Origin of the sequence: Ruegeria conchae (assembly GCF_000192475.1) — a bacterium.
GTDB classification, from domain to species: Bacteria; Pseudomonadota; Alphaproteobacteria; order Rhodobacterales; family Rhodobacteraceae; genus Ruegeria; species Ruegeria conchae.
The window spans coordinates 1-222,238 of sequence record NZ_AEYW01000004.1 but is presented as its reverse complement, the minus strand read 5'-3'; the positions used below and the strand labels follow the sequence as shown (position 1 = coordinate 222,238).

At 55.9% G+C, this 222,238-nt stretch carries 229 protein-coding genes; 112 read left to right on the top strand and 117 right to left on the bottom strand.

Features of this window, described 5'->3' with window-relative positions; translation table 11 throughout:
- Positions 1 to 284: 284 nt before the first annotated feature.
- Complete coding sequence (locus G7G_RS0104155; protein ID WP_010438688.1) at positions 285 to 1,478, bottom strand: Zn-dependent hydrolase; 1,194 nt, start codon at positions 1,476 to 1,478, stop codon at positions 285 to 287.
- Between the two features lie 145 nt (positions 1,479 to 1,623).
- On the opposite strand from G7G_RS0104155, the gene G7G_RS0104150 reads away from it, so the two are divergent.
- Genes G7G_RS0104150 through G7G_RS0104135 form a run of 4 tightly spaced genes read left to right on the top strand, consistent with a single transcriptional unit; the run spans position 1,624 to position 5,115 of the window.
- On the top strand, positions 1,624 to 2,274 hold the full coding sequence (locus tag G7G_RS0104150) for a histidine phosphatase family protein (protein WP_010438686.1): 651 nt from the start codon (positions 1,624 to 1,626) through the stop codon (positions 2,272 to 2,274).
- A 10-nt stretch (positions 2,275 to 2,284) separates the two neighbouring features.
- Complete coding sequence (locus G7G_RS0104145; RefSeq protein ID WP_010438682.1) at positions 2,285 to 2,899, top strand: glutathione S-transferase family protein; 615 nt, start codon at positions 2,285 to 2,287, stop codon at positions 2,897 to 2,899.
- Positions 2,900 to 2,913: 14 nt separating this feature from the next.
- Positions 2,914 to 3,969, top strand: coding sequence for a saccharopine dehydrogenase (locus tag G7G_RS0104140; RefSeq protein WP_010438679.1), 1,056 nt, complete (start codon positions 2,914 to 2,916; stop codon positions 3,967 to 3,969).
- 3 nt (positions 3,970 to 3,972) lie between these two features.
- A complete protein-coding gene (locus G7G_RS0104135) occupies positions 3,973 to 5,115 on the top strand; it encodes a saccharopine dehydrogenase family protein (protein WP_010438676.1) in 1,143 nt (380 codons plus the stop codon).
- A 63-nt stretch (positions 5,116 to 5,178) separates the two neighbouring features.
- Here G7G_RS0104135 and G7G_RS0104130 read toward each other — a convergent pair whose 3' ends face one another.
- The 4 genes from G7G_RS0104130 to G7G_RS0104115 form a co-directional block, all read right to left on the bottom strand.
- Entirely contained in the window at positions 5,179 to 5,379 is a 201-nt protein-coding gene (locus G7G_RS0104130; RefSeq protein WP_010438673.1) for a DUF1127 domain-containing protein, read from the bottom strand.
- Between the two features lie 57 nt (positions 5,380 to 5,436).
- Positions 5,437 to 5,673 (bottom strand): DUF1127 domain-containing protein, encoded by a 237-nt coding sequence (locus tag G7G_RS22735; RefSeq protein WP_010438671.1) that lies wholly within the window; start codon positions 5,671 to 5,673, stop codon positions 5,437 to 5,439.
- A 165-nt stretch (positions 5,674 to 5,838) separates the two neighbouring features.
- Positions 5,839 to 6,156 carry a DUF3775 domain-containing protein gene (locus G7G_RS0104120; protein ID WP_010438669.1) on the bottom strand — a complete coding sequence of 106 codons (318 nt, stop codon included), beginning with the start codon at positions 6,154 to 6,156 and terminating at the stop codon, positions 5,839 to 5,841.
- Positions 6,157 to 6,241: 85 nt separating this feature from the next.
- Complete coding sequence (locus G7G_RS0104115) at positions 6,242 to 7,012, bottom strand: DUF1365 domain-containing protein (RefSeq protein WP_010438667.1); 771 nt, start codon at positions 7,010 to 7,012, stop codon at positions 6,242 to 6,244.
- Positions 7,013 to 7,161: 149 nt separating this feature from the next.
- On the opposite strand from G7G_RS0104115, the gene G7G_RS0104110 reads away from it, so the two are divergent.
- The 3 genes from G7G_RS0104110 to G7G_RS0104100 all read left to right on the top strand — a co-directional run bounded on the left by G7G_RS0104110 (position 7,162) and on the right by G7G_RS0104100 (position 8,933).
- The gene (locus G7G_RS0104110) at positions 7,162 to 7,818 is read left to right on the top strand and encodes a sigma-70 family RNA polymerase sigma factor (protein ID WP_010438665.1); all 657 of its coding nucleotides are present in this window, start codon (positions 7,162 to 7,164) and stop codon (positions 7,816 to 7,818) included.
- Positions 7,819 to 7,828: 10 nt separating this feature from the next.
- Positions 7,829 to 8,479: a ChrR family anti-sigma-E factor gene (locus tag G7G_RS0104105; RefSeq protein WP_010438663.1), complete on the top strand. Its 651-nt coding sequence runs from the start codon at positions 7,829 to 7,831 to the stop codon at positions 8,477 to 8,479.
- A gap of 82 nt (positions 8,480 to 8,561) precedes the next feature.
- Positions 8,562 to 8,933, top strand: a complete 372-nt coding sequence (locus tag G7G_RS0104100) for a hypothetical protein (protein WP_238528762.1) — start codon at positions 8,562 to 8,564, stop codon at positions 8,931 to 8,933.
- A gap of 3 nt (positions 8,934 to 8,936) precedes the next feature.
- On the opposite strand, the gene G7G_RS0104095 is transcribed toward G7G_RS0104100, so the two are convergent.
- The 6 genes from G7G_RS0104095 to G7G_RS0104070 all read right to left on the bottom strand — a co-directional run bounded on the left by G7G_RS0104095 (position 8,937) and on the right by G7G_RS0104070 (position 16,246).
- The gene (locus tag G7G_RS0104095; protein ID WP_010438660.1) at positions 8,937 to 10,166 is read right to left on the bottom strand and encodes a DNA recombination protein RmuC; all 1,230 of its coding nucleotides are present in this window, start codon (positions 10,164 to 10,166) and stop codon (positions 8,937 to 8,939) included.
- A gap of 52 nt (positions 10,167 to 10,218) precedes the next feature.
- Positions 10,219 to 12,069 carry a DNA mismatch repair endonuclease MutL gene (gene mutL, locus G7G_RS0104090; RefSeq protein WP_010438658.1) on the bottom strand — a complete coding sequence of 617 codons (1,851 nt, stop codon included), beginning with the start codon at positions 12,067 to 12,069 and terminating at the stop codon, positions 10,219 to 10,221.
- Positions 12,070 to 12,351: 282 nt separating this feature from the next.
- Positions 12,352 to 13,281, bottom strand: a complete 930-nt coding sequence (locus G7G_RS0104085; RefSeq protein ID WP_010438656.1) for a metal ABC transporter permease — start codon at positions 13,279 to 13,281, stop codon at positions 12,352 to 12,354.
- Complete coding sequence (locus tag G7G_RS0104080) at positions 13,278 to 14,483, bottom strand: metal ABC transporter permease (RefSeq protein WP_010438655.1); 1,206 nt, start codon at positions 14,481 to 14,483, stop codon at positions 13,278 to 13,280. Before G7G_RS0104080 ends, G7G_RS0104085 begins: the two co-directional genes overlap by 4 nt.
- Before the next feature lie 2 nt (positions 14,484 to 14,485).
- Complete coding sequence (locus tag G7G_RS0104075; RefSeq protein ID WP_010438654.1) at positions 14,486 to 15,289, bottom strand: metal ABC transporter ATP-binding protein; 804 nt, start codon at positions 15,287 to 15,289, stop codon at positions 14,486 to 14,488.
- Between the two features lie 3 nt (positions 15,290 to 15,292).
- The gene (locus G7G_RS0104070; protein WP_010438653.1) at positions 15,293 to 16,246 is read right to left on the bottom strand and encodes a metal ABC transporter solute-binding protein, Zn/Mn family; all 954 of its coding nucleotides are present in this window, start codon (positions 16,244 to 16,246) and stop codon (positions 15,293 to 15,295) included.
- Positions 16,247 to 16,444: 198 nt separating this feature from the next.
- Between G7G_RS0104070 and deoC the strand changes: the two genes are divergently transcribed.
- The 3 genes from deoC to G7G_RS0104055 are packed head-to-tail and all read left to right on the top strand — an operon-like array spanning position 16,445 to position 20,626.
- Entirely contained in the window at positions 16,445 to 17,443 is a 999-nt protein-coding gene (gene deoC / locus G7G_RS0104065) for a deoxyribose-phosphate aldolase (protein ID WP_010438652.1), read from the top strand.
- A 12-nt stretch (positions 17,444 to 17,455) separates the two neighbouring features.
- Positions 17,456 to 19,789, top strand: coding sequence for an aldehyde dehydrogenase family protein (locus G7G_RS0104060; RefSeq protein WP_010438651.1), 2,334 nt, complete (start codon positions 17,456 to 17,458; stop codon positions 19,787 to 19,789).
- A gap of 24 nt (positions 19,790 to 19,813) precedes the next feature.
- Complete coding sequence (locus G7G_RS0104055) at positions 19,814 to 20,626, top strand: SDR family oxidoreductase (protein WP_010438650.1); 813 nt, start codon at positions 19,814 to 19,816, stop codon at positions 20,624 to 20,626.
- 65 nt (positions 20,627 to 20,691) lie between these two features.
- Here the strand turns inward: G7G_RS0104055 and G7G_RS24350 are convergent, their stop codons facing one another.
- The 8 genes from G7G_RS24350 to G7G_RS0104015 form a co-directional block, all read right to left on the bottom strand.
- On the bottom strand, positions 20,692 to 20,856 hold the full coding sequence (locus G7G_RS24350; RefSeq protein ID WP_010438648.1) for a hypothetical protein: 165 nt from the start codon (positions 20,854 to 20,856) through the stop codon (positions 20,692 to 20,694).
- A 250-nt stretch (positions 20,857 to 21,106) separates the two neighbouring features.
- Positions 21,107 to 22,411: a M16 family metallopeptidase gene (locus tag G7G_RS0104045; protein ID WP_010438647.1), complete on the bottom strand. Its 1,305-nt coding sequence runs from the start codon at positions 22,409 to 22,411 to the stop codon at positions 21,107 to 21,109.
- Positions 22,408 to 23,748 carry a M16 family metallopeptidase gene (locus G7G_RS0104040; RefSeq protein ID WP_010438646.1) on the bottom strand — a complete coding sequence of 447 codons (1,341 nt, stop codon included), beginning with the start codon at positions 23,746 to 23,748 and terminating at the stop codon, positions 22,408 to 22,410. The genes G7G_RS0104045 and G7G_RS0104040 overlap by 4 nt, the downstream gene beginning before the upstream one ends.
- An 85-nt stretch (positions 23,749 to 23,833) precedes the next feature.
- Positions 23,834 to 24,349 carry a DUF3035 domain-containing protein gene (locus tag G7G_RS0104035; protein ID WP_010438645.1) on the bottom strand — a complete coding sequence of 172 codons (516 nt, stop codon included), beginning with the start codon at positions 24,347 to 24,349 and terminating at the stop codon, positions 23,834 to 23,836.
- A 50-nt stretch (positions 24,350 to 24,399) separates the two neighbouring features.
- Positions 24,400 to 24,870, bottom strand: coding sequence for a signal peptidase II (gene lspA, locus G7G_RS0104030; protein ID WP_010438644.1), 471 nt, complete (start codon positions 24,868 to 24,870; stop codon positions 24,400 to 24,402).
- Positions 24,870 to 26,459 (bottom strand): bifunctional phosphoribosylaminoimidazolecarboxamide formyltransferase/IMP cyclohydrolase, encoded by a 1,590-nt coding sequence (gene purH, locus G7G_RS0104025; RefSeq protein ID WP_010438642.1) that lies wholly within the window; start codon positions 26,457 to 26,459, stop codon positions 24,870 to 24,872. Before purH ends, lspA begins: the two co-directional genes overlap by 1 nt.
- Before the next feature lie 22 nt (positions 26,460 to 26,481).
- The gene (locus G7G_RS0104020) at positions 26,482 to 28,221 is read right to left on the bottom strand and encodes a heparinase II/III family protein (RefSeq protein ID WP_010438640.1); all 1,740 of its coding nucleotides are present in this window, start codon (positions 28,219 to 28,221) and stop codon (positions 26,482 to 26,484) included.
- An 88-nt stretch (positions 28,222 to 28,309) separates the two neighbouring features.
- A complete protein-coding gene (locus G7G_RS0104015) occupies positions 28,310 to 29,569 on the bottom strand; it encodes an RsmB/NOP family class I SAM-dependent RNA methyltransferase (protein ID WP_010438638.1) in 1,260 nt (419 codons plus the stop codon).
- Between the two features lie 91 nt (positions 29,570 to 29,660).
- Between G7G_RS0104015 and G7G_RS0104010 the strand changes: the two genes are divergently transcribed.
- Positions 29,661 to 29,843: a DUF1674 domain-containing protein gene (locus tag G7G_RS0104010; RefSeq protein ID WP_010438637.1), complete on the top strand. Its 183-nt coding sequence runs from the start codon at positions 29,661 to 29,663 to the stop codon at positions 29,841 to 29,843.
- On the opposite strand, the gene G7G_RS0104005 is transcribed toward G7G_RS0104010, so the two are convergent.
- Positions 29,844 to 30,701: a LysR family transcriptional regulator gene (locus tag G7G_RS0104005; RefSeq protein ID WP_010438636.1), complete on the bottom strand. Its 858-nt coding sequence runs from the start codon at positions 30,699 to 30,701 to the stop codon at positions 29,844 to 29,846.
- Positions 30,702 to 30,800: 99 nt separating this feature from the next.
- Here G7G_RS0104005 and tmpA point away from each other — a divergent pair, with 99 nt between their 5' ends.
- From tmpA to G7G_RS0103990, 3 genes are read left to right on the top strand one after another with little or no spacing between them, the layout of a single operon-like run.
- The gene (tmpA, locus tag G7G_RS0104000; protein ID WP_010438635.1) at positions 30,801 to 31,937 is read left to right on the top strand and encodes a 2-trimethylaminoethylphosphonate dioxygenase; all 1,137 of its coding nucleotides are present in this window, start codon (positions 30,801 to 30,803) and stop codon (positions 31,935 to 31,937) included.
- On the top strand, positions 31,934 to 32,524 hold the full coding sequence (gene tmpB / locus G7G_RS0103995; RefSeq protein WP_010438634.1) for a (R)-1-hydroxy-2-trimethylaminoethylphosphonate oxygenase: 591 nt from the start codon (positions 31,934 to 31,936) through the stop codon (positions 32,522 to 32,524). The genes tmpA and tmpB overlap by 4 nt, the downstream gene beginning before the upstream one ends.
- Positions 32,521 to 33,189 carry an ureidoglycolate lyase gene (locus G7G_RS0103990; RefSeq protein WP_010438633.1) on the top strand — a complete coding sequence of 223 codons (669 nt, stop codon included), beginning with the start codon at positions 32,521 to 32,523 and terminating at the stop codon, positions 33,187 to 33,189. The genes tmpB and G7G_RS0103990 overlap by 4 nt, the downstream gene beginning before the upstream one ends.
- On the opposite strand, the gene G7G_RS22730 is transcribed toward G7G_RS0103990, so the two are convergent.
- Positions 33,176 to 33,859, bottom strand: a complete 684-nt coding sequence (locus G7G_RS22730) for a DUF2306 domain-containing protein (RefSeq protein WP_083828993.1) — start codon at positions 33,857 to 33,859, stop codon at positions 33,176 to 33,178. The two genes, G7G_RS0103990 and G7G_RS22730, sit on opposite strands and share 14 nt — an antisense overlap.
- A 39-nt stretch (positions 33,860 to 33,898) precedes the next feature.
- Complete coding sequence (dapB, locus tag G7G_RS0103980; protein ID WP_010438630.1) at positions 33,899 to 34,708, bottom strand: 4-hydroxy-tetrahydrodipicolinate reductase; 810 nt, start codon at positions 34,706 to 34,708, stop codon at positions 33,899 to 33,901.
- Positions 34,709 to 34,799: 91 nt separating this feature from the next.
- On the opposite strand from dapB, the gene rbfA reads away from it, so the two are divergent.
- The 6 genes from rbfA (at position 34,800) to rpsO (ending at position 38,952) form a co-directional block, all read left to right on the top strand.
- Positions 34,800 to 35,195 (top strand): 30S ribosome-binding factor RbfA, encoded by a 396-nt coding sequence (gene rbfA / locus G7G_RS0103975; RefSeq protein WP_010438628.1) that lies wholly within the window; start codon positions 34,800 to 34,802, stop codon positions 35,193 to 35,195.
- Positions 35,192 to 35,935: a phosphodiester glycosidase family protein gene (locus tag G7G_RS0103970; RefSeq protein ID WP_010438627.1), complete on the top strand. Its 744-nt coding sequence runs from the start codon at positions 35,192 to 35,194 to the stop codon at positions 35,933 to 35,935. Before rbfA ends, G7G_RS0103970 begins: the two co-directional genes overlap by 4 nt.
- Positions 35,936 to 35,989: 54 nt before the next feature.
- Entirely contained in the window at positions 35,990 to 36,895 is a 906-nt protein-coding gene (truB, locus tag G7G_RS0103965) for a tRNA pseudouridine(55) synthase TruB (RefSeq protein WP_010438625.1), read from the top strand.
- Positions 36,896 to 36,916: 21 nt separating this feature from the next.
- Positions 36,917 to 37,420 (top strand): DUF1643 domain-containing protein, encoded by a 504-nt coding sequence (locus tag G7G_RS0103960; RefSeq protein ID WP_010438624.1) that lies wholly within the window; start codon positions 36,917 to 36,919, stop codon positions 37,418 to 37,420.
- Positions 37,421 to 37,516: 96 nt separating this feature from the next.
- Positions 37,517 to 38,539: a calcium-binding protein gene (locus tag G7G_RS0103955; RefSeq protein WP_010438622.1), complete on the top strand. Its 1,023-nt coding sequence runs from the start codon at positions 37,517 to 37,519 to the stop codon at positions 38,537 to 38,539.
- 143 nt (positions 38,540 to 38,682) lie between these two features.
- Complete coding sequence (rpsO, locus tag G7G_RS0103950) at positions 38,683 to 38,952, top strand: 30S ribosomal protein S15 (protein ID WP_008757925.1); 270 nt, start codon at positions 38,683 to 38,685, stop codon at positions 38,950 to 38,952.
- Positions 38,953 to 40,013: 1,061 nt separating this feature from the next.
- Here the strand turns inward: rpsO and G7G_RS22725 are convergent.
- Positions 40,014 to 41,582 (bottom strand): arylsulfatase, encoded by a 1,569-nt coding sequence (locus tag G7G_RS22725; protein WP_010438617.1) that lies wholly within the window; start codon positions 41,580 to 41,582, stop codon positions 40,014 to 40,016.
- A 149-nt stretch (positions 41,583 to 41,731) separates the two neighbouring features.
- On the opposite strand from G7G_RS22725, the gene G7G_RS0103930 reads away from it, so the two are divergent.
- The 5 genes from G7G_RS0103930 (at position 41,732) to pnp (ending at position 46,197) form a co-directional block, all read left to right on the top strand.
- Positions 41,732 to 42,646: a LysR family transcriptional regulator gene (locus tag G7G_RS0103930; protein WP_010438615.1), complete on the top strand. Its 915-nt coding sequence runs from the start codon at positions 41,732 to 41,734 to the stop codon at positions 42,644 to 42,646.
- Positions 42,647 to 42,701: 55 nt separating this feature from the next.
- Positions 42,702 to 43,055: an ArsR/SmtB family transcription factor gene (locus G7G_RS0103925; protein ID WP_010438614.1), complete on the top strand. Its 354-nt coding sequence runs from the start codon at positions 42,702 to 42,704 to the stop codon at positions 43,053 to 43,055.
- Complete coding sequence (locus tag G7G_RS0103920; RefSeq protein WP_010438613.1) at positions 43,036 to 43,458, top strand: SRPBCC family protein; 423 nt, start codon at positions 43,036 to 43,038, stop codon at positions 43,456 to 43,458. The genes G7G_RS0103925 and G7G_RS0103920 overlap by 20 nt, the downstream gene beginning before the upstream one ends.
- Positions 43,455 to 43,823, top strand: a complete 369-nt coding sequence (locus G7G_RS0103915) for a DUF1761 family protein (RefSeq protein ID WP_010438612.1) — start codon at positions 43,455 to 43,457, stop codon at positions 43,821 to 43,823. The genes G7G_RS0103920 and G7G_RS0103915 overlap by 4 nt, the downstream gene beginning before the upstream one ends.
- 223 nt (positions 43,824 to 44,046) lie before the next feature.
- Positions 44,047 to 46,197: a polyribonucleotide nucleotidyltransferase gene (gene pnp / locus G7G_RS0103910; RefSeq protein WP_029621705.1), complete on the top strand. Its 2,151-nt coding sequence runs from the start codon at positions 44,047 to 44,049 to the stop codon at positions 46,195 to 46,197.
- A 123-nt stretch (positions 46,198 to 46,320) separates the two neighbouring features.
- Here pnp and G7G_RS0103905 read toward each other — a convergent pair whose 3' ends face one another.
- The gene (locus tag G7G_RS0103905) at positions 46,321 to 47,766 is read right to left on the bottom strand and encodes a pyridoxal phosphate-dependent decarboxylase family protein (protein WP_010438610.1); all 1,446 of its coding nucleotides are present in this window, start codon (positions 47,764 to 47,766) and stop codon (positions 46,321 to 46,323) included.
- A 275-nt stretch (positions 47,767 to 48,041) separates the two neighbouring features.
- Here G7G_RS0103905 and G7G_RS23640 point away from each other — a divergent pair, with 275 nt between their 5' ends.
- Complete coding sequence (locus G7G_RS23640; RefSeq protein WP_010438609.1) at positions 48,042 to 49,037, top strand: Hint domain-containing protein; 996 nt, start codon at positions 48,042 to 48,044, stop codon at positions 49,035 to 49,037.
- 39 nt (positions 49,038 to 49,076) lie between these two features.
- Here G7G_RS23640 and G7G_RS0103895 read toward each other — a convergent pair whose 3' ends face one another.
- Positions 49,077 to 49,727 carry a peroxiredoxin gene (locus tag G7G_RS0103895; RefSeq protein ID WP_010438607.1) on the bottom strand — a complete coding sequence of 217 codons (651 nt, stop codon included), beginning with the start codon at positions 49,725 to 49,727 and terminating at the stop codon, positions 49,077 to 49,079.
- A gap of 217 nt (positions 49,728 to 49,944) precedes the next feature.
- Here G7G_RS0103895 and G7G_RS0103890 point away from each other — a divergent pair, with 217 nt between their 5' ends.
- From G7G_RS0103890 to G7G_RS0103880, 3 genes are all read left to right on the top strand, one after another.
- Positions 49,945 to 51,384 (top strand): aldehyde dehydrogenase family protein, encoded by a 1,440-nt coding sequence (locus G7G_RS0103890; protein ID WP_010438605.1) that lies wholly within the window; start codon positions 49,945 to 49,947, stop codon positions 51,382 to 51,384.
- A 131-nt stretch (positions 51,385 to 51,515) separates the two neighbouring features.
- A complete protein-coding gene (gene sigZ / locus G7G_RS0103885) occupies positions 51,516 to 52,058 on the top strand; it encodes an RNA polymerase sigma factor SigZ (protein ID WP_010438603.1) in 543 nt (180 codons plus the stop codon).
- 64 nt (positions 52,059 to 52,122) lie between these two features.
- Positions 52,123 to 52,833 (top strand): glutathione S-transferase family protein, encoded by a 711-nt coding sequence (locus G7G_RS0103880; protein WP_010438599.1) that lies wholly within the window; start codon positions 52,123 to 52,125, stop codon positions 52,831 to 52,833.
- Between the two features lie 45 nt (positions 52,834 to 52,878).
- Here G7G_RS0103880 and G7G_RS0103875 read toward each other — a convergent pair whose 3' ends face one another.
- Positions 52,879 to 53,313: a glyoxalase superfamily protein gene (locus G7G_RS0103875; RefSeq protein WP_010438596.1), complete on the bottom strand. Its 435-nt coding sequence runs from the start codon at positions 53,311 to 53,313 to the stop codon at positions 52,879 to 52,881.
- Positions 53,314 to 53,489: 176 nt separating this feature from the next.
- Positions 53,490 to 54,341: a methylated-DNA--[protein]-cysteine S-methyltransferase gene (locus tag G7G_RS0103870; RefSeq protein ID WP_010438594.1), complete on the bottom strand. Its 852-nt coding sequence runs from the start codon at positions 54,339 to 54,341 to the stop codon at positions 53,490 to 53,492.
- Between the two features lie 120 nt (positions 54,342 to 54,461).
- Between G7G_RS0103870 and G7G_RS0103865 the strand changes: the two genes are divergently transcribed.
- The 4 genes from G7G_RS0103865 (at position 54,462) to G7G_RS0103850 (ending at position 57,281) form a co-directional block, all read left to right on the top strand.
- The gene (locus G7G_RS0103865) at positions 54,462 to 54,911 is read left to right on the top strand and encodes a MarR family transcriptional regulator (RefSeq protein WP_037320704.1); all 450 of its coding nucleotides are present in this window, start codon (positions 54,462 to 54,464) and stop codon (positions 54,909 to 54,911) included.
- A 1-nt stretch (position 54,912) separates the two neighbouring features.
- A complete protein-coding gene (locus tag G7G_RS0103860; RefSeq protein ID WP_010438592.1) occupies positions 54,913 to 55,554 on the top strand; it encodes a cysteine hydrolase family protein in 642 nt (213 codons plus the stop codon).
- Positions 55,555 to 55,650: 96 nt separating this feature from the next.
- On the top strand, positions 55,651 to 56,295 hold the full coding sequence (nth, locus tag G7G_RS0103855; protein WP_010438589.1) for an endonuclease III: 645 nt from the start codon (positions 55,651 to 55,653) through the stop codon (positions 56,293 to 56,295).
- Complete coding sequence (locus G7G_RS0103850) at positions 56,292 to 57,281, top strand: adenosine kinase (protein ID WP_010438587.1); 990 nt, start codon at positions 56,292 to 56,294, stop codon at positions 57,279 to 57,281. Before nth ends, G7G_RS0103850 begins: the two co-directional genes overlap by 4 nt.
- 13 nt (positions 57,282 to 57,294) lie before the next feature.
- On the opposite strand, the gene G7G_RS0103845 is transcribed toward G7G_RS0103850, so the two are convergent.
- Positions 57,295 to 57,684 (bottom strand): MerR family transcriptional regulator, encoded by a 390-nt coding sequence (locus tag G7G_RS0103845; RefSeq protein WP_010438583.1) that lies wholly within the window; start codon positions 57,682 to 57,684, stop codon positions 57,295 to 57,297.
- An 89-nt stretch (positions 57,685 to 57,773) separates the two neighbouring features.
- Between G7G_RS0103845 and G7G_RS0103840 the strand changes: the two genes are divergently transcribed.
- Positions 57,774 to 58,097, top strand: a complete 324-nt coding sequence (locus tag G7G_RS0103840) for a hypothetical protein (RefSeq protein WP_010438581.1) — start codon at positions 57,774 to 57,776, stop codon at positions 58,095 to 58,097.
- Between the two features lie 4 nt (positions 58,098 to 58,101).
- Positions 58,102 to 58,320 (top strand): GDCCVxC domain-containing (seleno)protein, encoded by a 219-nt coding sequence (locus G7G_RS24635; RefSeq protein ID WP_083828990.1) that lies wholly within the window; start codon positions 58,102 to 58,104, stop codon positions 58,318 to 58,320.
- Between the two features lie 112 nt (positions 58,321 to 58,432).
- Here the strand turns inward: G7G_RS24635 and G7G_RS0103835 are convergent, their stop codons facing one another.
- A complete protein-coding gene (locus tag G7G_RS0103835; RefSeq protein ID WP_010438580.1) occupies positions 58,433 to 58,924 on the bottom strand; it encodes an RNA pyrophosphohydrolase in 492 nt (163 codons plus the stop codon).
- Positions 58,925 to 59,061: 137 nt separating this feature from the next.
- On the opposite strand from G7G_RS0103835, the gene G7G_RS0103830 reads away from it, so the two are divergent.
- The 3 genes from G7G_RS0103830 (at position 59,062) to G7G_RS0103820 (ending at position 61,858) form a co-directional block, all read left to right on the top strand.
- Complete coding sequence (locus G7G_RS0103830; RefSeq protein ID WP_010438579.1) at positions 59,062 to 61,089, top strand: NADPH-dependent 2,4-dienoyl-CoA reductase; 2,028 nt, start codon at positions 59,062 to 59,064, stop codon at positions 61,087 to 61,089.
- 128 nt (positions 61,090 to 61,217) lie between these two features.
- Positions 61,218 to 61,469 (top strand): hypothetical protein, encoded by a 252-nt coding sequence (locus G7G_RS0103825; protein ID WP_029621703.1) that lies wholly within the window; start codon positions 61,218 to 61,220, stop codon positions 61,467 to 61,469.
- Positions 61,466 to 61,858 carry a hypothetical protein gene (locus G7G_RS0103820; protein WP_010438577.1) on the top strand — a complete coding sequence of 131 codons (393 nt, stop codon included), beginning with the start codon at positions 61,466 to 61,468 and terminating at the stop codon, positions 61,856 to 61,858. Before G7G_RS0103825 ends, G7G_RS0103820 begins: the two co-directional genes overlap by 4 nt.
- On the opposite strand, the gene G7G_RS0103815 is transcribed toward G7G_RS0103820, so the two are convergent.
- Entirely contained in the window at positions 61,841 to 62,179 is a 339-nt protein-coding gene (locus tag G7G_RS0103815) for an antibiotic biosynthesis monooxygenase family protein (protein WP_010438576.1), read from the bottom strand. The two genes, G7G_RS0103820 and G7G_RS0103815, sit on opposite strands and share 18 nt — an antisense overlap.
- Entirely contained in the window at positions 62,176 to 62,499 is a 324-nt protein-coding gene (locus G7G_RS0103810; protein ID WP_010438573.1) for an NIPSNAP family protein, read from the bottom strand. Before G7G_RS0103810 ends, G7G_RS0103815 begins: the two co-directional genes overlap by 4 nt.
- Positions 62,500 to 62,571: 72 nt before the next feature.
- Here G7G_RS0103810 and G7G_RS0103805 point away from each other — a divergent pair, with 72 nt between their 5' ends.
- On the top strand, positions 62,572 to 63,252 hold the full coding sequence (locus G7G_RS0103805; RefSeq protein ID WP_010438572.1) for an ArsR/SmtB family transcription factor: 681 nt from the start codon (positions 62,572 to 62,574) through the stop codon (positions 63,250 to 63,252).
- A 3-nt stretch (positions 63,253 to 63,255) separates the two neighbouring features.
- Here the strand turns inward: G7G_RS0103805 and G7G_RS0103800 are convergent, their stop codons facing one another.
- Positions 63,256 to 63,696: a DUF4399 domain-containing protein gene (locus G7G_RS0103800; RefSeq protein ID WP_120981280.1), complete on the bottom strand. Its 441-nt coding sequence runs from the start codon at positions 63,694 to 63,696 to the stop codon at positions 63,256 to 63,258.
- 228 nt (positions 63,697 to 63,924) lie between these two features.
- On the opposite strand from G7G_RS0103800, the gene G7G_RS0103795 reads away from it, so the two are divergent.
- On the top strand, positions 63,925 to 64,830 hold the full coding sequence (locus G7G_RS0103795; protein ID WP_010438570.1) for a LysR family transcriptional regulator: 906 nt from the start codon (positions 63,925 to 63,927) through the stop codon (positions 64,828 to 64,830).
- An 81-nt stretch (positions 64,831 to 64,911) separates the two neighbouring features.
- On the opposite strand, the gene G7G_RS0103790 is transcribed toward G7G_RS0103795, so the two are convergent.
- The 5 genes from G7G_RS0103790 to G7G_RS0103770 form a co-directional block, all read right to left on the bottom strand.
- Positions 64,912 to 65,727 carry a DUF2189 domain-containing protein gene (locus G7G_RS0103790; protein ID WP_010438569.1) on the bottom strand — a complete coding sequence of 272 codons (816 nt, stop codon included), beginning with the start codon at positions 65,725 to 65,727 and terminating at the stop codon, positions 64,912 to 64,914.
- Between the two features lie 148 nt (positions 65,728 to 65,875).
- Entirely contained in the window at positions 65,876 to 66,778 is a 903-nt protein-coding gene (locus G7G_RS0103785) for an OmpA family protein (protein ID WP_010438568.1), read from the bottom strand.
- A complete protein-coding gene (locus G7G_RS0103780) occupies positions 66,775 to 67,332 on the bottom strand; it encodes a peroxidase-related enzyme (protein ID WP_037320730.1) in 558 nt (185 codons plus the stop codon). The genes G7G_RS0103785 and G7G_RS0103780 overlap by 4 nt, the downstream gene beginning before the upstream one ends.
- 25 nt (positions 67,333 to 67,357) lie before the next feature.
- Complete coding sequence (locus tag G7G_RS0103775; RefSeq protein WP_010438565.1) at positions 67,358 to 68,068, bottom strand: GNAT family N-acetyltransferase; 711 nt, start codon at positions 68,066 to 68,068, stop codon at positions 67,358 to 67,360.
- Positions 68,065 to 68,787, bottom strand: coding sequence for a competence/damage-inducible protein A (locus G7G_RS0103770; protein WP_010438564.1), 723 nt, complete (start codon positions 68,785 to 68,787; stop codon positions 68,065 to 68,067). Before G7G_RS0103770 ends, G7G_RS0103775 begins: the two co-directional genes overlap by 4 nt.
- Before the next feature lie 51 nt (positions 68,788 to 68,838).
- Between G7G_RS0103770 and sfsA the strand changes: the two genes are divergently transcribed.
- The 3 genes from sfsA (at position 68,839) to map (ending at position 71,118) form a co-directional block, all read left to right on the top strand.
- Entirely contained in the window at positions 68,839 to 69,552 is a 714-nt protein-coding gene (sfsA, locus tag G7G_RS0103765) for a DNA/RNA nuclease SfsA (protein ID WP_010438558.1), read from the top strand.
- Positions 69,553 to 69,601: 49 nt separating this feature from the next.
- Positions 69,602 to 70,171 carry a hypothetical protein gene (locus tag G7G_RS24195; protein WP_139056592.1) on the top strand — a complete coding sequence of 190 codons (570 nt, stop codon included), beginning with the start codon at positions 69,602 to 69,604 and terminating at the stop codon, positions 70,169 to 70,171.
- Positions 70,172 to 70,305: 134 nt separating this feature from the next.
- Positions 70,306 to 71,118, top strand: a complete 813-nt coding sequence (gene map, locus G7G_RS0103760; RefSeq protein ID WP_010438556.1) for a type I methionyl aminopeptidase — start codon at positions 70,306 to 70,308, stop codon at positions 71,116 to 71,118.
- Here map and G7G_RS0103755 read toward each other — a convergent pair.
- The 4 genes from G7G_RS0103755 to G7G_RS0103740 are packed head-to-tail and all read right to left on the bottom strand — an operon-like array spanning position 71,106 to position 73,713.
- On the bottom strand, positions 71,106 to 71,285 hold the full coding sequence (locus G7G_RS0103755) for a hypothetical protein (protein WP_010438555.1): 180 nt from the start codon (positions 71,283 to 71,285) through the stop codon (positions 71,106 to 71,108). The genes map and G7G_RS0103755 overlap by 13 nt on opposite strands.
- 25 nt (positions 71,286 to 71,310) lie before the next feature.
- On the bottom strand, positions 71,311 to 71,946 hold the full coding sequence (locus G7G_RS0103750) for an HAD family hydrolase (RefSeq protein WP_010438552.1): 636 nt from the start codon (positions 71,944 to 71,946) through the stop codon (positions 71,311 to 71,313).
- A 1-nt stretch (position 71,947) separates the two neighbouring features.
- Complete coding sequence (gene rsmD, locus G7G_RS0103745) at positions 71,948 to 72,505, bottom strand: 16S rRNA (guanine(966)-N(2))-methyltransferase RsmD (RefSeq protein WP_010438549.1); 558 nt, start codon at positions 72,503 to 72,505, stop codon at positions 71,948 to 71,950.
- On the bottom strand, positions 72,502 to 73,713 hold the full coding sequence (locus G7G_RS0103740; RefSeq protein ID WP_010438547.1) for an NAD(P)/FAD-dependent oxidoreductase: 1,212 nt from the start codon (positions 73,711 to 73,713) through the stop codon (positions 72,502 to 72,504). Before G7G_RS0103740 ends, rsmD begins: the two co-directional genes overlap by 4 nt.
- A 99-nt stretch (positions 73,714 to 73,812) precedes the next feature.
- On the opposite strand from G7G_RS0103740, the gene G7G_RS0103735 reads away from it, so the two are divergent.
- From G7G_RS0103735 to G7G_RS0103720, 4 genes are all read left to right on the top strand, one after another.
- The gene (locus tag G7G_RS0103735) at positions 73,813 to 74,298 is read left to right on the top strand and encodes a peroxiredoxin (RefSeq protein ID WP_010438545.1); all 486 of its coding nucleotides are present in this window, start codon (positions 73,813 to 73,815) and stop codon (positions 74,296 to 74,298) included.
- Between the two features lie 102 nt (positions 74,299 to 74,400).
- Complete coding sequence (locus G7G_RS0103730) at positions 74,401 to 74,646, top strand: glycine zipper 2TM domain-containing protein (protein WP_010438542.1); 246 nt, start codon at positions 74,401 to 74,403, stop codon at positions 74,644 to 74,646.
- An 11-nt stretch (positions 74,647 to 74,657) separates the two neighbouring features.
- Complete coding sequence (locus G7G_RS0103725) at positions 74,658 to 75,005, top strand: EF-hand domain-containing protein (protein ID WP_120981282.1); 348 nt, start codon at positions 74,658 to 74,660, stop codon at positions 75,003 to 75,005.
- A gap of 25 nt (positions 75,006 to 75,030) precedes the next feature.
- Positions 75,031 to 75,339 carry a hypothetical protein gene (locus G7G_RS0103720; RefSeq protein WP_010438538.1) on the top strand — a complete coding sequence of 103 codons (309 nt, stop codon included), beginning with the start codon at positions 75,031 to 75,033 and terminating at the stop codon, positions 75,337 to 75,339.
- Here G7G_RS0103720 and G7G_RS0103715 read toward each other — a convergent pair.
- Genes G7G_RS0103715 through G7G_RS0103700 form a run of 4 tightly spaced genes read right to left on the bottom strand, consistent with a single transcriptional unit; the run spans position 75,322 to position 78,079 of the window.
- Positions 75,322 to 75,627: a 4a-hydroxytetrahydrobiopterin dehydratase gene (locus G7G_RS0103715; protein WP_010438537.1), complete on the bottom strand. Its 306-nt coding sequence runs from the start codon at positions 75,625 to 75,627 to the stop codon at positions 75,322 to 75,324. The two genes, G7G_RS0103720 and G7G_RS0103715, sit on opposite strands and share 18 nt — an antisense overlap.
- A complete protein-coding gene (locus G7G_RS0103710; RefSeq protein ID WP_010438534.1) occupies positions 75,624 to 76,811 on the bottom strand; it encodes a GNAT family N-acetyltransferase in 1,188 nt (395 codons plus the stop codon). Before G7G_RS0103710 ends, G7G_RS0103715 begins: the two co-directional genes overlap by 4 nt.
- 45 nt (positions 76,812 to 76,856) lie before the next feature.
- Entirely contained in the window at positions 76,857 to 77,627 is a 771-nt protein-coding gene (locus tag G7G_RS0103705; RefSeq protein ID WP_010438530.1) for a glycerophosphodiester phosphodiesterase family protein, read from the bottom strand.
- Positions 77,624 to 78,079: a RidA family protein gene (locus tag G7G_RS0103700; protein ID WP_010438528.1), complete on the bottom strand. Its 456-nt coding sequence runs from the start codon at positions 78,077 to 78,079 to the stop codon at positions 77,624 to 77,626. The genes G7G_RS0103705 and G7G_RS0103700 overlap by 4 nt, the downstream gene beginning before the upstream one ends.
- Positions 78,080 to 78,375: 296 nt before the next feature.
- Here G7G_RS0103700 and G7G_RS0103695 point away from each other — a divergent pair, with 296 nt between their 5' ends.
- On the top strand, positions 78,376 to 79,191 hold the full coding sequence (locus G7G_RS0103695) for an MlaA family lipoprotein (protein ID WP_010438526.1): 816 nt from the start codon (positions 78,376 to 78,378) through the stop codon (positions 79,189 to 79,191).
- On the top strand, positions 79,181 to 79,789 hold the full coding sequence (locus tag G7G_RS0103690; RefSeq protein WP_010438523.1) for an MlaC/ttg2D family ABC transporter substrate-binding protein: 609 nt from the start codon (positions 79,181 to 79,183) through the stop codon (positions 79,787 to 79,789). Before G7G_RS0103695 ends, G7G_RS0103690 begins: the two co-directional genes overlap by 11 nt.
- A 77-nt stretch (positions 79,790 to 79,866) precedes the next feature.
- Here G7G_RS0103690 and G7G_RS0103685 read toward each other — a convergent pair whose 3' ends face one another.
- From G7G_RS0103685 to G7G_RS0103670, 4 genes are read right to left on the bottom strand one after another with little or no spacing between them, the layout of a single operon-like run.
- Complete coding sequence (locus G7G_RS0103685) at positions 79,867 to 80,964, bottom strand: ABC transporter ATP-binding protein (RefSeq protein WP_010438520.1); 1,098 nt, start codon at positions 80,962 to 80,964, stop codon at positions 79,867 to 79,869.
- Positions 80,965 to 80,969: 5 nt separating this feature from the next.
- Positions 80,970 to 81,869 (bottom strand): carbohydrate ABC transporter permease, encoded by a 900-nt coding sequence (locus G7G_RS0103680; RefSeq protein ID WP_010438517.1) that lies wholly within the window; start codon positions 81,867 to 81,869, stop codon positions 80,970 to 80,972.
- Entirely contained in the window at positions 81,862 to 82,734 is an 873-nt protein-coding gene (locus G7G_RS0103675; RefSeq protein ID WP_010438514.1) for a carbohydrate ABC transporter permease, read from the bottom strand. Before G7G_RS0103675 ends, G7G_RS0103680 begins: the two co-directional genes overlap by 8 nt.
- Positions 82,735 to 82,791: 57 nt before the next feature.
- Positions 82,792 to 84,036 (bottom strand): ABC transporter substrate-binding protein, encoded by a 1,245-nt coding sequence (locus G7G_RS0103670; RefSeq protein ID WP_010438511.1) that lies wholly within the window; start codon positions 84,034 to 84,036, stop codon positions 82,792 to 82,794.
- A 216-nt stretch (positions 84,037 to 84,252) separates the two neighbouring features.
- On the opposite strand from G7G_RS0103670, the gene G7G_RS0103665 reads away from it, so the two are divergent.
- The gene (locus G7G_RS0103665; RefSeq protein WP_010438510.1) at positions 84,253 to 84,990 is read left to right on the top strand and encodes a response regulator transcription factor; all 738 of its coding nucleotides are present in this window, start codon (positions 84,253 to 84,255) and stop codon (positions 84,988 to 84,990) included.
- Positions 84,987 to 86,429, top strand: a complete 1,443-nt coding sequence (locus G7G_RS0103660; protein ID WP_010438509.1) for a sensor histidine kinase — start codon at positions 84,987 to 84,989, stop codon at positions 86,427 to 86,429. The genes G7G_RS0103665 and G7G_RS0103660 overlap by 4 nt, the downstream gene beginning before the upstream one ends.
- 1 nt (position 86,430) lies before the next feature.
- Here the strand turns inward: G7G_RS0103660 and fliP are convergent, their stop codons facing one another.
- From fliP to fliF, 4 genes are read right to left on the bottom strand one after another with little or no spacing between them, the layout of a single operon-like run.
- The gene (gene fliP, locus G7G_RS0103655; RefSeq protein WP_010438508.1) at positions 86,431 to 87,159 is read right to left on the bottom strand and encodes a flagellar type III secretion system pore protein FliP; all 729 of its coding nucleotides are present in this window, start codon (positions 87,157 to 87,159) and stop codon (positions 86,431 to 86,433) included.
- Complete coding sequence (locus tag G7G_RS0103650) at positions 87,156 to 87,443, bottom strand: FliM/FliN family flagellar motor switch protein (protein ID WP_010438505.1); 288 nt, start codon at positions 87,441 to 87,443, stop codon at positions 87,156 to 87,158. The genes fliP and G7G_RS0103650 overlap by 4 nt, the downstream gene beginning before the upstream one ends.
- Complete coding sequence (locus G7G_RS0103645) at positions 87,436 to 88,032, bottom strand: FliH/SctL family protein (protein WP_010438502.1); 597 nt, start codon at positions 88,030 to 88,032, stop codon at positions 87,436 to 87,438. The genes G7G_RS0103650 and G7G_RS0103645 overlap by 8 nt, the downstream gene beginning before the upstream one ends.
- Positions 88,032 to 89,621 carry a flagellar basal-body MS-ring/collar protein FliF gene (gene fliF / locus G7G_RS0103640; RefSeq protein ID WP_010438499.1) on the bottom strand — a complete coding sequence of 530 codons (1,590 nt, stop codon included), beginning with the start codon at positions 89,619 to 89,621 and terminating at the stop codon, positions 88,032 to 88,034. Before fliF ends, G7G_RS0103645 begins: the two co-directional genes overlap by 1 nt.
- 119 nt (positions 89,622 to 89,740) lie before the next feature.
- Here fliF and G7G_RS0103635 point away from each other — a divergent pair, with 119 nt between their 5' ends.
- The 5 genes from G7G_RS0103635 to G7G_RS0103615 are packed head-to-tail and all read left to right on the top strand — an operon-like array spanning position 89,741 to position 94,320.
- Positions 89,741 to 90,238, top strand: coding sequence for a flagellar basal body-associated FliL family protein (locus tag G7G_RS0103635; protein ID WP_029621700.1), 498 nt, complete (start codon positions 89,741 to 89,743; stop codon positions 90,236 to 90,238).
- A gap of 9 nt (positions 90,239 to 90,247) precedes the next feature.
- Complete coding sequence (locus G7G_RS0103630) at positions 90,248 to 90,670, top strand: hypothetical protein (protein ID WP_010438491.1); 423 nt, start codon at positions 90,248 to 90,250, stop codon at positions 90,668 to 90,670.
- Positions 90,667 to 91,260 carry a MotE family protein gene (locus G7G_RS0103625; protein WP_010438488.1) on the top strand — a complete coding sequence of 198 codons (594 nt, stop codon included), beginning with the start codon at positions 90,667 to 90,669 and terminating at the stop codon, positions 91,258 to 91,260. Before G7G_RS0103630 ends, G7G_RS0103625 begins: the two co-directional genes overlap by 4 nt.
- A 46-nt stretch (positions 91,261 to 91,306) precedes the next feature.
- Positions 91,307 to 92,176 (top strand): flagellar motor stator protein MotA, encoded by an 870-nt coding sequence (gene motA, locus G7G_RS0103620; RefSeq protein WP_010438486.1) that lies wholly within the window; start codon positions 91,307 to 91,309, stop codon positions 92,174 to 92,176.
- Positions 92,177 to 92,184: 8 nt separating this feature from the next.
- Positions 92,185 to 94,320 (top strand): hypothetical protein, encoded by a 2,136-nt coding sequence (locus G7G_RS0103615; protein WP_238528761.1) that lies wholly within the window; start codon positions 92,185 to 92,187, stop codon positions 94,318 to 94,320.
- Between the two features lie 118 nt (positions 94,321 to 94,438).
- On the opposite strand, the gene G7G_RS0103610 is transcribed toward G7G_RS0103615, so the two are convergent.
- From G7G_RS0103610 to betB, 3 genes are all read right to left on the bottom strand, one after another.
- On the bottom strand, positions 94,439 to 95,791 hold the full coding sequence (locus G7G_RS0103610; protein WP_010438480.1) for an MmgE/PrpD family protein: 1,353 nt from the start codon (positions 95,789 to 95,791) through the stop codon (positions 94,439 to 94,441).
- The gene (locus G7G_RS0103605; protein ID WP_010438477.1) at positions 95,788 to 98,229 is read right to left on the bottom strand and encodes a GcvT family protein; all 2,442 of its coding nucleotides are present in this window, start codon (positions 98,227 to 98,229) and stop codon (positions 95,788 to 95,790) included. Before G7G_RS0103605 ends, G7G_RS0103610 begins: the two co-directional genes overlap by 4 nt.
- A gap of 120 nt (positions 98,230 to 98,349) precedes the next feature.
- A complete protein-coding gene (gene betB, locus G7G_RS0103600; RefSeq protein ID WP_010438474.1) occupies positions 98,350 to 99,804 on the bottom strand; it encodes a betaine-aldehyde dehydrogenase in 1,455 nt (484 codons plus the stop codon).
- 190 nt (positions 99,805 to 99,994) lie between these two features.
- On the opposite strand from betB, the gene G7G_RS0103595 reads away from it, so the two are divergent.
- Positions 99,995 to 100,324 carry a hypothetical protein gene (locus G7G_RS0103595; RefSeq protein WP_010438472.1) on the top strand — a complete coding sequence of 110 codons (330 nt, stop codon included), beginning with the start codon at positions 99,995 to 99,997 and terminating at the stop codon, positions 100,322 to 100,324.
- A 6-nt stretch (positions 100,325 to 100,330) separates the two neighbouring features.
- Here G7G_RS0103595 and G7G_RS0103590 read toward each other — a convergent pair whose 3' ends face one another.
- A complete protein-coding gene (locus tag G7G_RS0103590; RefSeq protein WP_120981283.1) occupies positions 100,331 to 100,831 on the bottom strand; it encodes a potassium channel family protein in 501 nt (166 codons plus the stop codon).
- 64 nt (positions 100,832 to 100,895) lie between these two features.
- Complete coding sequence (trhO, locus tag G7G_RS0103585; RefSeq protein WP_010438469.1) at positions 100,896 to 101,801, bottom strand: oxygen-dependent tRNA uridine(34) hydroxylase TrhO; 906 nt, start codon at positions 101,799 to 101,801, stop codon at positions 100,896 to 100,898.
- Positions 101,802 to 101,897: 96 nt separating this feature from the next.
- On the opposite strand from trhO, the gene pncA reads away from it, so the two are divergent.
- Complete coding sequence (gene pncA / locus G7G_RS0103580) at positions 101,898 to 102,491, top strand: bifunctional nicotinamidase/pyrazinamidase (protein WP_010438467.1); 594 nt, start codon at positions 101,898 to 101,900, stop codon at positions 102,489 to 102,491.
- A gap of 3 nt (positions 102,492 to 102,494) precedes the next feature.
- Here pncA and G7G_RS0103575 read toward each other — a convergent pair whose 3' ends face one another.
- Positions 102,495 to 103,025: a hypothetical protein gene (locus tag G7G_RS0103575; protein ID WP_010438464.1), complete on the bottom strand. Its 531-nt coding sequence runs from the start codon at positions 103,023 to 103,025 to the stop codon at positions 102,495 to 102,497.
- A 164-nt stretch (positions 103,026 to 103,189) separates the two neighbouring features.
- Here G7G_RS0103575 and pncB point away from each other — a divergent pair, with 164 nt between their 5' ends.
- Positions 103,190 to 104,482, top strand: a complete 1,293-nt coding sequence (pncB, locus tag G7G_RS0103570) for a nicotinate phosphoribosyltransferase (RefSeq protein WP_010438461.1) — start codon at positions 103,190 to 103,192, stop codon at positions 104,480 to 104,482.
- Here pncB and G7G_RS0103565 read toward each other — a convergent pair.
- Genes G7G_RS0103565 through G7G_RS0103540 form a run of 6 tightly spaced genes read right to left on the bottom strand, consistent with a single transcriptional unit; the run spans position 104,479 to position 111,892 of the window.
- On the bottom strand, positions 104,479 to 105,930 hold the full coding sequence (locus G7G_RS0103565; protein WP_010438458.1) for an aldehyde dehydrogenase family protein: 1,452 nt from the start codon (positions 105,928 to 105,930) through the stop codon (positions 104,479 to 104,481). The two genes, pncB and G7G_RS0103565, sit on opposite strands and share 4 nt — an antisense overlap.
- A gap of 40 nt (positions 105,931 to 105,970) precedes the next feature.
- Complete coding sequence (locus G7G_RS0103560) at positions 105,971 to 107,569, bottom strand: ABC transporter ATP-binding protein (RefSeq protein ID WP_010438455.1); 1,599 nt, start codon at positions 107,567 to 107,569, stop codon at positions 105,971 to 105,973.
- Positions 107,566 to 108,381, bottom strand: coding sequence for an ABC transporter permease (locus tag G7G_RS0103555; RefSeq protein ID WP_010438454.1), 816 nt, complete (start codon positions 108,379 to 108,381; stop codon positions 107,566 to 107,568). Before G7G_RS0103555 ends, G7G_RS0103560 begins: the two co-directional genes overlap by 4 nt.
- The gene (locus G7G_RS0103550; protein ID WP_010438452.1) at positions 108,378 to 109,325 is read right to left on the bottom strand and encodes an ABC transporter permease; all 948 of its coding nucleotides are present in this window, start codon (positions 109,323 to 109,325) and stop codon (positions 108,378 to 108,380) included. Before G7G_RS0103550 ends, G7G_RS0103555 begins: the two co-directional genes overlap by 4 nt.
- Positions 109,326 to 109,365: 40 nt before the next feature.
- Entirely contained in the window at positions 109,366 to 110,385 is a 1,020-nt protein-coding gene (locus tag G7G_RS0103545) for a hypothetical protein (RefSeq protein ID WP_010438448.1), read from the bottom strand.
- A gap of 19 nt (positions 110,386 to 110,404) precedes the next feature.
- Positions 110,405 to 111,892: an ABC transporter substrate-binding protein gene (locus G7G_RS0103540; RefSeq protein ID WP_010438445.1), complete on the bottom strand. Its 1,488-nt coding sequence runs from the start codon at positions 111,890 to 111,892 to the stop codon at positions 110,405 to 110,407.
- Positions 111,893 to 112,062: 170 nt separating this feature from the next.
- Here G7G_RS0103540 and panB point away from each other — a divergent pair, with 170 nt between their 5' ends.
- From panB to glpK, 3 genes are all read left to right on the top strand, one after another.
- Positions 112,063 to 112,902, top strand: coding sequence for a 3-methyl-2-oxobutanoate hydroxymethyltransferase (panB, locus tag G7G_RS0103535; RefSeq protein WP_010438442.1), 840 nt, complete (start codon positions 112,063 to 112,065; stop codon positions 112,900 to 112,902).
- Positions 112,899 to 113,750, top strand: coding sequence for a pantoate--beta-alanine ligase (gene panC, locus G7G_RS0103530; RefSeq protein WP_010438438.1), 852 nt, complete (start codon positions 112,899 to 112,901; stop codon positions 113,748 to 113,750). Before panB ends, panC begins: the two co-directional genes overlap by 4 nt.
- 70 nt (positions 113,751 to 113,820) lie before the next feature.
- The gene (glpK, locus tag G7G_RS0103525; RefSeq protein WP_010438435.1) at positions 113,821 to 115,299 is read left to right on the top strand and encodes a glycerol kinase GlpK; all 1,479 of its coding nucleotides are present in this window, start codon (positions 113,821 to 113,823) and stop codon (positions 115,297 to 115,299) included.
- Here glpK and smpB read toward each other — a convergent pair.
- The 10 genes from smpB to G7G_RS0103475 all read right to left on the bottom strand — a co-directional run bounded on the left by smpB (position 115,296) and on the right by G7G_RS0103475 (position 123,449).
- Positions 115,296 to 115,778, bottom strand: a complete 483-nt coding sequence (gene smpB, locus G7G_RS0103520) for an SsrA-binding protein SmpB (RefSeq protein ID WP_010438434.1) — start codon at positions 115,776 to 115,778, stop codon at positions 115,296 to 115,298. The genes glpK and smpB overlap by 4 nt on opposite strands.
- Before the next feature lie 44 nt (positions 115,779 to 115,822).
- On the bottom strand, positions 115,823 to 116,365 hold the full coding sequence (idi, locus tag G7G_RS0103515) for an isopentenyl-diphosphate Delta-isomerase (protein WP_010438432.1): 543 nt from the start codon (positions 116,363 to 116,365) through the stop codon (positions 115,823 to 115,825).
- Positions 116,366 to 116,512: 147 nt separating this feature from the next.
- A complete protein-coding gene (locus tag G7G_RS0103510; RefSeq protein ID WP_010438429.1) occupies positions 116,513 to 116,926 on the bottom strand; it encodes a c-type cytochrome in 414 nt (137 codons plus the stop codon).
- Positions 116,927 to 117,039: 113 nt separating this feature from the next.
- The gene (locus G7G_RS0103505; protein ID WP_010438427.1) at positions 117,040 to 118,053 is read right to left on the bottom strand and encodes a P1 family peptidase; all 1,014 of its coding nucleotides are present in this window, start codon (positions 118,051 to 118,053) and stop codon (positions 117,040 to 117,042) included.
- An 82-nt stretch (positions 118,054 to 118,135) separates the two neighbouring features.
- Entirely contained in the window at positions 118,136 to 118,882 is a 747-nt protein-coding gene (locus tag G7G_RS0103500; RefSeq protein ID WP_010438425.1) for an SDR family oxidoreductase, read from the bottom strand.
- Between the two features lie 60 nt (positions 118,883 to 118,942).
- A complete protein-coding gene (gene arfB / locus G7G_RS0103495; protein ID WP_010438422.1) occupies positions 118,943 to 119,362 on the bottom strand; it encodes an alternative ribosome rescue aminoacyl-tRNA hydrolase ArfB in 420 nt (139 codons plus the stop codon).
- Positions 119,363 to 119,625: 263 nt separating this feature from the next.
- Positions 119,626 to 120,273: a queuosine precursor transporter gene (locus tag G7G_RS0103490; RefSeq protein WP_010438419.1), complete on the bottom strand. Its 648-nt coding sequence runs from the start codon at positions 120,271 to 120,273 to the stop codon at positions 119,626 to 119,628.
- Between the two features lie 91 nt (positions 120,274 to 120,364).
- Complete coding sequence (locus G7G_RS0103485) at positions 120,365 to 121,249, bottom strand: esterase-like activity of phytase family protein (RefSeq protein ID WP_010438418.1); 885 nt, start codon at positions 121,247 to 121,249, stop codon at positions 120,365 to 120,367.
- Positions 121,222 to 122,085, bottom strand: a complete 864-nt coding sequence (mepA, locus tag G7G_RS0103480) for a penicillin-insensitive murein endopeptidase (RefSeq protein WP_010438417.1) — start codon at positions 122,083 to 122,085, stop codon at positions 121,222 to 121,224. Before mepA ends, G7G_RS0103485 begins: the two co-directional genes overlap by 28 nt.
- Positions 122,082 to 123,449: an MFS transporter gene (locus G7G_RS0103475; protein WP_029621698.1), complete on the bottom strand. Its 1,368-nt coding sequence runs from the start codon at positions 123,447 to 123,449 to the stop codon at positions 122,082 to 122,084. The genes mepA and G7G_RS0103475 overlap by 4 nt, the downstream gene beginning before the upstream one ends.
- Positions 123,450 to 123,578: 129 nt before the next feature.
- On the opposite strand from G7G_RS0103475, the gene G7G_RS0103470 reads away from it, so the two are divergent.
- From G7G_RS0103470 to yaaA, 3 genes are all read left to right on the top strand, one after another.
- Complete coding sequence (locus tag G7G_RS0103470) at positions 123,579 to 123,866, top strand: YggT family protein (RefSeq protein ID WP_010438415.1); 288 nt, start codon at positions 123,579 to 123,581, stop codon at positions 123,864 to 123,866.
- A 78-nt stretch (positions 123,867 to 123,944) separates the two neighbouring features.
- On the top strand, positions 123,945 to 125,984 hold the full coding sequence (recQ, locus tag G7G_RS0103465) for a DNA helicase RecQ (protein ID WP_010438413.1): 2,040 nt from the start codon (positions 123,945 to 123,947) through the stop codon (positions 125,982 to 125,984).
- 33 nt (positions 125,985 to 126,017) lie between these two features.
- The gene (gene yaaA, locus G7G_RS0103460) at positions 126,018 to 126,788 is read left to right on the top strand and encodes a peroxide stress protein YaaA (RefSeq protein WP_010438411.1); all 771 of its coding nucleotides are present in this window, start codon (positions 126,018 to 126,020) and stop codon (positions 126,786 to 126,788) included.
- On the opposite strand, the gene G7G_RS0103455 is transcribed toward yaaA, so the two are convergent.
- The 6 genes from G7G_RS0103455 to G7G_RS0103430 form a co-directional block, all read right to left on the bottom strand.
- On the bottom strand, positions 126,779 to 127,240 hold the full coding sequence (locus tag G7G_RS0103455; protein WP_010438409.1) for a VOC family protein: 462 nt from the start codon (positions 127,238 to 127,240) through the stop codon (positions 126,779 to 126,781). The two genes, yaaA and G7G_RS0103455, sit on opposite strands and share 10 nt — an antisense overlap.
- 9 nt (positions 127,241 to 127,249) lie before the next feature.
- The gene (locus G7G_RS22715) at positions 127,250 to 129,463 is read right to left on the bottom strand and encodes a response regulator (RefSeq protein WP_010438407.1); all 2,214 of its coding nucleotides are present in this window, start codon (positions 129,461 to 129,463) and stop codon (positions 127,250 to 127,252) included.
- 67 nt (positions 129,464 to 129,530) lie between these two features.
- The gene (locus G7G_RS0103445; RefSeq protein WP_010438406.1) at positions 129,531 to 131,573 is read right to left on the bottom strand and encodes a membrane protein; all 2,043 of its coding nucleotides are present in this window, start codon (positions 131,571 to 131,573) and stop codon (positions 129,531 to 129,533) included.
- Complete coding sequence (locus tag G7G_RS0103440; protein ID WP_010438404.1) at positions 131,570 to 134,332, bottom strand: DUF4159 domain-containing protein; 2,763 nt, start codon at positions 134,330 to 134,332, stop codon at positions 131,570 to 131,572. Before G7G_RS0103440 ends, G7G_RS0103445 begins: the two co-directional genes overlap by 4 nt.
- Positions 134,329 to 135,204, bottom strand: coding sequence for a DUF58 domain-containing protein (locus tag G7G_RS0103435; protein WP_010438403.1), 876 nt, complete (start codon positions 135,202 to 135,204; stop codon positions 134,329 to 134,331). The genes G7G_RS0103440 and G7G_RS0103435 overlap by 4 nt, the downstream gene beginning before the upstream one ends.
- Complete coding sequence (locus G7G_RS0103430) at positions 135,201 to 136,208, bottom strand: AAA family ATPase (RefSeq protein ID WP_010438401.1); 1,008 nt, start codon at positions 136,206 to 136,208, stop codon at positions 135,201 to 135,203. Before G7G_RS0103430 ends, G7G_RS0103435 begins: the two co-directional genes overlap by 4 nt.
- Before the next feature lie 64 nt (positions 136,209 to 136,272).
- On the opposite strand from G7G_RS0103430, the gene G7G_RS0103425 reads away from it, so the two are divergent.
- Positions 136,273 to 136,851, top strand: a complete 579-nt coding sequence (locus tag G7G_RS0103425; RefSeq protein ID WP_037320725.1) for a DUF1285 domain-containing protein — start codon at positions 136,273 to 136,275, stop codon at positions 136,849 to 136,851.
- Here G7G_RS0103425 and G7G_RS0103420 read toward each other — a convergent pair.
- Positions 136,809 to 137,783: a DMT family transporter gene (locus G7G_RS0103420; protein WP_238528760.1), complete on the bottom strand. Its 975-nt coding sequence runs from the start codon at positions 137,781 to 137,783 to the stop codon at positions 136,809 to 136,811. The genes G7G_RS0103425 and G7G_RS0103420 overlap by 43 nt on opposite strands.
- Positions 137,784 to 137,961: 178 nt before the next feature.
- On the opposite strand from G7G_RS0103420, the gene G7G_RS0103415 reads away from it, so the two are divergent.
- Both G7G_RS0103415 and G7G_RS0103410 read left to right on the top strand, forming a co-directional pair.
- Positions 137,962 to 138,717, top strand: a complete 756-nt coding sequence (locus G7G_RS0103415) for a hydroxypyruvate isomerase family protein (RefSeq protein ID WP_010438392.1) — start codon at positions 137,962 to 137,964, stop codon at positions 138,715 to 138,717.
- 71 nt (positions 138,718 to 138,788) lie between these two features.
- Positions 138,789 to 139,019 carry a DUF2798 domain-containing protein gene (locus tag G7G_RS0103410; RefSeq protein WP_010438389.1) on the top strand — a complete coding sequence of 77 codons (231 nt, stop codon included), beginning with the start codon at positions 138,789 to 138,791 and terminating at the stop codon, positions 139,017 to 139,019.
- A 44-nt stretch (positions 139,020 to 139,063) separates the two neighbouring features.
- Here the strand turns inward: G7G_RS0103410 and polA are convergent, their stop codons facing one another.
- The 3 genes from polA to G7G_RS0103395 form a co-directional block, all read right to left on the bottom strand.
- Entirely contained in the window at positions 139,064 to 141,865 is a 2,802-nt protein-coding gene (gene polA, locus G7G_RS0103405) for a DNA polymerase I (protein ID WP_010438387.1), read from the bottom strand.
- 104 nt (positions 141,866 to 141,969) lie between these two features.
- Positions 141,970 to 142,632, bottom strand: a complete 663-nt coding sequence (locus G7G_RS0103400; RefSeq protein ID WP_029621696.1) for a YrbL family protein — start codon at positions 142,630 to 142,632, stop codon at positions 141,970 to 141,972.
- Positions 142,633 to 142,675: 43 nt separating this feature from the next.
- Positions 142,676 to 142,861 (bottom strand): zinc-finger domain-containing protein, encoded by a 186-nt coding sequence (locus tag G7G_RS0103395; RefSeq protein ID WP_010438384.1) that lies wholly within the window; start codon positions 142,859 to 142,861, stop codon positions 142,676 to 142,678.
- 87 nt (positions 142,862 to 142,948) lie between these two features.
- Between G7G_RS0103395 and G7G_RS0103390 the strand changes: the two genes are divergently transcribed.
- Positions 142,949 to 143,941 carry an ABC transporter ATP-binding protein gene (locus G7G_RS0103390; protein WP_037320699.1) on the top strand — a complete coding sequence of 331 codons (993 nt, stop codon included), beginning with the start codon at positions 142,949 to 142,951 and terminating at the stop codon, positions 143,939 to 143,941.
- On the opposite strand, the gene G7G_RS0103385 is transcribed toward G7G_RS0103390, so the two are convergent.
- Positions 143,938 to 144,405 (bottom strand): DUF1203 domain-containing protein, encoded by a 468-nt coding sequence (locus tag G7G_RS0103385; RefSeq protein ID WP_029621695.1) that lies wholly within the window; start codon positions 144,403 to 144,405, stop codon positions 143,938 to 143,940. The genes G7G_RS0103390 and G7G_RS0103385 overlap by 4 nt on opposite strands.
- Positions 144,406 to 144,602: 197 nt before the next feature.
- On the opposite strand from G7G_RS0103385, the gene G7G_RS0103380 reads away from it, so the two are divergent.
- Positions 144,603 to 145,541 (top strand): DMT family transporter, encoded by a 939-nt coding sequence (locus G7G_RS0103380; RefSeq protein ID WP_010438376.1) that lies wholly within the window; start codon positions 144,603 to 144,605, stop codon positions 145,539 to 145,541.
- Between the two features lie 55 nt (positions 145,542 to 145,596).
- On the opposite strand, the gene G7G_RS0103375 is transcribed toward G7G_RS0103380, so the two are convergent.
- Positions 145,597 to 146,709 (bottom strand): S-(hydroxymethyl)glutathione dehydrogenase/class III alcohol dehydrogenase, encoded by a 1,113-nt coding sequence (locus G7G_RS0103375; RefSeq protein WP_010438374.1) that lies wholly within the window; start codon positions 146,707 to 146,709, stop codon positions 145,597 to 145,599.
- A 129-nt stretch (positions 146,710 to 146,838) separates the two neighbouring features.
- Here G7G_RS0103375 and G7G_RS0103370 point away from each other — a divergent pair, with 129 nt between their 5' ends.
- Complete coding sequence (locus G7G_RS0103370) at positions 146,839 to 147,126, top strand: I78 family peptidase inhibitor (RefSeq protein ID WP_010438373.1); 288 nt, start codon at positions 146,839 to 146,841, stop codon at positions 147,124 to 147,126.
- Positions 147,127 to 147,128: 2 nt separating this feature from the next.
- On the opposite strand, the gene G7G_RS0103365 is transcribed toward G7G_RS0103370, so the two are convergent.
- The gene (locus G7G_RS0103365; protein ID WP_010438371.1) at positions 147,129 to 147,854 is read right to left on the bottom strand and encodes an SDR family NAD(P)-dependent oxidoreductase; all 726 of its coding nucleotides are present in this window, start codon (positions 147,852 to 147,854) and stop codon (positions 147,129 to 147,131) included.
- A gap of 182 nt (positions 147,855 to 148,036) precedes the next feature.
- Here G7G_RS0103365 and G7G_RS0103360 point away from each other — a divergent pair, with 182 nt between their 5' ends.
- Genes G7G_RS0103360 through G7G_RS0103340 form a run of 5 tightly spaced genes read left to right on the top strand, consistent with a single transcriptional unit; the run spans position 148,037 to position 152,234 of the window.
- Positions 148,037 to 149,365 carry an NAD(P)/FAD-dependent oxidoreductase gene (locus tag G7G_RS0103360; protein WP_010438369.1) on the top strand — a complete coding sequence of 443 codons (1,329 nt, stop codon included), beginning with the start codon at positions 148,037 to 148,039 and terminating at the stop codon, positions 149,363 to 149,365.
- Complete coding sequence (locus G7G_RS0103355; RefSeq protein WP_010438367.1) at positions 149,322 to 149,858, top strand: hypothetical protein; 537 nt, start codon at positions 149,322 to 149,324, stop codon at positions 149,856 to 149,858. The genes G7G_RS0103360 and G7G_RS0103355 overlap by 44 nt, the downstream gene beginning before the upstream one ends.
- Positions 149,858 to 151,081, top strand: coding sequence for an MFS transporter (locus tag G7G_RS0103350; protein WP_010438365.1), 1,224 nt, complete (start codon positions 149,858 to 149,860; stop codon positions 151,079 to 151,081). Before G7G_RS0103355 ends, G7G_RS0103350 begins: the two co-directional genes overlap by 1 nt.
- Entirely contained in the window at positions 151,078 to 151,695 is a 618-nt protein-coding gene (locus tag G7G_RS0103345) for a DUF3833 domain-containing protein (protein WP_010438361.1), read from the top strand. Before G7G_RS0103350 ends, G7G_RS0103345 begins: the two co-directional genes overlap by 4 nt.
- Complete coding sequence (locus tag G7G_RS0103340; RefSeq protein ID WP_010438359.1) at positions 151,692 to 152,234, top strand: DUF3833 domain-containing protein; 543 nt, start codon at positions 151,692 to 151,694, stop codon at positions 152,232 to 152,234. The genes G7G_RS0103345 and G7G_RS0103340 overlap by 4 nt, the downstream gene beginning before the upstream one ends.
- A 36-nt stretch (positions 152,235 to 152,270) precedes the next feature.
- Here the strand turns inward: G7G_RS0103340 and G7G_RS0103335 are convergent, their stop codons facing one another.
- The 3 genes from G7G_RS0103335 to G7G_RS0103325 form a co-directional block, all read right to left on the bottom strand.
- Positions 152,271 to 153,059: an ATP-binding cassette domain-containing protein gene (locus G7G_RS0103335; protein WP_010438358.1), complete on the bottom strand. Its 789-nt coding sequence runs from the start codon at positions 153,057 to 153,059 to the stop codon at positions 152,271 to 152,273.
- A gap of 1 nt (position 153,060) precedes the next feature.
- On the bottom strand, positions 153,061 to 154,185 hold the full coding sequence (locus G7G_RS0103330; RefSeq protein ID WP_010438354.1) for an ABC transporter permease: 1,125 nt from the start codon (positions 154,183 to 154,185) through the stop codon (positions 153,061 to 153,063).
- A gap of 86 nt (positions 154,186 to 154,271) precedes the next feature.
- Positions 154,272 to 155,222, bottom strand: coding sequence for a sugar ABC transporter substrate-binding protein (locus G7G_RS0103325; protein ID WP_029621694.1), 951 nt, complete (start codon positions 155,220 to 155,222; stop codon positions 154,272 to 154,274).
- A 188-nt stretch (positions 155,223 to 155,410) separates the two neighbouring features.
- On the opposite strand from G7G_RS0103325, the gene G7G_RS0103320 reads away from it, so the two are divergent.
- On the top strand, positions 155,411 to 156,409 hold the full coding sequence (locus G7G_RS0103320) for a LacI family DNA-binding transcriptional regulator (protein ID WP_010438347.1): 999 nt from the start codon (positions 155,411 to 155,413) through the stop codon (positions 156,407 to 156,409).
- Positions 156,410 to 156,411: 2 nt separating this feature from the next.
- Here the strand turns inward: G7G_RS0103320 and G7G_RS0103315 are convergent, their stop codons facing one another.
- The 3 genes from G7G_RS0103315 to G7G_RS0103305 are packed head-to-tail and all read right to left on the bottom strand — an operon-like array spanning position 156,412 to position 159,575.
- Positions 156,412 to 157,545: a Gfo/Idh/MocA family protein gene (locus tag G7G_RS0103315; protein WP_010438344.1), complete on the bottom strand. Its 1,134-nt coding sequence runs from the start codon at positions 157,543 to 157,545 to the stop codon at positions 156,412 to 156,414.
- Positions 157,546 to 157,558: 13 nt separating this feature from the next.
- On the bottom strand, positions 157,559 to 158,452 hold the full coding sequence (locus G7G_RS0103310; RefSeq protein WP_010438341.1) for a TIM barrel protein: 894 nt from the start codon (positions 158,450 to 158,452) through the stop codon (positions 157,559 to 157,561).
- 19 nt (positions 158,453 to 158,471) lie between these two features.
- Positions 158,472 to 159,575 (bottom strand): Gfo/Idh/MocA family protein, encoded by a 1,104-nt coding sequence (locus G7G_RS0103305; RefSeq protein ID WP_029621693.1) that lies wholly within the window; start codon positions 159,573 to 159,575, stop codon positions 158,472 to 158,474.
- A gap of 129 nt (positions 159,576 to 159,704) precedes the next feature.
- On the opposite strand from G7G_RS0103305, the gene iolD reads away from it, so the two are divergent.
- The 7 genes from iolD to G7G_RS0103270 all read left to right on the top strand — a co-directional run bounded on the left by iolD (position 159,705) and on the right by G7G_RS0103270 (position 169,016).
- A complete protein-coding gene (gene iolD / locus G7G_RS0103300) occupies positions 159,705 to 161,573 on the top strand; it encodes a 3D-(3,5/4)-trihydroxycyclohexane-1,2-dione acylhydrolase (decyclizing) (RefSeq protein WP_010438335.1) in 1,869 nt (622 codons plus the stop codon).
- Positions 161,573 to 162,412: a phytanoyl-CoA dioxygenase family protein gene (locus tag G7G_RS0103295; protein WP_010438332.1), complete on the top strand. Its 840-nt coding sequence runs from the start codon at positions 161,573 to 161,575 to the stop codon at positions 162,410 to 162,412. Before iolD ends, G7G_RS0103295 begins: the two co-directional genes overlap by 1 nt.
- On the top strand, positions 162,409 to 163,386 hold the full coding sequence (gene iolC, locus G7G_RS0103290; protein ID WP_010438330.1) for a 5-dehydro-2-deoxygluconokinase: 978 nt from the start codon (positions 162,409 to 162,411) through the stop codon (positions 163,384 to 163,386). The genes G7G_RS0103295 and iolC overlap by 4 nt, the downstream gene beginning before the upstream one ends.
- 12 nt (positions 163,387 to 163,398) lie before the next feature.
- A complete protein-coding gene (locus tag G7G_RS0103285; protein WP_010438328.1) occupies positions 163,399 to 164,256 on the top strand; it encodes a 5-deoxy-glucuronate isomerase in 858 nt (285 codons plus the stop codon).
- The gene (locus G7G_RS0103280) at positions 164,253 to 165,083 is read left to right on the top strand and encodes a class II fructose-bisphosphate aldolase (RefSeq protein WP_010438324.1); all 831 of its coding nucleotides are present in this window, start codon (positions 164,253 to 164,255) and stop codon (positions 165,081 to 165,083) included. Before G7G_RS0103285 ends, G7G_RS0103280 begins: the two co-directional genes overlap by 4 nt.
- A gap of 1 nt (position 165,084) precedes the next feature.
- Positions 165,085 to 166,074: an inositol 2-dehydrogenase gene (gene iolG, locus G7G_RS0103275; protein ID WP_010438321.1), complete on the top strand. Its 990-nt coding sequence runs from the start codon at positions 165,085 to 165,087 to the stop codon at positions 166,072 to 166,074.
- A 1,256-nt stretch (positions 166,075 to 167,330) separates the two neighbouring features.
- Positions 167,331 to 169,016, top strand: coding sequence for a tryptophan halogenase family protein (locus G7G_RS0103270; RefSeq protein ID WP_010438318.1), 1,686 nt, complete (start codon positions 167,331 to 167,333; stop codon positions 169,014 to 169,016).
- Between the two features lie 168 nt (positions 169,017 to 169,184).
- Here G7G_RS0103270 and G7G_RS0103265 read toward each other — a convergent pair whose 3' ends face one another.
- The 6 genes from G7G_RS0103265 to G7G_RS0103240 are packed head-to-tail and all read right to left on the bottom strand — an operon-like array spanning position 169,185 to position 174,385.
- Positions 169,185 to 170,123: a TIGR01459 family HAD-type hydrolase gene (locus tag G7G_RS0103265; RefSeq protein ID WP_037320694.1), complete on the bottom strand. Its 939-nt coding sequence runs from the start codon at positions 170,121 to 170,123 to the stop codon at positions 169,185 to 169,187.
- Positions 170,087 to 170,902, bottom strand: a complete 816-nt coding sequence (gene phnE, locus G7G_RS0103260) for a phosphonate ABC transporter, permease protein PhnE (RefSeq protein ID WP_010438311.1) — start codon at positions 170,900 to 170,902, stop codon at positions 170,087 to 170,089. Before phnE (G7G_RS0103260) ends, G7G_RS0103265 begins: the two co-directional genes overlap by 37 nt.
- On the bottom strand, positions 170,902 to 171,717 hold the full coding sequence (phnE, locus tag G7G_RS0103255) for a phosphonate ABC transporter, permease protein PhnE (RefSeq protein WP_010438308.1): 816 nt from the start codon (positions 171,715 to 171,717) through the stop codon (positions 170,902 to 170,904). The genes phnE (G7G_RS0103260) and phnE (G7G_RS0103255) overlap by 1 nt, the downstream gene beginning before the upstream one ends.
- On the bottom strand, positions 171,714 to 172,508 hold the full coding sequence (gene phnC, locus G7G_RS0103250; protein WP_010438306.1) for a phosphonate ABC transporter ATP-binding protein: 795 nt from the start codon (positions 172,506 to 172,508) through the stop codon (positions 171,714 to 171,716). The genes phnE (G7G_RS0103255) and phnC overlap by 4 nt, the downstream gene beginning before the upstream one ends.
- 58 nt (positions 172,509 to 172,566) lie before the next feature.
- Complete coding sequence (gene phnD, locus G7G_RS0103245) at positions 172,567 to 173,541, bottom strand: phosphate/phosphite/phosphonate ABC transporter substrate-binding protein (RefSeq protein ID WP_010438303.1); 975 nt, start codon at positions 173,539 to 173,541, stop codon at positions 172,567 to 172,569.
- A gap of 40 nt (positions 173,542 to 173,581) precedes the next feature.
- Positions 173,582 to 174,385 (bottom strand): DeoR/GlpR family DNA-binding transcription regulator, encoded by an 804-nt coding sequence (locus G7G_RS0103240; RefSeq protein WP_037320722.1) that lies wholly within the window; start codon positions 174,383 to 174,385, stop codon positions 173,582 to 173,584.
- 311 nt (positions 174,386 to 174,696) lie between these two features.
- Here G7G_RS0103240 and G7G_RS0103235 point away from each other — a divergent pair, with 311 nt between their 5' ends.
- The 4 genes from G7G_RS0103235 to G7G_RS0103220 are packed head-to-tail and all read left to right on the top strand — an operon-like array spanning position 174,697 to position 179,576.
- Positions 174,697 to 175,722, top strand: coding sequence for an ABC transporter substrate-binding protein (locus G7G_RS0103235; protein WP_010438296.1), 1,026 nt, complete (start codon positions 174,697 to 174,699; stop codon positions 175,720 to 175,722).
- Positions 175,723 to 177,936: an ABC transporter permease gene (locus tag G7G_RS0103230; protein WP_010438293.1), complete on the top strand. Its 2,214-nt coding sequence runs from the start codon at positions 175,723 to 175,725 to the stop codon at positions 177,934 to 177,936.
- 11 nt (positions 177,937 to 177,947) lie between these two features.
- The gene (locus G7G_RS0103225) at positions 177,948 to 179,009 is read left to right on the top strand and encodes an ABC transporter ATP-binding protein (RefSeq protein WP_010438291.1); all 1,062 of its coding nucleotides are present in this window, start codon (positions 177,948 to 177,950) and stop codon (positions 179,007 to 179,009) included.
- The gene (locus G7G_RS0103220) at positions 179,010 to 179,576 is read left to right on the top strand and encodes a histidine phosphatase family protein (protein ID WP_010438289.1); all 567 of its coding nucleotides are present in this window, start codon (positions 179,010 to 179,012) and stop codon (positions 179,574 to 179,576) included.
- Between the two features lie 4 nt (positions 179,577 to 179,580).
- On the opposite strand, the gene G7G_RS0103215 is transcribed toward G7G_RS0103220, so the two are convergent.
- The 4 genes from G7G_RS0103215 to G7G_RS0103200 all read right to left on the bottom strand — a co-directional run bounded on the left by G7G_RS0103215 (position 179,581) and on the right by G7G_RS0103200 (position 184,806).
- Positions 179,581 to 180,372, bottom strand: a complete 792-nt coding sequence (locus G7G_RS0103215; protein WP_010438286.1) for an inositol monophosphatase family protein — start codon at positions 180,370 to 180,372, stop codon at positions 179,581 to 179,583.
- Positions 180,373 to 180,477: 105 nt separating this feature from the next.
- Positions 180,478 to 181,524 (bottom strand): cytochrome P450, encoded by a 1,047-nt coding sequence (locus tag G7G_RS0103210; protein WP_158005267.1) that lies wholly within the window; start codon positions 181,522 to 181,524, stop codon positions 180,478 to 180,480.
- Positions 181,525 to 181,868: 344 nt separating this feature from the next.
- Positions 181,869 to 182,582: a response regulator gene (locus tag G7G_RS0103205; protein WP_010438283.1), complete on the bottom strand. Its 714-nt coding sequence runs from the start codon at positions 182,580 to 182,582 to the stop codon at positions 181,869 to 181,871.
- Entirely contained in the window at positions 182,575 to 184,806 is a 2,232-nt protein-coding gene (locus G7G_RS0103200) for an ATP-binding protein (protein ID WP_238528759.1), read from the bottom strand. The genes G7G_RS0103205 and G7G_RS0103200 overlap by 8 nt, the downstream gene beginning before the upstream one ends.
- A 259-nt stretch (positions 184,807 to 185,065) precedes the next feature.
- Here G7G_RS0103200 and G7G_RS0103190 point away from each other — a divergent pair, with 259 nt between their 5' ends.
- From G7G_RS0103190 to G7G_RS0103175, 4 genes are all read left to right on the top strand, one after another.
- The gene (locus tag G7G_RS0103190; RefSeq protein ID WP_010438279.1) at positions 185,066 to 185,905 is read left to right on the top strand and encodes an alpha/beta fold hydrolase; all 840 of its coding nucleotides are present in this window, start codon (positions 185,066 to 185,068) and stop codon (positions 185,903 to 185,905) included.
- A gap of 77 nt (positions 185,906 to 185,982) precedes the next feature.
- Positions 185,983 to 186,813, top strand: a complete 831-nt coding sequence (locus G7G_RS0103185) for a class I SAM-dependent methyltransferase (protein ID WP_010438278.1) — start codon at positions 185,983 to 185,985, stop codon at positions 186,811 to 186,813.
- A 152-nt stretch (positions 186,814 to 186,965) separates the two neighbouring features.
- Positions 186,966 to 187,325, top strand: coding sequence for a group I truncated hemoglobin (locus tag G7G_RS0103180; protein ID WP_010438274.1), 360 nt, complete (start codon positions 186,966 to 186,968; stop codon positions 187,323 to 187,325).
- Between the two features lie 3 nt (positions 187,326 to 187,328).
- Positions 187,329 to 188,351 (top strand): adenylate/guanylate cyclase domain-containing protein, encoded by a 1,023-nt coding sequence (locus G7G_RS0103175; RefSeq protein ID WP_010438270.1) that lies wholly within the window; start codon positions 187,329 to 187,331, stop codon positions 188,349 to 188,351.
- A 580-nt stretch (positions 188,352 to 188,931) separates the two neighbouring features.
- Here the strand turns inward: G7G_RS0103175 and G7G_RS0103165 are convergent.
- Together G7G_RS0103165 and G7G_RS0103160 are read right to left on the bottom strand one after the other, a co-directional pair.
- Entirely contained in the window at positions 188,932 to 189,306 is a 375-nt protein-coding gene (locus G7G_RS0103165; protein WP_238528758.1) for a CAP domain-containing protein, read from the bottom strand.
- Between the two features lie 71 nt (positions 189,307 to 189,377).
- Positions 189,378 to 189,809: a hypothetical protein gene (locus tag G7G_RS0103160; protein WP_010438266.1), complete on the bottom strand. Its 432-nt coding sequence runs from the start codon at positions 189,807 to 189,809 to the stop codon at positions 189,378 to 189,380.
- Between the two features lie 829 nt (positions 189,810 to 190,638).
- Between G7G_RS0103160 and G7G_RS0103155 the strand changes: the two genes are divergently transcribed.
- The 3 genes from G7G_RS0103155 to G7G_RS0103145 are packed head-to-tail and all read left to right on the top strand — an operon-like array spanning position 190,639 to position 193,824.
- Complete coding sequence (locus G7G_RS0103155) at positions 190,639 to 191,946, top strand: hypothetical protein (protein ID WP_010438263.1); 1,308 nt, start codon at positions 190,639 to 190,641, stop codon at positions 191,944 to 191,946.
- Positions 191,903 to 193,087: a cytochrome-c peroxidase gene (locus G7G_RS0103150; RefSeq protein ID WP_010438260.1), complete on the top strand. Its 1,185-nt coding sequence runs from the start codon at positions 191,903 to 191,905 to the stop codon at positions 193,085 to 193,087. The genes G7G_RS0103155 and G7G_RS0103150 overlap by 44 nt, the downstream gene beginning before the upstream one ends.
- Positions 193,084 to 193,824 (top strand): MbnP family protein, encoded by a 741-nt coding sequence (locus G7G_RS0103145; RefSeq protein WP_010438257.1) that lies wholly within the window; start codon positions 193,084 to 193,086, stop codon positions 193,822 to 193,824. Before G7G_RS0103150 ends, G7G_RS0103145 begins: the two co-directional genes overlap by 4 nt.
- Before the next feature lie 313 nt (positions 193,825 to 194,137).
- On the opposite strand, the gene G7G_RS24630 is transcribed toward G7G_RS0103145, so the two are convergent.
- Positions 194,138 to 194,299: a hypothetical protein gene (locus G7G_RS24630; RefSeq protein WP_010438253.1), complete on the bottom strand. Its 162-nt coding sequence runs from the start codon at positions 194,297 to 194,299 to the stop codon at positions 194,138 to 194,140.
- A gap of 200 nt (positions 194,300 to 194,499) precedes the next feature.
- Here G7G_RS24630 and G7G_RS0103135 point away from each other — a divergent pair, with 200 nt between their 5' ends.
- Positions 194,500 to 194,913 (top strand): hypothetical protein, encoded by a 414-nt coding sequence (locus G7G_RS0103135; protein WP_010438250.1) that lies wholly within the window; start codon positions 194,500 to 194,502, stop codon positions 194,911 to 194,913.
- 780 nt (positions 194,914 to 195,693) lie between these two features.
- Here G7G_RS0103135 and G7G_RS24345 read toward each other — a convergent pair.
- Positions 195,694 to 195,864: a hypothetical protein gene (locus G7G_RS24345; RefSeq protein ID WP_010438245.1), complete on the bottom strand. Its 171-nt coding sequence runs from the start codon at positions 195,862 to 195,864 to the stop codon at positions 195,694 to 195,696.
- A 244-nt stretch (positions 195,865 to 196,108) separates the two neighbouring features.
- Between G7G_RS24345 and G7G_RS0103120 the strand changes: the two genes are divergently transcribed.
- From G7G_RS0103120 to G7G_RS0103105, 3 genes are all read left to right on the top strand, one after another.
- Complete coding sequence (locus G7G_RS0103120; protein WP_010438242.1) at positions 196,109 to 196,480, top strand: hypothetical protein; 372 nt, start codon at positions 196,109 to 196,111, stop codon at positions 196,478 to 196,480.
- 386 nt (positions 196,481 to 196,866) lie between these two features.
- The gene (locus tag G7G_RS0103110) at positions 196,867 to 197,304 is read left to right on the top strand and encodes a hypothetical protein (protein ID WP_010438237.1); all 438 of its coding nucleotides are present in this window, start codon (positions 196,867 to 196,869) and stop codon (positions 197,302 to 197,304) included.
- Between the two features lie 331 nt (positions 197,305 to 197,635).
- A complete protein-coding gene (locus G7G_RS0103105; protein ID WP_010438234.1) occupies positions 197,636 to 198,115 on the top strand; it encodes a hypothetical protein in 480 nt (159 codons plus the stop codon).
- Positions 198,116 to 198,386: 271 nt separating this feature from the next.
- Here G7G_RS0103105 and G7G_RS24820 read toward each other — a convergent pair whose 3' ends face one another.
- Entirely contained in the window at positions 198,387 to 198,629 is a 243-nt protein-coding gene (locus G7G_RS24820; protein WP_010438231.1) for a glycine zipper 2TM domain-containing protein, read from the bottom strand.
- Between the two features lie 243 nt (positions 198,630 to 198,872).
- Positions 198,873 to 199,304: a hypothetical protein gene (locus G7G_RS0103095; RefSeq protein ID WP_139056591.1), complete on the bottom strand. Its 432-nt coding sequence runs from the start codon at positions 199,302 to 199,304 to the stop codon at positions 198,873 to 198,875.
- Between the two features lie 146 nt (positions 199,305 to 199,450).
- On the opposite strand from G7G_RS0103095, the gene G7G_RS22705 reads away from it, so the two are divergent.
- Positions 199,451 to 199,762 carry a hypothetical protein gene (locus G7G_RS22705; RefSeq protein ID WP_050806435.1) on the top strand — a complete coding sequence of 104 codons (312 nt, stop codon included), beginning with the start codon at positions 199,451 to 199,453 and terminating at the stop codon, positions 199,760 to 199,762.
- Positions 199,763 to 200,248: 486 nt separating this feature from the next.
- On the opposite strand, the gene G7G_RS23635 is transcribed toward G7G_RS22705, so the two are convergent.
- Positions 200,249 to 201,901, bottom strand: coding sequence for a hypothetical protein (locus G7G_RS23635; protein ID WP_120981277.1), 1,653 nt, complete (start codon positions 201,899 to 201,901; stop codon positions 200,249 to 200,251).
- Between the two features lie 263 nt (positions 201,902 to 202,164).
- Between G7G_RS23635 and G7G_RS0103075 the strand changes: the two genes are divergently transcribed.
- From G7G_RS0103075 to G7G_RS0103065, 3 genes are all read left to right on the top strand, one after another.
- Positions 202,165 to 202,365: a DUF1059 domain-containing protein gene (locus G7G_RS0103075; RefSeq protein WP_010438221.1), complete on the top strand. Its 201-nt coding sequence runs from the start codon at positions 202,165 to 202,167 to the stop codon at positions 202,363 to 202,365.
- Between the two features lie 33 nt (positions 202,366 to 202,398).
- Positions 202,399 to 202,704 carry a rhodanese-like domain-containing protein gene (locus G7G_RS0103070; RefSeq protein ID WP_010438219.1) on the top strand — a complete coding sequence of 102 codons (306 nt, stop codon included), beginning with the start codon at positions 202,399 to 202,401 and terminating at the stop codon, positions 202,702 to 202,704.
- A gap of 234 nt (positions 202,705 to 202,938) precedes the next feature.
- Positions 202,939 to 203,148 carry a hypothetical protein gene (locus tag G7G_RS0103065; protein WP_375154076.1) on the top strand — a complete coding sequence of 70 codons (210 nt, stop codon included), beginning with the start codon at positions 202,939 to 202,941 and terminating at the stop codon, positions 203,146 to 203,148.
- 91 nt (positions 203,149 to 203,239) lie between these two features.
- Here G7G_RS0103065 and G7G_RS0103060 read toward each other — a convergent pair whose 3' ends face one another.
- Together G7G_RS0103060 and G7G_RS0103055 are read right to left on the bottom strand one after the other, a co-directional pair.
- Positions 203,240 to 203,938 (bottom strand): SDR family NAD(P)-dependent oxidoreductase, encoded by a 699-nt coding sequence (locus G7G_RS0103060; protein WP_010438213.1) that lies wholly within the window; start codon positions 203,936 to 203,938, stop codon positions 203,240 to 203,242.
- 87 nt (positions 203,939 to 204,025) lie between these two features.
- The gene (locus G7G_RS0103055) at positions 204,026 to 204,856 is read right to left on the bottom strand and encodes a class I SAM-dependent methyltransferase (protein WP_010438210.1); all 831 of its coding nucleotides are present in this window, start codon (positions 204,854 to 204,856) and stop codon (positions 204,026 to 204,028) included.
- A 425-nt stretch (positions 204,857 to 205,281) separates the two neighbouring features.
- On the opposite strand from G7G_RS0103055, the gene G7G_RS0103050 reads away from it, so the two are divergent.
- Positions 205,282 to 205,641 (top strand): YybH family protein, encoded by a 360-nt coding sequence (locus tag G7G_RS0103050; RefSeq protein WP_083828989.1) that lies wholly within the window; start codon positions 205,282 to 205,284, stop codon positions 205,639 to 205,641.
- Between the two features lie 665 nt (positions 205,642 to 206,306).
- Here G7G_RS0103050 and G7G_RS0103045 read toward each other — a convergent pair.
- Both G7G_RS0103045 and G7G_RS0103040 read right to left on the bottom strand, forming a co-directional pair.
- The gene (locus G7G_RS0103045; RefSeq protein ID WP_050806434.1) at positions 206,307 to 206,726 is read right to left on the bottom strand and encodes a DoxX family protein; all 420 of its coding nucleotides are present in this window, start codon (positions 206,724 to 206,726) and stop codon (positions 206,307 to 206,309) included.
- Positions 206,675 to 207,700, bottom strand: coding sequence for a helix-turn-helix domain-containing protein (locus tag G7G_RS0103040; protein ID WP_010438204.1), 1,026 nt, complete (start codon positions 207,698 to 207,700; stop codon positions 206,675 to 206,677). The genes G7G_RS0103045 and G7G_RS0103040 overlap by 52 nt, the downstream gene beginning before the upstream one ends.
- A gap of 180 nt (positions 207,701 to 207,880) precedes the next feature.
- Here G7G_RS0103040 and G7G_RS0103035 point away from each other — a divergent pair, with 180 nt between their 5' ends.
- The 7 genes from G7G_RS0103035 to G7G_RS0103005 all read left to right on the top strand — a co-directional run bounded on the left by G7G_RS0103035 (position 207,881) and on the right by G7G_RS0103005 (position 216,195).
- On the top strand, positions 207,881 to 209,272 hold the full coding sequence (locus tag G7G_RS0103035; protein WP_010438201.1) for a metal-dependent hydrolase family protein: 1,392 nt from the start codon (positions 207,881 to 207,883) through the stop codon (positions 209,270 to 209,272).
- 62 nt (positions 209,273 to 209,334) lie between these two features.
- Positions 209,335 to 210,726 (top strand): metal-dependent hydrolase family protein, encoded by a 1,392-nt coding sequence (locus G7G_RS0103030; RefSeq protein ID WP_010438199.1) that lies wholly within the window; start codon positions 209,335 to 209,337, stop codon positions 210,724 to 210,726.
- Between the two features lie 72 nt (positions 210,727 to 210,798).
- Entirely contained in the window at positions 210,799 to 211,200 is a 402-nt protein-coding gene (locus tag G7G_RS0103025; protein ID WP_010438197.1) for a hypothetical protein, read from the top strand.
- A gap of 62 nt (positions 211,201 to 211,262) precedes the next feature.
- On the top strand, positions 211,263 to 212,486 hold the full coding sequence (locus G7G_RS0103020) for a carbohydrate porin (protein WP_029621684.1): 1,224 nt from the start codon (positions 211,263 to 211,265) through the stop codon (positions 212,484 to 212,486).
- 151 nt (positions 212,487 to 212,637) lie between these two features.
- Positions 212,638 to 213,960 (top strand): mechanosensitive ion channel family protein, encoded by a 1,323-nt coding sequence (locus G7G_RS0103015; RefSeq protein WP_010438192.1) that lies wholly within the window; start codon positions 212,638 to 212,640, stop codon positions 213,958 to 213,960.
- Positions 213,957 to 215,570 (top strand): mechanosensitive ion channel family protein, encoded by a 1,614-nt coding sequence (locus tag G7G_RS0103010; protein WP_238528757.1) that lies wholly within the window; start codon positions 213,957 to 213,959, stop codon positions 215,568 to 215,570. The genes G7G_RS0103015 and G7G_RS0103010 overlap by 4 nt, the downstream gene beginning before the upstream one ends.
- A gap of 124 nt (positions 215,571 to 215,694) precedes the next feature.
- Complete coding sequence (locus tag G7G_RS0103005; protein WP_010438188.1) at positions 215,695 to 216,195, top strand: hypothetical protein; 501 nt, start codon at positions 215,695 to 215,697, stop codon at positions 216,193 to 216,195.
- 11 nt (positions 216,196 to 216,206) lie between these two features.
- On the opposite strand, the gene G7G_RS0103000 is transcribed toward G7G_RS0103005, so the two are convergent.
- A complete protein-coding gene (locus G7G_RS0103000) occupies positions 216,207 to 218,849 on the bottom strand; it encodes an AsmA family protein (protein ID WP_238528756.1) in 2,643 nt (880 codons plus the stop codon).
- 214 nt (positions 218,850 to 219,063) lie between these two features.
- Positions 219,064 to 220,536, bottom strand: coding sequence for a L,D-transpeptidase family protein (locus G7G_RS22695; RefSeq protein WP_010438186.1), 1,473 nt, complete (start codon positions 220,534 to 220,536; stop codon positions 219,064 to 219,066).
- Between the two features lie 381 nt (positions 220,537 to 220,917).
- Here G7G_RS22695 and G7G_RS0102990 point away from each other — a divergent pair, with 381 nt between their 5' ends.
- Positions 220,918 to 221,613 carry an alpha/beta fold hydrolase gene (locus tag G7G_RS0102990; protein WP_010438185.1) on the top strand — a complete coding sequence of 232 codons (696 nt, stop codon included), beginning with the start codon at positions 220,918 to 220,920 and terminating at the stop codon, positions 221,611 to 221,613.
- Positions 221,614 to 222,238 lie beyond the last annotated feature (625 nt).

The window sequence follows — 222,238 nt, the reverse complement described above, 5'->3', positions numbered from 1 at the left end:
TGCTTTAAGGATGTCATGATGGCTACCTTCTTATTGTATAGTGAACAGAAGCTATCCCGCCAGTCTGACCCAAGCTGAATATTTTGCAACGATTCAGCCCCGGTTTTAGATGGCAGACCAAGGACAGGCCAAGCTCGTATGCGAGTGTATGCTTTAATAATGTTCCTATAGGAAACTTTTTTCCATTAAGCAACACTCTTTGGATCACGCCTAACTTACTGCTTTGCTTTTCCAATCCTTCCCAGACCATACGAAGGTAGAAGCTCAGATCTTACAGCACCTTATCACATTGATGACTTCAGTTTCTGAACCGCACAATCCAGAACCTTCAAGCCGGCAACCAGGTCAGTTTCGGCTGTATCCTCGGTAAAATCGTGGCTGATTCCACCAATCGACGGGACGAAAAGCATCGCAACCGGCATCATGCGCGAAACATTGGTTGCATCATGCAAAGCCCCTGATGGCATCCGTCGCCACCGGCCTGGGGCGATCTGCTCGGCAGCCGCTTCCAGCGCTTTGCGAAGTTTGTGATCCATCGCCACAGGCTCCAAGCCCAGAAGGGATCCATAGCTAAGCTCCATACCCGATTGTGCGGCGATATCGCTCGCGGTGTTGCGAATGATCTCTTCCATCCTTGCCAGCCGATCTGCATCTCCATCGCGCCACTGCATCGAAAAACGCGCACGGCCCGGCACAATTGAGGACGCGCTGGGATGCAGGTCTACATGCCCAATTGTCCAGACCGTTTGCGGCGTTACCACGTTGCGAAACTGGTCATTAAGGCGTGTGTTGAAAAGGGACAGCGCTTGAAATGCATCGCGTCGCAGGTGCATGGGCGTTGTACCTGCGTGGTTTTGCTGGCCATCAAACTGAACCACCATATTGCGAATGCCGACGATGTCGGTAACAACACCGATCTGGTCACCTTGCGTGTCAAGCGAGGGGCCTTGTTCGATATGCATTTCGACAAACCCGGTGAACCGACCCGGGTCGACGAAACTAGCGGCACAATCCGCCATCGACGCGCGCGCGCAACCAAAGGTCTCTCCGGTATGATCAGTCAGCTCATCTGCCCGTTCCAGATCCAATTCGCCAGACCAAACCGCCGAGCCCGTTGTGACACCGAACCGACCTTCTTCATCTTGAAAGCTGACAACTGAAATAGGTTGCTCACTGGACCGCGCGACCTCAAGCGCCGCTATCACACCCAATGCGCCATCCAGCCAACCGCCTTCGGGTTGGCTATCTGAATGCGACCCCATCAACAGCGACGGTCCTTCGGCTAATCCGAAAAGGTTTCCAACCGGGTCGAAATGGGGGGTCAACCCGGCTTCGGCCATGCGGCCTGCCAGCCAATGACGGGCTGCAATGTCAGCTTCAGAATAAGCAGGCCGAATGACACCTTTGCCCACGCCAGAAGCTCCGAACTGCCGTAATTTATGCAGATCTTCCAGAAACCTTTTTTCGTCGACTGCCATTACATTCCCCCGATCAACCAGAATGCACAATACGCCCGTCAGATTAGCTCGCAAGGGAGGGGCGTGAATTGATGCAGTTTTTCCCCAAACCCCTCTGGCCCCGAACGCGAAGCTGCCCTAAGACTTCGTCGCAAGAGGGTTCGAAATGTCATTCATTACATTGGTGCGTCACGGGCAGGCCAACACCGCCGCGCGGGACGAGAATAGCTACGACAGGCTCAGCGATCTGGGCCACCAGCAAGCGCGTTGGCTGGGTGCGCATCTGAAAGATACCCAGGCCCATCACCCTCGGGTCTATTGTGGCACCCTTACACGTCATGTGGAGACAGCAGCCAGCATGGGTTTGGCCGAACCTGTGCACGACGCGCGCCTCAACGAAATTGAGTACTTCACCCTCGCGCAGCTGTTTCATGAGCAACATGGCGTGGCGATTCCAATCGACCGCGAAGAGTTTGTGGAACATCTTCCCAAGACATTTACCGCTTGGGCCAATGGCGAAATTGAAAACCCGCCAGAGACCTTCGTCGAATTTGAAACCCGCGTCCGCGACGCGTTGCGCGATATCGGAACCGAGGGCGGGCCCGCGATTGTTGTGACTTCGGGGGGGCTGATTTCGATGGTGGTCCGGCAGGCTATGATGCTGGATATCACTTCGATGGCACGGGTGGCGCTTGCCATCATGAATACGTCGATGCATCGTCTGCACCCAATCGGTTCGCAACTGAGCCCGGTCCTGTTCAATGCAGTGCCCCATCTGGAAGCTCCAGATCGGCACTTTGCCCAAACTCACCTTTAAGGAGGCGCGGATGCAGCTCTATTTTGCCCCCCGCACAATCTCAGTCGCTGTGGCGATTGCGCTGGAAGAGGCCGGTTTGGAATATGAAGCCGTGCAGCTTGATTTCGCCGGGGGTGAGCAGACAAAGCCAGCGTACAGGCAAATCAATCCCAAAGGCCGTGTACCTGCGCTTGCGGTTGATGGTGGTATTTTGACTGAAACCGGCGCCCTGCTGGAGTTTGTTGCCGCCAAAGCACCCGAGGCCGCGCTGGTTCCGGCAGATCCCGTGATGGCAGCGCGAATGCGAGAGGTAATGTATTATCTGGCCTCGACCATGCATGTGAACCACGCGCACAAACTGCGCGGGCCTCGTTGGGCGGACAAGAAGGCCAGTTGGAAGGACATGAAGGACAAGGTGCCCCAGACGATGACCGAGTCATGCGACTATATCGTTTCAAACGGGCTGCGTGGTCCGTTCGTGTTGGGTGAGACACTCTCGCTGGCCGACGCTTACCTCTATGTGGTCTGTAGCTGGCTGGAAGGTGACGGCGTCGACGTTTCGGCCTTTCCCAAGATCATCGCCTTCCGCGAGGCGATGGAGGCTCGGCCATCGGTTCAGGCGGTGCGCGCCGCCGGAATGCTCTGACAAAAGGAAGTATGATGACACATCTCTGGGTCCGGGCGGAACAGCGCCCGAACGAGGAACGGGTCGGGCTTACCCCTGAAGGTGCCGCCGCACTGATCGCTGCAGGCATTCGTGTGACGGTCGAAGAAAGCTCTGTACGGGCTATTCCTTTGGATGGTTACAGACAGGCAGGTTGCGAAATCGCGTCCGAGAATTCGTGGCCAGAAGCCCCGCTTGACGCAATCGTCTTTGGCTTAAAAGAGCTGCCCGAGGATGGCACGCCTTTGCCTCACCGCCACATCATGTTTGGCCATGCTTATAAGGGTCAGCATTCTGGACGCGAATTGTTGCGGCGGTTTAAGGCCGGTGGCGGCACGCTTTATGACTTGGAATATCTGGTGGACGCAGATGGCCGCAGGGTTGCAGCCTTTGGCTATTGGGCCGGTTACGCCGGGGCTGCGGTTACACTGAAGACATGGGCAGCGCAGCAACGCGGGCAGGAATGCCAGCCCGTTGGTGTTTATGCCAACAAAGACGCGTTGAATGCTGAACTGATGGCCGAACTGGATGCTACAGGAGCCGAGCGTCCCCGCGCCATCGTTATCGGCGCGTTAGGCCGTGTCGGCACCGGCGCCGCCGATATGTGCGAGGCCATGGGGGTTGCCGTCACCAAATGGGACATTGCCGAGACGTCCAGCGGCGGGCCATTTCCCGAAATCCTTGATCACGATCTCTTCCTGAACTGCATCTTCGCCCGACCGGGCACCCCGGTTTTTGTCACGCGCGATGCTCTGAGCACGCCCCGCAGTCTGACCGCCATCGGCGATGTAGCCTGTGACCCCGATAGCGACTACAACCCGGTTCCGGTCTATGACCACGCCACCACATGGGACGCACCCGCTTTACGCGTGGCCACCGACCCTGTGATGGACGTGATGGCCATCGACAATTTGCCGTCGATGCTGCCCATCGAAAGCTCGGAAGACTACGCGGCGCAATTGCTACCGTCCCTGCTGACGCTGACCGATCTGGACAGTGACGTCTGGGGTCGAGCAGAAGCAACTTACAAAACTCATATCGAAGGGATCTGAGCGATGACGATTCACTGGTGTGGCACCGGCCTGTCGGCCATCCCCGGCCTGCGCCGCCTAATCGAAGGCGGTCACAAGGTCGCTGTCTGGAACCGGACCGTCGAAAAGGCCAAGGCCGAGGTCGGAGACCTGACTGATGACATCCGCGCCTTCGACATCGACGCCCTAGGCGCGGTGCTTGAGAAGGGCGACATCATCGTCTCGATGCTGCCGGGTGACTGGCATGTACCACTGGCAGAGCTGGCAATTTCGAAAGAGGCCAACTTTGTGTCGTCTTCCTACATCGCGCCCGAGATGCGCGCTTTGGATGACAAGGCGCGCGAGGCAGGTGTCGCGCTGGTCAACGAGGTCGGGTTGGACCCTGGGATCGACCACCTGATGGCGCATGCTCTGGTCGCCGACTACCGCGCATCGGACGCGTTCGATCCCCAGAACCACCTAAGCTTTATCTCGTATTGCGGCGGGATCCCGAAGAACCCAAACCCGTTCCGCTACAAGTTCAGCTGGTCTCCATTGGGTGTTCTAAAGGCGCTGCGCTCACCCTCGAAATCTATTCGCGACTATGCCCCATTGGACGTCGCGCGCCCGTGGGACGCGATCAGCAGCTATATCGCCCCGCTGCCCGCGCCCGAAAGCTTCGAGGTCTACCCGAACCGCGACTCGATCCCGTTTAAGGCCGAGTACCAATTCGAGGATCACTGGCCGGTCAAAGAATTCGTCCGCGGCACCCTGCGCCTGAACGGTTGGGCTGACGCGTGGTCGGATGTGTTTACTGAAATCGAGACCCTCACAGGGCCAGAAGGCGACGCCCGCCTGAAAGAGATGTCGGATCAGTTCTGGGAAGAAAACGCCTATGACGAGGGCGAACCCGACCGCGTGGTTCTGTGTGTGGGCCTGAAAGCCGAGAAAGAAGGCGTTGAGGTCTGGCATAAGACCTATGTCATGGACGCTTGGGGTGACGAACGCGGCACGGCCATGGCACGCCTGGTTTCGATCCCGGTGTCCCTTGCAGTCGAAGCCGTCCTGAACCGTGCTATCCCTGCCGGTGTCCACGCCGCGCCAAGTGATCCGAAACTGGTACAGGGTTGGATGGACGAGATCGACACACTGGCGCAACACCTGCAGATCGTGGACCACACCGCCTAAAACGCAATCAGCCGCTTCGAACACGCGAAGCGGCTGATCACATTGTGGCGTCGCTGACAGCCGTCAAATATATTGCGCTATCACCGCTTCAACATCGCAGCGATTGAGTCCAAGCTCTGACAATTCGAAATCTGAAAGACGGTTCAGCTCTTGACCGGCGCGAACGATATCGGCTTGGATTGCGCGCATTCTCATCGCCTGATCGAACAATAACAGCGCACTGTTAGACACGTTCTGTTTCGGATTTGGGTTGCTATCCAGCATATTCGTTACCTCGCGCTTACTTACATAGATTGCTTTTCGGATCGCACCGGACAGTGCCTAAGAGCAGGCCTGATAGGGCGTGTTGTGATAAACGTTTCGATATACGCGCTGCCGTATCTCAGCGCGTGGGATGCCGATATCGCTAAGCTGATGATCATTGAGCTTTTCAAGCACTCGGATCGTCTTGTTGTAAACTCTGCGACGCTGCCATGCAGATGAGGCCTCAGGCTGGTTCGCAAACTGGCCGAAGAAAAGAGACCGATGATCAGCTGCGGTTGTATTGACGTGTGCCATGTCGAATTCCTCCAGTATTCATCGTTGCTGTTGATGAACCTGATAAAAGAACTCGACATTAACCTCGGAGGAACGCCGCATTAATATTGTTTAATGAAAGCGGATCAACCAATCCGATGCGCCAGCATCCGGACCAACCCATACGCCATAACGCGAGAACAGGGATTACATCAGATCGTTTTCGACATCTTCGGCAGAGATTCCCAGCGCATCCAACCCATTTTCCAGGTGATCGGATAAATGCGGCGTTCCTATCAGATAATCCGCACAAGGGGTTGAGGCCTCGGACTTTGCGGTAGCAATGGCCTCGGCCAGATCTTCAGCGAAGAAGCTCTCACGACCGACCCACATGACGGCGACCAGTTCTGCTTGTTCATCCTCGCTCATGCGTTCGATGAATGCGCGTAACTCGCCCTCGGCCCGGTTCAACTCTCGCCCCATCATGGCAACCTGGGCGATTTTTCTTGCCGAGATTTCCAACATGTCCCAACTCCTCGTGTTCGCGGTTCACTGTTATCTGAACGATGCCACAGGCGATCGTCTTTGATCTTGCGCAAAGCGGAGGACTTTACTGATGTGAACGCGATACAGGCTGATCAGGGACGGGAGCGGTGCGAAAGGGGCTGAATCGTGCGCGCTTGACCCATAGCTTAAGCGCTTGCCAGTGGATCAGAAACACCGCCCTTCGCGCTCCGAACGGTCGGCGCCAGAGCGATTTCAGAATGATGCGGTTGCTAAGCGGCCGGCGTGGACCCGTCAGGGTGGCGATCAGCCCCCCGCTGCCGCGGCCATAGTCGATCCAGACACCCACGCGCTCGTCGCGATAATCAAATCGAAACGTATAGGTCCCTTCAATTTCTTGAAACGGCGAGACATGCATCAACTTGTCAGCCAGTATCCGATCAGTTGACGCAATGGGCGAATGATCGGGTTTGTGGCACAGATAGCTGTGACGCGTACCATAAGTATTGGTCACTTCAGCAACCACAGCATAGAGCTGATGCCCATCATCAAAGCAGAACCAGAAACTCACTGGATTGAACACATGCCCAAGCATGCGCGGTTGGGTCAACAGAGTGATCTGATCCGGCTGAGGAATACCCTGCGCCTCAAAACACTCACGCAGCCAAATCGCGCCGCGACCCCGACCAGGCTCACCACCGTGATCGCTATCTCGCCATCCGGTCAGGTTCACCTTGTTGAACGAAAACAAAAAGGGCGTCTTGGCACAGACTTCAGGGTCAAACAGAACATAATCGATTGAATAGCGAAACGAATTATCGATCGCACCCTTGCGCCCGTGAAAGGTATGACCCGCTATGTGATCAACAGTGTTCATAACGCAGATGTTCCGTACTGACTGCAAACTGTTCAAAAGACATCCATTTTTGAATGCCCTTACATCATACATTACGAAATACTGCTCGTTTTGGATGAAAATTTTTGCACCAGACTGATCCAACTTGGGTCAGACAACGTAATCAGGTTATGTTTACCGAGATAGATACCGTGACCTTGGACGATGTGGCAGCACAACATGTTGTCAAAAGTGCCGTGCGCGGAGCCAAACGATTTAAAGGTAAACCGGTGAACGGACCAAACAAATGTTGTGATTCCAGAAAGGAATGGGTGGATCACGTCCGTCGTATCCGAGATGCGAAGGATCAGATCGCGTTTGCCGAACTGTTCCAGCATTTTGCACCTCGAATAAAAGCATTCCTAATCAAGTCCGGGTCAGACGCTGCACTGGCGGAGGAATGCGCACAGGAGGTCATGGCGACCTTGTGGCACAAGGCGCATCTGTTTGACCCGACAAGGGCAACGGTTGCGACCTGGGTGTTCACTATCGCAAGAAACAAGCGCATTGACGTTTTGCGCAAGCAACGCCGCCCTGAACCCGAAGACCTCTGGTGGGGGCCAGAGGCGGAGCCGGAACAGGAAGACGTTCTGGCGCTGCAACAGGAAACCGCGCAGCTGCGTGATGCCATGGCGGCATTACCCGAGGCGCAAAGACAGCTGATCGAGAAGGCCTACTTCGGAGATCTGAGCCATCGAGAAATCGCATCTCAGACCGGATTGCCTTTGGGAACGATCAAATCACGGATACGGCTGGCGCTGGACCGCTTGCGCCACGCAATGAACTGAGATGACGAGCATGAGAAACGAGATCAAACATCACATGACAGACGACCTGCTTATGGCCTATGCCGCAGGCAATCTGCCAGAGGCGTTCGACCTGATGGTCGCCACACATCTGTCGCTGTGTGACCATTGTCGCGCCCGCTCTGAGAGCTTTGATGCAGTTGGCGGATGTGTTTTGCAGGAACAGGATGCGTCTGCAAGCATGAGCGACGGTTCGCTGGCTGCAACAATGGCATTGATTGCTCAGGGCGCGCCAAAGGCGAAACCCGCGCACCCGACTTGTGCAGTTCTTCCGGCACCGCTGCAGGACTATGTTGGCGGCGACGTGAACGCGATCAAATGGAAGCCCGTCGGCATGGGTGTCAAACAGGCAATCCTGCCCACGACCAGCGAAGCGACCGCCCGGTTGTTGTTTATCCCCGCCGGGGCAGCGGTGCCGGATCACAGCCATAACGGCATAGAGTTGACGATGGTCCTGCAGGGTGCATTCTCAGATGAGATTGATCGCTTCGCCCGCGGCGATGTCGAAATTGCCGACCAATCTATCCATCACACGCCCACGGCAGATATTTCCGAAGATTGCATTTGCCTGGCCGTTACCGACGCTCCGCTGAAGTTTAGCAAGTTGATGCCGCGCCTGTTCCAGCCATTTCTTCGAATCTAATTCGTTGTGGTAGGGTTGTTTACCGACGCCAACTAATTGGGAGATCTCAGTATTGTTAAGGATGGCAACTTTAGCGCTGTTAATGGCCTTCGGAGCCAGCCTTTCCGCTCAGATGACAGCAGACGTGAAATTCCAACCGGGCAATTTCGGTACGATGGTGAATGGTACTGTAACCGGAAACGAATATTTCGACTATAAACTGGGCGCCAAGGCTGGGCAGGAGATGTTCGCCGACCTCAAGGTCAGTGACACCAACGGCTATGGCGTGATCTATTTCAATATCCTGCCGCCGAACAGTGACGGGGTTGCAATTTACAATGGTTCAATTGATGGCAATACCGCCCGGATCGAGCTTCCAGATGATGGCGACTACACCATACGTGTTTATCTGATGGGTAACGATCGCGACACCGGCAAGACGGTTGGTTATAATCTGGACTTATCCATCCAGTAACGCTCAGCTTTCGGTTTTTCCCAGCGGCACGACGTTTGTGTGGTCATCCGGCGCAAGCTCTTCGAAATCGAAATTGTCCAAACGTTGCGCCCGGCGACCCGCCTTTTCGGCGCTTATCTTGATTTCCGAGATGTCCTTGGCCGCCTGACCAAAATGACGATCCAGGTTCGAGACACGTTCACCCAAACGGTCCACATCCTTGTGCAGCATCCCCAGCTCCTTGCGGATGGCACCGGCCTGCTCGCGCATGCGCGCGTCTTTGAGGATCGCGCGCATGGTGTTCAGCGTCGCCATGCAGGTGGTCGGAGACACGATCCAGACGCGTTTCGAAAAACTCTCCTGCACAATTTCCGGGAACTTGGCGTGCAGCTCGGCATAGACCGCCTCGGACGGCAGGAACATCAGCGCCCCATCAGCTGTTTCACCGTCCAGAATGTACTTCTCGGCGATATCGTTGATGTGCTTGCGCACGGTACTGCGGAACATCTGCACCGCAGCTTTCAGCTCCATATCGTTGGTCGATCCGATCAGCGCCTCATAGGCCTCCAACGGAAACTTACTGTCGATCACGATAGGTCCGGGAGGGTTTGGCAAGTTGATCAGGCAATCCGCCCGTCGTCCATTCGACAAAGTTGCCTGCAGCTGAAAACTATCCGATGGCAACGCCTTCGAGACGATATCGTTCAGCTGGATTTCCCCGAACGCTCCGCGCGTCTGTTTGTTCGACAGGATATCCTGCAGGCTTAATACGTCGCCAGACAGCTTGGTAATATTGTCTTGCGCCTTGTCGATGGCCGCCAGACGTTCCTGCAGTTGAGTCAGCGAGGTCGCCGTCTGTTTCGATGAGCCATGGAGCGATTCCTTCATTCGCTCCTGCATCTCAGCCAAGGCGCGCGCCGATTTCATCGCGTTATCTGCCAGCCGGTCATTCATCTGCTGCTGCACCGACGACAGGCGGGATTCGACAGTTTGGATCACCTGCACCTGCGCATTGGCCTGCGTGTCCGAGACATGCTGCAATCCGCCGCGTAGCTGCTCCTGCCCTTGGCCTAGTTGCTGCACATGCTGTCCCAAATGGGCCATCTGCCGGGCCAAGGGTTCGGCCATCCGGGCCGAGCGTTGTGACGCCCGTAGCGATAGAAACAGCAAGAGCAGAATCAACGCCACAACTCCGCCAGTGATCAGGATGACGGGGTCATTCAACGCATATTGAGTACCAGCTATCTCGATCATGTCGCCTCGGATGTTCTTGTTTTATTCTTCATAGCCCGACAGGGCCGATGGATCAACTGCGACCGAACAGGCGTTCGATATCGCTGAGCTTCAGTTCCACATAGGTCGGCCGCCCATGGTTGCATTGGCCGGAATGGGGCGTCGCCTCCATCTCGCGCAGCAGGGCGTTCATTTCTTCTGCCCGCATCCGACGGCCTGATCGGACTGAACCATGACAGGCCACCCGGCTGAGGATCGCCTCAATCCGTGCCTGCACGGTTTGGCTTTCGCCCTGATCGGCAAGCTCATCGAGGATATCGAGGATCATGGCTCGAGCATCGACTTCACCCAGAATGGCCGGAGTTTCGCGCACAGCGACCGCTCCACCGCCAAAGGGTTCGATGGTCAGCCCAAAGCGCGCAAGATCATCAGCGACGGCCATCAACCGCGCGCAGTCCCCTTCTGTCAGATCGACAATTTCAGGGATCAGCAAGGCTTGGGCGGCAACGCCGTTTTCTGCCATCTGGCGTTTGAGTTTTTCGTATACCAACCGTTCATGCGCGGCGTGCTGATCCACGATCACCATGCCATCTGCCGTCTGGGCAATGATGTAATTTTCGTGCACTTGACCTCGCGCTGCGCCTAAGGGCAAGTCCTGGGGTTCTTCTAGCGGCGCAACTTCGGGCGCCGGCTCCACGATACGCCCACTATAGTTCTGTGACAGCTCCGCAAAGCCAGGAGATTGCGCACGATAGGCCGCCTGACGCGCCATCGGTGACGGACGATCCATCTGATACACCCGCGCTGGCGCAGCGGGCGCAGGCTCGGGCCGCATCGCACCCAAGGTCGCATTTGCGACAGTCGAAGACGCACGATGTCCGGCCTCGGCCAGCGCGTGGCGCAGGCTGGATACGATCAACCCACGTGCTAGGCCCGGATCGCGGAACCGAACCTCGGATTTAGCCGGGTGCACATTCACGTCCACCAGCGTTGGATCACAGTCGATAAACAGCGCTGCGGCCGGATGTCGGTCGCGACTGAGAAAATCAAAATAAGCCGCGCGCAGAGCACCGGTCAGCATCTTGTCCCGCACAGGTCGTCCGTTGACAAACAGATACTGCGCGACGGCAGCCCCACGCGAATAGGTCGGGAGCGCGGCATAACCATACAGCCTGAGCCCTTCGCGGGTGGCATCGATCTGCAACGCGTTCTCAGCGAATTCACGTCCTAGTATGCGCGCCAATCGGGCGTGCAACGCATCAAACAGATCGCCATTCTCGCGGTCGGCGCGGAAGGTCACGCGACCTTCTCCACCACCCGAAACATCACGTAGGGTGAACGCAATTGCAGGCTCGGCCATCGCAAGACGTTTCACGATGTCGGAAATTGCCTGCGCCTCAGCCCGGTCCGTGCGCATGAACTTCAACCGTGCCGGGGTCGCGTAGAATAGGTCTCGCAGCTCGACCACTGTCCCCGTGCGCAAAGCGGCAGGCTTCACCGCCTCCACTTTGCCACCCGCCACGTGGATTTTAGCGGCTTCAGAGCCCGGTACGCGACTGGTAATGGTCAAACGACCAACCGCTCCCAGCGAGGGCAGCGCTTCCCCGCGAAACCCAAATGTGTGGATATTTAGCAGATCGGACCCGTCGATCTTTGATGTCGCATGACGCGACAGCGCCAGCGGTAAATCTTCAGCAGCGATGCCGCAACCATCATCGGTGACACGAATCAGGGTCTTGCCGCCATCCGCGACTTCGACGGCAATGCGTTTGGCCCCGGCATCTATGGCATTTTCGACCAATTCTTTAACTGCAGAGGCCGGCCGTTCCACGACTTCACCAGCAGCAATCCGATTGATCGCTGCATCATCAAGCTGCCGAATTACCGGGCGATCATTGCTGATATTGGGGTCTGCATACACCATACCACTAGACCTAGCATAGATATGCGCGATTCGACCACAGGTTTGGATGGTTCAGCGGGCGAGCAAATGATGTATCCGGCCAGCTTAACCCTGTCGTAAAGGGGGTAGCGACTTAGGTCAATACTGGCCGGATATACCAGAGTGAGTGGTGGTCTTGTGGTATTTGATCAAAGCTTGCGTACCATCGCACATGGAATAAATCCCGTTAATATTTGGAAATTGTTTCCATTTGGCGAAGTTCAGCCGAAACCTCGCGTAAACCATTGGCGTGAATACGCCAAGTTAAACCTGGCTGGGGGCTCCGCTGCGGGTTCGACAGGGGCCAAGGACGGCGGTCAGCGCCAGTAACAAGCCAGATATCGTCGCGATCATTCCCGCAGCACTAACAGCATCTGCACCCCCCAGCCACAATGGGCCGTACCCAGCCAGAACATATCCCGAGATGGCTGAAATGGTCGCGAACAAAACGCTCCAGACAATCTGGGTTTCCAGCCGGTTCGTCATCATCCGGGCCGCAGCGGGTGGACAGATGAACATGGCGATCACGATGATTGATCCCACGGCATCAAATGCAGCTACGGCAGCGATCGCCGCTGTGATGACCAGCGCCATACCCAACACACCGGTTCGGATGCCAATTGTACGAGCAAATCCTTCGTCGAATGTCGAGATCTTGAGCGGCCGCCAGAACAACCAGGTAAACAATATCACACCCACCATCGTCAGTGCAATTCGGGGCAATTCGGGGGGCAGACCAGCCAACGCCTGTACGTCCAGCAGAGACGACCATCCTGCGGCATCCAACCAGATCAAGCTTTCCAGATTGCCATAAAGCGCATGTTCCACGTCCAGATGAACCGTCGAAGTATCAGTCTGTTCCAACAGTAAAACCCCGCCCGCGAACATGGTTGTGAACACCACTCCCATTGCGGCACCGGGTTCAATCTGACCTAATCTTCGGATCGCCTCGATCATCACAACGGCAACAACAGCGGCCCCGGCCGCGCCAAGCATCATGGGCCAAGTAGAGATCGCACCTGTCAGCAGAAACGCCACGACAATGCCGGGCAGCACCACATGGCTGATCGCATCGCCAATAAGGGCCTGTTTACGAAGAACCAGAAAGTTTCCGGGAAGCGCGCAAGCGATGGCTGCAAATGTTCCAATCAACAGAGGGGTCAGCGACAGAGGGACAAATTCTTCACCACTCATGGCATGACCTCCTGCGGGCCACCGATGCGACGGTCTATTTCGGCGATCTGATCGCGCGTTAGAACAGTCTCGATATCACGCAAACCATCGTACAGCGCCGCGGTGGCCTCGTGCGCCTGATCGGCACGTACGAATTCCCACCGCTTTTCGTCCCGCAGCGCTTTGGCGGCGCGCGCTTTCCCTTCATCTGTCGCGACACCATCGGCGCGCACGATACCCGCACGACGCAGCAGGCGAATGGTCAGTGGCTCATAGATCTTCTGACCTTGCGCCAGCGCCAGAAGACCCTGCCGGATATGCACGCGTCGCTGGAATCTAAGGTGCCGCAGTACCGCCGCCAAAACGCCTCGAACCGGTGCGAACAAAAGTGACAGCGCGAAAGATCCAAAACTGACCAGGACAATGATCGGACCGGTTGGCAGGTTCGGTGCCGAGGCCGAAATTCCTGCCCCCAAAAAGCCAGAAAGCCCCCCGGATATCCCTGCCAGCAGCACAACACGATCGGATCGTTCTGTCCAAAACCGCGCGGTCACCGGAGGAATGATGAGCAGCGCGACAATCAGGATCAGGCCAACGATCTTCAACCCGACCACAGTGACCGCCATAACAAGCCCCATCATCGCCAGATCAATCCGGTGCACAGGCAATCCACGCGCGGCGGCGTATTCAGGATCAAAGGCCACCATCGTCATCGGACGGCGGATAATCATCACCAGCAACAGAGTCGCCGCACCACCGATTGCAATCACGAGCGCGTCTGCCCAGAGCATTCCGGCGGTGGACCCAAGCAAGAACCCCTCCAACCCGGCTTGACGTCCAACACCCATGGTCTGAATCACCGTCAGCAGGACAACACCAAACCCAAAGAAGACCGAAAGAACCGCACCGATCGCAGCATCCTCTGCAAGCCGCGTATGACGCGTTAGCCAGTTCATGCAAAGCAGACCGACCCAAGCCGATATGGCCGAACCGACCAACAGACCAATTAGATTGCGCCCATCCCCTCCAAACGCCACCAATGCCATGAAGGCAAGGCAAACACCCGGCAGGGTCGCATGGCTAATGGCATCACTTACGAGGGCACGCTTACGCAGGAACAGAAACGTGCCGGTCACTCCCGCTGAAATGCCCAGCAACGTCGCACCGATCGCGACCAGCGTGGCGTTATAGCCAAGCTGCAGGGTCAGAGCATCCCAAAGCATGATTATCCCAGCGCGCGTAAAATCTGATCAATCTGTGCCGTTGCGAGGCGTCCGCCATAAGCGGCTTGCAACGTTTCCGCAGTAAAGGCCTGCTCAACCGAACCTTCGGCCACCTTGCGGGTGTTGATCAGGAACACATGGTCAAAATAGTCCACAACCGTTGCCAAGTCGTGATGTACCACGACAACGGTCTTGCCAGCTTCTTTCAGCGATTTCAGTACAGCAATAATGGCCTTTTCGGTCGCGGCGTCCACGCCCGCAAAGGGCTCGTCCAGCAGGTACAGATCTGCATCCTGTGCCAATGCACGCGCAAGAAAGACCCTCTGTTGCTGACCACCGGAAAGCTGACCAATCTGACGGTCCGCAAATTCTCGCATTCCGACACGGTTCAAACAGTCCATGGCGCGGGCCATATGACGTGCGCGAACACGACCCAGTAGCCCCAACTGACGCGACAATCCCATCAGAACCACGTCAATCACGCGTGTCGGAAAATCCCAATCCACACTGGCGCGCTGCGGGACATAGGCGATACGCGCACGTTGATCTTCGAGCGGCTGGCCAAACACCGTCACCTGACCGGAAAGAGGCGATACGATCCCCAACGCGGCCTTGAGCAAAGTGGACTTGCCAGCCCCATTCGGTCCGATGATCGCCGTCATCGCGCCGGGTTGCACCGTCATATCCACCGAAAACACTGCGGGCTTCTGACCGTACGAGACAGTCAGACCGCGAATGGCGAGCGGGCAGCGATCAATATCCTGCCCTTCAATTGAAACACCCTGAACTGTTGCGAGTTCCAGCATGGCTCAGAACCCCGCCGACAGGTTGCCGTTCATGCCACGCTGCGGCACATCCGCGCCCAGCGCCCCGGCAATCACGGTGATGTTGTGATCAAGCATTCCGATATAAGTGCCCTCATATGTGCCGAGCTCTCCCATCGCGTCCGAGTAAAGCTCTCCACCGACACCGACCTCGTGGCCTTCAGCCGCGGCACCCTCGATCAGAGCACGCATGGACCGGTCAGAGACCGAGCTTTCCACGAAGACCGCTTTCAACTGACGGTTCACGAGTGTGTCGACCAACTCACCGATGCGGTTCAAACCGGCCTCTGATTGGGTCGAGATGCCCTGAACACCCAGCACTTCATAGCCATATTCAGCACCGAAATAGCCAAAGGCGTCATGGGCAGTTACCAACATACGGTTGTCTTCAGGAACTGCAGTAAGCATCTGTTCGCCATAAGCGCTCAACGCGTCGATCTCGGCCAGAAACGCTTGAGTATTTGCAGCAAATAATTCTGCAGCCTCAGGGCGAGCTAGAGTCAGAGCATCTTGCACCTCAATCACAACATCACGCCATAGCACCGGGCTCATCCAGACATGCGGGTCATATTTGTCGGCGTAGTCGTCATGAGCGCGCAATTTGCCTTTGTCGACGCCCTCCGCAACAGCCACAACGGTTTGCTTGCGCCCCAGATCATCAAAGAAATCTTCCATCTGCGCTTCCAGATAAAGGCCGTGCCACAGCACCAGATCTGCGCGGGTCATCGCGACGATATCTGTGCGCGTCTGACGATAAGCGTGTGGGTCAACACCTGGGCCCATCAAACCTTTAACTTCAACCTGATCACCGCCGATTTGCCGGGCCGTATCAGCGATCATGCCGGTCGTTGCGACAACCTTCAACGGCGCCTCGGCAAAAGCGGCGGCTGGTAATGCAGCAACGAAAGCCAATGCTGCAAGAAAGGTACGGCGAATCATTTGCGACTCCATTCAGGTGCCTTGTTACCTCTGAATATGCGAACCATTCGCAACTAAGTCAATGCAAATGCGAATTACTCGCAAGAAAACATCTTTTTGTCCATTTGGTCAAAATTTTACCCTTTGCAGGGGTCGGCACACCTTTCTTTTCTTCGCAGCCCATGCGAATTTGGCGCAAACCTCCAAAAGGACGGAAAAATGGAAACGCAGAGCTCAGAAAGCCCCGTGCGCACCCCGCATCTGCCGCAAGTGACCGAGCCCCGGAACCCGGGAATGGACCTGGATCTGGATTGGGTGCGGGCCGTGCAGGCCAACACCTCGGCCATTGAACGCCGCGCAGCGACCCTGCCCGGTCGGCGGTCGGTGAAAAAGGACTATCAGGCAGCATGGCTGCTGAAGGCAATCACGATGATCGACCTGACCACTCTGTCGGGCGATGACACGGTGGGGCGGGTTCGTCGCCTGTGCGCCAAGGCACGGCAACCAGTGGCGTCTTCGGTTCTGCGTGCGCTGGACATGCAACCAATCACAACCGGAGCGGTGTGCGTCTACCATGACATGATCGAAACAGCCGTCGACGCGCTGAAAGGCACCGGCATACCGGTCGCGGCTGTCTCAACCGGTTTTCCGGCTGGCCTATCCCCGTTTCACCTGCGCGTGGCCGAGATCGAAGAAAGCGTGAAGGCCGGAGCCGAAGAAATCGACATCGTGATCTCGCGCCGTCATGTGCTGTCCGGCGACTGGCAGGCCCTGTATGATGAGATGAAAGCGTTCCGCGTCGCCTGCGGCAATGCCCATGTCAAAGCCATCCTCGCCACCGGTGAGCTGGGCAGCCTGCGCAACGTCGCGCGTGCCTCGCTGGTCTGCATGATGGCCGGGGCGGATTTCATCAAGACCTCGACCGGAAAGGAAAGCGTCAACGCCACCTTGCCTGTGTCATTGGTGATGATTCGCGCTATTCGCGACTACTATGACCGCACCGGCTATCGCGTTGGGTACAAACCTGCAGGTGGTATTTCGAAAGCCAAAGATGCATTGGTTTACCTGTCGCTGATCAAGGATGAGCTAGGTGACCGCTGGTTGGAACCAGATCTGTTCCGCTTTGGTGCCTCATCACTGCTGGGCGACATTGAGCGGCAGTTGGAACACTATGTTACCGGCGCTTATTCTGCCGGTTACCGTCACTCCATGGGCTGAGGACAAAAAACAATGACAGTCAAAGAGATTTTCGAGACCATGGACTACGGCCCTGCCCCTGAAAGCGCAGCCGAGGCGCTTGCCTGGCTGGTCGATCAGGGCGACAAGTTCGGCCACTATATCGACGGCACATTCACCAAACCCGGCAAAGGGTTTGACAGCCGCAACCCGGCGACCGGAGAGGTTCTGGCCAAGCTGACGCAAGCGAAACAGGGTGACGTGGACGCCGCGGTTTCTGCCGCACGTAAAGCGCAACCCAATTGGGAGAAGTTGGGCGGTGCGGGGCGCGCACGTTATCTCTACGCGATTGCACGCCTGCTACAGAAGCATTCGCGCCTGTTTGCCGTGCTCGAAAGCCTCGACAACGGTAAGCCGATCCGTGAATCGCGCGATATCGACATCCCGCTGGCGCAGCGGCATTTCTATTACCATGCGGGCATGGCACAGTTGATGGAAATCGAACTGCCCGACGCTCAGGCGCTGGGGGTTTGCGGCCAGATCATTCCGTGGAACTTCCCGCTGTTGATGCTGGCGTGGAAAATCGCGCCTGCACTGGCAATGGGCAACACCGTGGTTCTGAAGCCGGCCGAGTACACCTCGCTGACCGCGCTGCTGTTCGCCGATATCTGCTCGCAGGCCGGGTTGCCGAAAGGCGTGGTCAATATCGTGACCGGAGACGGTGCGGTGGGCGAGATGATCGTGAACGCGGATGTGGACAAGATAGCCTTCACCGGCTCAACCGTTGTGGGCCGACGTATCCGCGAGGCGACCGCAGGGTCGGGCAAAGAGCTGACTTTGGAATTGGGCGGTAAGTCCGCCTACGTCGTCTTTGATGACGCGGATATCGATTCAGCCATCGAAGGGCTCGTCGACGCCATCTGGTTCAATCAGGGTCAAGTCTGCTGCGCAGGCTCGCGCCTTCTGGTTCAAGAAGGCATCGCCGATCGTTTCCACGCTAAGCTACGTGCCCGGATGGACACCCTGCGCATCGGAGACCCGCTGGACAAGTGCATCGACGTGGGCGCTGTAGTGGATCCTGTTCAGCTACAGACCATCAAGGGCATGGTTGAAAGTAACACCGCTGGTCGCGTTCATCAGGCCGCTTGCGACTTGCCCGCGAACGGCTGCTACTACCCGCCAACGCTAATCTCGGGGCTGGAGACCTCTGACCCGCTGATGCAGGAAGAGATCTTTGGACCGGTACTAGTTTCGTCCACCTTCCGTACCCCCGAAGAAGCGGTCGAACTGGCAAACAACACCCGCTACGGGTTGGCCGCAACGGTATGGACCGAAAACGTAAACCTCGCGCTGGACATCGCGCCCAAGCTGGTTGCTGGCGTGGTCTGGGTGAACGCGACCAACCTGTTTGACGCCGCCGCCGGGTTTGGCGGCGTGCGCGAAAGCGGCTTTGGTCGCGAAGGCGGCTGGGAAGGTTTGGCGGCATACACAAAGCCCAAGGGCAAAGGTAAACCGCTGGCGAAGATCGAGGCGACCATGGGCGAAGGTGCTCCGGTCGATCCAATCGACCGCACCGCCAAATTGTATATCGGCGGTAAACAGGCGCGGCCTGACGGTGGCTATTCAAAGCCCGTCTGGGGTAAATCCGGTCTGCTGGGCCATGTGGGGCTTGGTAATCGCAAGGACATCCGGAACGCGGTTGAGGCCGCAGCTGGTGCCAAGGGTTGGTCCAAGACAACCGGCCACCTGCGCGCGCAGATCTTGTACTACATCGGCGAAAACCTCTCGGCCCGTGCCGATGAATTCGCCGCGCGTATCGACGCAATGACCGGCAAAAAGGACGGCGCGAAAGAGGTTGAAGCCTCAATCCAGCGTCTGTTTGCCGCCGCTGCCTGGGCCGACAAGTATGACGGTCAGGTGCATGGCGTTCCGATCCGGGGAGTCGCTATTGCGATGAAAGAGTCCGTTGGCGTGATCGGTGCTCTGTGTGCCGACGAGGCACCGCTTCTGGGTCTGGTTTCTGCGATGGCGCCGGCGATTGCTATGGGCAACCGGACAGTTCTGGTGGCTTCCGAGCCCTATCCACTGGCGGCAACAGACTTTTACCAGATCCTCGAAACTTCGGACGTCCCCGCTGGCGTGGTCAACATCCTGACCGGCAGTCATGCGGAATTGGCGAAACCGCTGGCGTCGCATCTGAACGTCGATGCGGTCTGGTCGTTCTCGTCCACCGACCTGTCGAAAGAGATCGAGGTTGTCTCGGCCGGGAACCTGAAACGGACCTGGGTGAATAACGCGACGGCATTTGATTGGGGCGTGGACCATTCCCGCCGCTTCCTTCAGGCTGCGACCGAAGTGAAAAACATCTGGGTGCCCTACGGCGAGTAGGGCTCCCTGCCAAGCGAGGTCTACATGGATTTTTCAGGAAAAACCGTCATCGTCATCGGCGGAACCAGCGGCATCAATCGCGGCATTGCCGAGGCCTTTGCAGCCTCGGGCGCCAAACTGGCTGTAGCCAGTCGTTCGCAGGAAAAGGTTGATGATACGGTCGCGGCTCTGAAAGCCGCTGGCGCACAGGATGCCATCGGTGCAGCGTTTGACGTGCGGGACCCTGAGGCCGTAGCGGCGGGACTGAAACAGTTCCATGATACATTAGGCGATTTTGACGTTTTGGTCTCGGGCGCAGCAGGTAACTTCCCGGCGCTGGCGGCTGAAATGTCAGTCAATGCGTTCAAAACTGTGATCGATATCGACCTGATGGGCACGATCCACGTGATGAAGGGGGCCTACCCGTTCCTCAAACGCCCCGGCGCCAGCATCATCAACATCTCAGCCCCGCAGGCATACTTACCTTATGAAGGTCAGGCCCATGTCTGCGCGGCAAAGGCGGGCGTGGATCAAATCACCAGGACCCTTTCGATGGAATGGGGTGTAGAGGGCATTCGTGTGAACTCGGTTGTGCCCGGTTTCATCGAAGGCACGGAGGGAGCCAAACGCCTTGCCCCCACCCCGGATGCTGGGGAAGCGTTACGCAAAGACGTACCGTTGGCCCGTTGGGGCCAGCCGCAGGACGTGGCAAACGCCTGCCTGTTCCTCAGCTCAGATATGGCGAGCTATATCAGTGGCACGGTTCTGGCGGTCGACGGGGCACTTTATCAGCGCGGGTCAGGCAAGTTCGGGCAAATGATGGGGCAAATGCTGCGTGCACAGGCAAAACAGAACTGAGCACCTGTCAGGACATTGGCATCGCCAACATTTAAAGACCCGCGGGATTACCGTTTCAAATAAGGCTAGGAGCGTTTGACATACAGTCCAGCTGCTACCAAAAGCGTAGTCAGCAAACCGGCCACAACATAGAGAATGAATGCGCTGAGCAGGGATTGGCCAAGAGCCAGAGAGGCCGCAAATGTCAGCAGCCCCGCAAGTATCCCAATTCCTAATGCCGCAACTATCATGGCGTCTTTCTGCCCTACCTATTGTCGAACGAGACACCGGTCTGATCTAACCGCTCAAACGCCTCGACAACGAAAGCATCCTTGATGTTTCTGGCCAAATTATGACCACGACTCCTTAATGATCTCTTAAGTCACAAAATTGCGCGCCAAGGGATTTCTAGTATCCTTGGCAGATTTATAGTTTGCGCACTATGCACGACTGGCTCAACACAATCACACCGTCATGACGCGCAGCAAGGTCGTCTGGCCGCTATCCGTCCAGACCGATCGGTTTCCCAACCACGGTGAAATGCAGGCCTTCGGGGTCCAAAAACTCGGCCGCTACCCGGTTTATATCCTCCAGTGTCACCGCGTTCACCTTGTCATTGCGGGTTGCGATATAGTCGATGGGCAAGTCTTCCATCTGCATCCCCACCATGATCCCCGCGATCTGACCATTCCCGTCGAACCGTAGCGGATATGCACCTGTAAGATAGGTCTTGGCATCATCCAGTTCCTCTTGGGTAAATCCCTCGGACGCAGCGCGGGCCCACTCGTCGCGGATCACGTTAACCGCGTCGGCAATCCGGTCATTGGCGGATGAGACCGAACCAAGGTAAACTGAGGCCAGATCCTTGGGCACCAGAAAGGTCGAGACACCGTAGGTTAGACCACGCTTTTCCCGCACTTCGTGCATCAGGCGGCTTTCAAATCCGCCACCACCTAATATGTGATTCAGGATAAAGGCTGCGAAGAAATCAGGATCGTCGCGGTCAATGCCTTTTTGGCCAAAAAGAGCAACCGATTGAGGCGTGTTGAATTCCACCACACTTATGCCGCCATCGATCTTAACATCGGCCTTATCCGGGATGGCTTTCCCTGTTGCTGGCAAATCCACCAGCAGCGTATCCAACAATGTGCCCAATTCTTCTGCGGTGATGTCACCGACGGCCCCGACATATAGCCGATCCTTGGCAAAGACGTTCTGGTAGGCCGCAATGATATCGTCACGGGTCAGCCCCGAAACACTTTCGATCGTCCCTTTTCCGTCCGTCGCGTAGGGGTGATCTCCGTAAGCCATTGCTGCAAAACTGCGTCCGGCAATATCGTTCGGATCAGTTTGGTCCGATTTCAGACCCGAGAGCACCTGCCCCCGCACCCGTTTAATGGCATCTTGGTCAAAACGGGGGTCGTGAATTGTAGTCCGCAACAGATTGACCACATCATCGCGGTTCTCGGTCAGGAAGCGGGTTGAAATCGAGACTGAATCATCCGTCGCGCGGTAGCTGAATGAGGCCGCCAATGCCTCAAGCTCGCGCGCATAGGTCCGGACATCCATGTCGCCCGCGCCTTCCTCGATCAACCCGCTCATCAGGTAAACTGCGCCGCGTTTATCGGGATCATCCAAGGAAGTGCCGCCGCGAAATCGCATCTCAAGCGCGGTAAACGGTATTGAGTGATCTTCGACCAGCCATGCGGTGATTCCCCCTGGCGAAGTTACCTCCTGGATTTTGATTTCAGCCCATGCGGGCAGCGCGATAGCAACAGCGATCAGAGTCGCAAGAATCCGTTTCATTGTGTCACCTCATCGTCACGCATCAGCCAACCGGTTACAGAGGTTTCAGGCTGTATCACTTCTCGTGCCGCCGCGATGATATCATCAGCTGTCGCCGACTGCAGGATGTCTGGCCAGGCCTGCACATCCTCAACCGTCAGCCCGCTGGTCAGCGCGCGTCCATAGCGGTTTCCGATTCCGTCCACATTGTCGCGCGCATAGGTTTGAGCGGCGCGAAGCTGCATCTTGATACGTTCCAGATCCGCTTCGTTTACGCCTTCGGCGATAAAATCTGAAACAACCTGATCCATCGCATCCTCGGCCTCCTGCAACGAGACACCTTCGGCCGGAACAACAATCAGATCAAAGGTTGTGTCATCCAGTGAAACGCCCCGGTAGAACGCACCGGTATAGACGACCAGTTGCTGCTCAAACTGCAGCTTTTCATTCAGATAGGATGTGGTGCTACCGCCCAGCAACTCGGCCAGAAGAAACAGCGCCGCGGCTTTCTCCTGTGCCCCTGCATCGCGTTCGGGTGCCAGATAACTGCGTTGCACATAAGGCTGCGAGACTCGGGCGTCTTTGTAGGTCAAGCGGCGCTCAGCCGTTTGCGGGGGCTCCTGCGAACGGATCCTTTCGGGCAGGTCTGGATTGGCGGGAATCACACCATAATACTGATCTGCAAGCAATTTGACCTCGTCCGGGTCAACATCACCAGTCACCACCAGAATGGCGTTATTGGGCGCATAATGGGTCTGATAGAAGGACAGGGCATCGTCCATGTCGAGCTCTTCCATCTCGTGTTTCCAGCCGATAATGGGAACGCCATAGCGGTGGTTTAGATACTGCGCTGCGTTCATCTGTTCGCCAAACAGCGCGCGTGGATTGTTCTCGGTCCTCTGGTTGCGTTCCTCAAGGATGACGTCGCGCTCGGTTACGATGTCATTTTCGGTCAGGCGGATGTTGCGCATCCGGTCCGCCTCCATCCGCATCATCAGTTCCAACCGGTCGGCGGCAACGCGCTGGAAATAGGCAGTGTAGTCATAAGAGGTAAATGCGTTGTCATTTCCCCCGTTGGCCGCGACGGTGGCCGACAACTCACCCGCTTCCATTGTATCGGTGGCCTTGAACAGCAGGTGTTCCAGAAAATGCGCGACACCAGAGGACCCGATCGGTTCGTCTGCCGAGCCTGCACGATACCAGACCATATGCTGCACCACCGGCGCGCGGTGGTCTTCGACCACTACGACGTCCATGCCGTTATCAAGCGTGAAAGTGGTAACCGCCTCATGCCCCTCTTTGGCCCAAAGAGGGGATGCTGCGATCAGGGCAGCCGACAATGCCAGGGCCCGAACCATGGGGCATCCTCCGTTTCGTTTCTGGTATTCAAACTACGGTGGTGCTGCCAGTGTTCAAGGCCAATGACGGAATGTTAAGAAAAGTTCATTCCAACGGAGGCGCAGAAGGTGTTTCGATACCACGCTGCCGCGCCGCTTCGTTTGCATTGTTCGCATCGATCGACTCGCGCCGATATGCCTGCGAATAACGATCCACCGGGAAAAGCCGCAAACGCGTGAAGCGCTGCTTCTTCTTACGGAAATCCGCATCTTCCTGGGCAACAACCTGTCGCGTATTGGCGGGAACACCATATCGGCTTGAAGCTGTGACCAGCGCTGCATCACTCGCAGGAATCGCGGTATTGGGGTTCAGGGCCGCTTCGCTGCCGCCGAGAGCCACAACAGCATCTGCCTTTGGATTGGGATCAGTCAGATTCGCACCACCGGGGGTAGGTGCAGGTAGAAACGCATAATCCTTTGGTTGGGTCAGCGGCTTAACCGGCAGGACCGAGAACTCATCCGGCCCGGGCCCGGGTGCCCGAAGATTGCGCAAACCAATATCGGAACAGCCCGCAACTGTCGCGGCGAGTGTCAGAACAAGAATGGTGCGTGGCATACGCATCAGTGTCTCCAGCCAGTTTCAGGCGCTTTTATCGCATATCATCGGGCAGGTCACGAGGGCTTTTTGCCATCGAATAGGACCAGGCCCAATGCTCCCGCAAATATGAACACATCCGCCAGATTGAACACAAACGGGTTATTGATCCCACAGCAGGACATGTTCAGAAAATCCAGAACATAGCCATAAAGCACCCGGTCGACGACATTTCCCAGCGCGCCGCCGATCAGCAGGCCACCACAGAATTGTTGAAACCTCGTCGGGGCTATTCGGCCCAGCCAAATCAGGACACCCAGACAAATCGCCAGAGAAATGCCGATCAGGACCCAGCGCGCTGCATCGCTGTCGCCCTGAAACAGCCCGAAGTTGATGCCGCGATTCTCACCGTATTTGAACACCAGAAACGGCGGCAGGACGCCGATATCGCCCTGCGCCACGCGCAGCACGTGAACGACCAGATACTTGCTGATCTGGTCGATCAAAAACGCCGCCAGTCCGGCCCAGAGGAGGAGCGGGCTGCGCATCAGTGACGGAAATGCCGCATGCCGGTGAAGACCATGGCCAGACCTGCCTCATCTGCCGCCGCGATCACCTCATCGTCACGCATCGAACCGCCGGGCTGAATGACGCAAGTGGCGCCTGCCTCGGCGGCCTCCATCAATCCGTCGGGAAAGGGAAAGAACGCATCAGATGCCACGGCCGAGCCGATGGTCAGTGGTTGGGGCAGTTCCAGTACGTCGGCCATGCGCTCGGCCTTTTTGGCGGCGATCAAGGCTGAATCGACGCGGCTCATCTGGCCTGCACCAACGCCTACGGTTGCACCGTCTTTAACGTAGACGATGGCGTTGGATTTGACGTGTTTGGCGACTTTCCAGGCAAACAGCAGATCGCGCATTTGTTCGTCAGACGGGGCCTTCTTGGTAACGACCTTCAGGTCATCCATGCCGACAAAGCCGTTATCCTTGTCCTGCACAAGCAGGCCACCGGCGACCTGACGCACGGTTTTCCCTCCTGCCGTCACGTCAGGCAGAGCCTCTGTGGTCAGCAAGCGCAGGTTCTTCTTAGCCGCGAATATCGCTTTGGCCTCGTCCGACGCACCCGGAGCGATCACGACCTCGGTAAAGATACCAGTGATCTCTTGCGCGGTTTCCGCATCCAGAGGCTGGTTCAGAGCAACGATTCCGCCAAAGGCCGAGGTCCGATCACAATCGAACGCGGCTTTATAGGCTTCAAGCAACGTGGCCCCCTTGGCCACACCGCAAGGGTTCGCGTGCTTAATGATGGCACAGGCTGCGCCGTCCGCCGGATCAAACTCGGCGACCAGCTCAAACGCCGCGTCCGTGTCGTTGATGTTGTTATAGCTCAGTTCCTTGCCCTGATGCTGCACTGCGGTCGCCACGCCAGAGCGATCCGTACCATCTGTGTAGAATGCAGCCTGCTGATGGCAATTCTCGCCATAGCGCAGGGTCTGCTTCAACTCACCCGCAAAGGCGCGGCGTTTCGGCGCCTCAAGCTGCAATGCGTCGGCCATCCAGTTGGACACGGCGGTGTCATAAGCGGCAGTCCGGGCATAGGCCTTTTGCGCCAGCCACTGTCGGAAACCCAGCGATGTCTTACCGTAGTTTTCTTCAAGTTGATCCAGCAGCGAAGAATAATCCTCGACATCTACAACGACGTTAACGAAGGCATGGTTCTTGGACGCCGCCCGGATCATCGCAGGTCCGCCAATGTCGATATTCTCGATGCACTCATCGTAACCTGCACCCTTCGCCACGGTCGCTTCAAACGGATAGAGGTTCACGACCAGCAGGTCGATCGCAGCAATCCCGTGTTCGTTCATCGCGGCAACGTGGGTATCATTGTCGCGCAGCGCCAGCAGGCCGCCATGCACCATCGGGTGAAGCGTTTTGACCCGGCCATCCATCATCTCAGGAAAACCGGTCACCTCGCTCACATCTTTGACCTCTAGGCCAGCATCACGCAACGCTTTGGCCGTACCGCCAGTCGAAAGTAACTCGACCCCGCGTTCGGACAGTGCCTTGCCCAGTTCGATCAATCCGGTCTTGTCGGAAACGGAAAGCAACGCGCGGCGCACGGGGTGAAGGTCGGTCATGGGTCCAAAGGTCCTTTTGGCGTCAGTCGAAAACGGGCTCGTCCCGGTGCGTATCCCGCACGGCATAGGCTGTATCCTGAGCCTTGCTGAGCGTCCACCGGATGCGCGTCGCATACTCCATTGCGCGCCCAGATAGAACGATCTGTTTTGTCGCGCGTGGCTTTAATCGACCTTTTTCCAAGTAAACGCTTGGTTCAACTGACAACTTTCCAACGCGATCATGGCGGAAAACCCAGATCTCGCCGCTTTTGAGGGCCATCGACACGGCCGCACCGCCCAAATCCAACGCCGCATCAACGTCAGGGTGCAGGTGAAAACGGATATCAAAGGCGATCCCCTTCAGGCCCGCCCCATCCATGGCCCGGTCAAATTGCCGTTTGGCTTTGTCGGTTGCGGTCAGCAGTATATCTTCCCCTTCAAGCTCGCGCCCATCAAATCGCAGCTCGAGCGTACGGGCGTGGGTCAGACCGAACACTTTGTTGTAACCATCATGGCCGACCATGAACCGTGTGCCCTCAAAGGCATCTTCGAAATCCACCGGGACGTCCCGAGGGCCATCGACCAGCGCCTCCTGCGACGATCCTTTTGCGACTTCGGCAAGCCGCGCGCTGGAGTAGCCGTCGACACACAGGGTCGAATGGGAAGGGGTTGCGCGCCCCGCACGTCGCCAGTCCTGACCAAAACTGCCACCCGATCCACAGTTCACGATCAGCGGGCGCCGGCCCGAGGTCAGTTCAAACGCAAGGGTGGACGCGTGCGCGTTATACGAGGCTGCGCCTTTGGGTGGCGCGCTGGCATCCACCAGAACCGTCGTGCGCGAGGCCGCCAGACGCGCATAACCCATCGACAGGTCCGAGTGCTGCTGCGGCTTTACACCGCTTTGCGCCAACGCCTGATCCAACCGTCCTTCCAACCCGCGCCCACCGCCGTGAAATCTGGCCAGCGCTCCATCCGCGTGGCGCAGATTTCGCAACGTCGGCGCGATGCGTTTGATCGCTTCGGTCTGCGAAGCAGGTGTGCCCCGGCCCACTTCGCTGAGAGCCGCCGAAGTCCAGGACAACAACGTAAACACCTCAAGCAATTCTTCGGGATTGCGGGTTGGGATACCGCCTTCGGCATCAATCTGACGTTCACACTCACGGGCCAGAGCGCGCAAGGCCGGGTCTGCCATCTGCTCCTGACCTTCCAACGCCAAACCAGCCTGCACAAGACCGGCCAGAGCCTCGAACCTTGGCAATCCCGGTGTTGCCGCTGTCCAGCGTTTGGACAGAAACCACGTCTGCTGCGACAGCGATCGAAAGAAAGCCTTGCTTTGCGCCTCATCGACACCGCGCAGCAGAAAAACCGCGTGATTGATCCAACGCATGACCCGCCGCCCTGTCAGGTCCGGCGCCCAACCAGGGCCTTTGCCGCGCCCATGCGCATCTATCCAACCCCAGACCCAACGCTGCGCTTTTTCCCGGGCGCGCATGTCGCCCACGGCCGCCAAATCGTCCAGCCACACAAAACCGTGGCGTTCGTCATCGAAATCAAGGCTTGGCGCGACCACATCCCAGAGGTCGGTGTCATCAGCCTCGACCAGATATCCCGCAAACAGCAAATTCCCGGCCACCAGTTGCCGACCACGGGCAAAAGACCCAACCGTACGCGGCTCGGGTTGGCCGACGAATCCCGAGACCGCCTTCCGCCTTTGACACAGGCGCGCGTAAAGACGGTTCTGAAACCGCGTCCAGCGATTGGCCATTGTATCCGTGTTTGACATGACGCTTGCGACTCTGCCCCTTGCGCTCTGCGGGCGCTTGAGCACACGATAGACCGGTCCGCTCGTCAAGTCATCGAAAAGCGTCGCGTCAGGCGGATTTGTTCAGACAGGCGATATAAAACCCGTCCATCCCGCCCTTGTCCGGCCAGTAATCGGGACGCAAGCGCAGGCCACCTTCTTCAGTGATCCAATCTGCTTCAACGCCCGCAATCTCAAGAGCGGCGCGATCAACCTGCATATCAGAATAGCTATCCAGTGCCTCTTCAATCTGTACTTCACCCTCGTCCGGCAGCAGCGAGCATGTGCAATAGACCAACCGCCCGCCAGGCTTCAGCAAAGTCCAGGCATGAGCCAGCATACGCGCCTGTAACTCGATCAACCCGCCAAATTCCGAACCGTCCTTGGCGAAAGGTAAATCCGGATGGCGGCGAATCGTACCCGTTGCCGAACAGGGTGCGTCCAGCAAGATAGCGTCATACTGGCCCTCATGCTCCAGCGCATCTTGGGCGATAACCTTAGCTTTCAGACCGGTTCGTTTCAGGTTCTCGCGAACGCGCACAAGCCGCGCTTCCGAGATATCCAGAGCGGTGACATCTGCACCTGCAGCAGATAGCTGCAAGGTTTTTCCACCCGGCGCGGCGCAGAGATCCAGAATTTTCTCTCCGGCTTTCGGGGCCAGAACCCGAACGGGTAACGCCGCCGCCGCATCCTGAACCCACCAATCCCCGGCCTCATATCCCGGCAGGGTCGAGACCTGCCCCGCATCCTGCAGCCGCGCCGAACCGGTGGGCAACATCTCTGCACCCGCGATCTCGACGCTTGGTTTTGGCGTCAAATCCAATGGTGCCCCGTTGAAATGCGCGTGCTCCATACCTTTCACGGCGTCTTCACCCCACGCCATGATCAGCGGTTCGCGCAACCACTCTGGCAGGCGAGGCACGCGCATCTTGGGCCAAGCGTCGGGACCGTCGGCGGCAATCTTGCGCAGTACCGCGTTCACCAACCCCTTCAGTCGACCATGCTTGCGCGAACGGCCCACGATCTCGACCATGGAATTCACCACCCCGTGCGCTGCTTCGCCCTGACACAGCTCGACTGTGCCAAGCCGCAAGGCGTTGTGAACCGTCAGCGCGGGCGTTTGTCGCAGGTGATCGGCCAGCAGCCGGTCGACACGCTCGAGCCCGCGCAGGGTTTCGATCGTCAATCGTTGCGCCCGCGCGCGATCCTCAGGGGCCAATCGATCCAGCGTACCTGCCGCAAGACATTCGGGCAACAGCCGCCCCTCGGCGAGTATCTGATCCAGCAGATAGATCGCACTTCGGCGCGCTGCTGTGGCGGAGTTTAACATGATGCTGAGTGCCTCTCGTGACCTTTGCCCGCATTGCCTTGGGCGGACGAGGGCGTATATCAAGGCCCTGTACGGAAAGGAACCCAATGTCATGAGTGACGAGCGCAAAGACCTGCCCCCTGCCGCCCAGCGCGCCCTTGCCGAGGCAGAAGAACGCCGCAAAAACGCGGAGGCCGAAGCGAAGGCACGGCCCAAAGAGCTGGGCGGGCGCGACGGACCAGATCCGGCCCGTTACGGCGATTGGGAGAAAAAGGGCATCGCAATCGATTTCTGATCAGCCATCGCGCAACGCCTGCAAGAAGTCATCGATCAAAGCGCGTTGTCGATTCGAGCGCACCCTATCCTCGGGCCATGTCAGCCAATAGCCATCTTTTGTTGCAAGCTCGGGCATATCCAGTCTGCGAAGTTGACCGGTCTCCAAACTGCTCGACGCCAAAGGAAGTGATCCCAACGCGATCCCCATGCCCTGACGCGCTGCCGTGATCGCATGACCCACCGAGTCGAAACTGATCCGGCCAGCCGGCAATTCATCAACCCCCGCAACCTGCGCCCAATCCTTCCAGCCGGGGCGTTCTCCGCGTAGATCAATCAGCGGCGCGCCCCACTTGATGCCAGATGCTGCCATCGGTGCCAGCACTTCAGGCGCGATAAGCTTTGCCTTTCGCCCAGGCCAGACGCCTCTGCCATAGCGGATCTGCAGCCAGGTACGCTCTTCCTCCAACGAAGCGCGACGCGCCATCGAATCTGTCATCACACGCACTTTGGGCTGCGCCTCCAGGAACGTGGGCAAGGCAGGGAGAACCAGCGCGTGTATATGCGAAGAAAGTCCTGCTACCCGAAGCTCGCGCGGGGTTTTTCCGAAAAGATCCTCGGTATTGCGTTCCAGTGCCTGCAGGCTGTCCTGCACCAATGGCAGATAGCTTTCACCCTCGATTGTCAGCGACACGCCCCGTGCCTCGCGCACAAACAGCGATCGACCTAACCAAGCCTCAAGATTGCCGATCCGTTGACTGACCGCTGCCTGCGTCAGACCAAATTCGCGCGCAGCGGCAGAAAAACCGCCCAGTCGCCCGGCAGCTTCGAACACGCGCAGCCAGTCCAGAGGAGGTAATCCGATCTTATTCTTAGCCATAAGATTTTCCAGGCCTCAGCGGCAATAAGGTTTAATTGTGGTAATGCCACGAAGCGCGTATCTCCTCAAGCAAAGCCCGCGCTGAACAGGAGAACCCCCATGCTGCGCTCTGCCACCCATGACCCCTCGATGGTCACCATCGATTTTGCGAACGGCACTCAATCCCGATTTCACGCCATCTGGTTGCGCGACAACGCTCTGGACCCCGAAACACGAGCGTCGGGCAATGGTCAGCGCCTGATCACAATCGGCGATATTCCGGCGGATGTATCAATCAGCGCGGCAGAGGTCGTTAAAGGAGATCTGATCGTCACATTCCAGCCCGAAGACAAAACTGTGACTTTTCCGGCCAGTTGGTTGGCCGAACACATCTATGATCGCGATCGGGACAGCGAGATCGGCCGCCTGGCCCCTGGCATCACAACTTGGGAACGCGGCATCGACGCGCCGTGCGGTGACTGGGATGCGGTACATGCCAACCTCACAGCCAAGCGCGACTGGCTGGCCGCAGTGGCGGAATACGGGTTCGCTAAGCTAACAGATGGCCCCACCGAGCCAGAATCGCTGCTGAAAGTGGCCGATTTGTTCGGCTATGTGCGTGAGACCAACTATGGTCCCTATTTTGAGGTCCGGACGGAGGTGAATCCAACCAACCTCGCCTATACCGGATTAGGTCTGCAGGCCCATACCGACAATCCCTATCGAGACCCGGTACCAACGCTGCAAATCCTCTACTGTCTTGAGAATTCGGCCGAAGGTGGGGATTCCATTGTTGTTGATGGCTTCCGCGCGGCCGAGCGTCTACGCGATCAGAACCCCGTAGGTTTCGCCCTGCTGGCGGGCTATCCGGCGCGGTTTGAATACAAAGGCTCTGACGGCGTCTGTCTGCAATCGCGTCGCCCGATGATCGAACTGTCTCCGGATGGCGAATTGATCGGCATCCGCTTCAACAACCGTTCCTCCGCTCCGTTCGTTGATGTGCCTTTCGATCAGATGGAGGCCTATTACGCCGCCTATCGTCAGTTGGGTGAGATCATCGACGATCCTGCCATGGGCGTGTCTTTCAAGCTGGAACCGGGCGAAAGCTTTATTGTCGACAACACCCGCGTCCTGCATGCGCGTCTGGGTTACTCCGGCGCGGGGTCACGCTGGCTGCAGGGCTGCTATGCTGACAAGGATGGGTTGCTTTCGACCTTGGCAGCCATGCGGATGGCACAGCCGGAGGCAGCAGAATGAAACCCGACTTTTCAACCCTGAACCGGGACAACATCGTGGCATTTATCGGCGACATCTTCGAACGCCGTGGTGGCGAGGAATATCTGGGCGAACCCGTGACCATGGCCGAGCACATGCTGCAGGGTGCCACGATTGCCGAACAAAATGGGCAGCCCGAAGAAATCATTGTCGGCGCGCTGTTGCATGACATTGGTCACTTCACATCTGAATTTGGCACCTATCATCCCGACGACACCGAAGATCGCCACCACGAGGACGCGGGAGCAGAGGTGCTCGAGCAATTTTTCCCCTCGGTCATCACCGATTGCTGCCGTTATCATGTGGCGGCCAAGCGATATCTCTGCGCGACGAAGCCTGATTATTTCAACCGCCTGTCCGCCGCCTCGGTTCATACGCTAGAACTACAAGGCGGCCCGATGAGCGCTGCGGAGGTCGCGGAGTTTGAGGCAAACCCGAACCTGAAAGAGATCATTCAGGTGCGCTATCTGGACGAGGCCGGCAAACGCGCGAACATGGAAACGCCCGACTTCGCCCATTTCGCGCCGATGGTGCAGCGCATGGTCGATAAACATCTGGGTTCGTCATGACCGCGCCAGAGTACATCTTCGAGGCCAATTCAAAACCATCCCTACCCTGGCACGAGGTGCCGCTGATCCGCGCAACGGAAACATCGGTCAAGGGTTATGGCTGTCTGGTCGACACCCCGGATACGTTCGAGATCGAAATTGTGCGCTGGCCGCAGCAAGGCTGGCGACCAATTGACGAAGGAACCGGCGACGAAGCAGGTTGGGTCGAAGGCACGTTCAAATGCGACTGGCAGGGCGATGTTCTTTATGGTGAGAACGAGGCCGTCAAAGGCCACTACGTTCTGGGTTGGTCCACCGATCCGCAAAAGGCACAGACGGGCCGTCAAACCGGACCCCGCGATCAGGTCTTGCTGTGGCATATGAACTACCACCCGGACGGGGGGCAGATGTTCTGGCCGCTGGACAAAAAGCCATTCATCGTGCCTGCCGCCCTGCCCGGTGACAATCTGACGCCGGAAAAAGTGGTGGCGTTCTGGTGCGATGGCTCGCGCGGCCTCTACATCCATCCCGGCGTCTGGCACGAGGGGATTTTCCCGGTCGAAGACAACCAGCGTTTCCTTGACCGTCAGGGCGCCGTTCATGCCCGGGTCAGCGCGGATATCGGCAAAGAGTTCGGCGTCTATCTGTCCTGTCCGCTGCGCGCGGACAAGATCAGAGAATTTTAGCCAGTACCCCTTGATGCGCAGAACGCTTGCTAATGATCCACATCTGAACCGCCAACAGGTAAGGCACGAAGAACGCGAAGTTCTGTGCCAGATCGAACGGGCCCGAGAAATCGGGCTCTGACCCCACTCCACCGGTCAGCAGGTACCAAAGTGTGTAATGCACACGGTATAGCCATGACCCAAGAGCCAGCCAGAACAGCCGCAACCCCCAGGCCCAGTGCCCAGCACGATCCCTGATCAGCGCCATCCTCGGTACCATTAATCCAGCGGTGAACAGGCAGAGCCCATACAGAAAGAACGCTGCAGACATGAGCGGTCCACCGATGGTTCCGCGCAACGGGATATAGGTCATGCCCGCCAGGCCGGTGATCAGCGCCAGCGTGACCAGCAGCCTGCCCAGCATGCGATGAAATCCGATAAACCGCAGCCGAAGGCCCTGCAGCAGCTGCAGCGGCACCAGCGCCACCAGCAAAGTTCCGGCAAAGATATGCAGCATCATGGCCGCGTTGCCGACATCTTGACGGTCGGAAAAGAGATAGCTCTGCCTAGCCGCGTCCTCGGACAGGCCAACACCGATCATACCCAGCCCGTGCATCAAAAAGGGCAGCAGCGTCAGATAGAACACGATCAGCACCAAACCAGTCGCCACTCGAGATGTAAGGTTCCGCATAGGCCCGAGTTTAACGCCGTTGCGCGGCCCGTCTATGGCTTACAGCCCGAGCACATCCACCATGTCGTATTGGCCCGGTGCCTTACCCTGCCCCCATAGCGCTGCCTTCAGCGCGCCACGCGCAAAGATGGCGCGATCCGTGGCGAGATGGCGCAACACGATGCGTTCTCCCGGCGCGGCGAACAGCACGTCATGTTCGCCCACGATGTCCCCGCCGCGAATGGCGTGAAAGCCGATATCGCCGCGCTTGCGCGCGCCGGTAATGCCGTCACGACCACGGTCGGACACATCCGCCAATTTGACGCCGCGCCCTTCGGCGGCAGCTTCGCCCAGCATTAAGGCCGTGCCCGAAGGCGCATCAACCTTGTGGTGGTGGTGGCCTTCGATGACTTCAATGTCGAAATCCTCATCCAGTGCGGCGGCGACTTTTTTGGTCAGTTGCACCAGCAGGTTCACGCCAAGGCTCATGTTTCCTGCCCGCACGATCACCGCATGGCGCGAGGCCGGTTCCAGCGCCACAATCTGTTCGTCACTCATGCCGGTGGTGCCGATCACATGCACGCAGCGCGCCTGCGCGGCCAAAGCGGCAAACTCCAGCGTCGCCTCGGGTGCGGTGAAGTCGATCACCGCCTGCGCCTGCGCGAAGGCCTCCAGCGGATCATCGGTGATCAAAACTCCCAGCGCGGGGCCACCCATTGCTTCACCAACATCCTGACCGATCCAATCGTGACCCTGGCGCTCGACCACGCCAACCAGGCGTGCCTGATCACTGTCGGTCACGGTCTTGATCAGCATCTGCCCCATACGGCCCGAAGCCCCTGTAATGACGATCCCCGGAATATGGGTCATTGCGTTGGTCCTTTTCTAAAGTCGGCTCAAAGCCTCCTACCCCGTTCGCACCCGCTTGGCAAAGCCCGGCTTTGCGCTTAGATCGGGGTTTATGGCAAAGAACAAATTCCACGATGGCCCCGGCCCGTCCCAACGACAGCTGCGTGTCGGCGAACTGATCCGCCGTACCCTGTCCGAAGTTCTGGCGCGCGGAGATGTCCACGACCCCGACCTGAACCGCATGTCGATCACTGTGGGCGAGGTGCGCACCTCGCCCGATCTAAAGATCGCCACCGCCTATGTGCTGCCATTGGGCGGCAAAGGGCAGGAGGACGTGATCGAACTGCTCGCTCGCAACAAGGGTGAGCTGCGGCGCATGGTCGGCAAGAAGGTCGGACTGAAATTCTCTCCCGATCTACGTTTCCGGTTGGATGACACATTCGACCGACTGGATGACACCCGTCGCATGTTCGAACAGGACGCGGTGCGCCGCGATCTGGACGAGTGATCCGCCTATCTGTCACATTAGGTGCGGTTGTTTGGGCCGCACAGGCTGGGGCAGTGACTTGTGAAAAGCTGACCCACGAGGACAAGCGCTACACCATTTGCGAGGTAGACGCGGCATCCGAAGATTTGCGCCTGTTCCTGAACGATGAGAATGGCGACCTGTTGGGCCATTTCTCGTCAGTGAACGAAGCTTTGGCACCTGACGGTAAGCGTCTGGCCTTTGCGATGAACGCGGGCATGTATCATGATGATCGCTCGCCCGTGGGTCACTTTGTTGAGGACGGCGAAGAACAGATGCGTGTGATCCCGAATGCTGGCCCGGGAAACTTCGGTCTGTTGCCCAACGGTGTGTTCTGCATTCGCGACGGACGCGCCGATGTGTTTGAGACATTGGATTACATCGAACGCGCGCCGGATTGCCGGTTCGCCACCCAGTCCGGCCCGATGCTTGTCATCGATGGAGAGTTGCACCCCCGATTCCTGCCGGATTCGACCTCTCTCTATATACGCAATGGGGTCGGAACCAACGCTGAAGGGACCCGTGCGGTATTTGCAATCTCTGAGGATTACGTCACCTTCCATGAATTCGGCAGGTTGTTCCGCGACACGCTGGATACTCCGAACGCATTGTTTCTGGATGGCAATATTTCGCGGATGTATGACCGCGCCAACAACCGATCCGACATCGGGTTTTCACTGGGACCAATAGTGGGCGTCGTCGAGAACGTACCGGCAAATTGACAGCGTCGAAGCGATCCGCTAACTCGCGCGCCTCAGTAAGTTTCAAGGTGCAAGATGGGACGCAAACGCAAGGGTCGTGACATTTCCGGTTGGCTGGTGGTGGACAAGCCTGCGGGCATGACTTCGACCGCGGTCGTCAACAAGGTGCGTTGGGCGATGGACGCCAAGAAAGCAGGCCATGCAGGCACGCTGGACCCCGAAGCAACTGGCGTTCTGGCGGTAGCTTTGGGCGAGGCGACCAAGACTGTTCCCTACATCACCGATGCGCTGAAAGCCTACACATTCACTGTGCGTTTAGGACAGGCCACCAATACCGACGATGCCGAAGGCGAAGTTATCTCGGAAAGCTCTGCGCGTCCGACGGATGAAGATATCAAACAGGCGCTCTCACCGTTCCTCGGGGATATCATGCAGGTGCCGCCCAAGTTTTCAGCTGTGAAGATCGACGGTCAGCGCGCGTACAAACTGGCCCGCGATGGCGAAGATGTGGAACTGTCCGCACGCCCCCTGTGGGTTGAAGAGTTGATCCTTGTCGACCGACCCGACACCGATCATGTGGTGTTGGAAATGACCTGCGGCAAAGGCGGGTATGTCCGTTCGATCGCGCGCGATCTGGGCGAAGCGCTGGGCTGCTACGGCCACGTCAAGGAACTCCGTCGCATCTGGTCGGGTCCGTTCGAGGCCGAAGACGGCCTGTCCATCGAACAGATCGATGAGATGGCCAAAACCACAGCATTGGATGAATACCTGCACCCGTTGGAAACCGGCCTGTCTGATCTGCCTGAGTTGAAATGCACCCCGGAAGGGGCAACCCGATTGCGCAATGGCAATCCGGGAATGGTGTTGGCATCCGACGTCGAATACGGCGACGAGGCCTGGGCTTCGCTGGATGGCAAGGCTGTGGCCGTCGGGATATACAAATCCGGTGAATTGCATCCCAGCCGGGTGTTCGTCGTTTGAACTACGTGTTAGGCGAAGGGCATGATTACCCGTTCTCATACCAAGGGCGACGCGCCCTCGACCGCCATCTACTCCGACTGCGAAAAGTATCGCTATAGCCTGACCCGCATCTGGGATCCGGCGGGGCGCAAGGCGCTGTTTGTGATGCTGAACCCCTCGACCGCAACCGAGGTACAGAACGACCCGACGGTTGAACGCTGTGAACGGCGGGCGCGAACATTGGGCTTCGGCGCATTTCAGGTTACCAACATTTTTGCGTGGCGCGATACCGACCCGCGCAAAATGCGCGCAGCTGAGGATCCTGTTGGACCGCAGAACGACCAAGCCATTCTGGAAGGTGTTGGCTGGGCCGATCAGGTTATTGCTGGCTGGGGCACACATGGCGCGCATCTTGATCGCGGTCGATCTGTCGAAGCACTGCTGCGCGCCACAGGTCAACCGATGTATCATCTGGGGCTCACCAAAGACGGCCATCCAAAACACCCGCTCTACATCGCTTACGCGCAACAGCCTCAGTTGTGGTGACGAAGGGTTAACCACACCTGCAACTTGGCTTTGACCAACCTCTTGATTGCATGAGATGTTTTACACTCGGGGCAAGTCTGCTTGCGGAGGGTAATCATGTTTCTGATCGGTTTATTCGGGATGGCTGCATTAGGAGGGGCCGCCTATGCGATAAGCGACGTTCTCGTACCCGACGAAACAACCGAGGAGGATGGTGAGCAAATTGATGACTCGGTTGAGGATGAATTGACCGAAGGCAACCTCCTCGAACTGGAAGAAGATGTTGAAGAGCCCGATTCATCCGAAGATACCAACACAGGTGAAATCATCTCTGAGCATGGGGGAAATCTGGTCATTGCAGGCGATGAGGATGCAAATATTCTGACCGGACAAGAGGGTAATGATCAGATTAATGGGTACGAAGGCGGCGACCTCATCGACGGAGGGGGCGGAAATGACGTCATCTACGGTGGTTCCGGAGAGGACACGCTGATCGGAAACGTCGGGAACGATGTGCTCCATGGCGGGAATGGCGACGACAATTTGGCCGGAATGTCAGGCAACGACGACCAGTATGGTCATTTCGGAATGGATGAGTTGGAAGGTGGCGACGGCGATGACCGGATTTTTGGCGGTCAGGACGATGATATCTTGAGGGGCGATGACGGCGACGATCAATTGCAAGGTGGCGACGGCGATGACTATCTGACAGGCGGTGCAGGACAAGATGCCCTGTTCGGTGGAGACGGGGATGACATTCTGAACGGCAACGATGGTCGGGAGGAGACTTCCCCTGACTTTCTGAACGGGGGGGCTGGCGATGATGTCATACTGGCCAAAGACGGAGATATCGTCACCGGTGGAGACGGCGATGACGAAATAATCGTGCAGCCAGAACTGGAACAGGAAGCCGCAACAATCATGGATTTCCAGATTGGTCACGACAAGCTGCTAGTCACCTGGGACGGCCCAGAAGACCCTGAGTTGACCATCGAGCCAGACAGCGAAAACAATGACCTGACCCATGTCAGGGTCAACGGCGAGAACGTTGCGCAGATATTTGGTGCAGAAGGTCTAGCCGCAGAGGATATTCTGTTTGTGACCGAATCCCAATTGGCACAATACGCTTTCACTGGTTGAACCCGCAGAATCCCTTTGCCATTCGCAGCAAAAGCGCCTATATGCGCCCATCCGCATCGGAATCGGTGCGGTTTTCTCCATGGGCCTGTGCTGGACGACATCCCGGCCTGCGCCATCAACTCTAACCTTAAAAGGAGACCCCGATGTCGATTACTGCCGCTGAAAAAGCACGCGTTATGAAAGAATTCGCAACTAAAGACGGTGACACCGGTTCGCCAGAAGTCCAGGTTGCCATCCTGACCTCGCGCATCACCACCCTGACCGAGCACTTCAAGACCCACAAGAAAGACAACCACGGTCGTCGCGGTCTGCTGAAAATGGTCGCCCAGCGCCGTAAGCTGCTGGACTACCTGAAGGGCAAAGAAGAAGCGCGCTATCAGGACCTGATCAAAAAGCTGGGCATCCGCCGCTAATCACGCTTTGTTCGTGCGTTGCGGGCACTGACCGCCCCTTTTTTGTACATCTCGTACGCCCGCCAATAGGCGGGCGTATTTGTTTTGTGTAACACTGAATCAGCTATGGTATCGTACATGAAGCATGGCCGAGAACTGTAGGCCAACCCACGTTCAGGCGTGGCATCAAAATGTGCAGTTACACTTTGAACAAATTTTTTTGCTCCATGTGAACCACTTCACTGACCAGAACAAAAGAATGCGCCATGCTGACATTGTTAGTGAGTAGGCGCTTCTTTTGTTTCGGGCGTCAGGTTTTCATAGTCCTCCCTATCTTTACTGGGCGCGCCTTTGACAGGCGCGCCCTTTTGTTACCTAGATCATCCGGAATGCGAGCGATTCTCAGCCGATTTGCATCAAAACCAGGAAGAAGTTCATGCTCCGGAAGACAAGAAGACCTTTAATCAATCAAGGGTCTAATTGTGACGTAGCGTCGTGACCGTATAGCGATAGGTCCGCAAGTTGACGTAAGCGTAAGTAATACAGCTATTTTTTTACCACTCGATCAAAAATGATGCGAAACGCGGAATCCTTCCCCCTTTCTCAAAGTCAAATTTTTAATACATGCGCCGTGTCGCTGCGGGTTACCACTCACGGCATATGATCTTTGAGCTTCTCCCTCGAGGTTCAGATCTGACCCGCAGCGACAAGCATCTGGGCGAATTAAGTTGTTGGGAGGTGAACGATGCCATTGAAATCTGTTCTGGACAGAGTGTTTTCGACTAAAACAATTCGAACGGCTGATGTTGTTAAATCATCGGTGGTGCCTTCCAGCCCAGATGGAACGCGAAAACCAATATCGAGGGTCGAAACTGCCGCTGTTCTCCGAGGAATTCTCACAGAGGAACAGCAAAATCCGGCGAAACCGCGCGCGCACGAAGACCCAATACAATAGCGCGCCAATGTCGTCACATCCGGCCTCTGTCATCGGGTTTCCAGTGCCAAATATCGAAGCAATGCGCACTATTGAAAACGCCCGCAACTCGGCGGGCGTTTAATGGGGGTCAGGTGAACTCGGGCTGCTATTGCGACATGCCACCTTCGCTGCTGACCTGTTCCTGAACGTGTGTCTCATTGCCCACGGTCGCACCACGTGGAGGGAAATCCGCAAAGGTCGCCAGATGTGCCTGAACCAGCCGGGCTGCCGGACCAAAGGCCCACATCTTGTTGCCCATCCAGCGGGTATACATCCCGGATTCCTCGGCCGCTTTCTCATAAGGATCGCGGCGTAGGTTGAACAGCAATGGCGCGTTCAGTTCCTCTTTAGGACCGGCCCAGCCCTTTTCCTGAATGGTGAAATGCGCCTTCCAGTCGTTATAGCGGATCGCCTGCAGATCGGTGCCTTCGTAATAGACAATCTCTTTGCGGTTACTGGGTGTTTCGCCAGTCAGATATGAAAGCTGATTATACCCGTCCAGATGCACCTGATAGCCTTCGAACCCTTCAAGCAGATCGGCAGGAAGGTTCTGCGATCCGCCTGCTGCCGCGACAAGAGTGGGCATCCAATCCATGCCGTCGAAGATACCGTTCAGCACCTGACCTTCGGCAACTTTGCCGGGCCAACGGATGATCGCGGGAACGCGGAATCCTCCCTCCCAGGTGGTGCCTTTTTCGCCGTGGAATGGCGTGGTGCCACCATCGGGCCATGTCATCGTTTCCGGGCCATTGTCCGAGGTGAAGATAACGATGGTGTTGTCGGCGATACCAAGCTCTTCCAGATGCGCGGTCACCTTGCCGACATTATCGTCAAGCTCTTTCATGACCACATCCTGCAGGCCGCGCCCGTCGCCCAGCATCGCCTCGTATTCCGGGCTGAGATGGGTCCAGACATGCGCCCGCGCAGGCGCCATCCAGACAAAGAACGGGGTTTCGCTGTCAACTGCGCGGTTGATGAAATCGATGGTGTGGGCCGTGACCTCATCATCCAGGGTTTTCTGACGTTCAGGCGGGGCTGGACCGTCATCAATGATGCGCTGTTTGCCCACCGGCCCCCAGCGGGGGTCGACGGTCTCGTCAACGGTATCCGTGGCAAACGAGTGGATAATGTTGCGCGGACCGAACTGAGCGGCAAATTCCGGATCATCCGGCCAGTCGGGGTCGGTCGTGTATTCCATAGCGTTGAGGTGGTAGAGCCAGCCCCAATATTCATCAAAACCCTTGGCCGTTGGCAGGAACTTGTTCAGATCGCCCAGATGGTTCTTACCGAACTGCCCCGTAGTATAGCCCATGGATTTGAGGATATTTGCCAACGTCGGGTCTTCGTCGCTAAGACCGACCGGATCGCCCGGAAGGCCCACCGTGTGCATGCCGGTACGTACCGGGAACTGACCGGTGATAAAGGCGGAACGCCCTGCGGTGCAGCTGGGTTGCGCATAATAGTCGGTCAACCGGGCGCCCTCGGCGGCAAGCTGATCCAGATTCGGAGTCTGGATGCTTTTGACACCTTGATGATAGCTGCCAAGGCTGGCCCATCCGACATCGTCAGCCATGATCACCAGAATATTGGGCTTGTCGGACTGTGCAACGGCCGTCGTGGCAACCGCCCACAAAGCCGCAGCGAGGCTGGTAGTTACTGATTTTATTCGAAACATTCGGTTCGACTCCTGCGTTCAATCGGATTGGCCGAGTGGGCCGATATGCGGTATGTCCTAGCGGGTGGACCATTCGCTCCGCAAACGCGGCTTTACTTTTTTGCAGGATCTGAAACTTAATGTTCAGTAACTGAAACTTGAGGACCATCGTGTTAACTGAAAAGACTCTTTCCGCCTTTCTGCACCTTGCCGAGACGGGCAACTTTCAGGAAGCGGCCAAACGTCTGGGCGTCTCGAACGCGTCGCTGTCGCGCTATGTTTCGATGGCCGAGGAACAAGTCGGCTTTCCGCTGTTTCACCGCAAACGCGGCAACAGCGGACTGACGCGTGAGGGGCAAACGTTCCTGCCGGTGGCAAAAACTCTGCAGGCGGATTTGAATCGCTGCGCTGATCAAGTGGAGCGTATCCGTCTGGATACCGGTCAAACCGTGCGGATCGGCTGTGGCCCTTTGACGCCGCGTACGCTGGTGCGGCCCGCGATTCAGGCCGCCTTGCAGCAATCCCCCGCATTCCGTTTCAGGGTGGATGTCAGCGCGCGGCAGGCACCGATCGAGATGCTCGAGAATGGTGAAATCGACATCTATCTGGGCGATCTGACCCATACGTCAGAGACCGAGAATATCGAGTTGATGATGTTCGAAAAGCGTGCGGTGGTGTTTGCTGCCCATGTTTCACATCCATTGCATGACACCGCCCCTGCAACCTTGAATGCGCTATTCTCGTATCCTTTAGCCTCGCCGCATCTGCATAAGCATTGGCGTGCGGCGATCACGCGGGCATTGGGCGGCACCGACGAAGCGGCCGAAAAAGTCAGAGCGTTGCCTCAGGTGGAAAGTGATGATTATGCCTTTCTAACGTCGCTGCTGACGGGCCCCGAGTTTGTTGTCGGCGGGATGCCTGAAACCTTCGCCGAACTTGTCGCGGACGGATCGGTCAAGCTGATCGAAACCACGCCGCCGATTACCTGGAACATATGCGCTGCACGAAAGGCAGGACCGGGTCAGCCTGCCACCGAAGCCCTGTGGAAACAGCTTGAGGAACTGGCTGGTCAAAACCCTGGGTGATGCATTATTCACCCAAATGGTTGACTGAAGTATGAAAGGGGTGTAATTCATCCAAATGGTTGAACGAGAGAGTCGCTATGACCTGGGCGCAATATTGAAGGCCGCGTCCGACCCGACACGCCGAGCGATCCTGACAATGCTTGCGCAGCAGGGTCCCTTGCGGGTGACGGATATCGCGCGACGCTTCGAGATGAGCCTCAATTCGGTATCCAAGCACATCAAGGTGCTGGAAAATGCCGGGTTGGTGCAGCGTCGGACAGAATGGCGCGAACATCTGATCGAGGTTCAGATGGATCCCTTGTCAGCCGTGGATGAATGGTTTGCCGGGCTGCGTTCAATTTGGGCGCTTCGGCTGGACGCCTTGGAAACTGCTTTGGAGGACCCAGAAGATGACGGAACTGTCCCTTGAAATAACGCGCGCCATCCCGCACCCGCCTGAAAAGGTGTTTGACGCGTGGCTGAACCCGGAAATGCTGGCTAAATTCATGCTGCCCGGCCCCAACATGACCGTGCCCGAGGCACAATCCGACGCCCAGGTCGGTGGCCGGTTCAAGATCATCATGCGCGCACCCGAGGCCGGAGACCTCCCGCATGAGGGCGAATATAAGGTCATCGACCGGCCCAACCGGCTGCAATTCACTTGGAACTCTCCCTACAGCCAGGACGATTCCACCGTGACGCTGGATTTCACACCCACTGAAAAGGGCACCAAACTGCGCCTGCACCACATCCGCTTTCCGTCACAGGAAAGCCGCGACAATCATGAAGGCGGCTGGGCCCGAATCCTTGAATCGCTGGAGGGTGCGCTGTGATCAACTGGCTCGCCCTTGGCGCGGGAGTAATCGCCGCCTTTCTGTTGGGGTGGCTGGTCTACGGCCCCATCGGGTTTCAGAAACGCTGGGCTGAAGGCACGCGGATCGATCCCACCCCACCCGCTTCTCCACCTCTGCCGCAAATGGCAGCCCAGATCGTGTTTTTGATCCTGCTGGCCTCAGTGATTGCCGTAACTGAGACGACCAACAGCCTTGGGGTTGCGGTACTGGCCATCCTTGCAGTCGTAGCACAGACGGCCTCGGTCGGGGCATGGGCGCAGAAAAGCGGCTTCGCCATCGCGGTCGATGCGGGCTATGCGTTAGGATGCGGCGTGGTGATGATCCTGGCGCACGCGATCCTTTGAAATATCGACCCCTGCCTGGCTTGGGCGGGGGTTAGGCAAACCCCTGCCCCTCAAAAACTCCCGACTTTCCAAAGCTTGCAAACTGATGTATGGGCCAGTCATCTGAGACGTTGTGCCCTGACCCCGGCACTCGAACGGAAGATAAATGGGGTCGGCGGCAATGGGGCCGCCACGCAAACCGGAGACCCGCAGGGGCGGGAGTGCTCCGTTCTAGGATACGCATATGTTTGATGTAACGAAGAAATCTATGCAGTGGGGCGAAGAGACGCTCACACTGGAAACCGGCAAAGTTGCCCGTCAGGCGGACGGCAGCGTAATTGCCACGCTGGGCGAAACCAGCGTCATGGCGAACGTGACCTTTGCTCGGGCTCAAAAACCTGGTCAGGACTTTTTCCCGCTGACCGTACACTACCAAGAGAAATACTATGCCGCCGGTAAGGTTCCGGGTGGCTTCTTCAAGCGCGAGGCGCGCCCGACCGAGAAAGAGACGCTGACTGCGCGACTCATCGACCGTCCGATCCGCCCGCTGTTCGTCGACGGCTTCAAAAACGAAGTTCTGGTGATGTGCACCGTGCTGTCCCACGATCTGGTCAACGATCCCGACATCGTTGCGATGATCGCGGCATCCGCTGCCCTGACCATTTCCGGTGCGCCGTTCATGGGCCCGATCGCCGGTGCCCGCGTTGGCTTCGAGGATGGCGAATACGTTCTGAACCCGACCGTCGATGACATGCAGGACCTGCGCCTGAACCCCGAGCAGCGTCTGGATCTGGTTGTTGCCGGCACCAAAGACGCCGTGATGATGGTTGAATCGGAAGCGTACGAGCTGTCCGAGGCAGAAATGCTGGGCGCGGTGACCTTTGCGCATGAGCAGATTCAGCCCGTGATCGACCTGATCATCTCGCTGGCTGAAGAAGCCGCGAAAGAGCCGTTTGAATTCGAAGCGCCCGATTACTCGGAGCTGTCCGCCGCTGTTGCCGCAGCTGGTGAAGAGCAGATGCGCGCCGCTTTCGCGATCACCGACAAGCAAGAGCGCACCGCCGCTGTTGCCGCTGCCCGTGAAGCGATCAAAGAGGCGCTGACCGAGGAACAGCTGGAAGACGGCAACCTCGGTTCTGCAATGAAAAAGCTGGAAGCTGGCATTCTGCGCGGCGACGTCGTCAAAGGCGGCAAGCGGATCGACGGTCGTTCGACCACTGATATCCGTTCGATCGTTGCAGAAACCTCGATGCTGCCGCGGACCCACGGTTCCGCCCTGTTCACCCGTGGTGAAACACAGGCGCTGGCCGTGACCACGCTGGGCACCGGTGACGATGAGCAGTTCATCGACGCGCTGCACGGCAACTTCAAATCGAACTTCCTGCTGCACTATAACTTCCCTCCCTACTCGGTTGGTGAAGTTGGCCGCGTAGGTGGCCCGGGCCGTCGTGAGATTGGCCACGGCAAGCTAGCATGGCGCGCCCTTCAGGCGGTTCTGCCTGCGGCGACCGACTTCCCCTACACGATCCGCATTGTGTCGGAGATCACCGAATCCAACGGCTCCAGCTCGATGGCATCGGTCTGCGGCGGTTCGCTGTCGATGATGGATGCAGGCGTTCCGCTGAAAGCACCGGTTGCTGGAGTGGCCATGGGTCTGATCCTGGAAGATGACGGCGATTACGCCATCCTGTCGGACATTCTGGGTGACGAAGACCACCTGGGCGACATGGACTTCAAGGTGGCGGGTACCGAAAACGGCATCACCTCGCTGCAGATGGACATCAAGGTTGCAGGCATCACGCCCGAGATCATGGAGAAAGCCCTGGCGCAAGCCAAGGACGGCCGGATGCACATCCTTGGCGAGATGGGCAAAGCCCTGTCCGAGACCAACGAGTTCTCGGTCCACGCACCGCGCATCGAGACCATGAACATCCCGACCGACAAGATCCGCGAAGTGATCGGCTCGGGCGGTAAGGTCATCCGCGAAATCGTCGAGGTTTCGGGTGCCAAGGTCGACATCAACGACGACGGCGTCATCAAGATCGCCTCGCCTGACGGTGAATCGATCAAGAAGGCCTATGAAATGATCCACTCGATCGTTGCCGAGCCGGAAGAGGGTCAAATCTACACCGGTAAAGTGGTCAAGATCGTCGATTTCGGTGCCTTCGTGAACTTCTTTGGCAAGCGCGACGGTCTGGTACACGTGTCCCAGATCGAAAACCGCCGCCTGAACCATCCTTCGGATGTTCTGAAGGAAGGTCAGGAAGTAAAGGTCAAGCTGCTGGGCTTTGACGATCGCGGCAAGGTCCGCCTGTCGATGAAAGTTGTCGATCAGGAAACCGGCGAAGAGATCGTGCCCGAGAAGAAAGAAAAGAAAGAGGAAAGCGCAGAGTAATCTGCCTTTACTGTTTGGATGCGAGAGACCCCGGTTCAGGCCGGGGTCTTTTTGTCTTTATGATCCCCGCATAAACCGAAGCAAGTGCCGCCCACTTCGGACCTATGTGTTGGAGCGGGGCTCTCATTCCAAATCCGCTCCGATTTGCAGAACAGTGTCGAGGAAAAGCTCCAGATCTTGCCGCTGCGTGCGGTGATTGTTGATCGCCACGCGCAAGCAATGCTTCCCGTCCAGGGTGGTATCAGAGGGAACCGCGATGCCGGATTCCTGAACCCGTAACATGATTTCTGTGTTGATTTCCCTTAGCCGATCTTCATCCACGATCCCATTGGTATAGCGAAAGCACACGATGTTCAGGTCCACGGGCGCGACGAGTTCAAGCCGCTGGTCGGCACTCACCAATTGCTGCAGATATCGCGCCTGTTCGATGTTCTGATCGATCAGACGGCCAAACTTTTCGACCCCGTTCTCTTTCAGTGACATCCAGATTTTGAGTGCTTTAAACCCCCGGCTAAGTTCAAAACTATAGTCGGCCAAAAACTTGCCAGCGATCAGCCCGCGTTCCTGAATTTGCAGATAGTCGCCGTGCATCTCAAACGTATCGAATTGGCGCTTTGCGTCCCGGACCAGAACGCAGCCAGCTTCGAAAGGGGTGTGCAGCCATTTATGCGGGTCCAAGGCGATGGAGTCGGCCAACTCTATTCCATCAACCAAATGTTTGTTGGCGGACGCCAGACGCAGGAAAGCACCAATACAGCCGTCAACATGGAACCACATCCCTTCGCGACGACAGATTTCCCCGACTGCAGTGAGATCATCCATTGCACCGGTATTCGTCGTCCCTGCCGTCGCGATCACGCAGGCCGGTTTGATGCCATTGGCCCGGTCTGCTGCGATGGCGTTTTCCAACGCAGGGATGCGCATTCGATTGTGGTCATCGCTTGCAACCGCTGTCAGCGACTTTGCGCCATGGCCCATCGTCTCGAGTGCTTTCTGATGGCAGCTATGTACTTGGTCTGAAGCGTAAAACCTGAGGGGTTGCGGCATGCCCAATATGCCTTCGGCGCGAACGTCAACGCCGGCAAGTGCGTTTCGCGCCACATTCAGAGCCACCATATTGGCCATCGAGCCACCGCTGGTCAGAGTTCCACTAGCGTCCTCGGGAAAGCCCATCAATTCCTTGAACCAGTCAACCACCTGATTGTCGATCATCGCCGCAGCCGTGTTGCCGCCACCAAGGTTCGAACCGTCAACCGCGGCAATAAAATCGCCCAGTGCACCGGTGAAATTGGACGAACCCATATACCATCCCCAGAACCGTGGATGGATGTTGCCCATGGAATACGGGAACAGGTTTTCGCGCAGGTCGGCATAGACGGCATCAAGCGGCTGCGACGTCATGGGTGCAGGGGATTTGAAGAAGTTTCGAACTGTATCCGGCATTTCCTGCCAGACATGCCGATCACGGACCTGGGACAAATGCCCGATCGCATCGTCAACCATCTGATGTGCAAGATTACGCGATAGAGTCCAGTCTTCCGGATCCAGAGATTCTTCAAAATTGCCCATGTCAAAACCCCCAAGTGTTCAAAAGCCGCAAGTGTGGGGTGCACATGATACTTAGTCAATCTGCCTTGGATTCTGATCCTGATTTGGCCGGTCAATAAAGCTGTCAGACCCTATGCGCGCTTCATTAGAAAGGAGACACCCACGGGGCCTCGGGTACCGCTCACACCGTCCTTAGCCGCACTCAGGTGCAGGTTCGGTAAACCAATTCTTAACACTTATAAGTTGAGTTAGCTCAAAGTTAAGGAATATAACGATATCTGGGAAATCGCTCCGCTTTGGCCTCGATCACCATCTATGAAATCAGCGGCGACCCGTTTGGCAATCCAAGCGTGACCATCACCGAAGGGTATCAGGTCGAAATCACCGATGATGACGGCCTTCTTGAGGATCCGGATGGAAACGGCGGCAAGCAGTTTAACACCAGTACGCTTCCTAACCTGGACAACTCGGGCAACCTCCAGATTTTCGAAGGTTACACGGCCACTGTAAGCGGGGTGCCAGTTACCTATACGCTGATTAATTTTTCAGGGACGCAATACATCGTCGTGACCTCTGGCGATGTTGAAGTCGGCGATGTTCTGACAGGCAACACGCTGGCGCAAAACCCAGCGCCGCTGGTGGCCTATGACAGCCTGCCTAGCTTTGTCTGCTTCACATCGGGGTCCTACATCCTAACCCCGTCCGGTCGCCGCTTGATTGAAGAGATCAAAGTCGGGGATCAGGTGATCGTCGCGGATGGCACCAGCCGGGCCGTGCGCTGGGTGGGTAGACGACTGCTGAGTGAGACGAATTTGAAGCAAACCCCAAAGCATTGCCCGATCCGAATCAATGCAGGCAGTCTTGGACCGCAAACGCCGTCGCGAGATCTGCTGCTGTCGCCGCAGCATCGGGTGGTCGTTTCGTCACCGGCAATGGAACTTCATCATAATCACTCGATGATGCTGGCGACTGCTAAATCTCTGGTCAACGGCAAGACCATCAACCAGCTGCCGCCGGGAGGAGGTGTCGAGTATATTCACATCCTGTTCGACCAGCATGAGTTGGTGAATGTTGAAGGGTTGTGGTCGGAATCATTTTATCCCGGCGACCATACACTCGACGTGATGAGTGTGGCGGTGAAGGAAGAGCTGTTCGGTCTGTTTCCCGAACTGCAGTCGGGTGCACGCGGCTATGGTGATACCGTGTTGCCGGTGCTGAGATCATTCGAAGTGCAGATTTTGCGCTCGGGTTTGTGCGCCCCTTCCGGGACCACACCAGCTTTTGTGCATTGAAAAAAGCAGGGGGCTTTTGCCCCCTGCCCGTCTATCCGTTTAGGACGGCGCTTTGGTCTTGCGCAGATAAGGGAAGATCGTCTCGAACTCGCCGAACTTTTCTTTCGCCTCATCATTCGATACCGTAGGCGGGATGATCACATCCTCACCCGGCACCCAGTTGGCGGGAGTTGCCACGCCCTTGGCGCTCATTTGCAGCCCGTCCAGTGCGCGCAGGATCTCGGCAAAGTTCCGACCCACGGTCATTGGGTAGGTCATCGACAGTTTCAGTTGCTTGTCCGGGCCAATGATAAAGACCGAACGTACGGTGGCACTGTCGGCAGGCGTGCGGCCGTCGGGCAGATAAGCTTCGGCAGGCAACATGTCGAAGGCCTTAGACACCGCCAACCCATCATCAGCAATGATCGGGAAGCCGGGGTTGGCGTTGCCATATGCTTCGATGTCTTTCTTCCACTTCTTGTGGTCTTCGACACCATCGACCGACACACCCATCACCTTGGTGTTCCGCGCCGCCCATTCATCATTCAGCTGCGCAACGGCCGAGAACTCGGTCGTGCAGACAGGGGTGAAATCCTTGGGATGCGAGAACAGGATTGCCCAGCTGTCGCCGATCCAGTCATGGAATTGGACGGTGCCTTGATCGGTTTCTGCTGTGAAATTCGGGACGGTGTCATTGATACGCAAACCCATTGGAAAACTCCTCTACTGTGAAAATCGTGAGTCGGTTGCAGCCAATCTAATCACTTAGCGCAAAGGTTAAACCATTCATGTTGCCCTGTCAGGAAATTCGGTAGATACATAATTTGATCAAATTATGATTCTCACTTGCCTTGCATCAGGTCAGGTGACAGAGTGCACATGAAAACCGACCGGACGGTCGATTTATTTTTGCTCCGGAGGATGAGCCATGATCGAAAAGCGCGATTTCTATATCAACGGCAAATGGGTCGCCCCATCAGAACCGAATGATTTCAATGTCATCGACCCCTCGACCGAAGAGCCCTGCGCGGTGATCTCGCTGGGATCTGAGGCCGACACGAATGCGGCGGTCGCTGCGGCCAAAGCCGCCCTGCCCGGCTGGATGGCCACACCCGTCGAAGAGCGCATCGCTTTGGTGGAAAAGCTGGTCGACATCTATGCTACGCGTTCGGAGGATCTGGCGCAGGCGATGTCCATGGAAATGGGTGCGCCGATTGACATGGCGCGTACCCAGCAATCCGGTGCGGGCATCTATCACCTGAAAAACTTTATCCGCGCCGCCAAGGCGTTTCAGTTCGAACGTCCGCTGGGTGATCACGCGCCGAATGACCGGATCATCTATGAGGCGGTAGGTGTCGCCGCCCTGATCACGCCCTGGAATTGGCCGATGAATCAGGTCACGCTCAAGGTGGGCGCCGCTGCGATTGCGGGCTGCACGATGGTGATAAAACCCTCGGAACAGAGCCCGCTGAACGCGATGATTTTTGCCGAGATGATGGATGAGGCTGGTTTCCCAGCAGGCGTCTTCAATCTGGTGAACGGCGATGGTGTCGGCGTCGGCTCGCAGCTATCGGGGCATCCGGATGTGGATATGGTCAGCTTCACCGGCTCGACCCGCGCAGGTACTGCGATTTCCAAAAACGCTGCCGATACCTTGAAAAAGGTACATCTGGAACTGGGTGGCAAAGGCGCAAATGTGGTCTTTGCAGATGCGGATGAAAAGGCCGTCAAACGCGGCGTGCTGCACATGATGAACAACACCGGCCAAAGCTGCAACGCGCCCAGCCGGATGCTGGTGCAGCGTCCCATATATGACCAGGCGGTTGAGACCGCCGCCGAGGTCGCCAACAAGGTTACCGTGGGCAGCGCCGCTGAAGAAGGTCGCCATATCGGACCGGTGGTGAATGAGGTTCAGTGGACCAAGATTCAGGACCTGATCCAGCAGGGTATCGACGAAGGAGCGCGCCTGGTCGCTGGTGGCACCGGTCGGCCCGAGGGATTGAACAAGGGCTATTATGTACGCCCCACAGTATTTGCTGATGCAAACAATCAGATGACAATCGCCCGCGAAGAAATCTTTGGCCCCGTCCTGACCATGATCCCGTTTGATACCGAGGATGAGGCCATCGAGATCGCCAATGACACGCCTTATGGGCTAACCAACTATGTGCAGACCCAAGATGGCGACCGTGCCAATCGAATGGCCCGCGTGTTGCGATCCGGCATGGTTGAGATGAATGGCCAGTCTCGCAGTGCAGGGTCACCGTTTGGGGGTATGAAGCAATCCGGGAACGGTCGTGAAGGCGGCGTGTGGGGGTTGGAAGACTTTCTGGAAGTGAAGGCCGTAGGCGGCTGGGCTGCGGAGTAAGTATCCATAACATTTGACTTTGGTGGAGTGCGCTTCGCAGGCGCGCTCCGCTTTCATTTGGAAACGCTTCCCAGCGTCTCGGAACTGGCCAAACTTGAAAAAAGCCTTCTGGGTGACCATACCTGCCAGTTATGCAAATAGAAGAAATCTGGCCAAACTACCGCGCACGTATCAAGGCGTTCCTGCATTCCAAGGTGGCAAACCCGGCGGATGTAGACGATCTTTTGCAGGAAATATCGATCAAGGTTTTCACAGGGCTGCCGACACTCAGCGACCCTTCGAAATTGCAATCCTGGCTGTTCCAGACTGCTGACCGCACAATCATCGATTTCTACAGAAAAAACGCGCGGGCAAAGATCGTTGATCCTGAAGATCTTTGGTATTCTAGTGACGATCCGGGCATCCGTCAGGAACTGGAAAATTGCGTCGAGCCATTTATCCGCGGCTTGCCCGCCGAGACGGCAAAGCTACTTATGGACATCGACATCAATGGCATGTCCCAAAAAGAATATGCCAAGGCTCACGGACTATCTTATTCGACATTGAAATCCAGAGTTCAAAAGGGTCGCGACGACCTGCGTAAAGCATTTGACGATTGCTGTAACTGGACCATGGATACACGCGGAAATATTGCGGAATATCATTTGAAGCCAGATAACTGCAAAAAATGTTGAGCCAATCTTCGTCTTTTTGATGCGGGCGCCGTCTTACAGGTGAACGTATCAAAAGGATAAAACGATGATCAAAATTATCAGCTTCAAAATCTGCCCGTTCGTGCAGCGTGTCACCGCTATGCTGGAAGCAAAAAACGTAGCCTATGACGTTGAATACATCAGCCTAAGCGACAAACCGGACTGGTTTTTGGAAATTTCACCGACGGGCCAAGTGCCTGTCCTGGTAACCGAGAACGGTACCGTGCTGTTCGAATCCGACGCGATCGTAGAATATATCGACGATGTCACAGCGCCATTGCAGACAGACATTTCGCCCGAGCAACGCGCAGTTAATCGCGCTTGGAGCTATCAGGCGACGAAACACTATCTGGTCCAATGCAGTACGATGCAGAGCGCCGACAAGGCGACGCTGGATGATCGCATCCGCAAACTGGATGCGTCGTTTGCCAGGGTAGAGAAACAACTGGGCGAGGGCTCATTTTTTGCCGGCGAAGAACTCGGCAATGTTGATATCGCATGGCTGCCGCTGCTGCACCGCGCGGCTATTGTCGAAAAACAAAGCGGTTATGACATGCTTGCGGGTTATCCCAAAGTGAAGGCATGGCAGCAGGCTGTGCTGCAAACGGGAATTCCGGCGAAATCCGTACCCGCGGATTTCGATCAGAAGTTCTCGGATTTTTATTTGGCCGAACGCACATGGCTTGGGCGAGGTGCAAACCTGAATGAAGCACCCAGCGCGCCTGCAAAATCCACCGGGAGCGGGTGCTGCGGATAGAATAGGAATGCTCCTGCCCTGCAATCGCCGGGCAGGAGCTCGCTATCAAACCGGTCGAATGGTCAGTTGAGGCTCTCCATTCGACGTGTGCCGGGTGGATCGACCATCCCAGCCAATCTCGCCGGTGACACGCTGCCGATAAGCCGAAAAACTATCGAACTGTACCACATCTACAGGCGCGTCGAACTGCAGGGTCACCCGCCGATGTGATCCATCACCCAAGATTGTCAGGCCACGGATTTCCGCAGTAAAGGGCTGACCCAAATATCGGCCCTCAACCCGGTCACCAATGCGTAGTTGCATTCGGTTACCGGCCAAGGCGTGCAGGGTGTTCCAATCGCGCACACCATGCTGATGTGCCAGCAATTCCAACGCCTCGCTATGCAATAGCGTAACACCTGTATCTTGCAGGCGTTTGCGCAGGCGTTTTGCCTGCTCTTTCAGCTCCGCAACCGGAGCGATGTTTTGAGTTTGTGTCATGATGTGCCTCGTTTCCTTGAACGGGCGCGAAATCTGGACGGGGCTCGCATTGCCATCCGCGCGCCTGGAAAGGGCAACAGATGTGATTCAACCGGGTTTCACCAAAGCCAAAGGCTGCGAACGGCAGGGGACCCGAACCTGCCGCGCCTTTTGGCAGCCTCGGGTCGACCTGTCAATCAGGCGTCCGCCTGCGCAGCCTCAAAGGCCAGCATGGCGCGTTTGACCGGCAGCCCCCAGTGGTAACCACCCAAACCGCCCGATTTGCGTAAGGCACGGTGGCACGGGATCAGCCAGCTGACCGGGTTGCGCCCGACCGCGGTGCCCACGGCGCGTACCGCTTGTGGCGAACCAACCCGCTGCGCGATTTCTGAATAGGTAGTGACCTGTCCAGATGGGATGTGCATCAACGCCTCCCACACTTTGATCTGCAACGGAGAGCCAATCAGATAGAGCGGGGTCGGTTGCAAGCGGTCACTTTCGGCGCCAAAGGCACTAAGAACCCATGGGCGCAAACGCATCGGGTCTTCGACGAACTCGGCCTGAGGCCAGCGCGACAGCATGTCTTCCATCGCCTCTACTTCACCTGTTTCAGCGCCAAAGGCGATGCCGCAGATCCCCTTGTCGGTCCCCATGACCAGAGCTGGGCCAAACGGGCTTTCAAACCAACCCCAATAGATCGTCAGACCCGCGCCTTTACGCGCGTATTCGCCGGGGCTCATGGATTCCCATTTCAGGAACAGATCGTGTAACCGCCCGCTACCGGATAATCCGACGTTATGCGCGGTCTCCAGCGTGGTAAAACGTTCGCGTAGCAGTGCCTTGGCATGGCCCAAAGTCAGGTATTGCTGATATCGCTTAGGTGACACCCCAGTCCAGCGCGAGAACAGGCGCTGGAAATGGGCTGGGCTCATATCCATTTGGCAGGCCAGCTCATCAAGGCTGAGATTCTCTCCACCCTGATCGATCAATTCGATCGCGCGCCGCATGACGTTGTAATGATATCCGCTTTCTGCTGTCTGGATGTTCATCGGTCACCTCATCAGTTACAGGAACAGTAACTTGCCCCCGGCGATCTTGCGACCCGGAACCTGCGCTTTATCTTGTCAACTGAGTTGACGAATCAATCTGTGTGCCCCTACTATTCAGGTATGGAACACAGGTTGGATCAGCTTTATCAGGCAGTGCAGGCCGCCCGGCCATTGCTTCGGAACATCACGGCAGCCGTTGAGCAGGGCAGCCAGCGCAAAGGCGTGACCGTCGGACAACGTGCCCTACTGGAAGGTCTATCGCTATTTCCAGGCGCGACCGCCCCGGTGCTGTGCGCCAAGCTGCAGCTGAAACGGCAATATGTCTCGCGCATCTTAAAAGAGCTGATGAGCGAACAGCTGATCGAAAGCCAACCCAATTCCAGACGTGCAGGCACCCATTGCTACCGACTGAGCCCTTCGGGCGATGCGACGATCACGGCAATCAGAGCGGATGAGATGACAAAGCTGTCATGCTTTGCACAGGATTTTTCTGCGTCAGAGCTTGCCGCTTACCACAAGGTTCAACTTGCCCTGACCCGGTACTTTGCAGACCTCGCCAAGGATACCTGACATGTCCGTCCTTTGGATCATAGCGACCGGGATAGTAATCGCCGTTTTATATATACTCCTGGAAATCCGAAAGATTGGAACTCCGACCACCGGGCCCAAAATAAACCTTGCATCGCGGCCTGAAACGGCGCTGCTGGTGATCGATATGCAAACAGATTTTACCTCGATGTCCGCATGGGATGACGCGCAGATCGAGGGCGCCTTATCGGCGATCCGGTCGATGACGGATAGCGCCCATCAGTCTCGTAGGCCCGTGATCGTCATTCGGCATGAATTCGAAGGGAGGCTGGCGAACATGCTGAATGGTTGGTTCAATCAGGGGCGTGGCAATGCAGAATCAGACGGGATCGGATTGGATCCGCGTCTCGCGCTGAATCCGGATGCCGAGTTTGTAAAGTCTGTGGGTGACGCCTTTTCTTCGTCGGTTTTTGAGCAGTTCCTGGAAGAAAAACAGATCGGAACGCTGGTTCTGACAGGGTTGGACGGGTGTCATTGCGTGAACAAGACCGCGCAGGGCGCGCTCAATCGAGGATACCGGGTTCAGATCGATCCGGCAGCCGTTCTGGTGGCTGACCCGAGCCGATGGCACGGGATCAGGAATCAACTTGCAACGGCGGGCGTAGATTTCCGACCGCAGACGTAAGGCACAGGGACAAATCGACCAAGACCCGCACTTGAGCAAAACCAAAACGCACCTTTTCAATTGCGACCGCTTGTCTGGCAGGGCATTAAGGCTCGGATGGCCAAGCAACTTGGATACCACAAGATCCGCGAGATCTTTACGCGTTTTCACGACGCCGACCCTGAACCCAAGGGCGAGTTGGAGCATGTGAACGTCTATACGCTGGTCGTGGCCGTCGCGCTGTCGGCGCAGGCGACCGATGCGGGCGTCAACAAGGCCACCCGTGACTTGTTCAAGATCGCCGATACCCCGCAAAAGATGCTGGATCTGGGCGAGGAGGGTCTGATCGAACATATCAAGACCATCGGTCTGTTCCGTCAGAAAGCCAAGAATGTGATCAAGCTGAGCCGAATTCTGGTCGAGGACTATGGAGGCGAGGTGCCGAACTCCCGCGCCGCGCTGCAATCGCTGCCGGGTGTGGGGCGCAAGACCGCTAATGTCGTACTGAACATGTGGTGGCGGTATCCGGCGCAGGCAGTAGACACGCACATCTTCCGCGTTGGCAACCGCACCGGTATTTGCCCGGGCAAGAATGTGGACGCGGTTGAGCGCGCTATCGAAGATAACATCCCGACCGATTTCCAGTTGCATGCGCATCATTGGTTGATTCTGCATGGCCGCTATCACTGCAAGGCACGCAAACCGCAGTGCCCGACCTGTATCATCCGCGATCTTTGCGAATTTGAGGACAAGACTCTATGAAGACCTACCAACTGACCGGCATCGGAAACGCCGTTGTGGACGTCATTTCCCAGGCCGATGACAGTTTCCTTGAGCTGATGGGCATCGAAAAGGGCATCATGCAGCTGATCGAGCAGGAACGCGGAGAAGTGCTGTATGCCTCGATGGAAGGTCGGGTGCAGACACCGGGCGGTTCGGTTGCAAATACCATTGCGGGTGCGGGTGCACTGGGTCTGGATTCGGCGTTTATCGGGCGGGTGCATGATGATGCGCTGGGGCGGTTCTATGCGGATGCGATGAACGAGGATGGGGTGGATTTCGTGAACCCGCCGGTGCCGGGGGGCGAGCTGCCAACCTCGCGCTCGATGATCTTTGTCTCGCCGGATGGTGAGCGGTCGATGAATACTTATCTGGGTATCTCCTCTGAACTGTCGTCTGAGGATGTCTCGGAAGATGTCGCAGGCAACAGCCAAATCATGTTCCTCGAAGGTTATTTGTTCGACAAGGAAAAGGGCAAGGCGGCGTTTTTGGAAGCTGCGCGCAACTGCCACAAGGGCGGTGGTAAGGCAGGCATCGCCATTTCCGATCCGTTCTGTGTTGAACGGCACCGGGTCGACTTCCTGCTGCTGATCGAGAATGAGCTGGATTTCGTGATCGGCAATGAGGCCGAGATCAAATCGCTATTCGAAACCGACGATCTGGAAGAGGCGTTGGCCAAGACAGCCGAGATTTGCCCTCTGGTCGTCTGCACCCGGTCTGGCGACGGGGTGACCGTATTGAACGGCGACGCGCGAATCGACGTACCGGTCGAAAAGGTTATCCCGGTGGACGCGACCGGCGCAGGCGATCAGTTTGCTGCCGGGTTCCTGTACGGTATGGCCACAGGCCGCGATTACGAGACCTGCGCGCGGATCGGCAATGTCTGCGCCCGGGAGGTGATCAGCCATATCGGGCCAAGGCCGGAGGCAAACATGCTTGAGTTGTTGCGGGGGAAAGGGCTGCTTTGAGCCCAAAGTTACACTAGTCGGTGCGCAGTTTTGAGAGCATCGGGCAAGAGACATTCCCGCTGTCGCAGTTGGCTGTGAGTTCGTTCAGCGCCGCTTCCAATCGCTTCAGTTCGTTTATCTTTTCCCGCACATTGAAGATATGAAGCTCAGCCAGCTCTTTTACGGATCGGCAATCCTCTCCGTCGCCTTCGGACAGGCTGAGAAGCGTCTTTGTATCGGCTAGTGGAAAGCCCAAATCACGGCATTTCTTCAGGAAACGAAGCCTTCCAACATCGTGCGCGGAGTACATCCGCCGGTTATTAGGTGCCCGTTCTGGTTTGGGCACGATCCCTTCGCGTTCGTAGTAGCGGATCGTTTCAATGCCGACACCGCTTTGCCGGGATGCTTCCCCAATCGCAAACATGTGAGTTTTCCCGTCTTGATCCTGTAGCGACTACAGAAGTTATACAAGCGGCTGAAACTTCGACAACTCCAACTAGTCAAGGGAAAGAAATGCAGAAGTACCTTAGCGTTAGTTATCTGGGATCACTGTCAGCACTCGGCGTCGCGACTTGCTGTGTATTGCCCATGACAATGATGTTGATGGGACTAGGAGGCAGTTGGCTTGCCATTTTCGGAAAGATCGCGGCGGCAAGCAACTACGTATTGGCGATTTCGACGGTGCTTGTCGCTATATCGTGGCTTGTATCTTATCAGCGCGGTTCCCTAACAAAGTTGAAATGGTGGCTTTCGGGGACGACCGCAATCACCGCGTTAGCTTGGGTCGTCGTCTTTAACGAGGCCCGGATCAACGACTACCTGATAATGCAGATGTGAGACAATGACAGAGCAAACTGTAGTGCTTGAAAGCACCCTAACGTGCCCGAAATGCGGTCACAGCGAAACCGAAATAATGCCGACGGATGCTTGCCAGTGGTTCTATGAATGCAAGTCTTGCGCAGCGGTCTTGAAGCCGTTGGAAGGGGACTGTTGTGTCTACTGCTCCTATGCCACCGTGCCTTGCCCGCCGATCCAGAATGGCGATAGTTGTTGCGGATGACAAAGTCTGCTTTGTTCCGCATATCGGCCATTCTTCAGACCCTTCGGTACCGCTCCGCTTTGAGAGATTGACTGTCTGCAAACCGACACGCACTCAATGAAGTGAACTGTGGTCAAATCTCAGGCAAATGTCCTCGAAAGACCTCGACCACACGCGCATACACGCCGCGTTTGAAGGGTACGATTTCATCAACGAGCCGTGACGGTGTCTGCCATTTCCAATGAGTGAATTCGGGGTGTTCAGTTGCGATATTGATCTGATCATCCTGCCCCAGAAACCGCATCAGGTACCATTTCTGCTCCTGCCCGCGATACCGGCCCTTCCAGATTTTGGGCACAATGTCATGCGGCAAGTCATATGGAAGCCAGCCGTCGGTCTCGGCGATGATTTCGACCAGATCTGCGGTCACGCCGGTTTCTTCCCAAAGCTCGCGTAGGGCGGCATCGCGCGGGTCTTCGCCCTTGTCCACACCGCCCTGAGGCATCTGCCAGGCGTCTTTGTGACGGTCGTTACGCTGACCGACAAAAATCAATCCTTCGGCATTCATCAGCATCAGCCCGACACAGGGGCGATAGGGAAGTGTTGCTATCTGGTCCGGGGTCATATGCGGCCTCATGAACATGCTTTTAAGCGTCTGTAGCAAGCACTGCGCAAAACGCAAAGGGAATGACGTTAGGTTTCGCGTGACAACGGTGACGCGAAGGTCAATCTGACGGACAAAGTCGGGAGGGAGAGTTTGCCATGACTGCGTACCCAAACATGCTGGCCCCGCTGGATCTGGGCTTCACCACGCTGAAGAACCGCGTGCTGATGGGCTCGATGCATACCGGGCTGGAAGAGACTGGCGACTGGAACCGTGTCGCCGAGTTTTACGCGGATCGCGCGCGTGGCGGTGTGGCCTTGATGGTGACGGGTGGGATTGGCCCGAACCTAGAGGGCTCGGTCCTGCCCGGGGCCTCGATGATGACCAATGAAACAGAAGTGGCAAACCATTCCATCGTGGCCAAACGCGTGCATGAGGCGGGTGGCAAGATCGCAATGCAGATTCTGCATGCGGGGCGGTACGCCTATGGGCCGAAATGCGTGGCCCCCAGCCCGGTGAAATCTCCGATTTCTCCGTTTCCGCCGCATGAACTGGACGAAGAGGGCATCGAAAAGCAGATCAGCGATATCGTCAACGCCGCTGTTCTGGCCCAGAAGGCGGGCTATGACGGGGTCGAGATCATGGGGTCCGAGGGGTATTTCCTGAACCAGTTCCTCGTGACCCACACCAACAAGCGCACCGACCGCTGGGGTGGATCCTACGAAAATCGGATGCGCCTGCCCATCGAAGTGGTACGCCGCACGCGCGAAGCCGTGGGGACCGATTTCATCATCATCTATCGCCTGTCGATGATTGATCTGGTGCCCAATGGGTCGACCCATGACGAAGTCGTTGAACTTGCACAACGGATTGAGCAGGCCGGGGCCACAATCATCAACACAGGGATCGGCTGGCATGAGGCGCGGATTCCAACGATTGCCACGAGCGTACCCCGTGCGGCCTTCGCGTGGGTCACAAAGAAACTGATGGGCAAAGTTGGCATCCCGGTGATCACCTCGAACCGGATCAATTCGCCTGAAGTGGCCGAAGAGGTTTTAGCAACCGGCTGCGCTAACATGGTGTCTATGGCCCGTCCGATGTTGGCCGATGCGGATTTCGTTAACAAAGCAATTGCCGGTGAGGCAGCGAAAATCGCCCCGTGCATCGCCTGCAATCAAGCTTGCCTGGATCATACCTTCAGCGGCAAGCTGACCTCGTGTCTGGTCAACCCGCGTGCCTGTCATGAGACCGAATTGGTGATCGGCAAGTCCGCGGTACGCAAGACCGTGGCCATTGTCGGCGCGGGACCTGCCGGTTTGTCGACCGCGATGACTGCTGCCAAGCGCGGCCATGACGTAACCTTGTTTGATCGCGCCGCTGAGATCGGTGGGCAGTTGAACATGGCCAAACAGGTGCCGGGGAAGGAGGAGTTCTGGGGGCTGGTCGACTGGTACCGCACCATGATGGACGATCTGGGTGTGACGGTCGAACTGAACCGCGAAGTCAGCGCGGATGATCTCACCAGTTACGATGAAGTGGTCATCGCCACCGGTGTCACCCCGCGCGATCCGCAGATCCCCGGACAAGAGCAAGACAATGTGCTCAGCTACATCGACGTGCTGCGCGACAAGGCCGAGATCGGCAAATCGGTTGCTGTGATCGGGGCCGGAGGCATCGGGTTCGACGTCTCCGAATTCTTGCTGGAAGATGGCCACAGCCCGACCACGGACCTGCCTCTTTGGATGAAGGAATGGGGCGTCACTGACCCGGCCGAACATCGCTCGGGACTGGCACCCGAAGGTCCGCAGCCTGAGGCGCCCGCGCGGCAGGTCACGTTACTGCAACGCAAAGCACAGCGTCACGGCAAGGGGCTCGGCAAGACAACGGGTTGGATTCACCGTGCGACCCTAAAGATGAAAGACGTTAATTTCGTAGGCGGCGTGAATTACGAGCGCATCGATGATGACGGCCTGCATGTGAGCTTTGGCGAAGCCCACGAAGACCCGACTGTGATCCCGGCTGATACGATCGTACTGTGCGCGGGTCAGGTCTCGGACCGTTCACTGGCAGATGAGCTAATTGAACGCGGGATAACACCTCATGTGATCGGCGGCGCAGATGTGGCCGCCGAGTTGGACGCAAAGCGCGCGATCAATCAGGGGACGCGGCTGGCGGCAGAGCTCTGACCAGCGGTTGCGCGAGCATTTTCAACCTGCAGGGTTGTCAAATCAGACCCCAACAGGCCGCTTCGTTGGAGGTGGTCTTTTTCTTTGGCCATATTGACTCATATGGTACCTTGGTACATATGTACGCCATGATTGAAAAACCCGAACGCATCCAGACCGGAATACGAATCGAAAAACGCCTGCTGAAAGTCCTTAAAGGGTTGGCGGAATCTCTGGACATGTCCGTTGGTGACTTGATCGAGGGCATCGCCTTGCACAGTTTTGAGAACAAGCCGCCTTTCACGCCTCAGACACTGAAAAAGATCCGTCAGTTGAAAGAGGTCTACGATCTGGACTGGACCGCGGAGCACAGCCATAAATTCGCGGAGGCCAAGGAATGACCAAAACAATCCAAGTATCTGACATCACCGTGGCGTTCGAAGCTCATACGATCGACAATACGAAATTCGGGCATGCCCAGCATGTGCAAGTGGCCTTTGACCTGCTGAGGAAATACGATTTCATCGACGCGGCTGCGATCTATGCCAAAGGTATTCGCACGTTGGCGACAAATGCCGGTGCACCAGGGAAATTCAACCTGACAATCACGTACGCGTTCATGAGTCTGATTGCCGAACGTATGGCCCAAGGTCCGAACCATAGTTTTGAGGCTTTTATCGCTGACTATCCTGAGCTGATGTCAAAGAACGCTCTTGAGCGCTTGTATGCAGATGACAGGCTGAACTCTGATCTGGCGCGTGGTATTTTCCTTCTACCCACTGCCGCTTGAACGCGGTGCTTGTTCGCGATCATTCAAACTGTAATCTCGGATCACGGACGCCACACGCAGACGATAATCCTTGAACAACCCGGTGCGACCTTGACCTTGTGCAGCCCGGTGCCGGACAGTTTGGCGCCAGATGGCAACGGCCTGTTCATCCCGCCAGAACGACAGCGACAAGTATTTGCCCGGTGTTGACAGGCTTTCAAACCGCTCGACCGAGATAAAGCCTTCGATCTGGTCCAGCAGCGGGCGCAGGTCGGCAGCGATGTCCAGATAGGTCTGGGTTTCGGCATCGGCGGGTTCGACATCGAAAATTACGGCAATCATGCGCCATCCCCATGCGGGGTTGAGACGCATCTGAGCCAGGTCCGATCCTCGCGCGTGATGAAGCGTTCTTTTTGCGCAAAGGCATAATTCTCTTGCCCCAGTGGATCGGCTGACAAACGCGCGCGGTAGGCTTCGTATTCAGCAAGGTTAGGAATGTTGTAAATCCCATAAGCCAGTGTCGATGACCCCTCGTACGGTGCGAAATATCCGATCAGATCAGCCCCGCATCGCGGAATCGCCTGTCCCCAATTGCGCGCATAGGTCTGAAACTGCTCTTTTTTCGTCGGATCGATCTGGTATTGGATTATACAAGTGAGCATAGATGCCTCCAGTTGATAATTGGCAAAGAATAACCTCTTGGATGCGGCTTATGTTTCGACTATGGTCGAAGCATGCGAGACGGACCGGATATTGCACAGATCGCGGCGCTGATTGGCGATCCTGCGCGTGCCAATATGTTAACAGCACTGATGTCGGGCAAAGCGCTGACGGCTGGCGAACTGGCGCGTGAGGCCGGGATCAGCCCCCAAACCGCAAGCTCACACCTGAAAAAACTGCTTGCAGGCAGCCTGGTCCGGGTGCGTGGACAGGGACGGCACAAATATTATGGACTGTCCGGAGAAGATGTGGCGCATGTGCTGGAAAACCTTATGGGGCTGGCTGCAGGGCGTGGCCATCTGCGAACGCAGACCGGACCAAAAGATGCGGAATTGCGGTCAGCACGGGTTTGCTACAACCATCTTGCGGGCAGCCGTGGGGTGCAGATGTTCACCGCCATGCAGAAACAAGGATATCTTGAGACAACGGAAGACGCGGTTCACCTGACCGAAGAGGGCACTCAATTCTGCACCGGCTTTGGCATCGATCTGGAAGGACTCGGCCGCAGCCGCGCACCGCTTTGCCGCCCCTGTCTAGACTGGAGCGAACGGGAAACGCATTTGGCCGGCAAACTCGGCCGCGCCATGCTGACCCGCATGGAAGAGATCGGCTGGCTAGTGCGTATACCTGACAGCCGCATCATCCGCTTTACCCGAACAGGAGAAACTGAGTTCGACGCACAATTCAGCGCTTAACTATTACTCTACAGTGATTGTAATCACCTCTGAAACGATTGGCGTCGCGTGGGGTACATGACCCGCATCACCCAACACAAGCTGCAAAGTGTGTTCCCCCGGGCCCAATTCCAGCGTGACCTCGGTCTGGCCGCCGCCAAAGTGGATGTGGTTGTCATCTGCGGGCAGCCCATAGGCCAGTTCATCCGCGCCGTCTTCACCCTGCCCCAACGGAGGACGATCAACCAGAAGGTGATGGTGGCCCGTGTTCTCCTTTTCGGTTCCGGCAGGAGCAACACCCATCCCACTTAGGCCAAACACGATCGTGACGGGTGATTGTACGGTGTCTCCGTCAGTCAGATTTGCGAAATAAACCCTGGCATCAGGGTTTGACGGCGTTTCTCCCCCGGCCGACGCGAGAGTTGCGGACAGGCACAGGGCGGCAGCAGCAAATAGGGCTTTCATGATCTCCTCCATGGTCACAAAAATGCCATTCTCATCATAGCACGATAGAGAAAAAGTCCAGATATCGGTTATTTGTGTTGGGTGTTAGGAATTACAGCACGGCAACTTCGGCGTTTCCCAGTCGCAAACGATCCCTATCAAAACCCTGATATTATCTCATGTCTGCCCAGTTCTCGCCCAGATTGATCGCAATAAAGAGACAACGAACAGAAGACCTGGGGAACGAGAATGGATCGACTGACCGAAATGGAGGCCTTTTCCAACGTGGTGGACCAGGGTGGTTTCACCGACGCGGCCAAAAAAATGGGTATCTCCAAATCAGCCGTGTCCAAACACGTGTCGAGCCTTGAGGCGCGGCTGGGTGCGCGACTGCTAAACCGCACCACACGCCGGGTTTCACCGACCGAGATTGGACTGGCCTATTATGATCGCGCCCGGCGCGTGCTCAACGACGCGGGCGAGGCAGATGCGCTTGTAACCTCGATGCAATCCGACCCTTCTGGTCTGCTGCGGATCAGTGTGGCGACGGATTTCGGCGTCAATCACCTATCACCTGTGCTTTCGGAATTCCTGTCTGCCTATCCCGATATCACCGTGAACATGGTGCTGAACAACCGTTACGTCGAACTGATCTCGGAAGGCTTTGACGTGGCCGTGCGCATTGGGGAACTGGAAGACAGCACCTTGCGCGCCCGCAAACTGACCGAAACCGTAAAACGCATGGTCGTAGCGCCCAGCTATATCGAGCAGTTTGGGCGCCCGCAAAAGATCGACGACCTGAATGAACACAAGCTACTGCACTATTCGAGTCAGTCCTCGGGCAGCGTTTGGAAATTGACCGCGCCGTCGGGCGAGAAACGTCAGGTGCGCACCGCTGGTTGGTTAAGCGTAAATGACGGACAGTCGCTGTTAAACGCCGCAATCTCGGGCCTTGGGATCGCACATCTGCCCAGCTATCTCTATGCCGACGCGCTGAAATCGGGCGAGGTGGTGGATGCGATGCCTTCGCTTCCGGACGAGGTGCAAGGCGTTTACGCAGTTTATCCGCCGGGCCGGTTCACCCAGCCCAAGGTGCGTGCTTTCATCGATTTTCTGGTCGCATCCTTCGCTGAAAAAGGTCCGATGGATTGGTAGAATTCTCCCTGTGGAACCTAAATGACCCGCGCTGATCAGTGCGGGTCTTTTTTTGTCGCTCGTTCGATCTGAATCTGCCGGTCAAACCTCAGCAGGTGATACAGCCCGCTGATACAGGTGCCATGTGGTGTGACCCAGGATCGGCAGTGTAAAGACAAGTCCCAAAAACGCGGGTGCCAGTGATATCAGCATGGTGACCGAAATGATCGCAGCCCAGCCGAGCATCACCACCGGATTCTCGGAGACGGCGCGAACCGAGGTAAGCATGGCAGAGACGAAATTGGTTTCACGATCCAGCAGCATCGGCATGGCGATAACGGTTACCGAGAACAGCACAGCCGACAGAAACGCCCCGACGCAGGTGCCAATCGCAAGGAAGGTCCAGCCCTGCGGCGTGAAAAGCACGATGTTCAAGAACCCCTCAAAATCGGAAAATGACGCTTTTTGCAGAGTGATCGCCAGCCAAAGGCGGATTTGATAGGTCCAGACCCAGAATATGAACAGGGTGACGAAGGCCATCCAGCCCAGCTCGCGTTTGCGTTGATTGGCCATGACGGTGAGGATTTCGGACCACCCGAAGTTTTCCCCTTTTTGCAAGCGACGGGACATCTCATAGAGCCCCGCGGCTGCGAAGGGCGCGACCAGCGGAAAGCCTACCGCCGCAGGAATGATCATCCAGATCTTGCCAAGCCAAACCAGGCACCAGACGAACAGGATGCCGAAAACCGCATAGAACAGGCCGAAAAAACCGCTCATGACCGGGCGTGCGAGGAAGTCGGAAAACCCGGCCTTGAGCGATGCGGTGATATCTGCCGCTGTCAGCCTGTTGACCTCGGGCATGGCTGGTTGTGGGGCCATGTTGTCCGGCGGTGTGGAATCGTCGGTACTGGAAGCCATGACGCACTCCTCCCTAAGCTTGGTGGCGGGTGGGACTGCCTTCCAACAAGTCCGACAGCAAGGCAGATGCCCCGTTCATCTGCAAGTGTGCATCAGGGTGCGGCATCAGGGCAAGAGGGGCGCAGAGCGACTGCGATGCCTGCGCCCGTCAGTTAACCAGCAATACCGCCTCGACCCGGCGATTGATATCTCGACCCTCGGGTGTGGCGTTCGAGGTGATGGGCGCAAGATAGCCCACACCCTGCGCCTCGATCCGGTCGGCGGCAACGCCATGCGCTTCAATCAGGCGCGCGCGCACGGCTTCGGCCCGTTTGGTACTGACCGCAATATTGGCTGGCAATGCACCCGTATCATCCGTGTGTCCGACCAGCGCCAATCGGGTCGAAGGATTGTCGGCCAGATAACCCGCAAGCAGCGCCAGCGAGGCGAAAGGCCCCTCGCCCAGCGCGACTTCGCCGGTGCGAAAGTGCAGGTCATCAAGGATGACATGTCCGGTGCTGCTGAGATCGCTGAGCAACCCGGCAGGGCCTTCAACGGTTTCCTCGATCACCAATGTCGGCGCGGGCTGCGTGCCCAGTGGGGTCACCCGGATCATCTGCACATAGCCATCCGGCGGATTACGGCTGACCAGCAGGCTCAGCACCTCGTCGCCGCGGGTGGCGGACAGAAAGCGGTAATCGTGGATCGCCACATACATGTCGGGCGTCGGCACCACCTCGGTGCCAAAGCGGAAATCGAACCCGCCACAATTGCGCGCCTCGCATTCAAACGCGATCTCGAAACCCTGCGCCTGAAGCTGACCCCGCAGAGGCGCAAGGATTTGCAGCGTTGTGCTGGACCCCGCCTGAAGCCGCCATGTCAGCCGCTCAACACGCCCCTCGACATTGCGGGACGGAATTGCGCCGTCGGCAAACACGCCGGTTGGCAGGTCGTAACTGTCAAGCGCGCTGGTGCGGTCAGATATCTGCCGGGCGCCCGTAGGAAAGTTCAACTCCTGCGCCAAGGCAGGCGCGGCCAGCAAAGCAATACAGATGAACAGGGTTCGGATCATCGGAACTGGGCGTGATACTCGGGGTTCGGGACCATCGCAGTGGCACTGGCCACGCGGTTGGTCATATTGAAGAAACCGGTGACATTGGCAATGTCCCAGATATCGCGATCCGAAAACCCGACATCACGTAAAAGCTGGCGATCGGGCTCTTCGATTGTGGTGCTGGCGGTGGTCATCTTGGCTGCGAAATCCAGCATTGCACGTTGGCGCGCGTCCAATTTGGCGACGCGGTAGTTCATGACCAGCATCTCACCCAGCTGCGGATCGCCCGAAAGCTGCCGCACCGCTGCGCCATGAGCCACGAGGCAGTAGAAGCATTTGTTGATCGAGGACACCACGACCGCGATCATCTCGCGCTCCAGTTTGGACAGCCCGCTGTCGGCCAGCATCAGATCATTATACATCGAAGTGAAGGCGTTCAGCTTGTCGATATCGAAGGCATAGGCGCGCAGGACATTCGGCACCATTCCCAGTTTCTCAACACAGATATCAAAGTATTTCTGCGTCTCTGACGGTAGTGGGTCCACCATTGGCAGATCCAGGGCAGTGGGCATGTCCTGTTTGGTCAATTCGTCCTCCTCAGGCGCGCTGGCGATAGTGGTATTCTCCGACGATCTTCATCCCCAGCGAGTGGTAGAGGCCATTGGCCCCCTCATTCGCCTTGGTACAGATCACGCTAAGCGTCTGCGCGCCATTGTCCAGCGCCCAAAAGGCCGCGGCGCGCATGGCCCACTGGCCCAACCCCTTGCGGCGGTGATCCGGCAGGATTTCCAGCGCATGAACCATCGCGATACCTTCATGGATCGCCACGAAGCCGGTTCCTGCGGGCTGATCGCTGTGGCGCAACAAAAGGCCGGTCTTTGGGCCCGGTGCCCGGTACATGATGGCAATCCGTTCGGGGCCGATACCGCCCTGCGCCCAGATCTCACGCATGATGGCCAGCGGTTCCCAGATGTTGAAGACAGTCACGCGCGGGATCGGGATATCGGTCAACTGCTGCGCCAGGCAGGAATAAATATTGACCGGATCAAGGATGTCGTAGCCGCGTTGCGCAAGCATTGCATCTAGCGCCTCATCCCCCGGACGCAGGCAGAAGATGCGTTTTTGACCCATCGCCTGCATGGCGCTTTCGGCTGCATCGATATCGGCGCTGGTGACGTCCCCGGTGCGATTGGCGGCAGAGACGCGTGAACCTCCGCCCTGTCCTTGCCGCAGTCGAAATGGGCCTTGCGTTTGATAGCCGGCGGCAGGCCATGTGCCATCGACAACGGCGGCCCAATCGGGATTCAAAGCTCGATCTCTTTCGCAAGGCGGGTCATGGCGGCATCGATCCGTCCACCCTCGGTGCCGCGCACGACGACGTTGGCTCCGAAGACGCCATTCGTCTGAAACGGATAACATCCGATCGAGAGGTCGCCGAAATCTTTCGCGAGCGCGGCCAAGGTCGACGCTATATCGCCCTCACCTCTGTCCACACGCAGAGTCTGCGACAACAGCGGGTTGCCTCCGGTAAGCAAAGGTAAAACACTCGCCACCATCGCCTGAAAAACCAACGGTACTCCGGCCATGACATGGACGTTTGCAATCGTAAAGCCGGGCGCGGTCGAGACCGGGTTGTCGATCAATTCCGCCCCGTCCGGGATACGCGCCATACGCAGGCGAGCGTCGTTCAGCTCCAGCCCGGATTTCTCATAATGCGCTTCAAGCAGCGCCCGCGCGTCGTGGCGAACATCGATATGCGCGCCAAAAGCTCGAGCGATGCAATCGGCGGTGATATCGTCATGGGTCGGGCCGATGCCGCCACTAGTAAACACGTGGTCATTGGCCTGGGACAGCGCCCTGACTGCCGCCTCAATCGCGGGCGCATCATCACTGACAATGCGCACCTCTTTCAGATCGATGCCGTGTTTGGTCAGCTCTCCAGCCAGATAATGCATATTGGCATCGCGGGTGCGGCCCGAGAGGATCTCATCCCCGATCACCAACATTGCAGCGGTTGGATTGGCCATGGCGCGCCCTCCCTCTTGATCGACCGTTAGGGCAGGTATAGGCCCTAGGCCATGCGATTTGAAACCCCCCTTATCCCCGCCCGACTGATCCGCCGCTACAAACGCTTTTTAGCCGATTGCAGGCTGGAAGACAGGCGCGAGGTAACAGCCCATTGTGCCAATCCGGGTTCGATGATGGGGCTGGCGGAGCCGGGTGAGAAAATCTGGCTGGAGCCGAATGATGATCCGAAGAAAAAGCTGAAGTACGGCTGGCGGCTGGTTGATCATGAGAACGGGCATTTCACAGGAGTCGACACATCCGTCCCAAACAAGGCGCTTCGGGCGGCGCTTGAGGCACGCGAAATCCCGGAATTGGCGTCCTATGAAACCGTGCGCCCCGAGGTCAAATACGGTGAAAACAGCCGCATCGATTTCTTGCTGACCCAGCCGGGTTTGCCGGATGCCTATGTCGAGGTCAAAAGCGTCACCCTATCGCGCCAACCCGGTCTGGCCGAGTTTCCCGACAGCGTGACCGCACGCGGCACTAAACATCTGGGCGAACTGGCGGCTATGGCGGCACAAGGGCATCGGGCGGTGATGCTGTATCTGGTGCAGCGGACCGATTGCGACCGGTTTGCGCTGGCGGCGGATATTGATCCGACCTATGCGGCGGCGTTTGAAGTAGCGCGGGCACAGGGGGTGGAGAAGTTGGTTTACGGGACGCAGATTTCGCCAATGGGTATTTTGGTAACTCGTCAATCAATTGTTGAGAGAAAACTCAGATGAATCCGACTATTTCTATCGAATTTGCCTAGGTTTCTCAAAGGACAACTGAATGACTGCCCCATCGAAGACCGAGAACACCCGCTTAGAAAAGCGTATTCGAACAATCTCACTGACTCTAATGATTTTGGGTGGCATACCTGTATTGGCAAGATTTTTTGGTGTAGGGTTTATTCCCTCTCCAGTTTGGCTTTCCTTGGCATTTTGGCCTGCATGCATAGTGGGAGCAATTTCAGGAGCAACAGCACTTTGGGCGGTTCATCTTAGCTTATCGGAAGGCATCCTATTCTCAGAGCCAATAAAAACAACATTGTCTATATTGTTCATGCCTTTGGCAGGTGCGTTTGCGGGGTTTCTTGTAGTGGCGGCGACGATCCCTATGGTTATTTCTCTTCCCTCTTTTCGCACGGTAGAAATAACATTTGTTGTTAGTGATCCCAATATGGGAGATTATCGGAGGTGCCCTAGGCCAATCGCTCTGAAAGACACGGCGCGTGCCGTTAACGTCGTTTGTGATGTCCCGAACAGTATTCGCAGACGTTTGCGAACCGGAAGGAAGATTATTCTTGTTGGCCCCGGAAGCAGTGTCGGCGTATTTCCAACTCACTTTCGTCTACCTTGATCACTAAGAGCCCTTATCAGTCTCTGTATTAAATCAAATTAACTGAAAAACATCCACGACCGCACACCCTCTGGTACTTTCTGCGCAAGCAGCGTAAAAGAAGTGCTGCGTGAAATATTTGGAGTCTCGCACCGATGAAAGAACATCGTGGCCGTCTGACCAAGGATGGCATCCGTATCTACGAACAGAGTGACTTTGCCGGAATGCTTGCGGCAGGGGCGCTGGCTGCGCGGATATTGGACGATATTGCTGATCATGTTTTTGTCGGTCAGACCACCGGTGCGATTGACGGTCTGATCACTCAAATGGTCGAGGACGCAGGCGCTGAATCGGCGACCATTGGCTATAAAGGTTATCAGCACGCAAGTTGTATCAGCGTGAACCATGTAGTCTGTCACGGCATCCCCGGCGAGAAGAAGCTGAAGGATGGCGATATCCTGAATATCGACGTCACTGTGATCGTCGATGGCTGGTTTGGTGACACCTCGCGTATGTACGTGGCTGGTAAGCTTCCGCGTAAAGCCGAGCGGCTGATTCAGGTGACCCATGATGCGCTGTTCAAGGGCATCGATATGGTCAAGCCGGGTAATACCTTCGGGGATATAGGCCATGCCATTCAGGCCTATGTCGAGGCGCACCGGATGAGCGTTGTCCGCGATTTCTGCGGCCATGGGCTGGGCCGTGTTTTCCACGCGCCGCCCAATGTCCTGCACTATGGCCGTCCGGGTACAGGCGCGGTTTTGGAAGAAGGCATGTTCTTCACCATCGAACCGATGGTCAATCTGGGCCGCCCCGAAACCAAAACACTTGCCGATGACTGGACTGCCGTGACTCGCGACAAATCTCTGTCGGCGCAGTTTGAGCATTCGGTGGGTGTGACGACCGATGGGGTTGAGATTTTCACCCTGTCACCGGGTGGCAAATATCACCCGACTTATTCGTCCTGATCAGTCGCCTGATCGCGTAAAAGTTTCAGCAACAACGTCTCATCGCGCCAGGGGATCACCGCGTCGTTGATAAACACCGGCGCGCGCATCGGTTTGGTCGGCGGCCCGGTGGTGGCGTCGCTGTCTGTCAAAAAGCCCCAAAACGGAGGTGTGATGGCGCGGTCCATGGGCCGACCTTAGCATATTTCTCGGTCAGAGTCCCAAAAGCCCCGGCACGTGTGACATATCCGTGAAGACCTCGGCCCCCAGCGTTGCCAGCCGCGCGCCGTCGTCGTGGGCTGCATAGGCGAGGCAGCGCATATTGGCACGGATGGCGGCGGTGACGCCGTTCTCACTGTCTTCGATCACGACCGGCGATTTGGCGCCAAATTGCTGCGCCGCTGTCAGGAACAGGGTGGGGTCAGGTTTACCTGAGCCCAGCACATGGGCCGAAAACATGACCGTGCTGAACCGCTCCCACAGACCGTTCTGACCCAGAGTAATCTGCATTTTCTCTGGCCTGCCATTTGAGGCGACACAATAAGGAATGCTGGCTGCATCCAATTGCGTCAGCAATTCTGGGATGCCTTCAACCAAAGGAGTGCCCGCTCGCAGCCTCTCATAGATTTCCGAGTAGATTTGATCGGTCCAGTCGTCAGGCAGATCCGCACCGAGATCGCGCGCCTTGTCTCGGACACCAGTCATCGTACCACCGACGAAAAGAGACATGCACTCTGCAAGGGTCAGGTGCAGACCATATTGGGCCAGATTGTCGATCATGACCTGATTGGACAGAACCTCGCTATCAACCAGAACCCCGTCGCAATCGAAAATGACCAGATCATGCATATCAGTCCTCAGTTCGCCACATCAGCGAAATGCAGGTGTCGCCATATTTTCGCGCGTCATGCAGAGTGAACCCATTTGGAGCAATCATGGGGGCGTTTTCCTCCCACACGATCAGGGCGTCCTGGGCCAGCCAGCCACCTTTGGTGGCCGCCGCTAGCGCCTTTTGACCCAGGTCTTTGCCATAAGGCGGATCAAGAAAGACCAGATCGCATGCGTCGCCTGGGTTTTCCCCCAACCGCGTTGCGTCACGTCTGATCAGAGTGGTCTGGTCCCGACTTCCGGTCAGATCGATATTCTTGCGGATCAGACCCTGCGCAATTCGCCCATCATCGACAAACGTAACATGGGCCGCTCCGCGCGACAGCGCTTCAAGCCCCAACGCACCAGTACCTGCAAACAGGTCCAACACGTGCAGACCATCAATGTCGATCTGATGGTTCAGGACGTTGAAAAGGCTTTCCCGCACCCGATCGGTAGTGGGGCGCAGATGGGCGCCCGCATCGCCTTTACCGACCGAGGCCAATGCCCGGCCCCGGAAGTTACCGGCGATAATCCTCACGCTTTGAGCAGCGGTTTCAAGTCCGCTTCTGGGTCAGCCACCACCGTCGGATCAGCTGTTTTACCCGCATCGATCAGGCGTTTGCCGACCATATAAGCGCGTGGGTCGTTCATCGCGTCGACCGCAATCAGCTGATCGCCTTTATAGTACCAGAAGGACACCGTCGCGCCTTCACCCTTGCGGGCCACGACGCGATCATAGCCTGTATTTAGGCCCGCAATCTGCAGCTTGACGTCGTACTGATCCGACCAGAACCACGGCGTCGCGGTATAATTCTTGGCAGCACCCAGCATGTTCTGGGCCACGATCTCGGCCTGGTCGATGGCGTTGGGCACGCTCTCCAGACGAATGCGGCCCTCACCATGCGGAAAGGATGCACAATCACCCGCAGCCCAGATTGACGGGTCCGAGGTGCGGCCATGGGCATCGGTTTTGATACCATTGTCCAGCTCCAACCCCGCCATTTCAGCCAGTTGCGTTGAGGGCGCGATGCCGACCCCCACCACAACGAAATCTACCTTTAATTCGGTGCCATCGGACAGAATAGCACCCGTCACCTTGCCATCTTCACCAACCAAACGATCCAGCCCAACGCCTTCGCGAATGTCGGCTCCGTATTCTGTATGAAGCGTACGGAAATAGTCGCTGGTCTCTTTCGCCGCGACACGCTGCAGGATGCGGTCGGCCATCTCGACCAAGGTCACTTTGACCCCACGCTTGGCACAAACCGCGGCGGCCTCGAGCCCGATATAGCCGCCACCGACGATCAAAGCGCGCGCGCCGTCGGTTACCCGAGGCTCCATCTCGTCGATATGCGCAAGATCGCGCACCACATGGACGCCTTCAAGATCGCCACCTATGGCTGCAGGCAGTCGACGCGGATCAGAGCCTGTGGTCAGAGCCAACTCATCATAGGCGATCACGTCATCACCTATCGTTACCGTTTTGGCCTTGGGGTCAATTCCGGTCACACGCTGCCCCAGTCGCAGGGTGATGTTGTTCTCGGCATAGAAGCTCTCGGGTCGCAGGAACAGGCGTTCCAACTCCATCTCGCCCAACAGGTAGCCTTTGGATAATGGCGGGCGCTGGTAGGGCAGGTGCGGCTCGGCACCAATCAGGGTGATGTCGCCTTCAAAGCCGTCCTTGCGCAACCGCGCCACGAGTGAAGCACCAGCCTGCCCTGCCCCGATCACGACGATATGGCTCATGTTGTGCTCCCCTGCAGAATTCCGATGGTCTCTTTCTTTCGACAACCTATATTGCGACAAAGCCCGACTCTGCAAATCCAAATGACAGGAGCTTAATAAATGATTTCAACAGGTGACATGCTGCCCGACGCGACGCTGATTCAGATGGGAGCCGATGGCCCTGGAGAGGTGCGGATTTCAGAAAAAACCAAAGGGCGCAAGGTGGTGATTTTTGCTGTGCCGGGCGCATTTACCGGGACCTGCACGACCGCGCATGTCCCAAGCTTCATGCGGACAAAAGGCCAATTCGACGCAAAAGGAGTTGATGAGATCATCTGTATTTCGGTCAACGATCCCTTCGTGATGGGCGCCTGGGGTGAAAGCACCGGAGCAACTGCCGCAGGACTGACCATGCTGGCCGACGCCGCATCGGAATTCACCAAGGCGGTAGGCATGGATTTCGACGCGCCACCGGTTGGTCTGCTGGCACGGTCCAAGCGCTATGCCATGTTGGTCGATGACGGCAAGGTAATCGCCTTGAACATCGAAGAGAATCCGGGCGTTTGCGAGATTTCGGCTGGCGAAGGTCTGCTTGAAACCTTCTGATCCCGGTTGGCCCCGGCATCACCGGGGCCACATGAAACGCATTTAACTTGATGCAACGACCCGATGTGCCAATACTTGGACATACAACCCGGGAGTTCATTGATGCGACTGAAATTAATCACTTTGATTCTTGGTGGTGCCGGCGCCTTAGCCGCGTGCGGCCCTGCCCCTACACCCCAGCAACAAGCTGCTCGGCAACACGAGATCGCTTGTCTGAGCGGCACCATAGGCGGCGCATTGATCGGCGGAGTGATCGGCAATCAATTTGGCGGTGGATCGGGCAAAACCATTCTGACGGCGGCGGGCGCTGCTGCAGGTGGGTTGTCTGGCGAACGTTACGCATGCTGAGGAGATTGGATTTGAAACAAGCATTGATGATCATCGCTGTCATTCTGATGTCTGGCACCGCAAGCGCCGAAAGTGTCGCAGAACTGCACGAGGCCGAGCTGAACAATATCGACAAGAACAATGATGGGTTTCTGTCCCGGGACGAATTCAAAGCTTTCTCGGATTATGCGTTTCAAGCGATGGACGAAGACAAGAACGGCACACTTGGCCTGGATGAAGCTAAACCGTTCCTAGACATCAAGCAGTTTCAGAATGTTGACCGCGATGGAGATAACACTATCTCACGGCCAGAGTACGACGCCCAGATGGACAGCGATTTCACCTCGGCTGATCTGGATGGCAATGGGCAATTAAACTAGTGCTCAATCAATCAGGAGGCGTAAGATGACGAGATGGATCAGCCTCGGCGCGCTTCTGGCGCTCGCGGCTTGTGATGTACCGCAATCACCGGTTGTTACCGGCCCAGACGGACAGACCCGTATTCAGATCAATACCGCCGGTTTGACCTGTTATGAGACGCGATGCCTCGACATCAACCCGTCGACCCGCAGCGTCCGCTCGGTCGGCAGCCGCACGATCAGAATTCCGGCCAATATCGATATCAGCGGAGGAACCATTTCTCCAGATGATTTCAAACAACTAGGAACCGCTGCGTTGCTGGCAGGTGGTGCAGGGTCAGCTGGCGACCGATAGAAGGCTATCCATCTTGCGCGCCAGCTTGGCGTCTTGTGCGGACAGGCCGCCAACATCATGGGTGGACAGCACCACCTCGACTGTGCGGTAGACATTCGACCATTCGGGGTGGTGGTTCCATTTCTCAGCCCAGATCGCCACCTGCGTCATCCAGCCGAAAGCGGCGACAAAACTATCGAAGATGAAGGTCTTTGTGATCGCATCGCGGTCCTCAACCATGGTCCAGCCATTTCTGAACAGCGGGTCCAGCAGCGGGCCGCGGGTCTCGGTTGACAGAAGTTCGGTCATTGCTGTTCCTCCGGGTTCGATTTCCTGAACGGGCCATAATCCGTCAGAATCTCGATCTCTTCTCCCACTGCGTGGGCTTCGGCGTCCAGATATTTCTGAACTGCATCAGCAAAACCCGGATCACCGACCCAGTGCAAGCTATGCGTGCGGGTCGGCATATAACCGCGCGCTAGCTTGTGCTCGCCCTGGGCACCTGCCTCAACCCGGGCCAGCCCTTCGGCAATGGCAAAGTCGATCGCCCTATAATAGCACAGTTCGAAATGCAGGCAGGGATGGTGTTCCACGCAGCCCCAATAGCGGCCATAGAGCGTTTCCCGGCCGATGAAATTCAAGGCCCCGGCTACCGGATATCCGTTGCGTTCGGCCAGCACCAGAGCGATGTCATCTGTCATGGTTTCCTGAGCGATATCAAAGAATTGCCGCGTCAGGTAGGGCGATCCCCATTTGCGCGCGCCGGTGTCCTGGTAGAACCGCCAGAAGGCATCCCAGTGCTCGGGCCGCAGATCATCGCCTGTGATCGTACGAATCTGCCCGCCGAAGTCACAGGCCTGCTCGCGTTCTTTCCGGATATTTTTGCGTTTGCGCGAAGATAGCGCTGCCAGAAACCCATCGAAATCGGTGTATCCATCATTGAGCCAGTGAAACTGCTGCGAATGCCGGACCATCAGGCCCATCTGTTCACCAGCCAGCGCCTCGGCCTCGGTGCAGAAGGTGGCGTGCAGTGAGGAGATGCGATTTTCGGCGGCTAACTGCACCGCGCCTTGCACCAGCGCTGACATGCCCACCGCATCATAGCCGGGCCGCACCAGAAAACGTCGGCCTGTTGCGGGTGTAAATGGCGCAGCGATCTGCAGTTTCGGATAGTATCGCCCGCCTGCACTTTCATAAGCATGGGCCCAGCTGTGATCGAAGATGTACTCACCCTGCGAATGCGACTTGGCATACATCGGCGTCGCACCGATCAGCATTCCATCAAGATAAGCCGTCAGATATTGCGGCTGCCAGCCTGTGCCGCGTCCGACTGAACCGCTTTCTTCCAAAGCCAGCAAAAATCGGTGTGTGGTGAACGGATCATGCGGTCGCCCGCCATCAGCAACCTCAGGACAGGCGCAACTGTCCCAATCGCCCGCTGTTATCTGCGATAGCGATGTCAGAACCCGAACCTCAATCTGTGCCTGATCCATGTCCCCTCCGCGCTGCACCTTTATCTGTGATCGCGCGCGGCAGGATCAAGCGGGATATTCGGCCAGATAGCCTTCGAAGGTCACATTATCGGCAACCCTGCGCGCCTCGGCCTCTTGTTCAGGCGAGCGCACCGTCCAGCACAGGATCGGCACACCTTGCTCCTTCAGCTCGGCGACCCGTGGTCGGTCAAGATCAGAAGCTTCATGGCTGATGAAACTGGCCCCAACACGGTCAAAATCCGGGATATTGCGCAGATGGTCGCAAATGGATTGCGGCAAAAGCTCGGCCTTTGGGTCGTAAGAGCCGGTAACGAGACCGCGCGGTAGGTGTGGCGCAAGGCGCGCGAGTTCGGCAACCGCGTGTGGGTTGAATGACATTAGTGCGACCAGTCCGACATAGCCTTTCAGCGCACTTACTACATCCGCTTCCAACGCACCGATATCAGGTCCCATTGCCCCATCCTGATCCTTCAGCTCAATCAGAAGAGGCACCCGACCGGCAACCATGTTCAACACCTCTTCGAATGACGGGATACTCTCACCGTCGGAATGCAGCAGAGGCTGCGCCTGAGCCTGCGCCGCAGTGATTTGCTGAATAGGTCCCGCGCGTCCGGTCAGGCGAGTCATGTCATAGTCATGAAACACCATCGCACGGTTATCGCGCGTGCGCTGCAGATCAATTTCAATGCCATATCCCGCGTCGATCGCAGCACGAATGGCGGACCGGCTGTTCTCGGGCCGCTGGTCTGCAACGTCATGCAGCGCCCGATGTGCAATCGGGCGCTTCAGAAACTCAAGGGGCAGCGAAGGTGTCATTGAACCTCGAAGATGCCTTCGATTTCGACCGCGACGCCCAGCGGCAGCGACGCCGCGCTGACGGCTGAGCGCGAGTGACGACCAGCCTCACCCAGCGCCTCAACCAGAAAATCGGACGCGCCATTGATCACCTGCGGTTGCGCGGTGAAATCAGCAGTCGAGTTCACGAAACCAGTCAGTTTGATCACCCGCACCAGTTTGTCGATATCGCCGTCGCACGCCGCTTTTACCTGAGCCAGCAGATTGATGGCGCAGACCTTGGCCGCAGCCGCACCTGCCTCAATATCCATGTCATCGCCCAGCTTGCCTGTGATCAGATCGTCCGCCTTGGAGATTTGGCCCGACACATAGACGATGTTGCCGATGCGCACGAACGGAACGTAGTTTGCTGCGGGCGCGGGCGCGTCCGGTAAATTGACACCCAAGCTATCCAGTTTTGCTGCAATACTCATGTGGTTGATCCTCATCTCACAGTGATTCCGCGCGGACGCTAACCGGGAACGCAGGTTTCGGAAAGCGGGAAAGCGGTAATTTTCTTAAGGCCTGCGAACTGCGCGGGTGTTCTCCTGTTCAGGAAGTGTTGAATTCGTGTCACTTTACGACCTCCCACCTACTGAGGTAAACGCGAGTCGTTGTTTCATATTCCGCGCGAAACCTCTATGTGAGACGAATTGCGCACCATGAGCGCAATGGCCGTATTGATTGAAGGCCCGGCACACCACCGGGTATTTTTGGAGTAAGGAAGACAGTGCCAAGCTATATTCGCCTGAAGCACCTATTCATATTCGCCATCATGACGGTTCTGTCGGCATGCGCAACGCAGCCACAGGACGCTGCCGCGCGAGGTGAGATTTTCGACCCTTACGAAGGTGCCAACCGTGGCATTCACAAGTTCAATCTGGGCGTTGACCGGTTCCTGTTCCGTCCAGCCTCAAAAGGCTATGTGAAGATCGTGCCCGATCCGATGGTCACCAGCTTCAATCACTTTGCTGAAAACCTGACCATGCCAGGGCAGGCTCTGGATTATCTGTTGCAAGGCAATCTGAAACAATCGGGCAACGCGTTGCTGCGCTTTCTGATCAACTCGACCGTGGGTGGATTTGGCCTGTCCGCTCCAGCGGATGAATTGAACCTGCCGCCCGTCGACACTGATTTCGGAGAAACCTTGCATGTTTGGGGTGTCAGCGAGGGCGCCTACGTTGAACTTCCTTTCTATGGCCCGTCGACCGCGCGTGATGCTGTCGGCGTCGTATTCAATCTTTTCTCGAACCCAATTAACTTCTCTCCGGTGCGTCCGGTCGACAACATTGGTGTCTATGCCGAGGTTGTGCGGCGCATGGGGGATCGTGGACGGTTCTCGGATACGGTCGATTCAATTCTTTATGACAGTGCCGATAGTTACGCGCAGGCACGTACGATCTATTTGCAAAATCGCCGCTTTGAACTGGCAAGGGATGATGAAGACGCCTATCTGGGTCTGTATGACGATCCCTACGCCAACACCGGGACCGACCCTGTCAGAGACCCCTATCTTGACCCGTATGAGGACCCCTATGCCGAATAACCTGTTGAACAGACGCCGATTTGTAGCCGCTGCCCTGACCGGGATGACAGTTGCCGCATTGCCTCTGCCCGCGTTTGCGCTGACCGAAGCGCAGGCCAAGCAACTGGTCAACAGCGTGGTGGCCGATATCACGCGTATCATCGACTCGGGTAAATCCGAGAACGCGATGCTGCGCGATTTTCAGAAGATTTTCGTTCAATACGGTGATGTGCCGATCATGGCCCGCTATGCGTTGGGGGCGGATGCACGCTCAGCCTCGTCCGCACAACTGCGCCAGTTCACCAAGGCGTTTGAGGGCTATATCTCGCGCAAATATGGCCGCCGGTTCCGCGAGTTCATCGGCGGTGAGGTCACCGTGCGCAACGCGCGCAAGATCAAAACCGGATACGAGGTCAGAACCTCAGTCAAACTACGCGGCTCGTCCCCGTTCGAAGTGACATTCTTAGTGTCCGACAAGTCTGGCCGTGGCAAGTTCTACAACATGTTCATCGAAGGCGTGAACCTGCTGCTGACCGAGCGCACTGAGATCGGTGCCATGCTGGATGCACGTGGCGGTGACCTAAATCGCCTGATCAAGGACCTGAAAAACACCGGCTGATCCTGATATCCGAAAACGAGCGTGCCGCCGATTAACACCGGCGGCACAGTCGCGATCCGTTGCCTGAATCCACGGAATCAATTCAGCCGTTCACCGGTTTCCTTGGCGAAATACGACACCTTGCTCATGTCGAAAGCCAGGTTCAACATCTGGCCCGCCTGCGCGCTGGTTTCGGCATGCAGGCGCGCTGTGACCTGCTTGCCCCCCAGTTCCGACACCACATAGGTGTCGGCCCCCGCAGGTTCGACCATATCGACCATGCAGGCCGCCTCTTGCACACCTGCCCCGGCGCGGAAACCGGCCTCGGCGATGTCTTCCGGGCGTAGACCGAGGATGACATCCTGCGGCAGTTCCGGTGCGCGCGCATCGGTTAAGACCAGCGTATCGCCGGTTTCTCGCGTGATCGAAATCTGCGTCCCCGAACCATTGTTCGATGCCTGTGCTGGGATCAGGTTCATCGCCGGAGAGCCCATAAAATCCGCAACGAAAAGGTTGGCCGGGTTATTGTAGATCTCGGCCGGCGTTCCGATCTGCTGCACGATCCCGCCTTTAAGTACGACGATCTTGGTCGCCAGCGTCATCGCTTCGATTTGGTCGTGGGTCACGTAAACGATCGAAGCGTCCAGCGTCTGGTGTAGCTTCTTGATCTCAGTCCGCATCTCGACCCGCAACTTGGCATCAAGGTTCGACAGGGGTTCGTCAAACAGGAACAGCTTAGGATCACGCACCAGCGCCCGACCCATTGCGACCCGTTGACGCTGACCGCCCGACAATTGGCTTGGGCGGCGGTTGAGCAGCGGTTCGATCTGCAGCAGCGACGCGACCTCTTTCAGCTTGGCATCCTGAGTGGCCTGATCGACCCCACGCACTTTCATGCCGAAGGTGATGTTCTTGGCGACCGACATGGTCGGGTACAAAGCGTAGGACTGGAACACCATCGCGATGTCGCGGTCCTTTGGGCTGACATGAGTCATGTCGTTGCCGCCGATGGACAATGTGCCGCCGGTGATCTCCTCCAGCCCCGCGATGCAGTTCAGCAGGGTGGATTTACCGCAGCCTGAGGGGCCGACAAGCACCAGGAAATCGCCCGGTTCAATCGAGATGTTGATGTCTTTCAGAATTTCGACAGGGCCGTAATTCTTGTAGAGTTTGTTGATATCAAGGATGGGAGCCATGGGTCTTATCCCTTCACTGAGCCAGCGGTCAGGCCGCGGATGAAATACTTACCGGCAACGACATAGACGAGCAGCGTCGGCAGACCCGCGATGATCGCGGCGGCCATGTCGACGTTGTACTCTTTGACGCCGGTGGTGGAGTTTACGATGTTGTTGAGCGCCACAGTCACGGGCTGCGTGCCCGCCTGGCTGAATGACACGCCGAACAGGAAGTCGTTCCAGATCTGCGTGAACTGCCAGATGACGGTCACCACGATGATCGGCAGCGACAGCGGCAGGAAAATCGACCAGAAGATCCGCATGAACCCGGCCCCATCGACGCGCGCAGCCTTGGTCAACTCAGCCGGAATAGTGACATAGTAGTTGCGGAAGAACAGCGTGGTGAAGCCCAACCCATATATCACGTGGACAAAGATCAGACCCGGAATGGTTCCTGCGATTCCCATGATGCCCAGAAGGCGCGCCATGGGCAGCAGAACCACCTGGAACGGGATAAAGCAACCAAACAGCATCAGCGAGAAGATGATATTCGCGCCTTTGAACCGCCACTGCGCCACGACGTAGCCATTCAGCGCACCCAACAGGGTGGAGATCGCGACCGCAGGCACCGCGATCAGGACCGAGTTCCAGAAATAAGGCCGCAGACCTTCACACTGGATACCGGTACAGGCGCCAGACCATGCAGTTTTCCAAGCGTCAAAGCTGACTTCGCGTGGCAGTGAGATCAGCGAGCCTGTGCGTATTTCCTCAAGGCTCTTCAGCGATGTGGTCAACATCACGAACAGCGGCATCAGGTAATACAGCGCGAACAGGCCCAGCAGGACATAAAGCAACCAACGCAGGGCAATTTTGCCAGTGGCGCTTTGGGTACGGGTTTGGGTTTGGGGCATCGACAGATCAGTCATTTTTCGCCCTCAGCTCTGAGTAAAGATAGGGAACCACGATGGCAAAGACGACCAGCATCATGATCATTGCGGATGAAGCCGCCTGACCGATATCGCCGCGCGAAAACGCCATGGCGTACATATAAGTGGCAGGCAAATCAGTCGCGTAGCCCGGACCGCCACCCGTCAGGGCGATGACAAGGTCAAAGCTTTTGATCGCGAGATGCGCCAGTACGATGAAGGCCGAAAGGAAGATCGGGGCCATCGAGGGGATGATGATCGCAGTATAGATGCGCCATGTCGGGATGCCATCGACCTGCGCGGCCTTGATGATCTCTCCGTCCACTGACCGCAGACCGGCCAGGAACAGCGCCATGACGAAACCCGAGCTTTGCCAGATCGCGGCCATCACGATGGTGTAGATGGCGTAATCAGGGTTCACCAACCAATCGAACTCGAAGTTTGCGAAGCCCCAGCCCTGCACCATGGATTCTATGCCCAGACCCGGGTTCAGAATCCACTTCCACGCGGTACCGGTCACAATCATCGACAATGCCATCGGGTAGAGGTAGATCGTGCGGATGGCTCCTTCGACGCGGATTTTCTGATCCAGCAGGATGGCCAGCAACAGGCCCAGTACCATCGCGATGACGATGAACAGCGCGCCAAAGATATACAGGTTGTTGATCGCCGTATCCCAACGGGGCGAGTCAAACAGGCGTTCGTACTGAATGAAGCCCTTGATCTCGTATTTCGGCAGTAGTTTCGATCGGGTTAGCGACACCCATGCGGTCCATCCGATAAATCCGTAGACAAAGATCAATACGGCGATGAACGACGGTGCCAGCACCACCTTGGGCAGGTGGTTTTCCAGCCATTCGGACATTTTAGCCTCCGGGGAAAGATGCTCTGCCCCTCAGTATAGGGGGCAGAGCGTATTGGATCAGTAGCTGTTTGCTACCGCGTCCGCCAATTGCTGAACCGCGTCAGCCGAGGACATATCCGAGTTGAAATGTGCGGTCACAACATCGGTGATCGCACCGGACTGCGACCCGCGCAGCGCCATGCCATGGGCGTAAGACGGCAGCAGCGAACCTGCGGCAGATGTCGAACCCATGTCTTCGGCCGACAGGTTGGCACAGATGTCAAAATCTTCCAGACCAACATCGGTCCGCGCAGGGATCGAGCCTTTGTTCAGGTTGAACACTTTCTGGAAGTTCGGTGCAACGATCAGCTTGGCGAGCAGGTCCTGACCGGCTTTCTTGTCATCGCCTTCCACGTCAAACATGGCAAAGCTGTCGACGTTGTACAGATACCCGTCGCCGGGGGTCGAGGCGCACAGGAAATCTTCGCCGGGCTTTTTGCCCGCCGCCAGGAATTCACCCTTGGCCCAGTCACCCATGATCTGGAACGCGGCTTCGCCGTTCATCACCATCGCGGTTGCGAGGTTCCAGTCGCGGCCCGAGAAGTTCTCGTCCACGTATCCGCGCAGGGTACGCATCTGATCAAACGCCTGCACCATGGTGTCCGAGGTCAACGCTTCGGGGTCCAAGTCGACCAGTGCTTTCTGGTAGAATTCAGGTCCACCGACGCCCAGCACAACTGCTTCGAATACGGTGGCGTCCTGCCATGCCTGACCGCCATGAGCCAGCGGGATCACACCGGCGGCTTGCAGTTTTTCGGCAGCGGCATTGAATTCATCCCAAGTGCTGGGCATTTCGATACCGTTTGCAGCCAGAACGTCCGCGTTGGCCCAGATCCAGTCAACACGGTGAACGTTCACCGGAGCCGCGCACCAGGTCCCTTCACACTTCATGTGGCCCGCGATCGACGCAGGCAGGACATCAGCCCAGCCTTCTGCCTCCGCCACGGCCGAGATGTCTGCCAGAACACCTTCTTCATACCATTCCTGAATGGCGGGGCCTTTCAGCTGAACAGCTGTCGGCGCGTTACCGGCCAGAACACGTGCGCGAAGCGCAGTCATGGCCGCATCACCGCCGCCACCTGCGACCGGCATATCGGTCCATGTGCCACCGTTCGAGGCAAACTCCTCCTGCAGAACCGCGACCGATTTCGCTTCACCGCCGGATGTCCACCAGTGCAGAACTTCTGCCTGCGGTTCGGCCACTACCGACGACCCGGCCGCAATGGCAAAGGTCGACACAGTGACAAATGCAAAACGCTTCATATTTGTTCTCCTCCCTGAGAATTCGGTGCCACCCAATGGGCGGCGATGCCCGATATAGCGCTAACAGAATGCCGCATGGCAACGCAGAATGCAGAGCAATATCCTGACAAGGCGGAAATTTTCACCGCTTTTGTTACCGCGTGTTACTTTGGGCTTGAATCCGTTTCCATTCGTTACAATTGGCGGCGGCGGAGGAAGTTTGAGAGGAGGATTAGAGTGGGTATTCCCCGGCTCTTGGTGGTGGACGACGATTCTGAGATGCGTTCGATGATGACCCAGTTCTTTCAGCAGAACGGGTATATAGCGCTGCCCGCCAGTTCGGAAAGTGAAATACGCACGCATCTGACCTCGGGTCGGATCGACCTGATCTTGTTGGACGTGATGCTGGGCGATGAAAACGGCGTTGAGATCTGTGCCCGCTTGAGGGCCGAACAGGATGTGCCGATCATTCTGGTCTCGGCCCTGTCGGCAGATCACCAACGAATGGCGGGATATGAAGTTGGCGCGGATGACTACATTGCCAAGCCGTTCAACCCGCAGCTTCTGCTGGCCCGCGTCCGTGCTGTGATGCAGCGCGCGCAACGCACCCCTTCGCTGGCTTATCGCCGCCGTACCCGTACATTTCACTTTGACGGCTGGGTCTTTGACGGCAAACGGGACGAGGTACATTCGCCCGACGGCTATTTAGTCTCGCTTTCACAGCGCGAGACCGCCCTGCTGAAAGTCTTGCTAGCAAATCCGCACATCCCGCTAACCCGGGATGAGATCGCCACCGCGCTTGATGTCACCGGCGAGGCTGACAAGCCCGAGGCGCAAGGCCGCGCCATCGATATGTTGGTTGGGCGACTACGCTCTAAAATCGAGGCTAATCCGAAAGAGCCTCAGATGCTGCGCACTGAGCGTGGGGTTGGGTACATATTTACCGCCGACATTTCGGTAGATGAGGACGCATGACATTGCGCCTGCGCAGTTTTGGTTGGGTCTGGACGCTGTCAGCCTTCGCTGCAGGGATGTTGGCAACCGTATTGTGGTTCACCTCTGCACAGGCCTGGAACCGTTTCCAAACTCAGGCATTTGTTGCGGGATTCACCGTATACGAGGATTTGCGGACGGGGATGGCACCGCCACCCGGCTTGCTGATCAATCCCTTGCCGGCCAAGGCCGCCGCACTTGCCGATAGGGGAGAATTCCAACAAATGCCGGGCTTTTCGGATCGCCGCTTTGTCACCAATCTGTCGATCCTGACCGACAGTTCAGCCCCTCTGAGTGGACGCGAACTGACGCTAGCGGTATTGTCTGATCGTCTGGTCTATCCGGTCTCGGATATCGTGTCGGGCAACGATCAGACCGGGCCCGAGAAGATGGGCAATCTGACGCGCCTGCTTGCGACCTATTGCAGCGAACCCATCCTGATCGCGCAATTCGGGCGCGGGGTTTGGCAGCAGGTCGATGGCACCGAAATCTGGGGCTGCAAAGCTGCGCCGATTGATCTGCGCCTGCCCGCGATATTGCTGGGAATAGTCGCGCTGGCCGCGTTGCTGACCTCGGTCGGGAATGTCTCAGACAGCTTCACGCGCTTTGCACAGGCACTTGGTGACCGCAAACGTCGCGGTGGGCCACAAAGTTATGATGCGGACGGGCCGGAAGAGCTGCGCGATATCGTGGCTGCGGTGAATGATCACCTTGAGGCTGAACGCGCGCAGCTAGAGAAACGCGCCATTGTGCTGTCGGGTGTTAGCCACGATCTGGGTACGCCGGCAACGCGTGTCCGGCTGCGTGCCGCCCTGATCGACGATGCCGAATTGCGCGAGAAGCTCGAAGCAGACGTGGATCAGATGACCGGCATGATCGAAAGTGTACTAACCTATACAAGGTCCGAGCTCAGCGTTGAAGAACCGCGGCAGATCTCGTTGACCTCACTGGTCGAGTCACTGGTCGCCGACTATCAGGATATGAACTTGCCCGTATCTTTGAAAGCAATTGAACCTGTGGCTGTCGAAGGTGCGCCGTCATTGTTCATGTCGCGCCGGGGGCACGGATCGCTGCCTGAGACACGGCGCATTCTGGTGATGGGTCGACCAATCTCGTTGAGGCGGGCGCTGTCAAATCTGATCGACAACGCCTTGAAATATGGGCGCCGGGCCGAGGTTGAGCTGGAAACCGATGCTCAATCCGCCACGATTATTGTCGAAGATAAAGGCACCGATTTGTCGGTTGATGATATCGAGGCATTGCTGGCCCCGTTCCAGCGTGGGTCAAACATCGGTTCGTCAGATGGCTTTGGGCTTGGCCTGACCATCGCACGCACCGTTGCCGAGCAACATGGCGGATCGCTGAGCTTTGAGGCCGGAGACCAAGGCTTGCGCGCTTGCCTGCAGATCACCCGGCAATAGATCAGGGCGAATAGCTGCGTACCAGCGCGCTTGCGATCAAAGCCCAACCATCTGCAATCACGAAAAATGCCAGTTTGAACGGCAGGGAAACCGTAGCCGGAGGCACCATCATCATACCCATCGACATCAGGACCGCCGCAACAACCAGATCGATGATCAGGAACGGTAAAAATATCAGAAACCCGATCTGAAATGCCCGTGCAATCTCCGACAGCATGAATGAAGGCATCAGAACGGACAGCGGTGCCTCGGATGACGGCTGCAAATCCGCGCCATCTGGTCGCAATGCTGCCATCGCCTGGAACGTATCGACATCCAAACGCGCCGCCATGAAGCTGCGAAACGGCACCAACGCGCGTTCCAGCGCGGGCTCCACGTCTATTGTTTCCTCGACCAATGGCTGGATGCCGACTTCCCACGATTCGGTAAAAACCGGCTCCATGATGAAATAGGTCAGAAACAGCGCCAGACTGACAATCAGCATGTTGGGCGGCGATTGCTGCAACCCAATCCCTTGCCGCAGTATCGCCAATACAGTGATCAAAAACGGAAAACAGGTGATCATGATCGCCAGTCCCGGTGCCAGACTGAGCACCGTGATCAGTAGGATCAGCTGGATGGTCCGGGCCGAGATCGACCCGCCCTCACCCAGCGATAGCGACAATTCCTGCGCCGCGCCGCTGGTGGGAATCACCAGCAATAGCGACAGCCAGAACAGGTGGCGCATCATCCGATCCCGTTCTGCAGGTCAGAGATTTCGGTCAGCCGTACAGCCAGTTGCCCGGCCTGATCTCCTTCCATTTCCTCCAGCAGCCCACGCGCGACCAATTGGTCCCCGACATACAGGTCGACGGGGTCTTCAATGCGTTTGTCCAGCGTCAGAACAGCGTTTTCGCCCATGTTCAGCAGATCACGGATCAAAGGTCGCGCCCGACCAACCGAAACTGTGACTTCGATCGGAACCGCTTCGAACGGATTTGGCTTTTCGGATTTCGGAGCTTGGGGATCACTCATTTGACAGAGCCTCTTTTGCTTCAAATAGATAGGCGTCGAAAGATGCGGCAATGGACGCGAGCAACGCGGTACAATCCACCTCTCGATAGGCGGTGCCCACTTGCAAACGCGCCTGTCCCGGCTGCAGAGTTGGATCCTCGACGACTTGTGGCAACGGCGTGAGATCTTGTGGGAGAACCGCCTGAACCTGATCGGCGGCACCGTCCGGAACGGTAAGTAGCATCGGCTGTCCGATCTGTTCCCGGGCCATCTCACAAAGCTGTTCAGTCAATCTGGCGGGTAAACCCCGTTCGACGGTTTCGGGCAAAACCACCTGTATCAGGCTCTGAAACATCGGCTCCAGCGACAATGTCATCCGGGTTAACGCCTCCTGATAGGTAAACGACAGGTCTGCTAGCGCTGCAGACAAGTCAGAGCTGAGCTGCGCCCCACCCTGTTCCTGCGCCTCGACCGCATCTTCCCAACCGGCACCATAGCCTTGCTCAAAGGCCGCAAGGCGTTGTTCTTCCAATGCCTCTTCATCCAAGAGATGAACGGCGACACCTGCTGCTGGGGCGGTGAAATCCTCAAGGAGATGAGCGATAGACATTACACCTTCTCCTCACCTTCTTCAAGCCAGCTTCGCAGGATCTCAACCGTCTCTTCCTGTTTGTCACCGATCATGGCGCGCAATCGGTCGACGGGGTCTTCACCATGGGCGCTGGCTATTACCGGAACATTTGTCTGAGCGGCCTCAGGAAGTGATGTGAACTCTTGCGCATCACCATTTGCGATCTCTCCCGTCAGGTAAGTTGCAGGGTCCGCTTCCGGCGGTATGCCTGCCGGAAGCAACGCAGGTGCAGCAGATTTTGTCAAAATGGGTCGTATGACAAACAGACCCAAAACAAGGGATACCAGTGCCAAAACGAACATCTGAACCAGCGACATGGCATCAAGATGAATCTTCTGCCAGACCGACGACGACACCAATGTACCCTGCGGCTCAACAACAGGCAGATCAAGCGATTTCAGGGTAATGACGTCACCGCGTTCGGCATCATAACCTACGGCCGAGGAAACGAGTTCCTCCAACGCGCCAAGCTCTGGCTGCGGAATGGGTTCAAATCGTTCGACACCTTCCGCATCAACCGTTCGGGCACCGTTGACCAGCACTGCAACGGTCAGACGTTTGATGGCACCCGGCGCGCGGTGAACCTCAAGTTCGGTCTCAGAAACCTCATAATTCACCCGCTCGCGGGTCTGGGTGGCATTTGAATTGGATTCGTCCCCGCCAGCGCCATCCCCATCCGGCAGATTTGATGCCACGGTCACGTCTGCAGACTGATTTCGCGCACTGTCAGACCGTTCTTCAACATCCGTACTGATCGCTACGCGACCTTTAGGATCGAAGCGGCGTTCACGGATCGACTCGGTTTCGGTCACCGTATCCACGCTGACCTCGACCACGGCATTACCTGCCCCGACGCGTGCTTCGACAAGTCGAAGAACTTTTTCCCGCAACTGGCGTGCTTTATCGTCTGCAGTATCAGCGGCCACGGTTGATTCCTGCGCTCCGATCACAGCGCCGTTCGAATCGATTACGGTGACGTTTTCTGGTGCAAGCCCGCTGACTGCTGACGCCACCAGAAACCGGATCGCCTTGGCCTGATCTCCTGTGATCTGCGCACCCGATGGCACCAAATATACCGAAGCGGTCGGCGCAACACTACGTTGAAACGGGTTGGCCGAACCGTTGGCGATGTGTACGCGTGCCTGGCTGACATATGAGCTGCCGACAATCGTGCGGGCCAACTCGCCCTCTTTTGCCCGCCAATAAGCAGCGTCAAACATCTGCGACGTCGTGCCAAATCCACTGAGTGAGTCCAGCAACTCGTATCCGCGGTTGCCGTTTGCTGGCAGTCCTTCACTGGCCAGCGTCATGCGCAACTCATCCCGTTGCGAGCCCGGTACATAGATCGAACCACCCCGAATTTCATACGCAACACCGCGCTGATCCAGCGATCGCACGATATCACCCGCCGCACCGCTTTCGAGACCTGAATATAACAGCGTCATCGACGGTGCCGTCGCAATCCGTGACATCGCAAGCACGCCCAGAAACACCAGCACTACCGCACCGGCCACGAAAATTTGTTTGCGCTTGTCCAAACTTGCCCAGACAGTTCCGATCTGCTGCACACTCACCTCCGACTCACCGACATTCTGCTCGGCTCAACCCCTGTTTGGACGATTGCCCTTAACAATCGGTTAGTCCCTGCGGGGTTATGACAGATGCCGAACAGATTCATGAGGACGGCATGACCGACGCAACAGCTGACGAAGTGGAAACCCCTAAAAAATCAGGAAAAAAGGGCCTGATTCTTGGGATGATTCTGGCCTTGGCAGGCGGTGTTGGTGGCTATTTCATAACCGCCTCTGGCTTGCTGCCAATTGGTAGCGGTGCCGAAGCAAAAGAAGAAGATAGCAAAAGCAATGAAAAGCCAGCGACGGCGTTGCCAGACGTAAGCTTTGTTGATCTGCCGCCGGTGATCGTTTCGGTCAATGCAGGCGGCTCGCGGCATCTCAAGTTCCATGCACAACTCGAGGTGAACGCGGGCTACGCCGCCGAAGTTGAAAAGATGCAGCCGCGAATCATGGATGTGCTGAACAGTTATCTGCGCGCGGTCGAGCTGAACGACCTTGAAGATTCACTCGCCTTGGTGCGCATCCGTGGGCACCTGCTGCGACGTATAGGAATTGTCGTGGGTGACGGCCGTGTGCGCGACGTTCTGGTGACAGAATTTGTATTGAATTAGGAGGCGAAGGTGGAACTGATTGCCGATATTCTGCTGGTAGCAGGCGCGCTTGGGGCAGGACTGTACTGTTTCATTTTGGCGCGTCGTTTGCGTCGATTTACTGATCTTGAAAAGGGCGTGGGTGGTGCGGTTTCCGTTCTTTCGGCCCAAGCGGAAGAGCTGCGAAAATCGCTTGATTGCGCCCGTCAGTCTTCCGACGAGTCCGGGGTTGCCCTGCAGACTTTGACTGAACGGGCGGAGTCGGTAGCGCAGCACCTGGAACTGATGATGGCCTCAATGCACGATGTCGTACAGGAAGACCAACCAAGCCCTGAGCAGCCCGAAGAGCACGCGCAGGAAAAATCTGACCCCATATCCCTAAAACCCGTAACAAAGCCCGAGGGCTTGATGTTCTTTCGGCATGCTGCAACGTCAGGCGGGTCAGGCCAATGATCCGTCAAAGAAAAAAGAATTCTGACCAGCGCCCGCGCGGGGGAGTTCTGACCGTCATCTCCTTGCTGATGATCGGGTCTGCCATCATTCGGATCGGGCTTGAGGCTGGGCCTGCGGTGGCGCGTGGGACTGATCCAGCATTGGCAGCGCAAATCAAGTCGGAGCGCATTGAGACCAGCGCTGCGGATCTGCAAGTTTTGCTAACAGAACTGCTAAGCCGCGAAGTCGAACTGAATCAGCGGGAGAGCATGATTGTCGACCGAGAACACGCGCTGGACATCGCAGATCAGGCTATTGAGACCCGGTTGGCCATGCTGCAGGAAGCCGAAGAGTCGCTGCGTGAGACCGTCGCTATTGCCGAAACAGCCGCCGAAAGCGACCTGACGCAACTGACTGACGTTTACCAAAGCATGAAACCAAAGGATGCCGCGGCCTTGTTCGAAACGATGGATGCAGTATTCGCCGCCGGATTTTTGTCACGCATGCCACCGGAGGCTGCCGCCAATGTGATGGCCGGTCTCAGCCCCGAGGCCGCCTATGGTATCAGCGTCATCATGGCTGGGCGCAACGCCCGCGCCCCACAGGAATAATGCTGATGGGCAACCATTTCTCCCACCTTAACGCCGGAGATCACTTATGATCGGACTCATCGGAATTGCTGTTATCTTCGTCATGGTTTTTGGCGGATATCTCGCCGCTGGCGGCAAGATGGCAATTATCATGAAGTCATTGCCGTATGAAATGATGATGATCGGAGGCGCCGCGATTGGTGCTTTTATGATCAGTAACGACATGGGTGGGGTCAAACACACCGCGAAAGATATTGGCAAAGTGTTCAAAGGCGCGAAGTGGAAGCCCGAAGATTATCGTGATCTGCTTTGCCTGTTGTTCTCGTTGATCCGGATCGCGCGCGCAAACCCGGTTGAGGCCGAGCAACACATCGAAGAGCCTGAAAACTCGTCGCTTTTCTCAGCTTATCCCAAGATCAAAGCCGACAAAGAAGCCGTGGATTTGATCTGCGACACCATGCGCTCAGCCGCGATGAACTATGACGACCCGCACCAAGTCGAAGAGGTGCTTGAAAAACGGATGGAGGCAAATTTCCATCATGCCATGCACTCGAGCCATGCCTTGCAAACCGTTGCCGACGGCCTGCCCGCCCTTGGTATCGTTGCTGCGGTTCTGGGCGTTATCAAAACCATGGGTTCGATCGACCAGCCGCCAGAGGTGCTGGGAAAACTCATCGGCGGAGCGTTGGTCGGCACTTTTCTGGGCGTTTTCCTCGCTTATGGTTTGGTCGGTCCATTTGCTGGCAAACTGAAAGCTGTGGTTGAAGAAGACAACCATTTTTATCAACTCATCAAGGAGGTTCTGGTCGCGAATCTGCACAATCACAACGCTGCGATGTGCATCGAGGTCGGACGCCAAAACACGCCAACCCACAACCGCCCCAATTTTTCAGAGCTTGAAGAGGCCTTGAAAGAAATCAAACAGGCGGTCGCATGATACGGGCTTTGACATTAATTTTATTGGCCCTTGGCACCAGTGTGTCAGCGCAGGTGCTGCGTGTTCGCTCGGGCGAACACGATGGATACACGCGTCTGGTGATACAAGTGCCCGCCGGCACCGATTGGGTTATGACTCCAAACGAACGCGGTGCTGATCTGAATATTGCTATCAAAGGCGCCACATTCGATACCGGAACCGTATTTGACCGGCTGACCAGCAAAAGACTTCAATCTCTAACTCAGGCTAGTTCAGGTGGAGCTCTGAAGATGGTCTTTGGATGTGAATGTGTCGCCACCGCATTTCTGCATCAACAAACTATGGTGGTCGTGGACATCTCGCCCGGTAAATTCATTCCGGTTGCAGTTCCGAAAATCGACGTGGTGACAGACCTTCACCCGGACATCGCAAAGCAAGCTCCGCCTCCAGTACAAATCCCTGCAACTGCGCTGGCGTTACCCTTGTTGCAAATGAGTCATCGAAACTTTGAGGACGAGCTGATATCCCGCATATTACAAAGCGCAGATCGTGAGGTTATTGACCTCACACTTGCTGGTGTTGGGCGCAGACAATCCGCTCGTTTTGGACCTTTAAGAACTTCAAGCGCACAAGCGCCCAACTTACGATTGTCTTCGGTTCTGGACGACGCCCGGGGTCTCGAAAATCTGGCACTTCCGGATTTCGATGCAAAATTTGAATGTATCACCGATGCTGAGATGGATTTCGACTCTTGGGCAGGCCCCGAACCATTTGTGGAGCAGGTAGCGCAACTGCGAACGGGGCTATTCCAGGAAATTGATCGACTCGATCAGGAAAAGGCCCTGAATCTGGCCAAGCTGTACACATATTATGGATTCGGAGCCGAAGCGCTGCAGGTGTTAGATCTGCTGCCAGGACCGACAGCAGAGCAACAACGTATTTCGGCGATGGCGTCTACTCTCGATGGTTTGACTGCGTCTGAACCGCACTCATTCGAAGGTCAACAAAGCTGCGAAAGCGCTGCAGCGCTATGGGCACTTCTGGCCGAGGAGAAATTGGCACCGGAGGCACAGCTGAACATAATCGAGCAAGCATTCAACCGGCTTCCCGAACACCTTAGGCGGCAACTCGGGTCGACTCTGGCAGACTTGCTGGCAACAACCGGGCGGCTGGAAGCAGCGCGGCGTATTTTGCGTTCGGTCGACAGAGTGATGACCGCTGAAACGGCCGACGTGACCCTGACCAAGGCCACGATCGCCGATGCCGAAGGCAATGCACATACCGCGAGTGCTCACTTGACTGAAGTCATAGCCACCCCAAGTGCTTCTAGGGAAGCGCCTCTGGCGCTGGCGCGTTTGATCGAAAAAAGATGGGCCGATCGGGGTTCGATACCACCCAAAGATCTCGATTTAGCGGCAGGTTACGCACGTGAATTCAGAAACTCTGAACTCGGGCCCATGATGGCGCGCACTCATGTGCTTGCGTTGTCGATGTCGCAGGAGTTCGATGGTGCCATGCATCATATCCAAAAAGCACCTGACGATAAGGATTGGCGCCGCACGCGAGATCAGGTGCTGCAACTGCTTGCTGAGCGGGCGGATGACATCACCTTCCTGCGCTACATATTCGGACTGAAGGAGAAAACTCGCATTAACCTGAGCCTGGATACGGCCACATCAGTGGCGCAAAGGTTGATCAATCTTGGATTTGCGAGCGCTGCCCGGGAATGGACAGACCCATTGGGCGATCAGAACCATGCTATCGAGCGTGCCCGGATTAGGGCACGTTCAGCTCTACTAAGCGACCATCCTCGCCAAGCTTTGCTGGAATTGTCTGAAGATCCCTCAGACGACGCGCGAGTATTGCGGGCTCAAGCTTTGGCGCGGGTGCAAAACTTCTACGCCGCGGTGGAATTGTTGAGAGAAACTGGTCAGATCGAGGCTGCCGACCGCCTATCCTGGTTGGCGGGCACGAATGAGATTGATGCCGAGGATTCGAATGTCTTCAGCGATCTAAATCGAATCAAAATATCGTTAGATCAACCGATTGAACGGCAATCTGACAAACCTCTGGCAGATGCCAAAACGCTTATTAAGGAGAGCGCCAATGCCCGCGCGCAAATTTCTGATATGCTTGAAATCGTGCAAACAGGCGGATTGAATTGATCGGACCCGCAGTGCCCAGTGGTTATGCTGTTTCAGAGTTGGTCATTCGCTTAACACCTTGGATCAGTCTCTAACATGGCGAATCTCGATCATTTATTTAATTCGGCGTTGCGCCGTATCAACGTGCGGGTGGGTCGTATATCAGGGCAGACAGATTGGAAAAGCTTGACCCGGGTTGGGTCAACTTCAATGTGGCCGCAAGGATCTGGGCGGCCCGATTGCGCCCCACAGCTGGCGCTGCAAATTCGGTGAATTTATCGGTGATCTCCTGTTTGCTCAGGGGATTTTCCTGACCACCGCGCGCGTTGATATCACCTGAATGATAAACAGATCCGTCCAAGGTTTCGATCTCGACATCTGCCCATCGTCCTGCTGGGAAACGGGCAGAGTGACGCGGGCTCTCTTTGACCTTAATCAGCTTTGTAATCTCTGCGACCGTTGGATCAGACAGGCCTTTGCCCGAGATATGTTCTACACCAATGCGACCGTGAACTGCCTGAACCGCTACAGCAAATGGCAACGAGTATTGAGCCTGTGAGGTAGTCAGAGGGTGGTCAGAATACAGACAAGCTGCTTCTTTAAAGCTGTTGATGCGGATGGCTGCGATCTGTTGATGTGTCAGCTTGTGTACCTGCATCAGCATCCGAACACCGTCGATTGATGCATGTGCCCAACGGCAGATTGGATAGGGTTTGATATATTGCTGCTCAACTTGCCAGACCCGGCCAAGATCGTCCCAGAATGGAACAGCCTCTTTCGCCTCGATCGTGATTGCAGGTGCTCCGGTAAATCCGCGCTCGGCCAGGATGGCAGATGACAGCCCCACCAGGGCACCCCAACCGGAACCGTCGTGCAACATTGTTGGATTTGCAATCTCGCGCATCATTTGGCTGCGTGGCCCGTGGAATTCCGCAATCCCCAACGCCTGTCGCAGTTGATCTGGGGCATGACGGCGTAAACGCGCCGCCAAAGCAGCCACGCCCAACGCATTCCAGGCACCGGAAGTGTGATAATCACTGACCGTTGCGTGTAGGGTCAGGCCAGCCCGACCCGCGATTTCATACCCGATGATCATAGCCGCCAGAGCCTCACGACCCGACAGATCCGGGCATTGTTCGGCCAACGCAGCAAGCGCCGGAACAATGGCAACTCCGATGTGGCCTTTGACGGGATTGAACCCGTCATGGGCATCCAGATTATCGGTTTGGCTGGCAGTTGCATAAGCTGCACCTGCAAGACTGGCGCGCCGCCCGTCGAACAGCAACCGAGCGCTAAAATCAGGCTCTGAACTTGCAAAAAGCAACGCTGCTGTATCCCGGGCGATCCCACCGGCCTGCATCGATCCTGCAGCGATCAGAACACCCATCGTATCCAGCAACAAATACGCAGCTGTCTCGCGGGCTGTGTCGGGAATGTCTTCGGCGGTACAGTTCAGAGCAAACTCGGCAACCCGGTCAAAAACGTTGGTCATTTCACTGGCTCCGCAACGGTTTTCGTATCGCGTAATCTGTTTCCGGCGGGGTCGAACGGCGGCTTTGAAAGGAATTTGGCTTTGTGTGGTTTTCCGAGGATGAAGATGTCGACCGTGTCGCCAGGTTTTGCGGCTTTGGGGTTGGCGTAGCCCAGGGCCAGGGATTTGCCGACCGTATACCCATATGCGCCTGAAGTTACCCGGCCAACCGGGGTACCGTCGGGGGTGAAGATCGGTTCACCGCCAGTGGCGTCGGCTTCGTCCGCATCGACCTCGAATATCGAGAGTACCTCGCGCGGGGCGTTATCCTTGACCCGTAGATAAGCATCTTTGTGCAGAAATTCTTTGTCCAACTTGATCAGACCTGACAGGCCAACCTCTTGTGGCCAGTATTCCTGAGAATACTCTCGCCCCCACGAGCCATACCCCTTTTCGATGCGCAACGATCCCAACGCGCGACCGCCAACCGGGCCACCGCCTAGGTCTTTTGCAGCCTCTAATAGCGCTGAATAGAGGCTGGTTTGATCTGATTCCGCGCAATGCAGCTCCCACCCCAGATCGCCAGTAAAGCTGACACGGATGGCCAGGCAAGCGATACCGGCCACCTTGATTGTGCGCGAGCGCATAAAGCGGAACGTGTCGTTTGAAAGGTTCGCATTGGTCAGACGCTGTAACAATTCGCGCGACTTGGGCCCAGCCACGTTGAAGCCTGCGATGCGATCGGTGGCGACCTCGAACGTGGTGCCTTCGGGCAAGTCGATCATGTTGAAAAACCGCTGATGATAACGCTCGGCCATACCCGAGCCGATCATCATATATTCTTCATCAGCTATCTTGGTGATGGTAAAGTCACCAGCCACGCCGCCGCGAACCGAAATCAGGGGCGTCAGACACGAACGACCAACCTCGACCGGGACCTTGTTGGCCACCAGACGATCCAGCCAGTCATAAGCACCTGGACCTTTCACGACGTAATTGGCGAAGTTGGAGATGTCGATCACACCCACATGATCGCGCAGCATCTGCACCTCGCGGCCCACCGGTTCCCACCAGTTCTGACGAGTGAACCCATTGGTTTCCTGCAAACCGGGCTGATCTGCAAACCACAGCGGATGTTCCCAGCCGCAGTTCAAGCCAAAGACCGCACCCATATCCTTTTGCATTTCATAGGTGGGGCGGACACGCGCGGGGCGTCCCGCGCTGCGCTCCTCATTGGGGAAATGGATGGCGAAACGGTGAGTATATACATCCTCAACCCGCGCCTTGGTAAAGGCCTTGTCGGCCCAGTCACCGAACCGAGCTAGATCCCAGGCGAACATGTCGTATTGCGGCTCGCCTTCTATCATCCATTGCGCAGACAGCAGACCCAGCCCGCCCGATTGCGAGAAGCCGGGAATGATGCCGGTGCAGCAGAAATAGTTCTGCAGCTCGGGCACGGGGCCCCAGATTGCGTTTGAATCAGGAGACCAGATCATCGGCCCGTTGATCACCCGTTTGACACCCGCCGTGGCAGCGACCGGTACCCGTTCTGTGGCGCGGATGACATTTTCCATGATCCGGTCCAGATCGTCTGGGAACAGGTCATGGGCAAAATCCAGCGGCGTGCCGCTTTCGGCCCAAAACCGCATGTCTTTCTCGTAGGCGCCGATCAGAAGGCCGTTGCCTTCCTGGCGGAAGTAATATTCTCCATCCCGGTCAGCGATCGACGGTAGGCGGCGCCCCAGATTAGCCACTTCGTCGATGGCTTCAGTGACGAAATACTGATGCTCGGTCGGTTGCAGTGGCAGTTCGATGCCCGCCATTGCAGCCACTTCGCGCCCCCACAGGCCCCCCGCATTCACAACCCATCGAGTGTGAATGTCCCCCTTATCCGTGCGCACGATCCAAGAGCCATCGGATTGCTGTTCAGTCCCTATTACAGGGCAAAACCGCTCAATTGTGGCCCCCATTGCCCGCGCACCCGCAGCGTAGGCGTGGGTAACCCCGGACGGATCGACATTGCCGCCATCGGGTTCGAACATGATGCAACGGATGTCGTCAAACTGCGCCAACGGGTGAAGTTCACTCGCCTGTTCGCGGCTGATCTCATAAAAGTTCAAACCGTAGAACCGGGCTTTTGCCTCCTGCAGACGTAGCTGATGTTCGCGATCTTCGGTTTGCGCCAGATACAACGAACCAGATTGGAAAACCCCGCAGCCCTGCCCGGTTTCCTTCTCCAGCTCTTTGTACAGGTTCATCGTATAGTGCTGGATGCGGGTGATGTTGTTGTTGTCATGCAGGCCGTGGATGTTCGCTGCCGCATGCCAAGTCGAGCCCGAGGTCAGCTCATCGCGTTCCAACAGAACCACGTCGGTCCAACCAAGCTTGGCCAAATGATAGAGGATTGAGCAGCCAACCAATCCTCCTCCGATCACGACGGCCTGAGCGTGGGTCTTCATGGTCTGATCTCCTGTCTGCGAACCTAGTGCTCTCAGGAAAGTCAGCCACAGCCATATGTCAGGTTATGCTCTGTTCCCGACGCGAAATGTCGGGAACAGAACCTGAATGACCGGTTTTGATCAATAAGGGGCCTCGACATCGTTCATCGAAACGTAAACTGTCTTCATCTCGCTGAAGTGATTGATCGCCAGTTTCGAGTTCTCGCGCCCCACGCCCGACATCTTGGACCCACCGAACGGAGCCTCAACCGGGGCGAGGTTATAGGTGTTGATATAGCAAGTGCCAGCTTCGAACCCCGCCACAATTCTATGGGCGCGGGTCAGGTCATTGGTGAAGACACCGGCAGCCAGACCGAATTCGGTATCATTGGCACGCGCCAGCACCTCTTCTTCGGTTTCAAAATCCAGCACCGACATCACAGGTCCAAAAATCTCTTCTCGTGCGATTGTCATATCGTCGGTGACGTCGGCAAAAACTGTGGGCTGCATGTAGAACCCGTCACCTGCGATCCTGACGCCGCCGTAGACCAACCTCGCACCCTCGGCTTTACCTTTTTCGACATAGCCCAGCGCAATATTCATCTGGTTTTCGCTGACCATCGGGCCAAAATTGACCTCCTCATCCAGCGGATCACCAATTTTCGCGGTGGCCAGACGATCGGACAAACGCGAAAGAAATGCTTCCTTGATACCCTTTTGTACAAAGACGCGCGTGCCGTTGGAACAAACCTGCCCCGAAGAATAGAAATTGCCCAAGATCGCACCCGAGACCGCATTGTCGAGATCTGCATCATCGAAAACGATCATCGGGGACTTCCCGCCCAGCTCCATGGTGACGTGTTTCATGCCATCGGCTGCCGCCGCATAGACTTTGCGGCCTGTTGGAACCGACCCTGTCAACGAGACCTTGGCTACGCGCGGATCGGTAACCAGGCTGGCCCCGACATCTCCATAGCCTTGCACCACGTTGTAGATACCTTTTGGCGCGCCCGCCTCGATCAAGATTTCGGCCACCTGTAAGGCCGACAGAGGCGTGGTCTCGGACGGTTTGAAAACCATCGCATTGCCACAAGCCAGCGCTGGGGCACCTTTCCAACAGGCGATCTGGGTCGGGTAGTTCCATGCGCCAATGCCGACACAGACACCCAATGCCTCGCGGATCGTATAAACGAAATCCCCACCCCCTAGTGGGATATGTTCGCCGGTCAGAGACGCTGCCAAGCTACCGAAATATTCCAAAGCATCTGCGCCGCTGGTCGCGTCCGCCACAAGTGTTTCCTGCAGTGGTTTGCCGGTGTCGTGGGTTTCGAGAATAGAAAGCGCCCGATTGCGATCCCGCATGATGTCTGACGCACGCCGTAGGACCCGGCCCCGTTCCGTGCCCGACATGGCGGCCCAGCTTGCCTGAGCCGATTTTGCACTGTTTAGAGCCTGTTCTACGATTTCAGGTGTTGCAGAATGCAACCGCGCGATAACTTCACCGGTGGCTGGATAGATAACGTCGATTGGGGTGCCTCTGGTATCTTCAACATATTCGCCGTTGATGAAATGGCTGGCCTTGGGCTGAAATTTCATGCCGAATCCTTCTCTTTTCGGATCACCCCTGTGCAAGGGGAGGTGTGTGTTGCCGACAGAATTAGCTTTCATTGATTGACCAGTCAATAAATCCAGTGATTGGCAGGTTCTCGCCGAATCCAAATGGCCTTCTCTTGAAATGAAAGGCTAATGTTCTATTTATGTTCTACACAGTCAGAGGATAACCCCGATGGCCCAGAACATGCGAAAAGCCGCACTTGGCGGCACGTCAAACGATTATCACCTGTTGCCTGTGACAGATCGGCAGATGCGCTATGCCCGCGCGATTGCACAAAAGTCCGCGCTTGAGATTCCTGTCGAAGCGCAACACGACCGTAAATCACTATCAGACTGGATATCGGCCCATAAGCCGCATGACCCGTCGCCTTTCGCAAACTACCCAACGGGCAAGCAGGTTGCGTTTGCGGAGCGTATTTCGCGCACTAAACAGCGTCCGATCCCATCCGAGTGTTTCCGCGACAGACAATTGATGTCTCGATGGATCGATCACAACAAATAAGCTGGTCTACTTGCTATGGCTGCGCGCGTATAGCGCCACGGCTGCGGCTACAAACATGCCCAACAGGATATAGCCCGTAACCGCCTCGGCCACGGCCAACCCACGGCATAGGCCTGTTGGGGACATGTCGCCATATCCGACCGTGGTGAAGGTAACGTACGAAAAATACAGAATATCTGCCGGTCCTTTGGCGCCGACAACACAATGATCCTCATAGCCAAAGGCACCGTAGACCGCGGCAAATAGGAACGGCACGACCTGAATGAAGGACACCCCCATCAAAAACAGTATCCTGCGCGGGGATTTCACCTGGGTTATGTAGTAGTAGGATTGAGAAACCATCCAGACCACTAGCCCAACCGATGCAATCGTACCGATCGTGTCACCTGCGGTGGTTTCATTCAGACGCGACAAACCGTACCAAGCGAGGAAACTAGCCAGAACCAACCCTAAGGCTGCCAATAGGGTGGATTTCCATTCTTCCAGGGTTCTGGGTTCGTGAGTCACATTCCGCTCCATCAGGCAGGCCCAAAGGCATCATCCGTTTTTCGACATAGCCTGCAAGATGAATTCAATCTGACCCCAGATGTTCCTCACCTCGCGTGCGGGCCAGCTGGATTTGTCTCTGCCGTTCGCGAAACCGTGCCTTGTCCTGTTGGGACGTCTCATCGACACACCGGTGGCAAGAGACACCATGTTCGTATTCAGGGCGCTTTACATCTTCAGGCAGGATTGGGCGGCGGCAGCCATGGCAAAGCTTGTGTGGGCCTTCGACCAGCCCATGACCAACTGAAACGCGATTGTCGAAGACAAAACACTCACCCTGCCACGTGCTGTCTTCGCGTGGCATCTCCTCGAGATAGCGCAAGATGCCACCTTTCAGGTGGTAGACATCCTCGACGCCCTGTCCCAGCAGATAATTAGTGGACTTCTCACATCGAATTCCGCCGGTGCAGAACATGGCGACACGCTTGTTGTGAAATCTCTCTTTGTTTTCTTCCCACCAAGCTGGGAAATCGCGGAAACTTGCCGTGTTTGGATCTATTGCGCCTTCGAACGTGCCGATTGCAACTTCATAGTCATTGCGCGTATCGATCACCACCACATCGTCCGAGCGGATCAGATCGTTCCAGTCCTCGGGCTCAACATAGTTTCCGACACTGGCACGTGGGTCGACATCGGGCTGCCCCATCGTCACGATCTCTTTTTTCAGACGCACCTTCATCTTACCAAATGGTGGGTGGTCCGCGGTTGCCTCTTTCCATTCCAGATTGTTGCAACCCGGAAGCGCGCGGATATGCGCCAGCACCGCATCAATCCCAGCGCGGGGGCCGGCTATGGTGCCGTTAATCCCCTCTTGCGCCAGCAACAGGGTACCTTTGACCGATTGCGCTCGGCAAAGCTCGTGCAAGGCAGGGCGCAACGCGTCAGGATCAGGGAAGCGTGTGAAATGGTATAGGGCAGCGATTGTGTACATGTGCGCGATCTAATGCGCCTGATGAAAACACACAAGAGACAGCATTGACGATCCCTGCTGCGCGCCATACCGATTATGTAACTGAAGGAGACCAACATGTCCCACGCGCTGCTCGTTATCGATGTTCAGAATGATTTCTGCCCGGGAGGTGCACTCGCCGTTGCGGGTGGCGATGAAATCGTCGCTCCGATCAACGCGATCATGGACGATTTCGATGCGGTGATCCTGACGCAAGATTGGCATCCGGCGGGGCATTCGTCTTTCGCCAGCTCACATGACGACAAATCCCTGTTCGAAATGATCCAGATGCCCTACGGCGCACAAGTCCTGTGGCCTGATCACTGCGTTCAAGGCTCGGATGGCGCGGCCTTTCACCCGGACCTGCGTACCGATGGCGACCTGATCATCCGAAAAGGCTTTCGCCGCGACATCGACAGTTATTCGGCATTCTTCGAAAATGATCATTCCACTCCGACTGGTCTGAAAGGCTATCTTGAGACGCGCGGGATCGAACAGTTGACGATGGTTGGACTGGCGACAGATTTCTGCGTCCATTATTCGGCGGTAGATGCGGCACATCTTGGATTTGACGTTACTATCAGAACCGGTCTGTGCCGTGCGATAGATATGGATGGATCATTATCAGCCGCCGAGAAATCAATGCGCGAAGCGGGTGTCAACTTGGCCTGAGGATCAATTCGCTGCGCCGTACTCCGCCAGGAGCTTCAGCAACACAAACAAAATCACAGCCAGCCCCAACGCAAATCCCAATCGCCCAACCAGGGTGCGCCGTTCCGGTCGTACCGACTCGGGGCTTTGGGCTTGTAAAGGTCGCGCAGGTGCCGGGCGGAGAACATGACCGGGCTTAGCTGCTCTGATGTGCGCCAGGAAGTGATGAAAATCAAACTCGCCGCAATATTCGCCCTGAACACCCATGTTCCGAATGTTTGCAAAAAGCCGTTTCAGAATTACGACGCGATTCTCGGAATCCTCGGGCCGGTAATATCCGGTGGACCGGTTGTCACTCACCGTATCCAGACTGAAGCCAGATTCCAGAAATATGCGACGTATTTTAGGTGAAGCCGCCCGCAAGGCATCTGCAGTCTTGATATTCCTGAACTGCGCGCGCACCGGGGGTCGCCCTGTTACCGCTGTGTGTCCATGTTCCGGATCAACCTCATCCGGAGCAATCGCTACTATGTCAAAGTCGTACTCGAGACTCATTCACCAAATTCAACCTCTCAACCATCCCCACCCCCTCACTAAAGCGTGAGGGATACTCACAATATGCCCGCAATGTGACTTGTCATGGGCATTGTTACCAATCCAGCGACTCTTGCCAATCAGCGCGCTGATTGATCTAACAACGGAAATCGCAGGAGGTCCCCATGGTCGACATCGCGACGCGGGTCTACAATCACAAATGGAAAATCGACCCAATTGTGCGGTCATTAATAGACACAGACTTCTACAAACTGCTGATGTGCCAGTCAGTGTTTCGTAATAAGCCCCAAACAGACGTGGTTTTTTCGCTCATTAACCGGTCGAATCACATTCCATTGGCCAAATTGATCGATGAAGGTGAGTTGCGTGAACAGCTGGATCATATCCGTTCCCTCAGTCTCAGCCGGGGCGAAAGCACCTGGCTGCGCGGCAATACGTTCTATGGCAAACGGCAGATGTTCCGCCCTGATTTCATGGAGTGGTTCGAAAATCTGCGTCTGCCGCCTTATCATCTGGAACGCAAAGGCGATCAGTATGAACTGACCTTCGAAGGCAAGTGGCACGAGGTCATGTTGTGGGAAATCCCAGCATTGGCTGTGCTGATGGAGCTCCGCTCGCGCGCAGTTCTAAACGGGATGCGCCGGTTCGAGCTTCAGGTGCTGTATGCCCGCGCAATGACACGCGTTTGGGAAAAAATCGCCCAGCTTCGCAACATTGAGGGGCTGGGAATTGCGGATTTCGGTACACGACGGCGGCATTCGTTTCTGTGGCAGGACTGGTGCGTGCAGGCGATGATCGAAGGTTTGGGACCATCCTTCACCGGTACGTCCAACTGCCTGATTGCAATGCGCCGCGAAGTAGAGGCTATCGGCACCAATGCACATGAATTACCAATGGTCTATTCGGCTCTGGCTGAAGATAACGCTGCGCTCGCCCAAGCGCCATATGATGTGCTTAGCGACTGGCATGAAGAACATGACGGTAATCTGCGTATTATTCTACCTGATACCTATGGCACCAAAGGGTTTTTGGACCGCGCTCCCGACTGGCTGGCAGGCTGGACAGGAATACGTATCGACAGCGGCGATCCTGCAACCGGTGCCGAGATTGCAATTGATTGGTGGAAATCTCGAGATGAAGACCCCACTCAGAAACGCATTATATTCTCGGACGGATTGGACGTGGACAAGATTCGCGAGCTGCACGCCCAGTTTGCTGATCAGACTAACGTATCGTTTGGCTGGGGCACTCTGCTGACCAACGATTTTCGCGGGCTTGTTCCAAATGACGCGCTGGCCCCCTTCTCGTTGGTCTGTAAGGCAGTGTCCGCCAATGGCAGACCAACCGTGAAGCTGTCTGACAACCCGGAAAAGGCAATGGGGCCAACAGATCAGATTGAGCGGTACAAGCGGGTTTTTGGCGTCGGAGCGCAGAAAGCGATCGAGGTGATCGTTTAGCCGTGATAGGCGGCAACCGTCTTGAGCTGTGAGAACCCGTACAGCGCCTCGAAGCCTTTTTCGCGGCCGTGGCCGGATTTACCGACACCTCCAAAAGGCAGCTCAACACCGCCACCCGCACCATAGTTGTTGATGAAGACTTGCCCCGACTGCAGCCCCTTGGCCAGTCGCATCTGGCGTGCCCCATCCCGCGTCCAGACGCTGGCGACAAGGCCATAGTCGGTGCTATTCGCTATGCTTAGAGCCTCTTCCGCAGTTTCAAACGGTATCAAAACCTGAACCGGGCCAAATATTTCATCGCGCGCAAGCACATGGTCCGGAGGGACGTCAGCAAAGAGTGTGGGCAGGACATAAGCCCCATTTTCTGGGGCGTTCTCCACGATTTGCCCCTGTCCGGCGACGGTCAAATCTGCGCCCTTCTCAAGAAAACCGTTTACGATCTGTTTTTGCCGTTCCGAGATCAACGGCCCGACGCGCGGATCGTTCATCGCCGGTCCCACGGATAGCTCGCTATATGCCTCCGACATACGGGACTTGATCTGTTGATAAACGCCCCGCTGAACCAGAATGCGAGACGAGGCCGAGCAGGTTTGGCCCGCATTCTGAATGCCCGCATTCACCAGAAACGGAAGGGCCGCATCCAGATCGGCATCATCGAAGACCAGTTGCGGAGACTTGCCGCCCAATTCCAGCGTCACCGGCACCACGTTCCTTCCCGCCGCTTGCTGCACTAACGCGCCCGTCGCGACCGAACCTGTGAATGAGATGTGATCCACACCCGGATGCGCCGAAAGGGCCTCGCCCGCCTCGCCTCCCAGTCCGGGCACCACATTCAAGGCCCCGGGCGGCAAGCCCGCTTGAATAGCCAGATGAGCGAAGGCCAACGCGGTCAGGCAGGCTTCTTCCGCCGGTTTCAGAACGCAGGCGTTGCCCATCGCCAGCGCCGCCCCGACCGAGCGGCCAATGATCTGCATCGGATAGTTCCACGGCACGATATGGCCGGTCACACCATGCGGTTCACGAAGCGTATAGACCGTATAGCCATCAAGATAGGGAATGGTCTCGCCCATCACTTTATCAGCAGCACCGCCGTAAAACTCGCAATACCGCGCCAAGGCAACGGCATCCGCCCGCGCCTGGGTCAGCGGTTTGCCGACATCCATCGCCTCAAGCTGTGCCAGATCATCGACCCGTTCCAGAACCAGTTGCCCCAACCGGGTGAGAACACGCCCCCTTTCCAGCGCGGTCATGCGACCCCATTCATCATCGCGCGCAGATCGGGCGGCCTGCACCGCAGAATCTATATCGCGTTCGTTACCCCTTGCGATCTGGCAGATTTCAGAACCGTCCGAGGGATTAACAAGCGTCAAGCATTGCCCTGACGCAGGTTTTTTCCATTCACCACCAATCAGACACAGGCTGGGATCGAACCAGAGGGGGTTAGACATCAGAAACTCCTAAAGTAGGCTCTAATAAGGCGCTTATGGATCATGCAGCCCCCTGTCCGATCTCTGGCAGACTGGGCGCTGCATCGATTAGCGTTCGCGTGGAGGGGTGCTGTGGCTGGGTAAAGACCTGCTCGGTTTCACCCTGCTCGACAATCTTGCCGGCCTGCATCACCAGCACGCGGTCGGTGATCGTGCGAACCACACTCAGATCATGGCTGATGAACAGATAGGTCAGATCGTAGGTCTCACAAAGCTCGACCAGAAGATCGAGGATCTGGGCGCGTACCGAGACATCGAGGGCCGAGACAGCCTCATCGAACAGGATCAGCTCGGGCTGGATGATCAGCGCACGGGCGATGGCGATCCGTTGGCGTTGCCCGCCCGAAAACTCGTGGATATACCTGCTTGAGTCATCCGGGCTGAGGCCAACCGCAGTAAGCAGTTCGGCAATGCGATCCTGCCGTTCGGACCCGGTTGGCGGGGTTTCGAGCAGGTGAAATGGTTCGGTGATCAGGCGCGCAACCCTGTGGCGCGGATTGAAACTGCCGTAGGGGTCCTGAAACACCACCTGCATCTTGCGACGTACTGCCAGATTGGGTTTATGGCCTGTAAATACAGGCTGACCATCCAGAGATATTCGGCCTTGTTGCACCTCTTCGAGACCCAATATAGCCCGTGTTAGGGTCGATTTTCCGCAGCCGGACTCACCAACCAACCCCAATCGTTCCCCTCGGTTCAGCGTAAAGCTAACCTGATCGACGGCCAGGTGATGGCCAGGTGCATCGAACAAGCGCTTTCTGGGCAGGCGGTAATCGCGCACAACATTCTCGACTTCCAGCAATGGCCGTGGCTCTGGGGCTACCGGCAGGTTGACCTGATGCCCCGAAGCCTCGAACAGCATGCGGGTATAGGGGTGTTGCATATGGCGTAGCAGATGTTCGGTTGCGCCGGTTTCGACCACCTCGCCATGCCGCATAACCACGATCTGATCCGCCATGCCAGCAACCACTGCCAAATCATGGGTGATCATCAGCAGCCCCATGCCGTATTCCGTCACCAGCCCTTTGAGCAAGTCGAGGATTTGTGCCTGCGTCGTCACGTCCAGCGCCGTTGTCGGCTCATCTGCGATCAGTAGCCGGGGGCGCAACGCAATCGCCATGGCGATAACCACACGCTGACGCTGTCCACCCGACAGCTCGTGCGGAAAGCGTGTCATAGGGAACCGGTCGGTGGGCAATCCGACCCGCGCCAAAACCTCTTCGGCTCGTGCGCGCGCCTGGGCGGGGGGCACGGCCCTGTGGATCAGGATGGTCTCCATCACCTGATCGCCGATGGTTTTCACAGGGTTTAGGGCGGTCATCGGTTCTTGGAACACCATTCCGATCGCGGCACCCCGCAGGGCGCACATCTCTGCTTCTGACTGATTCAGCAGGTTCTGACCGTCAAGCTGCAGCAGCCCTTCCGCATCGGCCCCGTTGGGTAGCAACTGCATCACGGCAAGGGCGGTCATAGACTTGCCTGAACCGCTCTCGCCCGTCACAGCCACAATCTTCCCCGGCGCAAGTGATAGGTTGATCCGTTTCAGGATTTGAGTGCCGTGAATGGTTAGCGAAAGGTCCTTGATCTCAAGTAAGCTCATGCGCGGGCCACCCGTATCCGAGGGTCTAACCAGTCGCGCAAGCCATCACCCAGAAGGTTCAGACCTAGAACCGTCACGATGATCGCCAAACCTGGAATCAGAGCCAAATGCGGGGCAAAACTGACCATTGTTTGCGCGTCGGCCAGCATTCTGCCCCAGCTTGGTGTGGGCGGTTGCGCGCCCAGGCCGACATAAGACAGCCCGGCCTCGGCCAGAATACCCAGAGAGAATTGAATCGTTCCCTGAACGATCAGCAGATTGGCGACATTGGGCAGGATGTGTTCAGCCGATATGCGTGCCGCCCCTTTGCCTGACACGCGGGCGGCGAGGATGAACTCGCGCTCCCACAGCGACAGGGCCGCACCTCGGGTGATGCGCGCAAAGACAGGGATGTTGAAGATACCAATGGCGATGATCGCGTTGATGGCCCCGGCACCAAAGACAGCGGTGATCAGAATGGCGATGACAAGAGAGGGAAATGCAAAGACCAGATCATTGCCGCGCATGATGACTTCGTCCAGCCACGATCCTTTGCGCGCGGCAGCGGTCAGGCCCAAGGGGACGCCCAGCGCCATGCCGATCCCGACGGCCACCAACGCCACCGCAATCGAGGTACGCGCGCCGACCATGATCATCGAGAACATGTCGCGCCCGAAATGATCGGTGCCGAACCAGTGTTGTGTGTTTGGCGGTTGCAGCTTGGCCGGAATATTGAGCGCGGCATGGTCATATGGCGTCCAGACAAACGATACGAGCGCTGCCAAAAGCACCAGTGAGGACAGCGCGGCACCGAGGATTAGGTTGCGGCTCATGTCCTGCTCCTCAGTCTTGGATCGACAGCGGCATAGGCCAAATCGACCAAAAAGTTCACCATGATGACGGCGAAGACCAGCAACATGACGACCGATTCCACTACGATCAGGTCACGTGCAGAAATCGCCTGAAACACCAGCCGTCCGAGGCCTGGCAGATAGAAAACCTGTTCGATGATGATTGAGCCTGCCAGCAGGAAGGAAAATTGGAGCCCGATGATCGTCAGCACAGGAATCAGAGCATTCCGCACCCCGTGTCGCCACAGTGCCTGACGGCGTGACAGGCCCTTGGCGCGGGCAGTACGCATAAAATCCTCGGCCAGAATGTCCAGCAATGCCGATCGCATGACCCGCGCAAGAATAGCCGCCTGCGGCAGGGCTAGGGCGATCGCAGGCAGGGTCAGAGAATGCAGGCCGGTCCAGAAGCCGTTTTCCCAACCCGCGAACCCGCCGGCATTGAACCAGCGCAGATTGATCGCAAAGATCAGCACCAGCATCATTGCAAACCAGAAGTTCGGCACTGCTATCCCGAGTTGCGTTGCGCCCATTACAGCCAAGTCACCCGGTTTGCCACGCCGTGCCGCTGCATAGATACCAGCGGGAAACGCAATAAGCGTGGACAGGGTCAGTGCGTACAACGCCAGCGGCAACGACACCCATAGTCGATCCGTAATCATCTGCGACACCGGCGTGCGATAAGTGTAGGATGTGCCGAAATCCCCAACCAGCATCCCGCCGACCCAGTTGAAATACCGTTCGACTTTGGAGACATCGAGACCCAATTCAGCCCGCAGGGCGGCCAAAGTGTCTGCCTGCGCGTTCACACCCAGCATGAACGACGCCGGATCACCGGGCGCAATCTCGATCACCGCGAAGATGACAACCGATGCGACGGCCAGACTCAGGATCAGCGACAACAGGCGTTTGAGGGCATAACGTAGCATTGGTAACAGGTTAAGTGTCTGGATTGCGCGGGTCCAGCACCTACTCGTAGGCCTGTCGTTCGTCATTGACCAGTTTGATCGCACAGGCCGAGAGATTGGCGGCGGGCTCGGTCTCTGACAGCCATTCAAGATTGGTTTCAGTGCGAGCCAGCGCCGCGCGTCGCAGGACCATCAGCCGGGCGCGCGGGCTATCCAGAAATTCATTTTGCGGGATCACCGTTTCAAGCGGGCTGTCGATACGGATGACCTCGAAGTACCCGCCCGTCAGTGCCAAAAACGCAAAAGCGCAGGCCGGTGCGTCATCGGCACATTGCTGATTGCAAAGTTGCGCAATGGGGTGTGTTGCTTCAGAAGACATCAGCCAGTTCTCTACCGATTGACGCCACGGGTTGTCCGGGGAGATATCGCCGTACCCTAACCCAAGCGCCAGCAGACCCGCCATACCCAGCGCCTGGTCCGAACTTGCGTCGACCGGATCAGGTTGAATGTGGCGCAATGCGGCCAGCCCGTCTCCGCGTGGTTCTGGAGTTTGGGACAGATAGGCCAAGTAGGGTTTCAAGGCCTGCATGACTTGATCGTTGGCCTGCAGCGTCTCACGCATGCTGGCGCTACCATACAGAGCCACGATGCGTGTTGGATAATCCGTGGCCTGATGCTCACCAAGCGCGTTGAGTTTTGCGATCAGGTCAAGATTGGGGTTCGGATGCTTGGCCTGGAGTAAAGTTTGCGCCAACTCGTTTCCAGCGCGTGCCTCGACCGTTAACCACGACTGCCCAAAAGCCGACCAATCTTTCTGGCGAAAAAGCTTTCGCGACTGTTTGGGTCCCAGCGATTGACGATATGGCGACGGCCCCAGATCCGATGTTTCGATCCGACCCAGTAACAGGCGCGCTTCTACGTCACCTTCAGCGGCAAGCTCTGCCAGCATGGGCAGGGCCTGCTCATCGTCGCCTTGCAGCCACAACTCAACCGCCTGGCCAAGCGATGAGTCGGCCCGAGCAACAGGTGTAATAGCGATCTGCGCCGCGACGGTAAGAGCGACGAAGATTGACTTGACCATGCACGGACCTCCCTAGGGTCTATTCGTCCCAGCTGATGGCAGTCAGGTCGATCGCTGCGGTGGGCGCGTTTTCCCACAGACCCTGAACACCCGCCTTGGCAACCCCGAGCTTGGCAAGCTGAAACAGATACCCGTTGACGTAATCGGTTGCGATCAGGCGCTGCGCCTCTCCCAACAGACGAGTGCGTTCATCAGGGTCGGTGGTAGAATTCAGAGTTTCCATCAAAGCCTGAAAATCGGTGCTGTCATATTGGAAGTAATATTCAGGACGCGCATAGATACCGATATCCATCGGCTCGGTGTGACTGACGATGGTCAGGCCGAACTCCTTGCCTTTGAACACGCTTTCCAGCCATTGCGCCCATTCCACATTAATGATCTCGGCTTTGATGCCAATCTCGGCCAGCTGAGCAGCGATGATCTCACCCCCGCGCCGAGCGTAAGAGGGCGGCGGCAGGTGCAGAGTGGTCTCAAACCCGTCGGGATATCCGGCCTCGGCGAGAAGTGCCTTAGCTTTCTCAGGGTCGTAGGCCGAATTACCAGTCAGATCGACATAAGCCGGGTTGTGCGGCGCGAAATGAGTGCCGATGGGCGTGCCATAACCGAACATCGCGCCGTCGATGATGGCTTGCCGGTCGATGGCATGGGCTAGGGCCTGCCGCACGAGTACATCGTCGAAGGGTTCTTGTTTGTTGTTGGTCGATAGGATTGTCTCACCCTCAGTCGAACCGACAAGGACCTGAAAGCGCGGATCGGCCTCGAACTGAGGCAGGTTCTCGGGCGCAGGGAAGTTGTCGAACACGTCCACATCCTCGGCCATCATGGCGGCGAAGGCGGCGGTCGGGTCCGAAATAAATTTGAACGTTGCAGTCTCTAACGCGGGCTGATCGCCCCAATAGTCAGGATTTCGATTCAGGGTGATGCTGTCCCCTTGCACCCAATCCGCAAAGGTGAATGCACCCGTGCCAACCGGGTTGGTCTTTATATTCTCGATGCTTTCCGGCGCAACGATGACCGCGTCACCCCAGGCAAGGTTGAAGAGGAAATTACCGTTCGGTTCCTTCAACGTCACCTGAACGGTCAGAGGATCTACAACTTCGACAGTCTCAATCCCAGCAAACAGAGCCTTTTGTGCATTGGCGCTGTCTTCCGCAGTCGCCCGGTCGAGGCTGAACTTAACGTCCTCGGCATCCATCGTAGTGCCGTCATGAAAAGTCACGCCATCGCGCAGTTTGAATGTGTAGATGGTGCCGTCATCCGAAATCTCCCAGCTTTCAGCCAACCCGGGAACAACCGATCCATCGCCCATAAAGCGGGTCAGACCTTCGAAGATGTTGGTGTAGACAACCGAATCGATTGCCTGAGCGGCGGCGCTGGTTGGGTCCAGATGCGGCGGCTCTAGCTGCATGGCGATGGTGATGTCGGATTTAGCCAGAGCCTGCGTGGCAAACAGGCTGGCACCTAGGGCCAAGGCCGACGCGAATGAGCGAAAGCGCTGCTTTGTCATGAAAATCTCTCCCCACATTTTACGACTATTCCGCTGACTACGGATCGTTCTGAGACTGATCCTGCCAGAAACCCCGGGTCAATCAAGGGATTGTTGGCGCAACCGGGGTTTCTTTGCGTCTGCCGCATCTGCTATGCCGCACTGCAACATGAACCCTGCGAGGAGTGATCATGAGCGCCACCGCCCACAAGAAAGCCCCGAACGCCGAGGATATCCGCGCCCGGAAAGGCACTGAACCTCTGGTCTCGCTGACTGCCTACACGACGCCGATGGCGCGGTTGATGGATGCGCATTGCGACTTTGTTCTGGTCGGTGACAGCGTCGGCATGGTGCTGCACGGGTTGACCTCGACCCTCGGGGTCACAATGGACATGATGATCATGCACGGCCAGGCCGTCGCCCGCGGGCTGGACAGAGCCATGATGGTGATCGACATGCCCTTCGCCAGTTACGAGCACGACCCGGCGCAGGCCTTCCGAAACGCGGCTCGCTTAATGTCCGAAACTGGTGCAGGGGCCGTTAAGCTGGAAGGCGGCGTGGAGATGGCCGAAACCATTCGGTTTCTCGTAAAACGCGGCGTCCCGGTGATGGCGCATATCGGATTGACACCGCAATCGATCAACACGTTGGGTGGCTACAAGGTACAGGGGCGCGACAAACAGGCCGATGCCGTACTGGCCGACGCCCGTGCCGTTGCCGAGGCCGGTGCGTTTTCCGTCGTGTTAGAGAAGGTTCCGCAAAGCTTGGCTGACCGGATCACGTCCCAGATTGCGATCCCCACCATCGGCATTGGTGCTTCGGCCGGGTGTGATGGGCAAATTCTGGTGGTAGACGACATGCTGGGCTTTTTCACTGCTTTCAAACCAAAATTCGTCAAACGCTATGCCGATCTTGGCCCGCTGGCCGAAGCAGCAATTGCAGAATACGCAGCTGAGGTTCGTGCCCGCAGCTTTCCGGCAGACGAACATGTCTTTGCAGATCAGACCCCTTCAAAAGGGTCCAAGTCATGACCTCGCCTATTCTGCGTCAGTTGGCGGATTTGCGGGCATTGACCCGTGAATGGCGCCAAAAGGGCGAGGTGATCGGAGTCGTCCCGACTATGGGCGCGCTGCATCAAGGACATCTGTCACTGGCCGAAGCAGCCAAGGCGGATTGCGACCGGGTGGTCGTGACAATCTTCGTGAACCCCAAACAGTTCAACAACCCAGAAGACCTTGCCAACTATCCACGCACCGAACAGGAAGACGCGGAAAAGCTGGCCCCTTATGACGTTGATGCGATTTACGTACCCGACCCTCAGGAGATCTATCCCGAGGGATTCGCCACCACAGTCTCGGTCTCGGGCCTGACTGACACAATGGAGGGTGAATTCCGCCCGGGTCATTTCGATGGCGTGGCGACCGTTGTCGCCAAACTGTTCCTGCAAACGCAGGCGGATCGAGCCTATTTTGGGGAAAAAGACTATCAGCAGCTTATGATCGTCCGACGGATGGCCCGCGATCTGGATATTCCGATCGAGGTGATTGGTTGCCCGACGGTACGAGAGCCCTCGGGTCTTGCCATGTCTTCGCGCAACCAGAGTCTGTCAGATCGGGGGTTGGTAATTGCGGCTAAAAAACATAGCATCATGTGCGCACTTGTTCAGGCTCTGGAGAATGGTGAGGCGTTCAACTCGCTAGTGACGCAAGCGCAGGCTGATCTGCTGGCCGCCGGTTTCGCTGAGGTGGAATATCTCCAACTCCGCTGTGCCGATACGCTGGACCCGCTAAACCACGCCGACCGCTCGGCGCGCTTGTTCGCGGCGACCATGCTTGAAGGCGTGCGGCTGATCGATAATCTGCCGGTGTCAAAGGTCTGATTTCCCCTCTGGCACGTTTGGCATTGTTTGCGCTAAAGTCCCGCAAAACCAATGCGGGAGGGGCGCAGGCATGACCTATATTCTGGCAATCGATCAGGGCACTACATCGTCTCGTGCGATCCTTTTTGACGCGCAAATGCAGCGCGTCGGCACTGCGCAGCACGAGTTTACGCAGCATTTCCCGCAGGAAGGCTGGGTCGAACATGATGCGGAAGAAATATGGGACAGCGTCCTGACCGTTTGCCGGGAAGTGTTGAAAACCGTCGGCGTTGCTGCCAACCAAATCGCCGGAATTGGGATCACCAATCAACGCGAAACCACAGTTATCTGGGATCGCGCCACTGGTGCCCCGATTCACAACGCGATTGTCTGGCAGGACCGGCGCACTGCTGAAATTTGCGAACGTCTTCGCAAAGCGGGTTGCGAAGATGACGTGACCGCCCAGACGGGGCTGCTGCTGGACCCTTATTTCTCGGGCACAAAGGTCAAATGGCTTCTGGATACCGTGCCAGGCGCGCGCGACCGCGCCGCCGCTGGAGAGTTGCTGTTCGGCACTATCGATACCTTCCTGATCTGGCGCCTTACTGAAGGACGTGTGCACGCCACCGACGCCACCAATGCGGCCCGTACATTGCTGTTCGACATACATAAAGGGGAATGGAGCAGCGAGATTTGTGACTTGCTGGACATCCCCCAGGCCTTGTTGCCCGATGTGCGGGATTGTGCCGCAGATTTCGGATCAACATCCCTGTTTGGCAGTAAAATCCCGATTCTCGGCGTGGCAGGAGATCAACAGGCTGCCACCATCGGGCAGGCCTGTTTCCAGCCGGGCATGATGAAATCCACCTACGGCACGGGTTGTTTCGCGCTACTTAATACCGGCGCACAGCCGGTTGAATCGAAGAACCGCCTGCTGACCACCATTGCCTATCAGCTGGACGGGCAGAAAACTTATGCGCTTGAGGGCTCGATCTTCATCGCCGGTGCGGCAGTGCAATGGCTGCGCGATGCGTTGCAAATCATCGAAGCCGCACCGCAAAGCGGTGAACTGGCCGCGCAAGCTGATCCAAACCAACATGTTGTCCTTGTGCCTGCCTTTACCGGGCTCGGTGCGCCCTATTGGAAACCCGATTGCCGCGGCGCAATCTTTGGCCTGACCCGCAATTCCGGCCGCGCCGAAATCACGCGCGCCACGTTGGAAAGCATCGCGTTCCAAACCCGCGACCTATGGCACGCAATGCAGGGCGATTGGGGGGCCGAGGCTGACGTGATCCTGCGCGTCGATGGCGGGATGAGCGCATCGGACTGGGCCATGCAGGGGCTTTCGGACATTCTGGGCGCGCCCGTTGACCGCCCGGTGATGCAGGAAACCACCGCGCTGGGTGCCGCATGGCTGGCGGGAATGAAAGCAGGTGTCTACCCGGATCAGGCAGGATTCGCCGAAACCTGGGATCTTGACTGTCGGTTTGAACCCCAGAAGGCCGAGGCCGACCGAGACGCGGCCTATGCGCGCTGGCAGCGGGCCGTTCAGGCTACCATGGCGTTCTAGCTGTGGTCCTTCATCAGACGCTGTTTCTGGCGTGACCAGTCGCGCTTGGCCTGTGTTTCGCGCTTATCGTGTAGCTTCTTACCCTTGGCGATGCCGATCTTCAGCTTCGCCCGGCCTTTGTGGTTGAAGTACAGCACCAACGGCACCAGCGTCATACCCTTGCGCTGAGTGGCGTTCCACAGGTTTGCCAACTCTTTGCGCGACACCAGCAGCTTACGGCGGCGGCGCTCTTCGTGCTTGAAAACCTTGGCCTGCTCGTATGGCGCAATATAGCTGTTTATCAGCCACAACTCTCCGCCATCGACTGACGCATAGCTTTCAGCAATGTTCGACCCGCTTGCGCGCAGAGATTTGACCTCGGACCCTTCCAGAACAATGCCGCACTCGATATCGTCTTCGATCGCGTAATCGAAGCGCGCACGCCGGTTTTCGGCGATCACTTTGTAATTCGAGTCAGTTTTCTGCTTCTGCTTGGCCATGACGCGTTGATGTATTCCGCTTGCGAGCGCCTTGCAAGACAGCGTTACGATTTGGCTGAGATAATCAAGTCAGGCCCAAAGATCGTATCCGCGTGGTTGTGCAGATAAATCTTGAGCCATGGCGTAAAACGGTCCGGGTGCCGTTTCACCTCAGCCAGCAGATCGTGATAGTCGACCCAACGAATATCCATCACTTCGTCAGGATTAGGCTCTATTTTCAATGGTCCACGCACGTGCGCCAGAAAGACATCGACCACCTCGTTCTCAACCATGCCGTTGCCAACGTCGGCGTGATATTCAAGCTTGTGGCGATACTCAGGATATAGTCCGGTAATCCCCAGCTCCTCGCGCAAACGACGTACCGCGCAATGCGAGGCGCTTTCTTCCCAATCTGGATGTGTGCAGCAGGTATTCGCCCAAAGACCCGGTGTGTGATATTTGCCCATCGCCCTGCGCTGCAGCAAAATCTCGGTTCCGCGCACAACGAAGACCGATACGGCCTTGTGCTTGAGGCCTTTTTCGTGTGCCTCAAGCTTGTCAACGGGGGTCAGTTCGCCTTCAACCCAGGCCGGGATCATGATTCCCATCTGTCGTCTCCTGTTGGCGAATCCCGGCGCTCAAAGTCATACCGGTTTTTATCCAAAGTGACGCCGATGGAGGCATCATTCAATCGCACGAAAGGCCGCAGGGGCTGCGGCCTTTTGCACCATTATACATGATCTAGGCGAACCTGGTTATTCGCCCGAAACGCTCACGATATAAGCGTAAACGTCTTCAGCGCCCTTTTTCAGTTTAAAGGTCATTTTTGACTTGGCCGAGGTTTCACCCAGATAATCTTTCAGAAACGCTTTGGGGTCCTGGGCGTAAGAAACAAAAGTCTCTTCATCCCAGACCAAGCCGTTTTCACCCGCTTCAACAATGCTGTCGCCGTATTTGAACCCTTCGACAGTGCCAGCGGTGCGACCCGCAACACCATAGAGGTTCGGTCCGGTCTTGCCGCCTTTGACGATCACTTCACCGGCGGGATCAGCGATCAGGTGACAGGATTTGCATTTGTTAAAGGCTTTCTTGCCAGCTTCGGCGTCACCTTCAGCATAGGCGGGAAGGGCCAGCAGACCAGCAATTGCGGTGGCAAGGATACGATTCATAGCTTTTGCTCCGATACGAATTGGCTGCACAGAAGGGACCTTTGGCGCAGCAGAGAGTCAACGCGCAGATTGCCGCGCGAGGGCACTGTGTCACAGCAGAGACTAGTTCGTCCTTAACTTAAGTCATGTACGGCAGACCAGCAGGGCAGAAGATCGCCTGCACTGGGTGACGCCAAATAGACCGCGCGCGCAATCGCCCGCGCCAGACAGATTGAGGCCGCGTGGCCGATCATCGCCATTGCTTCGACCTCAACTTCACGGGCAGCTGTGCTGAGGCCAAATACAAGATCTCCATCGCCGGGCGTGTGCGCGGGAACAATGGCGCGGGCGATGCCATCATGGGCAGCCACCGCGATTCGCTGACATTGCGGTTTAGTCAGTGCAGCGTCGGTCGCAACGATAGCAATGGTTGTGTTTGTCCGATCTGGTTGGGCTGGTTTCATGGCTTCCGCCTTGCGGCTAGTGTGGATGCGGCCAAGACCCGAGGCCGGATCTGGACCATGCCCGCCAAACTCGGAACCGATCTCGAATGGAGCCGCCCAAAAATGGCGATCTCCCGGCGTACTCACACTGCCCAGCGGGTTGGCTGCAACCAGTGCGCCAACAGTTGTTCCATCCTCAAGTACTAGCGAGGCCGAGCCCAGTCCTCCCTTATGCATTGCCGCCAATGCGCCGGTTCCGGCCCCGGCAGTCCCCAGTTCAAATTGTGGTGAGGCGTTTAGATATGCGGCTTTCCCCAGCGCGCGATAGGGGTTTTCGACCCAGTCTTTATCTCCGCCATTAAGCAAATCGAACAGAATCGCCCCCGGCACAATCGGGACGATGGCCGAACCAGCTACAAAACCGCGCCCCTCTGCGCGCAAGGCATCGGATACACCCGAACAGGCATCCAGCCCAAAGGCCGATCCACCGGAAAGCGCAATCGCATCAACCCGGTCAACGGACTTGTCGGCCGCCAAGAGATCGGTTTCACGCGTGCCCGGCGCCCCACCCATAACATGCACCGAAGCCGTGAAAGGGTGATCCGCAGTCAAGACGGTTGTGCCCGATTTCAACGCATCATCCTGCGCATTGCCGACCTTCAGGCCCGGGACATCGGTGATCAGGTTTTTGGGGCCGGGTGTCATCGAAACCTCTAATTTTGGGCAGATAAGCGCGCCGCTTCGCGCTGCCTCCGGCGGGGATATTTATGGCCAAATGAAGAGCGGATCAGATGCATCGGCCCCCATCCACCTCAAGCGCGGTGCCCGTGATCATGCTGGCCTCGTCCGAGCACAGGAAACAGGCGGCGTTGGCCATGTCTTCAGGGGTCGAAAAGCGGCCCAGCGGGATGGTCGAGAGGAACTTGGCGCGAATTTCCGGTGTGTCTTCGCCCATGAAGGATTTCAGCAGAGGCGTTTCTCCTGCCACCGGACAGATCGCATTGACACGTACGCCCGATGGGGCGAGTTCCACCGCCATCGTTTTTGTTGCCGTGATCATCCAACCTTTGGACGCGTTATACCAATTCAGATTGGGGCGCGGCGACAGACCTGCTGTTGAGGCCACGTTCAGGATCGCGCCCATACCGCGCGCCTTCATGCCCGGCACAAAAGCGCGCGCTGTTAGGTAGACAGATTTCATGTTCACTGCAAAAACCCGGTCGAAGTCAGCTTCACTGACCTCTTCCAGTGGCGTTGGCATATGAGTCACGCCCGCATTGTTCACCAGAACATCAAGCGATCCGAAAACACTTTGTACGACATCAGCCATGGCCTGAACGGAGTCCTCATCCGAGACGTCAACTTGCTGAGAAATGGCATCCTGGCCCAATGCAGCGGCCATATCGCGGGCGGCATCGCCATTGATATCGGCAATCATAACGCGGGCACCTTCGGAAAGGAACTTTTGCACAATTCCCGCACCGAACCCGGATGCACCACCGGTCACGATTGCGGTTTTACCCTCCAGCCTCATGTTGTTGCCCTCCTGCCCTTGTTGCGGGTCAGACTATCAACCAAGAGCCGAGATGCCAGTTCATTCTTCGGACACTTTGCCCCGCAGCGCCTTTACATCGCCGCGTGCTTTTTTGGCTGCCAATCGACGCTTGACCGAGCCATAGGTCGGTTTCGTTGCAATCCTACGCTTGGGTTTGACCAAGGCGCGGGCAATCAGTTCCCCCAGCCGGGCGCGCGCAATCTCGCGGTTGCGGGCCTGGGAACGGGTATCTTCGCATTGGATGACAATCGCTCCGTCCTTAGTCCATCGCCGACCAGCAATACGTTTCAATCGATTTTTGACCGGGTCGGGCAAGGAGGGTGAGCGCGCTGCTTCGAACCGCAATTCAACTGCTGTCGATACCTTGTTCACGTTCTGCCCACCCGGACCAGAAGACCGCACAAAGCTTTCCGTCATTTCCCAGTCTTGCAGGGTGATATCGTCGTTGATGCGCAACATGGGTCAGACCATACTAGGCACAGGTGAAAACAGAAAGGGCCGCCCCGGTGGGACGGCCCTTCGAAAGTCCAGGAGGTGGGGTCGGTTAGATCAATCGACCAGCCGGAGCGAGCGCTCCGCCAAGGGCTGCCTTAACAGGCGATCCCCCCGGTTGTTCCGACACCTCTCTCCAATCTCTTTCTCGACACTGGATCACCTCCTTTTCTATCTGTTGCGGTTAGAAAGGAGCGTGACACAACTTGTGCCAATCTCAAAGAACTTTTTTACGCAGGCTGTGCAGCGGTCAAGCGGGCAACGATCACTTTGAACGGAATCAACGCGATCAAAGCCAGTGACAGTTTCACAAGCCAATCTGCGAAAGCCAGTGTCACCCAGAGCGGCGCCATCGGGCCAGACAACATGAACGGCACAGGCTCCCACGCCCAACTGATAGCAGCGTCAGCATTGGCACCAAAGAAGGTGACCGAAGCCGAGAAGGCGATGGTGAAGAACAGCGCGGTGTCCAGTGCGGACCCAACCAGCGTCGAGACCAGCGGTGCGCGCCACCAGCGTCCGCCACGCAGTGAATTGAACACGGTGACATCGGTCAGTTGTGCGATCAGAAACGCGGTGCCCGAGGCGACGGCAATCCGCAGCGGTACGGCGGCATAGGTGAAGCCGTCACCCTGCAGCATGATCTGGCTGCCGATCAGCGAGCAGATGATACCGGTGACAAAACCGGCGAACACGACCTTGCGGGCCGGACCTACGCCATAGACGCGATTCATGATGTCCGTGACCAGGAAGGCCAGCGGATAAGTGAAAGCACCCCAGGTCAACAGCCCATCAAAGATGAGGAACTGGACCAGGATGTTTGAGGCCACGACAATGGCGGCCATGGCAATGATGCCGGGAATAAAGCTGCGTTGCATTTTCAGATGCCCGTTTTGACAAGGTAGCGGCGACTTGGCCCCAGGTTCATCCCAAGGCAGGCCGTGCGTTTAGACCTTTGATAACGACCTGTCAATCGGGCAACAGGTATTCAACCACTTCTGTCCGTTGCAGTGCCAGAAAGTTGTCGTCCGAGATCATTGTAGCGCGCAAACGCATCTGACCGTCGCGCCAGATCGACAATCCTTCGAGGTTGTCGTGAAGTCCGGAGCCGGTTTCAAGTAACACTTCTTCGGACTGAGGGGCATCATTGACAATCTCCCATCGACGCAGGCGCGTTCGAAAGCCTATGAATGCAACGGCACGCTCAAGTACATAAAACCTCCCGTCAGGACCGAATTCAGCGGCAACTGGTAGGAACTTTCCGCGCGCGGGCAGAACAAAGGGCGTTGACCAGCGGCTGCCATCCCAACGATAGATCGGGATATCCCCGCGAAGGGTTCTGCTTTTTTCAGTCAGTGTGTAAAGCCGTCCCCGATTGTCGATCGCCAGCGCCTCGAATGACCCGTTGCGGTCCAAATTCAGAAACTCTCGTGGACGCGGCAGAACCCGTGTATTTGTGTTGTGCGCCGTATAATGTGCGATGCGGTGAACACCTTCGAACGAGATGTAGATGCTTTCATCCGAGGCAACCGCAATCCCTTCGGAATCCCCTGCCCGTCCCTTCAGGGCGCGCCCGTTGCTGGACAGGATTGGCCATTGCCCGAGAATTTCGATACCGATGATCTTATCACCGTCCCGATTGATCCGCGCTGTGATCAGCCTTGACCGGTCACTGATCGCGATCAAACGTTCGCCGCCTTCTGCGATGTGAATCGCCGAAAATCCACCAAACCAATCAGAAGTGTTGCGCCAGACGTAAATGTCGAGCAACGAATCCCGCTTTAGCTCGACTGCCCAAACCTGCCCGGTTAGCAGCAGCGCTGATATCAGTTGGCTTGCAAAACAGCGGTACATTGCTGGGGCAAGTCAGCCAGACGGTATTCTCGTCGTTTCTTTGGTGGAGGCGCATTTGGATCGGGTGGAGGCGGGTTGAGGATATTGCGGACCCACTGTTCCGCTTCTGCACAGCCATCGCCCTTGGGAGGTGGATCCTGATTGACGCAGCCTTTCGATCCCCTTGGGCATTTCAGACGCACATGAAAATGATAGTGGTGCCCCCACCACGGCCGGATTTTACGCAGATAGGCTTTGTTGCCCTTCTCGTCATTGCACATCTGCACCTTGGCACCAGGGAACACAAAGATCCGGGCAACGCGCTTGTCCTTGGCGGCTTCGCGCAACACCGCATGATGCTGCTTGGTCCAGTTGCCGTTCACATAGGCGCCGTTCGCGCGGCGTAAGGATATGGACGAGATATTCTCGCGCGCCTTTCGGCTAAGGCGCATGTTGTCGCCCGGCAGCATCCATATGTCGATATCCAGCCCTAATTGGTGAGAGCGATGGCCAGAGGTCATTGGCCCGCCCCGTGGTTGGCTGATATCGCCAATATAAAGACCGTTCCACCCCGGTTGCTTGGCTGCAAACCGACTGAGATCCTGAACATAGTCGATCGCCTGCGGATGCCCCCAGTTGCGATTGCGCGACAGGCGCATCGCCTGCCATGTTGGCCCAGTTTCGGGCAATTGCACCGACCCTGCAGCGCACCCGCGCGAATAACTGCCGAAAGCCGCTGATTTTTGCTGAGACCCCACCTTCTGAGCCCCGAACAATTGCTTGGCCAGCGGTTGCGCCCCTGCCGCGCCTGCAAGTGTCATCACCGTTAAGACAGCTAAAAAACGTAATAAAATCATCTGCTCTGATCCCCTTCCGGTTTCACCCAGCGCATCAGGACTAGTCCTAGAATAAACAACAGTATGATCGGTGACACCCCTAGTCTTGCACTACCGGTCACTGCCGTTGCTATCCCGATCAAAAGTGGCGCTGCAAAGGCGGTTGCCCGACCCGAAAGCCCATAAAGCCCAAAACTTTCAACCGGGGTGGCGGGATCAGTATGGCGCACCATCATAGATCGGCTAGCCGATTGCAGGATACCTCCCATACCGCCAATCAGAATTCCGCACCCGAAGAACGCCATATCCGGCAGGCCAGAGCCTTCGGGCAATGAAATTCCGTAAATCTGTGTTCGATCCATCGACACAACCGTCAGGCAGACAAAGATCAAAACCCATATGGCGACCAGTATCACTGGTTTAGGGCCGTATTTCCGATCCATCTTACCGCCGACCCATGCGAAGATGGCCGAAGCCAGTACGCTGACGATCCCGAACACACCGATCTTGACGATATCCCATTCCAGGACCAGCGCAGCGTATGTTCCACCAAAGGTATATAGCCCGTTCAGAGCGTCGCGGTAGAACATCGACGACCCAAGATATGTCGCCAGGCTCACCCGATGACGCAAGGCAGCGACGGATTTTCCCAGCAACCGCAAGGCTTCGCCCACGCTGCCTTGTTTATCAGTGTTCGTGTCGTCCCTGACCCAAAGAAAATACGGCACCATGAACAGGATGAACCACCCGGCTGTGAAGGGCCCGACAAACCGAGTACCTTCCTGCGTTGCCGCATCCAGACCGAACATCGGGTCCATCCCGATCAGGGTTTTGCCATTGGGCTGCTCGACGAACAGTGCCAGCATAATCGCCAGCGACAGCAGTCCTCCGAAATAGCCAAACGCAAAACCTGATCCCGAGATCTCACCGACCTCACTGTCATCCCCCAAATCGGGCAGCTGAGAATTGATGAAGATTAGCGCATATTCGGCCCCCACAAAGCCCAGCCCAAAGGCCGAAATCATCAGCCACATATTCGAGCCATCAGGCATCGTGTACCAAAGCGCCGAGGATCCCACCGCGTACATCAGCGAAAAACCAAATATCCAAGGGATACGCCGACCTGAGACATCTGCCATCGCGCCCAGCAATGGCGCACCAAAGGCAATGATCAGCCCGATAATGGTCATGCCGTTCGCCCAGACAACCTGCGCCTGCGCCTTGGCAGCCTCCTCCACCAGACCTGATGTCAGATAATACTGTGCAGCAACACTTACAAAATATGGGCCAAATACAAAGGTCACCAGCAAGGTGTGATAGGGCTGCGAAGCCCAGTCGAAAAACCACCAGCCCCAGATGCGCTTGCGCTTGGAAATTTCCGCCATTTCTGCCCCTGTTTTTGTTGAATTCATAAGAAGGGGCTTTGTGGTAATTCGCAAGCGTTGTGTTGCTGCAGACTTGCTCTTTGGCGCAGGCGCGCTTAGGTCTCTGGGCAATTGACGAACGGAGTGCCCATGCTGTCGCTGATCCAAATCCTGCTTTTGATCCTAGACATTGTCTGGTTCATCATTCTTGCCCATGTGATCATGAGTTGGCTGATCAACTTTCAGGTTCTTAACCTGCACCAGCAACTGGTGGCGCAAATCTGGTACGGGCTGAACCGGATATTAGAACCGATTTATAGCCCCATCCGTCGCATCCTGCCCAACATGGGCGGTCTGGATCTGACGCCTCTTGTCGTGCTGATCGGGGTCTATGCCCTGCGGATCATCCTGATCAACAATGCGGTCTATTTCTACTGACCTCTTGTTCACCGAATCTTAGTATGTGATGGTCCTGTCTTAAGAGCAGAAAAACCTTAATACAGGACCCTCCGGCGCATGTTCGACTCCGCACCCTTGTTGCGAGACGTCTTTGGATTCGACGACTTCCGCCCCGGGCAGGAAGAGATTGTCGATGCCGTGACCGCGGGCGAAAACGTGCTGGCTATCATGCCCACGGGTGGTGGTAAATCCCTTTGTTTTCAATTGCCTGCACTGTTGCGCGACGGGGTAACTGTGGTGATATCTCCGCTCATCGCCCTGATGCGCGATCAGGTACGTGGGCTGCAAGAGGCCGGTGTCGAGGCAGGCGCGCTCACCTCGGGCAATACACCTGAAGAAACTGATGCCGTTTGGGATGCTATCGAGGGTGGTCGGCTCAAGCTGCTTTATATGGCGCCGGAACGGCTGGCTGCAGGGTCTGCACCGGGAATGCTGCGTAGGATCAACGTCAATCTGATCGCGGTGGATGAGGCGCATTGCGTCAGCCAATGGGGCCACGATTTCCGCCCTGATTATCTGCGGATCGGAGAGCTGCGCCGCGCTTTGAACGTGCCCCTCGCCGCGTTTACCGCAACCGCAGATGCGGAAACGCAGGAAGAGATCGTCGAAAAGCTGTTCGACGGTGTTGAGCCGCGTAAATTCCTGCGCGGGTTTGACAGACCCAATATCCATCTGGCCTTTGCCGCCAAGGATGGACCGCGCAAACAAGTCCTCGATTTCGCTGCCGCCCGAAAGTCCCAATCCGGCATCGTCTATTGCGGCACCCGCAACAAGACCGAAGTGCTGGCGCAAGCCCTGCGCGCCGAAGGTCACACGGCCTGCCACTATCACGGCGGGATGGAGGCCGAAGATCGCCGCATCGTCGAGACCCGCTTTGCGCGCGAGGATGGGCTGATCGTCGTCGCCACTGTCGCGTTTGGCATGGGCATCGATAAGCCCGACATCCGCTGGGTTGCTCATGCGGACCTGCCTAAATCGATCGAAGCTTACTATCAGGAAATCGGCCGCGCCGGGCGCGATGGTGGTCCTGCCGAAACCCTTACTTTGTTTGGCCCTGACGATATCCGACTGCGACGCTCTCAGATCGACGAAGGACTGGCCCCACCTGAGCGGCGGATGGCGGATCATGCACGCCTGAATGCGTTGCTTGGATTGGCCGAGGCACTGAAATGCCGCCGCCAGACCTTGCTCGGGTATTTCGGAGAACAGATCGAACCTTGCGGCAAATGCGATCTTTGCGACAGCCCTCCTGAAGTGTTCGATGGCACGACGCCGGTTCGCATGGCCCTGTCCGCTATTCTGCGCACAGAAGAATGGTTCGGCGCGGGTCATCTGATCGACATCCTGTTGGCCAATGAGACCGACAAAATACGAGCACGTCGGCACGACAATCTATCCACATATGGCATTGGCAAAGACTGGTCACGCCCGCAATGGCAGGCGATCTTTCGGCAGATGATGGGCCGCGATTTGGTCCGTCCCGATCCTGAACGCCTGGGTGCGTTGCGCATGACCGAAACCGCCAAACCGATCCTGAAAGGTGAGGCACAGATCGACCTACGCAAGGATACCATCCGCAAAGCCACCCGGCGACCCGCGGTCAAGGCGATGGTGTCCGAGGAAGACGCGCCGCTGCTCTCGGCGCTCAAGGCCAAGCGGCGCGCACTGGCCGAGGCCGCGCGGGTTCCGGCCTATGTCATCTTTCCAGATCGCACACTGATCGAGATGGCGGAAACTCGGCCCGCAAATCTGGACGATATGGCCCGGATCAGCGGTATAGGGGCAAAAAAGCTGGAACGCTACGGTGCGACCTTCCTTGAAGTGCTGACCGGCGCGGTGGAAGAGCTGCACCCCGCAAGGCGCAAACTTGCCGGCCGCAATCAGGGCAACATTTACGATCAGTTGCTTGAGGTTCAATCACAATTGTCGCGTGGCCCCGACGGGATCGACAAACCGCTGAGCTGTACCGCATCACAACTGGCGAAGGTGGCACAGCTGCGCCCGGATGATCCACGAGCGATGGAGCAAGTTTTGGGCGACCGTCGTCACGAAAGGTTTGGCGCGGCGTTTCTGGACGTGCTGCAGCAAGCGGGCTAGATACAGCCCAATAGGCAAGGAACGAGGGTGGATATGCTGGTAGTGATTTCCCCGGCCAAGCGGCTGGATTGGGCAGAACGAAACGTCGAAGTGACCCAACCCGATTTTCAGAATGACGCGATCCGCTTGTCGAAGACCGCCCGCAACCTGACCTTGGGCGATCTGAAAAAGCTGATGGACCTGAGCGACGACTTGGCCCGCCTGAATCGGGACAGGTACCGTGTATTTTCAGACGCGCCGGAAGCAGATGCAACGCGCCCTGCCGCTTTGGCCTTTGCAGGCGATACCTATCAGGGGCTTGAGGCCGCATCGCTGGACGCCGACGAAATGGCCTGGGCTCAGGATCATTTGCGCATCCTGTCTGGGCTTTATGGTGTATTGCGCCCACTGGATGCCATTCAGGCCTATCGGCTTGAGATGGGCAGCAAACTGAAAACCCGACGTGGCAAAAACCTTTATGAATACTGGCGCGATCAGCTGAGCAAGGCGTTGAACGCCCAAGCTGCTGAGGCTGGCAGCAAAGTTCTGGTAAACTGCGCCAGCCAGGAATATTTCGGCGCAGTCGACCTGAAAGCGCTGAAGCTGCCCGTTGTGACCCCGGTATTCATGGAGGACAAGGGCGGCACCCCCAAGATCGTCAGCTTCTTTGCAAAGAAGGCGCGTGGTGCGATGGCCCGGTACATCATTCAACATCGACTGACCGACCCCAAAGGCCTGCTGGATTTTGATAGCGGCGGGTACGAATACCGGGCCGATCTGTCGGAAGACGACAAACCCGTGTTTGTACGCCCCTATCAGGCCTGATCAAGCATCGAAGGATCGTAAGCCACAAGTTCCACCGTGTTCCCCTCGGGGTCTTGGGTGAAGATGCCGCGCCAGCCGATCCAGCCGAAATGCTCAACCCGATAGGGCTGCCCGATTTGGTCGTACCAGCGCATGACCGCGTCCTGCTCGGCAAAGGGCACCGACAGCGCGATATGGTGCAGGGCCGAAGCGCCCCCTGTTACCGGCACTGTCTCGCCGGTCTGCTCTGGTCCACGCTCAGAGCCAACTGATTGGTGAAACAGGGCCAGCACCTGTGTATGCCCGCCGAACCCTTCGGCGATCCGAAAAAAGGTGATGGCGCTGTTATGGTCGCCTTGCAGCCGCTGTAACCCGATCACCTTCTCATAGAATTGCACCATTGCCGCCATATCGGCGCAGCGAATTGCAATCTCGCCCAATCCTCGGGGACGAAAACCGCGCTCATCTGACATCAATCGATCCTATTTCCTGCCTTCACCGTCTGCACCGACCGCACGAGCCTCGGCAGGCCGATGTTCCAGTATCATCTTGTGGATCAGTTTCTTGTGCAATGGTTTGGTCAGGTAATGATCAAGCCCCGCCGCCAGTATGCCCTGGTCATCCCCTGTCATGGCATGGGCCGTCAGGGCCACAATAGGGACATGGCGATCTGTTCCAATTTCGCGTCGCCGGATTTCACCTGTCGCCTCTTTGCCATCCATCTTCGGCATCGAGATATCCATGAAGATCAGATCCGGATCAAAGCGGGCGAAGGTTTCGACCGCCTCCAACCCGTTGGAGACAAATTTCAAATCGATGTTCAGCTCCTTAGTCATCTTTCGAAGGATCAACTGATTGGTTCGATTGTCTTCGGCTGCCAGAACCCGCATCAGCCTCTGTTCCTGCGGAACTTGTACATGAGTCTCGGGATCAGAGGCGTCGTTGTCACTGCGATCCGGCTTGAATACAGGTGCGCCCAGCGCCATCAGCCGCGAATACAGCTCGGCGCGCGGGATGGGTTTTTGCAACACGCCATTAATGAGCCGATGGGCCGGATCGGCGTGGATCACACCTGGATTGGCCGACATCACCACGATTGGCAGATCACCCCATCCTTTGTCACGCAGAGTGGTGGCAAGCTCCAACCCATCCATGTCTGGCAGATCGTGATCGCACAGGACCAGATCAATGGTTTTGTCCATTGCAGACAGCGCCTCGGCCCCCGTCGAACAGGTCATTGCCTGAGACCCGAGGCGGTCTAGTTGCTTGGTCAGGATGGCGCGGTTGACGGCCATATCTTCAACCACCAAAACACGCCCCAATTGCCCAGCCAAATCGGGTGGAACAGGTTGCGGACCTTCAGCAGTGGGCAACGATATGCGGAAACCGAAGCAAGATCCTTTGCCCGCATCGCTTTCGACCCAGACGGCACCGCCCATCATCGAGATCAGACGCTTGGTGATTGCCAGCCCCAGGCCTGTGCCTTCGAATTGGCGGTTTTGCGCATCCTCGACCTGATTGAATTCACCAAAGATGTGCGGGACCTTGTCGGCCTCAATCCCGATGCCCGTATCCTCGATGGCCACGTGGATATCGCAGCTTTCTGTGGTCATGTCTGGTACGCCTGTCACACGGATCAAGACGTGGCCCTGCGCGGTAAACTTCACCGCATTGCCAACGAGGTTGGTCAATATCTGACGAACCCGCCCGGGATCTCCTACAAATAGCGTGGGCAGGAACAAGTCATAATCCACCAGCAATGTCAGGCCCTTGTCGCGCACGCTGGGCTGCAACAGCATCGCGACCTCTAGGATACAACGCTCAAGATCGAACTGCTCAGGGTGCAGTGTCAGTTTGTCGGCCTCGATCTTTGAATAGTCCAGAACATCGTTGATGATGACCAGCAGCGCCTCGCCCGAGTTACGAATTGTGCTGACATAGAGCCTTTGTTCTTCGTTCATCGGGGTTTCGGTCAGCAGTTCGGTCATGCCAACGATGCCATTCATTGGTGTGCGAATCTCATGGCTCATATTGGCCAGAAACGCGGATTTGGCACGATTGGCCGCCTCGGCGCGTTCACGCGCGGCGTTCAGTTCAGCCTCATGCCGGACAGACGCGGTGATGTTCAGCGCAAGGCTCAGCACGTCGCCGCCGTGGCCCCGCTGATCGATCAACCGAATATACTGGCCGTTCCACAGCTGGATCACCTCGGGTTCGGGGTGCGGTTGCGCCCAGCGTGCGAGCATACGGGCCTGCCAGTCCGCGATCTTTTCCGCGCCGATATCCACGATCCCCTCATGGGTCAGAATTTCAAGAATACGCGGATAGGTAATCCCCGGCGCGACCTCTTCCAGCCCATCGAAAACGCTTAGGTAAGCGGCGTTGGCACCGATCAATGTGTTGTTGTCGTCGAAAAAGGCAAACCCGTCAGGGATGGTCTGAATCGAGTGCCACAGACGGCGTTCAGCGACTTCGATCTTGGCATTGGCCACGGTCAGATCGGATTTGACCTTTTCGTTTTCATCGCGAACCGTCGCAACCTCGGCCTGAGTCTCATCGATCTGACGTGTCAGAGCGATGGCATGACGCCCCAGTTTGCGGTTGGCAGCAGACAGTTCGGCCTGTTTCAGATGCAACAGCCGCTCGGCCGCCAATCGCGCGCGCCGTTCCTGCGCCAGTTTCTCAGCAAGACTCATGTAAAAATTTCCCGCGATAATCTGCCCAGAGCATCGCGGGAGAGCGTGAAAAAGTGCTTAAACCGCGCTAGTGACGCCCCTCGCGCAACCAACCGGCCAAGAGGAACCCACCGGCCAGCAGCAACACCAGCCAGGGGGGAAGCAACCCGGCCTGTGTAACATCGCGGGTTTCGTAGGCGTCGCGCGGTGTCAGCCCAATCCAGCCCCGTCCTGCTGCCGGTCGGCCCACACGGACGTTCCGGATTGAGGGCAGGCCCTCTTCCACCCGAATCGAACCGCCGCGCAGGCTGGCCAGAACCGGGCTTAGGATTTCATCGGTTGCGATCGTGCGTTCGAATTCCTTGGGTGCGGCAGGGCCCAGGCCGATCACGGCGGAATGCTCACCCTCTTCCAGTCGGTAAAGGCCAATTTCGGGGCCGAAATACTGCGCCTCGAACCGACCAGGCGAAACCTCGTTCAGCGTGATATCCAAGGTGTCGCCGTTAGGGCGGGTAACGGTCACGGGGCCAACCTCATCCTCCAGCGTCTGGCGGATGATACGCATCGACTGGCCATTCGCTTCGGCCCACAGCGCCTCTTCCTCAAGCTCGGGTTCTTTCATCATCCAGTGGGCCAGCCTGCGGAGTAGCTCCAACTGGGGGCCACCGCCCTCAAAACCGCGGCTCCACAGCCAAGCGTGATCAGAGGCCATCAGCGCCACACGTCCTTCGCCGACGCGATCCAGTACCAGCAACGGACGGTCATCCACGCCGGTCATGAGCATGTCGCCGGATAGCTGGCTGACATCAATCTGGCGCAACCACGCGCCCCATGATTCAGAATCGCCCAGGTCAGTAGTCACCGGGTGGCGCTGGCCCAGATCGGTAACCATAGGCACATACCGTTCCTCATAGACCCGTGCGCTGGGTTTTGCGGGCAGGACTGGCCCAAGCGGAGAGCGGAAAAGACTGTCCGCGGTGGCAAAATCGGGGCCCGCAGCAACCAGCACCGCGCCGCCATTGACGATATAGTCTCCCACGTTGTCCAGATAGATCGCAGGCAGGATGCCACGCCGCTTATAGCGGTCAAAGATGATCAGGTCGAAGTCATTGATCTTTTCCAGAAACAGCTCGCGCGTTGGGAAGGCAATCAATGAGAGTTCATCTACCGGCACGCCGTCCTGCTTTTCCGGTGGCCGCAGGATGGTGAAATGGACCAGATCAACCGAGCTGTCGGATTTCAGCAGATTGCGCCACGTGCGCCCGCCAGGATGCGGCTCGCCCGATACCAGCAAGACGCGCAGACGATCCCGCACGCCGTTCATCTGGATAAGGGCGGTGTTGTTGCGTTCGGTCAACTCGCCTTCGGCCTGCGGAACCGAGAACTGGATGACGTTTCGCCCACCATGCGGCAAGGTAATCGGCAACTCTACGTCCACACCGATGGGAATGGTGAAGCGCTCGGGCTCAGCACCGTCGACCGAGATCTCAAGCGGGGCGTTTGTGACACCGACAGGCGCTACGCCGGTATCCTCGACGCGTAGGGTAAGCGTTACAGGCTCTCCGATTATGGCGAATGCAGGTGCATTGCGCACGATCAGCCGACGATCCCAATCACTCGCACGCCCTGTCTGTAACAAATGCATCGGCGCAGGTAGGTCAGGAGCTTGGTCTGCGTCGTGCACTATACCGTCTGAGACCACGATGATGCCTGCAATCCGCGCCCGGGGTTCTTCGGCGAGGGCCGCGTTCAGAGCGGCCATGACCTGCGTGCCTTCATCCCCGTCGCCGTCACCAACCTGAATGCGGCGTAGCTCGGTATTGTCGCGGCCTTCGATTTCAGCCGCAAGCTCGTTTGCGGCCTGAATGGTCTGTTCGGCACGATCCGACAGGGTTTGGCTGGCGCTTTCATCTTCGATCATCAGCACGATATCGGTGAGCGGCGCACGATCTTCGACCTGATATACTGGACCGCTAAGTGCGGAGAGGACAACCAAAGCAGCCAAACCACGCAACGCCCAACCCGACAAGCCACGACAGAGCGCCAGCACTACCCCGGCAAGCGCGATGGCGGCGACAACGGCCAAAACGGGCCATGGGATCAGCGGATCAAAGATGACGGTACCGGTCATTGCCCCAACCTATCCAAAAGGGCGGGCACGTGGACCTGATCGGATTTGTAGTTTCCGGTCAGTACATGCATCACCAGATTAACGCCAAAGCGATGGGCCAGTTCACGTTGCCGTTCGCCAGCATAGCCGCGACCCACAGGCAAAAGGGACTGACCGTTGCGATCCACCGCCCAGGCCCCGGCCCAGTCATTGCCCCCGATCACTACCGGGGTCACGTTGTCATTGAGATTGCGGAACGGCATCCCCTCGATCTGCTCGGCATTCGGCGGCGCGGCTTCGACCCAGACTTCGGTGCCGGAATAGCGACCCGGGAAATCCTGCAGCAGATAAAAGGCGCGAGTGAGAACATGATCACGCGGAACCGGCTCTAATGAGGGAATATTTAGCGGCGCAGCCAATTGTTGCAGCTTGCGCCCATTGGGGCTGGATGCCCCGAAGCCGGCGATGTCGGCATCGCGCGTGTCAAACAGGATCATCCCGCCTGATCGCAGATAGGCGTTGAGCTTGGCATAGGCCTCGGCCGAAGGTTGCGGCTGATCGGTTGTGATCGGCCAATAAAGTAGCGGAAAGAACGCAAGCTCATCGCGTTCCAGATCGACCCCGATGGGCTCAGCAGGCTCGACCGAGGTGCGATAATGCAGCGTTTGCACGAGCCCGCGCAGCCCAGCCAGCGCGATATCATCTACTTGCGCATCGCCCGTCAGCACATGCGCCAATACGAGTTCCTGCGTCGCATTCAGCGCGAAGTCGGTATCATCCGGCGTCTGCGCCTGCGCATCCGGAACAACCAGCAATGCGCCCAGCATCACGGCCGCCGCGCGCGCCAGACCCAAGCGTCCGGAAAGAGCCAATGACGCGATCACGTCAATCGTCAACAGCACGAGCGCAAGGCTGAGCAACAGACCCGCCAACGGCGTCTCTGTTGTGATATCCTGTCCCCGGATCGGGACATCGGCAGGCCAAACGGCTGGCGTCAGCACCGCATCCTCGGCCAACACATTCCGTGCAAGTTTCTGCTTGCCGCTTTCATAAAGGCCCGGGCGCAAGTCTGGTCCGATCTGGCCCGAGACCAGCTCGACCCCATCGACCCCGGCCAACGTTCCGGCATCGGTCAGAGTGCCAAAACCATCCAGTATCTGAACCGGCTCCCAAACTGTTCCCTGCATCTGCGCCTCTTGCCGAGATTTGGCGGCAGAAGCGACGGCCAACCGGTCCAACATCTCCACAAATAGGCCAGATAGTGGCAGGCTTGACCATTCCGCATCCGCCGTAACATGGAACAGCACCACCTGCCCCAATCCTAAGGGTTTGCGGGTAACCAAAGGCGTACCATCGGAGAGTGACGCAATCACCCGATCGGCCAGATTAGGGTCTGGTTGTGCCATCACCTGAGTTGTTACCGTGACATCCTCGGGTATGGTTAGCCCGTAGAATGGCGAGTTTTCTGAGAACGGCGCTAAACCCTTGGCCTCGCCCCAACTCATCGCGCCGCCGACGGAACGGCCACCGCTACGCAGACGCACCGGCAACAAATCATCTTCTTCATCTCGACCCAGATCGCTTGCGGCCATACGCGGTCCAGCAAAGCGCAGCAGAAGGCCGCCTTGTTCAACCCACTCAATGACCTCAGCCTGTTCTGAATCAGAAAGCCTCGCTACATCCGCGAGCACGATCACATCCGGGTTGGCGGGGAGGACTTCAGTCAAACCTCCTTCAACAAAATCAGCGGTTGGGATCAACACCTGTGTCAGATAGTGGAGCGGTGAAAGCAGCTCTAACCCTTCACGGTTGAGCGTGCCTGCGATCAGCGCCACTTCGCGCCGCCTCAGGCTGTCATCTGTTAGGGTCACCGCACCGGCAGAGCGCTGGCCCTGAAGCTCGAACCGTGTAATTCGAGCGCGCAATTCCGAGGGCAGAGCGAGATCGATTTGCGCCTGTGTAGAGCCGCTTTCAAACTCCAGTGACGTGGATTGCAGCACGCGCATCGCGCCCACTGGATCGCGCCCTTGCGCCAGCACTGTAACGCTTTCGGCTGGGCCCGGATTGGCACGTAGAACGCGAAGCTGGATCGCTCCGTCCTGATACGTTGCAGGCAGGATCGCGGTCGCGGATGCGGTGGATTGATAAACGATCACTTCGCCCCGCCCCTGCAGGGCCGAAACCAGACGATCATGACCCTCAAACGCCAACTGATCAGAGAACCAGTGGGTGTCAAAACCATCTTCTACCTGCTCCAGTGCGGCCAAAGTTTGGGGAATCTGTGCTTCGGTAGGTTGCCAAGGCATCGGTGTAAGACCTGGCAATCGCCCGCGCCAAGCTTCGGCGGCCTGAAACACAGGTGGCTCAGGTTCGGTCAGGCGCAAGATCGAGACCGGGCGACCAGCACGGCCGGCTTCGGTCAGCTGTGCATCGATCTGATCCAGCGTCGATGACCAACGCGTCGCACCTGCCCAGCTGGCATCCAGCACCAGCAGCAACGGCCCGGATCCGGTCTCATCGCGCGAAGGATTCAGTACCGGCCCTGCCAGCCCGATGATGATTGCCGCTGCCGCCAACATTCTGAGCAGCAACAGCCACCACGGCGTGCGGTCCGAGACACTTTCGTCATCCTTCAGGCCCAACAACAACGTCACAGCCGGGAACAGGCGACGGATGGGCGCTGGTGGGACAGCGCGCAGGATCAACCAAAGGATCGGTAGGGTCAGAAGCCCCAGAAGCACCCAAGGCACGGTAAAGCCAATGCCCACCAGAACTGTCATTGCGCACCCCCATCCAAGGCGCGATAGAGCCACAATAGAGCCGATTGTGCACTGTCACCAGTATGGTGTAGCCCCATCTGCCAGCCGGTCGCGCGGCAAAGATGCGACAATGCGTCTTTACGCCGTGCAAGGCGATCCAGATAGCGATCTCGTAGGTCTGCAGCTTTCAAAGTCTCATGCCGGGCAGTGCCGCCGACGCTTTCAAAGACGGTACGCCCGGAATAGGGAAAGGACTCCTCGCTGGGATCCAGAAGCTGCATTAGAACGCCGCGAACACCTCGGTCGGCTGCTTTGGTAAGCGCCAACTCAACCTCATCCAGCGGCCCCAGGAAATCCGAGATAAACACCGCGCGCGCATGCGGGATCATCGCGCGATGTTCGGGTGGTGCATAATCGGTTTGCGCATCCTCTGACCAAGCCTGCGCTAATCTTATGATCTGTGCATTGCCCCTGCGCGGGGGCAGGGTTGTTCCCGTCAAACCAACGCGTTCACCCCCACGCACAAGCAGGATGGCCGTTGCGAGCCCAAGCAGGCGGGCGCGGTCGATCTTGGTTGGCAAGGTCTTGTCTGAAGCAAACCGCATCGATGCACCCTGATCGACCCAAAGCATGATCGATTGCGCAATCTGCCATTCACGTTCGCGCACAAACTGCTGGTCGCCACGGGCCGAGCGCCTATGGTCAATCATCCGGCGACTGTCGCCGATTTGCGCTGGACGGTATTGCCAGAAATCATCCCCCAGACCCGAGCGTCTGCGCCCGTGATCTCCTAATAACACGGTTCCGGCCAGATGTTCGGCGCGCGCCAAAAGGGGTGGCAGCCGGGACGCCTCAGCCTCGGATCGTTCGCGTAGAGTCTGGGCGGCGTTCACGCCGCAGCCTCGGTGCGAACCAGACCGGCAGCGGTGGACTCAATCAGGTCAGACAGGCTGTCGCCCCGTGCTCGGGCTGCAAAGTTCAGCGCCATGCGGTGGCTGAGAACCGGACGCGCCATGGTCAGCACATCCTCGGCATTGGGGGCCAGTCGGCCTTCCAGCATCGCATTGGCACGTACGGTCATCATCAGCGCCTGCGCAGCACGCGGGCCGGGGCCCCAAGCGACGGTTTCCCTCACCCGCTCGGACGCGCCTGCCTCATCCGGGCGGAAGGCACGGACCAGATCGAGGATCAGTTCGACAACCGACTCTCCAACCGGCATCCGGCGCAACAGAACCTGTGCGGCCAGTAATTCTTCCTTAGTGAAAATCTGATGCGCCTCTGCTTCTTCGACACCGGTTGTGGCCAGCAGAATGTCGCGTTCGGTCTGGCGATCCGGATATTCCACATCAACCTGCACAAGAAAACGGTCCAGTTGAGCTTCGGGCAAAGGATAGGTCCCTTCCTGCTCAATCGGGTTCTGCGTGGCCAGCACATGGAATGGCACGCCCAAGTCCCTATCCTCTCCTGCAACGGTCACGGTGCGTTCCTGCATCGCCTGCAGCAGCGCCGATTGGGTCCGGGGGCTGGCGCGGTTGATCTCATCCGCCATCAGCAGCTGGCAGAAGATCGGGCCGGAAATGAACCGGAAATGGCGGCTGCCATCCTCGGCTGTGTCCAATACTTCGGATCCCAGAATATCCGCTGGCATAAGGTCCGGGGTGAACTGGATGCGATTGCCATGAAGGCCCATGACCGTCGACAGCGTCTCGACCAGCCGTGTCTTGCCAAGCCCCGGCAATCCGATCAACAACGCGTGACCGCCGCACAACAAGGCGGTCAAGGTCAGATCGACGACCTTTTCCTGCCCGATAAAGCGGCGGGTGATCGAGACTTTGGCCTCTTGCAGCTTGTTTTCCAGCGCTTCGATCTCGGACACGAGGTCGGCAGGTTCGGACATGAGGTTCCCTTCCGTGGACAGTTATGATTGAAGTGTATCGCGCTGAGAGGAAATGGCAAAAGCAATGAGCGGACAAAAACCCGTGACCCCTTCGCCAGACGGCCTGGCGGCTTCGGTCAAAGCGGCCAAAACACGGGGTTTACCGCCCGTACACCTATGGAATCCTCCGTTTTGCGGCGATCTGGACATCCGGATCGCAAAAGATGGCTCTTGGAGTTATCTAGGGTCACCCATCAACCGGTTCGAGCTTGTGAAGCTATTTTCCTCAATTCTTAAGAAAGAAGAGGGCAAGTATTTTCTGGTTACCCCGGTCGAAAAGGTGGGAATCACCGTCGAGGATGCGCCGTTCGTCGCCGTCGATTTCGATCAGGATGGTGAGAGCGACGCCCAGCGCCTGACGTTTACCACGCAGGTGGGCGATACAGCCACTGCCGGGCCCAATCACCCAATCCGCATTGTATTTGATGCGGAAACAGATGAGCCGTCACCCTACATATTGGTTCGCGACAACCTAGAGGCGCGCATTGATCGCAAGAGCTTTTACCGATTGGTTGAGATCGGCAACCATCATGACGGTTGGTTCGGTGTCTGGTCTGAAGGTCAGTTTTTTCCGCTGATCGCCTCTGCTGCACTTGAAGATTGAACCGGTCGCGGCTTGCGGTCTTGTGCCAACACCACCGCCAGCGCCACGATCGCCGCACCCAGCGCACGGGTCCAGTTCCACTCCTCTCCCAACGCCATCATGATCACCATCACGTAAAATGGCGCGATGTTGATATGGAATGAGGCCAGCGCCACTCCCAATTTCCCAACAGATGCGATGAAGAAAAATTGGCTCAGGCCCAGTGAGAACAGTGCATAGAAAACCAACATTCCCATCTGTGCTGCGTCGACCGACGGTGTGGGCATGACTTCAAACCCCAGAAAACCGGCTACCGGCAACAGTACGACCGCGGTCAGCAGCCCTCCGACAAGCGTTATTGTGCAACGGCCCAGTTGGGTGAGCTCGGGGAAATCGCGCGCCGTTGCCATGCTGGCCCAACAAAACAGCGCGGTCGACACCACTGCGCAAACCGCACCGATCCCCAACTGCGCAGGCGCGACGGCGCTGGTCGCAATCAATCCGCCTATTATCGAAATTCCCATACCTAGCGCAAATTTCCACCGCAATCGTCGTGTCCCTGCTGCCAGTTCCAACAGCGTCGCGATCAGAGGTGCACAAGAGGCGATGATTGCAACCGTGACCGGGTCGGTCAGCTTTTGCGCGACAAGGATTAGAAACATCCCTGATCCAATCCCCAAGCCGCCAACAAAAAAAGCATGTCCCCAGCGGGCGCGCAGAACGCGCGCTGGCCCATCCAACAATATCCAGATCGGCACCATAACCAGAACCGCAAGCATCATACGCGCCGCAAACAGCGCTATTGGCGGCCAAGTTTGCAGTAAAACTTCGGCGGCTGGAAAGCCCGCCGCCCAGGTCAACATTGATGCCACCGCTAACGTGTTCCCGGTAAACGCGGCTTGACTGTTATCGGATACAGCAAAGGTGTTCCCGCGCGCGGGTTCAGGGCTCATTGCCATCGTATTCAGACCTTTTGTTGACGCAGCCCCTGCACCGAGGCACCGCTTGAACCAAAGGTTTTCTGATTCGCAGCCATTGATCTGGCCGATTTTCGACAAACTGTCGTTTTCCGACTCTTTTAGCCGCCTAACTTGGTCGATATGCTCAGACACTCAGGAGACCGCGCACCCAATGCCCAAATTTGCCGCCAATCTTTCGCTGTTATTTACAGAGTTGCCCTATCTCGACCGGTTTTCAGCCGCCGCACAGTCCGGGTTTACGGCGGTTGAAATTCTGTTTCCTTACGATCTGGCAGCCAAGGAAACCCGCAGGGCGCTATTGGCAAACGGGCTTGATCTGGTGCTGATCAACGCTCCACCGCCAAACTATACTGGTGGCGAGCCGGGATATGCGGCCGTTCCCGGTGGCACAGCCCGGTTTCAATCCGACATCCGGCGCGTTCTGCGCTATGCCAAAGTTCTAATGCCTCAATATATCCATGTAATGGCGGGATACGCCTCGGGAGAAGAAGCACTCGCGTGCTTTGTTGAAAACCTGCGATGGGCCGCAGATTTCGCGCCCGACCAAATGTTCACGATCGAGCCACTTAATCCCGTTTCACAGCCTCACTACTTCCTGAATGACTATGAGCTTGCCGCAGAAGTTCTCGATCACGTTGAACGGCCAAATGTTGGCCTGCAATATGACAGCTTTCACGCGCAAATGATCCACGGCGACGCGCTTACAATCTGGGACCGCTTCAAGGCTCAGATCGTCCACGCACAGATTGGGGCCGCGCCAGATCGCTCGGAACCCGGACGAGGTGAGATGGATTTCGCAGCCCTGTTCAAGGCGATGGATCAATCAGATTATCAGGGTTGGGTCAGCGCCGAATACACGCCCACAACTCGGCGAACCCAAGACACTTTGATCTGGTTACGTCAGTAAAGCCATGAAGAAGGCTGGATTTTCTTCCTGAAATGTCGCAATTAAAACGTCGACACCCAAGGACAGCACTCATGATCCCCGCCCGATTTGCCAATGCTTTGTTCGCCCTGATCATGTCGGGCCTGATGTCTTGCGTCGTCACGGGAATCGCGACGGTCAAAGCTATTGGCTTCGGTCCGTCGACTTTCGCCGATTGGATGGGTTCATGGGCATTTTGCTGGCCAATCGCCTTCACAGTAATCCTGACGCTGGGTCCATCCGTAAAACGACTAATCGCGCGCCTGGTCAGGCCCGAGGCCTGACCCGCAGCAAAGAGGGCCCGCAGGGCCTGATGAGCAGGCCACCCTTAGTGCGCTTCGGCCCAGTTTGCACCCTGACCGGCGTCTACAGACAGTTTAACGTCCAGTTTGACAGCCGGGTCTGACGCCCCCTCCATCACATCGCGCGCGATTGAGATCGTTTGATCCACGGCATCCTCAGCCACCTCGAACAACAATTCGTCATGAACCTGCAGCAGCATTTTGGCAGGCAATCCCTCGATCGCGCCAGGCATCCGCACCATCGCGCGGCGGATCACGTCCGCTGCCGTACCCTGAATTGGAGCATTAATCGCGGCCCTTCTTGAGAAGCCTGCATGCGGGCCTTTTGCGTTTATTTCTGGCGTATGGATCTTCCGCCCAAACAGAGTCTGCACATAGCCATGCTCTTTGGCGAATGCGACAGTGTCGTCCATATAGGTCCGAATGCCTGGGAAACGTTCGAAATAGCGATCAATGAACCCCTGCGCCTCGGCGCGCGGTATGCGCAGATTACGGGCCAAGCCAAAACCCGAGATGCCATAGATCACACCAAAGTTGATCGCCTTTGCCTGACGGCGGATATCAGGCGTCATCTCATCCAAGGGCACATCGAACATCTCGGATGCGGTCATGGCATGAATATCCAAACCATCCGAAAACGCCTGCTTCAGGGTCGAAATATCAGCAATATGAGCCAATATCCTCAGCTCGATCTGGCTGTAGTCCAAACTGACCATTACATTGCCCGGCTCCGCAATAAACGCCTCACGAATGCGACGCCCTTCTTCCGTCCGTACCGGGATGTTCTGTAGGTTGGGATCAGTTGAGGCAAGACGGCCCGTGTTCGCCCCGGTGATCGAATAAGACGTATGCACACGGCCTGTATCCGGATTGATATGTGTTTGCAGCGCGTCGGTATAGGTTGATTTAAGCTTGGAGAGCTGCCTCCAGTCCAACACCCGACGGGGAAGTTCATGTTCGGTGGCAAGATCCTCCAAGATATCGGCCCCGGTCGAATATTTCCCGGTTTTGCCTTTCTTACCTCCCTCAAGCCCCATCTTGTCGAACAGGATCTCGCCCAGCTGCGCAGGCGAACCAACGTTAAAGCTCTCACCAGCCAATTCGTGAATTTCAGCCTCTAACCCGGCCATTTTCTGCGCAAATGCGTTTGACATCCGGCTGAGAACATCGCGGTCGACCTTGATGCCATGCATCTCCATTTCTTTGAGAACCGGCACCAATGGACGTTCGAGGGTTTCGTAAACCGTGGTAACCTGCACCTGATGCAGTTGAGGCTTGAACAGCTCCCACAGACGCAGGGTGATATCCGCGTCTTCGGCGGCATAGGCAGTAGCCTCGTCAATCGGAACCTTGTCGAAGGTGATCGCCGACTTGCCGGACCCCAGCAATGGCTTGATCGGGATCGGCGTGTGGCTCAGATAGCGTTCCGACAGCGTATCCATGCCATGGCCATGCTCACCGCCGTGCATGGCGTATGACATTAGCATCGTGTCATCGATGGGGGCGACGTCGACGCCGTATCGCTTGAAGATCTTGGCGTCGTATTTCATGTTCTGTCCGATCTTCAGGATCGATGGATCCTCAAAAATCGGTTTCAGCAGGTTTAAAGCCTCATCCATCGGCATCTGTCCATCGGCCATCGCGTCGGAGCCAAACAGATCATCGGTCGCGCTTTCGCGATGGGTCAACGGGATGTAGCAAGCCTCACCGGCCTCTACACATAGAGAGATACCCACCAGATCGGCGATCATTTCATTCAGGCCGGTGGTCTCTGTATCTACCGCGATCCAGCCACGTTCATAGGCCTGATCGATCCATTTCTGCAAAGCAGCAGCATCGCGCACGCATTCGTATTTCGAGGCGTCAAACGGCAGGGCCTCGGCCTCTTCCGCTTCAACAGGCGCTGGGGCATCTGCGATCACCGGGGCTTCGGCCCCCAGCTTGTCGGCGATGCGCTTGGTGAGGGTGCGGAACTCCATCTCAGCGAGAAAACCCAGCAGGGTCTCTGCATCGGGATCTTTCACCTCCAAATCATCCAGCGTGAAATCTAGTGGGGTGTTTTCGTCCAACTGCACCAGCTTCTTCGACAGCTCGATCTGGTCGCGCTTTTCGATCAGGGTCTGACGACGCTTGGGCTGTTTGATCTCTTCCGCGCGATCAAGCAGGGTTTCGAGATCGCCATATTCATTGATTAACAGCGCCGCCGTTTTCACACCAATGCCTGGGGCACCCGGCACGTTATCCACCGAATCCCCGGCCAAAGCCTGCACATCCACAACTCGTTCGGGCCCGACGCCAAACTTCTCGACGACTCCATCGCGATCAATGCGCTTGTTCTTCATCGCATCCAGCATCTCAACACCGCCGCCCACCAGCTGCATGAGATCCTTGTCAGAGCTGACAATGGTTACCCGCCCACCGGCCTCACGCGCCTGAACGGCGAGGGTGGCGATGATGTCATCGGCCTCGTACCCCTCAAGCTCTTTGCAGGCGATATTGAAGGCCTTCGTGGCTTCGCGAGTCAGGGGCATCTGCGGGCGCAAATCCTCGGGCATCGCATCACGATTGGCTTTGTAGAGGTCGTACAGATCGTTCCGGAACGTGTGCGAGCCTTTGTCAAAGATCACTGCCACATGAGTCGGCGCATCAGGACCGGAATTTCCTTCGACATATTTCTGCAGCATATTGCAGAATCCCGACACGGCCCCAATCGGCAACCCATCCGATTTCCGCGTCAAAGGCGGCAGCGCATGATAGGCGCGGAAGATAAAAGCTGATCCATCAATGAGATGCAGATGGCAGCCTTTTCCGAATTGGGTGCTAGTCATATGAGGCTCCTGCGCTGGGTTGCGCCAAGTTGTACAGAAGGGCTGAACGAAAGACGAGGCCGCTTGGCCAATTCGTTGCGACCTAATTTGCCCGAAATCTGGCCTTAGCTATTCGAAAAATTGCGCTTATCCGCATTCCACGTCAAACCCGCTTTTTGCGCAATCAACGCAAACTGTTTATTCAGCGAGCGATCATTAAGACGTCGGGACAGGCTACGCAGCGGGATGAGGTTCCGCTCTCCATATCCGTCGATCAGGAAACAGGCTGGGCCGGCGCCCCGCGTCCCGAATACGATATTCGAGCGTTTAATGTCGCGCGCGACAATATGAAGGTCGAACATCTGCCCGACAAAGACATTTAGCGCCTCCAACGCCGTGGCGTCCAACCCGCCGCGACTGACTTCACTAAGCTTAGGCGCAAGCCCGCCATCAAGGCCTGCGATGCGCTCCACAACCACGCCCGCCCCGCGCGTTGTCTGAACCACGCCCAACATTCTGGACAGGGGGGAGCGTTCAATATCCACCCCGAGTTTCAGCGACACGCGAAGCTCGCATTCCAGTTCTTTCAGGGTGCTGCGATATTGCGCCTCGGGGAAAAGTCTCCACACCAGTCGCTTGCCAAGCCTGTGCGAAACGCGGTCTTGAGATCGGGTGAAAACCTTGATCAGAAGGTTGGGTTGTCCGGGAAAATCAAAGACACTGCGTACGGTCCCGTTGGCAATTGGCTGGCTCTCGTAAAGGTCAATCGTTTTGGCTGTGAACAGCATCATCTATCCTCGCCAATTACGACCGCCTGCCGTCTGGCCGCCCTTAAGCGTCCTGGCCAGAGATCGCACCGCGCAGCAGGTATTTGCAATCGCAATAAGGGCACTCGACCCAACCAGTGTCTTCAGGAATCTGCAGCCAGACACGCGGATGGCCGAGCGCGCCCTCGCCGCCATCACAGGCGACGCGGGTGGTTTCCACGATTTTGGTTTCCGGCGCTTCGATGGTCACGGCTGGCGATCCTTCTTTGGTTGTCGGCCTCGCGGGCATGTATTAGGTGCGTTTATGGGCGATGAGCAAACCGGGGGCAAGGGCCACATGTCCGATGCGGCAATCACAATCAAATCACTGCGCAAGACCTATCGCGGCAGCAAGGGCCAGCCCGAGAAGCAGGCGCTGAAAGGTATCGATCTGACAGTGCCCCGGGGATCAGTGTTCGGCCTGCTTGGCCCTAACGGCGCCGGTAAATCGACTCTCATCAACATTCTGGCGGGGCTGGTGGTCAAAACCTCGGGCAGCGTCTCGATCTGGGGCTTTGATCAGGATCGGAACCCGCGCCAATCCCGCGCCGCCATCGGTGTAATGCCGCAAGAATTGAACCTTGATCCATTCTTCACGCCGCGCGGCGCATTGGAGGTTCAGGCCGGACTGTATGGTATTTCCAAGGCAGACCGGCGCAGCGACCAAATCCTCGACCTCGTAGGGCTTGCCGACAAGGCCGAGGCCTATGCCCGCACGCTGTCGGGAGGCATGCGGCGGCGTCTGCTGCTGGCGAAGGCGTTGGTGCATCATCCGAAAATCCTGGTGTTGGACGAGCCGACCGCGGGCGTGGATATCGAACTACGGCAGATGCTGTGGGCCAATGTGCGCAAGCTGAACGAACAGGGCATGACCATCATACTGACCACGCATTACCTGGAAGAAGCGCAGGAGATGTGTGACGAGATCGCCATCATCAATCACGGCGAAAAGATCGCTCAGGACAGCACCGCAAATCTGTTGGGCCGCATGGACAGCAGGACCATGGTGATTGTGCCGGATCGCCCTATTCAGGCTCTTCCAACGGCAGAAAACGTGACTGCGGCACAACGTGAGAATGGCGATCTTGTGCTACAGTATCACAGCAATCTGACCACGGCTGAGCAGGTACTGGAGGCAGTACGTCAGGCCGGTATCCGCATTCAGGATGTGCGAACTGAAGAGGCCGATCTTGAGGATGTGTTCCTCGCTCTCACGTCCAGCCGGGCCGACGACCTGCCAGTCGACGACCCGAACCAACCGCGTCGCGGGATGCACCGCGTCAAACTTTAGGCACGATCGATCCGCGTGTGATAGCAGTTGTTCAGCGCTGATCGGACATGGATGTATGCAACGTCGGCACGGTCAAATATGTTCGCGACCGCTTCCTGAAACTGCGCTTGAGGCGCAATGATGCCGGTACCATAGACGATACGATCGTCCGATCCATACCCTTTGATCAAGTAGTTCGGCGAGCTGATCAGCGTTTCGGGAACCCCATCTTCATCCTCGTGGCGCGCGCAAGGTTCGGCACATAGAAAGATCGGGCCGGTTTCCGCATAGGGCTGAGTTTCCGCAAAGGGCCTATGCGCTAGTACTAGCATCTCTTTGCCCTCCGGTATGTATTTCAAGCAATGACGGCAAGGATTTCCCCCACCGTCAGAAATTGCGCGCTCTGGCGGGTTTCCATAACCATCAGGCCTGCCGAAACGGTAGGCTTGAACCTGTTCGGTCGGTAACGCTGAAATCCTGTACATGATGTATCTCCTTGATTTTGAGAGATCATGACCATCGCTTACCGCTGGTTCGACCCGTTTCCTGCGCATTGCAAATTTTGCAATGCAGCTTGCCAAGAGATGTTAGCGGTAAAATTAGGGCTACCCGTCGCGGCAAATTGAGTCTAAGCAACCAACAAACACCCCAAACGAATTCTTCCGTGATTGAGGCCTCTGACATGAGCGCTCAGAACTCCACCCTTCGTGGGCTAGCCTTTGCGTTCCTGGGCTTTGCCGTCTTTGCCACCCATGATGTGTTCATCAAAGTGTTGGGCGGTACCTATTCGGTATTGCAGATTATTTTCTTTGCCACTTTGTTTTCGTTCGTTCCGATGGCAGTGACTATTCTGGCTGACAGAACAACTGGCAACTTCTTGCCGCACCACCCTTGGCTGGTGTTGCTGCGATCCGCCTTGATGGTCACTGCGATGTCCTGCGCGTTCTACGCCTTTTCGGTCCTGCCGTTGGCCGAGGTCTATTCGCTGCTGTTTTCCTTCCCTCTGATCGTTACCGTCCTCTCGATCCCAATTCTTGGCGAAGTGGTCCGCGCTCAGAGATGGGCTGCAGTCGGTGTCGGCCTGATCGGTGTCCTGATCGTCCTGCGCCCAGGCGCAACCGATATTACATTGGGCCATCTGGCAGCCCTGTCCGCAGCCTTCTGCAGCGCGTTCGCCTCGGTTCTGGTCCGCAAGATCGGCAATGAAGAGCGGTCGGCTGTTCTGATCCTCTACCCGATGCTGCTCGCCATTGTGGTCATGAGCATCGCCCAACCAGCAGTGTATCAACCACCCTCACTGCTGCATCTGGCGATGATGGCATTGGTCGGCGTGCTCTCAGTGATTGCACAACACCTGATCATCCTCGCCTACCGAGCCGCTCCGGCAGGGGCCGTTGCCCCCAGTCAGTACAGCCAAATCATCTGGGCTACGATTTTCGGCGTAATATTCTTTGGCGAACACCCGGATATCTGGGTCGCGGTCGGCGCAAGCATCATCATCGCTTCTGGTGTTTTTGTGGTTTGGCGTGAAAGCCGGGCGAACACGACTTCGGCCAATACGCCGGTATTGCGCGTGCGATCCCCACGCTCGGACACAGGCGCAACACGACCGGGAGAATGAAAGCGGCGCGCGCCCGAAAGCGCGCCGCATCTGCTTGTTCGATTGGTTTGAAGCCTTAGTAAACGACGACCGATCGGATGCTCTCACCCTTATGCATCAGGTCAAAGCCGTGGTTGATGTCATCCAGGCCCATGGTGTGTGTGATCATTGGATCAATCTCGATTTTTCCGTCCATGTACCAATCGACGATCTTCGGAACGTCGGTCCGGCCACGCGCGCCGCCAAATGCGGTACCACGCCAAGAACGACCGGTGACCAGTTGGAACGGACGGGTCGAGATTTCGGCACCTGCAGGCGCCACGCCGATGATGATCGATTCACCCCAGCCTTTGTGGGCCGACTCAAGTGCAGCGCGCATCACGCCAACATTACCGGTGGCGTCAAAGGTATAATCCGCGCCGCCCTTGGTTAGGTTAACCAGATAAGGCACCAGATCGCCTTCCACTTCAGACGGATTCACGAAATCAGTCATGCCAAACTTGGTGGCCATTTCCACCTTGGCCGGGTTGAGGTCGACACCGACGATCTGATCAGCTCCGGCAAGACGCAGACCCTGAATGACGTTCAGGCCGATACCGCCCAGACCGAACACGATGGCCCGGCTGCCGATTTCCACCTTGGCGGTATTGATCACCGCACCGATGCCGGTCGTCACACCGCAGCCGATATAGCAAATCTTGTCGAAAGGCGCGTCCTCGCGCACTTTGGCCAGCGCGATTTCCGGAAGAACCGTGTGGTTCGAGAAGGTCGAGCAACCCATGTAGTGCAGGATCGGATCGCCATCCAGCGTCGAAAAACGCGAAGTGCCATCGGGCATGAGGCCTTGGCCCTGCGTCTCACGGATTGCCTGGCACAGGTTGGTCTTTGGGTGCAGGCAGTATTCACACTCACGACATTCAGGAGTGTAAAGCGGAATGACGTGATCACCCGGCTTTAGGCTGGTCACGCCCGGACCAACCTCGACCACCACACCTGCACCTTCGTGGCCCAGAATGGCGGGAAACAGGCCCTCAGGATCCGCCCCAGACAGGGTGAATTCATCGGTGTGACAGATGCCTGTCGCCTTGATCTCGACCAGAACCTCACCCGCTTTGGGGCCTTCAAGGTTCACGTCCATCACTTCCAAAGGTTTGCCTGCCTGAACGGCAACGGCTGCACGGGTTCGCATGGTGCATATCTCCCTGTCTATTTTGCCCGACCCTGCGTCAATTGCAGGGTTTTTTCAACTGCACTTTCGTGACAGGTTGGCTAAATCTTTGATATTTCAGAAACGACACCACCAGAAAGTCCTGCGCCAATGTACCGTTTTTTTCCGATCCTGATCCTATTAACCGCATGTACCGAAGGCTCTGTCCCGCAAAATGATACGCTTGCAGCGGAAGATGTGGCTGTCGATTTGGCCTTCTGTAAGGGTGAACCTTTTGCTGATGCAATCGGCCAGCCGGTCTCAACCATACAGGCGCAGCTTCCCGAACGGTCACGCGTTCTGGGCCCGGATGATATCGCCACTCAGGATTATCGCATCGATCGGCTAAACGTCTATGTGAATGGCTCAGGCACCATTCAAAGACTTACCTGCGGATGAAATCACTTGCCCCGATAGACCAGAATGTCAGGCACGTAGTCGATCAGGCGAATAATCCAAGAAAATGGGGCCGGAAAATCGGTACGGAATCGGCGTTGGGACATCGCCCGGACCACCCGATCAGCAGCATCTTCGGGCGTCATTAACATGGGCATGTTGAAACTGTTCTTGTTGGTTAGACGGGTTTTGATGAATCCCGGATTGACGATCCGGACAGTGACGCCTGTACCTGCCAAATCATGGCGCATCGTCTCGGCCAGCGAGATCAGGGCAGCTTTGCTGGAGCCGTAAGAGATCGCATTGGGAAGCCCATGATACCCGGCTAGCGATCCGATCAGGGTGATGTCTCCATTTCCCTTCTGAATTAAGTCAGGCACCGTTTCGCCCAGAACACGCAATGCGCCGAAATAATTAACGTCACTGATCACCAAGGCAGCTTCGGTGTTCCAATCGGCCGTATTGATCGGATCATAGGTGCCCGCATTGTAAACAAGCCCATCAAATGCGCCGACCTCAACCACAGCACGGCAGACAGCATCAAGATCGGTCACATCAAATGGGACAGCACGTGTATTGGGCAACTTCTCACAAATCTCGGCCAGTCGTGATGCATTGCGCGCCGACAAGATAAGATGCGCACCTTGACGGCTAAGCGCCTCGGCCAGCGCTTTGCCTAGCCCTTCGCTGGCACCGATGATCCAATAGGTCTTTCCGTCAAATTTGCTCATTTAAGGGCCTTTTCGCACCGCTAAGTTCAATACGGCGCGATGATTACTTTGGATCACGCGTAGTGTTCTGAGCATAGGGCAGTCATCATTACGTAGTACGATGGAAAAAAACTTCTACTCCGGTTGATCCAGTGCACCATTCCCAGCGTATCCTATTGTAAAAGCCAAATAACGAGGATGGAATGTTCGACGAAACCCGGTGCGTACGCAAGAAAATAGCAGTTATTGGTGCAGGCATTTCAGGTCTCTCCGCAGCTTATTACCTTTCTGAAAATCACGATGTCACCGTGTTCGAGGCTGAACCTCGACTTGGTGGCCATGCCCGTACGGTAATGGCCGGTAAGAATGGTGATCAGCCGGTCGATACCGGTTTTATCGTCTTTAACTACGTCACCTACCCTTATCTGACGCGATTGTTCGATAAATTGAACGTGCCCGTCACAAAAAGCGAAATGAGCTTTGGCGCCACCATCGACAATGGCCGCATCGAATACGGGCTGAACAACCTGCGCACACTGACGGCGCAGAAACGCAATCTTGCGCGTCCGGCCTATTACAAGATGATCGCCGACATCCTGCGCTTTGGAAAAGAAGCCCCCGAAGCCGCGCAGGACGATGACACCACTATCGGAGAGCTGGTGGATCAGCTGCGCCTCGGCCACTGGTTCCGGCACAATTACCTGATGCCGATGTGCGGCGCGATCTGGTCAACACCGGTTGAGTTTGTCGATCAATTCCCCGCCCGCTCTCTGGTCCAGTTCTTCCGCAACCATGCTCTGCTGGCTTCCGGCCGCGCCAATCAGCATCAGTGGTACACCGTGAAAGGCGGCAGCATCGAATATGTCCGTCGGATCGAGGCAGCTTTGCGCAAGCGAGGCAGCGATATTCGTCTAGCTTCACCCGTACAAGGGATTGAACGGCATGATCTGGGCGTCACCGTACATGCAGGCGGCGAGACTGATTTGTTTGATGAGATCATTATGGCCACCCATTCAGACCAGTCCCTTGCCATTTTAGGTGATGCGGCGACAAAGGCGGAAAAACATGCTCTCGGTGCGATCAAGTATCAACCGAACAAAGCCATTCTTCACTGTGATCCCCGCCAGATGCCACGTCGGCGTGCCTGCTGGTCCAGTTGGACCTACCGGTCGCAAAAAGGCAATGTTGGGGTCACATATTGGATGAACCGGCTACAGAACATTCCCGACAGTGATCCGCTGTTCGTGACCCTGAACGCCGCATCAGACATTCCTGCGGACAAAATCTATGACGAGGTCGAATTCGCCCACCCGGTATTCGACAAAGCCGCCTTGCGTGCTCAAGGGCAGATTCGTCAGATGCAGGGACAGAACCGAACCTGGTTTGCTGGTGCCTATAACCGGCATGGCTTTCACGAAGACGGGATCGCCAGTGCCATGCACGTGGTTGAGCGCATAACTGGCACCCCGCAGATAATCGGAGCTGACAATGATATCTCTGAAAAAGAACTCGCCGTTCCTGCCTCAGCCTAAACTCGCCGCGACACTGGTGTCGCTGGTGCTTCTGGCCCCCGGAGCACCGGCAGCGTCACCCGTTTTTGGTGCCCTAAACGATGCTGAGTTACGCGGCTCAGCGACGTTCCGCTATTTGGGTTTCCCAATCTATGATGCGCAGCTGTTCACCCCAGGCGGCACGCCTCTGAATTGGAGCCAGGATTTCGGGCTTGAACTGCGCTATCGCCGAAACCTGTCCAAAAAGGCTCTGGTGAACTCCACATTGGACGAGATGAAGCGGATCGGACGTGCCGCCCCCGTGCGCAGCCAACTTGATGTCTGTTTCGACGCCGTCAGCAAAGGCGATCGCTATCTTGCGATCTCGCAAGGGCCAAACAAGGTTGGGTTCTGGCTGAACGGGCGCAAAGTTTGCACCATATCCTATCCGGGCATCAAACGCAGCTTCATGTCGATCTTTTTGGGCGACAACACCCGGTCGGCATCATTCACCCGGACATTGCGAGGCAACTGATGCTGTATCCGCGGGTCAGTCTCTATGCGTTGATGCTGGCTGCGGCGGGTATCCCGCTATACATCCATTTGCCTCGGTTTGCGGCCGTGAACCTCGGTATTGGGCTAGGAGTGATCGGCACCGTTCTGCTGGTCATCCGGCTAGTTGATCTGGTGCAGGATCCACTAATCGGCTGGGCGATTGATCACTGGCCAAACAGGCAGATCCTGTTCGCCACCGCCGCAGCGCTGGGCCTGGCGGTCGGATTTCCGTTGCTTTTCGGACTGCCGGAAGGGGCCAGTATCCCCGTATTAGTATCTATTTTGATCCTTTTGTTTTCAGCCTACAGCCTCGGAACCATCCTGCTCTACGGACGCAGCGCGACTCTTGCAAAACAGGCCAACCCGAAAGAGTTAATGACGCTGGCTGCCTTCCGAGAGGGCGGGCAACTGACCGGCGTGATAATCGCCGCCGCTGCACCCGCCCTGTTCGTAGCCGTTGGTGCTGGTGCACAAGGATATCCGGCCTTTGGTCTGTTCCTGGGAATTCTGGCGGTCGTGACATTGGCCGTGACATTGCCAATGTGGCGACGCACGCCAATCACTGGGCACGGGCTGTCTTTCGCGGACCTTGGACGGTCCGGTGCTTTGCGTCTACTCGCTCTTGCGTTGGTGAATAGCCTGCCCGTCGCGATCACCTCAACCCTGTTCCTGTTCTTTGTTGAAGACCGGCTGCAACTGCCTGGCAAAGCGGGGCCTTTGCTGATCTTGTTCTTTCTCAGCGCGGGGCTCAGCGTGCCGTTCTGGGCAAAGCTCAGCAACAGGATTGGCCCGAAACAGACTCTGATGATTGCCATGCCGCTGGCCATTGTCGGTTTTGTCGGGGCTGCGCTTCTGGCCCCCGGTAATCTAGCCGGATTCGCGATCATCTGCCTGGCATCCGGCGCCGCTTTGGGGGCGGACATGGTGGTGCTGCCCGCCATGTTCTCGGTCGTTTTAACCCGCGCTGGGTTGAACGCGTCTGCCGCGTTCGGCATCTGGTCCTTCGCAGGCAAGCTTGGACTCGCGCTGGCTGCCTTTTTCACTCTGCCGCTACTGGAACGCAGCGGCTTTACACCCGGACAGGCCAATTCGGCTGAGGCTTTGAACACACTCACCCTCGCCTATGCTGTCCTGCCTTGCATTCTTAAACTTGGAGCGTTTGGCTTGGTCCTGACGCTCCCGACAGAGGTCTCTGCCAAATGAAAACGCTCCTGTTCTGTCTTCTCGCCATATTTGCGGTGTTCGCTGTGAAGAACCGTTTCCTCAGCTTCCGGTCGCAATCACCGTCCGACTACAGCGGGACCGGGCCTGAGTTTTCGCTGAAGAAGAACCTGAATGGAGAGATCCTGTCGGAGGGGCTGATCTATGGCCCGAACGGCAAGATGTCGAACAGCTTTGTCGCGCGAATGGTCGGCGAATGGGAGGGCAACACCGGCACGTTGTCCGAGTATTTCACTTATTCCAATGGCAAACATATGGCCCGCAAATGGCATCTGACGCTGGGCACCGGAAACACCTTCACCGCAACGGCGGATGATATTGTGGGCGAAGGCAAAGGTGTGATCTCGGGCGCGACCGTAAAACTGACCTATCGCATCATCCTGCCCGACGATGCGGGCGGGCACACACTGGATGTGACGGACTGGATGTACCTCACCGAAAATGGGGTGATCATGAACCGTTCCGAGATGCGCAAATTCGGGATCAAAGTTGCCGAGTTGGTCGCCACAATGCGCCCGGCCCCCGAGGTCAAGTCGACCCATCTGCATGGTGCAAATGGGCATGATTCAGACTCTGATATGCGGGTTTTGCAATGATCACTCGCCGCACGCTTGTTGCGATCGTCGCCCTCGCGGGGCTGGCGACGCTCACCGCCTGCTCGGGCAAACCCCGCGTCCCTAACACGTTCCTGTCAGACCGTCAGTTGAACCTTGAGGAATTCTTTGAAGGTAAGACCGTCGCCTACGGCCAGTTTCAGGATTTGCTTGGCAACGTCCCTCGTCGCTTCACGGTCGATATCGACGGCAAGTGGGACGGTGAGACCCTGACGCTTGTTGAGGATTTCGTCTACGACGATGGCGCCACCGAGCAACGGATTTGGACTCTGACCAAAACCGGCGAAGACACTTGGACCGGCACCGCGCCCGGTGTGCTGGGCACTGCCAGCGGGGTTGAGCGAGGCGATACGTTTAACTGGAAATACAAAATCGATCTGCCGGTTAAAGACGGCACCATGCGGGTCAATTTCGATGACTGGATGTGGCTCTTGTCCGATGACCGGCTACTGAACCGAGCCTATGTCTCACGATATGGCGTGAGGTTGGGTGAGGTCATTTTGTTCTTTGAGAAAAAGTAGCCACCCCGCCAGTACAGCCAGCGGGGTGTAATAAGCTCAAACAGTTCCGCCCAAGCTGCCTTCCAACTCGACCATTTCCTGACCACCGGCCATCAGGTCCTGCAGCTCTTCCGGGGTGATCTGGCCACGCTGCGCTGTGCCTAGCGTCTGGCCACGGTTTAGAACCGTGAATCGGTCACCCACTGCCAATGCATGACGAACGTTATGGGTGATGAAGACAACGGCAATGCCCTGCTTGCGCACTTTGTCGATCGTCGCCAGCACGTTGGCCGTTTGGCGCACACCAAGGGCCGAAGTCGGTTCGTCCAAGATCAACACCTTAGCCCCGAAATGCACAGCACGCGCAATGGCAACAGTTTGGCGTTCACCACCCGATAACGTGCCAACCGCTTGATCGGGTCCACGCAGGTTGATGCCCATCTTCTTCATTTCTTCCATCGTGACCTTGTTGGCATAGTCATGATCGAAAAGCTGGATAGGACCGACCTTCTTGACCGGCTCGTTGCCCATGAAGAAGTTGCGAGAAACCGACATCAGAGGGATCATCGCCAGATGCTGGTGGACTGTCGCGATCCCGGCTTCGATCGCATCGCGCGGGTCCGCGAAATGCATGGGATGGCCTTCAAACAGAATCTCGCCATGCGTGGGCTGGTGTACCCCGGACATAGTCTTGATGAAGGTCGACTTACCCGCGCCGTTATCGCCAAGAAGACAATGACATTCACCGGGGAACACATCCACCGAGACACCTGCCAGTGCGATCACGCTGCCAAAGTGCTTTTCGATGTTCTTCATCTGGATGATGGGTGCATGTTCGGGATTCATATCAACGCTCCCCTGTGATGATGCGGCGAATATAGGTGTTAAGGATCACGGCCCCCAGAAGGATCACACCCAGGAACACCCGGAACAGTGAGCTTTCGACCCCGGCAAAGAACAAGCCCTGCTGCACGACGCCAAAGATCAACGCGCCAAGCGCAGCACCCAGAACCGAACCGTAGCCTCCGGTCAGAAGCGCGCCACCGATGACAACGGCAATGATCGCTTCGAACTCTTTCAGCAGACCCCGATCGGCACCAGCGGATCCGAACTCCATGACCTGACAGACGGCGAAGATCGTGGCGCAGAAGGCGGTGAACATGAACATCAGAATTTTGACCCGGTTCACGGGAACACCCGAGTTACGGGCCGCCTCAGCATCACCACCCGACGCGAAAATCCAGTTTCCGAATTTGGTTTTGGTCAGCAACACATGGCCAAAGATGATCAACACGATCGCCCAGACAATCAGCATCGGAACCCCATCCACGACGGGCTGACCTTGACGCGTGCCGCGTTCGAACACGGCGATGATCCCGGCGTCCCCCATCCACTGAAAGAAACCTTGCAGGATTTTGCCGCCAAAGATTGGCGCCAGCCAATCACCCTCGGCCGCGTCCTTTACACCACCAATGATGGTTTTGCGTTCGATCACCTGCGGCAGGAAGATTGTGAAACCACGCAGGATAAACAAGAAGGCCAGGGTGACAATGAAGCTGGGAAGCCCTGTACGGATCACGATCCAACCATTCAGCGCGCCAATTGCCAATGCCATGGCGAAGGTAACGATGATGGCCATCCAGACCGGCCAGGCCAGTGTGACCGAAAAGATTGCGATCATCATCCCTGAAAAGCCGATCATCGAACCGACTGACAGGTCAAACTCACCGGCGATCATCAGAAGACAAGCACCCACGGCAATGATCATGAACTGCGCTGATACAACCGACCAGTTCATCATGCCCTGTGCGTTAAACATCCCGCTGTCGAAAGCAAAGAGCAGGAAAAAGGTGAACACAGCGACCGTGCCGACCATTCCGCCAAGTTCCGGCCGGATCAGCGCCTTGCGCAGCGGAGAAATCTCTTTGATCCGTTCGTCGGTTACAGCCGTATTTTGAGCAGACTCGCTCATAAGAACGCCCCTCCGAGTTATGCAGTGATTTTGCGTCTGAAAGTCAAAACGGGCACCCCATGCTCAGGGTGCCCGCGTTTAAAGAATTAGCGGTACTCGCCAGCGAATTCTTCGATTTTGCTCAGACCGTCTGCAGTTACGAAACCGGGGCCCGAGTTGATGTTGTTGCCTGGTAGAACACCGTAGCGGTGGTAGTTTGCCATAACAACAACCGGCAGATATGCCTGCAGGAAGGGTTGCTGGTCGATACCCCACTGGATCACGCCGGACTTGATGCCTTTGACGATTTCACCACCCAAATCGAAGGTGCCGAAATAGATGTCACCAGCCATGCCGTTTTCTTCCAGGGCCAGGATAGTCGGATCAGCCGAGGTCGGGCCAAGCGTCAGCACGGCATCCGTATCCGGATTCGCCGACAGATAGGCCAGCACACGGTTCTTAATTTCGGCAGGGTCCTGACCGGCGTCAATCATCTGATCGCCCAGTTCGATCCCCAGACCGTCTGCAAAACCCTGGCAGCGTTCCTGGCTGGAGGGTTGCACGATATAGTGGTTCACGCACAGGAACGAGCCGATTCCGTCGCCTTTGGCCCGCTGGCCTGCGGCGAAGCCGGCGTCATATTCGGGCTGACCAACATACATCAGAGCGCCAACTTCACGCGCTTGATCCGGGGTGCCGGTATTCATGATGATCACGTCTACACCCGAATCCACGGCCGATTTGATTGGACCACTCAACACGTCATAGTCCGCCAGCGTGGTAATGATCCCATTCGGTCCCGAGGCCGCGGCCTGATCGATGATCCGCGCCATATCGGCAAGGTCGCCGGTAGGCGGGTTGCGATATTCAACCTCGACACCCATCTGGTCGCCCGCAAGCGCGATACCATTCTTGATGGTATTCCACCAGCTGTCGCTGTCAGGGGCGTGGCTAACCAGAATGTATTTCTCACCCTCAGCCGCAGCGCTCGTGGCTGCGATCAAAGGCGTCGCTGCGACGACAGCGGCCAGTGCCAGCTTCTTCGTCAGTGAAGTCATAATGTCCTCCCAAAACATATCGTTTTCCCGGAATGAGGTTTTTTCTCCGAACCTCTCCGACTCGATTTAGAACATATCTGATATCTTTTTGCAACCGGTTGCAAAACATAATAGAAGTGTTTCATACTGTATCTGCCAGAGAATACGGGTAAAAGGGCTGCTAAAAACTTAGAAAGGTCAGGCGGAATATGGCTGTCACATTGAAAGAGGTTGCAGAACGCGCGGGGGTTTCCCGGTCCGCTGTGTCGCGCACTTTCACCGATGGAGCCTCGGTTTCCGACAAAATGCGTCGCAAGGTTGAGAAGGCCGCGCGAGAGCTGGGATACAGCCCAAACGCCCTGGCGTCCTCGCTGACAACAGGACGTACAAAACTGATCGGGCTGGTCTCGAACAACTTTCACAACCCTATTTTTCTTGAAGTCTTCGACCTTTTTACCCGCGGTCTACAGGACCGCGGCCTGCGCCCGTTGCTGGTGAACCTAACCGATGAGGTAGATCCGGCAAACTCGGTTCGTATGTTACGGCAGTATTCGGTTGATGGCGTCGTGGTGGCATCCTCGACGTTGCCACCTGGTTTTGCCAAAGCGTTTCGCGATGCAGGTGTACCGGTGGTTCACAGTTTCGGCAGGTCCTCTTCGTCACCCCAGGTTCATGTTGTGGGCATCGACAACGTGGAATGCGGGCGCATGGCGGCGCGCGAACTTGTTGCACGCGGATATGGAAAGGTGGCCTTCCTTGGCGGACCCGAAGCCGCAACTTCTACACAAGATCGCCATGCGGGCTTCATGTCAGAAATGGCGCTGCACCCTCAGATCACTGTGACCTGCTCATTTGCCGAGGCCTACTCATTCGACGCAGGTCGTCAGGAAATGCTGAGCCTTTTGAAGTCTGAACGGGCTGATGCCTATTTCTGCGGTGATGACGTATTGTCCATCGGAGTGTTGTCCGCGATTTTGGATAGTGGCCTAAACGTGCCCGAGGATATTGGCATCATTGGCCTGAACGACATGGAAATGGCGCGGTGGGAGAATATCGACCTCACCACGATCCATCAGCCAATCCGCCAGATCGTCAGTTCCTCGATCGAGTTGATGGTGGCGACCCTGAACGAGCCTGACCGATACCCTGAAGCGCGCATCTTTCCCTGCTCGGTGGTGGAACGGGGCACGTTGCGCCCCGTCCCTTAAATTTATCGGAACATCGGTGGGCGCGCATCCATCCACACGCTGCCCTGTTTTGCCGACTCGACCGCAGTATGCACCGCTGCCATCGACCGCACGCCGTCTGCAGCATTCGGCAGACCGTCACGGGTATCTCCGGATATGGCATCCGCCAGATCGCAATAGATATTGGCAACCGCCAACGGGAACCCTTCAGGATGCGCAATCGCCACGCGGCTTAGGCGCTGAGCCTCTTCGTGCAAACCGCCCTCACCTTTTTCGATGATCTGCATGCGACCGCCAACAGGCGTATAGATCAACTGATTTGGCTGCTCGGACGCCCAGCGCAAGCCGCCTGTTTCCCCAAACACCTGAATGTCGAACCCGTGCTGCCGACCGATGGCGACAGACGAAGTCCACAACCTTCCAACTGCGCCTTTCTGTGTCCGGAAGTTGACCATGGCGTCATCTTCCAGCTCGCGGCTACCGATGGTTGAAGCGAAATCCGCCGACAGAGTCTCAACCTCATCATCGGCGATAAAACCAGCCATATGCATTGCATGGATTCCACAATCTGCGAACTGCCCAGACACGCCCGCCATCGCCGGATCATAGCGCCAGCGGACGCGCGGATTGTCGGCATCAGTGGCATCCCCATGATGGCCATGGCTGAAATTGGTGACGACAAGACGGACCTTGCCGATCTCACCGGCGCGCACCATCGCACGGGCCTGACGCACCATCGGATAGGCCGAATAGCAATAGTTTACCGCGCAAATCTTGCCGGATTTCTCGGCAACTTTGACGATCTCTTCGCCCTCCTCCACGGTCATGGTCATGGGTTTTTCGCAAAGCACATTGAACCCGGCCTCAAGGAATGCCTTGGTGATCTCAAAATGCGTGGCATTGGGCGTGGCCACGGTGACCAGATCGATCCGGTCTTCGCGTCCGCGCTCACCTGCCAACATCTCGGTCCAATCGCCATAGGCACGATCTGCCGCGATGCCCAGCCTTTGCGCGTATTCGCGACCAACATCGGGCCGGTGATCCAGCGCCCCAGCAGCGAATTCGAAATGCCCGTCCGCCAGCGCGCCCAAGCGGTGCGCCGGTCCGATCTGGCTGCCTTCGCCGCCGCCAATCATGCCCCATTTCAGCTTGGTCATGGTCTTGGCCTCCTCAATTGAAACCAATGGATTCGAGGTATTCGCGGTTCTTCCGCGCGTCGCCGACTGGATCAGGATCGAGTGTAGGATCGCAGTCCTGTTCAACCGTGCACCACCCGGTGAAGCCTGCATCCAGCAGCACCTGACGGACCGACGGGAAGTCTACGTCGCCTTCACCCAGATTGCAGAAAATCCCCTGCCCGCAGGCATGGTAGAAGCCCGTCCGGTTGGCAATGACATCCGCCTTCACGGTTGGCGAAATATCCTTGAAGTGCATATACGAGATCCGATCAACGTAGCGCTGCATGAAACCAACCGGATCAAACCCGGCATAAGAATGATGCCCGGTGTCGAAGCAGATTTTCAGAAGGTTTTCATCGACTTCATCCAGCAATCGAATGAGTTCCGGCTCAAAGTCCATGAAACCTGCCGCATGGGCGTGCATGCCCACCGTCAGCCCGTATTCTTCCGCGCCAATGCGTGCGCTTTCGGCGATCCGGTCGCGATATGCCGTCCACTCGGCCTTATCCATCTGCTCGGCTTCATCGGCGCGACCTGCGGTTGGTGCGCGACGGGGTGAGATCGCATCGATCAACACCAGATGCTGTGCCCCATGCGCCTTCAACGCGCGGGCGGTACGATGAGTGGCATCCAGCACATCCTCCCACGCGTTGGGGTCATGATAGTTGCGGAACACCACGCCCCCGATCAATTCCAGATCATGCTCGGCAAGCGCATCGGCCAGAACTGCTGGGTCTTCAGGCATAAAGCCCACTGGGCCCAGTTCGATGCCCTTGTACCCAGCCTGGGCACAGTCGCTGAGAACGGTTTTCCAATGCGGATTGCGCGGGTCCAGCGCGAATTCCACGCCCCAGGAACAGGGCGCATTACCAATTCTGATGCTCATCTTGTCTTGTCTCCGATGCTCAGAAATCTTCGATGTTTTTCCAGTTTTCATCCGCCGACGACGCCAGCGCCGCAGCAACGATCCGGTTGACCTCATGCCCGTCACGGAAGGTCGGCCAAACCGGCTTGCCTGTCTCGATCGCGCGCAGGAAATCACGCGCTTCGATGATGATCTGATCCTGATAGCCCGTGCCATGGCCAGGGCCCTGACAGAACGGCTCATAGTCCGGATGGGCGGGTCCGGTCAGGATTTTGCGGAAGCCGCGTTCGGACTCGGGGCCTTCCATGCGGTAGAGCCACAATGCGTTCTGATCCTCCTGATCAAACCGGATCGCACCCTTGGTGCCGCTGATCTCGTAGGCGTATCCCATCTTGCGTCCGGTCGCGATGCGGCTGAAATACATCGATCCCATCGCCCCGTTCGCGAAGCGCACCATCATCTGGGCGTGATCGTCGTTATCCACTTCACCACCCGGGCGGGTTTTATGAACCGTTTCAACCTCGGCCATCACGCGCTCGATTGGCCCAATTAGGGCTAGCGCCGCGTTTATCATGTGTGGCGCTAGATCGCCCATCGTCCCGTTGGACATTCCAGATGTACGCCAGGTCGCCGGTGCCTGCGGGTCGGCATAAAAATCTTCGGTATGCTCGCCGCGAAACCATGTGATGTCACCGATCTCACCATTGGCGATCAACTGACGAGCATGTTGGCTGGCGGGTGTGCGGATATAGTTGAATCCGACCATGTTGGTCAAACCTGAGGCCTCTGCCGCAGCCACCATGGCATCGCCATCTTCCATCGATGCGCCCAGGGGTTTCTCGCATAAAACCGGCTTACCCAGCGCAAAGGCTGCCAGAGCAATCTCGCGATGCGTTTCCTGAGGGGTGGCGATCACAACCGCCTCGACCTTCGGATCGCTCACAAGCTCGCGCCAGCTATCTGTCGAACGCGCGAATCCATAAGACTGACGATAACGCTCGGCGCTTTCTGGCGAGGATGCGCACACCATCTCAAGTCGCGGGCGCAAAGCGGTGTTGAACACTGCCCCGACCGAAGACATGGCGACCGCATGGGCCTTACCCATATACCCGCCGCCCAGAATGCCAATGCCGATATCTGCCATTCCGACGCCCTCCTCCGCTTTTTCTTGAAAACCATTTGCAACCGGTTGCAAAACTTGTATCGTGAGAATAGGACTCTCGCAAGCTGCATTCGGCATTGCACCTCAATTTTCCTAAAGGAGCCCGCAGACATGTCCGCGCAACATGACACTGTTTACCTGACAACGGCGCAGGCGATCATTCGCTGGCTGTCGAACCAATTTATCGAGATCGATGGACAGGAATATCGTTTATGTGGCGGGGGTTTCGGGATTTTCGGCCATGGCAACGTGACCTGCCTGGGAGAGGCCCTGAATACCGTGCGGGATGAGTTGCCACTCTATCGTGGGCAGAATGAACAGAGCATGGGATTCGCGGCCGCAGGATATGCCAAGCAGTGGCTGCGTCAGCGATTCATGTTCTGCACCGCCAGCGCGGGACCCGGTACCGCGAATCTGCTGACTGCCGCCGGGCTTGCCCATGCCAATCGCTTGCCGATGCTGATGCTGTGCGGGGATACATTCATCACCCGCTTGCCTGATCCGGTTCTGCAGCAGATGGAGAACTACTATGACCCGACCTTCGGCGTGAATGACGCCTTCAAGCCGGTCAGCCGCTATTGGGATCGCATCACGCATCCGGCACAGGTCATTCAATCTCTGCCCGCCGCCATTGCGACGATGCTGGACCCGGGCGATTGCGGGCCTGCTTTCCTCGGGTTGCCGCAAGACGTGCAGGGTTGGACCTATGACTACCCGGTGAAGTTCTTTGAAAAGAAAGTCCACCGCATTCGTCGCCAATCGCCTGATGCGGATGAGATCGCTGATGCGGTTGCCGCGCTGGCAGGCGCGAAACGCCCGATGATCATCGCAGGCGGCGGCGTTCAGTATTCCAAAGCTGTCACCGAACTGACTGAGTTTGCCGAGAAGCACCAGATCCCGGTCGTCGAAACCATCGCAGGCCGCGCCAACATGCTGGCAACCCATCCGCTGAATATCGGCCCGATTGGCGTGACGGGTTCAGACAGTGCCAATGCGATTGCAGAAAAGGCCGATGTGATCGTCGCAGTCGGCACGCGGCTACAGGATTTCACAACCGGATCGTGGACCGCCTTTGACAAGGACGCTCAGTTCATCTCGATCAACGCAGCGCGGCATGATGCGGGCAAGCACATGTCCTTGCCGGTTGTGGGGGATGCAAAGTTATCTTTGAAGTCTCTAACACAGGCAGTTGACTATACCGCTCCTGCTGAGTGGGTCTCGTTGGCGCAGGAAGAGCGGCACAAGTGGGATGCCTATGTGGCCGAGAATGTCTCCTACGGAAACCGTCCGAATTCCTACGCTCAAGCCATCGGCGTCGTGAATGAGCTGTGCGACACGCGCGACCGTGTGGTTGCCGCTGCTGGGGGATTGCCCGCCGAGGTTACAGCCAACTGGCGCACTCTGGATATCGGTACCGTCGATGTCGAGTTCGGCTTTTCCTGCATGGGCTATGAGATCGCAGGCGCCTGGGGTGCGCGCATTGCCCAATCCGAGCGCGAGCCTGAGAAAGACACCATCACCTTCTGCGGTGACGGCTCGTACATGATGTTGAATTCAGACATCTATTCCTCGGTCTTGAGCCGCAAGAAGATGATCGTGCTGGTGCTGGACAATGGTGGCTTTGCGGTCATCAACAAACTGCAGAACAACACCGGCAACGAAAGCTTCAACAACCTGCTGGAAGATTGCCCGACCATTCCCGAAGCCTTCGGCGTTGATTTCGTGGCCCACGCGGCTTCGATGGGAGCCACAAGCGAGAAGGTCGCGAACCCGGCAGAACTGACCGAAGCGTTCAAGCGCGCGAAGGCCAGCGACAAAACTTACGTAATTGTGATGGATGTGGATGCCTACGAAGGTTGGACGACCGAAGGACATGCCTGGTGGGAGGTTGGAACCCCTCATACCTCGGCCGATGAAAACGTGCGCAATGCCCATGTTGAATGGGAAACCACTCGTGAAAAGCAGCGTAAGGGTATCTGATGAAACGGTTTACAGCAGAGACAGCCGATCCTGACGTCATCGTTGATGAGTTGCTGAATGGCGGCGGAGCGGTTGCCATCTCAGGCCTGTTCACACCCGAGGAAATCGCCGAGGCCCGCGCGATCGTCATGGAGCATTCCGAGGCGGCGGCCGAGAAAGTGACGCATTTTCAGGGGGCCGCAGAAGAAGATGGCAAGCTGAACCTGCAACGCCGTGTGTGGAACCTTTTGGCGAAGGGTGACGTGTTTTCTCGCCTGGCCGCTCACCCGGTTTTGATGAAGATCCTCCGCAAGTTTCTGGGGACCGAGTTCATCATGGGCTCGATCGCTGCCAACCGCATCCTACCGGGCGGTCCGGGGCAAGAGCCGCATGTCGACTATCCCTATTGGGATTTTCACAGCCCCGAAACGCATCCCATGGGTCTGAATGGGTCATTTCCGATGAACGCGCAGGTCTCGGTTTTGCTGGACCCGTTCACTAAGGAAAGCGGCGCGACCGGCTATGTACCCGGATCGCAGAAAGAGCTGCGGTATCCCACACCTGAAGACAAGTTCTTCGACAAATGCGAGCAGATGACCGGTGAGCCCGGCGATGTTGCTCTTTTCTATGGCGTGACATGGCATTGCGCGATGCCAAACAATGCAGATCACGACCGCAGTGCGATCCTGATCCAGTACCTGCCCAAATGGGTCAAACCGATGGAAGATATGCCTGCTGCGCTACCGCAAGATTTCCTCAATCAAGCAAGCCCCGACATGCGGCAATTGCTGGGTCTGAACTATCCCTACCCCGAGGTGCTTGATGCTGCGCGGGCAGGCAATACCGAGGGGCGCAAGTGACACTAGTCAAAGGCATAAAAGGCAACCGCTTTGCCGTGTTCGGACGCGCGGGTATGGATTTGTTTGCTGGTCCCATCGGCACCAAAAGCGTTGATGCGGATACGTTCCATGCCGATCTGGGCGGCTCAAGCGCCAATATCTGCGCGGGGCTGGTCAAGCTTGGCGGTCAAGCCGCGTTGGTTACATCTGTATCAGATGATGCAGTCGGCCGATTCTGTGTGAACCAGCTGCAGGATTATGGCGTTGAAACGCGATATGTCCGTGCTGTGGGCGGCGAGGCGCGTACGTCCTTGGCTGTCTACGAAAGCTGCATCGAAGACTTTCAGAATGTCATCTACCGCAACGGCGCCGCCGATTTTCAGGTGACCGAAGCTGATATGGATGCGGTGGATTATACCTCGTTTTCTGCCCTGATCACGGCAGGCACAGTGTTTGCGGCAGAGCCTTCACGCTCGGCTACGTTTCGCGCGTTTGAAAACGCGCGCGCCGCTGGTTTACCAGTGATCTTCGACATTGATTATCGTCCCTATAGTTGGCCCTCGGCGCAGGTGGCCTCAGATGTTCTGACCCGCGCTGGGAACGAAAGTGATCTAATCGTCGGCAACGACGAAGAATTCGGCTTTATGGCGGGCGGCATTGAAAAGGGGCTAGACAAAGCCCGTGAACTGGCTGCCAACGGCAAGATGGTGGTCTACAAGATGGGCCATGAAGGGGCCATCACCCTGACCGACGGGCAAGAGATCCGCACCGGCATCTACCCGGTCACCGCTGTGAAACCCAATGGCGCGGGCGACAGCTTCCTGGCCGGTCTGCTGGCCTCAATCGCGGCGGGGCATGACCTGCGCGACGCAGTGCTGCGCGGCTCGGCCTGCGCGTCCATCGTCGTATCGAAACCCGGTTGCGCCGGGGCCATGCCGACCACGCCTGAACTTGACGATTTTCTGGCCCGACACCCGGGCCCCACGGATACCTGAAAGGAGACGCAGATGCATATCGCGCCCCATGACAACCAGAACAAACCTATTGTCGATGCCGACAATGATCTGGTGCCGCTGAACTATTTCAACATCGTCAAGCTAAAAAAGGGCGAAGTGTTCGAATACGCGGTACCTGGCTATGAGACTTGCATTGTGCCTGCCACTGGCACTGTAGATGTGGATGTGGACGGAGCGATTTATACCAACCTCGGCAACCGCACCATCGACGTCTGGGATGGCGACCCCGAAGGTGTCTATGTACCCGTCGGCGCTAAGGTTCGCATTACTTGCGTGACGGACGAGACCGAGACCTTCATAGCGGGCGCTAAGTTCGACCGCGTGCTTGAGCCTTTTGATGTCCGCGTGCCCGAGCTGGATCTGGTTCAATACGGTTCTGACGACACCAAAACGCACCGCAAGATCAAACACATTCTTGGCGCAAACCACCACGACAAGGTGGGCCGCCTGCTGGTGTCTGAACTTTTCACCGTGGGTCAAGGCGGTTGGTCTGGTTTTCCTAGCCACAAACACGACACCGACCGCAAAGGTGACGATGGCGAGATGATCGAAACCCGCCATGACGAGACCTACAATTTCCGCTTCCGGCCCGACTATGGCTCGGGCATCCAGATGCTCCAGCGTGAGGACAACAAGCCGGGCGATGCCTATCACATCATGGATGGTTCAACGATCATGATCGACAAAGGCTATCACCCTTGCGCGGTTCTGCCGGGGTACGAAATGTACTATTTCACCATCCTCGGCGGCCTCAGCCAGCGCTCGCTAAAACAGTACTTCCAACCGACCCATGCAGCCCAACTGCACACCATCCCCGGAATCATGGACATGGTGGCCAAGTTCAAATGAGCCTTGTGACATTATCGGACGCGCTGCAACCCGCGCTGCGTGGCGGCTATGCCGTGGCCGGGCTGGTGACTTTGGGCTGGGAGGATATGCGCGCCTATGTGGCCGCCGCCGAAGCCGAAGGCGTGCCTATCATCCTACAAGCCGGTCCATCCTGCCGCGAACACACGCCGCTGCCGGTTCTGGGCAAGATGTTCCGCCATTTGGCCGAGGGGGCAAGCGTACCTGTCGTGGCCCATCTGGATCACGGCTACACCCATGAAGACTGCCGCATCGCCATCGACAGTGGCTTCACTTCGGTCATGTTCGACGGCTCGCGCAAGCCATTGGAGCAGAACATTGCCGAGACCGCAGCGATTGCCGAAATGGCCCATTCTGCCGGTGTTTCCTGCGAAGGTGAAATCGGTTTTGTTGGCTATTCCGGCGGCGAGGGTTCGGACGGCACTGATCCGGATGAGGCCGCGCAATTCGCCCATGAGACCGGCGTCGACGCGATGGCAATCTCGGTCGGCAACGTCCATCTGCAACAGAATAAAGAAGGTGGCTTGGACGAGGGCCGCATCCGCGCTATCGAAGCCGTGACTGAAGTACCGCTGGTGATCCATGGCGGTTCAGGGGTACCGGTCACACAGCGCTCTGCTCTGGCACGCGGGTCGAAAATCTGCAAATTCAACATCGGGACCGAATTGCGGATGGCATTTGGTAATGCCTTGCGTACTGCCGTAAATGCCGACCCGGACAGGTTCGACCGCGTTCAAATCTTGAAAGAAACACATGAACCGGTGGTCGAGGCGACACGCCGGGTTCTACAAGCCTTCAAAGGGGCATGAGATGCTGAATATCGGCTTACTGGGCTGCGGACGGATCGGGCAGGTTCATGCGCGCTCGATCGGGCAGATTGATGGCGCGCGAGTCAGCGCGGTGGCAGATGCGTTTGCGGAGCCGGCTCAGATGCTGGCCGACAAAACCGGCGCACAGGCCCTGTCGGCGGAAGACCTGATTGGAAGTGCGGATGTTGACGCTGTTGTCATCGGCACCCCGACCGATACCCACTACGATCTGATCCACAAAGCCGCGAATGCTGGCAAAGCGATCTTCTGCGAAAAGCCAGTTGATATGTCCGCAAACCGCATCCGCGACTGCATCAAAGTTGTCGAAGCCACCGGCGTGCCCTTCATGACGGCCTTCAACCGCCGCTTTGATCCCAGCTTTGCCAATATCCAGTCCCGTATCGCCAACGGCGAAATCGGAAACGTCGAGATCGTCACCATCCTGTCCCGCGACCCCTCGCCGCCACCAATCAGTTATATCGAAAGCTCGGGTGGGCTGTTCCGCGATATGATGATCCACGATCTGGATATGGCGCGCTTCCTGCTGGGTGAAGAACCAATCAGCGTCTACGCGGTTGGCTCATCACTAGTCGACCCCGAGATCGGCAAGGCCGGAGATGTCGATACCGCTGCTGTCACCCTGACCACGGCGAGCGGCAAGATTTGCCAGATTTCAAACTCACGCCGGGCAAGCTATGGCTATGACCAACGCATTGAAGTTCATGGTGAGAAGGGCATGTTGCGGGCTGAAAACATGCTGGAAAATGCGGTCGAGATTGCGACACCTGCCGGGTTTCAGAAATCCCCCGCGCGACATTTCTTCCTTGAGCGATATGAAAGCGCCTATCGGGCAGAAATGGGACACTTCGTTGATGCGGTGTCTCGCGCATCCTCTCCCTCTCCAGGTATCGTTGACGGGTTACGGGCGCAGGAACTGGCAGATGCGGCAGACACTTCCTTGAAGCAGGGATCGGTTGTGAAGCTCGCTTAATGCCTCACAAACTGAAATGAGGGATGAGGTACGACGCGCTGCACTCGTACCCCCTCAAGAAATCACCAGACATCCTCCAAGCGCGCCGTAACTGCTTGGTATCCGCATGAGATGTCCGGAATGTGTCTGAAAGATTAAATTTTTCGGGCGTTGTGCAAACCGACATACGTGGTTACTCGCTTCGAGCACGCGGCACGCCGTGGAGCCAGTGTTGCGATCTTTTGCAGATACAGGGCCAAGTTCGGCGGGATGAACGTTCGGGTGCGAAGGATCTGCGAACGCCGCGGGACGAGAACAACTGTCTGCGACGGATGTTGGCGCCTGTCATGCTAGATAACGGGGCAATGAAGGTTCTTTCGACAAAAAAACTTACGGCGATTTTTCGTCCTCCGTTGATCCAGGGACAATAGTCAGGCGTGTGAACTGAACGGCCTGTTTAAGTCAGTCTTCCAATACCAGATACAATATCGGGGTAATGAAGTCCTTCGCGAGCAATAGCGGGAATTGGAGAATGAACGTCGCCAGTCCGACTATCCATTTGCCAATAGGTGATCGCCTGAAATCACCGTAAAGCGTCGTCTGGACATTCTGCCGTCTACGCCAATCTCAACCGTGCCACCCAAACTGCTTCGCCTGAGCTACTCAAGGGCTCCATTCAGCAAGCCTCGACCGGCCCTCTAATCTACAGAAAGAAATGAGGATTGATGCTAAATCCAGACGGCCCGGATCAACGTGCTGGATCACGCCATGGGAGATCCGGCGCGGAACCAAAGCTGATCTCAAACTACCCACAAGACCTTGAAGGGTTGGCCACTTTGGTTCCAATAGATTCAAATAATCGGGTTCGTTGGGCGGCCCTTCTCGTGTTACAAGCTATTAATTCATTGCTGTAATTCCGAAATATCAACTGGGAGATATGGCAAGCCTCACCATTGGAGCTTGCAAATCTAATCGGGCTAACAGCAGCATAATCCATGTTTGCAATTATCTCTCAAAACTTTGGGCGACTACGCTTGAATTTCCTAAGTGCAATCAAACAAAAATGAACGTCTCGTCACAAAATATTTTTAGGCATTTTGGGGATCTGGTACCGGATCAGCGGATGTGCAGGTCGAACGAATTGCCACAGACTCTGGCTGTACGCAGAAAAGCTGTTATGTTTCCCCCAAGCCAACGGGGAACGCTGCCAAATATACATCAGTACAAAAACAAGAAGCAGCTGCAATCTCCCCTCGAGCCAACAGGGACAAATAAACATGAATAATCGTTTGCGCAAAATCACCATCGTTGGGGGTGGTACAGCCGGTTGGATGACCGCGCTGATCTTGGACATGGTGTTTTCACGCACTTCGGCGCCTAAGGATCGCCCGCGTATTTGCCTGATCGAGAGCCCCAATATCTCAACCGTGGGCGTTGGGGAAGCAACTGTACCGCGTATGCCGGTCACGCTCCGCCAGGCGGGTATTGCCGAGAGGGATTTTTTCCGCGAAACCAACGCGTCATTCAAGCTGGGTGTGAAGTTCTGTAACTGGAACAACGACGCAAAGGGCAATCGCGTTGATTATGTAAACCCGTTTGCGCATGGTCAATTGCTGGAAGGGTTGGAAGCAGCCGAATATTTCCTACGATTTGGCAATGGCGATCGGGACTTTACGCAATCGATCTCACCGCATGATGATCTTGCTCGCCTGTGCAAAGGGGCGCGGCCCTTAGGTGCACCCGAATTCGAGCAGCGGTTTGGTTATGCCTATCATCTGGATGCCGTGAAATTTGCGGGTATGTTGACCAAAGTCTGCACTAAGCGTGGCGTTGAACATATTCAGGATGAAGTTCAATCGGTCGAGCTGGATGAGCACGGTAACGTCAGTCATTTGATGTTAGAGCGCAAGGGCCGCCATGAAATCGAGATGGTCATTGATTGCACCGGCTTCCGCGGGTTGATCATCAATCAGGCTCTGGGCGAGCCATTTATGGATTATTCCGAATACCTGCCTAACGATCGCGCAATGGCCCTGCAGATCGAACATCCCGATCCGGAGAGGATCGAAAGCGTCACTCGGTCGACAGCTCTTGGTGCAGGTTGGACGTGGCGGGTGCCACTCTACAATCGTGTGGGCACGGGCTATGTGTATTCATCGGCGCATCGTACCGATGATCAAGCGGCGGATGAATATCTGGAGTGGCTGGGTGACAGCGGCAAGGGTCTGACACCCCGCGTGATCCCGATGCGCGTCGGCCGCGTACGCAATGCGTGGGTCAAGAACTGCCTTGCGATCGGTCTGTCCGGTGGGTTCATCGAACCGCTTGAAAGTACCGCAATCCATATGATCGATCATGCAATACGCTGGTTCGCTGAACATTTGCCGACACGCGATATCGAGCCAGCGCTGCGCAATCGGTATAACCGTCAGATGAACAAGCTCTACGACGAAGTTCTAGATTTCATCTGTCTGCACTACCGATTGGGCAACCGCACCGATGATCAATACTGGATCGACGCCCGCACCGAGATGAAGATCCCGGATCGGTTGGCTGAGAACCTAGAGCTGTGGCAGCACCGCCTGCCGATGGAACACGATATCGAGTTTGCAACGCTGTTCAATTTCCGCGTTTATCAGACCGTCCTTTTGGGCAAACAGGTCTATGATACTGGCTATGGCACGGGCATACGCGATCGCATTCGGCCGTTGAAGAAACCGATTTGGTTCCAGTGGTGGAAAGGTGCGAAAATGGACCTCGCGCAAATCCTCAAATCAATGCCAGATCACAAAACGTTGCTGCGCGATATCCGAGGAGAGCTGGAGAAACCCGCCTTTGGTAAAGCGGCTGTTGCGAAACCAACAGTCGCGATGCCGGGCACGGCTCCGGCTCCTGTGGTTGTGCAGAACATGCCGAACTTCGCCGAAATTCAAAGTGGCGCGAAGGACTTGCAGCTATTCTAGGGCAGTATTGCAAACGCAACAGAGCGTCTTCCAATACGTTGTAGCAGCACGCATAGCCCACCAATTGCTGGTCAGGTTCTATTTTTAGCGAATAGGCCACTGACCAGCTCATGGTTTGGTATGTCTTTGCGGTCCTATGGATAGCATTCGATGGGGTTTCGGCCAGTTTCAAGGACGGCTTACGATGATGTCCGGAACGATACCGGCCTTGTCGATTGCTGTTTCAATATCGTGTCCAGCAAAGAAACCGTAACCTGAGACCAAAGCCGATGCGATCCCTGCTGCGTTTGCACCCAAAATATCTGTATGCAAGCTGTCGCCGACCATAAGAACGCGGGACTTGTCGATGGATCCCAGCCGTTTGAATGCCAGATCGAAAATGTTGCCGAACGGCTTTCCGAAGAATTCCGGGACCACACCAGTTCGGTCGGCGAGACGATGTGCGAACAGGCCAGGTTCAATTGAAAAGCCACTTTCTCGGGGGGCAACAATATCCGGGTTGCCGACCAATACAGGTCGCTGCCGCTTTGACAAAGCAGACTCCAACAAAGCCTGCCGCGCTTCGGTCCAGGCCGCAGACCCAATCATCAAAAATCCGTCGACCGCATCATAGGGTGTTGGATCTTCTTCCAGATAGGTCAGGTTCAAACCTTCCAGATCGCGAAGGCCCGTGCTTGGTGTTGCCATCAACCCCCAGTGCAGCTCGCGTTGCAAATCAAGATTTGCAAGCAGCGTTGCGCGGCTGGTGATGACATCCTGCGAAGCAAAATCATAGCCAAGCCGAGTGTATTTCTCGATCAATGCCGCATGAGGGAACCCGGCAGCATTCGAAACCACAAGAACGCGCTTTCCCATGGCCTTTAGATTTGCGACCCGTTCAGGCGTACCGGGGATAGCGGTTTCACCAATGTTAAGAACTCCGAACGCATCCAAAAGGAAGACGTCAAACTCATCGGCTACATCTTCAAGTGTTTCCACCCGACGAAAGGACTGGCCAGTAGCGTCAGCAGAGGGCAGACGATGCCGCGCAGCTTCGTATGCATCGAACGCCTCTTCAATCGAGATTTGGCTCAAATTATCGCCCCCCGCACTTTGGCAGAGACCCATTCGCTGATCATCACGGCAATCAGGATGACAATCAGGATCAGGCTGACCTGCGGCCATGCCAGGACATTGAGCGAAGCCGATAGTTGCAGTCCGATACCCCCCGCTCCGACCAGGCCAAGAACCGTGGATTCGCGGATGTTGATATCCCAGCGAAAAACGGCGATGCCTGCAAAGGCGGGCAGAATTTGTGGGACGATGCCATAAGCCATGATCTGCCAGCGCGATGCGCCGGTGGCCGTTATGGCCTCGACCTGAGTGTGGTCGATTTCTTCTATGGCTTCATAAAGCAGCTTGGCGCAAAACCCGATAGACCGGATCGCGATGGCGATAACGCCTGCGAAAACCCCGGGACCGATGATTGCGATCAGCAGGAGGGCCCAGATCAACGAGTTGATCGAACGGGTTGAAACGATGATCAGAAGAGCAACAGGCCGGATGAAAACGGCCGAGGGCGTGGTATTGCGCGCAGCCAGAAAAGCGACTGGTACGGCAAGAAACAAGGCGATGATCGTGCCGAGCGTGGCAATATTCAGCGTGTCCCAGATCGGACGCCCCAATTGCGTAATATAATCCCATTTTGGTGGTGTCGCACGGGTCCAGATGTCATTTGCGATGCGCGGTGCATCCCAGACAAAGAACCATGTCGTCGACGCCGAGATGATCTGCCAGCAATAGACAAAAACTGCGACGCCCAAAAGCCAGCCAAACCAGCGAACAAGGCTTTGCCCGGTCGTTCGCCTGCGCCAAATCTGCGTACCTTCCTGTTCCAGAACCGGCATTACTGTACCCTCGCGCGAATGATACCCGAGAGGTATTCGAGCGCCATGACGATCCCGATAATAAGGATCAGTATGGCGGCAGCGGTGTCGTATTCGTAGCGATCGAAGGCTGTGTTCAGCGTCGCTCCGATGCCACCCGCACCCACAAGCCCCAAGATGGCGCTTTCGCGGAAATTGATATCGATCCGGTACATTGAAAGACCAACCAGTCGCGGCATGACCTGAGGCTGCACGCCGTAATTGATCCACTGCATCCAGCGTGCGCCCGAGGCTTTGATGGCTTCAGCCTGCACTTTGTCCATGGCCTCGATATCTTCAGCCAGAAGTTTCGACAGAAACCCGATGGTGGCGAATGAGAGTGTTAGGAAACCTGCCAAAGGACCAAAGCCAAAGATCGCAACCAACAGGATCGCTACAATGATCTCTTGCAAGGCACGGCTGATGGCGACAATGCCGCGGCAGATGACGTAGATGGGCAGAGGAGCGATGTTGCGTGCAGCACCCAGCCCGATCGGGATCGAAATCAGGATGCCCACAACAGACGCCGCAACAGTCATGACAATGCTTTCCAGCAAACCGCTCCAGATATCGCTCCAGCGCGATATAAAATCGGGGCTGGTGAAGGCCAGTACAAAGGCCCAGCCGCGATCCAGCCCTTCATAAACCCGACCCCAATCGACCTCGATGGTCAGAAAGGCGGCAATCAGGTAGGCAACAAAACCAACAATCAGAGCCCAGCGGAGCATCGCGTTCTTAACAAACGGCGGTTTGCGCCACCCCTTACCAAGAACGTCATCAAGTTCGGTGTGGCTCATTCTGCGGCCTCGATCTCTTCGTCTTCGTCCACTTTTTCAATCGTGGCTTCCCAGTCTTCTTCACCGTAGATTTCGGTTAGTTTGTCGGGGGTAAGACCGGTGGGGAGGCCGTCATATACTATCTCGCCAAATCGAAGGCCCACGACACGCGGCACGAACATCTGCGCAAGCGCCACGTCGTGAATGTTGATGATTGCTGCCAATCCGCGTTCCTGACAAAGCTCGGTAATCAACCGCATGATCTGACGGCTGGTTTTGGGGTCCAACGAGGCAGTTGGCTCGTCCACCAGCAAAAGTTTGGGGTTCTGAATCAGAGCGCGGCAGATGCCGACCCTCTGACGCTGACCGCCCGACAGTTCATCCGCGCGTTTGTCTGCCATATGCAGCAGTCCGACCCGATCCAGCAGACGAAAGGCTTCATCGACATCAGATTGAGGGTATCGCCGCAGGAAGCTACGCCAAAAGCCGACATATCCCAACCGCCCTGACAGGACGTTCTCCATAACCGTCAGGCGTTCAACGAGCGCATATTCTTGAAAGATCATACCCATTTCGCGCCGCGCCTTGCGCAACCCACCTGAGCCAAGTTTGGTCAGGTCGGTATCATCTAGCATGACAGCGCCACTTGTCGGCTCAACCAGTCGATTGATGCAGCGGATCATCGTGGATTTGCCTGCACCAGATGGGCCGATCAAAGCAAGCACCTGTCCCTTGGGCACATCAAGATTGATTGCCTTTAGGGCCTGATCCCCGGTTTTGTAAGTTTTGGTAAGCTCTTGAAGCCGCAGCATTTAATACCCCTGTAAGGGTTGAGACGGGCCCGGCGGGGCCCGTCATTATAATATCGGATTATTGGCAGGCGTAGGAAACGCCGTTTGCCGCATCAATCTTGCGGATCACGTCCCAGAATTCCTGGTAGGTCATCTCAAGGAACTGGCCTTCGTCCGATTTTGAGAACTCAGCTTCAAGTGAAGTACCGTCCCAATCGAAACTAAAGAAGGCATTGCGAATCTTCTCCTGAAGCTCAGGTTTCAGATTATAAACTGTACCATATCCAGTAGTCGGGAAGGTTTGAGATTTGTAGATTGTAACAACGTCATCTTCGTTGATCACATCTCGCGAAATCATCCGCAGTTTCACCGAGTTCGCAATCGAAGCTGCCATATAATCTTTGTTGGCAACACCCAGGATCGAGTTGTCGTGTTTTCCGGAGTAGACAGGTTCGAAATCACGTTCAGGCAGAAGATCAAAGTCGCTTTTCAGGATCGCCGAAGGCGCTTTGAATCCCGAATTCGACGTGGGTGATGTAAAGGCCAGTTGCTTGCCCTTGATGTCTTCAACCTTTTCGATGCCCGATCCCGGATAGGTGATAATCTCCATTTCATAGCCAAAACTACCGTCTTTCGAAGCCATGATCGTGAACGGACGGAACCCGGCGCAGTTCACTGCCAGCGGGTTGGAACCGGTGTTGAAGCCAGCAATATGCAGACGTCCCGAACGCATTGCTTCGATTTGAGCGGCGTTGTTCTGAACAGGAAAGAACACGACGTCCTTGCCAGTTTCCGCTTTCAAATGATCAAGAAAGTCGGACCAAGCGCTTTTATATACGGCGGGATCCTCGACTGGAGTAAATGCGAAAATCAGTGTATCCGGGTCTATCTGTTCGGAAGGATCGGTGGGAATGTCCGCGATCAGGTCACCGTCGGCATCGCAGAACCGTTCATCCAGATCACCGCGCGGACAATCCTGAGCCGACGCAGCCCCGCCCAACGACAAAAGTGCAAATGCTGATGCTCCGATCAGTAATTTGACGTCAATATTCATATTATTCCTCCCAGTTATGCGTGGCCGTCACTGTCCACAGTTAGTCGTTCTTTGAAATGGATTCTCCGATAAGAATGGCAACGCCGGCTGCATTGATAGAGCCCAGCAAATCACCTTTCGGCTTTGTGTCGGTGATGATGGAATCCAGCCCATCAAGATCACCTACCTGCGACAGGCCTTTGCGCCCGAATTTTTCTGAATCAATCAGCAAATGCCGTTTTGCTGATCGCGCCAACATCTTTTGTTTGACCGCAGCAAACCCCTGCACGGTCTCAGACGGGCCTTCGGCCGAAATTCCGGATGCCCCGATCATGCATTGATCGACATTGAAACGGGACAGGTATTCGAGCGTATCAGTGCCGATAATGGCCGATTCCTCGGCAAGATACTCGCCTGGGCACAAAAGAACCTGGGTGGGCGAATGGCCAAGTGTCATCGCAACGGGGATCGAGTTTGTTATTACCGTGCACTCAGTTCCCTGAAAAGAAAGCGCGCGCGCCATCTCAACCGTGGTCGAACCGGAATCAATCATCACCGTATCGCCATCTTGAATCAACGCGGCCGCACATCTTCCAATTCGTTCACGCTCCTCCGTACGCGCATTGGTCCGTTCATCGAGACTTGGGTATCGTCCCTGTGTGGGCGCAGATGCCCCGCCGTGTGCGCGTGCGATCAGCCCGTCTTCTGACAAGGCATCGAAATCCCGGCGCACGGTTTCTGCCGACACATTGAACCGCTGCGCCAGCTCACTGATCCGGACATGCGGGCGCAACTTCAATTCAAGCAGAATCTCTCGACGGCGATCGGATTTTTTAACCCGAGCCTGACTTTTTTCAGACCTCATCCCGCGTGTTTCTGTTTTGGACATCCGGCAACCCGACTCGGCTTCATATTCACTTTTGTGGTGTTTCGGGCGTTTTGCAACTATTTCTGTTGCAAAACCCTCATATTGTTGTGAGACTTCGGAAAACATTGCCTCTTTCGAAGTCCCGGATCAATGCATGGATAGGCTGGTTGGCATCGCGGAGAACGGTAATTGAACGGACATACAGAATGCGCGATGGCCACGTTCGAGGAATAACGAAAGTCTGAAGGAAAAAGCACATAATACACCGGGAAAACCGGACGCAATGAACCAAACAGGGAGAGAAAATAATGAAGAGATTTACGTCTACCGCATTGGGCTCGCTAATCGCCCTTGCAGCTTCAATGTCAGCAGCCCAAGCAGACAAGCTGACTCTTTATTGCTCTGCTCAGGAGGATTGGTGTCAGCTGATGGCGCGCAGCTTCGAGGACGCTACTGGCATTGACGTCAACATGACCCGCAAGTCCTCGGGTGAGACATTTGCTCAGATTCGTGCAGAAAGCTCCAACCCTAAGGGTGACGTCTGGTGGGGTGGCACCGGTGATCCGCATCTTCAGGCCGCAGAAGAGGGCCTTACAATGGAATACGTCTCGCCCATGCGCGATCAGCTTCATGACTGGGCGATTTCTCAGGCTGAAAGTGCCGGCAACAGAACCATCGGTATCTATTCCGGAGCACTTGGTTACGGCTACAATGCCGATCTTGTCGCCGCAAACAACCTGCCCGAACCGGCGTGCTGGAAGGACCTTCTAAAGCCCGAATACAAGGGCCATGTTCAGATGGCGAACCCAAATTCGTCAGGTACGGCCTACACGACACTTGCCTCAATGGTACAGATTTTTGGCGAGGACGAAGGCTTTGACTTCATGAAAGGCCTGCATTCCAATATCAACCAATACACCAAATCGGGCTCGGCCCCGATCAAGGCTGCGGGACGCGGCGAAAATACCATCGGTATTGTCTTTATGCATGACGCGGTAAAGCAGGCCGTGTCGGGTTTCCCGATCAAGGTCGTCGCGCCGTGCGAGGGAACTGGCTACGAGATCGGTTCGATGTCGATCATCGACGGAGCTCGCAACGAAGAAGAGGCCAAGAAGTTCTATGACTGGGCATTGTCGCCCGAAGCACAGAACCTTGCCCTTCAGGTCAACGCATTTCAGGTGCCGTCAAACAAAGGCGCAGAGACGTCCGAAAGCGCTCCGGACATGAGCCAGATCAAACTGATCGACTATGATTTCAAGAAATACGGCTCGTCGGATGAGCGCAAGCGCTTGCTGCAGAAATGGGACGAAGAGGTTTCGGTACTGCCGCAGTAAATGACTGACGACACGACAAAAACGACCCATCCGGTTCTGATCTTCTGGGTCATCGCCGGGTGGGTCGGATTCTGCCTGCTGCCGTGGTACATGGTTGACGGTGGCCTGTGGTCGTTCGAGTGGCTTCTGGACGGCTACCCTTTCGACGAAGATTATGCTCCAGCAGCCTTTCTGATCGGGCAAGGTGAAAAGCTGTGGCTTGCGCCGCTTCTTATCGCTCTACTGTTGCCGCTTTCGGTACTAAGACGCGCCAAATCAGATCCGCTCTATGCGCGCATTCTGATCCTGTCAGGGGCGCTGGGCTTCGGCTGGCTGATCGCACAAGGCTTTAGCATCGGAATCCGAGGCTACAATTTCGATTGGCTGGAGTCTGTGTTCGGAGAACTCGGGGATCGGCAATTCGGCATGGGCTATGGCGCGATGATCTGCGCGTCGAGTTTTCTGTTCCTTCTAACCCAGGGTGTCGCCGCACGTGGGGCGATTAACGGAGACGTCTTCGTGGTCAGCGCCATCGGTGGTGTGATCACCATCGTCACCGCGTTTGTATTCTTTCCCATCGCCAAGATGTTGTTCGCGGCCTTTGTGACGGAGGATGGCGCGTACTCCATCGCGGTTTTTTTCTCGAAGTTCTTTGACGACCGGCTTTGGGGGCTGGGATGTTTCTGGGGTGCGCGATGTGGGGCGGCCTGGAACTCACTATTCCTCGCCATTTTGGTTGGTTTCATCACCACGGCACTTGGCCTGTGCTTTGCGCTTGTCGTGACCCGCTCGGGCTTTCGCTACAAGCGCGCATTGCGCGCTCTCACGGTTCTGCCGATCATCACGCCACCCTTTGTGATCGGACTAGCGCTGATCCTGCTGTTTGGCCTTTCGGGCTCGGTCACGCAGTTCTTTGCAGAGCTATTCGGCACACAACCCACGCGCTGGCTGTATGGCATGCCAGGTGTTCTGATTGCACAGACTTTGGCATTTACACCCATCGCCTTCCTTGTGCTCATTGGCGTCGTTGAAGGGGTGTCTCCTTCGATGGAAGAAGCGGCCCAGACATTGCGTGCGAACAGATGGCAGACATTCAAAACTGTTTCCCTGCCGCTGATGCGCCCGGGCCTTGCCAATGCCTTCCTTCTCGGCTTCATCGAAAGCATGGCTGATTTTGGCAACCCACTTGTGCTGGGTGGCAATTTTGATGTGCTGTCGACCGAGATCTTCTTTGCAATTGTTGGTGCGCAATACGATCAGGGCCGCGCTGCGGTTCTGGCTATGGTGTTGTTGTTCTTTACGCTTTCTGCATTTTACGCGCAGCGGGCTTGGCTGGGTAAAAAGAGCTACACCACTGTCACTGGCAAAGGGGACGCTGGCGTACATCCATTGATGCCAACCGGCCTTTCCATCCCGGTGCTGACAGTCGCCCTTGGCTGGGCGGTATTCACCATCGTCGTTTATGCCATGATCGTATACGGCAGCGTGGTTGAATTGTGGGGGGTCAATAATTCCCTGACGTTCAAACACTACGTCACTGCCTTCTCGGTTCGATTTGAGGCTGAAGGCATTCGCTGGACTGGCGCTGCGTGGGATAGTTTCTGGACCACCATAACGATCGCCGCAATCGCTGCGCCGTTAACCGCTGCTGTGGGCCTGGTGACAGCTTATCTTCTGACCCGACAGAGTTTCGCGGGTAAAGACGCCTTTGAGTTCGGCACCATGCTATCCTTTGCCATCCCCGGCACCGTGATTGGCGTCAGCTACATTCTGGCCTTCAACGTACCACCGATCGAGATCACGGGCACGGGTGTTATCCTTGTTGTCAGCTTCATATTCCGCAACATGCCGGTCGGTGTCCGAGCCGGTATCGCCAGCATGTCGCAATTGGATCGCAGTCTGGACGAGTCCTCGCTGACCCTTGGCGCAAATTCCTGGCAGACTTTCCGCCGGATCATCCTGCCACTACTTCGACCGGCGATCCTTGCAGCACTGGTCTACAGTTTCGTGCGGGCCATGACGGCGATATCCGCTGTAATCTTTCTGGTCAGCGCGGAATATGACATGGCGACAAGCTACATCATCGGGCGGGTCGAAAATAACGACTATGGTCTCGCCATTGCCTATTCCACCACACTGATCTTTGTAATGCTGTCAGTGGTTGCCTTGATGCAGTTGATCGTGGGCCGGACCAAGATCGGGCGACGAATGACGCAGTCGCGGACCAATGTTTAGGAGAGTTTGACATGAGCCTGCAGTCCAAAGCCGCGCCGGTTCGGTTCGAGTCCGTGACAAAGATGTTCGGCAAGGATGTCGTTGCCGTCGACAATATCAACTTGCATGTCGAAGCTGGAAAGCTGGTTACGCTGCTGGGCCCTTCAGGCTGTGGCAAGACAACGACGCTGAGGATGATCGCAGGGCTTGAGATGGCAACCTCGGGCAAGATCACCATCGGGGATCGCGACGTAACCAAGCTGCCCGCGACGGATCGGGACGTGTCGATGGTGTTCCAGTCATACGCTCTGTTTCCCCATATGAGTGTGCTTGAGAATGTTATGTATGGCCTCACGTTCTCGGGCTTTGCCAAAGACGAGGCCCGCAGCCGCGCTCTGGACGGTTTGGAGCTGGTTGGCCTGAAAGGTTTTGATGGCCGTTTGCCATCAGAGTTGTCTGGCGGACAGCAGCAGCGCGTCGCCGTTGCGCGGGCTTTGGTATTGGAGCCACAGGTGCTGCTATTTGACGAACCTCTGTCTAATCTCGACGCGAAACTGCGCCGCCAGGTGCGCGAGGATATCAGGGCCATCCAACAGGATCTTGGCCTGACGGTCGTCTATGTGACACATGATCAGGAAGAGGCCTTGGCGGTATCAGACGAAATTGTCGTGATGCGGAATGCCGCCATCGCGCAGATCGGTACGCCACGCCAGCTCTACGATGCACCCAATGATCGCTTCGTTGCGGATTTTATTGGCGAAGCCAACTTGCTGGCTTGTCAGATCATCTCTGTCGAAGGAGATATGGCAACGATCGAGATCGAGGGCTACCGCCACACGCTGTCATCTCGCGATATGCCTCAGGGGCCCGCAACTGTCGCCATCCGACCCTCGCGTCTGGTGATCGGCGCCGAGCAGGGCATCGCCGCCACCGTCGCCAAGGCAACCTATGTTGGAGTTCGCATGGAGTACACTCTGACCGGAGCGTTCGGTCAGGTCTTCGCGGTGCACGACGATGTGGATGCACCGCTTGAACCCGGTGCAGAAATTCGGATGGGTTTTGCCGAGAAAGGACCCGTGCTTTTGCCCGAATAAATGCCCAAGCTTCTGATCATCACGCATCCCGAGGTCGTAATCGACCCCAACATTCCTGTAACGGATTGGGGGCTTAGTGAAACAGGTCGTCGCCGCGCTTCCGCGTTTGCGAACGCCGAGATCTTCTCGGAGGTCTCTCAAATCTGGACCAGCACCGAGCAAAAGGCCCGCGATACGGCTGAGTTTCTAGCGACGCCCCGAGACCTGCCGGTAAATCTAAATGCGGATCTTGGCGAAAATGACCGCAGCACCACCGGTTTTCTGCCGCGCGATGCTTTTGAAGCCGCTGCTGATGCTTTCTTTGACCACCCGGCTACCAGTTTTCACGGTTGGGAAACGGCAATAGAGGCTCAACAACGCATTCATCGGGCAACGATTTCGATTGTTGAAAAACACGATGGCAACGACCTTGCCATTGTTACGCACGGGGCTGTCGGCACTCTGCTATGGTGCATCTTATCGGGCCGTCCCATTGACCGGAGATACGATCAACCCGCGCAAGGCCACTATTGGCAGGCCGATCTAAAGACGCTTGAACCGTTGAGCGGGTGGTGCTCGCTCGACTAGTCGCTCAGGTCTTCCATGCACGCTCGGCTATCTCGCGCAAAGTGTCGAACACATCCGGTGTACCTGCGATCACCCGGCCGCCATTGCGGATCATGGCATCGGCATCCTGATCCTCAATCCTGCCGCCAGCTTCTGCGATCATCAACTGACCGGCCAAGCAGTCCCATGCATTCATATGCTCTTCGACATAGCCCAGCAGCCGACCCGCAGCCACATAGGCCAATGACAGAGCACCGCTGGCGTTTCGGTGAAACATCGCTCCATGTTCGATCAGATCTGCGATAATCGGAACAACGTGGCGGGCTTCGATGCGGTTTGAATATCCGACAGCTACGGTTCCTTCCTCCAGCGCGACGCCTGAAGCGACCCGCATCGGGGCGTTATTCAGCGTTGCGCCTCCACCCCGGACGGCGACATAGCTTTCGTCGACATTTGGATCATGGATGACGCCAATCTGGGTCTGCGCATTTGACACACCGGCCAGAACGATGGTCCAGGCTGGAATCCCGTTAACAAAATTGGTTGTCCCATCGATTGGGTCGATCACCCAATCAAACCCGCTTGTCCCTTTGCTTGCACCATGCTCCTCACCAAAGACTCCATCTTCGGGCCAAGCATCCCTGATCTTGTCGCGAATAAAGGTTTCAACGTTCCGATCTGCCTCACTCACCCAATCCTGAGCGCCCTTTTGGTCGACCAGCAGCGCATCCCGATTTGCAAAATACTCGGCCGCGACTTTTCCCGCTTCCTGGCAAGTCATAACCGCAAATTCTTTTCGCTCAGAAAGTTGCAACATGGGTGCCCCTGCATTTGATGAGTAGAATGTGCACCTTGGCGGATGTGGTATCGGCTGACAACAACCTTGGGTGTAAATTTCTCAATTCACCGAAACACGTATTGATCAGCTCAGAGGAGCAAGTGTCGCATGTAGATCGGTCACATTTGTGAACATCGGTGAATGACTGAATTCTGCCTTATCCAACCGAATGCGCGGAAAGGTTTGGGTCATATATCGGACAACTTCTTCAACCTCGATTGTGATCGCGTAACGCCCCAGGCAAGAGAATACACCACCCCCGAAATTCAGATGAGCTGGCTGCCCAGCACGTTCGAGAGAAAATTTTTCAGGCTCCGGGTAATAGCGCTCATCCCAATGGGCTGCCCCGATATTTGCAAAGACCGGTGTGCCCTTGGCGATATGCACGCCACCGATTTCTACGTCCTCCAGTGCTTCGCGAGAGGTTGAGATTGATCGTGGGTGGATACGCATAACTTCGTTCACGGCAATCGGAATTGCGTCAGGATCTTCGCGCAGCCTTTGCCAGATAGCGGGGCGTGAGGCCAGTTCGATAATGGTGCTTGCGATTTGATGAGAGGAGTTGTCGGTATTCGCCTCTGCCAGTTTGATAACCCAATTCCGAAGATCGTCATCCGTAAACTCATCATTGTTCGCTGCCCGGACCAAATCCGAAATCAGATTGTCAGAAGGGGCTTCGCGCGCGGCAGCAATCCGTGCGTCCGCATAATCAAGCAGGCTTTCAAACGCCTCGACAATTTCCGGCGTCTTTTCCGGATCTCGCGTATGAACTTGCTGAACCGTGTGCGACGTCCTGGCGATATAGGACGCGTCGCCTTTGTCCGCACCGACCCAATAACAATAGACCCGCGACGGCGTGGGATCACAAAGTGCTTCGATCAGGTCGACTCTGGTATGCGTCGGGATGTCAGAAATGATGTCAGCGACAACATCCTTAATGTCTTGCCGGAACGCCTCAGAGGCGTGCGGGCTCATCAGGCGCGCTATCGGCTGTCGTAATTTGCGCCGTTTATCACCGCGGTTGTAAAAGGATATAGACTCACGTTTGTAATTTAGCGCACGTCCTTCCGGCAGGCCCAACAGATGCATCAACTTTGGATGTCCTGTGCCAAATCGACGATCCAGGATCATGTTCCTGCAAATGTCATAGTCCAAAATTTCCACGCCGCGTTTACTACGGGCGATGCGCCATTTCCGTGCATGCTCAGCAAGGGTTTGAAACGGTCGCTTCTGATACGCTTCCGATGAAAAGTCTATCTCGGGTAGTTCGGAGATTGATAGCATATCGATTGCCCCAGAGTGGTCGACTTACTAGTGCGTGTCCTTCTTCAGACTGACGTATCGCTACGATGGACCACAGAAAGGCTCTCGGGCAAACTTCGTAACGATTACGGAAGGGTTCTGCACGCAGCCAATTCGTTTCTTTGGCGATTATCCCCGTTAAAGCTAGCAATCAGCTCGTTAAAAACGTGCCTTCACTTTGGGTCATACAAATATCCGATGCCTCGCACAGTTCTGATGATCTCGGGCTTTTCCGGGTTGGATTCAAGTTTTCGGCGAAGACGGGAAATCCTGATATCGATACTGCGATCAAATGGATCCCAGGATCGATCATGGGCCTGTTCAAGCAGCTGGTCGCGGTTCAGAACGCGTCCCTTGTTTTCGGCGAATACCTTGATCAGGTTGTATTCCATAGCGGTCAGCTGAACTTCGGAACCATCAGCGGCCAGAAGTTTGGCCGCGTCTTTATCCAATGTAAAATCGCCAAATGGTGCTCCGTTGATGTCGGGGGCTTCCTTGGTCGCCGTTTCATGTATTGCTTCGCGCCGGAGTATCGCCTTGATCCGAGCTTCAAGTTCCCGAAGGTCAACAGGTTTGCCCAGATAATCATCTGCCCCCATCTCCAATCCGACGATGCGATCGATAACGTCGCCTGCTGCAGTCAACATGATAACCGGTGTTGTGTTCTCAGGGCGCAAGGATCGAAGTATTGAAAGGCCATCTTCCTTTGGCATGTTGATATCCATGACAATGACGTCGACCCCGTTCGCAGACAGTATCTGCCTCAGCTCATCTCCGCCGGATGCTGCCGAAACCTCATATCCACGCTTGCCCAGATATTCCTGAAGCATTTCACGCACATCGACTTCGTCATCGCACACCAGGATATGCGTTCTCTTTTCATCCATCGGTTGCTTCCTTCCCTTCGGCAAGCAAATTGCCCACGAGGGTTCTGAGTTCCAAAGGCGAAACGGGTTTCTCGAGATGAGGCAAGCCGGATTCACCAAGCAATGCTTGCGAAGCCTGCCCCATCGTATCCCCGGTCACATAGGCCGTTCTGTTCAGCATGTGCGGAAATTCGGCAACCAGAGCCTGATAGATCTTTCGTCCATCAACACCCGGCATATTCAAGTCACTCAGGAATACGTCATAGTTTTCTGAGCGAAGATTGCGCAATGCTTCCTCACCGGATGAGACGAAATCGACGTCAAAACCTTCTTTTCTCAGAATCTCTGCGTGCAGCTCACCAACTTCAACTTCATCATCCACCACCAATGCCTTCAAAGACAGTGAAGAAGAAATTGAATCTTTCGGCTCATCTTCCATAAACTCGCTCTGTGCCCCGATAGGCAGCAAGATCCGCATACAGGTGCCAGTACTGTCGCTCTGATCAAGCCGAATCTGACCGCCATGAGACAGTATGATCCTGTGGCAAAACGCGAGACCAATACCGGTGCCTTCTCCAACTTCCTTGGTGGTGAAGAACGGTTCAAAGATTCGGGCGCGAATGGCCTTGGGGATTCCCGGGCCATTGTCCTTTACCGTCAACTCGACCATGCCTGAATCAAACCTCGGCCGCGCTGAAAGCTCGATCAGGTCACCGCGCTCAGATGACCTCATGGCCTGTTCCGCATTAATGATCAGATTGATGATAACTTGGGTGATCTGATCGGCATCCGCGGCAACCGGTGGCAAATCAGCAGGAATTTTCTGCACAACGCGGATTCCATCTGATGGCGTACCATACCCAACGACATCCGCCGCAGTCGCGATCAGCCCGGCAACATCGACATCCTCGATATTGCTGGGTTGCTGGCGCGCCATTGCCAGGAATGTTTTAACGATTTTCGCGCAGCGCTCGGCCGCATTGCTGATCTTCTCGATTCTGGCGGTCAGATCGGGGTCGGTAATTTCGTCCTTGAGCATGAGAGAATGCCCAACAACCACGGAAAGCGGATTGTTTAGCTCATGGGCCACGCCAGCAAGAAGTTCGCCAAGCGCTGACATCTTCTCATTCTGGAAAAGCATCTCGCGTTGCTTTGCGAGCTCTTCTTCAATCGCCAGTTCATCTGTCAGATCTCGTGTGTTCGAGACGATGACTTCTTCGCCGTTGAATTCGATCAGGCGGGAAGAATCTGCAGCCCAAAACTTTCTTCCATTTGCATCAACAAACTCCATCCGCCGATCTTTGAGAGATCCCGCTTCGCGAAGGTCTTTCAGGTATCGCTGACGTTCTGTCGGATCAGCATAGTAAGATTTGGAACTGCGGGCAGGACCAAACAGAGCCTTTATTTCCGGCGTTGCAAACAGGACCTCACCTGTCTCTGCATGCGTCATGTTGATCGCGGCGGGATACGCTTCCATCACCTGCCTGATCAAAGCATCGGCTTCCAGCTGAACCGTAAGATCAATAATACTGGTAACGATTACTTCTTCGCCTTTGTAATCGATCAGCTGCGAAGAAATTGAGGCCGGAAAAATCTTTCCATTGGCATTGCACAAATCGAGCTTGAAGTTTTCGACATGACCATCCGCCAACAGCAAGGTCACAAAATCCGCGCGCTCCTCAGGCTTGGCGTAATGCTCCCGCGCGAACTTGGAGGCGCCAAACATCTGAAGGGCGGCGGGTGTGCGATAAAGGATCTGGCCATCGCCAATGCGCGCCATCGTCACGACTGCAGAACTGGCATCCAGCACCTTCCTGATCAGAAGGTCTCCGTCGCGTTCTTCAGCCTCGGCCTGCTTGCGATCTGTAATATCCTCGCGCGTAACAACAAAGCCGCCAAGATTGGTGGGATGGACCGACACCAGATAAGTTCGACCGTCCGTTTCGGCCAGTTCATAATCCTGAATGAACTCGATCCCGTTGGCCAATCGGTCCGAGACCCACTGTTCTTCATTGCCGATGGCGTCAGCATAAATCCCGCGCCGCGCTGTTTCGCGCATCAGGATTTCCCAGTCTAGTCCGGGCTTTAACAGGTCCGCGACACCCTTGTTCATCTCGGCATAGCGCTGGTTGAACATGAGCAGGCGACGGTCGTCATCATAAAGGGCGAACCCTTCCTTAAGAGACTCGATTGCATCGCGCAGAAGGTCCCTTGCCTTCTCGATTTCCTGAAAATCGTTCGCCATGTCCATCGTCATCCTATTTTTCTACGGTATCATTGTTTCAGCGCCATTTCAAAATCAGCATCTAATGTTTCAATTGTTTCAAACCGGTCGGGGTGGCGCAAATTCCGGCCGTAATTTCCCATGTTTCAGAGACAGATAGCGCGTTGTGTGACCTGCTTCACAGAGCAACAACTGAAACACTTTGCGCTTATTTCGGAAATTTCAATGAAACAATGAACCGTCAGTTATTGCTCATCTCAAACGCAAGTGAGTAAGTACGATGACAATTTCATTTAGGTCTACCGAAGCAAGCAATGCACCGATTGTCGCATTGCATTCCTCCGCATCCAGCAGCGCTCAGTGGAGCCAACTGGAAGCCGATCTTGACGGTCGCTTTGATGTTCATGCCTTTGATCTGCCCGGCTATGGTCGTGCACCTTTGGCGAGCGATCACAGCCAAAAGGGGGCGGCAATTTCGGCGGCCTCCGTAATCAGAGAAATCGAAAAGCTGGGCAGCGCGGTTCATTTGGTCGGTCACTCGAACGGTGGCGGCATCGCAATCAAAATCGCCCTGATGCGCCCTGATCTGGTCAAAAGCCTGACTGTCTATGAACCGGCTGCGTTTCACTTTCTGGCTCATGGGAACAACAAAGGACGTCGCTTGTTCCAACAGATCAAGCTTTTGTCTGGGTTGGTATCTGGCGCTGCTGCCGAGGGTGATGCGGCCGCAGGAATGCAGCATTTCCTTGATTTCTGGAACGGAGACGGTTTTTGGGACAACCTGCCCGACAAGGCCAAAAAGAAATTTGCGGGCCAGATTTCGTCAGTCATGACGGATTTTGCCAACGGGTTTGCCGAGAGCTGGACGTTAAAGGATCTGGCCAATCTCGAGATGCCAGCCCTGGTGATGACCGGTCTGGAATCCCCTGAGATCGCTCAGAATGTCGCCGTGGCCATCGCCAAGACGTTGCCCAATGCACGTATCGCATTGTTGCCCGAGCTTGGACACATGGCGCCAATCTTCCAGCCGGAATGGGTCAATTCAAGAATCTTCGAGCATGTTGCCAATGCCGAGCGGCCGATCGCCGATTTCAGCTGGCCTGATCTCGAAGCTGCATAACTCAAACGCATTCAGAAGATGCGGCTATTTTGAAACCGCTGATCTAGGGTCAGCACAACACCCGGAGGACATCAATCATGGGTATTCAATCAACCATCGAACCCACAGCGGATTACACGGCAATCAAAGCCAAACAGAACGCAGCGTGGGGTGCCGGAGATTACAGCAAGGTCGGGGTCACGCTGCAGATAACCGGTGAAGAGCTTGCCGAAGCTATGGACATGCGCGCCGACTCAACGATCCTTGATGTGGCAGCGGGAAACGGCAACGCAACACTGGCCTTTGCCAGACGCTTTTGCGACGTAACCTCAACCGATTATGTCGAAAGCCTGCTGGAAGCCAGCGGCAAGCGTGCCCAAGCCGAGGGTCTGTTCGTAAACTACAAGGTCGCAGACGCCGAGAACCTGCCCTTTGATGATCAGTCATTCGACGCGGTAGTGTCCACATTCGGGGTAATGTTTACACCTAATCAAAAACAATCCGCTGCCGAACTTCAGCGGGTCGTTAAGGCGGGTGGAAAAATCGGCATGGCCAATTGGACCCCAGAAAGCTTTATCGGGCAACTGTTTAAAACGATTGGCAAGCATGTGCCGCCGCCTGCGGGCGTGAACTCTCCGGCGATGTGGGGAAGCCGGGATTGGATCGATCAGAATTTCGGCACTCGGTGCGCGGTAAAATCGTTTCGGCGCAAGAACTTCATGTTCCGCTACCGGTCAGCCGAGCATTTCATGGAATATTTCCGCACGTTCTACGGCCCGATGCAAAAAGCATTCGAAGCGTTGGATGCCGAAGGTCAGACATCATTGCGCAATGACATGATGGCGCTGATCAAAAGGTTCGACATCTCGACCAACGATTCACTGTGCATTTCTTCCGAGTATGCCGAGATTATCGTCGAACGCCGCTGACATAGTTTTTAGAACCATGACGCCCTTCGGCAAAGCTCCGAATGGCGTCAGAATGCAGCGACGGCAGCAGACTTGAATTGAACTGTGTAGAATTTGTAGTCTTTGACAATGGGAGCGCTTCCCTATTCGTACTATTTTGAAAGGGTTTTGGTATGGCTGAACGCACGCTCTATGAGAAGTACGGGGGATTTTCGCAGGTTAGCAAGATCGTCCTCTCTTTCTACGATACCCTTCTTGATAACGATGACATCGGGCCATTCTTCGACGAGGTCGATATGTCCCGGATGGTTGATCACCAGACTAAATTCATTGCTTCCCTGCTTGGCGGACCAGCGTCTTATACGGACAAACAGCTGAAACAGCTGCACTCACATCTCGATATCAACGACGCTCATTTTGATGAGCTTGAAGTGGTGCTGCGTGCGACCTTGATTGATCACGGTGTGGCCGACGAGGATGTCGAGGCAGTTGTCGCAGAGTTCGCCAAACGCCGCCCATTGATTGTCGGGTGACCCATGAAGATAGAAGCCATTAATGAACAGCTCCTGCGCGCAATCGGCGTCGGGGTCGCGCTACTGGATCGTAAATCATTGCGTTTCAGTTTTCGCAATGACACGTTTGACGACTGGTTCAGCAACGAAGCTGAGCCAAATCAGTTGCAGGAACTTTTTCCTGATCTGGATGCCGATGCCATGCAGACTGCCCTTGCGGATAACGGGCGATACGCATCGGAAATCAGGTTCAAAAAGAAACGCAGGACGCTGATCATCGCACTCGATTTCACTTCCACCAAAGACGACGTCCTGGTTCTGGTCTGTCAGAACATCACGCGGATCAAGGAGTTGGAATCCATGATCGATTCCTATTCGATGATGGTCGAGCGCAATACAAGAGAGATCAAACGCGAAAAAGAGCAGGTGGAGAAACTGCTTCTCAACATCATGCCTCGTTCGGTCTATGAAGAATACAAAACCTTTGGTGTGGTGACGCCACAGCTGTACAATCCTGTCTCTGTTCTGATGCTGGATTTTGTGGGCTTCACGGAAATGGTCGCCTCGCAGGACCCCAGCGTGACCGTCACTGAACTGAACGACATATATAGCGCGTTTGATCGTATCGGTGAGCAATTCGGTTGCGAGCGCATCAAAACGATCGGAGACGCGTATATCACTGTGGCGGGATTGCCTGATCCGACACCGGATCACGCCAAGGCTATCGCCAACACAGCCATCCGATTTGTGCGCTATCTGAACCGGCGCAATCTGAGCCATCCGCATCAATGGCATTGCCGGGTTGGTCTGTCTTCGGGTTCGGTTGTGGGCTCGGTCGTCGGAATTCAGAAGTATGTTTACGACATATTTGGACCTGCCGTGAACCTCGCTTCACGGTTGCAGGAATTCTCCGAGCCGATGGAAATCAGTGTTCAGGGCGAAGTCGCACATGTCCTGAAGGACCAATTCGATCTTGAAAATATTGGGGTCAGAACAATCCGAGGATTTGGTGAACAGGAAGTCTGGCGGCTTTCGGACAGCAGTTGAATGCAGCACCCTTGCCATCTTGGCTAACGGTAGATCAACTGAGTTGCACCTTCACAAAGTAAGAAACGGTATTTCAACGCGCGTTTTGGTCACTCGAACTACATGAAGTTCATCATATCGCAGCGTTGCTTGGCAAGTACGATCAAATGGGAGAACGCATCGTTTACAGTCGGCGTGAGCTTTGAAGTTTGATCGCTACAAATCGCAATAAAAATCGTCACTCCTGTGCGATTTTTCCAACGGATTGGTTTGTCGCAATCAACGTCGATCTATTGATTCCAAAGAATGGTAGTGGCGGCGCAAAAGTCCCACTTCGATGGTCCAGAGCTAGTCAATGTCGCAGAGCCTAGCAGTAAACATAAACACCGTCGCAACGGTTTTCTCTCATCATCTTAGCAGAACCGAAGGTACACTACACCAGGGTGGAGCCGGGATAGACGGAAGAGCAACTGGATGCCCATGTCGAAGAGGTTCGGCATGAAAATGGATTGTCGGATGATACCAAAGTTATTGCGTTTCATTGGAAGTCATCAGAGGATTGAAGCTGGTGGCGTTTTGCGGCGTCGAGAATGGCGCAAATCTACCTGCAGGGTGCGGCTAAAACCATAACCCAAGTACGATCCGCCGCTTCATAAAGCGCGAACTCCTTGGCTTTGCGAGAAAGCAGGTTTGCTCGATGTCCCGGTGATTTCGACCATGCTGCCATCACAGCGTCCAAACCGTTTTGTCCCTTGGCAATGTTTTCAGCCACGAAACACCAGTTGTAGCCTGTTTTGCGCACCCGTTCGCCCACGTCTGACCCGTTAGAGCCGGTATGCGAAAAGAACCCCCTCTTCACCATGTCATCGGCATGCGACTTGGCGGCTTGCTCCAACTTTGGGTTGTAACTTAGTGCTGGAACACCTTGACCGCCGCGAAACGCATTCAGCTCGTTTGTAGCCAATTTGTCGGCCATGAGAGCCGAGGGGAGCAGGAGTGCCATGGATAACAACAGGCGTAGCATCTTATGTTTGCCCGTAACTTTACTCAGTAATTTGAGTACCTGAAATTGACCACGGCATCGTTTTGAATTGCGCAGTGAGCTTTTATGTAGGAGCGGGCATCGGTACTATCGCTGGATCTCGCGACTTCCAAATCAATTAAATCAATCCCGTCTGCATTTGTCGTGTACGAGAGTGTGCGTTGGAAATCCACGGCGTAGTAGCCCTGATTAGTCATTGCGGCATGCGTTCGGTGCATACAAAGCCCGATTGCGTTTTCCTCTGGAGAAAGACTTGGGTGCTTCTGATAATGCGACCCATGATGGTGGTGATGCCGCGCAATGGATGCCCCTAAAACCCCGAGTGCGACACCTGCGATAACGTCTCCAGCATCACTGGCATTCGCGGTTGTTGGCTTTAGACCGGTCGTAGCGAACAAGGCAAAGGTGATCCCCATGCAGAGAGTTCTGTTAAACATTGGGCCGCTTCCTCGAAATTGGCATGGTATGCGTTGTCAGATATCCGTACCTGTAAGGCTAAGCTAGATTGCACGTTTCGGACCAGCTTTTTTGACTAAATTCGTGTCGATGGCTGGTTTGCACAAACAGTTTTATCTTCGTTTCAAAAGGTACGGCGCGCCGAACGCGTACCCCCTCATAGAAATCGCCAATCTTCATCAAGGCACGCCGCTCCTGCTTGGTATCGGTACAGCGTGTTTGAATTGTGTCTGGGATAAGAAAATAAGGGGTCTACGGGAATCCCCCAATTTCGGACAAGGCACTAACAGGGTAGATTGAATTCAACGGAACAACACTACCACTCCGTATACCCCCTCAAAAGAGAGGGGCTGGCTAAGACCCCCTCATCCAGCCCCTCACCACCTTCACTCTCAATCATTTGTGAGACGGTGGGTTCTTCCCCTACTCCCAATTTGGGAGGCCAGCGCAGTATACCACATGTGGCCCGCCATATTCAGCCCACTATAAATGGGGGGTTGGCAGGCCAACTGTCAGAAGCTGACGAATTCTAAGTCATCACTCCGGTTTAGTCGGATGTCGGCTCTGAGCCCAAAGTGGTAGTAGCTATTTCGTTGCAAACACCTGTTGCGCAACTTCGGCATCAGGTTCCAATGATTTTAAGGACTATTCAAAAAAATGGAAATTTGGGCGGTGGGAATCGCTGGGAACTCTGCCCTCAATTTTATGGCCAGCACATGCTCGCGTCTCGCTCAAATACGATATTCTCGACGGGAACCGTCTGATCTGCAATGATGCTCGTACTGCTTATGTTTTGCAGAGGGGGGAATTATGTTTGATTTTTCGTTGAAATTCGCCGCCCTGACAGCAAGCAACACTGCGCTTATTGTTGGTGTGTTGACGGCGAGTTCTCAGGCTCAGGTCCGTGAAGAAAGTCGCGCAATGGTGTTGTTGCGCTCACTACCGACGCTCAGCGCAAGCCACAGCGTGGCTATAGTCGAGTTGGATCCAGAGTCCGAAGATTTTGGCAAAATTATCAGTGAAGTAGAGCAGCCGGAACTCGAGCATCCGCTTCACCATCTTTACTACAGCCCTAACGGACGGCTTTATTCCACTGGCCTAGATCCCAAATGTAGTCTTGCGGAGATCGGATTGGCGCGTGACTCAACCGGCGCGCCCGAAGTGACCGGCATTCAGTGCCTCGACACTGCCGGCCAGATGGTGGGCGAAGACATCATGTGGACCCGGTCAAACGGAACTGAGTACATGTTTGTCACTTTCATGGGCGGCCTTGGCCAAGCCGATGGCGGTACGGTTGGCGTGTTCGACGCGCAGACCAATGAGGTCATCAAGGTGATAGAGGCGCGGAAAAGTGAAGTTGGGGAAAACGCGCCTTACATCCTGTATCCACATGGCATCTCGGCCTTTGACGACAGGATGGTTGTAACTTCCACTGTCCACCCAGATCTCGCCACCGGTGTTGGCAATACGGTAACGATCATCGACCTCAACACGCTCGAACCGGTCCAGACGATTGAGGTGCAAGGTGAGATGCCAGTCGGTTTCCCGTCTTCGCCCGTCGAAGTGTTGTTTGCGCGACCGTCGATCCACGAAGACATCGAACCGGCAGTGCTTGTAAATACCATGTTCGGCTTTGAAACATGGTCAATTCCGTATGACGCCGAAGCTAAAACTTTCGGGCCAGCTGAAGTGGTCTACAGCGGTGTCCAAAACGGAACTGCGGTGCCACTCGAATTCTACGGCAACGACACTGAGTTGTTTATCAGTCACGCGCTTCCGGGCGTGGTGAAACGATATGATCTTTCAAAGCTGCCCAAGCTGGTTTCGTCAGGACCAGACATCGTCGCCGATGCAGGTGCGCACCACATGATCTTTTTCACCACTAAGTCAGGACGTGAGGTGATCGCCATCCAGAACAATCTTCTCAATCTTGGCGACGCGAAAGCAAACGACCCGACAGATGTGGACTTTATCGCCGGACTCAACGCACACACGATAACCGTCCACGACCTTGCCACCGGCGAACGGCTAGCCACGGTGAATTTCCGTGAGCGCTACAAAAAAGGTGTCGACAATGTCGAAGGGCTTTTTGGCGCAGGGTTCGTTCACCACCACTGAAAAGCGCCAAAACATCAAAATGAAACTCGGGATCGCCGGGCTTTGCCTGGCGATCTTTATTGCATTACTGTCTGCGTTTTGGATCTCACGATCTCCTCCTGTGCCGACAGCCATCGCAGATTTCAAAGCACCATTTGTGTTTGGCCGTTTTTCGATCCCGGAAGATAACCCTCTGACAGAAGAAGCTTTTCAGCTTGGCAGGCGGTTGTTTTATGATCCCATGTTATCCGGCGACAACAGCATGTCTTGTGCAACATGCCATCAACAGGAGCGCGCCTTTACGGATGGCCAACCAGTCGCCTTGGGGCATGGCGGAAAGGAGCTTGCCTTCAACAGCATGAGCCTTGCCAATCTTCTTTGGGGACCGCGCCGGTTTTTCTGGGACGGTCGAAGTCCGACGCTGGAACACCAAGCACTGCAGCCATTGATAAATCCGGATGAAATGCAGCAACCGCTGGACGAACTTGTCCGCGAGCTAAAAAGCGCGCCTGAATATCCCGAGATGTTCTGGAAAGCCTACGGCGAGGTGTCGGAAGAGAACGTCGCCCGCGCGCTGGCAACCTTTATGCGAATGTTGATTTCCGCGAATTCCAAATACGATCGATATTTGCGTGGCGAACTGCGTCTTTCGCCGCAAGAAGAGCACGGGCGCAAACTGTTCATGGCGCATCCAGACGTTAAGGTCTCTTTGCGTGGCGGAAACTGCATCGACTGTCACAGTCAGTTCGTGACAGCTGGATTTTCGGATGGCTGGGATGGCTTTATCAACAACGGCCTTGATGCAGAACAGAACCTGGGCCGCGGACTTGAGGCGGTGACCGGTGACATCTTGGACCGGGGAAAGTTCAAGACGCCGACACTTCGAAACATAGCGGTTACAGGGCCTTACATGCACGATGGCCGGTTCGCGACCCTTAGCGAAGTGCTCACGCATTACAATTCCGGCATTCAGTTTAGCGATACACTTAGCCCTTTGATCCTTGAAGCGGATAATACCGTCGTAGATCCCATTGCTGCACACGGCCTCGGCCTCGCGCCCAAAGAAGTCGATGCAATTATCGCGTTTCTCCACACTTTGACGGATGAGGCATTTCTGACGGAGCCAAAGTTTTCAAGCCCATTTGAGGAAGAGACACAATGAAACGCCTAAACAGACTCAGCATCGTCGCCGTTTCCACTTTGGTCCTAGCAGCCATAATAGTTTTTGCCTTTGATTTTCGAACGAAACCCAGGCCGCTGAAACTGATTTTTGTAGCCGAAGCAAATGGCGAGCCGATTGAATTCGATACCTTCGCTTACACCAATCCCGGCGGAACAGAGATGTTCCGCCTTCGTGATTTCCGTGTCTACATCTCCAACATCAAACTGGCTGACGGTGACAAGGTACATGTCGTAGAAAACAGCTACCATTTGTTAAGGTTTGACCGCAGCACGCCGCAATTCAATGTGGTACTACCGAAAGTGCCTTTGCGACAGATATCAAGGATCTCGATGTCCATTGGGATTGATGAAGCCGCAAACGGGTCTATCGAAGTACGTGGCGACCTTGATCCCAATAACCGCATGGCTTGGAACTGGAACATCGGCTACAAATTTGTTCTGGTCGAGGGGGCTATCCAAATGGACGGGGCTGTAATGCCATTGGTCTACCATGTCGGCTTTAACGAAAATCGCCGGGATCTCGACTTTGTGGCGTCAACTTCCGTTGATCGGGATGAAAACAGACCGCTGACATTTTCCGTGGACGTCATGAAACTCTTTTCCGGAGAGGAGGTCATCAACATGACCGAACTACAGACCGTAAAGATGGACAGGTCCGACGCGGCACTCTTGGCAACGAATTACGCCCAGATGATTAATCCCATCTGGGGTGATTAATGGTGAACTTTGAGGAAAACTCACCAACAAGCGTCCGTCGAGTGGCTAGGTGACTCATTTATTCAGAAGTAGCGGGTCCATCCTGTAAAACGACATGCCCTATGATGTCTGCTTTGTCCGCACAACTGCCGTTAGTCTCGTCGCCAACCCTTTAAAAGCTCCCCAACCCGGTATTGTTCAACTTCGCGGTGTGCCATTGCGGTACGATAATAGGTCACCAAATCCTCCCATGACGACACAACATCCCGCCTCATTATCTGTGCCTGCGCATTCTATGACCGAAGGCTTCAACAACGCGCAGATGATAGAAAACCTAGTCGTTAGCCCCATCTACCTTGAGAATTCGGTGCTTTGAGGCTGCAATGACCCCATTCAGGTCACCAAACTCGGCCAGAAGATGCTTTGCTAATGGCTTTACGTCGATCCTTGGGATTGCGTTGAACAACAGCAACTCCAGTAGTTCATACTCCGGCATCGGCTCATGAATGCCGTCAACCTCGGTGCTAAGGGCGCAAAGCCCCACGTATCAGTAGATTATGCCCGCGGCGCAGATAAAGCCGCTGTAGCCCACCCCGACGAAGTCGCGCAGGGCTATGCCAGCGGCAAGATCGACGCCCTACAGAACTGCAGAGACACACCCGGCGCGGTTGCGGCCCACGACGCCAGCAAGACGCCATGCAAGCCGCTCTGGGGCCTGAGGGAGCAAATACGGTTCGCAACCAGATTGCTAACGAACGCACCTTTGCAGACACACAAAGGGCGCTTACAGGAAATTCCACGACTGCGCGCCAGTTGATTGAGCAGGGCATAGTTGGCGGCGCTGGTGGTGATGCAGGATTTGCCGCTACAGGTGACCTGACCGGGGCCGGTGGTGGCGTAGCTGCTGCGCTGATTGCTCGGAAAGGCGGCGCAGCGGCTCTGCGGCATATGTCGGCATGTAAAGAGACCAAGGTTGGCCCTGTCATTGCCGAAATGCTGATGCGGGCGGGTGTGCCTGCCAATCTTCAAGGAGCGGTTCAAAAGGCCCCCGACAAGGTAAAACAGATGATTATCCGCGCCCTGATGACGAACATAACTGGGCCTCAATAAACGCGGAATAAAGGATATAGGCTCCGTATAGCGAGGGGTCTGTTACACCGCCCAAAGAGGCGAGACCAAGAGCGCCTCAGCCAAGCGGAGAAAGCTGTCTATCGGTATCTGTTGCCACACCCCATAACGCCCAGCAAATAGAGGTAAATAGCAACCCAGACGCAGCAATCACGCAATAGAGCTCTAGGATAGTCAGGTCTGCAACAGTCATGCCCCACAACATGGACACCAGCACCCGGCCTGTAAAATCCGTAGGGGGGGAGTTAAGCCGGATTATCCAATGATATCAGCGCCTATTCACGCTTAAAGTGCACACAAATGACTGACCGAGAAAACGCCACAATCTGGATAAGCGTCAACTCTTCTTCCACTCCTAACAAGGTTGGATACCGCATCCTGTTCAATATATTAGCTACACAGCATCGGGGCATCTGCTCAGATAGCTGTAATCAGGGCGTTTGCCGCTCCTAAAAAACCCGCTACTGCCGCTGCACTCGCCAATAGTATGCAGACGACTTCAATCGCACTTAGTTTCATGTTTTGCCCCCAAGCAAGTCTCACATTGGACTTAGGGCAACCGTCGATGACCGAAAAGAACGTCATGATTTACGTGGCGGAAGCCTGCCTTGTTCAAGGCGTCAATCCGCTCAACTATCTATGCATATTACTTATGGTTGAGGGCATGAACGGTACTTGAAGCTTGACCTGTTGCACCACTGCACCGCTTCTATCGCTTGAGCCCTTTCTCTCGCCCACACGCCACCATTTCGCGTCTGAGCGTCACAATCCCTGCAACACTGGTTCTGTGGTGTTCAGCCGCTCGTATTGCTCTACCGCTGACAAGTACTCCGCAAGCTGCTTGCCTTCCTCGGTATCTGGTTCCGATCCCCATAGATACTCAATCTCTCGCAAGGCGGCGCGGTATTCAGTCGGGGTGCGCACAGTGGTCATGGAAACACCTCAAAGCTTTAATCTATACGACGTGCATACCTGTAAGTGCGTGATTCTGATAGGCGGCTGTTTTGGCCTCGATACGGTTCCGCTCAATGTTGTAAGACCCGTCGGACTGGATAGCATACAATTGCGCTACAAAGGATTAACGCACATTAAGCAAAATTAACTTTGGCTTTTTCAAACCATAACGCGACTTCATCTATAACACTTCCCGAGTCCATAAAGTTCATGGAGTGCGGCAATGTTTGACTTTAGTGACGTCACATTTGACATGGAAAATTCATATGTGCTTGAAGCAAGATCACAGGATTATGCAATTAACACCAATGATTTGAGTTCGAACTTGGATGCCAATGATTTGGATCTCGAATTTGAAGAATGGGCAGACTCGTCGGATCATTCACCAAATGCGGAATGGACATCTGATTTTCTCAACGAGTACCAAGACCCGCAAAATTTGCGCGACATGCAAGAACTGATGGAGAGTGGCGTGCTTAGCCCTACGGCTGAAGAACTGAACCAACATAATCAAATATTGCGAGTGCTAATGACGACTTACGGGAACACCATAGTTGACTTGTCGCGAGCGACTGCATTTAGCCTTACTCGCTAGTGCACTGGCCCTGCACCGATTGCGTCCGGTGTGGGGCTTTCAATTGGGTGTCATCTAATCTGGAAGCACCCCGCTCCGGACCGCTTCAAAGAAATTGAGGAAAGGCCTGCCTTCTGGCGGTTATTCGCAATCGTGTTGATATGCTCAACCTGTGGGTGCAATAATAATTCCAGTATAAGCGGAGACGGTTCTTGGGTCAGATTGGAAAGGGCGAGGTTTGGCTCGCGCTCTTGTTTATTGCGATTTTTTCGTTTGCTTTGCTTCACTACGTGCAACCGGTTTGGGTGCAGGACGCCGACGCAAAAGTGGCTAACGCACTTGAGTAGAGCTACGCGGGATCGAGGTTCGACCAATTCGAGGTCTCTGTGGAGCAATGCGAAATCAGAATGTACCGTAAAGATACCAAAGCATATGAAAACGGTTCAACACTACAGGCATTCAGCACATACATAGACCTTCGCCATCACGAAGCGGAAATTGGCGACATCAGCAAATCCGATGGCGATACGTGGTCAATTTTTGTGAACTGGAAGCCGGTTGGCGAGTGGGAAACTCAGACGGAAGAAATTAAGAAAGAGGCTGAAGCACACCTTCAGGCTGCCAGGACGAAGTATGGGCGCGGACAGGCGGCTGCGATTGCGGCCAGCGAAAACCTTTCTCAGTCGTACGACACCAGTGACTTTCATTCACTAGGGACGACTGAGTATTGTCCCGCCGGACTGAGTGTAGGGCCGTTCACAAGAGCCTATAAGCTTGTTGGGCGTGACGCTAAGGAGCTAATGCAATCAATCCAAGCGCTGATGATTGAATGTCGAGCACGCTAATTCCTGGCCGGACAGAACCGTTCAAACGGCACCGTTTAGCAGGTTTAACGGTTTTTGCAGGGGTTGGCGTCGAAACAGGGTTTTCTGCGCAATACGCGCGCCTAGTCTGTTATCGGTTGACGGTGTCAATTGCAGAATCGAGGGTGAGGCGCATTGCAGGCCCCTGTGGCAATGCTATCTACGCACCAGAAAGCGGCCGAATTTATTTAGGAAAAATCAATTGAGTGCTCATAGATGGAAATCGATAGCTACTGTATTCCTGACGTTTTCGGCCTCAACCGCACAGTCATCAGATAGTTGCAGCACGTGGGTGGGAAGCGCGAATAGAGACATGGTGGTCGAGATTTCCGAGACGTTCTTTCTCAATGAGGTTCGCAATCTTGGTGAAGATCACCGAAAAACAATTGAAAACCACTTACGGGAGAATACTCAGCTAATTAATGAACCGATATTCAGGGCACTCTGGGCTTATGTTTATGCTCTCAAAGGTGATTATCTGAGTGTTGTTGCACAAGCTGAAGCAGCCGAGCGCTTGGCTCTTAGAAGGCAGGACTGCTATTTATTGGAAATCATTGACATGTCACAAGCGCTGAGAATTGCGTCCATCAGAGCGCATGGAATTTCCGAACAGCGTGACGAAGTGCTCTTTGACGGGTTCACTACGGTGTTGCCAGATTCCAGAGGGAACAGATTGGTCGATCGCGCAGTTGTTGTTTGCGAAGCACTGGCGGCAATCATTTATGCGGAAACCGGGCGTCAGCTTGACGTAGGCGAAGACTGCCAAATCAAGAGCGTTACCCAGTTACAGTGAAAGCCCTCTTTGGCGTTTATGTTGCTTAGCACAGGAAGTTTGTTTTTCCTTCTCAAGGGTATCGTTAAGCTCGGTCAAATCGAGGTAAGAAAAGGGGCGCACCCACCACAAGCGCGCCCCACCAAATGAATTACCAAATCCTAGCGTTCTCAAATACACCAACGCTTACTAGTTAATGCAGGCAGTGTGTCCGATTCTGAGTGGGCGGTCAGTGATGCGGGTTACACAGGTTAGATATTAAGTGGACCTCAGAGTCTTCGACCAAAGTTTGTTAGTTGCAGGCTGATTGCCCTGCATACATACCAACGCCTGCACCCGCTGCGGTCGCCAGAGTCTTGCCTGTTCCGCCACCGAACCGGTTTCCAACTACTCCCCCAAGGGCAGCACCACCTAAGATACCTGCCGCACAGCGTGCGTCATGCTGTACTTGGGCTTGAGTTGGCGTCGTCGGTGCTCCACATGCGGCCACGAGCAGTGAAATCCCAAGTACACAGGTTAACAGTGCTTTGTTCATCTCGATTGCCTCTCAATTTACCGAATTAGCTGTCTGAGTAGGTGGCTCTTGGTCGTCTATAGTACAAGGCATCAGCGTCTGTGCGATTTAATGTTAACCAAATTTTAATAAAGGGAACTCTGGGTCCAGCCCCTAGCCCGCAACCCAATCTCCTTGAGTTTTCTAAGTCTCAGTTCGCTAGTCTTCCGAAGCGCAGGCCGCCGTTACCCACCAATGGCTCATTCTTGCATTACGGGTTTGGCGTCAGTAGCAACTCGCTACAATTTCGCGAGCGACTTGAGTGTCTTCTCCAAATGAAGTGTACAATTCCAGATATGGGCTGACAGCCCTATTGTCCGATACATAAGCTCGGAAATCGGGCAAGTCGGGATGTTCATTTATTGAGCCTTGCAGAGCCTCAAATTGCGCCTGAGAAACAGCGTTTGCCGGGTCGGCTTCGAGCCATTGAGACATATCGTCGTCGCGCCAATCGAGCACCCAAAAGTCATTGGGTGAAGCTAAGCGGCTTGGATCATGTTCCCAAAGCCAGACTATTCGAGAAAGCCGCATTGCGAAGTTTGTTTTCGTAGCTTCCGCTCCTAGTTGGACAAGCTCGCCAAACTCGGGACGCTCGGTGGATACCAATTCGGCAAAGTCGTCCTGAAACTTGAACTTAAGCTCCAGCTCGTCTCTCAACGCTGGCTCTATGCAAGTCCAATCAGGTGAAGCCACCGTTGTGCTTGGCAGCAAAAAGGCACAAAGCATTGCAGTTCGGGTGAGGGCGCTTGATAGCTTCATTCCGAACCTTTCTTTGAAAGCACTTCCCCGATCCTGAACGCGGCTTGGCTGAAGCGGCAAGGGTATTGAGACCAGAAGGGCGTATCGCGTTTTCAATCTGGAAAGGGAAAGGATCAGATGGTGCATTCGGTTGGTTGTTCGATGCGGTTGGACGACTGGGCGACCCCTCTGTAACACTACCTTTTGGACCAGATGCTCATATGCTTGCCAACCGTTCTTCTGCTGAACCTATGGTCACCAATGCGGGATTTGCAGAGGTTCAGTTGTTCGATGTGCCGTCTGAATTGTATGTACAGCAACCTGAAGATTTGTTTGATGCATTTGACCAAGGTGCCGTTCGCGCGGCATCACTGTAGGGATCGCAGCCAGCTATGAAGCGAGATTCAATTCGCTCTGATTTGGCAGAACGTACTCGCACTCTAGGCACCATGCACAATGGCGGTTTTCTTGTTCCGGCTCCGTCTGTCATCATTTCAGCCGTTCGCCGCTGATTTTTTCAAACCTTTGGTGATTACGCACGCTCTCCGAACGGCAGCTTTGTCCGCGATCTAGACCTTTGACAGCGAATCGATCTGCGCCTGCAGCGAATGAAGGCTTTGCGGGCTGCAGCCACGGCAATTTGAATACTCAGCGAAGGTCCGGATTGGACCGATACCAGTCCAAGCCTTCCAAATTTGGCAAATACCGTTTCGCATCCGAGGTCAGGAACGAGCCCAAAGCGGCCCTGAGAAATGACGCAACTCATCTCCCGCGGTGAATGTAGGTAACACGCTTTAGGTTGGATCGGGGTAGATGCCTGCCGTTCGGCTATCAGCCCACGATCTCGTAACCCATCTAGGCCTCTATGCTTGGATCGGATCACCTGGCAACCCTATATCCTCTCTGATGGGGTCAGGCAGATGAAGGTTTTGTGCCAGGATATCCGCTTTTTCTGACAGCGTTTCCGCGCGTTCTGCAGCAGTTTCCGCTTTGGAGTGCATTCGCGACTTTCTGAGTATCCACGCCTTCACCAACCAGAAGTGTCGACAGTAGGGACGCATTTCAGTCGCGTCCGAAATTGCTTCAAGCGCGAGTTGCTGATCACCTGCCATCATGTGTGCAATCGAAAGGGGATAAAGCCGGTATGGCAGAAACGGATCTTCGGTGGAACGATCCACAGCCTCTACCAAACTCTTCCGAGCAGCTTCCCAGTTGCCGGCAATAAATTCGGTATAACCGCTCGCCTCCATGCCCAAAACATAGCTGGGATTCAGCCGGAAAATTCTATCGATGTCCTTCCTTGCACCATTCAGATCACCCGCGAGGCGCGCGCGCACCTGGGCCCGCGTGTACCAGCAATAATCGGAACGAGGCGCAGTCTGAACGGCTTTATTCGCAGACTCGATGATCCGCGTGCGTAAATCAGGATCAGCCTCGCGATAGCATGCCTCCAAGGGGTACAGTTTGGCTTCGCACCACATCGCAAGCCCGGACCCATTCTCGGGATCAAGTCGAAGCGCTCGCTCCAGCAATTTACCCGCATGATTATAGCCCTCGACGGTGGCACGGTAAAACAGCATTGCCGCTCGGGATCTCAACTCACTTGGGCTCAATTGATCGTCTGGAATATCATTAAGTCGGTCACCGTCAAACGCATTGATCTGCAGACGTAAATCGTCTGACAGCTGTTCTGCAGCCCGGTCGCTTAATTCAAACAAATCCTCTGAATCTCCGTTTAAGAAGCGCGACCAGGTTACCTGTCCATCTCCCAACCGGGTAAGGCTGGCCGAGATCCTTGCTTCGGTTTCTCGGCAACGCAATCGGCATCTCAGGCTATACGTTGCATTAGTCTCAGACATTGAATCTGTTGCGATTACACGCACACCAGTGCGGCGCGAAAGACTGTAAACCAGTTGCTCCTGCAGATCAGCGCAAACCTCGAGCGTTTCTCTTGTTTCGGGGGCACTTGTGACCGGCTCCACTGCAATAGAAGGCAATTCTGTGTGTTCTTTCTCTCGCTGCGTTGCGGGCCGCCATTGAAACCCATTCACAGGATTAGCAAGATTCTTTAAGTCGTACGTACCCGCATCGCTGAAACCCGCTGAAAGCTTTTCGTCCAACTGCCGCTTGAGGTCTTCGGAGATCATCACACCACCGGGTGGCGCTTCAGTCTGCAGGCGCGCAGTGATGTTGATGCCGGTACCATAAATGTCGGTCTCGTCTTGAATGATCTCCCCGAGATGAGCGGCCATCCTCAGCCTGATTTTTTCATGGTCGACCAACGCAATTTGCACAAATTGAGCGGTTTCGATTGCCGCTGATATCGACGGAAAGGCAATTATCCATCCATCGCCCATACGCTTCAGTATCTCGCCGCCTCTTCGGACGGCCTCAGGTTCTAGAAGTTTATCACGAAGTTCGCGGACCAACTCGATCGCGAGCGACTGATCCGCCTCCATTGCGGACGTATAGCCGACCAGGTCAGCCATCAAGATCACGGCAAGGCGAGCTCTCATAAAACGACGTTAAGACAACGTTAAGGCATTGTCATCTTTTGAAAGCGGGCGATGCGACCTCGGGGCATCAACAAAGCAATGCAGTGACTGGCGGCATTGTACCAAACTGGCCCTTGGCGCAGATCGCGCCGAAGGTGCCAGGAGAGCCCCAAAGGCGACTTTCACAGCGATGACCACGTCTCACAAACAGTCTATCTAACTGCCGGATTCGGTGAATAATGCCCAATCTGCTATCCTTGGTTCAAACAAAGGGGAGAAACTAGATGGCGAACGCGTTTTCATATGCTTGTCGGGATTGTGAAGGGATGGCGGCCTGTCCCGCAAGCGTGGTCGCCGAGACCAAGGATGAAGTTTGGAAACTTATGGAACTCCATGCGCAAGTTGCTCATAACGAAAATCCTGCTGATTGGGATGGTGAAACACGGGCCTATCTGGCGACCTTGATTAAACCCGTGAACGTCTGAAACGTGCTCTGGCACAGACGACTGGAGGTCGACATGGCGCGCACATTTGCTCAAATGGAAGAAGAGGGAATTTCGGCTGCTGAAGGCATCTCCGCTGCCGAAGCACTCGCAACATTGGAGAATGACCAAAAAGTACTCTTGGTCGATGTAAGGGACACCGCGGAAATGGACGCCACCGGTGTGAACCCAAATGTCGTAGCTGTGCCCGGCCGCGCTCCTAGCTATCGTGGCGCTGCCGCAGCAAACGTCCTGACCTCAATGGGGTTCCAACATGTTCGCTTCGTCGATGGGGGCATGGCAACTTTGATCAATGCTAGGGCCACCACTCAACGACTTTGACGGTGCTATCTCGTCTTACCAGCCCATCATTTGAAAGGGCTTGGTTACCGCTCCGAGCCCTTACGGACGCGCAAAATAGATGGTGCTACGATACGCCCGATTTAGGCAGACAAGTATCCAGGCATCGCCGTTGTTGGAGGATGCATACATGATAATGCGGATTTTCAGGTGCTTGTGAGACCAGGTAAGGAGAAAGAGTTCAGTAAATTCTTTCACGAAACTGCCATTCCATTGATGAAACGGACAAAGGGCGTCGTCCAAGTCTTGCCGGGCGCCGCAAGATCAGGTTCCCCGAGAGAGTTCAGCATTGTGATGATTTGGGACAGTCTGGAGTCTCTAAAGGCGTTTGTAGGGGAGGACTATGAAAGCCCCCACATCGATCCGGCAGAAGCTGAACTGGTCGAAGCTCGGTCAATCAAACACTACGACCTGGTGGAGTTGTAAAGCAGACCACCTGCTATCGGCCTCGCGCCCTGGCGGATGTTGCTGTGCGCGTGGGTCAGCACTTTCTGAACGACCAACCAGATAGAGCCTGTCATAGATATGGCGTCCTTTGGGGGCGCACTGTGAGTTCCGTGACGCAGGCGTTGTTGGACAGCATTACAGCAGTCGAGATTAGCGTTGAAATTTCTTCAAGCTGAATCATTTTGGAGCGGTCTTTGCCTGCGTCGGACACGTCTGGAGTGTTGACAAACCCCGGGTGCACAAGGGTGACCCGAACACCGTCTTCGCGGACATCTTCGAACAGAGCCTTGGCAAAACCAGCCTGCGCATGCCGCAGGGCACAATGAATGGCGTGATTTTTCCAGCCCAGCCAGGATGTAGGCCCGCAGATATAGACAAATGCTCCCTCTGTTTCACGGATCGCAGGCAAGACATGCGCGGTCAGTCTGATGGTTGACCGCAGCACTTGGTCGATGGATGTGTCCCAATCTAAAAAGCGGTCAATCGAAACAGCGCCGTAGGTGAACTTGGCGGCGCAGTGAACCATCGCGTCCAACCGCTCGCTTTGCAGCGCCCAGTCTGCGAGAGCGGCCACAGAAGTCATGTCGCCCATTTCTGCGGCAAACCATTCGCCCGTGCCACCTGCGGCCTCAACCATGGCAATTGTTTCTTGCAGCGCTTGCTCGCGGCGTCCATGCGCGAGTATGTTCCACCCTTTCGAAGCCAGGTCGATGGCCGTTGCCCGGCCTATTCCACTTGAGGCACCCGTAATCAGAGCTGTTTCAGCCATGAGCATTCCCCGATTTGCTTATGGAAGATTACCACAAACCGCCACCCCACTTAAGAAAGGCCAAACCTGACCTTTTAGTCAAAGCAGCTAAACTGGAAGGCGCGCGTGGATTTCAATTGGGGCAATCAAACCACGTTCGATATTCCTGACCATATGTTGCACCTTAAGCGCGGTGTCATCGCCCATTATAAGATGAAGACCCAAAGGTGGAGGGCCATCTGAACGGCTTTGTGCAGTTGCCAGATCTGCAAAGAACTGTTTGGCGAATGCAGTGCGGTCGATCCGCTCACTCACCTCGAAACCGACAGATTTCAAAGCAGCTTCATATGTCTCCGGAGAAGTCAGTGCGCTTTGATCTGCAGATGACGCCCAGGGTGCGGGATAGTCCATTTGCCCCTCTCCGACTTGCATAACATCGTAAATCGCAAAAATTCCGCCTGGCCTGAGCACTCGCTTCGCCTCACGGGCGATGCCGACTTTGTCCGCGATGTTCATGCCGACATGGATCATGTAAGCGGCGTCCATGGAGTCAGTGTCCAGCGGCAATTCCAACACGCTGCCTTCGATGAGTTGAACTCGGTGTAACAAGCCCGTCCATTCTGTAAGAGCGCGACCGGTTTCCACAAACTCGGCGGTTAAATCGACACCGGTCACATACGCCCCGGTGGCCGCCGCCACATAGCGTGCCGGACCCCCGAGCCCACAGCCAAAATCGACAACCCGGCTTTCAGGTGAAAGGCCGAGAGCTTTCACAAAAGGTTCGGTCGCGAGACGCCCGCCAATGTGAAACTCGTCAACCGGCGCCAAAGCGTCGTGGGAAATTGGCGGGGTCAGGCCCAGTGCTGCGCAACCATCGGAAATCCGTTTGAGCAAGTGACCGGAATGGTAATGGTGCGCGACTTCGTTGGGATTGGTCATATTGAAGCTTCCCTAATCGATGCCGTCAGGATACACAGGGTGAGCCAGAATGTCAGCTTCGTCCGCTCTTCGGACCTGCGTCTGTCTTCCATCTTCGCCCGTGCAGCGAATGTCTCCTTTGACGGGCCGCATCGCGGCGACGGTGATCAAGGCCGAACGGCTGCATTGGGCCGTTGTCACACATCCCAACAAACTGACTTATCGGCAGCTTTGTCCACGTAGCAGTCGTTCACGCCTAGTGCAGCGAACGGCTGCTCTGAGCCCAAAGAGTCAAATGCTGCATCTTGCTTAAATGTCAGTTCCCAGGCGCAAAACAAAAGACGGGTTTGTCCTAGGTAGAAGCGACGCAAACAATCTGATCGAGGTTGATTTGACAGTAGAATTGCAGAACCTGATGCTAGGACAGCGAAATTAGGAGTGTTTGTATGTCCTTCAAACAACAGTGCCAGGAGGTATTCGACCACTATGTCGCCTGCTACCGAAAAGGGGACGCCAATGGATGCGCTTCCGTGTTTGCAGCGCAAGCAGAGATGTACTCTCCCTTCGGCCCACCTTCCATTGGAAGGCAAGCTATTGAAGACACACATGCAGAGTGGGTCGCGGAAGGTGGAGAAGACAAAAAAATCAATGTCTCTAGTGCAGGTCGAGACGGCGAACTCGGCTGGTGTCTTGCAGAATTTAGCGAAGGCACGACAGGTGAAGGCGTTTCGCTGAATGTGCTTGAGCGACAACCAGATGGTCGATGGCTAATCACCCTATGCAGTCTTAATGAGACGCATCCCTAGAATTTAAACAGCTTGCTGCCGTCTGTTCCCATGCGTCGAATTGCCGATGTTAAATAGTTTTTATCTAAACCAACCGAGCCGAGCTAAATTGAAAGGAATCTACCATAGCCTCGCAATTGAGTTGTTTTGTTCGGTTTTGGGTTGAATTGTTCCAAGAATAACGCACTTTTGGCTGAGTTATGGTGCGTTCAAGTTGATCAAGCCACTGTACGACAATCGACAATTGAGCGCGTATAGTGAACCGTGCAATCTTATGGGAAAATCGTGCAAACCTATGCGCAAATGCTGTGCAAAATTATGGGCGAAGACACCCAGATTTTCTGAATAAAATCAATGATAAGAATGCAGCGTTATGCGCGTCCCTACAGATTTTGTAGGTTTGCGCATAGCACTTCGCACACCCCATAAGTTTGCGTAGTTCGCCCATAGTTTTGCGCTGCGCGTTTCTCTGCATTAGGACGAATTCAATCAGTGTATGGCTTAGTCGTTGCGGTTATGGCCCTTTGCATTGCTCAATCCCGCAAAGGGCCTCCCTAAGGAACCTGGGATTCTCGCGAAGGTCTGCGATGCGCAGAAAGCGGACTTTGCAAAGTCGAGAATAAAGGTCCGTTATGGACGTTCCATCGCTGTCCTGGGATTTCCTGGTATCGGTCGGGTGGCCGTTGCTACAGTATGTTTAGAAGCTTTGAATACCCAGCGTTCAAAACAAGAGCCGCAAGTGTCCCTGTTATCGTCGCCGGTATACCCTGCTTCCAGGTATCGAACACTAGATGGCAGAATATCGCTCCGACAGATGTGCAGAGCAACGCAAGTGCTCCTAGCGGCCCGATCCACGACGATTGAAACCAGATGGCAATTGCCCCGAAAAGTTCCCCGCATCCGACGATGAACATGATCTGCCTGTTGAGGCCGTAGCTTTCGAACATGCCCAACTGGATTTCAAAGACCTTCTTTTGCCACCCAAAAATCTTGATGGATGAAGCAAAGAGAAAAAATGCAGATAGAAGACCGACGGCGATGTTCAGGAGCAATGCTAGTCCTTCCGGTTTGATTTCTTGTAGGCTGCCGGAGATACGCCCGTCCATTTACGAAATGCTCTGGAGAAGGCGGTTGGGTCGGCATAGCCAAGCCTTTGCGCTGTCTCGCCGACGGATTTATTGTCTTTTGCCAGCAGGCGTTCGGCTTCTTCCTGCTTAATGCGCGCGATCACTTGGGACGCCGTTTGACCGTAAGGTTCCAGCCGGTTGTTCAGTGTTTCCTGATGAAAGCCGCAAAGGTCCGCAAGCTCATCCACACCAAATCCTGAATCCGAAAGATGGACCCTGATTAGGCCTTTCAGTCCCGCAAGGAAATCCTGCGGGGCGGCCAGATCTTCATCCATAACCCTGTAGTCTGGGGGGTTTTCCAGTGCCTCTGGTCGTAGTCTGTAACTTAACCAGCTGGAGGGAAACCTGATCGAAAAACCTTGAGGATTGCACTTGATTGCCCGAACGCCGTGAAACTGACCGGGCAGCGCATCCGGGTCACTGACGCGAAGAATGACCTGGTTGGGGTCCCACCTGAAATCCAGGACACGGTGCAACAGGGATATCCATATACTCGTCAGAAACGCGTCGGTTTGGCTGGGAGAAACCGAAATTTGGAAGTTCCTTTTGGCACTGAAATACGCGTGCTCTCCTTCAACAAAGAGGGATTGCGTAACGGCATTGGATTCCTTGGAAACCGCTTGTGTGAACCTGGTAAAGAAGTCTCCCAATGTAAGGGCTTCTGCCAGCATATCGCCAAGCGGGAGAAATTTGACAAGGTCAACGGATTGCCCGACCCGTGCGCAAAAATCCGTTGAAGTGGCTTCTGCCACGGCCTGATAGATCTGGTAGACGGTATCGTGGCGCAGGAAATTCTTCGGGTCCATTACCTGCGCTTCGTTCAACCCCAGAGGATCAAGAACAAACGCGGGTTCGACCCCTACGCTGCGAAGCGCTGCGACAACCGGACCCGCAACTGAAGCCCTGACGAGTGGCAGCGACTGATCCGTGTTATTACCAAGTCTTCTTGTCATCTCTTCTCCAGAAATTCGCAATATGCCCGAGTGTAGGAAATTCCCACAATAAAATTATTAAATCTTGCAGTTTTCCAAAACTATTTTTCACGAACCGGCAAATTGTCAGGCATCAAGTTATTCGAATTCTATAATGACTCCTAAATGCGCCTTTTGCGATTCTTGTTGATAGGAGCCCTGATGAACGGATGTCTGATGCGCATACTTGTGCCCGCAGTACTAGCTGCGAGCCATCTGTTTCCAACTCATGCCGCTGCACAGGAAGAAAGTTTCCCGATCCTTTTCACAAATGTTCATGTCTTTGATGGGGTGAACGAAGCGCGGATCGAGAACGCAAATGTTTTGGTCGTTGATAACCTGATCGCCGAGGTCTCGACTGAGCCGCTTGCCGTCGCCAATGCGCAAATCATCGACGGTGGTGGGCGCACACTGATGCCCGGAATGCATGATCAACACGTGCATCTTACGGTGTTCAACCCTCTCAGCGATGGGTTGCGCCAGAATATAACACCCTTTCACCTTGGCGGCGTCGCGACAATTCGGTCTGAACGCATCCTGATGAATGGGTTCACCACTGTCCGGGACCTAGGCGGACCAGCAAAATCCATCGCTCGCATTATAGATTCCGGCATGTTTCCAGGGCCGCGCATTTACTCGTCTGAAGCCTTCATCACCCAGACATCCGGGCACGCGGACTTCCGTAAACTGAACGACCGGCATCCCACACTGTCTGGGCAAGGACCATCACATTGGGTCGAAAGTGAAATGAGCTTTATAGCCGATGGGCCGGATCAGATCCGGATGGCTGTACGCGAGAACCTGCGCCGCGGGGCAACCCAGATCAAAATTATGGTCAGCGGCGGTGTTACGTCCGAGTTCGACCCCCTGCATTCGCTTCAGTACCAAGCCGATGAAATCCAGATGGCAGTCAAAACCGCCGAACAATGGGGCACTTATGTGACCTGCCATGTGTTCACTGAACAGGCGATCCGAAACTGTATCGACAATGGCGCGAAGACCGTCGAACACATTCCGTTTCTGACTCCGGAAGTGGCCGAGGTCATGGTTCAAAAACAGATCATGTTTGCGACCGCCGTGGCTCCGGTCTACTCGGTCTCCACCGAGCAGGCCGAAGCATTTTACACACCAGCGTCGTTTGCGAAGTGGAAGGCGGTGCGGGATGCCGCGGCCAACATGATTGAAGTAATTCAAACCACGCCAGGCATGATCGATCTCTACACCCTGGGCACTGACCTCATCAACAACTGGGACCAAACGCTAGAGCAGGACAAGAAGATGAGCGACGAGTTCAAATACCTGCTTGAAGCGAATTTCACACCCTTCGACATTTTACGCATCGCAACGTCAAACGGTGCGCGCATGAACCGTCTTACAGGTTTGAACAATCCTTATCAGGACGGCCCGCTGGGTGTGGTCGAAGAGGGTGCATACGCCGATCTTCTATTGGTTGATGGGAACCCGCTGGAGGACATCCTGCTGCTGTCCGATCCCGACACCAATCTGAAGATCATCATGAAAGATGGCGTGATCTACAAGAACACACTCGACTGAGTGTCGCGTGGGGTGAACTTACCTCGGCACCCCGCGCACTAAATTTTAAGGGAGAGAAGGACATGAATATTTCGACAAAGACGGCTGCCGTCGCGAGCCTGGTTTTTTTCACTGCCACTGCTGCGTTTGCGCAGGACACCCTGCCACAAACCCTGTTCACCAACGTCCATGTCTTTGACGGAGTAAATGAGGCGCGGATCGAGAACGCCAGCGTTCTGGTTGAAGGCAACTTGATCAAAGAAGTGTCCACCGAGGCTATCGACGCGCCTGGCGCGACGGTTGTGGATGGAGGTGGTCGCACATTGATGCCCGGGCTGATCGACAGCCACGTCCATCTGAACCTGACCGGTCTGTTCACAAGCTTTGGTGGCGCGGAATATGCGAATTGGGACGGCGTCGGCGCGATGGCGGTCGCAAACGCGCGTGATTACCTTATGGATGGGTACACAACGGTTCGCGATGCCTGTGGCCAAGGCGATGCGATGAAAAAGCTGATCGATCAGAATATCCTTGTCGGGCCACGGATTTACCCGAGCGGCGCGTGCATCGGCCCACAATCTGGTCACACGGACTGGCGCAGCCCTCGTGCCCGGGCTGAAGGTGGCCCCGTCGCACAGGTGGAAGAACTCAATCTCGCGGTCGTTGCGGACGGCGTAGACGAAATCAGAACGGCCGCGCGCCGGAACCTCAGCTATGGGGCCACGCAAATCAAGTTAACCGTCGGCGGCGGTGTTTCCTCGGAATTAGACCCGCTTTGGTCTGTGGGATACGGCGTGGAAGAGATCAGGGCGGCCGTAGAGGTCGCAGCCTTTTTTGATACTTATGCCTTTACGCATGCATACACGGACGAAACTGTCCAAATGGCACTGGATGCGGGCGTCAAGGTTATTGAACACGGCCAGATGGTCACAGAAGAAACCGTGAAACGAATGGCTGATGAAGGGATATTCTGGTCCCTCAACACCGCCGGGTTCTCACCGATCCTGTTTGAGCACCCGAACTTTGCACCGGGTACGCCAGCAGGCATCAAGCTTGCGGTTGCACATGACCAAAGCAAGGATCTCATCGCGCTTGTCAAGAAATACAAACCCAAGGTCGTGCACAACGTTGATACAGTACTGTCAACGCTCGATCAGGGCCGTGCCCATCGCGATTTCGAAAAGTACCAGTTTGCTGATTGGTTCGGCAATCATGCCATGCTGGTCTCCGCTACGTCGACCGCGGGCGAACTGGCGCAGCTGACTGGCCAACGTAATCCTTATCCGGAGCAGTTGGGGGTGATCCAAGAAGGAGCCTACGCCGATATCCTGATCGTCGATGGCAACCCGCTGGAAGATCTTTCTGTCTTGGGGGCCCAACCGAAATGGTTTGACGCGGAACCGCGTGAAGAAGGTTTCGACACCATCCGTGTCATCATGAAAGACGGCAAATTCTACAAGAATACGCTGCAATAAAAGGAAAGTGGGGTGGTCTATCTTTGATAACCCCACACTTCAGCCAAGAAACCTTCCCTGAAAGGAAAGACTGTGAAACATCTCAGCCTTGGCGTCTTTATGGCGATCTGTGGTTCAATTGCCGCAGCTGAAGACGCCGAAAGCATGCGTACGTTTTTGTTCATTGGCACGTCCAATAGCACCGCTTGGGAAATGCAGATCGCCAATCCGGGGGATCGCGCAGCCTCGGTGAAGGGCGGGATCGAAGCGCTCGGTGGAGAGCTTTTGAGCTATTACTGGGGACTTGGGAACGGGAAGAACTACATCACCGTCTCCCTGCCAGATGACCCTACCTTTATCCAAGCCTTCTATGTTAGCCGCCTCGGCGATGGCCTGCTTGATGATTACCAGATGATCGAGTTGATGAGCAGCGCCGACATGGCTGCGGCGCTGGAACGTGTTTCCGAAATAAAAGCTGTGGATGATGTAAAGTGATTGGAGTTTTGTCGCACCAGAGATCGTACCTTCCATCACGACCGACCCTTTCCACCGCGTTATTGAGCGCCTTTGCACTATTTGCCGGTGCTGCTGGCGCACAGGAAAACGCTGGTCAGGCCAAACTGGAGGCCGCAGCCCAGGTATCGTTGGGTGGTCCGGGATCAGCCAGCGCGCAGCAGGAGCAAGACAGGTTGCGCCGGCTGGAAGATTCGCGTTGGCCCGGTTTGGACCGTGCCATTGATCCAGCCGAGAACGCTTTGGGTCGATTTCGGGAAAACACCGGATTAGCCCTCAGCTTCGACTATCAGGCGCTATACCAGCGCAGTTCTCACAGCCTGACCGGGCAAGACGAATCTGCATCCGGTCAGCTCAGGATGATCGGGACGTGGGAATTGGCAAACCGGGGTGGTGAAAACCCGGGTAGCCTTGTCTTTATTCTGGAGAACCGACACCGGTTGGGCCAGTCCATTGCACCTTCAGCGCTGCCTGCGCAAATTGGGTATCAAGGGGCAACCGCGGTCACGTTTGGGGACACAAACACGACCTTGTCGGTAGCTTACTGGCAACAAGCCTTCGCAAACGGCCGCGGAGGAGTGGTGGCGGGTCGGATCGATCCGGGCGACTACTCTGACATTCTGGGTTACGTGAACCCACGAACGACCTTTTCGAACTATTCGATCCTGTTTAGCCCGGTGCTGCCAATCCCCGATCCAGGTTTTGGCGTCACCGTCGGCGGCTATCTAACGGACCAGATTTACGCGTTAGGGGTAGTTAGCGATGCCAATGGGTCTCTCACAGACATTGAGTGGTTTTCCGGGGGTAGCGAATTCTACAAATACGCCGAGATCGGCTGGACGCCCGAAAAATCAAAACGATTTCTGACAAACGTTCATCTGGGGATGTTTCACACAGATGCGCGCCGACAAGTTGGCGTACCGGAAACATATGGAGCCACACTTTCTGCCAACCATACATTCGACAGCCAACTGATGATTTTCGGACGGCTGGGATGGTCCAATGGCGGGGGTGCGCTGGCCAGGCGTGCAGTCAACGCAGGCTTGATGTGGCGACCTGGCACCTACGATGATCTCCTTGGCATAGCGGCCACTGTTGCCGACCTGACGACACCAGGATTGCCCAGTCAAACGACACTTGAAGTTTTCTACCGTTTGGACCTGGCCGACAATCTGGCACTGACGGCAGACGTGCAATACCTGAAAAATCCCGGATCAAACTCGAACGACCCGCTGGTCTTAGGACTGAGACTGAGGGTCAATCTTTGATGCATGCCGGTTAGTAGTTTCCGTTCGGGCTGCATTTTTGCCGGAACGGGCGGGGGCGGCAAGTGAGTGGGTCGCCCCCAACTATTTTTGATGGCAGACCTTTCCGGTCTCCTTACGATCTCTTCAGTCTTTATGTGGGAGCTTTAGTGTCATGGCGCGATACATCTACGGTTTGGTTATTTTGCTCTTTGCTGCGGCGGTATCGACGTCAAACGCTGTTCCAGCGTACGCACAGAATGCTGCAACTGAACAGGAACCTGCTGCGGTACAGCAAGAAGATCTCTTAACTGAGGTTGCCGACAAATCAATTTCTGCCGGTGACCTGGAGATACTGCTTGTTCCGCTGACGACTGATGAGCTTTCAGAAATTGCTGTTGCCTGGCAAGACCATGTTCGCAACCAACTTGAAGAAATTGCCCGTATTAATCTTAGCCTTCAGGCCGGAAACGAAGCGCAAGAAGATGACCTGAGATCACAGCTTTCTTTGATAAACGATACTGGCACTGTAATTTTGGATAATTACACTCTGGTCTTGAACGAGTGGGCCTTAAAGGGTGCCGCCGAAGAAGACCTGAAACCGCATACCGATTATGTCTTAGCGCTCAAAACTGGCGTGCTTAAAACAACGGATTTGCAGACGTTATTTCACAACGCTCTCCAATGGTTGGTTTCCTGGGAGGGAGGTGCTGGTCTTTTATTGGCTGGGCTGGGTGTTTTGGCGGCTGTTTGGGTTATGATGTTTGTCGCGAAAGTGGTGCGTCGTCTATCTGAGCGCGGCCTTGAAAAGATACCTACAATTTCGCGGATGCTTAAGAAATTCATTGCGACCGCAGTGTTTTGGGCGATCTTTATTCTCGGCATTCTGGTTGTACTTGCCCTGTTTGGTGTGAATGTCACTCCTTTGTTTGCAATATTTGGTGGTTTGTCTTTCATTCTTGGCTTTGCGCTTCAGGAAACGCTAGGCAATCTCGCCAGCGGTCTGATGATCATGGTTTTAAAGCCATTCGATACCGGAGACTATATTCAGGTTGGCGGGTCATCTGGTTTTGTTGACGAGATGTCGGTCGTTTCGACAAAAATCCGAACCTTCGACAATCAGATCATCATCGTGCCGAATAGTAAGATCTGGGGTGACGTAATCACAAATGTCAGCGCATCTGATGAGCGTCGCGTCGATCTGGTTTTTGGTATCGCGTATTCAGACAATGCTGCCCACGCAATCAATGTGCTGAAAGAATTGGTCGGAAGGCATGAACTATGCCTGAAATCGCCTGATCCAGAAATATTTGTTGGTGAGCTTGGCGACAATTCAGTCAATATCTTTTGTCGACCGTGGTCTAAGTCTGACGACTATTGGACTGTCTATTGGGACCTCACAGGACAAGCCAAGGAACGGTTTGACCAAGAGGGAATATCAATACCGTTCCCGCAGCGCGATGTTCACCTGATCCCAGTGGAAGGAGCAAAGACATGAGAGCATTAGTAATATGGATGATGTCCTTTCTGCTTCTTTGCAGTGTCGCCTCGGCTCAGTCAGAAGAAATACTGCTGCCACAGCAGGAACGAGAAGATCCCGAATTCATAGCACCTGTTGTTGTCGATGGGGATGAACTTTTTGTCGTCCGCGGATCCAGCGCATTGCCTGCAACGGACAGGGCCGCAAAGATTGAAGAAAGAATTACTCAAGTCGCGGATAGATCAGAGAGCAAAACGGTCGACATCCAAATCTCCCGAGCTGAATTTGGACAACTCGTACGCGTCGACGGCCATATGGTCACTATTACCACTCAGGCTGACGCCGACCACGAACAGATGGACATTGAAGTTCTGGCCGGGCTGCAAGCAGAGGCCATCGAAAATGCCATTTTAAAGTACCGGGAAGCGCGATCCAGCGAAGGCCGCGTTGACAGCACCTTGGCCGCTGTTGCTTGGACGGCGTTGTTTGCACTGGTGTCATACTTCTTCTTTGCCAAACGGAAGAAGTTTCTGGGCTACGTCAGAAACAACTTGGAAAAGAGAGCGGAAAGCGTCGAGGAAGCTACAAAGTCAATCCTACGAAGCAGGGCAATCGCGTCTATCATCGTTTATTCAATTCATGCTTTGATGTGGGTGCTGTTTCTGTTTTTTCTCTACTACTACCTGTCCTTGGTATTGCTGTCGTTCGCGGAAACCCGGGCCATTGCTCAAGTTCTTCTTAAGTACGTCAGTGAGCCATTGATTACCGTTGTGCTGGCTGTCATTGGGTACATCCCAAATCTGATCATGCTGGTAATTATAGCAGCTGTAAGCCGGTTTGCGATCCGTGGCCTCGATCTGTTCTTTGACAACCTGGAGAACGGGGCGTTTGAAATCAAAGGTTTCGAGGCGCACTGGATCGCGCCAACAAACATGCTGTTCAGGGCTTTGGTTATCGTGATCGCGCTGGTGTTCGCTTACCCATACATTCCGGGCTCAGGTTCCCGGGCGTTTCAAGGCCTGACAATTCTTGCCGGTATCATGGTCTCGTTGGGATCTAACACAGTTGTATCGAACATGATGGCAGGTCTGTTTGTCATCTATCGGCGCAGCACGAATGTTGGTGATCGAATAATGGTTGGCGACAAGATAGGGGACGTAACCGAAATCAAGCTTATGGAAACACTTATCAAATCCATCAAAAACGAAATGATCAGTATTCCAAACGCTCAGTTGTTGAACTCAGAAGTCGTGAATTATTCGCGCAAAGTCGATGGTCGAGGCCTTCTCGTTCACACAACGGTCGGGATCGGGTACGAGGAGCCGCCAAAAAAAATCACGGCAATGTTGATAGAGGCGGCTCATCGCACACAGGGTTTGAAGAAAAACCCGGAGCCTTTTGTACTTTGGACACAGTTGGCTGACTATGCCATCAATTACGAAATCAACGCGTACACGTCTCGGGGATCGAGTTTGCCTAAGATTCTGTCTGATCTACACCAAAACATCGTGGAAGTGTTCAACGAGAACAGTACGCAAATTATGACACCGTCCTACATGGCTGACCCGCAAAGTCCTAAGATTCCCACTGAGGAATGGGATGGAAAGCTTGCTCATATAGCGGAGTAAAAGAATACCAAGCCCACTCTGGGTCCACAAAACCCCGCCCTTGCAGGTTGTCGGATTAGTTTGATTGATCCAGAGCTATGGGTAGGATTAATGCAATAGTTTTCAGAAAGTTTTGGGGTTCCAGATGATCAATTGGACATTTACCGCAATAGTAACGCTTCTCGCGAGTGGCGCTGTTGCCGCTGGTATGGAGCCGTGGGGTGAGTCCGGCGACTGGAAAATTTTGATCGACCCCGAGAAAGGAAACGGCTGCCTCGCGTGGAAGCCCTTCGAAGACGACATGACAGTTGAGATTGGCGTCGCACCCAATCAGGCTGGCGGTTTCTTCGCCGCTTACAATCCGACCTGGGTTCAGATTGAGGACGGATCAACCGGTATCGTGAACTTCGATTTTGGTGACGCAAAGTTTGAAGGCGAAGCCATAGGTGTTTTTAAAAATGGCGTCCCCGGGGGTTACGCCTTTTTCGACAACCCTGCGTTTGTAACCGAATTCGGCAAGCGCCAAAGCGTCACGATTATTGGTGAAAGTGGAGCCGAAGTAGAACTTGATCTAAGTGGGTCCTCAAAAGCCATCGGGGCCGTTTTGGCATGTCAGGCAGAACAGCCTGAACCACTCAAGAACTAGGTCGTGACCGACTATTGAAGCTGATTCATGTCTGGCACGCACGGTTGCCTGTCTGCCGGCATCGCATCAGCACCTTCCGGAGCCTTGTTTCTGGATCCACCCACATCCAACTTGAACTTCGGTGACGAAAGTTGGCCAGTCACATCAAACGGCCACGCGCTACGGGATAACGGTTTGCCAACTCGACGGGGTTCTGCCCTGATCGCAATGAAATCTTTGACCCAATCCACTTGGCCCTTGGCCACCAATTGAACAGAACCCGTTTCAACCACGATGGAGTCTGAGCTTACCCGGCCGGCTTCGATGCTAATTGGTGCCACAACGCATGTTATGTCCGTGTAACCTTGACGGAGTTCCTCTGAAAACAGCCATGGGAAAATACCAAGCCCTGCCAACTCCAGAAGGCTGGTGCTGACATAGCCTTGTGACATCGATAAAGAAGCAGTGCCGCGCATGGAATTCACAAACGCATTGCCAGACGCGGTATTGCCTGAAACGTTGAACTCACCACTCAATCGCCCATATGCATCTATCCCGATACCCAGTTCATCGAGAATCTCTCCGAATTCCCATCCTGAAGTTGACCCCGACAAGGAGAGCCAATCAGGTGAGTCAATCAGATCCATCACTGCCCGTAGGCTGAAGTTTCCACCGCCATAAGCCATCTGGAGCGGGCCAAAATCTACGGTCCCTTCTTTTGCAGACAATTGGCTGGAAACAGAAGTTACGCCTTGTTGGCCAACAATCTCCTTAAAGTCGATCTGTACCTGAACGTCAGCCTCTCTCAGTACGCGCTGCACATCCAGAAGATCGGCTGGCTTTCCTTTCTCCTTTGGTAAAACCAGGGGCTGTACGTTGGTTTCCTTCGGTAGAACCAAGGGCTGTACGTCGGTTTCAGGATCTTTTGAAGCGTCGCCTACCAAGCTTTTAAGCTGGTCCAGCGTAGCGGTCAGGTTTTTTAGATCGTTTAAATCGAGCCTTTTACTCGCAACGTTTCCGCGAATTACAGAAGCGCCCTCGGGAAATTTTGCATCCAAAGCGGCCAGAAGGTGTGACGAACCGGCTTCAAACTCGATTGAGGCAGTGAAGTCCTCGCCCTGCTTCGACGTCACTGCATCGACGGCAAGTGCGCCAATCTCGACAGGTTGCAATTTAAGCGCAGTCAGAAAACTAGCTCCGTCGCTGACATCCAGTTCCACGTTAAAATCAAGGCCTGACAGCCCTTTCAATTCGCTGACCGATAGCGCGAGGTCAAGCGCCCAAATATCTGTGCCATAGGTGGTTGCATTAAACCTGTTGAGCGAAACAGGCCCTCCTTCATTGGACAAGCTGAAGTCGGCATTTATGCCACCGAGCTGATCGACAAAATCTTCATCCATATTTGGCAAAATCAATTTGGCCGGCCCGTTGAGTGTGCCTTCGAAAGTCACGTCCTGAAGCTGAAGCAGGTCGAGAATTTCGCCGTCGGCCTTTAGAATTGGGTCCTCAATGGGTCCAGCCTGTAAGGCGATGCCCAGCATCGCAAGCCGACCATCGGGCATGCGGCGAATGCGTTCGATAGAGGCTGGCCCGATCACGTCCAGGCCTTGATCAAATGCGTTAGTTTGGAACAGAAGTTTCTCGAACTCGAAAGACGCAAGTGATCCTATCATGTGCATTTCAAAGGCTGTGAACTTCAGCTCCTGGAAACTCTTTGCTGCGTTCGGCGGCTGCCCCTCAGGATAAAGCCGCGCGTCGAATAGCAGATCAACGCCCCTAGCTGTGTAGAGGTCTTCTATCGATCCTTCTGCTGTAAGTTGCTGTCCGTCCTCAAGGTTTACGGTGGTCGTAAAGGTCTCGATTTTCAGAGCATCCTGAGAAACAAGCTCTGCTTGCAACTGGCCATTCCCTTCCAGAACTCGCTCCAGCCCAATGACTTCAAGAAAGTCACCGAATTCACCAGTGTCCATCTGCAAGACAGCACGATAGCCACCTCCCTCGCTTTCCGAAAAAGGTTCGCCGTCGTAGCTTACCGTCATTTCGCCAAAATTGGCGCGCGTCGCAAACGGCGCACTATGAGGATAGTCACCCTCGATTTCGAAACTTTGGCCGTTGACGGAGCCTGTCCCCGAGACCTTTGTTCTTTGCCCTTCGTCTACCTGTTCCAGAGCGAGAGACTGGAGGTCAAACACGAACGAAAAGCCAGAGGATTGATCATCAATGTTCAACCCAATGGATGTGAAAGTTACATTCTTGTCGCTCAGGAATGAGAGGATTCCACTACCTTCTGGGTCGCCCTCATTGGATCCGCCGGTCTCAGCTATAGCCTCTTGATTGTCCTCTTCCGTGGCGTTTTCGGGTTCAGGTTTTGGCGTCGGTCGGCCTTTTCGCCAACTTGTAGTGCCGTCAGCAGCTGTAAGGAAATTCGCCTGGAGACCGTCAACGACGAGGTTGTCAAAGTGCAGACGTCGATTGGCCAAAGCAGCAACATCCAATTCCAGTTCCAGAAGGTTCAATTCCGCAAGAGATGTTTCCGGCATAGTTTGGCTCGGGATAACCACACCACCGACGTAAATGTGGGTAATGCGTCCAAGCGCGACACTTACATCGTCATTAACCACAATCGGTTGTCCGATTTGTTCAGAAAGGACTTTTTCGACCAGGTCACGTCGCATCTCCGAGAATAGCGGCGCAGCAAGTAGCAACCAAACAAGTGCGATTGTTGCAAACACAAGTAGTACGACAATCCCAATTGTTCTAAACAGCCAAGTCCTCATGCATCCCCCTGACGTCGCCTACGCCGTTTTGTCTATCTGCAATTCGGCGTTTGCCAATCTACTGAAAAAGTTGGGCACGTAACTCGGTTCTCGCGCGCCGCGCATTTCGTGCTCATCGGTCCAAAGCTGCCAGGATACGGGCATCCCGTTCGTAAGGGTCCTCGCGGAAATGAACGACCCCGTCTTCGACCCACGCTGTCCAATATGTCAAAAGAACCGGCATTGGCTCAGGTAGATCAACGCGCGTTGTCTTTCCGCTATCCAAAATGGACTGCATCTTCTGCCGGCTCCAATCTGGCTCTCCCTCCATCAGAAGGCTCGCGAACTCGAACGGATACTCAAGGCGAACGCAGCCGGAACTGAGATTACTCTCGTTTCGGTCAAAAAGGGTTTTGTCGTTTGTGTCGTGCAAGTATACAGCATATTTGTTTGGAAACATGAACTTAACCAAACCCAGCGCATTGTCTGGGCCCGGCTGCTGAACCAGGGTCACGCCGGGGTTCTTCGCCCCCCAGTTTACGGCGTTTGCGGGGATTGTCTGGCCATCCTTGTTCCGAACAACATAGTTGTTGCGTGTCAGATAGGCTGGATCCTTGCGGATGCGCGAAAGTTTGTCTTTACGAAAAATCGAGGCGGGAACGGTCCAGGTGGGATTGAATTCCATATACTTGATTTCGTCTCGGAACACTGGGGTCTTTCGATAGGCTGACCCTGTGATTGATCTAGTGGTCCAAAGCGTGCCATCCGATGTGACCAAATATGTGCGGGCTCCTGCAATGTTCACCAGCACGAATTCGTCGTCGACTTCCCGCATAAGCCAGCGGCCACGTTCCAAGCTGAGACGCAGCTTGTTAATTCGATCTTCCACCGGTTTGTTTAGCGATGCGAACGTCTTACCGCCAATGACCCCATCGGCTTCTAATCCATGCCGACTCTGAAAAGATTTGACTAATTTCACCAAGTTATCGTCGTAAACCCAAGCTGTGTTTATGCCGTTTTCACCGTCTTCAGAAGAACCGCTTGTTTCAACGAAGCCTTCTGCCGCCAGCCTTTCGCGCAGCTTAGCGACAGCAGGGTCCACAATCTCTGGTTTAAGAACGGTTTCATCCGGAACATTGGTCCAACCGCCCTGTAAAGCAATGGCCCTATACTTACTCAGTGCTTCGACAAGCATCGTATACTGCGCATTGTCGATATCGATGCGTTCGATTAACGCGCTAAAACCTTCACCTTGAAGAAACTGATTCAGGGCAACGGCTGGGTCTTGTTGAATTACCGGTTTTGAGAAGTTCCAATCATCGTCCAGTGCATTTGGGTCGACTTTCCCAAACACCAAATGATGAACCAGTTTCACCGCAGCGTCCGTTGCCAGAATATCGAACAATGCTTGATTAGAAACATCGCCAGTTTGGGCGGCCTTAAATGCGGCTTGAAGCTCCGCTATGTCAAAATCTTCCGGTCTGAAGCCCTGTTCTATAGCGCCATCCAACTCCTCCAAGAGTTCGTCTGCCAATTCATCGCGTGTCCACGCAGGAGTGAAGCCCCTCTCTTCGTAAAAACGCGGCACTAGGATTTCAGCATCCAAGCTCTTTCTGTCAGGTAGCGTGCTACTCACGTCCAACTTGGCACCGAGTAGAGAAGCAAACTGCTCTGATATCTCGTTTGCGACACTTGGGTTGGGGAATATTGTTACCAATGCAGTTAGCGAAATCGCGACTAACGACTTAACGTGACCCACCAATACCTCCTGCGGCTTCGCGCTATATGCTGTCTCTATGTGGGAGGATACTCATACATAATGTATAATCAAATCGTAATTTATGATTTTAGTATGGCCATTTGATTGGAGGGTTCGAGTGCTGTGTGTATATGCAGGGGATTGACGCTGAACGTCCAAACGATCCTGTGGACGAGGCGGCCCTGTTGAATCTACTGTCATTGCAGTATCGACGGAGTTGGGCGGGTTATGGCGACATTTGTATTGGTCCACGGAGCGTGGCAAGGGGGATGGTGTTGGGCTCGCGTAGCCGCCCTTCTGCGCAGGGACGGCCACGACGTTTTCACCCCGACACTGACAGGGTTGGGTGAACGTGCTCACCTCGTTAGTGACGAAACCGATCTGGCCATGCATATCGAGGATGTCCTAGGGGTAATCACGTGCGAAGAACTCTCTGACATTGTTTTGTGCGGTCATAGCTATGGCGGCATGGTTGTCACCGGAGTGGCGGATAGAGCGCCCGACCACATTCGCTCACTTGTGTACCTCGATGCGCTCGTACCGGGCGATGGGCAGGCGGCCTTGGATGTTTTGCCTGCGGATATCGCGGCAGGGCTTCGTGATAGTGCCGCCGGTGGTAAAGTCGCGCCGGGCCCAGCGGAGGCTTTTTCGGTGAATGGAGCAGACTGTGCGTGGGTGGACCGCCGAAATGTCGCGCAACCACTCAAGACATTTGAGCAACCGATGCAACTGGTGAGCGGCCGAGCCGAGGTGGTAAAGCGGACCTACATCTATGCCACCGGCTGGGTCCCTGGGCTTGGCCAACCGTTTTTTGAGCGATACCAGTATCAGTCGGGGTGGACGGCGATTTCGGTGCCATTCGGGCACTACGTGATGATCGACAAGCCTGACGACTTGGCCCGAATGCTAATGTCCGCGATTTGAATTTGGCCGCCGGATCCTGCACGAGCGCGCGGACAGCGAAATCGCCCGCATAGGAATAGTTATTGCTTCTATCCCGATTGTCCTACTTCAATCAGCGCTTCGGGCGAGATGCGCCGTAGCTCCGCAAGTGAATCCGCGTCTCGACTGATCAGCTGGCATTGATCTCAAACCGAAGCTTCAGCTTCAATGGCAGGCAACCGATCTCGGCGCCGTCACTTTCGGATGCTCGATAATGAGTATGCGGTACTAGCTAGGAAAATAAGATCGGCTCAGACAAGGCGCTCGACGTTATCTTGGCCAACAAGTCTCTCACAATTGCCTTAGAACTGTTTCCCACTGACTAGGGTTGAATTTTTTCGACCAGAGTGCACTCTTGATTGTGGATGAGCGTCTAAAGTCGATTGAGCTGAGAGAGGACTACTATAAATTGAACGAATTCTACGCACCGCGCAAACTTATGGGCAAAAAATGCAAACTTATGCGCAAATCTCGCGCAAGGTTATGGGCGTAGAATCCGTAATTTTCTGAATGTAATCAGTGTTGGGCGCGCAACGATATGCGCGCGCCTACAGATTTTGTCGTTGCCCCGATAGTTATTCCGGGCATCCTTCTGGCGGCCTGGATC

Bases quoted from the DNA above. Each gene is read 5' to 3' on its own strand.
- G7G_RS0103810 (WP_010438573.1), bottom strand. From the start codon at position 62,499: ATGCTCACTTGTATAATCCAATACCAGATCGATCCGACGAAAAAAGAG.
- G7G_RS0103175 (WP_010438270.1), top strand. From the start codon at position 187,329: ATGAAGATAGAAGCCATTAATGAACAGCTCCTGCGCGCAATCGGCGTC.
- G7G_RS0103105 (WP_010438234.1), top strand. From the start codon at position 197,636: ATGGTGGTCGAGATTTCCGAGACGTTCTTTCTCAATGAGGTTCGCAAT.
- motA (WP_010438486.1), top strand. From the start codon at position 91,307: ATGATCGGACTCATCGGAATTGCTGTTATCTTCGTCATGGTTTTTGGC.
- G7G_RS0103715 (WP_010438537.1), bottom strand. From the start codon at position 75,627: ATGACCGAACTTCTGTCAACCGAGACCCGCGGCCCGCTGCTGGACCCG.
- G7G_RS0103720 (WP_010438538.1), top strand. From the start codon at position 75,031: ATGACGAGATGGATCAGCCTCGGCGCGCTTCTGGCGCTCGCGGCTTGT.
- tmpA (WP_010438635.1), top strand. From the start codon at position 30,801: ATGCTGCGCTCTGCCACCCATGACCCCTCGATGGTCACCATCGATTTT.
- G7G_RS0103650 (WP_010438505.1), bottom strand. From the start codon at position 87,443: ATGAGTGATCCCCAAGCTCCGAAATCCGAAAAGCCAAATCCGTTCGAA.
- G7G_RS0104115 (WP_010438667.1), bottom strand. From the start codon at position 7,012: ATGAACACTGTTGATCACATAGCGGGTCATACCTTTCACGGGCGCAAG.
- G7G_RS0103505 (WP_010438427.1), bottom strand. From the start codon at position 118,053: ATGACACCCGGCCCCAAAAACCTGATCACCGATGTCCCGGGCCTGAAG.
- G7G_RS0103485 (WP_010438418.1), bottom strand. From the start codon at position 121,249: ATGTACCGCTGTTTTGCAAGCCAACTGATATCAGCGCTGCTGCTAACC.
- G7G_RS0103825 (WP_029621703.1), top strand. From the start codon at position 61,218: ATGATTGAAAAACCCGAACGCATCCAGACCGGAATACGAATCGAAAAA.
- G7G_RS0103280 (WP_010438324.1), top strand. From the start codon at position 164,253: ATGAGCCTTGTGACATTATCGGACGCGCTGCAACCCGCGCTGCGTGGC.
- G7G_RS0103370 (WP_010438373.1), top strand. From the start codon at position 146,839: ATGTACCGTTTTTTTCCGATCCTGATCCTATTAACCGCATGTACCGAA.
- iolG (WP_010438321.1), top strand. From the start codon at position 165,085: ATGCTGAATATCGGCTTACTGGGCTGCGGACGGATCGGGCAGGTTCAT.
- G7G_RS0103265 (WP_037320694.1), bottom strand. From the start codon at position 170,123: ATGGGTCTCTGCCAAAGTGCGGGGGGCGATAATTTGAGCCAAATCTCG.
- G7G_RS0104110 (WP_010438665.1), top strand. From the start codon at position 7,162: ATGTTTACCGAGATAGATACCGTGACCTTGGACGATGTGGCAGCACAA.
- G7G_RS0103635 (WP_029621700.1), top strand. From the start codon at position 89,741: ATGACCGACGCAACAGCTGACGAAGTGGAAACCCCTAAAAAATCAGGA.
- pncB (WP_010438461.1), top strand. From the start codon at position 103,190: ATGGTCGACATCGCGACGCGGGTCTACAATCACAAATGGAAAATCGAC.
- map (WP_010438556.1), top strand. From the start codon at position 70,306: ATGAAAGAACATCGTGGCCGTCTGACCAAGGATGGCATCCGTATCTAC.
- G7G_RS0103680 (WP_010438517.1), bottom strand. From the start codon at position 81,869: ATGACTGATCTGTCGATGCCCCAAACCCAAACCCGTACCCAAAGCGCC.
- mutL (WP_010438658.1), bottom strand. From the start codon at position 12,069: ATGGTGTATGCAGACCCCAATATCAGCAATGATCGCCCGGTAATTCGG.
- G7G_RS0103845 (WP_010438583.1), bottom strand. From the start codon at position 57,684: ATGTTTGCGATTGGGGAAGCATCCCGGCAAAGCGGTGTCGGCATTGAA.
- G7G_RS0104120 (WP_010438669.1), bottom strand. From the start codon at position 6,156: ATGTTGGAAATCTCGGCAAGAAAAATCGCCCAGGTTGCCATGATGGGG.
- G7G_RS0103800 (WP_120981280.1), bottom strand. From the start codon at position 63,696: ATGAAAGCCCTATTTGCTGCTGCCGCCCTGTGCCTGTCCGCAACTCTC.
- G7G_RS0103445 (WP_010438406.1), bottom strand. From the start codon at position 131,573: ATGACCGGTACCGTCATCTTTGATCCGCTGATCCCATGGCCCGTTTTG.
- G7G_RS0103850 (WP_010438587.1), top strand. From the start codon at position 56,292: ATGAAGACCTACCAACTGACCGGCATCGGAAACGCCGTTGTGGACGTC.
- G7G_RS0103150 (WP_010438260.1), top strand. From the start codon at position 191,903: ATGTCGAAGGGCTTTTTGGCGCAGGGTTCGTTCACCACCACTGAAAAG.
- G7G_RS0103230 (WP_010438293.1), top strand. From the start codon at position 175,723: ATGACTGACGACACGACAAAAACGACCCATCCGGTTCTGATCTTCTGG.
- G7G_RS0104130 (WP_010438673.1), bottom strand. From the start codon at position 5,379: ATGCTGGATAGCAACCCAAATCCGAAACAGAACGTGTCTAACAGTGCG.
- G7G_RS22725 (WP_010438617.1), bottom strand. From the start codon at position 41,582: ATGTTTCGAATAAAATCAGTAACTACCAGCCTCGCTGCGGCTTTGTGG.
- G7G_RS0104070 (WP_010438653.1), bottom strand. From the start codon at position 16,246: ATGATTCGCCGTACCTTTCTTGCAGCATTGGCTTTCGTTGCTGCATTA.
- G7G_RS0103770 (WP_010438564.1), bottom strand. From the start codon at position 68,787: ATGGCCAATCCAACCGCTGCAATGTTGGTGATCGGGGATGAGATCCTC.
- G7G_RS0103790 (WP_010438569.1), bottom strand. From the start codon at position 65,727: ATGGCTTCCAGTACCGACGATTCCACACCGCCGGACAACATGGCCCCA.
- G7G_RS0103730 (WP_010438542.1), top strand. From the start codon at position 74,401: ATGCGACTGAAATTAATCACTTTGATTCTTGGTGGTGCCGGCGCCTTA.
- G7G_RS0103005 (WP_010438188.1), top strand. From the start codon at position 215,695: ATGATCAATTGGACATTTACCGCAATAGTAACGCTTCTCGCGAGTGGC.
- G7G_RS0103960 (WP_010438624.1), top strand. From the start codon at position 36,917: ATGATTACCCGTTCTCATACCAAGGGCGACGCGCCCTCGACCGCCATC.
- G7G_RS0103070 (WP_010438219.1), top strand. From the start codon at position 202,399: ATGGCGCGCACATTTGCTCAAATGGAAGAAGAGGGAATTTCGGCTGCT.
- G7G_RS0103990 (WP_010438633.1), top strand. From the start codon at position 32,521: ATGACCGCGCCAGAGTACATCTTCGAGGCCAATTCAAAACCATCCCTA.
- G7G_RS0104140 (WP_010438679.1), top strand. From the start codon at position 2,914: ATGACACATCTCTGGGTCCGGGCGGAACAGCGCCCGAACGAGGAACGG.
- G7G_RS0103545 (WP_010438448.1), bottom strand. From the start codon at position 110,385: ATGGTCAAGTCAATCTTCGTCGCTCTTACCGTCGCGGCGCAGATCGCT.
- G7G_RS0103880 (WP_010438599.1), top strand. From the start codon at position 52,123: ATGATCAAAATTATCAGCTTCAAAATCTGCCCGTTCGTGCAGCGTGTC.
- G7G_RS0103605 (WP_010438477.1), bottom strand. From the start codon at position 98,229: ATGAAGACCCACGCTCAGGCCGTCGTGATCGGAGGAGGATTGGTTGGC.
- G7G_RS22730 (WP_083828993.1), bottom strand. From the start codon at position 33,859: ATGCGGAACCTTACATCTCGAGTGGCGACTGGTTTGGTGCTGATCGTG.
- G7G_RS0103225 (WP_010438291.1), top strand. From the start codon at position 177,948: ATGAGCCTGCAGTCCAAAGCCGCGCCGGTTCGGTTCGAGTCCGTGACA.
- G7G_RS0103415 (WP_010438392.1), top strand. From the start codon at position 137,962: ATGCCCAAATTTGCCGCCAATCTTTCGCTGTTATTTACAGAGTTGCCC.
- G7G_RS0103685 (WP_010438520.1), bottom strand. From the start codon at position 80,964: ATGGCTCCCATCCTTGATATCAACAAACTCTACAAGAATTACGGCCCT.
- G7G_RS0103755 (WP_010438555.1), bottom strand. From the start codon at position 71,285: ATGGACCGCGCCATCACACCTCCGTTTTGGGGCTTTTTGACAGACAGC.
- deoC (WP_010438652.1), top strand. From the start codon at position 16,445: ATGGAAACGCAGAGCTCAGAAAGCCCCGTGCGCACCCCGCATCTGCCG.
- G7G_RS0103190 (WP_010438279.1), top strand. From the start codon at position 185,066: ATGACAATTTCATTTAGGTCTACCGAAGCAAGCAATGCACCGATTGTC.
- nth (WP_010438589.1), top strand. From the start codon at position 55,651: ATGGCCAAGCAACTTGGATACCACAAGATCCGCGAGATCTTTACGCGT.
- G7G_RS0103270 (WP_010438318.1), top strand. From the start codon at position 167,331: ATGAATAATCGTTTGCGCAAAATCACCATCGTTGGGGGTGGTACAGCC.
- G7G_RS0104135 (WP_010438676.1), top strand. From the start codon at position 3,973: ATGACGATTCACTGGTGTGGCACCGGCCTGTCGGCCATCCCCGGCCTG.
- G7G_RS0103220 (WP_010438289.1), top strand. From the start codon at position 179,010: ATGCCCAAGCTTCTGATCATCACGCATCCCGAGGTCGTAATCGACCCC.
- G7G_RS0103000 (WP_238528756.1), bottom strand. From the start codon at position 218,849: ATGCGACGTGACCTGGTCGAAAAAGTCCTTTCTGAACAAATCGGACAA.
- G7G_RS0103320 (WP_010438347.1), top strand. From the start codon at position 155,411: ATGGCTGTCACATTGAAAGAGGTTGCAGAACGCGCGGGGGTTTCCCGG.
- G7G_RS0103955 (WP_010438622.1), top strand. From the start codon at position 37,517: ATGTTTCTGATCGGTTTATTCGGGATGGCTGCATTAGGAGGGGCCGCC.
- G7G_RS0103325 (WP_029621694.1), bottom strand. From the start codon at position 155,222: ATGACTTCACTGACGAAGAAGCTGGCACTGGCCGCTGTCGTCGCAGCG.
- G7G_RS0103595 (WP_010438472.1), top strand. From the start codon at position 99,995: ATGGCCCAGAACATGCGAAAAGCCGCACTTGGCGGCACGTCAAACGAT.
- recQ (WP_010438413.1), top strand. From the start codon at position 123,945: ATGTTCGACTCCGCACCCTTGTTGCGAGACGTCTTTGGATTCGACGAC.
- G7G_RS0103045 (WP_050806434.1), bottom strand. From the start codon at position 206,726: ATGGACGGGCGTATCTCCGGCAGCCTACAAGAAATCAAACCGGAAGGA.
- G7G_RS0103110 (WP_010438237.1), top strand. From the start codon at position 196,867: ATGTACCGTAAAGATACCAAAGCATATGAAAACGGTTCAACACTACAG.
- G7G_RS24195 (WP_139056592.1), top strand. From the start codon at position 69,602: ATGACTGCCCCATCGAAGACCGAGAACACCCGCTTAGAAAAGCGTATT.
- G7G_RS0103430 (WP_010438401.1), bottom strand. From the start codon at position 136,208: ATGTCCGAACCTGCCGACCTCGTGTCCGAGATCGAAGCGCTGGAAAAC.
- G7G_RS0104055 (WP_010438650.1), top strand. From the start codon at position 19,814: ATGGATTTTTCAGGAAAAACCGTCATCGTCATCGGCGGAACCAGCGGC.
- phnE (WP_010438311.1), bottom strand. From the start codon at position 170,902: ATGCCGGTTCTGGAACAGGAAGGTACGCAGATTTGGCGCAGGCGAACG.
- G7G_RS0103350 (WP_010438365.1), top strand. From the start codon at position 149,858: ATGCTGTATCCGCGGGTCAGTCTCTATGCGTTGATGCTGGCTGCGGCG.
- G7G_RS0104035 (WP_010438645.1), bottom strand. From the start codon at position 24,349: ATGCGTATGCCACGCACCATTCTTGTTCTGACACTCGCCGCGACAGTT.
- G7G_RS0103925 (WP_010438614.1), top strand. From the start codon at position 42,702: ATGGTTGAACGAGAGAGTCGCTATGACCTGGGCGCAATATTGAAGGCC.
- G7G_RS0103905 (WP_010438610.1), bottom strand. From the start codon at position 47,766: ATGGGCAATTTTGAAGAATCTCTGGATCCGGAAGACTGGACTCTATCG.
- G7G_RS0103610 (WP_010438480.1), bottom strand. From the start codon at position 95,791: ATGACCAACGTTTTTGACCGGGTTGCCGAGTTTGCTCTGAACTGTACC.
- G7G_RS0103795 (WP_010438570.1), top strand. From the start codon at position 63,925: ATGGATCGACTGACCGAAATGGAGGCCTTTTCCAACGTGGTGGACCAG.
- iolD (WP_010438335.1), top strand. From the start codon at position 159,705: ATGTCCGCGCAACATGACACTGTTTACCTGACAACGGCGCAGGCGATC.
- phnC (WP_010438306.1), bottom strand. From the start codon at position 172,508: ATGCTGCGGCTTCAAGAGCTTACCAAAACTTACAAAACCGGGGATCAG.
- G7G_RS0103040 (WP_010438204.1), bottom strand. From the start codon at position 207,700: ATGACAAGAAGACTTGGTAATAACACGGATCAGTCGCTGCCACTCGTC.
- G7G_RS0103180 (WP_010438274.1), top strand. From the start codon at position 186,966: ATGGCTGAACGCACGCTCTATGAGAAGTACGGGGGATTTTCGCAGGTT.
- G7G_RS0104155 (WP_010438688.1), bottom strand. From the start codon at position 1,478: ATGGCAGTCGACGAAAAAAGGTTTCTGGAAGATCTGCATAAATTACGG.
- G7G_RS0103785 (WP_010438568.1), bottom strand. From the start codon at position 66,778: ATGATCCGAACCCTGTTCATCTGTATTGCTTTGCTGGCCGCGCCTGCC.
- dapB (WP_010438630.1), bottom strand. From the start codon at position 34,708: ATGACCCATATTCCGGGGATCGTCATTACAGGGGCTTCGGGCCGTATG.
- G7G_RS0103865 (WP_037320704.1), top strand. From the start codon at position 54,462: ATGGAACACAGGTTGGATCAGCTTTATCAGGCAGTGCAGGCCGCCCGG.
- G7G_RS0104105 (WP_010438663.1), top strand. From the start codon at position 7,829: ATGAGAAACGAGATCAAACATCACATGACAGACGACCTGCTTATGGCC.
- panC (WP_010438438.1), top strand. From the start codon at position 112,899: ATGACCTCGCCTATTCTGCGTCAGTTGGCGGATTTGCGGGCATTGACC.
- G7G_RS0103920 (WP_010438613.1), top strand. From the start codon at position 43,036: ATGACGGAACTGTCCCTTGAAATAACGCGCGCCATCCCGCACCCGCCT.
- G7G_RS0103355 (WP_010438367.1), top strand. From the start codon at position 149,322: ATGATATCTCTGAAAAAGAACTCGCCGTTCCTGCCTCAGCCTAAACTC.
- G7G_RS0103380 (WP_010438376.1), top strand. From the start codon at position 144,603: ATGAGCGCTCAGAACTCCACCCTTCGTGGGCTAGCCTTTGCGTTCCTG.
- G7G_RS0103155 (WP_010438263.1), top strand. From the start codon at position 190,639: ATGTTTGATTTTTCGTTGAAATTCGCCGCCCTGACAGCAAGCAACACT.
- rbfA (WP_010438628.1), top strand. From the start codon at position 34,800: ATGGCAAAGAACAAATTCCACGATGGCCCCGGCCCGTCCCAACGACAG.
- G7G_RS0103165 (WP_238528758.1), bottom strand. From the start codon at position 189,306: ATGGCCGACAAATTGGCTACAAACGAGCTGAATGCGTTTCGCGGCGGT.
- G7G_RS0103030 (WP_010438199.1), top strand. From the start codon at position 209,335: ATGAATATTTCGACAAAGACGGCTGCCGTCGCGAGCCTGGTTTTTTTC.
- G7G_RS22735 (WP_010438671.1), bottom strand. From the start codon at position 5,673: ATGGCACACGTCAATACAACCGCAGCTGATCATCGGTCTCTTTTCTTC.
- G7G_RS0103425 (WP_037320725.1), top strand. From the start codon at position 136,273: ATGAGCGGACAAAAACCCGTGACCCCTTCGCCAGACGGCCTGGCGGCT.
- G7G_RS0104020 (WP_010438640.1), bottom strand. From the start codon at position 28,221: ATGTCAAACACGGATACAATGGCCAATCGCTGGACGCGGTTTCAGAAC.
- G7G_RS0104100 (WP_238528762.1), top strand. From the start codon at position 8,562: ATGGCCTTCGGAGCCAGCCTTTCCGCTCAGATGACAGCAGACGTGAAA.
- G7G_RS0103490 (WP_010438419.1), bottom strand. From the start codon at position 120,273: ATGCAACGCAGCTTTATTCCCGGCATCATTGCCATGGCCGCCATTGTC.
- glpK (WP_010438435.1), top strand. From the start codon at position 113,821: ATGACCTATATTCTGGCAATCGATCAGGGCACTACATCGTCTCGTGCG.
- smpB (WP_010438434.1), bottom strand. From the start codon at position 115,778: ATGGCCAAGCAGAAGCAGAAAACTGACTCGAATTACAAAGTGATCGCC.
- G7G_RS0103625 (WP_010438488.1), top strand. From the start codon at position 90,667: ATGATCCGTCAAAGAAAAAAGAATTCTGACCAGCGCCCGCGCGGGGGA.
- G7G_RS0103310 (WP_010438341.1), bottom strand. From the start codon at position 158,452: ATGAGCATCAGAATTGGTAATGCGCCCTGTTCCTGGGGCGTGGAATTC.
- G7G_RS0103315 (WP_010438344.1), bottom strand. From the start codon at position 157,545: ATGACCAAGCTGAAATGGGGCATGATTGGCGGCGGCGAAGGCAGCCAG.
- G7G_RS0104095 (WP_010438660.1), bottom strand. From the start codon at position 10,166: ATGATCGAGATAGCTGGTACTCAATATGCGTTGAATGACCCCGTCATC.
- G7G_RS0104010 (WP_010438637.1), top strand. From the start codon at position 29,661: ATGAGTGACGAGCGCAAAGACCTGCCCCCTGCCGCCCAGCGCGCCCTT.
- G7G_RS0103815 (WP_010438576.1), bottom strand. From the start codon at position 62,179: ATGATTGCCGTAATTTTCGATGTCGAACCCGCCGATGCCGAAACCCAG.
- G7G_RS0103375 (WP_010438374.1), bottom strand. From the start codon at position 146,709: ATGCGAACCCGTGCAGCCGTTGCCGTTCAGGCAGGCAAACCTTTGGAA.
- G7G_RS0103050 (WP_083828989.1), top strand. From the start codon at position 205,282: ATGTCCTTCAAACAACAGTGCCAGGAGGTATTCGACCACTATGTCGCC.
- G7G_RS0103135 (WP_010438250.1), top strand. From the start codon at position 194,500: ATGCAAGCCGCTCTGGGGCCTGAGGGAGCAAATACGGTTCGCAACCAG.
- G7G_RS0103860 (WP_010438592.1), top strand. From the start codon at position 54,913: ATGTCCGTCCTTTGGATCATAGCGACCGGGATAGTAATCGCCGTTTTA.
- G7G_RS24345 (WP_010438245.1), bottom strand. From the start codon at position 195,864: ATGACCACTGTGCGCACCCCGACTGAATACCGCGCCGCCTTGCGAGAG.
- G7G_RS0103420 (WP_238528760.1), bottom strand. From the start codon at position 137,783: ATGAGCCCTGAACCCGCGCGCGGGAACACCTTTGCTGTATCCGATAAC.
- G7G_RS0103510 (WP_010438429.1), bottom strand. From the start codon at position 116,926: ATGAATCGTATCCTTGCCACCGCAATTGCTGGTCTGCTGGCCCTTCCC.
- G7G_RS0103015 (WP_010438192.1), top strand. From the start codon at position 212,638: ATGGCGCGATACATCTACGGTTTGGTTATTTTGCTCTTTGCTGCGGCG.
- G7G_RS0103690 (WP_010438523.1), top strand. From the start codon at position 79,181: ATGCCGAATAACCTGTTGAACAGACGCCGATTTGTAGCCGCTGCCCTG.
- G7G_RS0103345 (WP_010438361.1), top strand. From the start codon at position 151,078: ATGAAAACGCTCCTGTTCTGTCTTCTCGCCATATTTGCGGTGTTCGCT.
- G7G_RS0103305 (WP_029621693.1), bottom strand. From the start codon at position 159,575: ATGGCAGATATCGGCATTGGCATTCTGGGCGGCGGGTATATGGGTAAG.
- G7G_RS0103550 (WP_010438452.1), bottom strand. From the start codon at position 109,325: ATGCTACGTTATGCCCTCAAACGCCTGTTGTCGCTGATCCTGAGTCTG.
- polA (WP_010438387.1), bottom strand. From the start codon at position 141,865: ATGACTAGCACCCAATTCGGAAAAGGCTGCCATCTGCATCTCATTGAT.
- G7G_RS0103735 (WP_010438545.1), top strand. From the start codon at position 73,813: ATGATTTCAACAGGTGACATGCTGCCCGACGCGACGCTGATTCAGATG.
- G7G_RS24350 (WP_010438648.1), bottom strand. From the start codon at position 20,856: ATGATAGTTGCGGCATTAGGAATTGGGATACTTGCGGGGCTGCTGACA.
- betB (WP_010438474.1), bottom strand. From the start codon at position 99,804: ATGAAATTTCAGCCCAAGGCCAGCCATTTCATCAACGGCGAATATGTT.
- G7G_RS0103555 (WP_010438454.1), bottom strand. From the start codon at position 108,381: ATGAGCCGCAACCTAATCCTCGGTGCCGCGCTGTCCTCACTGGTGCTT.
- G7G_RS0103805 (WP_010438572.1), top strand. From the start codon at position 62,572: ATGCGAGACGGACCGGATATTGCACAGATCGCGGCGCTGATTGGCGAT.
- G7G_RS0103675 (WP_010438514.1), bottom strand. From the start codon at position 82,734: ATGTCCGAATGGCTGGAAAACCACCTGCCCAAGGTGGTGCTGGCACCG.
- G7G_RS0103400 (WP_029621696.1), bottom strand. From the start codon at position 142,632: ATGCTGTTCACAGCCAAAACGATTGACCTTTACGAGAGCCAGCCAATT.
- G7G_RS0104080 (WP_010438655.1), bottom strand. From the start codon at position 14,483: ATGCTTTGGGATGCTCTGACCCTGCAGCTTGGCTATAACGCCACGCTG.
- G7G_RS0103710 (WP_010438534.1), bottom strand. From the start codon at position 76,811: ATGGATCAGGCACAGATTGAGGTTCGGGTTCTGACATCGCTATCGCAG.
- G7G_RS0104060 (WP_010438651.1), top strand. From the start codon at position 17,456: ATGACAGTCAAAGAGATTTTCGAGACCATGGACTACGGCCCTGCCCCT.
- G7G_RS0103890 (WP_010438605.1), top strand. From the start codon at position 49,945: ATGATCGAAAAGCGCGATTTCTATATCAACGGCAAATGGGTCGCCCCA.
- G7G_RS0103360 (WP_010438369.1), top strand. From the start codon at position 148,037: ATGTTCGACGAAACCCGGTGCGTACGCAAGAAAATAGCAGTTATTGGT.
- G7G_RS0103470 (WP_010438415.1), top strand. From the start codon at position 123,579: ATGCTGTCGCTGATCCAAATCCTGCTTTTGATCCTAGACATTGTCTGG.
- G7G_RS0103205 (WP_010438283.1), bottom strand. From the start codon at position 182,582: ATGGATGAAAAGAGAACGCATATCCTGGTGTGCGATGACGAAGTCGAT.
- G7G_RS0102990 (WP_010438185.1), top strand. From the start codon at position 220,918: ATGGCGACATTTGTATTGGTCCACGGAGCGTGGCAAGGGGGATGGTGT.
- arfB (WP_010438422.1), bottom strand. From the start codon at position 119,362: ATGTTGCGCATCAACGACGATATCACCCTGCAAGACTGGGAAATGACG.
- G7G_RS0103440 (WP_010438404.1), bottom strand. From the start codon at position 134,332: ATGACAGTTCTGGTGGGCATTGGCTTTACCGTGCCTTGGGTGCTTCTG.
- G7G_RS0103575 (WP_010438464.1), bottom strand. From the start codon at position 103,025: ATGAGTCTCGAGTACGACTTTGACATAGTAGCGATTGCTCCGGATGAG.
- G7G_RS0104150 (WP_010438686.1), top strand. From the start codon at position 1,624: ATGTCATTCATTACATTGGTGCGTCACGGGCAGGCCAACACCGCCGCG.
- G7G_RS0103830 (WP_010438579.1), top strand. From the start codon at position 59,062: ATGACTGCGTACCCAAACATGCTGGCCCCGCTGGATCTGGGCTTCACC.
- sfsA (WP_010438558.1), top strand. From the start codon at position 68,839: ATGCGATTTGAAACCCCCCTTATCCCCGCCCGACTGATCCGCCGCTAC.
- G7G_RS0104145 (WP_010438682.1), top strand. From the start codon at position 2,285: ATGCAGCTCTATTTTGCCCCCCGCACAATCTCAGTCGCTGTGGCGATT.
- G7G_RS24630 (WP_010438253.1), bottom strand. From the start codon at position 194,299: ATGCCGGAGTATGAACTACTGGAGTTGCTGTTGTTCAACGCAATCCCA.
- G7G_RS0104085 (WP_010438656.1), bottom strand. From the start codon at position 13,281: ATGAGTGGTGAAGAATTTGTCCCTCTGTCGCTGACCCCTCTGTTGATT.
- G7G_RS0104045 (WP_010438647.1), bottom strand. From the start codon at position 22,411: ATGAAACGGATTCTTGCGACTCTGATCGCTGTTGCTATCGCGCTGCCC.
- tmpB (WP_010438634.1), top strand. From the start codon at position 31,934: ATGAAACCCGACTTTTCAACCCTGAACCGGGACAACATCGTGGCATTT.
- G7G_RS0103335 (WP_010438358.1), bottom strand. From the start codon at position 153,059: ATGAATCCCGAACATGCACCCATCATCCAGATGAAGAACATCGAAAAG.
- G7G_RS22715 (WP_010438407.1), bottom strand. From the start codon at position 129,463: ATGAGTCTTGCTGAGAAACTGGCGCAGGAACGGCGCGCGCGATTGGCG.
- G7G_RS23635 (WP_120981277.1), bottom strand. From the start codon at position 201,901: ATGAGAGCTCGCCTTGCCGTGATCTTGATGGCTGACCTGGTCGGCTAT.
- G7G_RS0103705 (WP_010438530.1), bottom strand. From the start codon at position 77,627: ATGACACCTTCGCTGCCCCTTGAGTTTCTGAAGCGCCCGATTGCACAT.
- G7G_RS24635 (WP_083828990.1), top strand. From the start codon at position 58,102: ATGACAGAGCAAACTGTAGTGCTTGAAAGCACCCTAACGTGCCCGAAA.
- mepA (WP_010438417.1), bottom strand. From the start codon at position 122,085: ATGATTTTATTACGTTTTTTAGCTGTCTTAACGGTGATGACACTTGCA.
- G7G_RS0103215 (WP_010438286.1), bottom strand. From the start codon at position 180,372: ATGTTGCAACTTTCTGAGCGAAAAGAATTTGCGGTTATGACTTGCCAG.
- sigZ (WP_010438603.1), top strand. From the start codon at position 51,516: ATGCAAATAGAAGAAATCTGGCCAAACTACCGCGCACGTATCAAGGCG.
- G7G_RS0104075 (WP_010438654.1), bottom strand. From the start codon at position 15,289: ATGCTGGAACTCGCAACAGTTCAGGGTGTTTCAATTGAAGGGCAGGAT.
- G7G_RS0103055 (WP_010438210.1), bottom strand. From the start codon at position 204,856: ATGACCAATCCCAACGAAGTCGCGCACCATTACCATTCCGGTCACTTG.
- G7G_RS0103835 (WP_010438580.1), bottom strand. From the start codon at position 58,924: ATGACCCCGGACCAGATAGCAACACTTCCCTATCGCCCCTGTGTCGGG.
- lspA (WP_010438644.1), bottom strand. From the start codon at position 24,870: ATGCGCAGCCCGCTCCTCCTCTGGGCCGGACTGGCGGCGTTTTTGATC.
- G7G_RS0103560 (WP_010438455.1), bottom strand. From the start codon at position 107,569: ATGAGCTTACTTGAGATCAAGGACCTTTCGCTAACCATTCACGGCACT.
- G7G_RS0103870 (WP_010438594.1), bottom strand. From the start codon at position 54,341: ATGAACATCCAGACAGCAGAAAGCGGATATCATTACAACGTCATGCGG.
- panB (WP_010438442.1), top strand. From the start codon at position 112,063: ATGAGCGCCACCGCCCACAAGAAAGCCCCGAACGCCGAGGATATCCGC.
- truB (WP_010438625.1), top strand. From the start codon at position 35,990: ATGGGACGCAAACGCAAGGGTCGTGACATTTCCGGTTGGCTGGTGGTG.
- G7G_RS0103455 (WP_010438409.1), bottom strand. From the start codon at position 127,240: ATGTCAGATGAGCGCGGTTTTCGTCCCCGAGGATTGGGCGAGATTGCA.
- trhO (WP_010438469.1), bottom strand. From the start codon at position 101,801: ATGTACACAATCGCTGCCCTATACCATTTCACACGCTTCCCTGATCCT.
- rpsO (WP_008757925.1), top strand. From the start codon at position 38,683: ATGTCGATTACTGCCGCTGAAAAAGCACGCGTTATGAAAGAATTCGCA.
- G7G_RS0103895 (WP_010438607.1), bottom strand. From the start codon at position 49,727: ATGGGTTTGCGTATCAATGACACCGTCCCGAATTTCACAGCAGAAACC.
- G7G_RS0103065 (WP_375154076.1), top strand. From the start codon at position 202,939: ATGAAACGGACAAAGGGCGTCGTCCAAGTCTTGCCGGGCGCCGCAAGA.
- G7G_RS0103010 (WP_238528757.1), top strand. From the start codon at position 213,957: ATGAGAGCATTAGTAATATGGATGATGTCCTTTCTGCTTCTTTGCAGT.
- G7G_RS0103840 (WP_010438581.1), top strand. From the start codon at position 57,774: ATGCAGAAGTACCTTAGCGTTAGTTATCTGGGATCACTGTCAGCACTC.
- G7G_RS0103120 (WP_010438242.1), top strand. From the start codon at position 196,109: ATGTTTGACTTTAGTGACGTCACATTTGACATGGAAAATTCATATGTG.
- G7G_RS0103750 (WP_010438552.1), bottom strand. From the start codon at position 71,946: ATGCATGATCTGGTCATTTTCGATTGCGACGGGGTTCTGGTTGATAGC.
- G7G_RS24820 (WP_010438231.1), bottom strand. From the start codon at position 198,629: ATGAACAAAGCACTGTTAACCTGTGTACTTGGGATTTCACTGCTCGTG.
- phnD (WP_010438303.1), bottom strand. From the start codon at position 173,541: ATGAATATTGACGTCAAATTACTGATCGGAGCATCAGCATTTGCACTT.
- G7G_RS0103365 (WP_010438371.1), bottom strand. From the start codon at position 147,854: ATGAGCAAATTTGACGGAAAGACCTATTGGATCATCGGTGCCAGCGAA.
- G7G_RS0103660 (WP_010438509.1), top strand. From the start codon at position 84,987: ATGACATTGCGCCTGCGCAGTTTTGGTTGGGTCTGGACGCTGTCAGCC.
- G7G_RS0103565 (WP_010438458.1), bottom strand. From the start codon at position 105,930: ATGTCTAACCCCCTCTGGTTCGATCCCAGCCTGTGTCTGATTGGTGGT.
- G7G_RS0103200 (WP_238528759.1), bottom strand. From the start codon at position 184,806: ATGGCGAACGATTTTCAGGAAATCGAGAAGGCAAGGGACCTTCTGCGC.
- G7G_RS0103390 (WP_037320699.1), top strand. From the start codon at position 142,949: ATGTCCGATGCGGCAATCACAATCAAATCACTGCGCAAGACCTATCGC.
- G7G_RS0103385 (WP_029621695.1), bottom strand. From the start codon at position 144,405: ATGTACAGGATTTCAGCGTTACCGACCGAACAGGTTCAAGCCTACCGT.
- G7G_RS0103060 (WP_010438213.1), bottom strand. From the start codon at position 203,938: ATGGCTGAAACAGCTCTGATTACGGGTGCCTCAAGTGGAATAGGCCGG.
- G7G_RS0103700 (WP_010438528.1), bottom strand. From the start codon at position 78,079: ATGAGTATTGCAGCAAAACTGGATAGCTTGGGTGTCAATTTACCGGAC.
- G7G_RS0103340 (WP_010438359.1), top strand. From the start codon at position 151,692: ATGATCACTCGCCGCACGCTTGTTGCGATCGTCGCCCTCGCGGGGCTG.
- G7G_RS0103240 (WP_037320722.1), bottom strand. From the start codon at position 174,385: ATGAGGTCTGAAAAAAGTCAGGCTCGGGTTAAAAAATCCGATCGCCGT.
- G7G_RS0103330 (WP_010438354.1), bottom strand. From the start codon at position 154,185: ATGAGCGAGTCTGCTCAAAATACGGCTGTAACCGACGAACGGATCAAA.
- G7G_RS0103035 (WP_010438201.1), top strand. From the start codon at position 207,881: ATGAACGGATGTCTGATGCGCATACTTGTGCCCGCAGTACTAGCTGCG.
- G7G_RS0103875 (WP_010438596.1), bottom strand. From the start codon at position 53,313: ATGACACAAACTCAAAACATCGCTCCGGTTGCGGAGCTGAAAGAGCAG.
- pncA (WP_010438467.1), top strand. From the start codon at position 101,898: ATGTCCCACGCGCTGCTCGTTATCGATGTTCAGAATGATTTCTGCCCG.
- fliP (WP_010438508.1), bottom strand. From the start codon at position 87,159: ATGATGCGCCACCTGTTCTGGCTGTCGCTATTGCTGGTGATTCCCACC.
- G7G_RS0103540 (WP_010438445.1), bottom strand. From the start codon at position 111,892: ATGACAAAGCAGCGCTTTCGCTCATTCGCGTCGGCCTTGGCCCTAGGT.
- idi (WP_010438432.1), bottom strand. From the start codon at position 116,365: ATGGGAATCATGATCCCGGCCTGGGTTGAAGGCGAACTGACCCCCGTT.
- pnp (WP_029621705.1), top strand. From the start codon at position 44,047: ATGTTTGATGTAACGAAGAAATCTATGCAGTGGGGCGAAGAGACGCTC.
- purH (WP_010438642.1), bottom strand. From the start codon at position 26,459: ATGACCGACCTTCACCCCGTGCGCCGCGCGTTGCTTTCCGTTTCCGAC.
- G7G_RS0103670 (WP_010438511.1), bottom strand. From the start codon at position 84,036: ATGAAGCGTTTTGCATTTGTCACTGTGTCGACCTTTGCCATTGCGGCC.
- G7G_RS0103295 (WP_010438332.1), top strand. From the start codon at position 161,573: ATGAAACGGTTTACAGCAGAGACAGCCGATCCTGACGTCATCGTTGAT.
- G7G_RS0104040 (WP_010438646.1), bottom strand. From the start codon at position 23,748: ATGGTTCGGGCCCTGGCATTGTCGGCTGCCCTGATCGCAGCATCCCCT.
- G7G_RS0103740 (WP_010438547.1), bottom strand. From the start codon at position 73,713: ATGAGCCATATCGTCGTGATCGGGGCAGGGCAGGCTGGTGCTTCACTC.
- G7G_RS0103500 (WP_010438425.1), bottom strand. From the start codon at position 118,882: ATGAGGCTGGAGGGTAAAACCGCAATCGTGACCGGTGGTGCATCCGGG.
- G7G_RS0103410 (WP_010438389.1), top strand. From the start codon at position 138,789: ATGATCCCCGCCCGATTTGCCAATGCTTTGTTCGCCCTGATCATGTCG.
- G7G_RS0104015 (WP_010438638.1), bottom strand. From the start codon at position 29,569: ATGTTAAACTCCGCCACAGCAGCGCGCCGAAGTGCGATCTATCTGCTG.
- G7G_RS0103235 (WP_010438296.1), top strand. From the start codon at position 174,697: ATGAAGAGATTTACGTCTACCGCATTGGGCTCGCTAATCGCCCTTGCA.
- G7G_RS0104005 (WP_010438636.1), bottom strand. From the start codon at position 30,701: ATGGCTAAGAATAAGATCGGATTACCTCCTCTGGACTGGCTGCGCGTG.
- phnE (WP_010438308.1), bottom strand. From the start codon at position 171,717: ATGAGCCACACCGAACTTGATGACGTTCTTGGTAAGGGGTGGCGCAAA.
- yaaA (WP_010438411.1), top strand. From the start codon at position 126,018: ATGCTGGTAGTGATTTCCCCGGCCAAGCGGCTGGATTGGGCAGAACGA.
- G7G_RS0103210 (WP_158005267.1), bottom strand. From the start codon at position 181,524: ATGATCCTGGATCGTCGATTTGGCACAGGACATCCAAAGTTGATGCAT.
- G7G_RS0103185 (WP_010438278.1), top strand. From the start codon at position 185,983: ATGGGTATTCAATCAACCATCGAACCCACAGCGGATTACACGGCAATC.
- G7G_RS0103645 (WP_010438502.1), bottom strand. From the start codon at position 88,032: ATGTCTATCGCTCATCTCCTTGAGGATTTCACCGCCCCAGCAGCAGGT.
- G7G_RS0103475 (WP_029621698.1), bottom strand. From the start codon at position 123,449: ATGGCGGAAATTTCCAAGCGCAAGCGCATCTGGGGCTGGTGGTTTTTC.
- G7G_RS0103160 (WP_010438266.1), bottom strand. From the start codon at position 189,809: ATGTTTAACAGAACTCTCTGCATGGGGATCACCTTTGCCTTGTTCGCT.
- G7G_RS0103075 (WP_010438221.1), top strand. From the start codon at position 202,165: ATGGCGAACGCGTTTTCATATGCTTGTCGGGATTGTGAAGGGATGGCG.
- G7G_RS0103820 (WP_010438577.1), top strand. From the start codon at position 61,466: ATGACCAAAACAATCCAAGTATCTGACATCACCGTGGCGTTCGAAGCT.
- G7G_RS0103780 (WP_037320730.1), bottom strand. From the start codon at position 67,332: ATGCCCACTGCCCTGGATCTGCCAATGGTGGACCCACTACCGTCAGAG.
- G7G_RS0103285 (WP_010438328.1), top strand. From the start codon at position 163,399: ATGCATATCGCGCCCCATGACAACCAGAACAAACCTATTGTCGATGCC.
- G7G_RS0103145 (WP_010438257.1), top strand. From the start codon at position 193,084: ATGAAACGCCTAAACAGACTCAGCATCGTCGCCGTTTCCACTTTGGTC.